Here is a 230,686-nt window from a genome sequence, read left to right on the forward strand (position 1 = left end):
CAGTTTGAATTGACATTGACCAGTGAGAAGATCGGTACGGCAAGTATCACGGCTACGGCTAATGGTACTGCGATCACCGTGGGAAGTCCGGCATTAGTTACGTTCGTGGCAGGAGCAGTAGATTACGCTAATTCGAATCTGAAGGTCACAAAAGACGGAGCTATCGCTGACGGTGTTGACTATAACGAGTTCACAGCTACGATCATGGACGCGTTCGAGAATCCTATTGCGAACAAGGATGTAGTATTCAGTATTACAAATCCTGATGGCACTACGGAACAACGAACAATCACTACTGATGCAGTTGGTCAGGCTGTGATCGAGACTAGGTCTACGAAATCGGGTATAGTTACTGTTGATGCACAGGTAGATGCTAAGTCTATCAAAGACAGCCCTGCAGATGCAACTTTCGTAGCGGGCGCAGTAGATTACGCTAATTCGAATTTGAAGGTCACAAAAGACAATGCAGTTGCTGACGGTGTTGACTATAATGAGTTCACGGCTACAATCATGGATGCGTTCGAGAATCCTATTGCGAACAAGGATGTCGTATTTAATATTACAAATCCTGATGGCACTACGGAACTACGAACAGTCAAAACAGATGCAGCTGGTAAGGCAGTTATTCCGACGACTTCTACGAAAGCGGGTAAGGTTATTGTCGATGCACAGGTAGATGCTAAGTCTATCAAAGACAGCCCTGCAGAGGCAACGTTCGTAGCGGGAGCCGTCGATTACGCTAATTCGAATCTGAAGGTCACAAAAGACGGAGCTATCGCTGACGGTGTTGACTATAACGAGTTCACGGCTACGATCATGGATGCGTTCAAAAATCCTATTGCGAACAAGGAGGTCGTATTTAATATCACAAATCCTGATGGCACTAAGGAACAACGAACAATCACTACTGATGCAGTTGGTCAGGCTGTAATCGAGACTAGGTCTACGAAATCGGGTATAGTTACTGTTGATGCACAGGTAGATGCTAAGTCTATCAAAGACAGCCCTGCAGATGCAACTTTCGTAGCGGGCGCAGTAGATTACGCTAATTCGAATCTGAAGGTTACAAAAGACAATGCAGTTGCTGACGGTGTTGACTATAATGAGTTCACGGCTACAATCATGGATGCGTTCGAGAATCCTATTGCGAACAAGGATGTCGTATTTAATATTACAAATCCTGATGGCACTACGGAACTACGAACAGTCAAAACAGATGCAGCTGGTAAGGCAGTTATTCCGACGACTTCTACGAAAGCGGGTAAGGTTATTGTCGATGCACAGGTAGATGCTAAGTCTATCAAAGACAGCCCTGCAGAGGCAACGTTCGTAGCGGGAGCCGTCGATTACGCTAATTCGAATCTGAAGGTCACAAAAGACGGAGCTATCGCTGACGGTGTTGACTATAACGAGTTCACGGCTACGATCATGGATGCGTTCAAAAATCCTATTGCGAACAAGGAGGTCGTATTTAATATCACAAATCCTGATGGCACTAAGGAACAACGAACAATCACTACTGATGCGGCTGGTCAGGCTGTTATCAAGACGACTTCGACAAAACCAGGAACAGTTACAGTAGATGCACAGGTAGATGCTAAATCTATCAACGGTAGTCCAGCTACGGCGAAATTTGTTATTGCGAATAATTTATTAATAGCGAAAGTAGCTGATCAAACACGTGTCAAAGCAGGTACAAATACAAGCTTTACAGTGACGATCACCAATAATGGCCCTGCTAAGATTGAGGCGGGTAAAGTAATCACCCTTGGCGAGATACCAAGTACAGGATTAACAATCACTGGATACGCTGTAACTTCAGGTAATGCTATCGCAGCGGGTACTGGAAATACAGCTACCGTAACTACCAATAGTGAGATCACAGTAGGAGGTACAATCATTGTAAAAGTAACAGCAGCAGTAGGGGCGGATGCACCATCGACTATCACAAACGGTATCAAAGTATGGGGACCAGATAAGGATCCTGGTACTGACCCTGAGGATGATAAGGATGATACACCAGAAGTGCCGGTAGATCGGGAATCGAATCTGAGTATTGTGAAAAAGGCAGATCAGACACGAGTAAAAGCCGGAGAAAATACTACCTTTACATTGACTATTACAAATGATGGTCCATCTACTATCGATGTAGGCAAAAAAATCCAGCTGACAGAACGTCCTGGTGAAGGTGTAACCATCGATAAATATGAAATAGTAGGTACCAACGCAACTGTTAGCGGAACAGCTAATAATGCAGTGGTTACTACAACAGCGAAGATTGCAAAAGGACAGACTATAGTGGTAAAAGTAACCGCTAAAGTAGACGCAGATGCACCTTCGACGATTACCAATGGTATCACGGTATGGGGCCCAGATAAGGACCCTGGTACAGATCCTGAGGATGATACGGATGACACGCCTCCGGTTCCTGTAGATCGTGATTACAAATTGACCATAGAAAAAGTAGCAGATGAGAGTAAGGTAAAAGCCGGAGAGTCTACGACATTCACAGTGACGATAACCAACAATGGACCGTCTGTAATGGAGATAGGCAAAGATATCAAATTGGTAGAACGTCCTGGCGATGGTGTGAGCATAGAAAAGTATGAGATAGTTGGTAGTAATGCTACAATATCAGGTACAGGTAATAATGCTACGGTAAAAACTACGGCTAAATTAACAGTCGGCGGTACAATTATCGTGAAGATCACCGCTAAGGTGGATGATGAAGCTCCTGAGAAAATTACTAACGGCATCTCCGTTTGGGGACCAGGTAAAGAACCGGGAACAGATCCAGAAGACGATAAAGATGATACACCGGAGGTACCAGTGGTTTATCCATTGATCCAAGCGGTAGATGATGTTGCTGAAACAAAAACTGCTGTAGCAGTAGAGATTGATGTATTGGCTAATGATATCGTGACCAAATGGGATATTAACCCGACGTCTCTAGAGGTTGTATCTTCTTCGGTAGGAGCGACTACAACTGTGGGGATAGACGGTAAAGTTACCTATATCTCTTCTCGCGACAAGATTGGTGAAGATACCTTTACTTATCGTGTGAAAGATATCAAAGGCAGATGGAGTAATACAGCGACTGTACGTGTAGCTGTTATGAACAATGACCTGGATATTCCAAATATCATCACCCCGAATGGCGATGGTAAGAATGATGAGTTCCGGATCAATGGCCTAGAGCTTTATGACAGAGTAGTACTGACTATCGTCAACCGTTGGGGTAATGAGGTGTATAAGAGCAATAAGTACAATAATGATTGGTCTGGAGCCGGATTGAGCGAAGGTACATACTTCTATGTATTGGAGCTGGTGAAAGGCGGTAAGTCAGAAGTACAAAAGGGATGGGTGACGATCAAGTCAAATTAATTGAAATAATTAAGAAATACGTGTTATGAAACGATACGGAATAAAAAGTGCATTAGTGTTGACCATGGCTCTTCTCGGAATGAAGAGCTACGGCCAACAGAATATTCAGTTTACACAATATATATTCAATTCGATCAGCGTAAACCCAGCCTATACCGGGTATAAAGAGGAGTGGTTTGGACAGATGGGGCTTCGCAGTCAATGGTCCGGATGGGATGGCGCACCGAAGACGGGGACGATATCCATAGATGGAGTGATCGACGACGATAAGCGGCATGGTGTGGGTTTGCAGATTACTGGAGATCAACTTGGGGCGCAGGGTGCGATGAGTGCCTACGCCAACTATGCATTGCGTCTACAGCTGGACCGGTCAGATGAGCACCGCTTGGCTTTAGGAATTGCAGCAGGAGCAACACAATATAGTTTGGATGGTAATAAATTGAAGTTCCATGATCAAGGTGACCAAGCTGTGCCCGAAGGTAAGATTTCGACCTGGCGCCCAGACGTGCGACTAGGGGTATACTATAGTAACCCTAAGTGGTACGCAGGTGTGGCGGTACACGATTTGTTCACCAATAGTAAGAGTGGAGAGGATTTTCAATTCAACTTAAACTCCCTAGAGAGTCTCTATAGAAGTATCCACGGCTATTTCATAGCCGGGATGTTGGTCGAGTTGGATCGGGGATTGATGTTGCGCCCAAGTATCCTGATCAAGGATGATTTCAAGGGGCCAACGTCTTTGGATGTCAACGCGATGTTTATCTTTAATGAAAAGTTTTGGATAGGTGCCAGTTATAGAACAAGAGCGAAAATATTCGATAGGGATTATGTTTCAAAATCTGCAGCCAAACTCAGTGCATTAAATTCGATGAGCGGTATTGCGCAGTTTTACGTTTCACCGAAATTCAGAATAGGCTATTCTTACGATCACATGCTTAATAGAATGAGCGGTATGCAGAATGGAACACATGAAGTAACATTGGGCGTTACCTTTGGACGAACAGGAAGACAGGTGATGAGCCCTCGATATTTCTAACTATTAATTGTGAGCTATATGGAAAGAAAATATTATAAAGGAATAGGTGCTTTAGCAATGCTTTTGGCGCTTAACTTCCAACATATTCAGGCACAGGAGCAACCGGGTAGGAGAGCTAGGGCAGAACAGGAGTTCTTGCGCATGGAGTACGCAAATGCGGCACAGTCTTATGAGCAGTTGGTCTTGGATAAAAAGAAACCCAAAACCGAAGACTTAGAGCGACTGGCAGAAAGTTACTATTATATTAAACGTTATGACCTTGCCGAAAACTGGTTTTCACGGGTGGTCGTACTCCAAGATGCCAGCCAGGAGGCACACCTCAAGTATGCCGAGGTGCTGAAGCAACAAGGCAAATACCCTGAGGCTAAGGAACAGTACAGGGCATATATTGGTAAGTATGGGGCTAGTCCAGAGGTAGAACGTGCTATCGTCGGCGCCGATTCTGCCGCCTATTGGATGCAACATCCGACCAAGCACCAGATCAATAATGAACAGGCCATCAATACCGCTTTGGCGGAGTTCGGTCTTACACCTACCGCCAATGGCGCCTTGTATGCTACCGAACCGAATAGTATACTACAGGATAAAAGTGGGATGACAGGACAGTCTTACCTGAGAGTCTATTCGGCAGAACGTCGCATAGATGGTTCGTTGCACTATCCCAATCTGATGACCGAGTCTTTCAATAATTCGCCTTATCATGTGGGACCTGTAGCGGTCAATCTGGCAAATGATGTGTTATTCGTGACACGTACTTACGCTGGTAAGGATGCACAGAAATACAAAGCACATTCGCAACGCTGGAAGAAGCAAAACCTAGAACTTAAAATCTACAGAAAGAATGGTGAGACCTGGACAGAAGAAGATTTTCCATATAATAATGTAAAAGAGTATGCTTTGGGCCATGCAGCGTTGAATAAAGACGAAAAAATTCTTTACTTTGCATCAGATATGCCCGGAGGACAGGGAGGTGTTGATATTTGGTATTGTGAATTACAGCAGGATGGTTCTTGGGGGGCTCCCAAGAATGCCGGAAGCCAGATCAATACAAGTGGAGACGAAATGTTTCCTTCGGTAGAAGGCGATGAATTTTATTTTTCGAGTACCGGACATATCGGCATGGGAGGTTTGGATATTTTTAAAGCAACAGGCGCGAAGTCTACGTTTACCGTCCCCGTTAATATGGGATATCCGGTCAACTCTGCTTCGGACGACTTTGCCTTTGTGACCAGTATGGATGATGCTATGCATACGATGGGATATCTCTCTTCAAATCGTGCAGGAGGAGTAGGATCTGACGATATTTATTCCTTTTCTTTGACAAAACCTAGGTTAAATATTGAACTTCTTACTGTCGTAAAGGATAAAAAGACCGGAGAAATTCTAGATCGGGCGGTTGTAATGCTCTATGAAGAAAATAAAGTTATCGCCCGCGGAAGTACGGACAACAAAGGTGAAATTTATTTTGATATTGATAAAGGGTTGGCTTACAGGGTTTACGGAGAGCGTGAGGGATATATGGCAGATAGTGCTTCCTTCAATGCGGTGTATCCTCGACAAGATACAACCATATATTTAACACTAAATTTGCAACCTGTAAATAAAGTTGGCGAAAAATTTGTGTTAGAAAATATATATTACGATTTTGACCAATCTAAAATCCGTCCGGATGCGGCGCTGATTTTAGACAAGTTAGTAGCGACGATGCGTAATAATTCGACGCTAAAAATTGAGCTGTCAAGCCATACGGATAGCCGTGGGGCGAAGAAGTACAATGAAAGACTATCCCAAAGACGTGCACAGGCAGCTGTGGATTATATTGTGGGAAAAGGGATCGAACGAGACCGTTTAGTGGCTAAAGGCTACGGCGAGTCGAGATTGGTCAACAAATGTGCAGATGGAGTAGATTGTACACCGGACGAACACCAAGCAAACAGAAGGACGGAAGTCGAAGTGATTGCTTATTAAAATGCTCAGTTTTTTATCATACATTCCGTATGATTATAATGGTAGATGCGGAATGCGGTATTCTCTCCCCGATTATACCGCTTCCATTTTTTAATGGGATAGGCTACCAATAGCCGCAAATACCTTATCAACTACCTTATTGCAATAGATAAGATTAAATTCAAATAAATCTGAGGGCGTATAGCTTTTCTCAATTTCACGGCGCAATTTGTCCTTTGCCCGATTGAGTCTTACTTTGACATTACTTTCGCTGATGTTCAGTACCTGAGCTGTTTCAGCCACATCAAGGCCATTGATTTCACGTAAAGAGAAAACCATACGGTATTCCAGAGGCAGGCGTGACAGGGCTTCTTCGATCACACGGCGGAGTTCCCGTTGCTGTAAGATGCTATGGGAGTCCGGGTTAGAATGGTTGAACATTGGCTGTGATGCATCATCGATATCCATACTCGTCTCGTTTTTGAAGCTCCATTTTTCGCGTCTCCGGTAGCAGTTGTTCAGCATGATACGCATGATCCAGGATTTGAATTGAGCGCGCCCCTCAAAAGTATCAAGCCCTTTAAAAGCATCGACAAAACTGTCCTGCATCAGGTCCTGTGTATCTTCATGGTTGTAGTTGTAGGATCTCCCTATTTTGTAGAGGTAGGGGTTGAATCGCCTTACGATCTGTTCATAAAGTCGGGTGTCGCCGGCTAGTATACGGTCGATAAGTTCAACCTCGGGGAGGTCGTTGAATTGTTCCATAGTATAACTTTTATGTAGATTTTATGTCTTTCAAACCTACATAAAATCATAAGAAATACCTTGCTAAATATGTACATATTTAACCTGAAAAGTAAGGAAATCTAAGATGAGGAAATCCTATGGCCTGCGCCAAGCAAATAGTTCCGGTTGCAGTTGTTTGATAAAATCTAATAGTGCCGGAGATTCAATGACTTTAGACTCTTCGATGATGACTTTATTAAAGGTAATGATATTTAGATCTATACTGTTCAGTCTGGACTCCAGCTGTTTTAGTTTTTCGGTCAGTCGGGTTTGACACAGCCCCGTATGAAGGAGGAAAGCCGCACTCAGGGAGTGGTTCAGTGCCTTAAGTTTTAAAGAAGAGGTATGGATAAAGTCTGTGTTTCTCGCTGTTCTCCCTAGTTTTTGAAAATATTCCAAGATTTCTCTGATACTGACGTCCGGGGAGATGCCTGTTCCAAGGGATATCAACACCGTATTGTATGGCGGTGCAGCCGGCATCGCCTTAGATAAATCGTTATTGACCTGTAGCATAATTCTGTTCTTTCCTGTTTTGAATGTTTATACCATAACCTTATTTAAATACCTGTTCCATGAGCGCCCAAAAGCCACTATGGAGGGATCTATTTACATAGAGTAGGTGAGAGGGCAAAAGGTTACAGTTTTTTTAACTGGACCAGTAAATTAAATCCGATACTGGAGTAGCAGTAGGTTGGAACTATTCTTCAACTTTGTAAATGCTGTACAAACTTCTTAAAGTTCGTACCTTTGCAACAGAAAAATAGTTATCGTACAATGAACATCGCAGATTTATTAATTACCAAAAAGGAAGCCATTGCTTTAGATGATATGATTCTTGCTGACGAAAGCCGGATGCAGTTGGATCATCTATTGAAAGAACACAAGTATCTGGATGTGTTGCAGGGCTATGGACTACCGGTGAATAATAAGATCCTTTTACATGGAGCATCTGGATGTGGAAAGACGAGTACAGCCAAAGCGTTGGCAAGTGCGTTAAATAAGCCTATCTATATTCTGAATCTTAGCAATGTAATCAGTGCCAAGATCGGAGAAACCTCGCAGCACCTCAAACAGATATTCGACAAGGCGGGACGTGACCAAGCGGTTCTTTTTCTGGATGAATTCGATCAGATCGGAAAGTCTAGGATGAGTGAGGACAAGGACGTTGGCGAGATTCGTCGCCTTGTGAATACACTGATACAACTCATTGACTATTATCCTGAAAAGGCGCTATTGATCTGTGCAACCAATCATATCGAAGTTATCGATCAGGCTATTCTTAGGCGTTTTCAGTTGCAGATCGAGTATACCTTGCCATCGACTGTTGTTCTTGACCAGTACTATGATTCCCTGATGGATAAACTACCTGGAGATATCGCAGACGGTGTGCAACGCAAGTACAGTATATCGTTTGCCGAAGCTAAGGATTATGCATTTACGCAAGCTAAATACAACTTGATCGAACAGTTAGAAAATGGAGAAGCGCTGTTGCGTGACGAAGCGTTGGAGGCCTAATTCCCCTTTATTTGTAAGTCAGGTACCGCCATGCGTACTCTAGCGGTCCCTGTTTAAAATATCTCAACCATATATTGCTGAAGAGCAGTTGGAAAGAGCTGATTCCTATTACCAGAATGAAGCCGTCCGATGGCGACATCTGTCCATATTGACGACAGCCATAGCTGTACATGATCGTTGTGCAGATTACCGATTGCATAATATAGTTGGTCAGAGCCATACGTCCAAGAGCGGAAAAAGGTCCTAGTATTTTCTGCCATCTATTCTTTTGTAGTAAAATAAGGACTGAGCTGATATAGAATATCCCAATGCAGGGATCTGCGATGTACGTGCCAAATAGCTGGGTCATATTGTAATGAAAACTATCTGCGGGTTGGTCAAGATACAATGTACTGGCCACTGCCACCGGCAATCCGATAATGAGTGCCCCAATCTGTATCTCCCGTAATGTTTCCGCATTTTGCAATAGATTTTCGAAAATCCGGGTGGCGCCAGCATAAGCACCTAATAAAAACATCGCTAGGATTTGAGGAGATATCAAGAGGTATACGATCCTAATTGTACCAAGGTCAATCCGGTTTTGTTCAAATATAGCTTTTATACTGCCCTGTCCATAGATGTTTGTAAGCTGTGTGATGATACCCGTGTGATGTCCATCATTTTGTCCGGCAAAAAAGCTAGCCCCTAGTAAAAGGGAGCCTACGAGAAAGATAATAATCGGAGAGACTAGTAGAAAAAAGGACCATTGCAGTAATTGATTTGGGGTGGAGTGCCAAAAGAAGGCTAAAACTACACCTAGCAAACTATAGGTCACAAGTGTATCTCCATACCATATGAAATAGCTGTGCAGCAATCCTATTGCTAATAAAAACAACAGCCTTTTGGCGAATAATCGCATCGGCTGATCTGTTTTCAGTCTGGCATTTCTCATAAAAATGCTAAAACCCAGTCCAAAAAGAAAGGAGAATATCGCTAGAAACTTTCCTCCGGCAAAGAAATGGATCAGCTTCATACTCCAATGCTGCCACGTCTCTGTCCATAGGGTAAATCGACTGCTATGTAATGATGGAAAGGAAAATAAGCCAATGTTCACTAACAATAATCCAACTAAAGCTAGCCCGCTGATGATATCTATTTCGTTTATACGTTGCGCTTTTTTAGGAAGATTCAGTTCTTTTATGTTAGCATTCATTATTGTGAGACCAATTCTAAAAAATTATGTATTTATCCATTCTTCGGAGTAAAAGTAAATAAACAGTATGATCATCAGGCCGAAATAGTACTTCAACTGTACAAAGTTATTTCTGAAACATCAAAGAGGCGTTATGAACCGACGATGACTTAAGCCTGTAGAAGGATATAAAAAATAAACCCCAATAGTATGAAACTACTGGGGTCTTTCAGAGGTAAGTTAAGTAGGGTCTAGTTGTATAGCTGATTGAACAAGAGTTTGAATGTAGCGTGACTTTGTGCTCTATTCGTAACTTCCGGTCCAAAGGCAATAAGTTTTCCTTTTCCGATTATTGCTGACAGTCCAATATGGGTGCCATCAAGGTACTCTTGCCCATGCGCCCATCCGCTCAATAGGGGAGTTTTATTGCTAAAGTGCCCCAATGAATACAGCGTCGAGCTGTTTTCAAATTGGAATACGGGACTATTATTGAAGACAATATTAACGTTCTCGTCCAATCCCGCATTTTCTGCACGGGACACATCCAGGCTCGCGCGTAAGATACTTGTCGGGATATAGTATTCCGAACTGGATAGGCGAGCAGGTTTGTTGTCCTTTCCTGCTTTTGTCAAAGGATCCGTTACGGGCAGATTAAAGTGGTAAACCAAGTCTGCCGAGCTCCCTATAGTCACTATCCGTCCTCCATTCTCAACATATTGTTTCAACTGAGGAATAGATTTTTCGAGACTGACCTGTCCCATCAAATGATTTAACTCCTGAGGAACCAGGTTTGCTTCCGGAAGTCTGAACTTCGTACTTTGCTCATTCCGTCCCGGAATACCCTGTCCTACAAAGAGTACGACATCATATTTTTTCAGATCGCCATTATCTATATTCTGCGGATAGAACAGTTCATAGTTGAAGCCGTATTGTTCCAATATCCAGCGTGCCCATCCCGAAGGCATAGACCCTCCGTAGTGATCGAACAAACCGATCTTCAGGGCTTTGACCGGAGCCATACGTTTAGGCTGTTTGTCTACCGCCTGTACTTGTAAGCCTAGATTCTGAATAGCCTGCTGTAGTAGTTTCTGTTGTTTGGCATCAATATAGAAATCTTTAGAATCCAGGTCGCGCTGTGGTTTTAAGCCAGCTGCAATTAATTTGTTGACCACTAGAAATGCATCATTGGCCTTACCGTTTATCAGGTAGCCACCTTTACTGCTAGGAAGTTGCTCTGTCGTAGCCACCAATGCTACACCATGAGGTTTGCGCTCAAAAGGACCGGTTATCTCTTCGTAAAAGCGATCATACTGTACCCCCATCTGTAAACCTAGCGTCCAGCCCGCTGCATCGTAAGGGCGTACCGGAGGGCCACCTTCATATTCCGTGTCGTGTGGGTGGTCCTGTGGTTCAAACATATCGATCACCTGAGGGCGGAATGCCTGGTTTGTCTTCACGATTATGGAATGTTTAGGGTACTGCTTACCTTGTATGCTAAACTGTTCTGTCGCCTGATAGACATAGACACCAGATTTAATCAGTGCATTGACAAATTTTACAGCTGTACCAAAATCGGCCTGTCCCGCAGAGATGATATATACCCGCGGATCCCGATGTTCCGGTGTGCGGTATAAGCTATCGAAATAGGAAGCCGGAATACGTTTTGAACGGTAGAAAGAAGTCGCATCTTCCACGATCTTGCCCGCTTTAAGGTCCTTTTCATAAGCCGTCTTTAAGAGATCGATATAACGGGGATAAGGAGTCCAATGATCCTCATTACCTCGGTCTATCGAATTTTTTCCCATCTTATAGAAGTTATAAAGCAACTTATCGCCATTCCGTGATGCATAGTCCAGGATGGCCATATTCATAGATACCGAATAGTCTATAGATTGTTTGAAATGCCATTTCTGTGGAGATATAGGATTGGGTAGTCCATTTCTCGGAATCTGACGTTCGGCTACCAGAGGTATCGTAGAGGGAGTAGGGCTACCGGTTGTTTCGGTCAATATACCGATCATATTGTGGAAGTATGGAGCAGTCCGCAGTCCACCGTTCCACCAGGTAGAAAATGTAGATTGGTCCATACGTACATAGCCCGGTTTATCCTCTTCATTCAATCGGTTGATCATCGCAAAGCCTACACCATCAATTCCTGTAACCAATAGCGGATCATATACATGATTGAAAGGATCGCGGTATGGAGGGCCAGCGACGACGGTTCCATCTGGAGAAGTCTGGTGGTGGTTGTACACAATCTGGGGTAGCCAGTCTACATACATAACCTTTGCCAGGTTGCTGGCTTCCTTCATATTGTACATGAAGAAATCCCGGTTATTGTCATGCCCTACATATTTTTGATATAGGGTAGGGATTGACATATTTCTATCCTTAGGATTCGGATACTGCATATACCAATCGGCCAGTAGGTCCTGTCCATCCGGATTGACATGCCACATCAGGATAACGACTTTATCCAGATAGTTTAATATCTCGGCATCATTACTTGATGCCAGTTGATATAGCGTCTCGATCATTTGATGCGAACCTACGGTCTCGTTCGAGTGCATCCCGCCATCGATCCAGACGATAGGTTTACCGTCCTTAGCCAACTGCTTCGCTTGCTGTTCGTTTATTCCTTCGGCGCGGCCCAGTGATTGGGATATTTTACGGTATTTGTCAACATGGGCGAGGTTCTCGGGCGAAGAAATCACCAGAAGGTACTGTTGGCGTCCTTCTTCGGACAGCCCGGCTTTCTCGATTAATACCCGGTTGGATTCTGCGGCAACTTTCAGAAAATAGCTTTCCATCATCTTATAGTTCGCTATTTGATAATCGTCGCCTATGTTAAACCCAAAATGAGATTTTGGGGTACTTATTTGCTGTGCCTGAACACCTCCTATGCTCAGCGCTAAAAACCAGATTAAAATAGTTCTAACTGCCATTATTTCGTGTCCTTTCTGTTTTTAACATAGTTCTCTAACCATTGATCCTGTTCCCAAAAGGTATGCAATACACCTTCTCGGCTACGGTAGCCATGAAATTCTTTGGGTAGCAGCACAAGGCGTACAATACCGCCATGCCCCTTGATCGCCGCATAAAGGCGCTCACTCTGTATCGGGAAAGTGCCCGAATTTTCATCATCCATACCGTGTGTCATCAGCAACGGGCGTTTGATATTCGGAGCATAGGTAAATGGAGACATCTGGTCATACACCTCTTTGGCCTGCCAGTACGTACGAGCCTCACCTTGGAATCCAAAGGGAGTCAACGTGCGGTTGTATGCTCCGCTTCGGGCGATACCTGCTGCAAAGAGGTCGGTATGTGCCAATAGATTGGCCGTCATGAATGCGCCATAGGAGTGACCACCTACACCGATACGATTTCTATCGGCTACCCCTAGATCCACGACGTAGTCGATCAATGCTTTTGCATTGTCCTCAATCTGTTGGATAAATGTATCATTGGGTTCATTGCTTCCCTCTCCCACAATCGGCATATCAGCTTGGTCGAGTACCGCATAGCCTCTGGTCACCCAGAATACAGGCGAGCGGAATGCCAGTCGCGGGTAGCGGTGCGGCGAACCTTTGACCTGTCCTGCAGCGGCCCTTGTTTTAAATTCACGCGGATACGCCCATATCAACACCGGTAGGGGAGCATCGCCTTTTTTGAACCCTTCAGGTAGATATAGGGTCGCGGATAGGTTCAAACCATCCTTGCGCGGGTAGGATAAAAGTTTTTTCTCTACATTTTGAAGACTTGGATATGGATCTGAGAAATGGGTCAACTGAGCCTCCGCTTTCGATTTCAGTGTGATCGCATATACATTGGGCGAAGCCGTTGACGATTCTCTAAACACATATACGATGCCTTTATCATCATAGAACAAAGGTTCTTCATAGTGGTTTCTTTTCGATTTGTATAAGGTATCCTGTTTGCTGGTATGTATATTCCAGCGCATTACAAACGGACGGTCTCCTTCAGGCGAAGCACCGAGCCCCTGGGTGTATATATTCCCTTTGCTATCGCCGCGTAACATTCCTTTGTCATTAAATAGAAATTTCCCTGGATCACTATACGTATCTTCCGATTTACGATTGGCCAATACACGAAGTACTTTGTTTGTCTTGGAATCCATTACCGTCAATTGCGATGTGCGGTCTTTGCGCCAATTCTCTTCTATAATACCAAAGCCTGTGCTCCATGAAACCTGACGGATTCTATATTTACTGATATAGAGCTTTGTGGCTTGATTGACTTCAAATGGTGCATTGGCCTGGAGTAGCTCATCACGGAACTCTCTGTTTTGGTTTGGGTTGCCACCATCCTGTGCTACCGTCCATAATAAGGTTGCCTCCTTGTCCTTACGCCAGGAAAAGTTGCGCGGACCGGCGATCACCGCATCAAAGCTGATAGGCAGATTGTCGCCCAAAGGGATGGTGTGTATCGTTTTACTGCTATTGTCCGTAAGGTTTATTACAGCGACCTCAACAGGAAAGAGCTGTATCGGAACTAGGTAAGAGTACGGTTTTACAATTTTCTCTACCAACATATACTTTCCATCCGGCGAATAACTGGCATCATTTAGGATTCCCGAAATTCCCGTTTCCTTAATCTGTCCGTTCCGGTCGATTTCGATTAATGAAGAGCTCAGGTAATAGCCCATGAGGTCTTCATCATGCGCATTGCCCAATAGATTTTGATAGGTACGGGAGGGCGTGATACCGCCCAGGTTTTGCTGGACGATCGGTCCGATGGGAACAGGATTCGCTTCGGGTACTTTTTGGTCAGCAAAGGCAACCCGCTGTACCAATAGTGTGTTTTCATTTTTCCATTGGAAAGTCTTACCAAAACTATCATTGACCTGTTCCATCAGCCTGTGTGCCTTCTGAGTCTGCAGATCCGCTATCCAAAGTTCCGTATGCTTTATAGTTTTATTAAGAAATGCAAAAGAGTTGTTGGAAGGGGACCAGCTGATATCGGCTAGTTGTAAATCGTTTGGAAGCCCACTCAGTGTGAATTCTCTTCCCGTTTTGATATCACGTACGCTTATTGATTTATATTTGCCTGAATTCTCGCCTACAGTGGTGTAGGTTATCGGGTTGATGCGCAATCCTGCAATACCCAATACCGGCTGTGATGCTTCTACGATAGTCTCAAAACCGGGAGCTTCCAGAATGAGCATCCACGCGCCATCACTACTTATCTTTATGTCCGGTATTTGCGGAGCGTCGACGAGGTCCACGATACTTTGCGGAGGTAGTTTATAAGGAATCTGTTCCTGGGCAAGGGCCGTGGTAGCCAGCATCCAGGAGCTCGTAATTAGAGTCAGGCGCGTAGCTAACCTCACCCACTTAGTTCTTCTTGTAAAATTCATCAGCATCATTATTTAGTTGTATCATACATTCTTTTGGCATATAGACCATATGGCCGGCTTCGTAATAAGTAAAGGAAGTCTTGGCTTGTTGCTCCGGGCGTAGATTCATATGCTTGACCACATATTCTGCCGCGTGGTAGGGAGTAGCCAGATCATAATAGCCTGCAATAACCCATACCTTGAGGTCCGGGTTCTTTGACATAGCCTGCCTTAACAGTTCCGAGCTGTTAAGATACTTATTTTGTACGTTATTATAGTTCCAGGGATGGACGGCACCCGAAAAATCGTAAGGCAGGTTATTCTTAAAACCGAGCTCCGTGCGTATATGGTGATTTATAGCAGCCGAGAATGTGCCCGCTGTATTGCCTGCCGGATCGAACTCGACCTGTTGTCCACTATCATCATAGTCTCTTCCTATGGCACGGCTATCCAAACGGCCTACTGTAAGGCCTTCGTCCCGGCGTAGTTCCTTGCAGAATTTATGGATGTTGATACGAAGGTTGGTAGAGCGGATATAGGAGATGGACAAGCCGGTATAGTAGGCCAGTTTTTTAGCGATATGCTCATACTCTTCTGTACTGAGGTCAGAGCCTTTATTCAACGCCAGCAGGTATTCCGTATTAGCAAATTGTTCGACTTCATCCAATGTCTTCCTCAGGTTCTGCTGCAGTTCAGGAGCAAGCTGTTTATGGTAAAATGCCGTAGCCGTATAGGTCGGTAGAAATAGCGGGTAAGGGACATCATTGCCTATTTCAAAACGTGCGGTCTGCATATTCAGTATAGAGCTTAACATAATGACCCCATCAAAGAATAGCGTGTAGCGCGATTGCAGGTATTGCACCAGCCCGGCTGCCCGTGGTGTGCCGTAGCTCTCACCCATAATGTATTTTTTGGAAGACCAGCGTTCGTTTTTAGTGACATAGAGCCGGATGAAATCAGCCACAGACTGTACATCCTCCACGAATCCGTGAAACTGCTTGGGGTCTTCTCCGGTTACCGCTCGGCTATAGCCCGTAGAGATCGGGTCGATAAATACCAGATCCGTTTTGTCGAGCCATGTCTCTGGATTGTCGGTATAGCTATATGGATAGACCGCATCGCCGGCATCTGTCAGCGCAGGACGCTTAGGACCCATAAATCCGAGGTTGACCCATACGGAAGCCGAACCAGGCCCCCCATTGAAGGCGAATGTCAATGGGCGATCTGCCGCTTTTTTGCCGGTGGCGATATAAGCGATAAAAAACACATTTCCTTTTGCATTACCATCTTCATCCTTTAGTTGGACATAGCCCGCCTGAGCGGTATAGTCCAATGTGCCGCTTCGCAGTTTAGCACGGTGCTTGGTTTCGACGATATGCGGAATTATTGGAGAATTGGATTCTATAATCGGCGTGTCAACAGATGGTGCTGCCACTTTTCCAGATTTATGGTAGGCAGGCCCTCTAGGTATAGTAGGGCCTAGGCTCCCTGCCTGCGCCCATATCGTGATGGGAGCAAGCAAGAAGGCTATGCTATAGAAGAGTTGTTTAACCATTATCAGTCGTTTTTGATAGCGTTATTCAATGTCAGTTCGCTGTTCGGTATTGGGAATATATAGTTCGGTTCTGTAGGGGCGACAGCAGGAATAGACTGTTTTACCTTCGATGGTATCGTCTGGCCTAGACGCATTAGGTCACCATTACGGATGCCCTCTCCCAAGAACTCAATCCTTCTTTCTTCAATAATACGGTCAAGATAGGTATCCAGCGTACCGAAATCGCTAGACGCGTACGTTTTCCCTTGGTTAGAACGCGAGTAGATCGCATTAAACAGGGCGAGGGAACGGCTATCGACTGTTTTTTTACTCCGTGCCAGTGCTTCCGAAAGATTCAGGACGACCTCAGCATAGCGGATTACAGGAATATAATCCAGGTAGGGCGAAGCCTGATAAAATTTGAAAAGCCAAGGACGGCCGCTTTGCTTGCCGACCTTTACAAATGAAGTCCGTCTATCGTCATCCGTTGCCCAGGTGCTGGAGGCAAAGATCCCTTCGACCACATTCAGAGAGTACTCTCCTGCTCCGTTACTCGTCGGAGTTCCTCCATCGGTAAGCCCCGGCATATAATATCGCGGTAGGGAAGAGCCAGGAGCGTCATTGGAACTAAAAGGCATGGAGAAAATAGATTCGTCCGATGTATAAGGAGCTTTAAAGACTTCAGTAACACTGCCCATTAATTTATTGGCCACACCTGTAGGTGCTACGAATGGCGCCGCAGCAGGGACAATCTTGTCTGCCTCCGTGATCACTTTGTCGTATTCGCCCATACTCAGGTATACCCGGGTTTTTAAAGCGATAGCCGTGTTTTTGTGTGCACGTGTCGTGTTCAAAGCCGCAGAGGTATAGTTCGAGGGCAGATTCTTTTCTGCAAAATCCAGATCATCCAGAATCTGCTTATAGGTTTCTGCTACAGAGCTTCTTTTGAGGTCGTAGTTGCCGGGGCCTACATTACCTTTCAGGCGAAGCGGAAGCCCGGGCATACTGCCTTTGCCATCCCAGTAAGGACGTGCATAGAGCTGCAGAAGCAGGTAGTAGCTCGTAGCACGTATCAGTCTGGCCTCTGCATTGTACTGGTTGAATTGCTCTTCGCTCAATACCGCTTTTCCTTTGCTCTCGAGGCCTTCGAGAAATACATTCACCTTATTTATGGCGAGGTAGCCTGCCGCCCAGACATCTTCGACATCCGAGGTTGTCGCCTGTGTCAGCATCGAGAATACAATGGCCCCTGTAGCACCATTCATATTGGAAGAATGAAATTCGCCTGTGCGCACATCGCTCAATAATACTCCCCAGCTGCCGTACAGGTTGGTTGCTTTAAGATTTACATATAGACCGTTCACCTGGTTACCTATCCGCTCTGGGCTACCAAAAGCAGTTTCGTCGGTGATTAGGGTCAGTGGATTCGGATTAAGCCATTCGTTTTTCTTGCAACCCGCCAAGGAAAGTACAAGTAGCGAGGAGCATAGTATATATTTTAGATTATTCTTCATGATATAAATTCCTAATAGTGATCAATAATGATTAAAAGCCAACAGACAGTCCAACCGTATAGGTACGCGCATTAGGCGCCTGGTTCTTGTCGATACCCTGTTGTATGGCTGAATTACCAAAAGTCGTTACCTCCGGGTCGAATCCGGTGTATTTGGTCCACATTGCTAGATTCTGTCCGCTTACATAGGCACGTAGGTTTCCGACACCTATTCTTTTGGCTATATCGCTAGGGAAATTATAGGATACCATGATGTTTTTAAGTCGGATAAAATCCGTCGAGCTCACGTTCTTCGACAGTGGCAGCGTGTTACCATTAGATACGTTGTCATTATTTACCAGTCGGGGAATGTCCGTATTATCACCCGGCTTTTGCCATCTGTCCAGCATATCGACCGAGTTGTTCCAGAAACGCATATCACGCATACTGGCTTGTGTTCCGTTCATCATATGTCCGCCGAATTGATAGGTAACCAATGCCGATAGCTCTATACCTTTATAGTTGAACGAGTTAGACCAGCCTCCGAATACCTTAGGTGCTACATTACGGTAAGGTTTGGCGTCTTCAGCCGGCGTGATTGCCCGCGCACGGCTTCCATCCTCATATTCCCACTGGTATTTGACACCGTTGCCTCCACTTAAGCTCTGCTGATAAAGTACTTTATTTCCATTACCATCCAGAAAAATCTGACGTCCTGTAGCTGGGTCGACACCAGCGGTTTCAATCACGTAGAGCATACCTGCACTTTGCCCCGGCATGGTGATAGTCAGGCCATCGTTGGAGCCCAATATGATGCTGGATACACCGTTGGCCAGATTTTTAACTTCATTCTTATTGGTCGTGAAGTTGAAAGAGGTATTCCAGGTGAAATTATCATTCTTTATCGGTGCGGTATTCAATGTGATCTCTATCCCCTGATTATACATCTCACCTACGTTTTGCAGGATACGGTTGTTCGTCGCATTTGGAATCCCGGCAGAAGGAGGTAGAGGCACCGCGATAATCAAGCCATCGACCGTGTTACGGTAGTACCCGATTTCCCCTGTTATCTTACCGAATAGTCCAAAATCAAGACCGATATCTAATTTTTTACTGGTTTCCCATTTCAGATCCGGGTTACCTGTGATGGAATAGGTCAATCCCGGCTGTCCACCATACAGATTGGCACTATAGGTATTGATGGCGCCAAAATCCGAAAGACCACCTACGTTTCCAACTTTACCGTAACTTCCGCGCAGCTTAAGGTTTGTCAGCGTGCTGGCGATAGAAGCGTTTTTCCAGAAATCTTCTTTTGTAATATCCCAGCCTGCAGATACACCCCAGAATACCCCTTTTTTATTGTTTAGCCCCAGAGCAGAGTATTCATCCTGGCGGAGATTCGCTGTGACGTAGTATTTCTTTTTATAGTCGTACTGTACCCTAGAGAATAAGGAGAATAGGTAGTTGTTGATTTCTGGATTACCAGTAGCATAGGCTACCACATTCTGCCATCCACCCTGTATCGTTGTATAGTACGGGTCACTTTGTCCGGTACGTTGCAAGCCGAACTGATTCCCTGTAGTACGTTGCTGTTCTTGGCCCAGTAATACACCTAAGCTGTGCACATCAGCAAATTTTTTGTCAATATTAAGGGTATTGGTCCATACCCAGCGCTCTTTATTCGCTTGGAGATTAAACGTCGAACCGTTGGTCGATATCGCTTCACCTGACAGTGGCGAAAGGTAATGGTCGTATTTTGCAAGACGGTAGTCAATACCGTAAATACTCTTAAAGGAAATCCATGGCAATGGATTTATTTGTATAAATGCATTAGACTGTATGTTGTTGACATGGTTGTTCGAGCGGTTGTGGTCCAAAGAGATAACCGGGTTGTAAAAACCAAAACGAGATTGGTTTAGGTGGCCCTCATTGTCCATCAGTCCGATAAAACCACTGGCTGTGGTATTGTAGCTGCCATCATTATTGTAGGGAGCTGCCACCGGAGCTGATATCAAGGCTATTCTGGACATGGCACCCGAAGAGGATGAAGACTGAAAAGCTCCTGTAGAACCCGTACCCGTAGACATTGCTGCGAGGTTATTTTCGTTAGAGAAATTTAGTTTAGCTCCGACTTTCATCCAATTGGTCGTCTTGTTGTCGATATTGAACATCGCTGATTTGCGTTCGAAACCACTGCGTTGAAAAATACCTTCCTGATTTGCATACGATATCGAGCCGTAGTAGTTCGTTTTATCCGTTGCACCGGATATATTGAGTGCATGGCTATGAGACTGCCCTGTGCGGTAGATATAGTCGTTCCAGTCAGTGTCGATAAAATTTCCGTCTTTATCCTTGTTTAAGGAGAAATAGTTTGTCTTCTCATTATAAGAACCATCGTTACGTATCCCTTCGTTTTTTACCTCTACATATTGTGCCGCATTCAGCATCTTCGGTAGTCTGTTTGCTTTATTGATACCGTACCAGCCTTCGTAATTGACACGTGTTGAGCCTCTTTTTCCTTTTTTTGTTGTGATGAATACCACGCCATTTGCAGCCCGGCTACCGTATATACTTGTTGCTGCCGCATCCTTTGCGATATCAATACTTTCGATGTCTGCCGGATTAATAGCCGATAGCGGGTTGTTGGAAGCATAACTCGGTCCAGAGTCATCGTTGGTGTCAAATGCAGGTACACCGTCGATTACCACAAGCGGGTAGGTGCTGAGCGATAACGAGTTTGTTCCTCTGATTTTAAAAACAGGAGCCTGGTTTGGTACACCTGCATTGGCACTCACCTGTACCCCCGAAGAACGGCCACCCAGTGCTGCGTCAAAACTCTGTACCGGAAGACTATTGATATCATCCCCCTTTACAGAAGTCAGGCTACCGGTACTCTCCTTGCGGGATTGGGTACCGTATCCGATTACAACGACCTCATCCAGTTGCTCTTCCGAAGATTGAAGGACAATCTCGATAGGGTTAGCATCGGTAATCAGCTTCTCCTGAGGTAGGTAACCTATATACTTTACGACAAGTACACTGTTGCGTGGCACACTGAAAGCAAAATGCCCCTTATTATTGGTCGACGTGGCACGGGTACTCCCTTTTACACTTAATGACACCCCTGCAATAGGCTGTCGGTTGATATCCACCACGCGGCCACTTATTGCCAACTCGTCCTGATTCTGTCTAGCTTCGGTCGGTGTACTGACTTCATTTACTTCCGTTTTTTGGATGAGCACCGTATTGTCATTGATTTTATAGTGAAGTTTCTGCTTCGACAATAACTCTTCCAGTGCCGTAGTCCAACGCATATTTTCACAGCGTAGATTTATATTTTCATATTCATTCACATTCCTTGTGTTGTATATAAAATCTATGCCCGTTTGATTTCTGATTTCAGCGAGAACAGCTTTAAAGGGCTTGTTTCGAGCTTCTATAGTAACATATTGACCATAGCTATGCGCACTGACCTGTACACAAGCAATGGTTAGAAACAAGATGATGAGTTTCATGTGCATCAAAATTTTGACGGTTCTGTTCCCTACAGGTTGCCGCCATGAGTGAGAAGTTTTGTACATTTGAATAGGATAAAATGATTTATAATTTTCGTAGTGAATCGTTATCTCATACGGAGGTGTTGCCGCACCTCCGTATATTGTTTTTCATAGGTGTTATTTTTTCAATACATAGACTCCTCCTTCTTTAACTTTAAATCTAATTGATGAGACTTCCTGTAAATTCTGCAGTAATTCTTCTAGGCTATTGGTACGCTTGAATGAACCGGAAAACCGGTCATCGCTTTCATAATCATAACTGACAAATTCGAGATTATACCATTCGTTGATCGAATTCATCAGCTCGCGGATAGTTAGGTTATCAAAGTAAAGGTAGCCCTGTTGCCATGCCGTTACTTTCTTCAGGTCTGCTTTTCGCTTTTGCAGGGCATTATTTCCAAATGCCTGCTCGCCCGGTTTTAATAGTATACTGTTCTCTTTGTTGTAGATTTTTACAGCACCTTCCAGCAGGGTTATTTCTTCTTCTTTGCCCACTGTAGCATTTACGTTAAAGTTTGTGCCCAGCACCCTGGTTACGTTGTGCGGGGTTTTTACATGAAAGGGCCAGGCTTTATTGCCCATGACGTCAAAGTAGGCGTTGCCGATCAGCGATAGGCTGCGTACATGTTTGTCAAATACCAGTGGTACGTTTATTTCAGAGTTGGCACTTAGTAAAACCTGACTGCCATCCGGTAGGAAAACCTGGTGTAGCTGTCCTTTTTTAGTGTTTATTTTTAATTCGAGATTGTCGGGTTGTATACGGTCCTCCTGTGTATTGATAAAGGTAGTGCCGTTGGCATGCACAAATACCCCATAGCGCTGTAACTCATATTCGTTCAGTAAGCGGAAATTCTGTCCAGGCTCACGTAGGGAGAGAAGAGGAGCTCTATTGTCAAAAGAGAAGTTTTCTATAGCGGAGAAATTGTTTCTGCTCTCTGTTTTATAGAAAGACTTGAATAGACCGACCGTGCCTATCAGCAGGACTATCGCTACGGCGGCATATTTGAAAATCATGCGCGATGGACGGGCGGTGCCGTTTTCCTGTTGTTGGCGTACGATATTTTCCCACACTTGATTTTGCTGATGGTCTAGAAAGGGGACAGCTTTACCATATTGTTTATAGTATTCATCAAATTGTGCCAGGATATCTTCAGAAGGGTTATTGGTCAATAACTCAAGAAGCTGCTTTTCTTCCTCAGGGGTTAGTGCCCCTTCAAAATAGCATTTTAATAAATATGGTAATTTATGTTTATTCATGGTTGGTTATTGAGCTGTTTATAGATATAACAATTCTCAGAACCACGAAGTACTATATGTGAAAAAATAAATATTAAATAGTGAAGTTTTTGTTATCCTTTTGCAGTTCGTCCCGTATAAATTTGAGGGCTGTAGCCATCTGATTTTTTACGGTCTGCACCGAAATGTCGAGATCCAGGGCAATCTCTTTGTGTGAGAAGCCTTCCAGTCTGCAGCGGCGGAAGATCAGCTGCCGGCGGTCTGGTAGTTTCCGGATAATGATTTCGAGCTGTTCGCGTAGCTCACTTTCTTTACGGTTGTTTTCTTCAGTATCGCTGCTCGGGTTGTTGCATTCCTGTAGCGGTGCAAATAGTGCCTGTTCTCTTTTTATCTGTTTGAGTTTGTTGAAACTCTTATTGCGGCATATCACATAGAGATAAGCCTCTATGCTGGCTTCACAGTCAATATGCTGCCGTCCGTTCCACACCTCCAGAAAGGTGTCCTGTACGATTTCTTCGGCATATATTACCTCCCGTAGGATATTGAAAGCAAGTTGGTAAACCCGTGCACTGAAATTGGTATAAAGCTCCCGAAAAGCCAGCTGATTGCCTTTTTGCAACTGTTTTAATATGAAGAAAGCGCTTTTCAAGTGTTTATAAGTTCGGCCGTAGAACCAAGAGGTCCAACGTCTTTGTTAGTTTAAGTAAACATAATGTATTTTTATTAAATTATAATAGTTTATTTTCCAATCTATTTGAATCTGTTTTTTTCGCTCTGCTCTATTTTATAGTCTGCGCTAGAAAATAGAGCAGAAAGTAGCCACTCTGTTTACTAACAGCAGCCAGAACCCGGAGTGCAGCTATTTGCAGTAGCTTCCACCACCGTGAGACGGCTTGGGATACCACAGGCATCTTCCGCCAGGCATGCCGTCGTTTTGTTCGTCATTATAAAGTGCTTGCCGTTAAAATCCAGGCCGTACTTCCCGATCGTACTGCTTTGGTATTCTACTTCGATCTCGTAGTCGCCGATGTGCAGTGTTTTTTCCGACAGTTCAATAATATGTAATAGTTTCGCCGGTTTCAGTCTGTGCTCATAGTCATCGGCATTCCAAAGTTGAAAATTGACCCTGTTTTCAGTTCGCGTCACGCCTCCACAGTCAATAAAGTGTTTATTGCTTTGACCTACTTCTGTCACATGGAAATGTTCGGGGACAAAGGATCCGTCTTCCAGCTGGAACTCGGCAGTATCCAATGTCTTTAAGATTTGCGTGTTCTTTGTAACATCCTTGATATCAGGAGTTGAGTAATTTTGAGTATATGTTTTTTAATAACTTGCTGTTATAATATTTTATTATTGCACATCAATATTTGAAATATTGGAGAAATATTTCTTTTGAATTGAAATAGGTGAAGTGTCTTTAAAAAGAGATGTTTTCTATTATATCTACTATTGTTGTTAATAAGATATTCCTATGATACAGGGTACACCTATGAAGAAGTAAAATCGTGCACAATGTGATTATCTCACGAGCTCATCGCACACAGCTTAGATATTCTATTCGGCACATTAAATAACACATGATTGAACAAAATGACTTGTCAACAGCTACGCTACACCGTAAATACGAAGTGTGAGCGGGCTTTATTGGATAAGGATAATACGTGAATAAATATATGTCTATGAAGAAAATTTATAAAGCACCGACTCTGGAGGTTTTTAAAATCGAATTGGAGGAGAGTATTGCCGCAGCATCTATTGTTACAGGTGGAGCTACAAGTACACCCCGGATAGAAGACGAACTTATATTGGAAGATAAGCAACAGTGGACCATTGATTTATAATTAAGCTATGAGAGATTTATTAATTATCCCTAAAAAAACGGTAAAAAGAATAGTTTATTATAAAGCTCTTTTACTAGTTGTCTCCGCTTTTCTGATTGCGGGATGTTCAAAAACGAAAAAGGAAGAAGAAGTGGCTACAGGCGAGGCTGTGGAGCTGATTTTTAAAGTAGAAGGTGTCGATAGCGATATCAGCCTTCCCAATTTAAAGTCCTCTGCTGGTCGTTCGAATTACGTACTGTTACCTGAAGAGGAGAAGCCAAATGAGGAGACTTTTATAAAGGACGATGTGTTTTTCGCTGTCAAATCAGATATGAGTGCTGATCAGAGCGGCTTTGAAGAGCTCCTTAAGCCTGGGACAAGATCTGTGTCTATGGAGAATAATACGAAATATAGACTGTTAGTCTATACTAATGCGAATGCACTTGTGGCTTCGATAGAGGTGACAACAGGGCAGGTACAGCATATATCTGTTACATCGGGAACCACGTACAAATGGTATGCCTACTCTTATAATACCAGTGCCTCGATACCAGCTCCGAATACCGTTAATCCGGTATTGACCACGCCCACTAGTACGCCTTTATTGTATGCTAGCGGCACCATAACACCAACTGCGCTGGGCACCGTATTACCTATCCTATTTAAGCACCAGCTTACACACTATAAAGTCGAGGTCAAAGAAAGTACAGGATTTAGAGCCATTTTAGCCACTACTGGTGAGTTTTCGAATTCTAATATTATTAAGACCGGTACGTTTAATATATTGACTGGCGAGCTACCACAAGGCGCCTTGACTTCAGCGAATATTACAACTCTAAATTTTGTAAATGAGACGGAGGGAGGTGTTAATAAGCGGGTTGCGCACCATTACTCAGCAGATCACGGTTTAGCCACGTGGGGGGTCAAGATTAATAGTTTAAATGTTCAGTATACAAGTACTACGACACGACCTATTAGCGGATCAAGTCTTCCCAATGATGGCTATGTGAGTTTTAGCTTTGGAACGACTCCCTATTTTAAACCGGGTTACCTGCTCAAAGGCACTTTGGAGATTACTTTTTCCCTTCCTAGGATGCATATACTGCCTTTTAGTAATGCTGCTAATGGTGACGGTTATCGTTTAGGTCCTAACTCTGGGGCTGGAAAATTTTTAGGAACAGCTACTAATTTTGGGCCTACGAGTAAATATGTTCCGATTAAGGAGATTTATATTGATCCTCCGACAAATGATAATCTTGCGTCAACTCTGAGTAGTAGTTGGACTAGATTCAAAAACAGAATGAGTGATCCAGCAACCTATCCCGATGTTTTGGTACTTGCCAATAATTATAATTATTGGGATGCTGAATGCTGGGTTCTTATTAACAATTATATTAACAGAGGGGGAAATGTGTTTTATACACAGGATGCGGGAGGAGCTGAATCCTATGCGGCAACAGGAATATCAAATATTCTAGGTCAATCAGTAGGCATGGTTCTTAATACCGAAAACTATACCGTCTATAAATTTACAGATACCTATGAGGCATTAATAGATTCGACCATTTTGATGGGGCCCTTTGGTGATGTAAGAAACTATCACTGGGGACAAGATAGGCTTGGGGCATCGTACGTTACTGGGTATACCGGAAATAATGTTATCGCTTACTCTACACATTCTCAGAATGATGGGCCTCCTAGTCAAGCAGGGATGGTGCTTTTTAGACACAAGACAAAGGGATTCTTTTTTGCTGGGGACGGTGGCTTTTTCCTATATGATAATATTTCAGCATCAAATACGACGAGAGAACCTTTCCGGATTAATAGCAGTAATTTCCCGATTACAGCAGGCTATGGGACAGCTGCGACAAGCAATTCTCCAGGAAAAGGTACACCCGCTGGAGGCTTTACCATTGCTAATAGTATGATGTTTGGAAATGTAATGGCTTGGATGTTGAATAGAGCACATTATTATGGTATTAATAGAAACTAATATACACACATAGTATAATATGATAAAGGCCGTTCTGAAGTAAAATTCAGAACGGCCTTTTCTAGTTTATATATCAAGTAGGGCAGTCTGTTCTCGTCCAGCACGTCGATGATTCTTTTTAATCATTATACAACAATATTCCTTTATATATATGACATTTATCTTTTGCGGTATACAATTCTGCTGTTTCATTACGTTCGATATTACAAAAAGCACATTTATTCCTTTTGACTGCATGTTTTTTTTGATAAGAAAGCCGTAATATTGTAATCAGCTGAAATTGAAGGGATAGCTTTCCATACAGTTTAGGAGGTCTTTTCAAAGCGATAATAGTACGTTTAAGTAGTGAATTGTAACATCAATATATTCTTCTTCTTCTTTTTCTTTTTTGGCCCCCCAGGGCCGAGATAAACTACTATGTCCGTTACGTACGGATACCAACATAACATTTTTACTTTACGATTTTTTAATAACATGCCCTACGACAGGATTGTCGTGGAGTGCGATATAATAATAGATATGAATAATATCCCTAAGACTATAAACGATAAACGTAGTCTCAAATTACACAACAATGAACAACATCCAGTCTGTCAGCTAAAGCATAAAATACAATCTTATTTTCATGACTTCACCACTTTTGATAACCTGTCCGAGGTCGTGAGCACCAAAGGAAACTTTGACGAGTTGCTCTTGCCCGAGGATCATCCCGCCCGATCAGCTAGTGATACCTACTATCTGGACTCCGATCAGGTCTTACGTACCCAGACTTCGGCCCACCAGAACGAATTATTGAAGCAGGGGCATAAGCAGTTTATTGTTACCGGAGATGTCTATCGAAAAGATACCATAGACCGTACACATTATCCTGTCTTCCATCAGATGGAAGTAGTTAAGATACTGCCAAAGGGTACAGATGCCCTGGCTGACTTAAAGGAGACCCTATCTGGACTGATCACGTATCTCTATCCGGGCAAGACCTACAGATTCTTAGACGATTATTTCCCATTTACGGATCCCTCCATACAGATCGAAGTTTATCAGGATCAGGAATGGATGGAGGTTCTCGGAGCGGGAGTAGTTCATCCTACAATCCTAAAAAATTGCAGTATCGATGCTACAGGCTGGGCTTTCGGTCTGGGCTTAGATCGTCTAGTGCTATCCTACTGCGATATTCCAGATATCCGCTACCTGTGGACCACAGACGAGCGTTTTATCAATCAATTCAAAGAAGGCCTAGTTCCATTTCGGGAGTATTCCAAATATCCACCCGTTTATAAGGATATATCATTCTGGGTTAACAATTATAGGGACAACAGAGAGGGAGGATGGTCAATGTACAATGATTTTTGTGAGATTATCAGAGAAGAAGGGACAGACCTTATCGAAGCCGTTGCTTTGCAGGACAGATACGAAAAAGGTGGGCGAACATCACTCTCTTATCGGATTGCCTATCGCTCAGCAGAGCGTACCCTGTCCAATGAAGAGATCAATAGGATACAGCAAAAAATCAGAGATGTGCTTTCACAACGATTTGATGTTGAATTAAGATAACAGTACACTTATTACAGTCAATAAGAATACCTGAAGCGAGGAGCTTCAGGTATTCTTAATTAATCAATTATTAACCTAAACTATGAATACTGATATTTTATTACAATTTCTAAGCCGATAGTATTATCTATTTTGACGTTAACATTATGTATTTACCGACCTACATAGAGCATCGTGTCGTATTTAAAGATCACCTTTCCATTCTCTTGGTAGCTGTCAAAGAGTTGTTCTAGTGCATTCATTACCACATCATAGTTTTTGTCCCCTTCTTTTGGGGCATAAGAAGAGGAGCGGAGTCTTCCTTTTAGTTCTGTTAGATTGAAAATCTGCTGATTGTCCAATTCAATCAATTCCATTACCTTGGGTGCTAAAAAAGAACGAATCTCATCTACATTTATATTTTTTTGCGTCACCTTAGCATACTCTGGTATTAATTTTCTCATTAGACGTTCGTATTTCTGTTGAAAAGGATCCTGTATACTTCTTTCATTCCACGCCAACACCATGGTTCCTTCGGGTTTTAAAATTCGGAGAAACTCTTTCTTCGCCTTTTCGAAATCGAACCAATGGTATGCTTGTCCACAGAAGATTAAATCTATGGACTGATCTTCTAAAGTAGTTTCCTCTGCTGTACCATTTATAGGTTTGAAATTCTTATTACCATCAAAAAAAGCTTCGCTAGCCTGTCGCATTTCTAAATTAGGCTCCACTGCGTATACCAGATTCCCGGCCTCTATAAATCGTTGAGAAGACAGTCCGGTTCCGCTGCCGATATCTGCCACGATAAAGTTACTTTCTAAGCCTATCGTCTGAGACAGTTTTTCGATCATCTCTTTAGGATAGTGAGGCCTATATTTCACGTAGTCAGATACCCGGTCTGAAAATCTTGTTGTATTTGATTTATTTGTTTGCATAGCTCTGTAAACGATTAGCGTAGTTTCTAATTTAAGGCTAAATGACGATTAATTCAAGTCAGGCCTATCTTAATTATAAAAAGATAGGTTTTCGTAAATCAATTTCAGTGTTCCTCGATTTCAGCATCTTTCATCCGATACAGTTCGTCCTCCCTACAAATGTAAAATGTAGGTATATTCAACAAAAAAATACCTGAAGCGGGGAGCTTCAGGTATTTTTAACTAACCAATTATTAACCTAAATTATGAATACTGATACTATTGCAAAGTGTATGCCAATTCTATGTTTGCATAGTAAAACAACATAAAGGTTATAATTCTTTTGTGCAGACAGCATGGTTTTACTGTTGTCGAATCTTCTGACACCTCATTGGAAGAGTTTTTCTTCGTACAGATGTTTGTCTATCAGTATGTTCGGTTACTGACGAATAGCACTTACTGATCTCTAATGGTAAAGATGGTATGTTCTATAATGGCTTTGTCTGATATACTGCATCTTTCTGTAACAATGACGTATCCGTTACGGAAATTGTAGGTTGTATATCGAGATTATTTGAGATCAACATTTTATATTTATCATTAGATTAAAAGATCGATGACCAGAAGGCCGACTGTATTATCAGATCCGGAACAAAAAAAATATTTAACTCCTATAGACGACAGATTAAATGTGAAAGCTTAGCGAACACGCATCGGGATTAATACAAAAAACTAAAATATATAAAAATGAAAAAATTAAATTTATTACTATTATTATTGACTTTGACGGTCTATGGTGCACTAGCTCAGATCCGTCAGCCTGTGAAATGGTCAGTAGCCTCTAAAAAGCTAAACAGTAAGGAAGCTGTCGTTTTTATAAAAGCTAGCATTCAGGACGGTTGGCATATTTATGGACTAAATGTCCCTGAGGGAGGTCCTATTTCTACAGTATTTACTTTCCAACCATCAAAAGACTATACTACTGTGGATAAAGTAACCGGGCCGGCACCTAAGAGTAAGTACGAAAAGGATTTTAAAATGAACGTCCCTTATTACCAAAAAGAAGTTACTTTTCAGCAGAAGGTAAAGCTTAATAAAGACCAGACCTCCATCAAGGGAATGGTATCATTTATGTCCTGCGATGCAAAAGAATGTCTGCCTGAAGATGAATATCGATTTAGTATTGCAATAAAATAAGTTAAATACTTCCTTTAAGGATTTAGTGTGTGGTTATTCGAGATACTTGATAATATCAGTACACCATGTTCTGTAAAAACATAGAAGCATTCAAAAAGCTCTAAATCGAGCCTATGATATAACATAACGAAAGCTGTTTCAGATTTGGGACGGCTTTTTTGTATCTTATATTTTTGGTTAAAGACACCAGCTAAAAGATCATACCAGTATCGCTATACTTCATTAAGTAAGAAGACTCCTCCTCAGCTACGGTTCTAAAGCCTAGGCTTATATAGAGCTCCTGTGCTCTATTCACTTTTAGAACACTGAGGGATACCGATCTGTTTGATGCGGTGGCCTCCTGGAGGATGGCTTGCAAGACCGATCTGCCAATACCTTTATTTTGATACTCCGGAGCGATCTGAATCTGTATAATTTCTATATCATCGATCTTACGGTCAGCTTTAAGAAGTCCGATTGCCACCTTGTCCAGTTCAATTATATAGGCCTGGTCAAACTTATAATTTATCCGCTGCAGATGTGCTTCCTGGGATACAGGTAGGGAAGAGGCTGTTAGATGAGGGTCCATAGTTTTGGATCTCAGCTCTAATAGAAAGCTTTTATCACTGTCAAGGGCCGGCCTGTAGTTTATATTTAAGTTCATCTTTGCATGATAATAATATCAAGATAAAGAATAAAAGCTAGTCCATTATACCAATACCCTATAGATTCTAGATTCGTCGCCCCATGGGTGATAACCTTGTGCGATGTATTCAAAGCCCAGTTTCTCATAATATCCGATATGCTCAGTACTAAGATATAGATGGGCAAATCCAAATTGTTTTGTGTTCGATTTTATATGCTCAATGAGGATATTACCGTAGTTATTCCCCCTGTGTTCTTCATTGATGAATAAAGCGCAGAGCCATGGGTACAGGTCCATACGGCTTATGAAATCGTTTGTAATTAGTCCCGCACAGCCGATTATCTCGCTATCTTTTTCGAGCAGATACCATTGCGGTAGTGATTGTGCCGCACCTATACAGTTTGCGATACAATCCTGATAAATGATGGGAGCCACCTCAGGCCAGCTGCCTTGAAAATATTGGATGGCCACATCTTTATATTCCGGATTTTCTCGTACAGAGATTATTTTCATATTGTTTTGCTACTATATTATTCTATCCTTTTAAGTCTGATATATTGGGCCAGTTTAAATTGTAAGCTTGAATAGCCTTTATCCAGTTTTCACGATGCGTATCTAAGGATATACCGTAGTCGTAGTGGAGCAATCTGGGCATAAGACGTTTAATTTAGAAGTCCTTCTACATTTTCCCAATCCGCATCGTCACGGATTTCGCAATTAAAATTAACCAACCTGTTTGGATCATCTTCGATTTCGTTGAATTTATCAATTGAATTTTCTACATTATCAACATACAATTCCAGGTTTAGTCCGATGTCTGTTGTAATCCGGGCAACAATATGACAAATACCAACTTCTCTAAGTTTTGTGGTGAAATATTCTTCAATATCAGCAAAATCAAGATCCTTCTTTTGCACATTAAATTCATCTGTCAGATCAATACTAACATAACAGTTGAACATACATTCCTCTTTAAAGGCGTAGTTTTTGTAAGCTTTATCAACCCAATGAGTCGCAGGTTTTCCACTTTCAGTATCCATCATAAAAAGAGTGATGCTACTTGCTGGATATACTTTTTGGCTGTCTGATTTAATCTCTTCCCAATTCATATGTAAATAATTATTCGTGCATTTAATTGTTTTCTCGATGGAACTCATGAATGCTTCGCATTTATTGTAGAATCCGCCAGCTGGTGGATCGATTTGTTTTATCTCTAATTGTTTCTATTACGTGCGCTTTTCCACTGTATCGCACTACGATTGACTGTTTGGCTAAATTAAGGAAAAAAATATAGACTCTTTACTTGCTTTAAAATAGCCGTTTAAATAACTGTACTTGTAATAACCTAATAAAAAATACCTGAAGCGGGGAGCTTCAGGTATTTTTAACTAACCAATTATTAACCTAAATTATGAATACTAAACCTATCGCAAAGTGCGCGCCAATCTTATGTCTGCATAGTAAAATAACATAAAGGTTACGATTCTTTTATAGAGACAATAGCTATACAAGAGATTCATTCCAATCTCTTTACAATTTCCTCTTCGCTCACTTCGGTCATCGTGGAGAGGTCGATTCGATCTCCCGTATCATGGATAGAAAAATACATTCCTTTTTGAAGCTCGATGTCTTGGCTTGCTTCTTTCCAACAGTCAAAAAACCAATTTTCAAAGGCATCGTTCTTTTCGTCAAAATAGCTGTCATATAAGCGGGATTCATCCTTGTCAACATTATCGTCATACCGCTTCATCGTCTTTTCGCTTTCAAAACTGTAGATAGAATTGCGTGTGATTGTTTTCCAATCCTTCTCCGGAAATTTGCTTGGAATGGAAATATGCTCGGTATATTGACTTAAATTTTTGTCCAGTCCATAGAAGGTTAAATCGAGTAGTTCAAAGTCATATTCGAACAGATAAACTACAATATCCTCATTTGTTCTTTTGTATTGATACACGATGCTTTTATCCATCAGAATGTCGCGTATATCGCTAATTGTTTGTTCGGATAAACGCTGCAGATCCTGTTTAAACTGCTCTAAGTATTTTTGATATTCATTCATATTTATTTTCCTCCGACCTTAAATCTGATTTCACCCTTCGAATTCTGCTTTATTATCTTGTTTTCTTCCTCTTCGTATTTCTTTTGAGGTCGCAATTTGCGACCTCAAATCCCCAAACTCTTCATCAGACATTTCAAACATAAATTCCGTAGGAATCCATTTTTCGTTTTAAAAATAATAAATTGAAAATGAACTCCGGAGTGAATCTAGCAATGTTTCTATCTGATCGCTTTTATTTTTTTAATAACCTCACTCTGTAGTAACGATTTCATCTGCGTGATAGCCACCTTATTCAGTTCGATTAATCTATCGCTTTGTTGCACCCCCTGTTGGATGAGTAGTGCATTAATGCTCTCTAGGTTGCTCAATACCACCAGTTGTTCTATGGTAGCATCATCTCGCATATTTAACTTCGTTGAGGACTTCGTCGTTCCTTTCAGATCGGGGTTCGCTTCCCGCCATTCCTTGGCAGTAACGCCGAAGAGAGCCACGTTAAGCAGGTCCGCTTCTGTAGCATACACAAGTCCAGCTTGTTGCTTCGTGATTTCGTTCGGTATGATGTTCGTTTTTATAGCATCAGTGTGTATCTGATAATTAACCTTAGCCAGTGTGCGTTGTAGATTCCAATCCAGTTTTAGTCGGTCGTTTTCATCGTCTTTTAGACGTTGAAACTCTTTAATTACATAAAGTTTGAACTCGATTGAAATCCATGAAGCGAATTCAAGTGCGATATCTTTGTGAGCAAAGGTGCCTCCATATCTGCCTGATTTGGAAATTATCCCTATGGCATTTGTACTTTCAATCCATCGCTTTGGAGTCATTACAAAGCTATTCAATCCAGCTTGTTTCCTAAACCCCTCGAATTCGAGGGGTTTAAAATCTGGGTTGTATATCATTTCCCAAAAACCTAAAAGCTCAATCGTATTCCGATTTCTAATCCAGTTTTGGATGATAGAATCTGTATGTTTTTCATCTTTATGACGTGCGATGTCAGTCAGGAATATGAAATCCTCATTTCTGTTTTGATACAGTAATATGTCAACACCTTTAACATTAATCTTTTTGTTTTTACTCATAACTCACTTAAGTTTAATATAATACTTTGGTGATGCTAAGGTACATATAAAAATAATATACTAAAAAAATTAGCTTTATTGTTCGTATTCTATTTTCCTCCGACCTTAAATCCGATTTTACCTTTAAGGTCACAGTTTGTGACCTTTTTTCTTCCTTCTCATGCAAGCAGTCGATGTATTCGAAAAGCAATTTTATATTTTGATCGTAGACTCTCTGTTTCTTGGCAATTTGTTCTGCGGTGTATCAACCAATCTCATTCATTCGCTTTCAATACCCCATTTTTCGTTTTAATCTCCGTTTGCATATAATGAAGTTACAAATTCGTAATTTTAGTACATGCGAGATACCTCAGTTGACAAAACATATGATCTCTTAGATAGATTTAAGACCTGGCAGTTACTGGGTTTAGCAGTGCTGTCTGCTCTTTTTGTAATCTATCCCGATATTACGTGGTTACCTTATGAGCTGAAAGAATTGGCCGGAGGTGCAAAAACCGAACGGATCACCTTATTGCTGATCCGTTACAGTTTACTTTCTACATTGATCTTCTTATTGGTCCGGTATAACTTAAAATCGTTGCATAGCATTACACTTTCTAAACGATTCTTTATTAATCTATTAATTACTTTTATTGCATTTGCCCTATACGGGGGGATATCTTACCTACTTCTGGTAAAAAACAGGCATTATGGAAGCCTTGTACTTTTTCAGTTTTTCATTGTCGCTGTATTGAGCACGTTGGTTGGTCACATTGCGATGCTGTATCTCGACCAAAGGAAAAAAGATAAGGAAATCGAGGAACTCCGAGTACAAAATTTACAGAACAGCTACGACGCATTGACTAATCAGATCAACCCTCATTTTTTCTTTAACTCGCTCAATGGCTTAGCGTCACTCATCCGTAAGAAGGAGGATCAGTTGACATTGACCTACCTCGACAAGTTGTCCGATGTATTCCGATATATCCTACAAAGTCATAAGAAAGGACTCGTTACACTTGCAGAAGAACTAGTCTTCGTCAATTCCTTTCAGTACATGATGGAGGTGCGCTTTTCGGATAAGTTGCAGTATCAAATCGAAATTGAAAAGCGTAAACTTAATCTGAAGATTCCCGTGCTCTCCATTCTCCCGTTATTGGACAATATTGTGGTGCACAATGTGGTAGATAGCGATCACAAAATGCTGGTCAGGATATGGTTAAACGAAGAGGACGAACTGTGTATTTCTAATCCAATTTATCCAAAGCTCGTACGCCCTACGACCAATGGCACAGGACTTGATAATCTGGAGAGTCGATTCAAGTTATTGGTAGGGCAATCTGTCCGTGTATATGATGATGGACAGTTATTTACCGTTATATTACCTCTAAAATAAGCGCTATGAGAATCTTAATTGTCGAAGACGAAACTGCAGCATATGAAACCCTGGTAGAGATTCTAAGAGAAATTGATCCTACGATAGCGGTAGTAGCCAATACAGAGAGCGTGTCACAGACTATTAAATGGTTGAATGAGAATCCCCCACCTGATCTTATACTGATGGATATCCACCTATCGGATGGATCATCCTTTTTGATCTTCGATCATATTACCGTAGAGGTACCCATTATTTTTACTACAGCTTATGACGAGTACGCTATTGAAGCCTTCAAGGTCAACAGTATAGACTATCTCTTAAAGCCTATAAAGAGCCAGGAGTTGCAACGTGCATTGGGAAAATTTAAGAAATTATCGCAACCTGACATTCTAGCCTACCTTTCGCAAATAAGCAATTTAAGTCCCGCAAAGAGTTATAGCGAACGTGTCTTGATTCCTGTAAAAGATAAATTGTTGCCAATTCCGGTAACAGAAATCTCCTATTTCTATACGACAGACAAGCATACCGTTATACAATTAAAGGATGGGAAGCAGTATCCCTACAGTAAGACCTTGGATCAGATCTTTCAAACATTAGATCCTGCGTTATTTTATCGTGCGAATAAGCAGTTTATCATTGCGCGTCATGTCATTAAAGATATCACGATTTGGTTTGATAGTCGCCTACTTGTCACATTGAATAGCGATGTACCAGAGCCTATCTATATCAGCAAAAACAAAGCTGTAGCCTTTAAAGACTGGATGATAGCTGGTTAATATTTTCGCTTTTATATCCTAGTTTTTCGCTTTGGTCGGCGTATATATAAATGGAGAGACTATTATTTCGAAGTTTGTCTTAGTTTAAAAAAGATAAAGCATATGAAAAAGTACATTTATATAGTAGCATCGATAGTCGTATTGACAATAGTAGTTGGTTTTACAAGCCGTCACCTAAATGGGATGCACTGTACAGAAACTGTAATGTTTACTGATTTGGCAGAAGCTCCAATTGATTCCAAAAACCTTCAAGGGCAAGGTGTATTTCAAGAATTGACAACAGATTTATTATATACAGACATTCGAGTGGCCAACTATCAACTCGCTGCAGGTAGTTATTTTAATTGGCAGTCATTACCAGGAGGTAGAGTTTTAATGGTAACGGAAGGCGAAGGTTATTATCAGTCTAAAGGCAAGGAAGCTATCGCAATACGCAAAGGCGATCGTATAGAGACTATCCCAGGACTATATCATTGGGTTGGAGCTGCGCCAGATTCTCAACTTACATTTATTAGTGTGACTTCGCAAAAGTCCAGTGATTTGATTAACTGGCATGAAGCTGTTTCGGCTGAAGAGTATCACCAAGTAGCATCTATTGTAAACAAATAATTCGATTTCTATGGAAAGCAAAACAAGAAAACACATCCTTCTATTCATAGTCGCCTGTGGTCTATTCAACCCCCTTGTTGCACAACAGAAAGCAGGAAGATTGCTTATCGCAGAGCAAGGAAGCTTTATGGTGGGCGGTACGCAGACTGTTGTTCCAGGCGCATTTTCCGTAGACAATGCGTTAAAACCAGAGGGACAGACTTATCATGGCGACCACGCCTATGTGTTCTATCAAAAACCTGTAAAGGCACGTAAACTTCCACTAGTCTTCCTACATGGTGCGGGACAGTCCAAGAAAACGTGGGAGACTACAGCAGATGGTCGAGAGGGTTTCCAGAATATATTTCTACGTCGCAACTATACCGTTTACTTATTGGATCAACCGAGACGAGGTGAAGCTGGTAAAAGTATGGTTGAAGGGACCGTAAAACCAACTGCTGATGAGCAGTTTTGGTTTACGCAGTTTAGACTTGGTAACTATCCAGACTATTTCCCAAATGTTCAATTTCCGAAAGATCCGCAATCTCTCGAGCAGTTTTATAGACAGATGACTCCCAATACAGGAGCTTTTGATACGAAAGTCGTAAGTGATGCAATCTCTTCCTTATTTGACAAAATAGGCGAGGGGATATTGGTTACCCATTCGCAGGGGAGCGGTCCGGGTTGGATGACAGCTATCCAAAATGATAAGGTAAAAGGCATTGTCGCTTATGAGCCTTACAGCGGTTTTGTGTTTCCGAAAGGAGAGCTTCCTGCTGCGATCCAGTCCAGTGGACTGTTTGGAGAATTGAAAGGAGTAGAAATCTCGGTAGAAGATTTTAAAAAGCTAACTAGGCTTCCGATCGTTGTTTATTACGGCGATAATATTGCTAAAGAGCCAAGTAAGGTTTGGAATATGGATCATTGGCGCTCAGGGTTAGAGATGGCTAGATTATGGGCCACTACCATTAATAAGCATGGTGGAGATGCTCAGGTTGTGCACCTTCCTGAAGTCGGTATCAAAGGCAATACACACTTTCCATTTTCAGACCTCAATAATATCCAAGTGGCCGATGAATTATCAAAATGGCTACAGGAAAAAGGTTTAAGTGATTAATATACAGTGAATATCATGAAGAAATTACTTTATTCAACCATATTACTATTGACACTATTTATTACCGCAACCCTAGCGAATGCACAAGAGACGGATAGCTTGAGTAAACAGCAGGAGTCTATTGTGCAGATAGCTGCATTGACGGGGAAAGGCGCTTTACCAGCCTTAGCTACCCAACTTCATATAGGTTTAGATGTTGGATTGACCATCAATCAGATAAAAGAAGTTATCATTCATACCTATGCTTATGCCGGTTTCCCACGTAGTATCCGTGGATTACAAACCCTCTTGACTGTTCTGCAAGACCGTGAAGCGAAAGGAATAAAGGATAAGTTGGGTGCAGAGGCATCGCCTATACGTAGTAATGCTCCTAAATACGACAGAGGTAAAGCCATTTTAGATTCCCTATTAGGTACTCCTCAAAATGGGCCTCAGACTGGCTACTCGGCATTTGCTCCTACGATAGAGATTTTTCTCAAAGAACATCTATTTGCAGATATTTTTGAACGTGATGTGCTGACCTATGCCGAGAGAGAGTTGGTAACTATTGCTGTATTAAATAGCATAGGAGGGGTTGAGCCTATGCTCAGATCGCATTTTGGTATCTGCTTAAATGTTGGCTTGACAGCGGCACAGTTGAAGCAATTTATAACAGTTATAGAATCCACTATTGGAGAAAAGGAATCCCAGGATGCGCAGAAGGTCTTGGATGAGGTTTTAAAAAGTTAAATCGAGCAAACAAGCTCATAGAGAGTCAGTATATGAACAAGTTATCATTAATCATCGCATTGACAACTATAACATTTATGAATATAGCAAATGCACAAACTATACAAAAGCGATATGAACAAAATCCTTTTACATTGGTTTATGATGGTGCTATTACCAAAAATGAAAAAGGTAGAGTAAATATCCAACCCGTAACCTATAAATTAAACGGAAACGACATCGCTGCAAACGTATATTTGCCTGCCAATTATGATTCACAAAAGAAGTATGCTGCTATAACCGTAGCACACCCCAATGGCGGTATCAAAGAGCAGACCGCTGGTTTGTATGCGCAACGATTGGCAGAAGCTGGGTTCATCGCGATAGCAGCCGATGCTACTTTTCAAGGGGCAAGCGGAGGGGAACCTCGCCATACCGACAAACCTTTCTTCCGTGTCGAAGATATTCGTGGCATGGCCGATTATATCAGCCAATTCCCAGGTGTCGATACCGACCGTATAGGTGCATTGGGGATTTGTGGTGGTGGCGGTTATACGTTAAAAGCTGCGCAGTCGGACAAAAGGTTAAAAGCCGTGGCAACTTTGAGTATGTTCAACTCCGGCGAAGTCCGTCGTAATGGATTTCAGAATTCGCAAATAAATACGGTAGCACAACGTATGAAACAAGCTTCTGATGCGCGCAGGCAAGAAGCTGCGGGCGGGGAAGTGCTTTTTTCCGGCGTCGCTAGCATCACGGACGAAGAGATCGCTAAGACCAGTACCGATCTGTACCGTGAGGGCTACGAATATTACTACAGATCACATGCGCATCCCAATTCTACTTTTTTATATACGACCAGTAGTCTGATGGAACTAATGACTTGGGATGCTACGGATCAAATAGAGCTTTTAGATCAGCCGTTGTTAATGATATCCGGAAGTAAATCGGACACCAAATACATGACCGACGAAGCATTTCCTAAAGCCGTAAATGCGAAAAGTAAGGAGATGTTTCTAATCGATGGCGCTACCCATATACAAACATATTGGAAACCTGAGTATGTAGTGCAGGCAGTTGATAAACTAGTAGAGTTTTACAGAACAAATATTTAAAGATATTTTTATGGCAAAGATTAACTATTTCCTTCCAGCTATTGCGCTGTTCTTTGTAGCATGTGATAGCAATCAAAAAGTAAGCAAACAAAACAGTCAAGACCCCAAGGTATTCCCTCCTGGTGAAAGGATAACCAATACTAATTTTACCGGAGAGGTTTATTTGCATAATCTAATAGCTGCCGATAGTATAAATCAAAATGCGGTAGGCAGTGTCACTTTTGCTCCAGGTGCACGTACCCATTGGCATTCTCACCCCGGTGGGCAGATTATATTAGCTATAGAGGGAGTGGGGTATTATCAGGAACAAGGTAAAGAGAAGGTAATCGTCAGAAAAGGAGAGGCTGTAAAATGTCCAGCAGATATCCCACATTGGCACGGTGCCAGTGCCGATACAGCCTTTGTGCAGGTCGCAATCACGGGTCGGGATAAAGGAGAGACCCTGTGGTTAGAGCCAGTCACTGAGGAAGAGTATAGCAGATAAGATTAGCTTTTTAGATCTCTTAAGAGGAACGCTTCTAAATTAGGGTTGAGATGCTGAATAATGCTACATTTTGATTAGTCTTGTAATTAATATTTTTATTAATTACAATGTCAAAAACAAAACTCACTATTAACAATAACGGATCAGTAAAGATCGAAGGCGATTTCGAAATCGTCGATAAAAGCGGTAATGCATATGGACTTCAGGGCAGGACCGTACTTTCTATCTGTCGTTGTGGACTATCCAAGAACAAACCCTTCTGTGACGGTTCCCACAATGGTCACTTTGAACACGAGGCAGTAGCTTTTGATCTCCCTCCCAAAAAAGTATAGACAGCTTTTGTAATCAACAAAGATTACAAGCGAGTTTTTAAATCCGACAGTGTCTTATAAAACAACTAATATTTGACACTGTCAGATTTACACTTTTTAATACGTTTTAGGATTACTATCCCCAATACTCCTGCTTGTTTTATACATTCAAGTTCGTAAAATCTACGTTTTTCTAAATTCACTTGTATAGACAATAGCTATGCAAGAGATTCATTTCTTATTATCCCGAAATTCTTAACTGTAAAGAGTTTGTCAATGCAGATAATATCGCAGCAGGGATATCCCCATTTAATCCAGAGAGTGTTGCTTTATCGGCAGGACGTATTATGCTGGAGCGAATCCATGAGTTGATAAAAGAGGGCGCCGATTTTGCATTTGAGACTACCCTGTCAACAAAGAGCTATCGAAATCTTGTTCTCGACGCCCAGAAGAAAGGTTATACCGTCACACTATTGTATTTTTGGTTAGATTCTCCTGCTTTGGCGATGCAACGCGTCAAAAAGCGTGTAGAGCGAGGCGGTCACCACATTCCAGATGGTGTCGTCGAGCGACGGTACCATAGAGGACAGAGGAAAACAAATGAAGATTTAAATAATAGTAAAGCCGATTGGGCTGAAAAAATTCGGGGGGGCGTACAAAAGGCACTTCGAAAGCTCGCTGAAGAAAGTGCAACCAAAGGTGAGAGCTTGGTCGTAAAGATAGATGGCGAGATTAGGTAAGTTCCTGCTAAGGAGCTTTTAGCTACTCTTCCATAAAATAGTAATATACAAGCCTAGATGAATTCGTCTTTACAGTAATATAATTACGTCGTAATATAAAAATGAATTTTGTTGCCTCTTCAACCATTTAGAGTTTAATATAGAGAAAATATAATATTACGAGAGCCGTCCCGAAATCAATTCGGGACGGCTCTTTTTATCGTAAGATGTTTTATTTGTAGGGACTCCAATGATTGAAGCGGTATTAGAGGGAAAGGCTTTCTTGTATTAAGTTAAAAGTCCATCAGCCTATGACTTCGAATTGTTTCTAGGACCACGTTTATATATGATTAGTCCGTTAAGGAAATTTCGGAGCAATTGATCGCCACAGGGTTTAAAATTGGGATGGTCATCTTTACGGAATATTGCCCCCAGCTCCGTTTTTGTTACTCTAAAGTCTACTAAGGATAATACCTCAATAATATCGTCATCTGTAAATTTTAAAGCTACACGTAGCTTTTTCATAATATCATTATTACTCATACTGTAAAAGTATGAAATATCCATGTATACTGACTGCACAAACACGAATTGCCGCTAGGCAGCACGTATACCATTTACAACAAAATGTGTACAATATAGCTTGGGTATTCCATCTCGAAACAAGTTGGTGGTCTTTAATAGATCATTTACAGTCCTATTCGATTATCAAAAAAAATACCTGAAGCGGGGAGCTTCAGGTATTTTAACTAACCAATTATTAACCTAAATTATGAATACTAAACCTATTGCAAAGGGTGTGCCAATTCTATGTCTGCATAGTAACAGCGGGATTTTCTATTTTAGAACTCTCCTAAATTCGGAGAGAGGTCACGTCAAAATTGAGGTTAATCGAGAAAGTCTTTTTAATTCGGTATCATTCATTATTTTAGTAACAGACAGTTTATAAGCGACTATTAAAAATCACATTTGTATAATAATATTACTGCTTTTGCGAACAAATAATCTTTATTGATTATTCTCAACGAACAACTCATGCAACTTCTGTTGCAATAATTTTTTATCGGGTAATTGCATTTGGTATTCGGCAACCATTGTAGGCGAAAGGCTTCTACTTAGCGCATATTCTACCACTTCGCTGTCTTTATCTTTGCATAATAGCACACCGATACTCGGGTTTTCATTGGCTTTTTTCACATCACGATCCAAAGCTTCTAAGTAGAAATTCAATTGACCCAAATGTTCGGGTTTGAATTTATCAGCTTTCAGTTCAAAAGCTACCAAACATTGCAAACCACGATGGTAAAACAATAAATCGACATAGAAATCAGAATTTCCAACTTGAACTTTGTATTCTTCGCCGATAAAAAGGAAATCTTTACCCAATTCTAAAATGAAGTTTTTCATTTGAAGGATTAAGCCTTTTTGTAAATCACTTTCATTGATAGGTTCGGGAAGATTTAGGAAATCAAAAATATAACTGTCTTTAAAAATATTTTGAGCTTCATGATGAATTTCTCTTGGTAGTGCTGAGAGTTTTGTATTTCCAATCATGGTACGTTCGAAAACGGCAGAGTTAATTTGACGTTCTAATTCTCGTTTACTATATTTTTCTTGAATAGTTAATCGAATATAAAACTCTCGTTCTTCCTCTGTTTTACAACGAGAAAAAATGATAAGATTATTCGTCCAACTTAGTTGAACCAAAATGGTTTTTTTAATATCTTGAGGTTGAAATTCAAATTGTGTCCCCACTGGTGAGACAATTTTAGTTTCTTGATTTTCTTCACTTTGCAATTGTCTCACCACTGGGGCGACAAATTCAACATTGGCATACATTTCATAAAACTGAACCATTCTATACAAATTAGCACGATTGAAACCTTTCAATTCTGGATTATTCTTTTGAATGAATTTCGCTAATTCTTCCACCGTTTTGTCGCCCCATTCTGCAACATAAAGTTTTTGTTTTATATAAGCTCCGATATTCCAATACAAGTTTATCAACTCGACATTTACGGCTTTAACCGCATTGTTTCTAGATTGTTGTATTAAGAGAATGATGTCTGTAAACTGCTGTTCCATGTTGATTTGAATATGTTGTGAAATTACAAATTATTGTTTTTGATTAACTGCTTACTGCGATTAATTTACGTATTGCTCTACTGCTTTGCCTAATTCTTCGCTAATCACTTTGGCGTAAATCTGTGTAATTTCTTACTCCTGATTTCCTCGGGGTTATAATTGGTTTATATGTTACTGTCTCATTCCGCTTCTTTTAGATAATACTTTCGTGCATTCACATCAATGAATCATTAAGGCTGATAAGCCATTTAGACCTTATTCCAAAGGTAACGCACTTAGTTTCTTTAGCAGCTCTTCACCTTTTAAGCCTCTACCTATGATTTTACCATTTGGGTCTATTAAAAAATTATCAGGGATTCCCTTTACCGTATAAAGTTTAGCTACTTCATTATCCCAACCTTTTAGATCAGAAACTTGCGGCCAGGTTAGCTTATCTGATTTTATGGCATCTATCCAGCGTTCACGCAATTTTTCATCATCGAGAGAGACACCTAGAATCGTAAAGTTTTTATCTTTATAGGCTTCAAAAGCTTTCACCAATGTCGGGTTTTCATACCTGCAAGGACCACACCAGCTAGCCCAGAAATCTATCAGCACATATTTTCCTCTGAAATCCTTTAGCGATATAGGATTGCCTAAAGTATCCTTCTGTGTAAAATTAGGTGCTGTCTGTCCAATTTTGGAGTTTTCGAGATTTTCAATAATGGTACCAAGTTCTTGGCCAAGCTGGATGTTTTTTAAATCAGAGCTTATACCGGCCCATAACGGTTTGAGTCTTTCAAGTCCTATTTTTTCATACGAGTGCATGAGTCCAATTAAGCTACCAAAGCTATGCGGATTATTTTTGACGAACTCAGATATTGTATTGAGTTTTTCTTCTTCTAATTTATTGTATTCTGTGCTAAAATTGTCTAGTGCAGATTTTTCCATATCACCTTTATCTAGCGCTGCATAATATCTATCATTCCAATCATGTTGTTTTGCTTCAACTTGGCCTAGTAATCCTTTTAACCTTTTGAATTCATCGTTCACAAGTGAGCCTTCAACTTGAGCATCTTCTATCTGATGGTTGGACTTGATTGTTATATTCGAAGGCTCCACCCAAAAATTGATTTCATCGGTAATACTTTCCGTTTCAGAGTTTTTGAATGTTAAACGCGCTATAGTACCTGATGTCGCCATCCCCTTAAGACTAAATACACCATTTTTGACCAATGTAGAATCAACTTTGCTTTCTCTCTCAAACTCATAGGTTAAAAAGATTTTAGTATTTTCTTTCAATGAATCTATTTTACCTTCAATGGTGAAGTGCTTTTGTTGCGCAAAGGAGGTGTTAGTTATTGCAAATGCGAAAAGCGCTATAAATAGAGCTTTTGCTTTTTTTAGATTATGATACATTGGTGTTGCTCTAATTGTAATTGTATAATTTAGTTTTATTTTCCTCCGACCTTAAATCCGATTTCACCTTTTGAGTTCGGTTTTGTCTCTCTTTTCTCTTCTTTCTCCTGCAGTCGGTCGATATATTCAAACAACAATTCGATATTCTGGTCGTGGCCTCTCTGTTTCTTAGCGATTTGCTCCACGTTGTATTTTATTTGAGATATTTCAAGTTGCACTTGTGTATTAGTAGCTATGGCTTTACGCAATTGTACAAAGGCTCTGACAAGCCTTATACTCATTTGTGTTGCGATAACACTTTTTAATACGTTAGCGAGCATAAGCACTCCATGTTCATTAAACGCCTGTGGGTTGACACTTGAATGTTTCAGTATATCGAACCGGTCACAATTTGTGACCAGTTCATTTTTTTCTTCAGTTGTAAGTTGGAAACGAAAGTCCTCAGGAAACTTGTCAATGTTCCGTTTCACAGCTTGGTTCAGTGCTTTAGTTTCTACATTATAAAGCTCGGCCAGATCTCTGTCTATCATTACCTGCTGATCTCTGATGATGAAGATACGGTCTTCGATAATAGTTATTTCCGATACATTACTCATAACTCACTTAAGTTTAATATAATACTTTGGTTATGCTAAGATACATGTAAAAATCAATACACTAAAAAAATTAGCTTTATTGTTCGTGTTTTATTTTCCTCCGACCTTAAATCCGATTTCACTTTTCGGATTCAAGAGAAGCTGAAAAGCAGGTTGCAAATAAATACAATGTGCGTTCCATTCCGTCCACTTGGCTTATAGATCCAACCGGTAAAATTATAGCCAAGAATTTGAGGGGAGAGGACTTGCAGAAAAAACTTGCAGAGATATTTAAATAGGAAATTAAGTAGATTGTATGCTTAAAGAATGACCGTTCCGAATTCAATTCGGAACGGCCATTATGTTTTTAGCCATTTCGTATGAGTTTTATTCACAGAAGTTTAAAAATTCTGTCTTTGGGATTCAATTGAACATAGCTCCTCCGTTTGTACAAAAAGCTCGTTTAATGTTTCGTTCAACTGTCTGAACCTAAAGCTAGCCCAAAGAGCAGGACAAATAAAAAAGAAAAAGATTGGTAATGCCGTTGTGCTAATAAGATGCCACAGCGAATTTATTTCATATGTGAAGAAGAACAAGATAGAAAAGATCGAAATAATGGAGTACCATATTTTAAATCCTGGGCTGATGCCTTTTATATGCACATCTATTTTGAATCCATTTTCTTCATCTGTAAAGTAGCCGTATGCGATTGGTTCCAGGGAGAATCCTTTTGCAGGATAAGAGATCTGAAAGTCTTCAAAGTTTACTAAACCTATCAAATCATTATTTGGGTATGCGTCATAAGCAGACTGCGTGAGGCCTCCAACATCACCTGGAGAAACGGATTCCTCTAATTTGTTGACAAATTCTATTTTATTGCATTTCGAATAGAAATTGAAGTCTCTTGTGAATTTCAAACGACCGTTTGTTATCATGATTTGGTTCCAACAATATTAGCTAATATCAGTCATCTTGATGATTTTTCCGTCATGAGAAAACTCAAAGATAGATTTAGCATTTAGGCTTATTTTTTCTCCGGCTTTGGTTCCATTTGGAAAATCCATCGCGGCAATGGCCTCATAATTTATTTCTACTTCTGTTGTATTGCCATTATGTGAGAAAGATAAAATAGATTGTTGTCTTGTTGAGAAATAAGTAAGAGCCTTTTTAGCTTGTTTTTCAAATTCTTTTTTTCCTGATAAAGTAAGAGTGTTTTCTCCTCCTACGATATTTACAAAATATAAATCTGTAGATAGATCTTCGAGCATTGAAGAAACACTTTTGTTATTATACGCCAAAATGTAATTTTCTATTACAGATTCCTTAATCCAGTCGCTTACATAGAGTAGAGAGATTAGATTAACATTAAGAAAGTGAGCTATTTCATCAAGTGTTTTCAGTGTCGGCTGTTGTTTGTTATTTATCCAGCGGGAAACAGTTTCTTTTTTTATCTTAAAATGTTCTACAAGAGTTTTGTCCTGTAATCCCTTTTCATCTAAAACTTCTCCAATTCTATTTATTTTCCTTAACGTCTTCATTTTATGTTTTATTTGTTGATTTTTAAAATCAACTTTTGTATATTTGTATTGTGATAATTACGACTTACTTAACTACTATGTAGAAAAGTAAACGATGTAACTCTCGACTTGGAAAAATCCGGCTATAAATTTGTCCTAGAGAGTGCAACGTAGGGTCGTCCATTATGTCTGGAATTATTCTATATTTGTAGATAATCCAGCGGACGGCTCTTTGCGTCTGTACTTTTATGGGCTGGGTTTTGATTCTATCATACCCGTAAGGTTGTTCTTAGCCGGATTTCCTTCAAGATAAAAGGAGCAAAGACCGTTCAGCTGGTATTTACTTTTAGAGTACATCGTTCACATAAACTTTATAAATTATGAGAACGAGAATTAAAACCAACAAAATCCACCTTATACCGATATCCCATCGGTCGGCATGGTATTCCCAACTTTTACATTTAAAGAACGTACCGGCATCGCCGGAGTAGACTCCATTCAAGATATTATAGAGAAGGGGTATTAATGTGCTTTAAGTGACAGATTCCTCCACTTCGGTCGGTTACTTGTCCCGATTTCGGGATGACGACAAAAGTGAAAAGAGGTTGCTCTTAATAACAGGCATCACCCTATTTCTGTAAACCGACCCCACATATGAAAACACTATTGTTTGCACTGGTTAGAAATCGGTTACTATCTATTTAAATTCGCACCTTAAAGATAGCCTAGATTTTAAATACAAGCAAATATTGTGTGTTTTAATTTTATCGCATTGCGATAATTTGGAGGTCGGTAATTTTAATTATTTCTAGAATGGATGGTATAAAGCCGATTATAAACCAATACTAACCGTAAGATCCATTCAGAAATCGTACTAGATTTTTGAATCTGTAATAGCATTGTCTATTACATAACGTAACCGGAAAAATGAAGAATTTTTTAAGGGGTGGGAGAGGTATGCTCTCTCAGGCCGAGAGTGGCCCATACTTTTTACCCGCAAAAAAGTATGCAAAAAGCTCGTCGCTGAAACCACGAAGTGCTCTGCGAAGCAAAACTTTTGACACAGCGTTAGTGCATTCCACTGCAATCGTCAAAAATTTTGTAGGCGACATTTTTAGAAAATGTACTGATGTACTAAGAATATTTAATAGTAACGCGAAGCTTCTAGTTTCAACGATTTTCTGTGTGTTGTTTAGTTGGTCTTTGGTTTCTCCTGCTTTCGGGCAGGAGGCCGATGGCCTTAATAAAGTGCAACCGCTAACGATTGGTAGCAAGGTGCCTAATGAATTTTGGACACACCAGCATCTGTTCTATATAAATGGTGATACAGTACGTCAATCATTAGAGGAGCACAAAGGCAAGCTGCTCGTACTGGATTTTTGGATGTCTGGGTGTACAACCTGTTTACGACATCAAAAAGAAATCAATGTTTTTAAAAAATCATTTGCTGACAAGCTCGCGGTGGTGATGGTGAATAGTAAAAAGACCAAAGAAAATTTTGAAAAAATAGACTGGGCTGTTCGTAGTGATAGATATAAGCAACTAGACATAGATCACTTGGAGTCCATAATAGAAGATACATACTTGGAGCGGCTTTTTCCCTACCATTGCTTTCCTAGTTACTTTTGGATTAATGAGAACGGAGTGTTACAAACACACACGTTTCGTAATCTTTTGGATAATGGGTATCAAGCCCCATACATAGAAAAGTAATCGATGAGAGTTTTTTTTATCATGGTTTGCATATTGCTTAGTAGTGGAGTGCAGGCCCAAACCTTTCTGAAAGGAAGGGTAATAGATAGTTTTAGAAATGGACTTTCAGGAGTGTCGATTCATATTGAAAAAGACGATAAAACCGTCAAAACAAATAAAGATGGGTATTTCGAGATTATCTCAGATTTAAAAAATGGGAATTTGGTATTTCGACATTTGGGTTATAAGGAGTTTATCAAGCGTTTTACTGCCTCTGATGTTGATATTGAGATCCTTATGTCTTTAGTTGAAAAACAGATCGAAGCAGTCGAAGTCGTATCGACAGGATACCAAAAGTTACCGAAGGAGCGGGCTACTGGAAGCTTCGTACAGATTGACAGTGCCCTGATAAATTCTAGAGTAGTACCAAATATCCTAGATAGACTGGATGGTGTTGCGCCTGGCCTATTGTTTGATAATCGAGGGAGTTCGCCTCAGTTGCATATCAGAGGGATCAATACAATGAGCTCAGCTTTTTCTCCTTTAATTGTATTGGATAATTTTCCGTTTGAAGGAGATATTAATAATATAAATCCGGATGATATAGCTTCAGTTACTTTGCTTCGGGATGCTGCCGCTACTTCGATCTGGGGCGCTCGGGCCGGAAATGGTGTGATTGTAATCACATCAAAGGGTGGGAAGTACGGTAGACCACAGCTATCTTTCTCAGCAAATACTTCTCTTTCGGAACGGACAAATCTGTTTCGCTATCCAACTATTTCCTCTTCTGACTTTATAGATATAGAGAGGATGCTTTTTGAAAAGCGACACTATGATAACACGTATAATAATGCAAATTCGAGGCTGTATGTTTTTTCGCCGGTGGTAGAGTTGTTGTATGCTATGGAGCGCGGAGCACTAAGTCCTGAAATCGGAGAACAAGAAATAGACCGACTGCGTGCATATGATTACAGGAATGATCTTGAGAAGTATGTTTATCAGGAAAAGAAAAGCCAACAATATAATCTATCCATGACGGGTGGTTCTGATAAGTACAGATACAGTTTATCAGGAGGTTTAAACAAAGAGGATGGAGAAATAAAGGGAACGTCTGCAGATCGTTATAGCTTTAAATGGACAAATAATATCCGCCCATTTTCGAAATTGAATATCGGAGTTAACGTGTTATTGGCCAATAGGGAGATAAAACAGGTCAGAGCTGCATCATTGTATCCGTTGAATCCGATGGGTGGCAAATCTTCGATGTATCCCTATGCTAGGCTGGTTGGTGAGGAGGGCCAAAGTTTAGCTGTACCGAGAGATTATAATATCCATTTTGTGGATAGCGTCGGAAGCGGTGCTTTAATGGATTGGCATTTTAAACCCTTAGATGATATTACAGAGGCTATAAGCAACACAAAGTCCCGATATACCAATCTTGGTTTTCAAATGGATTATGATATTTTTGACTGGTCTAAACTAACTGTACAGTACGGTTATGAGCAGGAACTATCCGATCTAGAAGACCTTTATACCGAAAACTCCTACTTTACCCGTAGTCTAGTTAATAGGTTTACGCAAATTTCTAACGGGGCTATGACCTACGCCATTCCTAAGGGTGCGATTATGGATCGGAATAGTAGTCGCATGCACAGTCATAGGTTACGTGGACAATTGGCTATAGATAGACAGTTTTTTGAGAACCATTATCTCCATCTCTTTGCAGGCGCAGAGTTTTCCAATAAACAGAGTGAAAGTGCCTCTTTCCGTAGCTACGGTTATAATCCTGATATATTAACGCATCAACAGGTGGACTATGTTAATACGTACCCTATGTTTGCAGGGATTGGTGGTAGGGCACGCATACCGGCATATGGCGGCTTCGGTGGTATGACCACCCGATTTATATCCATGTATCTGAATGCAGGCTACGATATAGGTAGGCAGTTTACGATTACAGCATCGATGCGAAAAGATGCCTCGAATTTATTTGGGGTTCGTACCAATGATCGATGGAATCCGCTTTGGTCGACAGGGGCGATGTGGACGATCTCTGAGAATAAGCTGTTTAAAGAAATGACTTGGTTGGATCTGCTCAAATTTCGCTTGACGTACGGTCACAGTGGAAATATAGCAGGAGGGGCTCATACAGAAACTACGTTGACCTATTTGCCCAATGCACAATATACAGGCGCCCCTTATGCATTGATCGCCAACCTCCCCAACCTGGATCTGAAATGGGAAGATGTACGTATGACCAATATGTCGTTGGAGTTTTCACTGTGGAATAGAAAGCTGTCTGGATCTTTGGAATATTTCAACAAACTATCAACGGATTTGATTTCGGGCAATCCGATAGATCCTACCACTGGATTTATTGCTGTAAATAGAAACGTAGCGGAGTTAAAAGGTCACGGAATAGACCTCTCTTTAAGTAGTCAGGTGAAAAAAGGCAATTGGTCTTGGAGCGGATCGTTTTCGCTGTCTTATGTTAAAGATGTTGTAACGAAGTTTTACGGGAATATTGGCGCGACGAGTACCTATGTGACTGGTTCCGGGTCAAAACTTACTCCGTTAAAAGACAAGACATTTTACCCTGTTTTTAGCTATCGGTTCGCTGGACTAGATCCTACAAATGGTGATCCACAGGGATATTATAAAGGCGAGATTTCTAAGAATTACAACCAGATGATGCGCGACTCACTACAATACTTAAAATATCATGGCTCTGGGCTATCTCCATATCACGGTATGTTACAAAATACGCTGTCTTATAAAACCTTGGAGTTATCGTTTAACATAGCTTTCAAGTTTGGACATTATTTCCAGAAACAAAGTATAGGGTACAGCGGCCTTTTTAACAACTGGGCCACCCATTCTGATTATTACGATCGATGGCAAAAGCCAGGAGACGAAGTGAATACGACAGTACCTTCAATGGTATATCCTGCCGATGCAAATAGAGATAGCTTCTATGCACGTTCAGAGGCTAATATCGAGCCAGCAGATTGCATTAGGTTTACGGATCTACGCTTAAGCTATGGTTTTTCATCCGGTTTTTCCCGACGAAAAATCCATTGGCAGGTATTCGCTTTGGCCAATAATTTGGGATTATTATGGGCAAAAAATGATGCCGGAATTGATCCTGAGTATGAATACAGTCCCCCTGTTAGAACATTCAGTTTGGGATTGAAAGTAAATTTATAAACCATTAAAGAATAGTGATATGCAAAAGATTTTATGTTATTGTCAGGTTATCGTAGCCCTTATGATGATGTCCTGCGAACGCTTTTTGGATGAGAAAATGGTTAAATCGTTAACGGTACCTACTACCACACAGGATTTAGAAGCGTTATTGAAAGCAACCGGAAAAATAAATATTTCAGTTATGCCCAGTCTATTGGAAATAGGAGCAGATGATTATAGAGTAAACGAGTCTGGCTTTAATAACCTAACAGAGTTTGAACGTCGTACGTATACTTGGGCAGTTGATATGGACTATCAATTGGTAAATATGGCAAACGAATGGTCTAAAAGCTATGAGATTGTGCTTATAGCCAATACGGTGTTAGAGTACCTGCCAAAAGTGGAAGGTACAGAGATAGATAAGAAACGCCTAAGAGGAGAAGCTCTCTTTATACGTTCTTGGTGTTTTTATAACCTAGCGCAGGTATACTGTTCCGTGTATATGCCTAATTCAGATAATGCTGGTTTGGGTATTCCGTTGCGGGTACATTCGGATCTCAATGTTGGTAGTAGCCGTGCTACAGTGGCAGAAACCTATGCTATGATCGTTTCCGATTTGTTGGAAGCGACGACACTTTTATCGACCAATAGGACACACGTTACCAGACCTGATCGAACCGCTTCCTTAGCGCTTTTAGCGCGTGCCTACCTAGCGATGTCAGATTATGATAATGCGTTACGTTTTTCTAGAGAAGCATTGCAAGCTAAAGATGATCTCATGGATTATAATTCCATTAAAGTAAATGACCGCATACCTTTTGAACGGTTCAATAAAGAGGTGCTTTATCACTCGACAACAGCTTTTATGCAGGTACTTAATCCTACTATTTCTTATGTTGATCCGGAGCTTATAGGTTTATATAAAGATGGTGATCTGCGTAAGAGTGCATTTTTTACGCTTGCAAAAGAAGGTTATTTCACATTTAAAGGTTCTTATGATGGTACTATTTCTGGAAGTCATTTTGTTGGTCTTACAACAGCAGAATTATACTTGATCCTCGCAGAAACTTTAGTGCGTGGCAATAAGGTCAAGGAGGGGGTAGATGTCCTGAATAACTTACTGAAGAAAAGATGCGACAAGAATAGTTTTATCCCATTATCGATCCATGATAAGGACGAAGCTTTAAAAGAGATTTTGGATGAGAGAAGAAAAGAGTTAGTCTTTCGAGGTGTGCGTTGGACCGATATTCGACGGCTTAATTTGGACGGTAGATTTGCAAGAACATTGACACGTACTGTTGCTGGAGAAACATTTATTTTACCCCCCAATGATCCAAGATTTGTCTACCTGATCCCTCAGGATGTAATTCATTTTTCGGGCATGGCTCAAAATAAAAGATAACTATGAAGTATTTGATTTTTATCGTTCTAACCTTTGGTATAGGGTATGGAACTGCGTTGGCACAGTCACGAAATGCCTTGAAAATAGGAGATGTCTTAGAAGATGTTGAAGTTAAAGTGTGGCATGCTGGGAAAGAAGAAACACTCATTTTACAGAAGAATGGGAAACCGTTAATTATGGACTTCGGTACAACCTACTGTCCTCCCTGTATTAAAGCTTATAATCATATGAATGAAGCCTTACCCCATCTTAAGGGAAAGTTGGGTGCGTACTTTGTCACAAATCAATCGTTGGATGAGGTCAAGAAATTCTTTGGACGAAAAGATTTATTTAAACAGTTGAATGTTCCTATCATTTATGAGGACACCTTGTTGCATACCTTGTTTGAGCATGCCACGCAACCACATATAGCCTGGCTGGACGCAGGAATGGCGCTCAGACATCTTACGCATCATACGGAGGTAAAGGAAGAGTATATGAATCGGTTTAGTGCAGGCGAAAGATTGACGCTGGCCCGAAAAAATGATTTTCCATATGATTATTCGCAATTACTGTCAGAGATCAGCCGTGTACAGCTTGCACCCGATCATATCCCCAAAGTGTTAAACTCTGTTACGTTAACTGATCAAATTGAAGGGGTAATGCCTACATTTAGGACATTTCCTGAGGGAGCAAGCAGGCCTTCAAGGATACTTGTAATGAATCTGGATGTACTCACTATTTTTAAACAACTGTATTCTCTAATTGGTCAAGATGGACAGATAGAACCATCCCAGATCATCGTAGAAGATGTATTAGGGAATGAGATGAGCTGGGACGACCAGATAGCATGGCTGTACAAAAGAAAATTCTGTATAGAGACCTACTCAGAAAATCGCAAAATAGAACTTGACAGCGGATTGATTGATGCTTTCAGCGATGCTTTTGGCATAAATGTACAAATGGAGAATAGAGAGAGAACTGTTTGGATAATCAAAGATAAACCTTTAGCCAAGATAATCTTTGACCCTAAAGAGCAGGACAAGGACAATAGTAACATAAATGATTTTTTAAAATTTTACAATAGTAAATACGGCTTAAGGCCAGTTTTCAATGAAAGCGTGCTTCAGAGAAAAGCTGTAAATTGGAAGATGTTTGATATTAAAAAGGAAAATTTCAGCTTTGAGAGCATTAAAGAATCTTTGGAAAGTAAGGGACTCACAATGACAGAAGAAGTGAAACTGGCTAAATGTCTAATAATTCGTTTGTTTTAGAGAAGCACCCCAAAGTAAAAATGCTTTGGGGGCTTTTGAACCTTAATTCTGATAAGATAATAAGGTCTCATTTGTAGAGTTGGATGGGAATACTGCATTGATACGTTGTTCTACTGTCGTACCCGTGTGACCAAATGCATCTTCCTGCATGTCTGGTCTAGCTGTTCCTACTGCACTCGGATCTGCCGGAGCATAGATCTGACATACCTTAGACCCACCTAAGCATGGCTTATTTGGATCCGCTTGAACATACTGCGTAGGATCCGTTGGATCATTATCAGCAGGATTGGGAGCTCCAACAAAATCCCATAGTTCGTAAGTCAGGGTAGTGCTATTCGATACCTCTTTGACTTCAATTGCTTTGTTGTCGTTCAAAGCCCACGCTGTTACGCCCATACCCAGTATGATCGTAAACAGGATCATGATTGTTCTCATGATAGTGTTTTTTAGGTTTTGCCTGAAGGACATTATTGTACTTCTAAAATCGGTCGCTTACTTTCTTCATTTTTAGCAATTCGGATTTTTAAGCTTCAGGCATATCCAAAGATAAAACAGCATGTAGGTCAGATTTTTGGCTAAGTGGAGCCAAAACTTACGCGTTTGTAGGACATATACTTGCTGCCGAGGTGCCAAATATTTTGCTTTCCGTTGTCTACACTTATTTTAACACAGTTTGCGAAGGGATTCTTTACTCATATTGAGAAAGGAAGAAAGTTCTCCGTTATTAATATACGATCTGATTTTTGGATATCTTTTTAGAAGCATTTGACAGCGTTCTAGAAAAGGCACGTCTAATAGATCGGTACGAAATGCAAGGTATTGGTCGTGCTTTCCGATCAGTTTTTGGTATAGAGAGAAAAGCTTGGGGTTCGACTCATTAATCGCATAAAGCTGCTCTTTCGTAATCAGATAGGTCTTGGTATCTGCTAAAGCTTTAAAAATATAATTGTGCCTAAAGTTAGGTATGAGCAGAGGTTCGCCAGGCATCGCATAACGCTGGGGTTGCTTCTTGGCATACTTGCCAAAAGCTCCTTCCGCGACCATATACAATTCGCCCCAATTGTTGCTCAACAGCTCACCTTTACTAAAATTTACCTCCTCAAAGGCATCTTGTAATTCTGGTAACTGTTGCCGCCAGTTTTGGTTTAATTCGCTGAATACCATATCAAGCAGCTCTTCTTTGTGATAACGCATAAGATAGATGGTCTAATTGTTCGTATTTAGGAAATGCTAATTTAATATTCCAAGTGATATAAGCCAATTCGAGGGATACATGACTTTTACGAGGGGTGTAAGTGCTGTTTTCAGGGGTGTAAAGTCGTTTTGTTGGATTGTGTGCAGGCGAAAATACAATTTACCACGGAGCAGTGTCTTTGTATCCCCCGATTTTTTATTTTGGTTCTTATCCGACAATTTTGTTTATCAGCTGATCGGAGTAGTTAATCTAAATTGTACAATTAGAGCGGGATAGACCTGACCCGCATGGTTGCAGGTCGACTTTTTTGGAACTGGTTATGGATAGAGAAATTCAACTGGAAGAACCGTTACAGTTTTGCGGTTACAGTATTTTAGAAATCATGCCCGACGAACCCATATTTGGTGATATCGGGGATGATAAATGCTGGCTTGAATCCTTTTAGCGAATAGTAATGAACCAAAATATAGCGTCTTACGGTCTATGCCTGTTTTTAGATCGTAAGAGCTGTATTCAACACGTAAACTAATGAATATACCGAACCCTACAAAATCGGCGCTGCATCGTCTGATGTGGATCACCAATGTAAAACAGTTTTTCCCAGATAAATCCCCAGAGGAATATTGGGATAGCTATCAGCAATGGAATAGAAATAGGACGGATTATGCTGCATTATACCGATATTTTGATTTGCTACGATTGCGTTCAGAGCGTCCCGATAGCCCCGCTGGTTTATTTCAGAACGGAATTTTGATTTCATTTCACTATGGGCCATATCGGCTGTTGCCGAGGTACCTGATTGCGCTAGGGATTAGGCTCTCCATATTGGCTTCGGCGGATGTAATAGCGCGGGAAAGAGATTGGTATGTCAATGAATTACAAAAGGCGAATATACCTACGGATACGTTAGAATTTCTTGATGCAGGGGCTGCAATGGTATTTAGGAAAATTATTCAGGCCAATGCCTCCGGTCGGTTGGTATTGGTCTATCTGGATGCCAATGAGGGGCAGCTGAATGCCCAGTACGCGCAGTCTGTCGACAAAATAAAGATCCCATTTGGCGCTCATCACTTTTATTGGCGCAGCAATTTGTTAAAGTTTGCCCTACGGCTGGGTATTAACGTAGGGGTTGGTTATTTGAAAATGGATGCAAATGGGCAAAATTGGCAAATAGACCGAATCACCTCCTTATGGGACAGTAGGACCACAGACGACAAGTGGAAAGCCGTGCATGCGTTAGAAACGCTACAATGTACCTTTCAGCAGATGATACGGCAAGATTGGAGAGCCTGGGAAAACTGGGCATATATCCATGTGTATAATGACGATGAGCAGCCAGCACCCGCTGCCTTGTCTGCCAAAGGAAGCTGGTTTGTTCCCTTTTCAATAAGGGATAAGGGGTACCTGTATGATATAGAAAGCCGACAGTTTTTTGAAGTCTTGTCCAAAAAATAATTATTAAATTGCGGGTTGATACCATCTTTTAAACCTATGAATGTACGCCTTTCGCAATCGCTTGTGGCAAAGAATAAAAACTTACGCCTGGCAATCGGTTTGCTCATTATCCTTACGCTGCTGTATTTATTCAATGTCGGTGTATTGATAAATTATCCCTTCTACATATTTGTCTTGTTCGTGCTACCGCATGTTTTTTATTGCATATTATATTTCGTGTTATTTCACAACCTGTGGCATTGGATCCCCTTCATTCGGGTATCGATGACATTGCTCGTGCTGCTTTCCACCTTTTGGGCAGTCAAGTATTACTATTATGTGCTATTGCCCAGTCAAGGTCTTGTGTTTTTTTATGCTTGGGAGGCAGGGGACGAATGGGCGCTAATAAAAAAGATTGTTAAGGCTTCGCTGGCTATCGCAGCATGGATGGGCATCGATTATTATTACTGGGAAAAATACCGCGTAAAAAGAGAGATCGCTCGCCTCGAAAGGCGGTTGGACGAAATAAACCATAATCACCTGCTGTCGGGCCATTTTTTGAGACGGTTGTATGAGCTGACCCGTCGAGAACAGTTGAGGTTATCGGTAAAGTCATTAGATTTTTTTCAGTATGTCACCAATAGGATGTATTCGAGTAAGACCAGAGTAGCCATGGAAGAGGAGTGGAGGTATGCGGAGATCTTGTGTGGTATATGTACCGATCGGAGATTTGTGATCACGGGTACGGATTGTATTACACCGGATATATGGAACCGTTCTGTCCCCTCACTGGCCATTATGACCTGGATAGAGAATGCCATAGAATATAGTCCGGATAGCCTTGAACTGCCTATTACCCTTTCTTGGACGGTGCTGCCCGATGGTACCCAGTTGCAGATCAAAAATCATATCGGTAGAGATAAGCTCTCGCAGGGTACGGGCAATGGCCTTCAACTGGTAGATCGTCTTTTCGACGCTTTCCAATCAGACGATGTCTTTCTATCCTATGAGGCTGTAGAAGACAGTTATTTTATCGTTACACTTCATTTTAAAACTTATTCCTATGCCTAAATTTCAGTTTGTCATTGTTGATGATCAAAACAAAGATGCCGATGAGTTGCACAAAAACCTCTTAAAGATAGACGGTTCGTTGGAAATAAAAACCTTTGTATCGGCTGTGGATGCTTCTAAATACCTGATGACAAACAAACCCGATGTCTTGTTTTTGGATATTAAAATGCCGGATATCACGGGTCTGGAGCTCTACAATATGTTGCCCGAACAGCAAAGACCTGTCTTGGTGCTGGTGACCACCTATACCGAGTTTGCACTGGATGGTATCCGACTGAATGTAGCGGATTATCTGGTAAAACCAGTAGGCTATAAAGATGTCTACACCGCCTATGTAAGGGCTTTGGCTCGGATGAATATTGCTATTACGATCCAGGCTAATATTGAACCCGAGCGCAACTTTTTCTATATAAAGAATAGCAAGGTAACACGGATTTTGGAGTATAAAGATATTATATGCATGACCGCTGATGATAACTATATCACTATTTATACGCGTGAGGAGGTGCTGGTCTCTAGAAAGACGCTGAAAGAGGTCGAAAGTCATATGCCACATTCTTATATGGTACGTATACGAAAGAATGTGATCGTAAACTTTAGGTTTGCCAAGATTATTCAGGAAAGCAGCCTGATCATTCCCGAATTAGATAATATGGCATTCGAAATAACAAAATTGGGCTGGAGCAATATTAAAAAATCGCAGGGCATATAAGATAATCGTTAAACCCTTAAACAATTGTAGTATGCGTAAAAAATCGTACTTGAATGGCTTTAAGCCTTGTCCGTCCTGTTCATTTGTACAGAAATTGATCTTTGTAGAACTCCTGGAGGTAAAGCGACTTCTGGAGGCCAATCTGCCGGAGCGTAAAAAGGTGACCTCGCAGGATGTAACACTCCGGGATGCCGAATATGTGAAAGCATACGTCGGAATCTCTACATCTACTCTTTACAGATCCGAAAGGATAGGTGAGATCAGGCCGGCTAAAAAGGATAAGAAGAAACGATGGTACCTGGATAGTGAGGTCGAAAGATTTTACATCGGGTATCGCGGTCCTCGTCCTTAAAATTCAGTGCTTTTTTTATCGGTACAGTCTTACTTTCTTCTGGATGATATAGCTACCTAATGGAGTAGTCTATATCTTAACGATTGGCATGGCCTCTTTAGCAGAGGCCATTCTTTTTCGCCCCTTTTCCTGACCAATTGCGATATATCACGAGTTTTTCATCGGGTTTTCATCGGATTTCTATCGATTCTACAGCATCAAAACTCGGTGACAACGGCTGTGTATTAGGTTCAAACATGGGCTAGAGGCAGTATAATTATAGGAGTTGATTTGAAGTAAAGCATGGCCTTTATTGTACTGCTGGATTGGCGTGTCGGTCAGATACCGTTCTATTTTCCGAACGATTCCGTTCATATGCCGTTCAATCCTACAGGAGCTATTTGATGTGGATAGTCGTTGGATTATGTTTGTGCTGTCGATCGCAATTTACCGGTAATGAAACAGTGATGACATCCATTAAAAAATGGGAACTATTGTAAACGGAGCAAACGGTGGCTTTAAGGGTAAAGCAGGCTCCATAATCGGAAGTAGCTGGAAGAGCATCAATTACATCAAGGGGCTGTATAAAAAGCGGACCAAACCCCTGACGGAGGCGCAACTGATCCAGCAGGAAAAATTTAAATTGCTGATGCGGTTTTTACTGCCCATCAATTTTTTGATCAAAATTGGATTCGGAAGGAAGGGTATGGACAGGCAGACGCCAATTAATGCTGCATTTCAGTTTAACCTGGAAAATGTGATATCGGGTGTGTACCCGGATTTCGAATTGGACTATTCCAAGGTCAGCATTTCTACGGGTACGCTGTACGGTGGTGGCACGGTGGGGGTGAGTCACGATACGGGCGAGCTAACCTACGTCTGGAGTACAGAAGCGAATGAACTACTGGAAACATTTGCAGATGATCTCGTATATGTCTTAGCTTATCATGCCGGGCAGGACGAGTTTGTGACTAGTCAGGTATCCTCTACAAGAGCGGATGGGACGGTGACCTTCGGTTTGCCAGAGCACCTACAGACAGGATCGGTACATACTTGGATGTTCTTGTCCAACAGGATGAAAACCAGGCTGTCAAAAAGTGTTTACCTAGGCGAAGTGCAGCTCATCTAATAGTTTAGGGCAGGTACTGCAGGCCTGCCCTGATTTCAGATTTTCAAACAGATCTGCTGATACGGATCATCAATCAATTATTTATGGACACAAAAAACAGAACTCCGGGGCAGCTGCGGGCTAGGACAGCTTTTAAATTGGCGGTAGCATTTCTAAGCCCTTTGCAAGGAATAATAAAGAAAGGATTTAGGGAAAAGGCGAAGCGTAAGAAATCGTTGGCGCTGAGCTTGGCACTTGGCCATGCCCTGCAGGCCGCTATCCTGGATCGGGATACTGACCCTAAGATAAATCCTGCTGCTATATTGTTGAGTGAAGGGGCATTGGCTCCAATTAGTCTCATGCACGTATTGCGAAATGCCGACTATATCGAGGTGAAGCATGTTGATATACAGAATAGGTTTGTCAATGGCGATGACTTAATTACAGTATGTGTATATCATGTGGCTTCGGGTACGGCAGTCGTAAATACAGCGCTGAATAGGCGTGAGGAAGGGCTTGTAATGGTCTCGATACCTATCGAACTGCAGCAGGAGGTGCTGGAAGTGTATCTGGTAGTGTCGGATCGTAGGGAGAAAAAGTTTGCACGATCCATGCACTTGGGCCGATCATTACCGAATAATGTATGGGAAAAATAATAGCCGTATGAAATACTCATGTTCAGCGAAGCACAAACACCAATGAGTATTCCATCCCGACTAATCGGGACAAGTTAATGGCAAATAAAAGTCAAGTGATACACATATGAACAAAAATTATCTGCAGCTCCAACGGAAATATGGAGCAAACGGAACGAATGGAACATTGACCTACCAAGGACAGCATATCTGCTATACCATAGAGCTTCCTTGGCGGGATAATCTGCAACGGTTAAGTTGTATACCAGTGGGAACCTACAAGCTTGCAAAGCGGAAATACACGAAGCACGGCGACCAGATCGGAATACCTGCTGTGCTGGGACGTGAAGCTATCCTGATCCATGCGGCCAATGATGCGCAAAGGGATCTGCAAGGTTGTATAGCCCCAGTCACAGCAGTGACAGGTGAGGGAAAAGGCACAGAAAGTAGAAAGGCCCTAAGCGAGCTAAAAGCACTGGTGTACGGTCTGTGGGACATGGGCGAGGAGGTGTATTTGGTTGTTAAGTGAGGGAGGTTACAAGGTTATAGAGTTATAAAGTTAAGGAGTTATAAAGTAGGTTATAAGGTTAGGAAGTTAAGAAGTTATAGAAATAGAAGGTTAAGGGGTGAAATCGTAAAGGTTTTGACTTCATAACCTTCATAACTCTGACTTTGTCGGGACTAACCTACATAACTTAAAATAAAAAAATGAACAAAATAATCAGAAAAATAAGCCAGGCGGTACAGGTGATACTGTTGGCTCCGATCAAGTTGCCAGGAAAGGCACTGAATATTATTAAGTACGTCGCGATAGGGCTGGGGGTGTTGGAGGCGGTTGTAGGTGAGGAGGAGCCTGTCCCGAACTCGCTTCGGGATGAAGAAGTGAAGTAGTCATCGAATGAAGGAGGTGGTATTAGTACGTCACTGCGAGAGGTAAGTTTTTTAACAAACACAAAGGAAGTCTAGTGACAGAAAAAGTAACGTCACCTCGACCTTGTGGAGGACCTGTTCCGATACATCGGAAGGTCTACAAACTGTATAGGGTTAATTATATAGCTTCTAGATATCTCCGCTTCGGTCGATATGACGACATAGTTTGTAAACCGAGGTTGCGAGCTCACTATAGGTAATCTGTACCTTCATAACCTCCGTAACTTTCATAACCATCATCACTTTAAAAAAAAATGAACACAAACGAAATCCGTGCAGGTACCCTAGGTGGTACACTGTGCAGTATCTGGGCCTCGATTACGCTGGGCGATATGCTCCAGACCATAATCATGGCAGCGCTGGGTACATTGGTAAGCTATGCCATGTCTCGGCTGTTGCAGCGAGGGCGGAGATAGTCTGGAATAAGTAGTAGCGATTGCTGAAATAAAGAACGCCTGAGGGGATAAGCCTCAGGCGTATTTGTATTGGGTTTAGAGCCTTGTAAACACTAAGGCTCTAAACCATTATACTCCGACTGCATGAGCAGCCAAGAGATAATATTGCCAAAGAGTATAGAGTTTTGTACAGACCACCCATGAAGGTTGCCCGATTCGACAGCGCTACTTTCTGGTATCCGGCCATATAGCCGTCTAGGTACTGGAAAAAGGTCGGCATTAACAGTAAACGGATTTTCACCAGAGCTATTGTCCTGTGCAGATAAATTGGTCATACGGCTAGCTAGGAAGCCTTCGTCGCCAACATAAAAAAAGTTTAGTTTTTTGTGACGGAACATGGATATACTAGTGAGGCGATGGTTGTTTTTATTAACAGGGCCATAACTGTATACCTCGATGTCATTCAGATCTGCTGCAGATAGGTTTTCAAGATACAATGTTTCATAACCATGGGTACCCCAGTATCGATTACGCACATCGCCAAAAGGCCAGGTCTGTATGTTGACATCGACCTGATTTAGTTTAAAGATAACGCCAGGTTGTTCATTGACCGAGTTGGTACTGAGATTGGACGAATTGGGAAATATTTTTTTCAAAATATGTTTTTCAATTAAGGAGCCATTGTCTTTACTTGCCATCAATAAAAGTCCTCCTCCTCGTTGTAGATGCTTATAGAGTGCTTTATAATCGGTAGAGTCATAGTTGGCAAAGCCAGTAGCAATTACGATATCGGGATCATATTTGTATTGGTCACCCTCGAGGTAGTCGTAAATTTCGCCTTTTCTGGAGGGGGGGATAATGACGTGGCGCGACATTTCTTCAATACGCATATGGCATTCTACTCCAGGGCCAAAGTTTATTGGCGCTTTGAAAAATGCCCCCGAAGGGCGGTCGATTTGACCTGCAGCAAGGCTAAATTCCTCGCTCGGCTCGAATTGCATGATCCTTTTTTTAGTTATGTTTCGCCAGATATCGACCATGGCATAGTGTATTTTGCCTTTGCCACCGTCGCTAAAGATAAAGGTCTCTTCGCGGCCACTAGGGAAGTTGGCGAGTAGATCTTGAGGCGTACCATCAGGTAATTTTATTTTTAGCTCAGATACTTTAAACTTGTATCGATCTCGGACGATATCTGCGGTGTAGTATTGATCTACTAAGAATTGATGTGAGCCCTGTACTTCTTCCACCATACTTAATGTGGTAGTAGGCACTGTAGTTAGACTGCCCAAAGTGCCATCGATAACGTTGAAAAGACCAGTCTTGATATAGTCATTGTCCACGAACTCGGCTATATGATCAGTGATATCTCCCAATATGCCCCGCGAGTCGATATGTATCTTAAGCAGCTTAAGCTGGTGTTTAAACTCAATCTGTACGCTGATGTCCGTCTGAAAGGATTGTACTCGGGCTTCACCTGAGGCATAGAGCAAGGGCTTGTCGGTGTAGGTTTGTACCTTTGGGTTGTTTGCATCGAGCGGGGGGATATTGTCTGTATTATCGTACGAATAGGCATACCAATCGTAATATTGACCTTTTACAACATCTAGTTTGAGAGTAGTCCCAGAGACGACCTGTACCGATTGTTCGATGGCTTGGGTGCTTCTGTTTTTGAGCACAAACCAGTATTTAACTCCCGAAGCCATAGCTCTACGTACACCAGGGATTACAGCCGATAGGGCTGGGCTATTCAACGAGGCGCTGCTCATCTGTTTGTACCGCGATGGTTGTTTGACTAGATCATAGATGGGGGCTTCTAGATCTATATCTTCGGCAGAAGAAATATTGGAGCTTTCTGCTGCGATAAGGCTCATTTCCATCTTGCCATTTTTAAGAACTCTACGGTTTGCGATCGTTTCGCCATGTATCGTTTGTGGGGCTAGAGACATGCTCTTTGTCTTGCCTCCGGGGGTAGCCACGTCTTCTGTCGTGATGCCACCTACCGTAATACTGATCGTAGCCTCGGCTCCTACAGCTCCCTCTTCTGTTTTTTTAGAGCAGGATGAAAATATAGAAGTACCTGCGATTATAACTGTAAAAAAGAAGAGTAGCCTCGATACTCGTCTTTTTATTGATGTGTCTGTTGTAAGCATGTTTATTCCCCGGAAATGTTTGTCATATTATAATTTAATATATTTTGTTTTTTTCTTGATTTATATATTGTTCGAGCAAATGGTATTGTGGCGCGTATTGTTTATGTTAAAATGGAGATCTATCCACAGGTGTGTAATGTGATTGTGCGATCATTACGGCAAAAGCATTGCCGAATAAGGCTGAATTATGCACATGCCATGATTCAATAGGTTTTCCCGGTTCTAGGGCTCCAGTTACTGAATAGTGGCCATATTTAGGCTTTGCTATAGGGAAATTATCCGGATTCGTAGCGAAAGGCTCTATGGTGTAGTTAACATAGATTCCGTTTTGAAGTTCGTTTGATAGGAATCCGGTATCTCCAATATAGAAGAAGTTAAGCGTCTTATGTCGGAACATAGAAACCGCATTACCTGTAGTGAAAGGGAAATAATTTACCGAAGATCCTGAATAGATAATGACCTGGTCTGTGGGAAGGTTTTGGACATATAAGGTCTGTGATCCATCTTGTCCCCAATACTTGCCCCGTACATCATCAAAAGGCCAGGCTAAAATATCAGATTCTACATCATTGAATTTATAGATAGCTCCAGCTAAGCCATTTTCAATGGTGGTAATGCTATTGTCATTAAACAGTGCCCGTAAGAACGTTTGGGGAATAGCACTATGGTGGTTTTCTATCATCAAAAAGGCTACTCCTCCTCGTTTAATATAGGTTTGTAAGGCAGCATAGTCATTGGCATTAAAACCTGTAAACATACCCGCAATTATAATGTCTGGGTAGTTGGCGGGGTTGGCTAGTTTATCTCTTAATGTATTGGCTAAAACGGGATATATTTCATCATGATCAAAACCCTCTATCCGTAGGTATTTGCTGGTTGGTCCAAAATTATGAGAATCTTTTAAAAAATTGCCCGATGCTTTGACGGATGCTCCATACCCGTAAGTTTTACTTCCTTCAATATGGAGGATCTTTTTTCGAGGATAAACTTTATAAACGTCTACTTTGGCATATTGTATCCTTCCTGCTCCACCTGTGTTGAATTCAAAAGTGCGTTTGTCAAGTCCTATATTACTTACCGGTAGATCTTCAACCACATTATTGAGAAGCTTGACCGACAACTGTTCTAGATCTATTATGTATTTGCGCTGGGCAAGATCTGCTGTATAATAACGGGCTTCTACCTGGCGTTCGGAGTCATTCTCTATCTTTGAAAATACAAGGTCTGCAATGGGTACGTTGGTCAATGCTCCTGTAAAAGTTCCCGTTTTTATATCAAATGCCCTCGTTTTTACAGGTGTACTACTAGCGAACTTGGCTAATAAGGTCGTTACATTTCCGAATAGACCACGTGTATCTACACGTATTTTTAACTGTTGCAATTGGTGTTTGAAGGTGATGGATAAAGGGGTGTCTCCGGTCGCCGTAGCTTTGATTGCACCTTTGGCATATAGGAACGGACGATTGGGTTTGGTCTGTATCTTTGGGTTGTTTGGGTCGAGAGCAGTGATATCATCGGTGTCATCGTACGAATAGGCATACCATTCGTAGTTTTGGTTCCGAACGATATCTATTTTTGTGGTGGTGCCAGATACCAATTGTAGTGATTGTTCAAATTTTTGGGTCGAGGTGTTGTATAGCACAAACCAATATTTGACACCGATTTCCATCGGAATATCAGCAGCCAGTGGATTGATTGCCCGACTGGCCATTTGTTTGGACGGTGGATTTGCTCTTACCTTTTCAAAGCTGATCGGTTTGGCATGCTCTCCAAAAGAAAGGTCTTTCCCTTCGGCCGATGTGATATCGACCTCAATATCGTTGAATTTGACAGTTTCAATGCTTGTTATCTGTTCGCCCGTAGCTGTTTTGGGAGCTAGGGACATCATCTTTGCATCAGAAGAAGACACAAGGTCTTCGTCTGTGATACTGCCTATGCTGATACTTATTTTGGTGGAGCCATCAGGTATGATTTCTTTTGGTCCATCTTTAGAACAGGAGGAAAGCGTAAGAATGCCTAGTGTTATTATAGTAGTGTGGAATAGCCTAGAAACCACTGTCATTGTGTTTAAGTCGGTCTTTCTCATGGCTTATCGGGCTAAAATACCCAGTCTTTTTCTATTACTTCTGTATCTTCCTCCGTTATCCAGGGTTGATTGTTACTACCTCCACCTCCAGGGCTGATCGTTGCCGATGAGGCTGCGATGCTATGTTCTAACTCTATCTTGGTCACAGTAAATAAAGGTGGGAGGTATTCTTTCTTCTTTTTATCCATAATAATATCTTTGAAATAATGTGCTGTATTGAGTTTATCTGTAATAGGCTACTAGGATATGATAGTAGCTATGTTGATTTTCTTTAAAAAATAAAGTGTATTATACACTGTGTCTATCTTTTGATTTCAGAATTGAACCTGATGCTTTTACTTAAATTAATGTTTTTCAGTTTTTATGCGGTAAAAGCGGCTAGAGAGGTAGAATCTATTACGCTTAATCTGCATGTAGGAATAAATTAAAGAAGATTTTTTTTTATTACTACTCTGTTGGCCGCTTATTTATATACTTAAAAATACTCAAACAGCTCTGTTGCAGTTTTAGGTGCGCTTTTTTAATTGCTTTTTGATAATGAGAGATCTGTGATATACTGTAGTGGTATATTAATCTATGCTATTGAAAATAGCTTGTAGACTAAATTTCTAATACTCCCGATAATAATATCTGGGAGATTTACAGTTATTGTTATTCATGTGTACTAATGTGTTATAATATAATTATGTGTTTTTTATTTGATGAAACATTCTCTTGAGGTTTGAGTAGGTATGGGTGTTGTATTTTTGAAAAAAAATATCTTATTTTTTAATTTTAAGTACATATGAGTATAGATTTTTTGTTTTAAAACTTGATTCTGTTTTTACATTAGTTTAAAAAATTAATTACCCTCCCCCTTATTAGAGTTATTATGGAAAATAAAAAGTTAAATCTCAACAAACGACAGAAGTATATTGCTCCACAAATCCATGTTCAAAAAGTTGAATTGGAGGAAGCTATCGCAGCCCAATCTGCTGTAGTAAAGATAAAAGGAGCTGGCGGTGCAGATGCTATCCCAGATATTGAGGATTGGCAAGATAAAGGTGTAATAGGTGATGGCACAATAGATTTTTAAACCCTTAAAAAAAACACAATGGATACTTCTTATAAAGGAATAATCAAATATTTGCTTTTCTGTGTTGCTTGTTCTGGCGTTGCTGGATGTTCGACAAAAAGCGAAATAAATAATGTAGGAGACAATGAGGGAACTAACCTTATTGTCAATATCGTGGGTATAGTAGAGTACCTGCCTGATGAAAAGGCTATTCCGGTTTTAGCCTCCGTTGGTAATAAAGGTAATGTGGAAAAGGAAATAGAGTCGATTTCGTTGATTGCTGAGGAGGAAATGGTCTCGCATGATGATTTTGATGCCCTAGTGAGTTTTGAAAGAGAAAATGTATTACTACAGGGGATCCACACCGAAAGGGCTTCGATCAATGATTTTAAATTGCGGGCAAATGCGGCAAAGAAGCCAATGGGGAATGGAATACAATATAGGTTGGTGATATACGATGCGACAGATGTAAATCATGCATCTGCTCCAGCAGTGAATACGGTGTTGACTTCTGGAGGAACGTTGCCTGTGCCTATTAAGATAGATGCAGGAAAAAGTTATAATTGGTATGCCTTCTCAATTAATACCACTACAGTGCCCAATATTGTAGCTGGAGTGGTGGCAAAAGCCGATTTGCAGAATAAAGATGTACTGTGGGCTAGTGGCACTTTCATCACACAATTTGGAGATAATAATCTATCCATTACGCTCCGAAGAAATAACACCCGTGTTGATGTAGAAATAAATAGTTTGGGAGCATTTGGTGTAATAGATGGCGTGCCGAAACTCAAAGTGTTAACTGGAACCAATAGTGTGCTCAAGAACGGTGACTTAAATATCTTCGATGGGACATACAGTAATATCGCGGAGTTTTCTGCAGGAGATATTGAGGTTAGTTCGCCTTCCAGTACGCTGAAAGTATATAGTCTCTACACCGTAGATCATACAACAAGTATTCCCGCTAATACGCTTAAGTTGAATATGGATGGGTTTAAAATATTGAAAAGAGATGGCGCTGCTGTTCACAATGCAAATAATAACAATAGTAATAGTAGCTATGTCACCTATAGTTCTACAACATCCTCTATTAATAATGTTGCATTTACCTTTCAGCAAGGCGGTACATATAAGGTAACGGTAAAGCTTATTGAATCGCCAGTAATAGTGGCAGGGGTCAAGTGGGCGAGGAGCAACTATAAAGCCTATGATGGAAATATTGGCGGGTACGGGCATTACTTTATGGCTGACCCTATGAATAATCTGGACGGAGGCACAGGTATAGGTGAGGCCGGAAACGGAAATTATTACTATGGAGCAAATAAGTTAGATACAGATCGCTGTGCGAAAGTATTTCCAGCAAATACCTGGCGGATGCCTACCAAAGCTGAATTTGAAACGCTTTCTGCCTATGTGACTAATCCTACTTGGACCGGTAGTAGAATTTATGAGGCCAATACAGTTTCTAATGTAGCACCTACCGGTAGGGGCAACGGATATTTGGCCCTACAATATCATGATGCAAATACGGTGATCAATACTGGCTATCCTTTGCATGCCCAGAAATTTACTATACCAATGGCTGGGCATAATGACAATGGATTGTCTAGCGGGTATAATATTGCGAACGGAGTAAAGAAAACGATTAAGTCTGGATATTGGACTAAAGATGGATCTACTTATGCTAAGCAAGATTTCTATAGCTATGAGTTTACAGGAAACACTTCTAGTTCTCCTAGTATTATTTGGGGAGGAAACAAGGCTCCGGCAGCGGGTGAATTGATGAGTATTAGGTGCGTGAGACGTCTGTGATCGTTGATTATCTAAATTTCTACTTGTACTGAAAGGGGCTTTGGGAGATTTTTGTCATGACTAGTTGGGTAAGAGCTTCTTCTTTATTCTAACGAGACGTTATTTGTCTTCAGAAATTCAAAGAGTATGGTTAAACAAAAATACTACAGATTTATTTCCTTTTTTCAGTATGTGTTGCTCTTCGTGGTGATGGGAAGTATGCTTTTGTCCTGTCACAAAAGAGAGGGATCTGCTGCTCTTAATTTTTGGGATGACGTGGATTTCTCTCTTAAAGATACCGGTGCGCAAAAAGAATTACTGGATAGTTTATTGGTAGATTTTATAATCTTATTGGATGAAGCGCCACCAAGGGATGTGAATAAAGCAATATATAGAGCAATGACTAAGGGTAAGGAAAACCCTTTTACTTTTCAATATTTTATAAAGCAGTTTGATTATCACCTTTACAGCCCAAACTCGGTTTTGCGAAACGATTTGTATTATGAAGAAGTTCTTAAATACATAGTGTCGTCAAATGGCATAAATCTCACCGATAAAGTAAGGTATAAAAATCGTTTAGAGCTTGTCGTACAAAATCAGAAGGGAAAGAAAGCCAATAATTTTACTTATCTACAATCTACGGGATTAGAACGTGACTTATATAGCCTTAAGAATACATGCAAAATCATTGTTTTCTATGACCCATATTGTAATACCTGTAGGAACATGCTGTCCAAATTAGAACTTATGAACAGAGTTTTAAAGCGCTCAAGGAAAAAAAAAGTAAAAATTTTGACGGTGTGCGCTGTAGGAGAGGAGAGCGATTGGCGTGGTTACGAAGCTGAGTTCCCACGAAGCTGGATAAACGGATATAATAAGGAGGAAGAAATCATCCGCAATAATCTGTATGATTTAAAAGCATTTCCGACGTTCTATCTTATTGATGAAGACAATCGCGTATTGTTGAAAGATACGGATATAAAACATGTGAAAGACTACATCAGTAGTTGGACTTAGTTTAGACTGAAAAGAAGTGATTAACAAAAAAAAGCGATTCAGTGATGAATCGCTTTTAGTACCCAGCGCCGGAGTCGAACCGGCACATCCGAAGATATTGGTGTTTGAGACCAACGCGTCTACCAATTCCGCCAGCTGGGCAAGCTGTTGTTTTATTGTTGACGATGCAAATATAGAGCTAATCCTTAAAATAGCAAAGAAAAATAAAGGTTTTTTTCAAAGTGACTGATTATGAAATAGAAAGTTTTTGAAGTGTGTGGTTTGCTTAAAAGCTTTCGTCAGTATAGTTGTCATTTGTTAATGATCAATAAGCAATAGGCAAAGATAGAATATAGATAATTGCTTTTTGTTCGATGGTATATAAGGATCAGGTTCTCTTATTCTGATAGGGATTAGCTGTGTTAACATATATGTTTGAACGTTATTTTTTTACCTACAAGGATATGTTGTTTTTGTTGTTATTTTAACTTACTCGATGAGGTGTTGTTATCCTTTTTTATGAACGATTATATACTCATATCGGTATGTTCTTTACAAAAACTTCACTAAAAATGTAATTCGTTTTATTTTTTTCTTGATCAATCTTCAACTTGTGGGATGGGGGGTATATCGATGCTTACATTGTTAATAACGTGTTTTTTTGTGCGTTTTTGATAGGATATAGGCCTAATTGATAGATCGTTTTTTCTCTCCTTTCTTTATTTGAGTATATCTGAGTATCTGATTTTTTGGGCGTTTTGGCTGTTAATTGTAAACTTTGTGCATACTAGTACCTGTCTTTGCTGAGGTTAATAGATATACCACATATGTTGACTAAGACAGGTTTAGATTTACTTATGAAATTAAAAAGTTGTGTCTGGATTTCGGGCACAATAAAAAAAGACCATTATGCAAAACATCTCTTTGAGGAAATATTTTTTCCTGCTTATTACATGGTGCTTATTTAGTGCCAATGCTTATTCACAAGCATCCTCTTCTCATCAGGTCAAGCGGGATACGGTAGTTATCGCTGATGATAACAAGTTTCGTGTGATGACTAATTCCTTTTGGTCCAACTGGTTTATGGGAGCCTCGGGCGGAGGGGAGATTTACTTTGGAGACCACAATAAGCAAATGAAATTTGGGGAACGTATTGGTCCTGTATTTTCGCTGTATGGCGGTAAATGGTTCACGCCTGGATTTGGTGCCCGTCTATTAGGGTATTATGGGCAGGTAAAAGGAGTTACACAAAACCATAGTTACAGTACGGGGGAGGTATACGATGCCAGCCAACGGTTGGAGAAACAGAAATTTTCTTACTACCAGTTCCGCGGTGATGTACTATTTGACCTGATGAACCTAATCGGGGGCTTCCGCGAAGAGCGCGTGTATTCCCTGATTCCTTATGTAGGATTGGGCTTCTCAGGTATTACGGACAAACCGAAAAGAACAGAGGTAACCGGTACAGGGGGCTTCTTGAATAGATTTAGGTTGAGTAGAGCTGTAGATTTGACTTTCGAAGTACAGGGAACGCTATTTGACGATGCTTTTGATGGTGAACTGGGAGGTAGAAAGAAAGAAGGCTCCATGGCGACGTTATTGGGGCTCTCTTATAAATTCGGTAAAAATAATTGGGATAAGTCAGAAACGATGGTCATCAGAGAAAACTATGATGACGCACTACTGATCAAATTGAGAGATCAGGTGTCGGCTTTGTCGAAAGATAATGATGCTTTGAGAGCGCAATTGGCTAATGCTAAAAATCAGAGTATGACCGAGATTGTGGTGGAGAATAAGATAATCGCAGCGCCATTGTTGATCACATTCCCGATCAACAGCAGCAAACTAAGTAATGAGGTGCGTGTAAACCTTGGTTTCCTGGCTAAAGTAATCAACTCAGGAGCAAAAGAGGTGGTGTACAATATTACGGGGTATGCCGATCAGGCAACAGGAAATAATGATATCAATATGCGTCTTTCGAAAAAGCGTGCAGATGCGGTATACCAATGTCTGACCAGCGAGTTTGGAGTGTCGGACAAACAGCTCCGCATTGATTATAAGGGCGGTGTCGGAAATATGTACTATAACGATCCTAAGCTGAGCAGAGCGGTATTGACAATCGCAGATTAAAGAACTTAATCATATAAAACACGAGCGGTCTAAATAAGAACGGTTTTAGACCGCTCGTGTTTCCGCATCTATTTGATGCAAAAAAACGGACAGATGGCAGCTATGCTATCACCCGTCTACCTATGAAAAACAATTTTTATAACTGTTAAGAAGTAAAGCATGATAGTAAAACTATGTCATAAATTCATGTTTTTATCTAAGTATGGGCTGTTAATAGCGGCATTTTGGGGAATGCTGCTATTATCCTGTACATCGCATAGGCAGACTGATCCGATGACATTCTGGGATCGCTTTGATTTTACTAAAATCGATATCCGGAAGAATGAATTTAGCCTGGATAAAATCTTGGTAGATTTTATTCTATCGCTGGATGATGTTTCTTCCGAAGAAGCTGCCAAAGCGCTTATTCATACAATGGATGCAGCAAAAGAGACACCACTTGCATTTCAGTTTTTTAAGGACAAATTCTATGAACGGCTTTACGATCCAAAGTCTACATTAAGAAACGATACGTATTATAGTGTAGTGCTTGATTATCTGATCTCGTCAGATATGTCGAGTGAAGCGGATCGTACGAAATATAAAGCGCAACTGGCACTGGTACAGCAGAACCTGCCCGGTGTAGAGGCGAATAACTTTAGTTTTCAGCGTTCGACAGGCGAAAAAGGAGATCTGCATAGTCTGCAGGGGGCCTATAAACTGGTGTTTTTCTATGCTCCTCTATGTAAGGCCTGTAAATCGACAATGCCTGATCTGAAGGCGATACATCGACTGGTACAGCGTACCAAGAAAAGCAAGATGACACTCCTTACAGTGTGTGCCACAGGTCGCGAGAGTGATTGGCTCAGTTATGAAGCCGAGCTGCCTGCAGAGTGGATTAATGGGTATAATAAGGAAGACGAAATTATACGTAATGGTCTATATGACTTGAAAGCATTCCCAACTTTTTATCTGATCGATGAGGACAATAAGGTGCTTTTGAAAGACGCTGATATGGAGCGTCTGGTAGGCTATATCGGTAGTTTATCTTAAAACAAGATAGAGTTTTTTATGATGAAATGGAGGTTGTTATGGTGATTACCGGTATTTTACTTGTATTTATTCCTGCTTTGTTGGCAGTTGCTCTGGGGGCGCTGCTTATTCCCAGGATTTTATTGGTCGCTTACCGCAAGCGTTTGTTCGATCCTGTGGACGAGAGGAAGCTGCATACCTGTGTTATTCCCCGTCTAGGAGGGATATCATTTGTGCCGATACAGTGTTGTCTGTTTGCATTGACGGCGGTGCTGATATTTAAATTTGGTATTGGAGGCTGGGCTGTGCAATCCTGGGCTTTGATGTCACATTTTGCATTGTTATTCTGTGGATTATTGGTGCTTTATATTGTGGGACTAGGGGATGACCTAATAGGGATCAGTTTCAAATGGAAGTTTTTCTTTCAAGTACTCGTAGCCTGTTTTTTTCCACTGTCGGGGCTATGGATCAATGATTTTTATGGTCTGTTTTCCGTACACGGTATATCGCCATGGATCGGTATGCCACTCACTGTATTTGTGGTCGTACTAGTGATCAATGCAATCAATCTAATGGACGGATTGGATGGACTATGTGCCGGATTGGTTACGATAGGCTGTCTGGCCTTTGGCCTGTTGTTCTATTTTTCAGGAGCGTATGTGCATGCTCTTTTTGCATTTATCACTACGGGGGCTGTTGCTCCATTTTTCTATTATAATGTATTTGGAGTAGGACGTAAGGGAAGGAGAATATTTATGGGCGATATCGGCAGTACGACGCTGGGATATGCTTTGGGTTTTCTGGCGATAAGCTATGTGATGAATAATTCCTTTATAAAGCCATTTTCTACAAATTCTATAGCGGTTGCTTATTCTATCCTGCTATTGCCGGTTCTGGATGTTGGCCGGGTGATGTTTGTGCGTTGGAGGAGCGGTAAGCCCCTCTATTCTGCAGATCAGAACCACTTACATCATCTTTTATTGCGCCTGGGCTTACCGCGCAAAGGGGTCATGTTATTTATGTTTGCTATTAACCTATTCTATATCATATTCAATCTATTAGCGGTTCAGGTGATGGATAATAATCTGATTTTGATATTGAATGTACTGACGTGGGGAGGCTTTTATTTCGTGTTTGAACAGGTAGAAAAAAGCCGTTTTGCAGAAAAAAGTGAAGTTGTAGTATTGAAAGCAGATATAAAAGAAACTAGATGAAGATAGCAATAATTGGAGGTTCAGGGTTTATTGGTACAAATGTAATTCGATTGCTGAAAGGCATGAAAGACTACGAGGTATTAAATGTAGACAAAAGACAGAGTACGGCTTTTACCGGGATAACCCGGATAGCGGATGTGCTGGATAGAGAGGCGATGGCGAAAGAGCTGAAAGGGGTCGACGTGGTAGTGTTACTGGCCGCCGAACATCAGGATAATGTACAGCCTATCTCGCTGTATTATGATGTGAATGTAGAGGGGATGCGTAATGTACTGTACGCTATGGATCAAAATGCCATAAAGCGCCTGGTGTTTACGAGTTCGGTGGCGATCTATGGGCTGGATAAAGACAATCCTGATGAGTTTTTTCCTGCAGACCCTTTTAACCATTATGGTAAAAGTAAGTGGGAAGCAGAATTGCTGATGCAGGATTGGTTTAAACAACACGGAGATTGGAATATTAGTATCATACGGCCGACTGTTGTTTTTGGAGAGGGAAACCGGGGAAATGTGTTTAACCTACTAAACCAGATCGCTTCTTCCCGTTTCATGATGATCGGTAAAGGGCAAAATCAAAAATCGATGTCGTATGTCGGTAATGTTGTCGCATTTATTTTTTTCCTAATAGAAAACAATTTTAAAGGGTACAGTGTTTATAATTATGTGGACAAACCTGATTTTACTACCAATGATATTGTTTACAACACAGGGAAGGTATTAAATAAACCGATTTCAAACGTGCGTATCCCATATTGGGTCGGCATGTTGGGAGGCTATGCCTTTGATATCCTTGCATTTGTAACGCGTAAAAAATTTGCCGTTAGTTCGGTTCGTGTGCGGAAGTTCTGCGCAGTGACGAAGTATGATGCAACAAAAGTTGGAGCGTCTGGCTTTGTTGCACCTTTTACTATGGAAGAAGGACTGAAGCGGACTTTGGTAGCGGAGTTTGTCGTGAAAGAAGGATAATGTTGAAAGCTGAAGATAAAAAAATAGCAAAAAATTCTCTAGCACTGTATTTACAGATGTTTTTTGGAATGCTCGTGGGGTTTTATACCTCGCGTGTGGTGCTGGATGTGTTGGGAATAGATGATTTTGGACTCTATAATGTTGTTGGGGGAGTGGTAGCTATGTTTACGATACTGAATTCAGCAATGTCATCCTCGTCAAGTCGTTTTTTGACCTATGAATTGGGAACTCATGACAAAGAGCGACTTAAGCAGGTGTTTGGAGTAACGATGTTTATTCATTTAGGAATTGCCTTAATTATTGCAGTGTTGGCTGTTCCAATCGGTCTATGGTTTATGAAGACGAAGATGCAGATAGATATGGGAAGAATGTATGCTGCAGAACTGGTTTTTTATGCAAGTGTTTTAAGTACTTGTCTTACGGTAGTGATGGTCCCATTTCAGGCTACTATTATAGCCCATGAAAAAATGAGCATATATGTTTATTTCTCGATGGTGGATTTACTGGCTAAGCTAGGTATTGTGATAATACTTCCTTCTGTAGCAGGAGACAAGTTGGTCGTTTATGCGTTTATGTTACTCGGATTGCATTTTATAATGCAGTTTTCTTACATAGTCTACTGCCGGAGACATTTTGTAGAGACCAGAGGTAGGCTAAGTTTGGATAAAGGGCTGATGAAAGAGATGTCTTCTTTTGCCGGTTGGAGCTTATTTGGGGATTCTGCTGTGTTGATGATGACTCAAGGGGTTAATATTCTTTTAAACGTTTTTTTTGGAGCGGGAGTCAATGCTGCTAGAGGGATCGCTGTACAGGTACAATCTGTTTTGGCGCGATTTGTTGGAGGTTTTCAGACTGCATTAAATCCCCAGATAATCAAGCGGTATGCGGCTAAGGAATTGGAAGAAATGCATAGGTTGATATATGCGAGTTCCAGGTATTCGTTTTACGTTATGCTAATAGTCGTAATACCTATATTCTTAGAATTAGACGAAGTTCTTAACTGGTGGCTTAAGCAAGTTCCTGAACATACAGCAAGTTTTTTACGTATTATGATTGTTATCTCTTTAATCGAATGCCTTGCAAACCCATTGATATTTGCGGCAAAGGCAACAGGTAAGATAAAGAAATATCAATCGATTTTAGGTGGTTTATTGTTGTTGGTAGTTCCTTTTAGTTACTGTTTTTTAGCGCTGGGCTATCCTCCCGAATCCGTTTTTATGGTTCATTTGGTAATTACACTTTTAGGGCATGTGGTTCGTGTTGTACTGATTAGTGGAATGGTTTCACTTTCTATAAACAGTTATTTAAATAAAGTAGTCAGCCCCTGCTTAGTTGTGGCAATTTTCGGAGCATTATTTCCTTATTTCTGGAAATCATTATTTCCAAATTCGAGCACCATTATTTTTTTTGTGTTCTCTCTCTTATGGGGATTTTTTATAGTTTTTTTTATTGGATTGAAGCAAATAGAAAGAAAATATGCACTTGTTTTTTTTAGGAATAGATTATCCCTATGACAACGTTTCGTTGATCTCTATTGGTGCGATGCACAAGCAAGTGTGAAAAATAAAAAGCGAGTTATTACAATTATTAAATATGTTATTGAGTAGAGATTATGAAGAAGATTAACTTATTGTATTGGGAAGGTGATAACTATGGAGATGTGTTGAGCCAGGCTCTAATTGAAGAACTAAGTGGAGCTAAGGTTCGTTTATGTGGTAAGCCGTTTAATCTACTGAAAGCGTTGAAATCCGTAGCAAAAGATGTCTTGACTTTGTCAACGAAAAGAACACGTCGCATCCTATTGCCTTGGCAGGAGTCTATGTTGGGCATTGGGTCTGTTCTTAGCTGGGGTGGTGGTGGTGAGAATGTTTGGGGATCCGGGTTTATGAATGAATTTGAAGAGTTTAATGGGGGGCAGATTTTTGCTGTTCGGGGACCTAGAACTGCTGCTAAATTAAAAGCGTCTGGGTTTCAATCTACAGAAACTTTTGGAGATCCAGCTCTACTGTTGCCTTTGTGGTTAGAGCCGGCATATAGAAAGGCGTATGATGTAAGTATAATACCACATTGGACAGAGGCCGATGATTTTAAGCAACGATTTGGAAATGTTTACAATATTATAGATCCAAGATCAAGGGATATTGTAGGGGTAACGAAACAGATTACAGCGAGCAAATATATACTATCCACGTCTTTACATGGGATAATAGTGGCCCATGCATACGGCATCCCAGCTTTATGGATAAAGAAAGGTTATATACATACGGATGGGTTTAAATTCGACGATTATTTTAGTTCAGTAGGAATCTCTTTCTATGATGGGTTTGAAAATCTAGAAGAAATTTTAGCCTCTACCGAGAATTGGAAAAAGCTATTCGAAGAGAATATGCACCAAGCGCTTATAAACTGCACGTTAGAGGATATACAATTGGGACTACTTAAAGCAGCTCCATTTGTGTTGAAAGAAAAATATGAAGTGATAATGTTAAAACTTCAAGAGAACGAATCGTATGAAGCAGTTTGATGTAAGTATCATTATTCCGTTCTATAACGTAGAAAACTATATAGTGAGATGTGCACATAGTTTGTTCCAACAAAGCCTCGAGCGAATACAATTCATTTTTGTGAATGATAGTAGTACGGATAATAGCTTATTGAAGTTGAATGACGTGATCGCACAGTATCCTTTTCGTAAAGAAGACATTTTGATTGTTAATCATGCAAAGAATAGAGGTTCAGCTGCAGCACGTAATACCGGATTAGATCATGTGTCAGGGGAATATACTGGTTGGGTGGATGCGGATGATTGGATAGAAAGAGATATGTATGAGCAAATGCTTGCAAAAACCAAAGAAGAGGGAGTAGACATGGTTTGGTGTGATTTCTATCTAGAATATGAAGACTCATCTGTAAAAGTAACCAATAAAGTGCCCAATAAGTCATCAGTATATATTGGTGAAATGATTAAAGCCAATGTGCAAGGGATGTTGTGGAATAAATTGTTTAGATCTGAGGTGTTTACGAAATATGAAATCCGATTTATTGAAGGACTGTGCTTGGGGGAGGATCGTTTGGTGGTATTAAAATATCTCCACTATGCTACTCGAATAAGTTACTTGGACAGTTTTTTATACCATTATGTACAGTACAATGAGATCTCTATCGTAAAGGATTCTAGTGATAAAAGATTTTATGAGGAAATTGGTAACGCTCAACTCATTGATGAATTTATTAAAAGTGTAGGGATAAATTATATATCTGAAGAAGATATGAACGATTTTAAGATTAGGTCCAAAAGAAGATTACTTCTTTCTACTAGCATTGTAGATCTTAAAAATTGGAGAATAATGTTACCAGAAGTAAATAGGAAAGTTTTTAAGACTAAAGAATTAAGATTTCGACACAAGGTTATTGCTTACATGTCTGAGTTTAATTCTTTGTTTTTCTTACAGTTTTGGTTGTTTTTGAAAGGACGCTTTGGAGAAACAACGGTGCGAGTAAAAAAGTAATAACGAATATGGTAGATAGAGTTCCTATTGTCATGGCATTAACGCCATCTTATTTAATACCTACATCTGTTTGCATAGTATCTATGTTGGCTAGTTCGGATGAAAAGGACTGTTTCGATATTATTCTATTGTTGACGGAAGATCTAACGGTTGGTGAAAAATCTGCACTTCAACTGTTAGCACCAGAAAGGATCAACTTTGAGTTTTTGATTATGTCCGATATGGACCTTGATATTTATGTGGATGAAAAGTTTACAATAGCAGCCTCCTATCGATTGTTGATTCCGGATTTGTTGCCAGAGTTAGAGCGGGTGATTTATGTAGATAGCGATATGATAATTAGACAGAATATAGCTAAGCTATATCGAGAAGTAGATTTATCAGATCATTATTTGGCAGGAGTATATGAGGCGACACTAGACTTTCAAGAGGAATATATTAAAGGGATAGGTTGCGAGCCGGGTAAATACTTTAATTCAGGGTTTTTAATGATGAACTTGACTAAGCTACGTGAAGATGATATGGTTAGTAAATTTTTAAAGTATGCAAAAAATGATCAGTTTCAATTTCCTGACCAAGATGTGTTAAATCAATTATGTAATGATAAGTTTCTGCCACTTGCCCCTGTTTATAACAGTATTCGAACATTCTTCATTGAGGACTATAAAGGTGACTTTGTGAGATATTATTCGGAAAAAGATTGGGATGACGTGAAAGTTTGTGGAACAGTTCATTATACGGGTCCAAAACCCTGGAATAGTTTTTCGGTGATGTTTGACCTTTGGTGGGAGTACTATAGAAAATTACCTAAAGAACTGAAAGCCTTTTCAGAAGTAAGTAAGCTATTGTCGTCTTTTTCCAGGGTTTATAAAATATCAATGGTTAAAAGTACGGTCTCCAGAGTTAAAGCTCTCCTCAAATAAAAGGATAGGAAGCATCGAAAAAGATGATATAAACAATCGAAAGTTATAATCTACAATACATGAAAATTGAATCAATAGATGTTCTTCGTTTTCCATTAATGCTTTTGGTATTATTTGTACACACCATCCCGGAGGAAATTGTTCCAGTACCATTTACCTTTAGTATGGAGGCATGTTATGTGTGGATTTCAGAGATACTATCTCATCATTTGGGACGAATCGCAGTTCCGATGTTTTTCGTGTTTTCTGGGTATCTATATTTTTTCAAAATCAATGACTTTAAATTTGAACAGTATAAAAAGCAGTCTTTACGTCGTATTGTTTCATTATTGATCCCATATTTCTTGTGGAATATTGTTTTTATTATAATCACTCTAGCTAAGAATATACTTTTTGTAAAACTTGGAGCAGGAGAAGATGTACTATTAGTATCCTTGCGTCATGCTACTTATTATGATGTTTTTTGGGGAGGTCCTTTCGTCTTTCCATTATGGTATGTGAGAGACCTCATGGTAATGAGCGTACTGAGTCCCCTGTTTTATTTTTGGTTTAGTAAAACAAAGAAAATAGGAGTACTGATTTTGATCTTATTATATCTCACCACGTTGGAATCAGATGTGCCTGGTCTAAGTGGTACCGCAATTACATTTTTTGGTATTGGCTCCTATCTAGGGATGCATAGATACGATCTCACAGCGCTGCTGCCGAAATATAATGCGTATAAAGTCACGTTAGCGCTGTTAGCTCTACTGATTGGAACATTGTTGGGAGGGACAGTTTATTATGAGTTAGCGATAAGGTTTTTTATTCTTATCGGTGTATTAGCATTACTATACTTAGGCTTCTTGTTGACCAGAAGAGATAAAATAAAGGAAAGCTTATTACAGCTGGCCCCCTCCGTGTTTTTTGTTTACGCGATACACAGTGTGTATATAATAAATTGGGTAAAAGGTTTTTTCTATAGTCTTGGCATGTACGAGAAGGCTTGGTATAGATTGATAACATATCTTATAACACCATTTTTAACAATGATTGTCTGTCTCCTACTTTATGCCCTGGTTAAAAGGTTGACGCCTAGATTATTGTCTTTATTAATAGGAGGTGGAGTATCATTAAAATTTGATAAGAGGTGAAACATAGACATGCTTATTTAATTATAGCTCACGGGAGTTTTGATGTATTGAGGGTTCTACTTGAGGCTCTTGATGATATACGAAATGATGTATATATACATTTTGACGGAAAGCTAGAACAGCTGCCTACAGTACGAATGGAAAAAGCAGGGTTATATATTCTTAATCAACGGGTAAAGGTGTATTGGGGAGACGTGAGCCAAATTAAAGCAGAGTATGCATTATTTGAAACAGCGTTTTATAACGGAGTATACTCCTATTATCATTTGCTGTCCGGAGTAGACTTTCCTTTAAAAAGTCAGGATTATATTCATCAGTTTTTTTTAAATAATCAAGGGAAGGAATTAATAGGTTTTTCTCAATATAATGTAGAGATGGAGGTAGAACGGAAAGCAGGTCGATATCATTTGTACCCACGTAGTTTCAGAAATAATGGTCTTTATAAGCGAATTCTCCGTTCGATATTTTTAAGAATGCAAGAGCTGTTTGGAATAAAAAGGAATGGAGATGTACGTTTTAGAAAAGGAGCTAATTGGAGCAGTATGTCAGCGAGTTTTATCGAATATTTAATACCGATGAAGTATGAAGTTTTCAAAATGTATAAGAATAGCTTTTGTGCAGATGAAATTTATAAGCAAACTGTTTGTTGGAACTCGCCGTTTCGTTTGAAAGTTTTCAATTCGGAAGACGAAGCTAAAGGGATTATGCGTGCTGTAAAGTGGAAAGGTAGACAAGTGTTTGATTGGACGATTGATGATTATGAGTTTTTAGTACAATCTGAATTTCTATTTGGAAGAAAGTTTTCAGATGACAATATGGAGGTGGTGAATAAGGTGTTTGAATTAATAAAACCCAAAGCTGAACTGTGATGGACATGCCTTTAGTATCGATAATTATGCCTGTTTATAATGCGGAAGATACGCTGAAAGTGAGCTTGTCTTCTTTAAAGATGCAAACTTACGATAGATTAGAACTGTTGCTTATCGATGATGGAAGTACTGATAATAGTCTTAATCTATTGAATGAATTTAAAGAAGACTTGGAGAGTGCTGGTGTAAGTATACAGGTTAAGGTATTGAGCAACGTCGAAAATCAGGGGGTGGCTACGACCAGAAATAGGGGACTTGATGAAGCTAGTGGTGAGTATATCTATTATGTTGATGCAGACGATTGGCTGGAGCGTGAAGCTATCGCTAAAATGGTGGAAATAGGTACAACATCTAATAGTGATATTGTAGGTGTTAGTTGGTGGCTCGCTTTTGAGAAGAAAGAGAGGTATATGTCTCAACCTTTTTTTGAAAAGACAGAAGAGGCGTTGTTTTTAATGATGACGGGTCGGATGAGATGGAATCTATGGTTGTTTTTGGTCAAGAGAGACTTGTACGTTGAGCACAAAATTAGGTTTGTGGAAGGTATGAATATGGGAGAGGATATGTTGGTGATGTTTAAGTTGTTTGGTCGGGCTGGGAAGGTTGTTTATTTGGATGAAGGACTATATCATTATGGACAGTCCAATGAGGAATCCTTAACAAAAACATATACAGAGGGGCATAGAAAACAAGTAACAAACAATGTAGAGGAGTTGAAAAAATATTTGGTAGGTACAGCTTATAAAAGCTTGACAGAACGCTGGTTAGATTGTTTGAAGCTGAATGTTAAATTGCCATTGCTGGTTACCGGTAATAAGGCTGATGTGGAGATATGGCGTGAATGGTTCCCTGAAGTAAATAAAAGATTTTTTGGTAGAAAGGTTATACCGAGACGCTTATCGTATTTACAAATGGCAGCAAATTATAATAATATGTATTGGGTGATAAAGCTACATTATGTGGCAGTGGTAAAATTGTATTACGGTATTTTATATAAATAGGGGGAAGTATGAGGAAGGTGATATTGTATATTTTAATGGGGATTGTGGTTAGCGCCGCTTTTTTTTCAATTAGCTTTACTTTTCTCCCAAAGGCTATAAATTCGAAAATTATTTTTGCGGGGTTAGGAGTTCTACTTTTTCTATATGATACGATAAAGCAAGGAGAATTTACACTACCAAAGGAAGTATGGGGAGCTATGATAATAGTGAGTATGTTTTGTGTAGTTGGTTTCATCGCTACTGATGTAAACTATACTGCCGATTATTCCTATGCAACGTATTTTGTAAGTTTCTTTACTTGGCTTTTTGCTTCTTACGCAGTTTGTTGGTTGATCCGTGCTTTACATGGAAAAGCAACTCTCAATTTGCTCGTTAATTACCTGTCAATAGTTTGTGTAGTACAGTGTCTTTTAGCACTAGGGATTGATAAATACCCTGATCTGAAGTTTTTTGTCGACCGCTATGTTGATCAGGGGCAGGAGTTTTTTACAGACGTAAACCGATTGTACGGTGTAGGTGTCGCATTGGATTCTGCAGGGGTGCGGTTTTCAATGGTTTTGATTATGATACCTGCAGTTATTTTTTCGACTGAAAATGATGGTAAGATAAGAGGATATGTATTTTTAATGTTATTGGCTTTTTTTATTATCAGTGTTATTGGCAATATTATATCTAGAACTACCATATTAGGTGTTATCATAGGCCTGGTTTTTCTTATTGTTAAAATGCTAACTGGAGCTGAGCAACGATCGAAGGTGTTTAAGTACTTTATCCTCCTTTTACTTTTTTGTAGTGCGGTATCTGTCTTTCTATATAAGACAGATAAAGTTTATGAAGAATATTTTCGTTTCGCTTTCGAAGGTTTCTTTAACTTCTTTGAAAGAGGAGAGTGGCGGACAGGGTCGACTGATAAACTGAATAGGACAATGTGGATATGGCCGGAAACAACGCAGGAATGGCTGATAGGAACTGGCTTATATGATAATTGGGTGTATGGAACGGATATTGGCTATTGTAGACTAATACTGTACAATGGACTGATTGGATTTTCAGTCTTGGTTCTGTTTTTTTTGTATCAGGCTTATGTTTTTTCTTGTTTCTTTTCTGAATATGTATTGCTCTTCGTCGCCTTTATTATTCTGGCTTTTTTAATTTGGATTAAGGTATCAACAGACATCTTTCAGATTTTTGCTTTTTTTTATTTCTTGGATAATAGTAAAGGTAAGTCACTTTTTAAAATGAATGTGTGATGAAGATTATCTATAATATAGCAGGGCTATATAATGCCGGGGGAATGGAGCGGGTGTTAACCAATAAAGCCAATTATTTAGCAGGCGCGGGACATCAAGTAATTATCGTCACCACAGATCAAAAGAGTAGAAACCCTTATTTTGATTTAAATGAAGCTGTAGAACAGATCGATTTGAATATCAATTATGATAGCATACAAAGGCTGGGGTTAGTTTCTAAAGTGATTGCTTATCGAAGGAAGCAACGTCTGCATAAAAGTAAGCTTGAAAGTGTATTGAAAGAGCTAAAGGGCGATATCGTAATTAGTATGTTTGATCATGATGTATCTTTTTTATATAAAATTAAAGATGGCAGTAAGAAGCTTTTAGAAATTCACTTTTCGAGATATAAAAGAGTACAGTACGGACGAAAAGGAGTATGGGGAATTATCGATCAGCTGAGAAGTAAGAAAGATGTGTATTTGGCTCAGAAATATGATCGATTTATTGTGCTTACCGAAGAAGATAAACACTATTGGGGGAGTTTGAAAAATATTGAAGTGATACCAAATGCTAATAGTTTCTCCCCCAAAGAAGTTTCTAATCTAGATAAAAAGGTTGCTGTGGCAATAGGTCGATTGGATTATCAAAAAGGATTTGATGATCTGATTAAAATATGGGCTATGGTACAGCCCATATTTCCAGACTGGCGCCTGCATATATACGGAGAGGGGAGACTGGAATCTGATTTACAGATGCTAATAGAGAGGTTAAATATGAAGAGTGCGATACAGCTAAACAAGCCAACTAAAAACATTGAAGAGGTATACTTGGGAAGCTCTGTTTATTTGATGACTTCGCGCTATGAAGGCTTGCCAATGGCATTGCTAGAGGCGCAGGCTTGTGGTTTGCCTCTATTGTCTTATGCTTGTAAATGTGGGCCAAGAGATATTATAGAACAAGGTCGAAATGGTTATTGGGTTGAGCAAGGAGATCAGATTAAGTTTGGAGAAAGGCTGCGAGAGCTATTAAATAGTGACAGCTTACGGCGAGAAATGGGAGAAGCCGCTAAAGTAATGTCGATGCGATTTTCAGAAAAAGTAGTAATGGAGCATTGGGGAAATGTGTTTTCTGAAGTTCTGAAAGAACGAAAATGAAAAGAAAAATAATCACTTAGTAAGCTTTTTTGTTTTATGAATTCATATTCATTGTTGGCTTTAATAATCATACTCTACACACTGTCTATTACCTTGTGTAGAGGAAAAGTGTTTTCTTTAACAAGAGATAGATCTACAGTATTAAAGGGAATATTAAGTTTGTTGATTATTCTTTCGCATACAAATTTTCATGCAGATATACCTGTTTTTAAGACCATAACGAACTGGGGAGGAACAAAAGTTGCTTTGTTCTTTTTCTTATCCGGATATGGTTTGATAAGCTCCTATCTCCGTGTGGGGAGTGGTTATATGGATGGCTTTTTGGTGAAAAGAATTTGGAAAATAGTTAAGCCCCTTTTAGTTATTACTTTGGTATATCTAGGTGTCGTATTTCTGGATAAGAAAACATTGCCGAGTGATATTATAGGTGAACTTTTTTTACAAGGCAAAACGCCACTGCCTTATTCTTGGTTCGTGTATGTTATTATCTTAGCTTATATTGTTTTTTTCTTTGTTTTCCAGCTTAAAATTAAAGTGGAAAGAAAAATAGTCTTTGTTTTTATAGGGCTATTACTGGTTAGTTTAGGGCTGTATAAACTAGGATTTGATAGGGCCTGGTGGGTGTCTAATTTGGCTTTTCCTACAGGCTTGGTTTATGGACTTTATGAAGAGAAGCTCCTGTCTTTCTCCAGACAAAAGTATATTAATCTATTTTTGGTTCCTGTCTGCGTATTGCTTGCAGGAGTCTTTGTGGTTCCTAAAATCGAATTTCTCTATCTGTTTTCTTATGTTTTTATCACCATATTCTTATTTCTATTAATTAGTTATGTGAAGCTTCCGAACGGAAAAGTTTGGCATTTTTTAGGGAACGTTTCGTATGAAACCTATCTATTACATGGCGCTTTATTTTCGATGCTAAGAGGTAATACTATATTTATTACGAATGACTATGTCTATCTATTGGCAACTGTAGGATGTACTCTTCTATTAGCTTTTCTGTTCAATCAATTATTTAATAAAAAATGGATAAAATGAAGACAATAGTTATATCTGCAGTCAATATTGTGGAAGCTGGACCATTGGCGATTCTTAGAAATTGTCTCCATTATCTATCCGAGCTGGCGGCGAATGAGGAGTATAAGGTCGTGGCTTTGGTGTATGAAAGGGAGCTGGCCGAGTATCCCAATATCACCTATATAGAAACTAAGTGGCCTAAGAAAAACTGGATAAACCGTCTATGGTATGAATATGTCTCGATGAAGAAGGTGAGTAAAACGATAGGACCGGTTTATTTATGGTTTTCACTGCATGATACCAGTCCCCGTGTAGAGGCGGACCTGCAGGCGGTATATTGTCATAACTCGTTTACGTTTTATAAATGGAAATGGAGAGAACTACTATTTGCGCCCAAGATTGTGCTGTTCTCACTTTTTACAAAATATATCTATGGATTTAATGTCGCGGCAAATCGGTATCTCGTGGTACAGCAGGAATGGTTTAGGGAAGCTATGGCAAAAGATTTTAATTTTTCTGCCCAAGATATTATCGTAGCCAGGCCACAACAGATTGTGCCTATCCGTAATACATCGTCTAGCAATAAAGGCGGTAATGGAGAATGCTATTCTTTTCTATTCCCGGCTTCGCCCAATAGTCATAAGAACTTTGAGTGTCTCTGTGAGGCGGTAGCGCAATTGGACAGTAAGGAAGGTCTACCAAAATTTAAAGTATATATCACCATAACAGGAAAAGAAAATAGTTATACCCGTTGGATCTTTAAAAAATGGGGCAATAGGTATGAATCACTATGTTTCATCGGTTTTTTAGGTAAAGAAAGTCTACTTGGCTACTATGAGGGAGTAGACTGTTTGGTGTTCCCATCGAAGACGGAAAGTTGGGGATTACCTATTTCGGAGTTTGCAAACTATGGAAAGCCGATGCTGCTTGCTGATCTGCCTTATGCGCGGGAAACAGCTGCTGGTAGTCGCTGCACTGCTTTCTTTGATCCAGATCGGCCTGATAATTTGGCCGCGCATATGGAGCAGTTGATCATGGGGGAAGCGACTGTATTGGCGCCAGTGCCGGAGCGGGAGATAGCGGTACCCGTAGCGGAGGAATGGTCTACCTTATTTAATTTACTTTTAAATGAACAGCATGAAGATATTACAAGTCGGTAAGTTTTACCCTATACGGGGAGGTGTCGAAAAAGTAATGTACGATCTGACATTGGGACTTTCGAGCGAAGAAGTCTATTGTGATATGCTCTGCGCCTCGACAGAGGGATATCCGGAAGGGGAGATACAATTAAATGAGTTTGCACGGTTGATTGTGGTAAAGACACATTTGAAACTGGCAGCGACGATGTTGGCGCCGGCGATGATAAGCACATTAAGACGAATAGCCAAGGAGTATGATATCATACATGTGCATCATCCGGATCCAATGGCAGCCCTGGCTTTATACTGCTCGGGGTATAAAGGAAAGGTGATTATGCATTGGCATAGTGATATTCTGAACCAGAAGAAATTAATGAAATTTTATGCGCCCCTGCAGTCATGGTTAATACGTCGGTCAGACCTGATTGTGGGAACCACACCGGTATATGTCAAAGATTCGAGCTTTCTAAGGGAGGTGCAGCCTAAATGTGATTATATACCGATCGGAATAGAGCCATTTGTTTTACAGCCCGAAAAAGCGGAAGCTATTAGACAGCAATTTAAAGGGAAGAAAATCATTTTCTCATTAGGAAGGCTAGTCACTTACAAGGGGTATGAATATTTGGTGAAAGCCGCTGCTTTATTAACGGGAGATGTGCAGGTCGTGATCGGTGGGACAGGTCCTCTGATGGACGAACTAAAAGCACTGGCAGAAGAACTTGGCGTAAAGGATAAAGTAACATTTCTGGGCTTTGTATCGGACGAGGATGTAGCGGCTTATTATCAGGCCTGTGATTGTTTCTGTTTGAGTTCGGTCTGGAAGAATGAGGCTTTTGCCATTGTTCAGTTAGAGGCAATGTCGCTGGGTAAGCCTGTGATATCGACAGCGATCCCAGGATCTGGTGTAAGTTGGGTAAATCAACACCTGAAATCGGGGATTGTGGTGCCTGTAGCGGATGAAACTGCACTGAGTGCTGGAATCAATAAGTTGCTTTCAAATGATTTGTTATATAGCCAGTTAGCCGAAGGAAGTTTGATGCGCTATGACCAATTGTTCCGTAGAGAGAAAATGGTGGCAAGAACAAATGAAATTTATTGCAAACTTTTATCGAAAAACAATGTTTAATAAATAATGGCCGATTTATGGAACAGACAAAGAAGAAAATCGTTTGTAAAAACGATCATTTTCTGAAAAATGTGGAAGTGGCATTAGAACAGGGAAAAAAGGTGAAGATAGCAGTGAGGGGCAATAGCATGAACCCTGTTTTAAACGATGGAGACCTAGTCATTCTAGAGAAAGGACATTTACCTAATGAAAAAAAAGGAGATATAATACTGGCAAGACATGAAGGAAATTATGTGTTGCATCGTATTGTATGGATTAGTTCAGATTTCTTTTACCTAGCAGGTGATGGAAATAAACTACAAGTAGAAAAAGTCCGTAAAGATAGTGCTATCGCTACGGTAGGTGCAGCCTTTCGTGGAGAGCTGTGTCTGCCGCTAGGCTTTGCAGGAAGCAGATTGCAGCTGTTTGGGCGATGCTTATTGGGCGCTTGTTGGTATTTGAATTATAGTATAAAAAAGAAATTTTTATGAAGTTGAGAAAAGATTTGATTTTACGGGAAATAGGGAATCACTACGTGGTGGTGGATCCCGGTCAGGAAATGGTGGATATGTCAACGGTGTTTACGCTGAATACGACTTCTGCTTTTTTGTGGAAAGAGCTCGAAGGTAAGGAGGTCACGGTAGAACTCATAACGGACTTGTTGTGCGCTCATTATGAGGTGTCACGGGAAACAGCCGGAAAAGACGCTGAAGCAATTTTTACAGCTTTTTGCAAAAACGGCTTAATGGCAAATTGAAATGATAGATAAGGAGCGCATTTATACGGTGTTTTTTAACTTACTGCGATCGGGGTTATGGTCAAAACCTATCGAAGCAGTGGAGCAGCTCCCACTATCGCCTGTTGAGTGGAAACAAATCTATGATATGGCGGTGGCCCAGACGGTAGAAGGGCTTGTTTTCGATGCGGTAGAACGCTTGGATGAGCTGCACTTGCCACCAACAGACATATGGATGAAATGGTTGGTTCGGGTTACCAAAATCGAACAACATAATAAACTGATGAATCAATGTCTGGCCGAACAAATCCTTTTTTTTAATAATCTAGAGATCAGTCCGGTTCTATTGAAGGGGCAGGGGGTAGCACGGCATTACGAAGCTCCGCTCCGCCGATCGGCTGGGGATATCGACTGGTATTTTTCTACTAAAGAGGATTATGAGAAAGTGAATAGTTGGGTGACTCAAAAAGAGGTGCCGGTTCAATATATGCCAGGACGTAGCATGTGCTATTCCTACAAAGGGCTAGAAATCGATCATCACACGAATCTCATAGACTTGCATAATCCTTTTGTAAAGCCTTTTCTTAACGAGTTTGTTAGGGCAGAGCGTGAGCATGATCGGTTTATCAAAGTCGAAGGAGTGGCCTGTCGTGTATTATCGCCTGTCCTAAACAGTGTACAGGTCGTAAGTCATGTCTTGAAGCATCTCCTTTCTTTCGGATTGGGCTTGAGGCAACTTTGCGATGTGGCGCGATTGTATTATGTGCATTTCAAAGATATTCAAGGCCATGGTTTGGACAAGATATATAGACGGTTGGGGATAGGGCGATGGGTGGTTTTATTGCACGATCTGTTAGTACGCTATTTAGGGCTGGAGCGTCGGTGGTTACCCTATCAAGCCGATAGGGCTGTTCATGCCGACTGGGTGATGGAAGATATTTTACGCGTAGGTAATTTTGGTTTTTTTGATGAACGCTATCCGGAAGGGCAAGAAGTAGCAACAGGAGGTCGGAAGAACTCTTTTCTGCGCGTAGGCAAAAATCTATTGAAATATGGACGTTACGCACCAATGGAATCTGTTTTTTTTCCTTTGGTACAGACCTATACACGCGTTTTTATTAAATAACATGCAAAGGACACTAATAGAGCATATGAGATGGATGTGGCTTCTTACCCTAGGAGCACGTTTTCGATTGGGGCTCTATGTGACCCTTGAAGTGATGAGTATTGGATTGGGTTTGGTCTTCGTCTTGTGGACAAAAAAAGTAGTGGATTCGACGGTACTGGGGAATACTGCTTTTTTCTCCATGAATTTATGGATCATGGTGTTCTCCCTATTGGGGTCGGTTGTTTTTAGGGTATTTGCAGGTTGGATCAATGAGCAGATGAAATTGGATATGCTCCTGAGTACCCAGCAGAAAATGCTCGATAAGCAATTGCATGCTACTTGGCAGTTTTTGAATAAATGGTCGTCAGGGGATTTGCAAGTGCGTATACAGGACGACGCCAGAGAGGTGGTGCAGATGGCCGGACAGAGTATATGGTCGACCTTTGTAACGCTGTTGAGTCTGATCTCTTTTTTACTGCTCCTGGCTTGGTTTGATGTTGTCCTCGCTTTGCTAATGCTTAGTGTATCGCTGTTGTTTGGAGTAGCCAAGGTCTATTTTAAAAAGACCAAAGCACTCAATGAAGAGTTAAAAAGTGCACGTAGCGAATTTGGGCAGGTGGTACAGGAGACTGTGCAGTTTAAACTATTGATAAGAGCTTTGTCGATATATCCTACTCGCTGGGCCAGGATCGAAAAAAGTCTGGAGAAAATTCTTGGTTTACAAATGGGCTTAATCAACTTTTCTACATTTTCGCACGGATTGCTCCGGCTACTGGCATCAGCAGGGTTTTTATTGGCCTTTGGCTGGGGATTGTATCGTCTGCATCTGGGACTGATTACATTTGGTTCGTTGACGGCTTTTTTGCAGTTAGTAGGACGTATACAGGCACCGGTGTTGACGCTGATGGCTTTTGTGCCCCTGGCGATACGCTCGCGGGTAGCGACTGACCGTGTGATGGATGTCATGGAGGTGCCCATAGAACCTGAATTGAAACCTGAAGTCTTACCGGACCTCCAAGCAATATATATGGATAAGCTCTCTTTTCAGTATCAGGAGGAGTGCATTATAAGTGATTTTAGTATGGCTGTCTATAAAGGGGAATCGATAGCCATTATGGGCCCTAGTGGTAAAGGGAAGACGACATTTGTACGCTTATTATTAGGACTGTTGGAGCCAACGGCAGGGCAGGTGGTGCTGGAAACAAAGAATAGCAGATGTGGATTGACAGCGGACCATCGTATAAATATGGCTTACGTGCCACAGGGCGGAAAACTATTTCGGGGTACTGTACGGGAAAATCTGGAAGTGATGAACCCGGAAGCTACAGCTACGCAAGTAGAACGGGCTATAGTTTTAGGTTGTGCAGAATTTGTATATGATCTGCCAAATGGGCTAGAGACGGAGATAGGAGAGGAGGGATATGGATTGTCTGAGGGACAGGCACAGCGTATCGCTGTCGTGAGGGCGATGTTACGGGATTGTCCTGTATGGCTTTTCGACGAGCTCACTTCAGCCTTGGATGAAGATACTGCCCAGCTTATGATAAAGAGATTACTGGAATACGGTAAGGATAAGATCGTGATCTTGGTTACACATGATATCGAGATTGCAAAGCAATGTGATAAAATTATACTGTTATAAAAAGGATAGGTAATCTGTTGAAAATCGGTGTATAAATGAAAATAATAGAAGGACATAGTGTTGTTGATATCGCTGTTGCGGGACATGGGATACGATTGGCCATGCCTGAGCATTATGACCTATTGGCTTGTCTGCCCAATTTTTCGGCATTTATTGTCGATTCACTGAAGGAAAGTGAAGTACTGATGGAAGTCATGTTGCTAGAAGGAGATAGACCAGTGCTAAAAGGAGATCGTAAGATATTGACGGATATCTCGTCGGCTTGGGAGAATAAGTTTTCATTGGAAGAACTGGAAGAAGGGTACCTGGTGTCTATTGAAGGAGCCAATAAAGGTACTGCCTGGCAAATGCTTGCAAGCAAGGACTTTTACCAGATCACTATTTATGCGCTAGGGGATGAATTGTACAATACGACGGTACTAAATTGGTTTTTGATGATGGCGTATGGACAGGCTATCTTACAGCAGGATAGTGTTATGATCCACGCCTCTGTAGTGGAAAGGAAGGCGGAAGCTTATGCTTTTTTAGGCAAAAGCGGTACCGGAAAAAGTACACATAGCGGTCTTTGGTTACAGCATATTGAAGGGGTATCGCTATTGAATGATGATAACCCTGTCGTGCGTTTGGAAGGCAGTGAAATCTATATATATGGTACGCCCTGGAGTGGTAAGATGAAGTGCTATATCAATAAAGGGATTAAACTAGGGGCTATAGTTCGTCTGCGGCAGGCTGAGGAGAATCGCATGCGTTGGATAGATGGGATACATGCGCTGACTGCACTGATGCCGAGCTGTACGGCAATGCGGTGGAATATGGGCTTATTTAATGCTATGATAGGAACTGCCGAGAAGATAATTAGGAGCTTGCCTATCGGTGAATTGGCTTGCTTGCCTAATGCGGAAGCGGCTCTTTTATGTCATTATGAAATAATTGAACATACTTATAAAACTACATCTATCAACCTATTAAAAACATAAGGCTATAAAGTACCTCTGTTTAACAAATATGCAGGGGGCAATATAGTGATAAAGACAGATACTACTATGAAAACAAAAAATATGAATAAAGTTATTTTCGGATTGATGGCCCTTTGCGCCTTGTTGCTGAATGCATGCGTGGTGGGCAAAAAAGTTGTCTATGTAAAGGATATGGGAGTCAATGGACACCATCGGGTGATGGAAGAAGAGCCGATGAAGATACAGAAAGGGGACCGCTTACGGATTGTTGTGCAGGCCAAAAGTCCAGAGTTGGCCGCGCCATTTAATGGGGGAGCTGGGGCCTATCGCATAGATGCCAGTGGTAATGTGGAGGCAGTTGCCGAACAGACGAGGGATGCACAGAGTTATGTGGTCAATAGTCAAGGGGCTATCGATTTTCCCGTGCTAGGAAATATTCCGTTGGAAGGGTTGACCTTAGAGCAGATTAACGAGAAAATAACCACAAAATTGAAGACAGGTGGAATGATCGCAGAGCCTCTGGTAAAAGTAGAACTACTAAACTTTAAAGTGAGTGTCGTAGGAGCGGTAGTCCGGGAAAACGTGTTGAATGTGGAGAATGCGGAAATGACACTGATGGAGGCTATAGCGCTTTCCGGAGGATTGAAACCCAACGCCGCACCTGATCAAATTAAAGTCATTAGAGAGGAAGGTGGCATAAGAAGAATAATTGTTCATGATATACAGTCCAAGAGTTTTTTCGACTCACCAGCTTATCACCTGAGACAGAATGATATTGTATATGTAACTCCTAGATCTGCTGAGGATACGCCCCGCGAAAATAGAAGCTGGCGTTTCTGGACGACTGCAATGGGGGTAGTCTCTATTGTTCTGGCAGCATTAACACTTGCAAAGTAAGAATATGGTTAAAAATAAAGATACAGAGGGAGTAATACAGGAGCAACGGGATCCATCGCTGAATGTATTAGATGTATTAAAGTATTTGCTGTCGTACTGGCCCTGGTTCTTAGCGTCGATTTTGCTATTCGGAGGATATTACCTATACGATTATAGTAAAACCCCTTTTATGTACGGACAGGCGCAGACGGTATTGATAAAGACACCTGCAAATACGCCTGCTACGGCGCGATTTACAAGGGCTAGTGCTGGATATAACAGCGTTAGTGTCGCGAGTGAGACGTTACAGTTACGGTCAAAAGAACTGATGCGTCAGGCGGTAGAGCATTTAGGCGCTGACATAAGCTACTCGCATAAAGTTGGTTTACGTATTTATGAGCTTTATGATAAATCTCCAATAAAGGTGAAAATCCTAAAGGGATTGCCACAAGATACATGGAGTCTGGTGATTACACCGATCAGTAAGGATAGTGTAGAGGTAGGGGGATGGAAGGATAATATGGATCGGGCACCTGTACGTCTGGCTATTGGGCAGGCATTTCGAACGCCTTTAGGGGAGATACAACTGGACTCTACAAGTCACTATTTGCCCCGTTCTTTTGGTAAAAGTATACGGGTTGAAAAATTTGCCAGAGAGTATATGGTCAACTTCTTCTTGAGTAATCTGAAAATTAAGCAAATGGAAGATGATGCTTTCCTGCTGCAGATGCATCTTGAAGATCGGTCTGCTCGTCGTGCTGGTGATATTCTGACAGAGCTGATCACGGTCTACAACCGTACAGCATTGGAAGATTTAAATCAAACGGCTGTGAATACAGCTGATTTTATAAAGAACCGATTGCAGATCATTGAGGAGGAATTGTATGAAGTAGAAACGGATATCGAGAAACTGAAGGTTAACAATCAAGGGGTAGATGTAGCGATGGCCGGACAGCTATATGTTGCCGAAGGAAGGGCATTCCAGACGCAACGTACACAGATTGAAACGGATAAAAGGCTGGTGGAGATGATGCGTGATTACCTGACTGCCGATGGTAAGTCGAAGGAGTTGATCCCCAATAATACGGGGTTGGTGGACGCTAATGTGGAAGGACAGATCGTGGAGTATAACAAAGCCTTATTGAGGCGTAATCGACTGGAGGAAGGAAGCAGTATGGCCAATCCGGTGGTACAGGAGTTGGACCAAGGGCTGGGCGCCATGCATACGAATATCCTGAGAGCTATTAACAATACGTTGTCTGGTCTGCAGGTGAAGATTAATAATGTACAGCGGGAAGAAAATCAAGTGAAAGGACAGGTAATGCAGATTCCTGGTAAGCAGCGCATGATTCTAGAGGTCGAACGAAAGCAAAAAGTGAAAGAAGACTTATATCTTTTTTTGTTGAACAAACGGGAAGAAAATGCATTGAACCAAGCGATGACGGAGGACAATATACGTATTGTGGATCCTGCTTATGGCTCAGAAGCGCCGATGTATCCCAGTCGTGTGCGTAAAGTCGGGATGGGACTAGCAGTGGGGACTGTTCTACCTGCAGTAGTTCTGTTATTGATGCTGATGCTAGATACCGGTGTACGCAGTAGACAGGATATACAGAAGGTGGTGACGGCGCCATTTTTAGGAGAGCTGCCGATGGAGAAAAAGTATGATGATAAGGGCGTGGCGGTATCTAAAGCAGGACGCGATCCTTTGACAGAGGCTTTCCGGATTCTGAGGACTAATATCAATTTTATGGCGGTAGATGGAGCACCGCCCCAGGTGATAACGTTTAGTTCCTTTACCATAGGTGCGGGAAAGACATTTAACGTGATGAATTTGTCTGCTACGGTTTCCTATCTGAAAAAGCGTGTGGTAATGGTGGATCTGGATTTGAGGAAAGGTACACTGACCAGGCGAATGGGGATTAAGTTTAAAAAGGGAGTTACCCATTACCTGTCAGATAGTTCGGTCAAGATTGATGACGTGGTCTATAAAAGTGAATTATCGGATGGTGTAGACTGTGTGCCTATTGGGGTTTTGGCGCCCAATCCTGTTGAACTGTTACTCAGCCAACGGTTGGATGAGCTGATTCGAGAGTTGAAATCACGCTACGATTATATTATAGTGGATGGTGTACCTGTTGCTATCGTCGCGGATGCAAGTATTATTAGCCGTATATCTGATTTAACTTTATTCGTGATACGTGCAGGGAAAATGGACCGCAGGCAGTTACCTGAACTTGAAAAGTTGTATCAATCGAACAAGCTAGCCCGGTTGGGCGTTGTTTTAAATGGAGTGAAGTTAGGAAGTGGAGCTTACGGATATGGTCGATATGGATATGGGAACTATGGGTATAGCTATGGTGATGAGAAAAAATCGCTATGGAAAAAAATATTTGGATAATTTTTTTATTTCTAAATAAAACTAATAGACATCTTGTTTGTTGTATTGTTATGGGAATAAAACCTACAGTTAGACTGTAGGCATTTTTAATTTTTTTTGCCAAGTGTTTTGGGGACCTAACGCTATATAATAGCGTTTTGTAAATGTTTGGTGAATTTTTATCTATCTAGAAAATGAATCTGTTGTTTGCTAAGCATCTTTTGCCATTAATGGTCTTTTTATTTTTTCTCATCAGCAATACTGCAGTTAGCGGTGGTAATTCTATGGTGAAGGGGTATTCTCTTGAAAAAGGGGAGTGGGTATCTGTTGAATCTGTCGACCTCCTACAACCGACAATAGTGGAACAAAATGCATTTGACTTTTTGTTTGATGTCGATAGAAATAAAGGGTTACTGAAATCTGAAGATTATCGCTTCCTATTGGCGCAATCCTTGGTCAACCAGGGTAAGATCAAAGAACTGGTTGCAATAGATAGCTATATTTTTAAAGAAATAGGGGTATCTGAATACCTTTTAAAGACCTTGGAGCAAGCGTCTGAATTAGCAACAGGATTGTCTGACAAAAATCAGAAATATTTCTACTCCTGCCTAATCGATGCATCGATTGGGGGACTAAAGGCCTCGGTAGAGGAACAGCAAAAATGGTATGCCAGCGCGTATCAAAAACATCTATTGATTGATCCAAAAACAGAAGAGTTTAGGCAGACTGAATTGATTGGTTTAGCTAGTCAGGCTATGGCTCTCTCGCTATCTCAAAAGGCTGTAGAAGCGGAAAGGGTCTTTTTGCAAGGAATCGCTCGTATAGATGAAAGCAAAGTAGGAGAAGAAGATTATTACTTATTGTTCAAATACATTCATTTTTTGGTCGAGACTAAGGCCTATGACAAGATCGATAAATGGTTAAGCTATAGTTTGTCTCTGGCGGAAACGGGAAATGAAGCTTATTATAAAACACTAACATATTACCATTTAGTTCTTTTGAAAGCTAAGCAGGGACTTCCAGAGGCGTCTGCTCAGTATCTGCGCGACTATCAACTATCGAAGGTACAGCTGAGTAGCAAGGAGCTAGTGCGGATTGCATTTGTAGAAAGTAGCTATTATGATTACGGAAATACCGCTTTTGTTAAACAGGATAAAGGCATAATGGCTTTCTCGGGGCTCGCAATTTTGATCATTGGAGCTGTTGTTGGAACATCGGTGTATTTGCAACGGTCTGGTAAGCGAGCTGAACTCCCTCTTGAAGAGGAGGTTGAACCTGAGAGATTGGTAGGATGGTCGATTGTTCCGCAAGATGCTTTAGAAACATCACTGTACGATATCGCTCCTAGTGAGACTATCGTGGAGTTGAAAGCCTCACCGGTAGAGGATATCAGTGATTTGAAAAAAATGGCGGAAAATAACGACCCGTTATTTATGAAAAAGTTTAAGCAGTTCTTTAGAGATTTTGCAGAATGTGTAGGAAGAAAAGCGGAGACTCCATTGAATTTGGCAGAGCTGGAAGTCTGTGCCTATACAAAACTGGGATATACGACCAAAGAAGTAGCCTATTATCGCGGAGACTCTATCCGTTCGGTAGAAAATAGGAAATATAGAATCCGTCGTAAGTTGAATCTGCCTAGAGATGTGGATTTTACGGATTGGGTTTTGACAGCATAAATTTTTGAATGATAAGTGTCGTTCAGAACCTATTTTGAGAATGGACTAAAAAAGTTGCTGTATGTCACTATGGAATAAGATTTTTGAGAAGCATAAGGAGGGAAAGAAAGGCAAATTGGCCTGGTTGGGGTGTGATATGCATAATCATGTGCTACCTGGTATAGATGATGGTGCCAAAACTGTCGCCGATTCGCTTGTCCTGATTCAGGGATTAAAAGATCTCGGTATAGACCGTTGTATCGCGACTCCGCATGTTATCTCTGGGGTGTATGATAATACGGTAGATGATATTGCCGAGGCGTTGGGTAGACTAAAGCAGGAATTGACGTCAAAGAACATGGAGTTTTCCATCGGTCACTCGGCCGAGTATATGCTTGATGAAGGTTTCTTGAATATTCTAGATCATAACAGGCTGTGTGCCTTGCCCAATAACTATGTACTGATAGAAATGTCTTATCTGGCCGAATCCAATATGCTTATGGAAGCAATATTCAGGTTACAGAGCGAGGGGTATTTTCCTATACTGGCTCATCCTGAGCGTTATAATTATTATCATCAGGATTTTAACCAATATAAAATAATCAAGGAGATGGGGGCACTCCTTCAGTTGAATGTACTCGCTATTTCTGGATACTACGGTAATCAGGTAAAGTTGACCGCGGCAAGGCTGATTAAAGAGGGGATGTATGATTTTGTAGGGACGGATATGCATCACGAACGCCATCTTAATGCCATAAAAGGAGTGGTCGATCGCTATGATGTTGAAGCCTTATTGAAGCATAACCCTATAAAAAATGCGACAGCTTTTTAAGCTCTAACGAGTTTTCTTTAATATAATAACAAAGGCCAATACAAACGTATTGGCCTTTGTTATTATGGAACATATGATCGCGTATTAATGCGCACTCAATTGTTTTTTCTTTTCTTCGTCAAAACCAGCTTCTAATTCCGCTAATTTTTTCTTTCCGTAAGCTAATCTTGTGATAACCACAAATAGCACAGGAACGATAAAGATGGCTAAGAATGTCGCGGCAGCCATACCTCCAAATACAGTCCAGCCGATAGTCTGACGGGACACCGCACCAGCACCTGTAGAAAGCATCAAAGGAATAATACCCAAGATAAACGCAAGTGATGTCATGATGATCGGACGTAGACGGAGCTTGACAGCATCCAAGGTCGCTTCGAGTAAGTTCATACCGATATCTACACGTTCTTTGGCAAACTCTACGATCAAAATCGCGTTTTTGGCGGCTAGACCAATAATGGTGACTAGACCAATCTGCGCAAAGATGTTATTGTCGAGTTGCGGAATGAACATCAATGTTAATATAGCTCCGAATACCCCTAGCGGAACCGAAAGAAGGATGGAGAACGGTACAGACCAACTCTCGTACAGAGAAGCTAGAAGTAAGAATACGAAGAGAATACACAAGGCAAAAATCTGTATTGTTTTTGAACCTGATTGTTTCTCTTGTAACGTCAGTCCGGAGAACTGATAGTCATATCCAGCCGGTAAGGTCTGAGCAGCTACTTCTTCTAGTGCCTTGATCACATCACCGGAACTGTATCCTGGTGCAGCACCACCGGATATATCAATCGCTCTAAAGATATTGTAGTGATTGATAATAGATGGCATGGTCACTAGATTATAATTGACCAGTGCACTCATCGGTACAGGTTGACCTTTGACATTATTTACATAAAGCTTGTTAATGTCCTCGATTCCCATTCTATATTCTACATCCGCTTGTGTTACAACACGGAAGTTACGGCCGTATTTGGTGAAGTCATTGACATAGCTACTACCTAAATAAGCAGATATGGTCGAGTATATACTAGCGATAGGAACTCCCATACGTTTTGCCTGCTCTCTGTTTACTTCCAATTTGTAGTTTGGAGAGTTGGAGTTAAATAGGGTATAGGCCATGCCGATTTCTGGACGCTGGTTGGCAGCCATTAAGAACTTACCTACTGTAGCCTCAAATTCTTTGATATCTACTGTTTGTAAATCCTGGATCTGTAAGGAGAAACCACCAGATGCACCTAGACCTGGAATCGCAGGAGGTGTAACGGCTAGTACGCGGGCTTTGTCATATTGCGCGTATTTCTTCATGATGGCACCCGTGATATCGTTTGCTGTACGCTTACGGTCTTTCCAAGGTTTCAAGGATACGAACAATGTTGCACCATTCGGTTTGAACGCTCTGTTTAAGATATTAATACCCGAAATAGAGGTTACGTATTTGATCTCAGGAAAATCTTTACGGAATTCTTCTTCCAGCTCTTCAAGGATAGCATCCGTACGGGCTGAGGAAGCACCCTCAGGTAGTGTGACACCTGCGAAGAACATTCCTCCATCTTCGGAAGGGATAAAACCTGTAGGTTTTTTCATAAACATCCAGCCTGTACCGATAAAAATACAAAGTAGTACAATCAGTACGAGAGGAGTAGCTTTGATTGCTTTTTTAACACCTCTAGAGTAGGAGTAGGTTACTTTTTCAAACCATAAGTTGAATTTGTAGAAGAACTTGTTAAGTCCTTTCGAATCTTTGGTTACTGCCGTCGGCTTTAACATGATCGAACATAATGCCGGAGTCAATGTCAAGGCGATGAATGCGGAAAGCATAACGGATACCGCAATCGTGATCGCAAACTGTTGGTACAATTTACCTACCATTCCGGGGATGAAACCTACAGGAACGAATACCGCTGACAAAATCAAGGCAATAGCGATTACAGGAGCCGTGATATCTTTCATGGCACGCATGGTCGCTTCTTTTGCACTCATTTTATAATGGTCGATATAATGCTGTACCGCCTCTACCACAACGATGGCATCATCCACAACGATACCGATGGCGAGTACAAAGGCAAGCATGGTAAGGTTGTTGACGGAGAATCCAAACATCAAGAAGAAGATGAAGGTACCCACAATGGAAACCGGAATAGCAAGTACTGGAATCAATGTCGCTCTCCAGCTCTGTAGGAAGAAGAATACAACCAATGTTACCAATAAAAGGGCTTCTACTAGGGTATGGATTACGGATTCGATAGATGCGTTGACCACAGATACCGTTTCGTAACCGATTACATAATCAACATCCTGAGGGAAAGATTCCTTGAGTTTTTCTAGTGATGAGAAAATACCCTCCGCTGTTTCCACAGCATTACCTCCAGGAGTCTGACTGATCATCATACCTGTAGATACCATACCGTTTACTTTGGTAGTCGTACCGTAACTGAACTGACCAAGCTCTACGCGAGCAACGTCTTTTAGTAATACGATAGAACCATCTTGGTTGGTTTTAACAACGATGTTTTCAAAGTCTTCTACTTCTGATAAATCAGAGTCCGTAATTACAGGATACTCAAATACGGTGGATGACTCTTGTGGCCTTCCGCCCACAGATCCTCCCGGGATACGGATGTTCTGCTCCGCGATAGCAGCAGATACATCAGACGGAGTCATTTTTATATTAGCAAGTTTATTGGCATCTAACCAGACACGCATCGAGAAAGGCTGTCCAAATGCGGTTACATCCCCCACACCCTTGACACGCATAATCGCATCCTTGATGTAAAGGTTGGCATAGTTGGACAGGAACTTATCATCTCTGGTTCCATTTGGCGATACCAGGGATACCAACATCAAAATGTCGGTATTGGCTTTACGGGTTGTAACTCCTAGACGACGAACGGCTTCTGGCAAGGCAGGTTCTGCGATACCCACACGGTTCTGTACGTCTAGTGTGGCAATATCAATATCGGTACCTACTTCAAAGGTAACGGTGATTTGAGACTGTCCATTGGATGTACTGTTGGAAGACATGTAAATCATTCCCGGTGTACCGTTGATCTGACTTTCAATAGGTGTCGTAACCGTCTGTTCGACGGTCTGCGCATCTGCTCCTGTATAGTTGGCCGTTACGGTAACGGTCGGAGGAGCGATGGAAGGGTATTGACTGATAGGCAATGTGGATACGGCAATCACCCCTATGATGGTGATCAGGATGGATATAACCATCGCCGTAACGGGCCTTTTAATAAATACTTCTGATATCATTATTATTTATTTAGCGTCTGGCAATTATTTTTGTTTATTCTCTGCATTGTTCTCCGCTACTTTAGCTCCTGGTCTTAGTGATGCGGCTCCATCGACAACGATCTTTTGACCGGCTTCAAGACCTGAAGTCACGACGACTTTGTCTGCTAGCTTGTGACCCAATACAATTTGTTTAAGCTCAACTTTACTGCTATCATTAACAGTATATACGTTGAATACTCCCAATTGCTCAAAGACAGCTTTGTAAGGGATGACCATTTCTTCTTGTGTCGATGTACTTTCTACGTTCAATGTGGTGTTCATCCCTGCTCTTAGTGCGTTTGCACCGTTCGCAAAAGAAGCTCTCACTTTCAACGTTCCAGTCTGACTGTCTACTGCTCTGTCGATCGTAACTATACGTCCACTTTCTTCGTAGCGGCTACCATCTGGCATAGATGCATAGATTTGAGTGGAGGCGTTGCCTGATTGCAATTTTGTGAATTCAGGAATCTCTTTCTCATTGATCTGAAACTCAACCGCAATCGGATTGGTCGATGATACGGTGTTCAAAAGGGTAGTCCCTGCATTGACCAAGGCGCCATTACGGACCTGTGATATACCGATATTACCAGAGAATGGCGCTACGATAGTCGAACGCTGTAGATTGGTCCGTGCTGTAGTCAAGGCCGCTTCTGCAGCTTGTACCTGCGCACGTTGATTATTGACATCCGTAGTTGCGTAATCTAATGTTTGTTTTGCAATCGCGTCTTTCTCCGCTAGGGTTTGGTAACGCTGTAAATCTTTCTGTACACGGTCTAGATTAGCCTTTGCTATTTCTAAATTCGCCTTTGCTTGATCTACTGCTGCCTGATAGCGTACGCGGTCAATTTCATAAAGAGGTTGGCCTTTGCTCACAAAAGCTCCATCGGCAACAAAAATATTAGTGATATATCCTGTTACCTCCGCTCTGATTTCGGTCTCTTGTAGAGGCACGACACTAGCTGGGTAACTTTTTAAACCAGATACAATTTCTTTACCAACGATAGCCGTAGAAACGGGCATTGCCATTTCGGCTTGTTGTCCTGGTGCGCCGCCCTTAGGCTTGTTGTCTTTGGACCCACCGCAGGATTGCCATAATAATCCAGAACCGATAAGTAAGGCTGAAAGTAATTGATTTCTATTCATGACGTTGTATTTTTTCTGTTATTAAGGTTGTTATATTAGTTGATTTCTACTGTGCCCAATGCTTTTTGTATATCTAGTTTGCTAGACAATACGGCATACAGTGAATTTAAGTAGTTGAGCTGTGATGTCTTCAAATCTGTCTCTGCAGTCATTAGTTCCAGGTAAGTTTTTACACCGGCATCGTACTGCAGCTTGATGGTATTGTAGACTTCTTCAGAAAGTTCCATATTATCTTTAGAGTTGCGCCATTCGTTCATGTTGGCACGGTATCCAGCCATGGCAGCAGAGTACTCTGTGCTAATCTGGTTCTCTAGATTCTGTAGATCCAGGGTGATACGCTCTTCCTGTAGTTCCGATTTTTTAATCTCCTGGATTCTTTTCGTTCCTGTAAAAATAGGAAGGGATAAAGTCAACCCTACACTAGATCCCGGGAAGTTGTCTGTATACAAATCTGAAAACTTGTTGTTCCTATAGTTTAAAGCATAGTTGGCATAAGCACTTACTTTAGGTAAGTAATTCCACTTTTGATATTGTGTATTCAATCGTTGGATGTCTTTTAGGTTTTCCAATTTCTTGAATTCAACTCTGTTTGCTATTTGAAGCAATTCTGTGGTGTCCAATAGAATGTTACTTTCTAGACTTTGATTGATAAAAGATAGCGAAAGTGGACGTTCATTGGGGATCGCCAATAACATTTTTAAATAATCGTATTTGTATTTGCGGTTTTCGGAGGCGGTCTTTAAGTCTGCTTTTGCATTGTTTAAAGATATCTGCGCTCTTTTAAAATCCGTTTTGTCTACTAGTCCCACCTCATAACGGGCATTAGCTTCGGTATGTTGACGTTCTAGTCTCAGAATATTCTCGTTGATGATGTTAATTTGCTCTTCGCTGGTCAATATATCATAATAAGCTTTGCTGACATCGACTACTGTATTGATTTTTGTAGACTCTTCGTTAAGGTTATTTTGTTGACGTACGTATTTTGCGGCTTTCGACGCTTGAAAAAGCTGAGGGCTGATCAGTGCCTGGTCTGCTTGAAAAGTTAAAGCACTGGTATTACGCTGTCCCAATGCTACGTTAGTTCCATTAAAGTTGGTCGTCGGCAATTGCATGGAGTGAGCGATACTGCCATTGGCATTGATCTGTGGAAACCATCCTGATAGAGCGGAAGCAATTTCCCGTTCGCCGATTTCCTTGTCGATTTGCGCTTGTTTGATCTCAATCTTATTACGTAAAGCGTAATTGATCAAATCATCTAATGTTGCATTGCTGCCCAGGTCTGATTGCTGTGCGAGTGAGACACTACAGCCAGCAACAGCTAGAAAGGCAACAGATACTATCTTCCTAAAATTATAATTCATATTCATATTATTGTTTTACACCGTTCCAAATAATTTCTATTAACTCATCTAGATGTTTTTTGTCGTATTTAATTTTTTTGTAAATAACAGACTTTGAAAATGTTACAGCTGCTCCTATGTACGCTGATGCCATAACATGCACATCGATTTTTCTAAGTTTATTTGTTTCCATACCTTTCAACAAAAAGGTGATCACATTGTTTTCATCGCAACCTCCAACTTTCTGTCTATCATGGGCGAGATCATTGAAAGGGGAGTTGTGAAACTGCTCTAGAAAGCTGAATATATCAGTGTTGTTGATCTGAAATTCGCAAAAGCGTTCCAATACTATGGCAAACTGTTCTTGGTAGGATAAATCCTCCGCCAGGTCGTCAAATATAAAAGCATTGATTTTCTTTCTGCAGTAGCTAAAAAGCTCAAGGATCAAGTTTTCCTTGGATGGAAAATAATGATAAATAGTGCCAATTGCTACATCAGAATTCTTGGCAATCATACTCATCGGGGTTCCATGGAACCCATTTTCTTTGATGAGTGCTAGTGTATGCTTGAAGATACACTCTATCTTATCTGTAAATTGAACGTTCATTCGGTTGCAAATGTACTGATTGAAAACCGATAAAAATGTCAAAATTTTGTTATAAAAGTATGTTTCTTAAGAGTGGAATGTGAAGTAGGGAAGGGGGATTGATAAGGTCTGTGTTAAGAAATTGTTAATTCTTAGGAAAGGTCTTGACAGGTGTTGTTTTGACACTTATCTTTGTGGTATCATAATTTAGGTTTATAATTGGTTAGTAAAGGTTTTCATTCTCCCCGTTTGAAAACCTTTTTTTTATGCTTTATTTCTAGAAAACTCTTGTAAATTATTTGATTATAGCCTGCTATCAATTCGTGTATGATATAGCCTACTGCTGTCTATTTACAGTCTTTTAATGCTTTCTGCACTTCCTCATGGGAATAGATGGAGTCACTCTTTGCAAAATTGGTCGTGATATAGGTTAAGATATAGGCAATATCAAGTTCGCTCAGTTGCGGGTTGGCCGGCATCTTTTCATTAAAGGTTTGACCGTTTACAGTGATTTCACCCTGCATGCCATTCCGAACGATACAACTTAACTGTGCTCTGTTCTCCTCGAAAAATTTAGCATCCGTTAGCGGTGGGTAGAGTTTGCCGAGGCCTTCTCCTTTTGCGCCATGACAGTTTTGACAATTGGTCATATAAAGTTTTTGACCATTTACAGCGTATTGAGCTGTTTCTATATTCAGATTGGAATGGCATGACGCTAAATGAGCTAAGCTCAATATCGTCATGCCTAGAATTGCGAAAATGTTTAATAAGCGCATGTTATTTGTACTCTTGAAGGAGTATATCAATATCTGTTAAAAGTTTTTCCACTTCTTCGTTATTGGTGCCATCATAGGCTCCACGGATTCTTTTATCATGGTCTATGAGTACCAGATATCCGGAATGGTCGTATCCACCGGGTACATTGGGATCTTCTTTAGTAAATACCAGGTACTTGTCCGATAAACCATAGATTGCGGCTTTCGAACCATTGACAAACTGCCACTGATCATTATCCACACCTAGTTTGGTCGCATACGATTTTAAAACATGGGGCTGATCGTATTTAAAGTCTATACTATGGGATAGGAACGCAATCCGCTTATCGTTTTTATATTTCTCGTATGCCTTTAGAAGGTTTCTTTGCATTGTCGGGCAGATGCTTGGGCAGTGCGTAAAGAAAAAGTTGGCGACATAGATTTTATTATCGAAAAACTTGTCAGACAGCATAACGCTATCTTGATTCAAAAATTCGAAACTAGGGATAGCAGGGTAGATGGTATCGGTTACCATCTTTCCGTCTATTTCTTTTTGAACGACTTCGCGCTCACCGATGATGGGTAGCTTCTTTGCTGTAGACTGGCAGGATGCAAGTGTTAATACACAGGCCGCAGTACAAAATAACGTTCTAATCATGGTATAAATTAAAGTTTGCCCAATTTTTTGTTGCTCTCTAACGAGACATCTTCAAATTGTTTTTTCATTGCTTTTATCTTTTCGATCTCTGCCTCTTGGTAAGGGACTGCGGTGCTGTCTGGATTATATTCTTTCATCCAGGTCATCATATTATCTGTAGCTGCTTCGAGGTTGCTTTTTAAAGTGACAAGGTCGATTCTGATAGCTGCTGTATCGGCTTTCGGATCTTTGGTTAGGACTTGGCCGAGGTTTTCTAAAATTGAATCTATTTTGACGGTTGTTTTGTCAAAATGAGCAATTTGCGGCATGATCTCATCGTGTACCATGATCGCTTCTTCAGCCAGTTGCTGATGTTTGACGGCTTCTTTTGCCGCCTGCTGCTGACATGAGCCCAATACAATGGTGCTCGCTGATAGTAAATAGAAGATTTTTTTCATGTGTATAGCATTTCGTTATGATCCGCAGTCTGCGGATCGGTTTGTTATAAAGTTTGTTCTAATGTGGACGGATTGTTTTCTCTTTTTAAGACGAAGTCTAAGTTTCGAATGTAAATCTCGTTGTGACAGATGGCACATTTGATACCGTTTTTGTCAAATACAGCAGTTGTAAATGTTTTTATGACCTTGCCTTTTCTTTTGATTTCATCAAAAGCTTCTTCGACGTCTTCATCTGCTAGATAAAGTGAATACTGCAAATCTGTTCTGCCAGGTTTTAGGTATTCGATGCGTGCAGATTTTAACCAGGCGACTGTTTTCTTTAAGCCGTTTGCCTGAAATATCTGATCTAATAGAATGGAGTGTACGGGGTCTAGTGCCGTGAAGATAGTACCACCAAATACAGTTTTGTTGGAGTTGACATTGAGGAAGCTTTTATGGATCTTGACATCGATTCCTTTGAAGTCTCTGTGAACCTGTTTTACCCATATTCTCTGGAAAAAGAAAGGGGGGTAAAACCTAAGCAACCATTTAAGTGAAGACGGATTTAACTTCATACTAACAAAAGTACAATTAAATATAGTTTAAATATTCAAATGGAGATAATATGTTGTGTAAAATGAAATTCTGTAGTAAATTACATCAAATTTAACCGTTTTGTGACTTAACTCGTTACCACCGTTTTTTTAGGATATAATAAAAACACCTTTTATGGATTCCAATAGCAATAAAAATACCTGGTTGTTGATCACGGTCGCTTCATTGGGGTATTTTGTCGATATCTATGATTTGATCATTTTTTCTATCGTTCGTGTGCGCTCGTTTCAGGATATCGGTGTGCCCGAAGAACTGATGCGGGTGAAGGGCGAGTTTGTGCTGAATATGCAGATGGGCGGGTTGCTATTAGGTGGACTGATATGGGGAGTGATTGCGGATAAATATGGACGTATCAAAGTATTATTCGGGTCGATTCTGCTGTATTCTTTAGCTAATATATATAATGGTTTTGTCCATGATGTGACGACCTATGGGATAGTTCGGTTTATTGCCGGTATCGGTCTGGCGGGCGAATTGGGGGCTGGTATTACGCTGGTAAGTGAATCGATGCATCGTAGCAAACGGGGGTACGGTACGATGCTGGTCGCAGGGGTAGGAGTATTAGGGGCTATACTTGCTTATTTTGTCTCCGAATGGTTCGATTGGCGTACGGCTTACTTTGTAGGCGGTGGAATGGGAATTCTGCTTTTAATGATGCGGGTGGGGACCTTTGAATCGGGGCTTTTTGCGCAGGCTGTCGAAAGTAAGCATGTCCAAAAAGGAAGTTTGAAGTTGCTGTTGTCAAATCCTGACCGTATCAAGCGGTATCTCTATTGCTTAGGGATAGGTCTGCCGATTTGGTTTGTCGTTGGTGTCCTGGTTACGCAGGCTCCGGAGATAGGTGTGGCTCTGGGAGCGCCTACAACATTGAGCGCCGGAAAGGGGGTGATGTTTACCTATCTTGGTATTTCGGTAGGGGATTTTATGGCTGGTCTTCTGTCTCAATGGTTGAGGTCCCGGAAAAAGGTTGTTTTCTTATGTCAGGTTTTAATCTTGATCTCCTCACTCTGGTATTTAAATAGCCAGGGTATAGACGAGAGCAAGTTTATGTTCTTGGCCTTTTTTATGGGTATTGGTGTAGGGTATTGGGCTACGTTTGTGACGATAGCGGCGGAGCAGTTTGGAACGAACCTAAGAGCGACAGTGGCTACGACAGCGCCTAATTTTGTAAGAGGAGCGTTGATTCCTTCGACCTTGTTGTATGGTTATTTTGTGGGGTTGTGGGGCATTATACCTGCAGCGATCGTCACGCTTTTATTGTTGACAGGGATTGCCATATTCGCATTGACGCAACTCGAAGAGAGCTTCGATAAAGATCTAAACTACTACGAAGAGTAAGTCTAGCGGTCTGGACATTTTTTACAGCGTTTTCCCCTCTTGTATTTCTTACAGCATTTTTTGAATACGCAACAAGAAAAATCTCCAAAGGGGTTGATACCTTTTGGAGATTCGCAAATTGCTGTATTCGATTCCTCCGGACTTAATATACTTTGCCTATCCATAATGCAAAGATAGTTATTTAGACCAGTTTTAAATTAATGGAATTGTAATATTTCTTTCAGTTCTGTTGAAATGAGGTTGGTCGCATTATTGATGAGTGCCGGGTCGTCTGTATTATTTACAATAACGCGGTCGCAGCTCTCTCTATAAGGGAGTAAATAGGTGTTGTAGGAAGGAACGACGTGGTTGATCCATTTGTACATTACATCATCGTGATCATATCCACGCTCGATAAGATCTCTCTTCAGCCTGCGCTGTAGCGCGATCTCTTCATCAGCATCCAAAAAGATACGGTAATTCAATAAATCATTGATTTCTTGATAATGGAAGATAAACAGTCCTTCTACGATAAGGATAGGTGCGGGTTTTATCTCCAACATTTTAGGCTTCATGCTTGGGTTGTTGAAGGTATATTCCTGTTTGTAGATTGTTTTTCCGTCGAAAAGGTCTTTGATGTCATTAAAAAAAGCCTCTCTGTCGATTGAAGAAGGCACATCAAAGTTGTACAGCCTGTTTTCTTCCTGTGTTTTGGTATTCGCAGGAAAATAATAATCATCCTGCGAAATCAATGTAATCTGGTCTGGCCCAAAATGGTCTAAAAAGCTTTTTAAGAAAAAAGTCTTCCCTGACCCGCTGCTACCAGCGATACCCATTACGTATGGTTTGTCCATTTACTACTTTAAAGTTACGGAAGTTATATAAGTGATGTAAGCTATTAAGGTGTCCTCTATAACTACATAATCTTCGTCACTATTATAACTCTATTTTAAAATTACTCTTGTTCTAAAGGAACACCATAGGTGATCTCCACTTGAAATTTCCTATCCAGTGCTCCGATTGTAGTGGCTACAGATTTAGATAAAACCACGATAGCATCTTGCGTATCTTGATTGTCTCCAAATTTGCCTACAACTTTTGCAAAGGTAACACTTCGATTCATAGGATTAGTAATTTTTAATATAGTTCCTATCGGAGCAGTCTTATGTAGGGCAAGACTAGTCTGTCCATCGCCACCGCCAAGGCTTTCCATCCATACCCCCACACCACGTTCTTTTTTCTCACGGATACCGTATTTATTCGGCTTGAACATAGAGTCGTCAATAGTTTGGTGCTCTTGGATCTCTTGCGGAACTTCTACTACCGCTGGAACCTCAATTTTGGGTTCAGGCTCAGGTAGACTATGGTTAGGTACCTTTAGGATTTGCCCCTCTCTAAGATTTTCTGAGGTCAGACCGTTTACTTTTTTGATGTCATCTACGGAGATCCCAAAACGTCTTGAGATCGCGTAGAGTGTTTCGCTCTTACTTACTTTGTATTCGGTAACTTCTTGCGGATCTATCGATACTTTTTCTGGAGTAGTGTTTTTGTTCTGCGTCCTTTGCTCTTCAGCGACAGCCTTTCCTCTTGGGATTCTTACAGTATCACCTACACGTAGGTTTTTCTTATTATTGGTATTCATGATGTCCTTGACCGGAACACCGTACACCCTGCTCAACTGGTAATATGTTTCCTGGGGAGTCAATTTATGGACGACATACCGTTGTCCATTTACAATTTCGTTTCCTATAGAATCAGGAGCGATGGTCAACTTCACAGTTGCCATATTCTTGGCCTGAATTGGGGCCAATGTGCTTAATCCTAGTCCTAAAGCCAATAAAAACGATAATTTATGATACGATTTAATAGTTTTATTATGCTTCATAGCTTGCAATTATACTAAATACGTTGCAATTTCTTGTTTAGTATTTGATAAAAAGAAAATATGTCCTTTGACTTGAAAATAGGGCTGAGGGATTAATCTGTTCAGGCCTTTTAGTATAATTTTACTGTCAAGTATTTCATTCTTAGTGGATAGGCTCAGGTGTAGATCATAGTGGTCATCCTCTTTTTTATGATAGCACCAAATGAATATCTCTTGATGCGTTTGTAACCATAATTTGTCTTCAAAGGAAAGGGATTCTACGAAATGCGGGAGTTTCCCGTGGAAGGGGACAGGATAGGTAACTGTGTTGTGAGGCAGCTGAAAAGCTTGATCTACGGTGCGGTGTACCGTGCCGTTTTTCAGGTTTATATAATAATCTACGCCTGAAGGTATAGACCGGTGTGCGACTTTAAGCCAGCCCCTGTAAACCTCTTTTAACACATATTCTCGGTAGCTGAATACGATAGATTGGCTAGGAATGTGTAATACCTCGATGCCAGCCTGTATAGGTGATGATGTGCCAAAGCGTTTGAATATTAAATACTCGTCTTGTATGGCCTCTAGTGTCCACTCTTTTTCAGAAGCAGTGTATTTTTCGAGGATACTCTCTCCTTCAAAATTGATTACGCTGAATGAGGGAAGTGTATCTGTGGGGTTTCTATATTCTATAGCCAAACAATTGTTGGAGCAATCGACTTCTATTTTCCATATTGGGAAAGGGAAGTGTTTTTCAAATGCTTTATTAATTGTATATTTATTCATATGTTGTAAATTTGACTATTAATTGCCATGTAACATGTTCTGATTGCTTTGGCTTAGCTTCTTGCAATCAGGCTGGAATATCTAAATTCTTTGTTTGTGGTCGTTTTATGCTCGAAGACACGCATATTATCTGTCTAGGAGCAGTTAGAACACAGATACTCACATTTATTTTAAGATATAATTTATGCTATACAAATTTACAAAATCCATTTTGTTGTTGCTATTTTTTGTTGTTACAGGGGTAGCGGCGGTCAATGGACAGGAGGTATACAAGACGGAATTAAAGGAAGATGTGGGAGCGAATGCCTGGCGGATTATAAAAAAATCTTATGAACAGGCGGTAAAGGAGAAGGCAGATTATTTTTTGGTCGAGATGAATACGTTTGGAGGCGCGGTGAATTTTGCTGACTCTATTCGTAGTCTGTTGCTTAATGCGGAGATGAAGACTGTGGTATATGTGAATAATAATGCGGCTTCTGCAGGTACATTGATCGCACTGGCTTCGGATTATATCTTTATGCATTCGGGGGCTTCTTTAGGAGCTGCAAGCGTGGTCAATCAGCAAGGTGAAATCATGCCTGAAAAATATCAATCCTATATGCGGGGGTTAATGCGGGCTACTGCTGAAGCTAAGGGAAGGGATCCTAAGATGGCGGAGGCTTTTGTAGACCCAAGTATCGCGCTGCCCGCATGGAAAGAGGATGGAAAGATATTGACATTTACAGCATCAGAAGCTGTAAAAGCAAACTTGGCTAAGGCGGAGGTGAAGCGGCTGGAAGAAATCTACACTAGCCTCGATATTGCCGCGCCAAAAGTACAGAACTATGAACGGACATGGGTAGATAGTATCATTGGGCTTTTGGTCAATCCATTGGTCAGTGGCCTATTGATCATGGGGATCATAGGAGGGATTTATTTTGAACTGCAAACGCCAGGTATTGGTTTTGCACTAGGGGTAGCCTTGGTGGCTGCCACTTTGTTTTTCGCTCCCTTGTACTTACAGGGCCTGGCTGATCACTGGGAGATTGCTCTCTTTATACTGGGGGTGATACTGCTGGCATTGGAAGTTTTTGTAATACCAGGCTTCGGTATAGCTGGGGTATTGGGTATTATTTTTGTATTGTGTGGACTTGCATTTTCAATGCTAGCCAATGATTATTTTGATTTTAAGGTATCTCAACCAGGTTTATTGATGAATTCTTTTTTGATTGTTATTGGAGCAATGGTTCTCTCCATAATTTTAATGGTAATATTCGGGAAGAATATTCTCAATACTTCCGCTTTCAAGCGTTTGGTATTGGCCGATGAGCAGCGCGCGGACAGTGGGTATACCTCTTCCGTGCCTAAGGTCAATTTGCTGAATAAAGAGGGGGTTGCTAGGACTGTGCTCCGTCCCTCAGGTAAAATAGAAGTGGATGGGGTATGGTATGATGCGGTTGCATTGGATGGCTTTATCGACGCCGGTGAGGATATTTATGTCGAAAAGCACGAAAACTACAATCTTTTTGTTCGAAAATTAAGCGATCGACCTGCAGTAGCGGAGGTGTCAAAAGAGGCTTAACTGCTGTGCCTGAGATGTGCTTTCTGTGCGTTTAGCATAAGAAAAGGGAACAGTGTTGAGCTTGTTGCGCAGGCAATGCAAGCGGAAGGTGTCCCGGATAATCTCGGATATTTTGCCAGAGCCTTTCATGCGCTGACCGAATACACTGCTATTTACATTTCCCTGATGGCAGCTCTGTATAGCATGCCAGATTTTGTCGCTCCGGTCGGGATAATTTACGGATAACCAGTTATGGAATATATCACCTATCTGCCCATTGAGGCGTACGATGATGTAATTGGCCCATAAGGCTCCGTGAGCCGCCGATTGTTTGAGGATGGCCGGGATTTCATGGTCCGTTAAGCCGGGGATGATAGGGGCGACATTCACACCTACGGGGATGCCTTGTTTACTTAATTCTTCTACCACTTTTAAACGTTGGGAGGCAGTTACTGTGCGAGGTTCTAATTTTTTTCGGGTTTCCTCCGACAGCGAAGTGACGGATACAAATACCTTTATTAAATTCTTGTGGGCAAGGTCGGTTAGGATGTCTATATCCCTTAATATAAGACTGTTTTTTGTGATAATGCTGATCGGTTGTCGCTTAAGCAGTGCAATCTCTAAGATCTTTCGGGTAAGCTGTTTGCTGCGCTCGATAGGTTGGTAACAGTCTGTATTTCCAGAAAGGTGAATAGGTTGGAAATCCCAGCTTTTCCGGCTGATAAAATCTTTAAAGAGCTTGGGCGCATTTTCCTTGACGATGATTTTTCGTTCAAAATCAAGACCAGCACTGAGATCCCAGTATTGATGGGAGTTGCGGGCATAGCAATAGATACAGCCATGTTCACAACCTTGATAGGGATTTGCAGAGTAGCCCATCCCTACGTCAGGACTATCTACCCGATGGACGAGTGTTTTTGCATCGGATGATAGAAAAGAAGTGCGGTTGCTCTCCTCGTGATCAATATCTATGCCCTCGATAAAATAGTGCTCATACTGCTGCGACCTGTACTTGTTGTGCAGATTTATTTGTGCTCCTCGTCCTTTGATTATCATTTTATCCTCCATGGCAGGATAAAATTACTAAAAATATTAGTTATTTAATGAGCTGATTTATTTTTTAGGTATTTATACAGTTCTATTTGGGAGCGGAAAGGTGTATCCTCATTTTTTACATACTCATTATCCAGGTTATTGTTTAGTAAACGTGCCTTTACATTGTCTTTGAGCTGGATTTTCAGCATATCGAGAATATCTGCCTTTAGTTTTTTATCATTGATCTTTACAGCTGCCTCAATACGGTGATCGAGATTTCTCGTCATCCAATCTGCCGATGATATATAAGTCAGGTCTTTACCTCCATGATGAAAATAGAATACACGGGCATGTTCTAGGTATTCATCCACAATACTTATGGCATGGATCGGGTGGATAAACGTCTTTTGATTGACAGCACAGTATATACTACGGACAATCATCTGGATTTTAACCCCTGCCTCAGCGGCTTCGTATATTTTCTTGATCAAGAGCTTGTCACTGAGTGAGTTTATCTTGACGATGACATGTGCTTTTCTGCCTGCCTGTGCTTCTGCGATCTCTACATCAAAGTAATGCATGATGGTGTTGCGCATATCATTGGGGCATACGAGTAGGCCACGACCCATTTTGAGGGATTGCTCTAAGTCTTGTTTAGGGCGTCGCAGGGCGTTGAATATTTTATTGATATCGGCCATTACCGTTCTATTGCTCGTCAATAAGCAATAGTCTCCATACAGTTTTGCGGTTTTCTCGTTGATGTTTCCCGTGCTTACAAAACCATATTGGATTGTTTTGCCATGAACACGCTTTTTGATGATACCGAGTTTTGCGTGGATTTTCTTATTGGGTATACCCAACAAAACTTTGACACCTTCCATCTCAAAGCGCTCTTTCCACTCTAGGTTATGGGTCTCGTCAAAGCGTGCACGGAGTTCCAACATGACGGTTACATCTTTGCCATTACGTACCGCATTGACTAATGCATTTGCCACTTTAGAGTTGGATGCGAGCCGGTAGGCTGTAATCTGTATCGATAATACATCTGGATCCATAGCAGCCTCGCGCAATAGATCAATGACGTGTTCAAATGTGTGATAAGGGAAGGATAATAAGATATCCTTCTTTGTGATTACATCTGTAATGCGGGTTTGATCTGCAAGGTCTGGATGTAAGAATGAGTTGCGTTCCTTCGGTTTATGATATTTCCTGAAAACAGCCGGGAAATTCATGAAATCCTTGAAGTTATGTATTTTTTGCCCCGGAATGATACTGTCTTTTTTTGATATGTTCAGTTTCTTAATCAAAAAATCAACGAGTGTGGCATCCATTTCCTGGTCGAAAACAAACCGTGTTGGTTTTCCTTTTCTTCTACTTTTTACGGCTTTGGCGATTTTGTCTGCAAAACTGGTGTTGATATCGTTGTCAAGGTCAAACTCGGCATCTCTAGTTATTTTGAAGGCGTGTGCCGTGAACTCATCGAATCCAAAGAAAGAGAATATATGGGGCAGATTGAACTTGATAACATCTTCTAATAAGATGACATGTACTTCTTTGTTAGGGCAGGGGAGTAATATAAAACGGCCGACTTGCGCGGTCGGAATTTCTATGACAGCAAATTTTGTTTCATATTGCCAATCCGTCTTTTTCATGGCTACGCCAAGATAGAGCGATTTGTCCCGCAGATAGGGCATGGGTCTCAGGTCATCGAGCAATAATGGGATTACACTGGACTCTACCTCGTCGATGTAGTATTGTTTTACGAAGTGTTGTTGTTCTTCCGATAGCTCCGAGCTGTTCTTTATATAAACCCGTTGTTTGGCCATTTCTTTCTGCACATCCCGCCAGGTGTTATCAAACTTCTTCTGTTGTTTGATGACCAACGTGTTTAATGCATTGAGAATCAATTGTGGCTTTTCGAAGAAAATATTTTTCGCTTCCTTCTCGTCCACAGCGAGAGCCCGCTTCAGACCCGCTACGCGTACTCGGAAAAACTCATCTAGATTGTTAGAGAAAATGCCTAGAAATTTAATCCTTGAAATAAGGGGGACGGTTTTATCTGCAGCTTCCTGCAACACTCTACCATTGAAGCTTAACCAGCTAATATCTCTCGGAACAAATTTACGTGCCATGCCTATTTATCAATTTGATATCAAAACTATACTTCTAGTGTTATCTAAATGTTAATTTTATATGAATAGTGCTTGTTTTTTTACTTTGAACCCATTCTCTTGACAATGTTGATCGCATTATACTGTGCGGTGTCGTAGTAGGGAGCCTCCAGTTGCAGGGTAGTCGGATACGGGGCGTTTTTGTTGAAAAAGAAAATCCTTGTCACACTATTATAGTCGTTGGTAGGAAAGAGGTCGGCGCAGGCTTCGTAATTAGCATTTAATGGGTCTCCCACCGTTACGGCGTAGATACGTACGATTCCACCTTTGTTTTGCTCATTACGAACGAATGCGACTTCTGCAAAATCTCCAGGTATGTCTTTCATCGATGGTTGACTGAAAGAATCCCAGATTAAATAACCTAAAATTAGAATAATGGGTATGGCGATAAACCATACCCTTTTGCTTTTTTTCATTTGTACTCTATTGTCTGTTTAGATAAACGTTTAACGAATTAAGTGTTTATGATTATAAGTTGATCGTAATGTTCAGTAGTTTGTAGAAATCACGAAGTATAGTTTGATGGCCTGGCCAAGCTGGAGAGGTGACTAGATTGCCATCTACTACAGACTGATCGGCAGGTATGTTTTTCCAGGTACCACCAGCAAGTTCAATATCTGGTCCTACAGCGACGTAAGCGGTCAGGGTGCGGCCTTTTAATACCTTGGCTGTCGTGAGTACCTGTATGCCATGACAGATAGCTGCTACTGGCTTATTTTTTTCGAAAAAGTGTTGTACGATCTCAATTACACGCTTGTTCAGACGGATATATTCTGCAGATCGACCACCAGCGATGTAGAGCCCATCATACTCTTCGGGATTGACCTGGTCAAAACTCTTATTGATTACAAAGTTGTGTCCTCGAAGTTCTTTATAGGTCTGGTCTCCTGTAAAGTCATGTACTGCCGTAGGGATGGCGTCGCCTTTATTTCGATCTGGAGCAATAGCGTCTACTTCAATACCAATAGATCCCATTGCTTGAAATGGAACCATAGCCTCATAATCTTCCACATAATCGCCTACCAAGAGTAATACTTTCTTTGCCATAGCATTTTATTTTTTAATGTTCTTTATTATTGTTTAAACAATCAACATGTTCTAAAGTTTTTTGACTTACGGGGTTAATCGCTCTGCCATCAACCGTTTTGTTTTCCTGACCTTGGCCTCCAATTGACTACGGAGAAGCGGAGTGGTAACTCCTTTGCCTTCCTCAAAGTTGACGTTGAATTCGGGTAGGGAGAATGTTTCCAGCACTTCGGCACCATCAAATGGCATGCGTTCGGTTGCAATCTGTAATACGGACTGCCCACCACGTCGTCCCTGACTGGTCGCTAGCAGAAAAACAGGCTTTCCGTTATATATCTTTCGGCCTTTGATCCGGGAAGTCCAATCGACTAGATTTTTGTAACCCACATTATAGTTGCCGTTGTTTTCAGCGAAGGAGATGAGAATCAAGTCCGCATTGTCTATCTTTTCTGCAAAATGAAGTGCTTCATTTGGGAGGCCTATTTCCCGCTCCTTGTCTTTGGAGAACAGAGGCATTTCAAAGTCATTCAGATCAATTATTTCAATAACGTCTTCTTTCTCCTTATAATACTTGCTTACGGAAGTTGCGAATTTTTTATTGATGGAGTCTGAACTGTTACTCGCGCCAAAAACTAATATTTTCATTCTGATAGTTTAATTATTAAATAGGTAGAGGCACCCTATAAAAATAAGGTGGCACTGGTACCATTTTTCTGACTACAATTTAAGAATAATTTTAGATAAAGAAGACTGTAAACCTCGATGTCTATAATAATAAAAGGGAGCTACCTCTACGGTGCTCCCTTTTATTATTATATAGCGATGAGCTTATACGTTAAAACGGAAGTGCATGATGTCACCATCGGCAACGATATAAGTCTTTCCTTCTACAGCTAGTTTTCCGGCTTCTTTGACAGCAGCTTCAGAACCATAGTGTACAAAGTCTTCGTATTTAGTTACCTCTGCACGAATAAAGCCTTTTTCGAAATCCGTATGGATTACACCTGCAGCCTGAGGGGCAGTATAGCCTTTCTCTATTGTCCATGCTCTTACTTCTTGCACTCCGGCAGTAAAGTAAGTGGCAAGATTCAATAAGGAATAAGCAGCGCGGATAAGCTTATTGACGCCAGACTCTTCAAGACCTAGGTCGTCCAAGAACAGTTGGCGCTCTTCGTAGCTTTCCAATTGTGCAATCTCAGATTCGATTTGAGCAGATATGACTAAAACCTCTGCATTTTCATCTTTAACGGCTTCTTTTACACGATCCACATAGGCATTGCCTGTATTGACAGAACCCTCGTCTACGTTACATACATAGAGTACCGGTTTTACAGTCAATAAAGTAAGGTCTTCGATATATTCAAAATCCTCTTCACTGATAGGTGAGGTACGAGCTGATTTGCCTGCTTCTAAGTGTTCTTTTATAACGGAAAGGATTTCAAAAGTCTTTTTAGCGTCTTTATCGCCTCCTGTTTTAGCCATTTTTTCGACTTTCTGAATACGTTTCACAACGGTATCAAGGTCTTTTAATTGCAATTCGGTGTCGATGATTTCTTTGTCGCGGATAGGGTCTACTGAGCCATCTACGTGGATGACGTTGCCATCATCAAAACAACGCAATACGTGGATAATCGCGTTTGTTGTACGGATATTACCCAAGAACTGGTTTCCCAATCCCTCTCCTTTAGAAGCACCTTTCACTAATCCGGCAATGTCGACAATTTCAATAGTGTTCGGAACGATCCGTTGTGGATTTACAAGTTCGGCCAATTTAGTGAGGCGTTCGTCAGGAACGGTGATAACACCTACATTGGGTTCGATTGTACAAAAAGGAAAGTTCGCTGCTTGTGCCTTTGCATTGGACAAACAATTGAATAATGTTGATTTACCTACGTTCGGTAGGCCTACTATACCACATTGTAAAGCCATGAGTCTTGCTGAAATATTTAAAATTTGCACAAAGATAGAAAATTTAGTGTAAGAAAAAGTGTATTGTAATTTGCTTTCTTTGCTTATTTTTACCGTGCAAATTATTACTTACTATGAGAATATTTTTTACTTTGTTAGGCACGCTTGTGTGCTTTGCTGTTTCTGCTCAAAAAAAGCTGGATCACAAATTTAGTTTCGGGATGAACTATGTCGTCGGAAGCTCAGAAAACCGTAACTACGATAGCTGGAGTGATGCCATTGAAGATGACTATTTGAGTTTAAAGTTTGATTATGTCGCTAGCTTCAAGTTAAACCAGTTTATTTCGGTCGGTCCAGGTATTGGGATACGTCATTTGGTTTCTTTGGACGAGACCTCTAGTGATCGTTCCGTAAATACAAATGTATTTGGCTATTCATCCAATACCATTTCTAACTATTTTGCTATTCCGGTTTTTGTAAATTTTAATGCCCGCTTTATCGATAAAAAGGTAAGCCCTTTTCTGTCTGTTTCAACGGGATATTCTTTTGCCCTTAATGATAGTGATATCGAATTGTACGATATTAGTTCTGGCGCACGGGATAATTTTACCTCTAAAATGAAGTCGGGCTTCATTGCGAATGCACAAGCGGGTGCGAATGTTCGTTTTCGTAATGGCATGAACATCTCAGCAGGACCTTATTTTGAATTTCAGCCTACCTCGATTGTCCGGACGAGTGACGCAGGTAGTAGGTGGACCAATGATAAGGTAAAACGCAACCTGTATCATATCGGTCTCCAGGTCGGCTTTGCTTTTTAGATAACATTAATTTTACATCTTTTAACAGTTTCTCTGTTAATCTTTTTCCTTAGTTGTATGTCCTAACATATAACTAAGGAAAAAGAAGAATAAGGAGGATTGTTATGAAAAGATGTTTTTACTTATCGCTATTATTTATTGGACTCGGGTTTTCTCAACCCAGCCAAGCACAGGTCAGTGTCAGTATTAATATTGGCAGTCAACCGTTATGGGGGCCTGTAGGTTATGATTATGTACGGTATTACTATATGCCGGAAATTGATGTGTATTACGATGTGGCGAGTCGGAAATATACGTATTACCAAGGTAATAAATGGGTTACTAAATCGAAGTTGCCCGGACGCTACAAACATTTTGATGTCTATCGTACCTATAAGGTGGTACTCAACGACCCTTCGCCTTGGCGTTACCATAACAACCACCGTCGGCATTATGGACATTATGCGCACAATCATACACAGGTGATATTGCGTGACGGCGACCGGGGAAGGCATGGAAGACATGAAGACCGGTATAGCAAAAAATCCCATAAAAAACATAAGGAGTCTAAGCATAATGGACGAAGAAATTGGGATGATTAGTGTCCTATTAGTTGTAGTTTAAGTTTGTTTGGAAGCCCCTAAGCCTGATGGTTTAGGGGCTTTTTAGTTCACGTGGAATTTTGGTATATAATTTGTTTCAACTCTTTTAGAAAACACAAAAAAATATACTTTGAATTAAGATATTTGTTCTAATTTTGTGGAATATTTAGGGTAATCGTTAATTGTAATAATACATGATGAAGAAAGGTAGAGGGTTAGCTTTTCTAGTTGGAGCTACTCTCCTAGGAGTGTGGATGAGTTCTTGTCAAAATTTGTCTTCGGCAGCTTTGGGCCACGTGAACCGGGATTCGATTGAAGGAATCGGACAAGAAGAAATCGTACAGATCAAAAAGCCGTTGTTGCTTGATAAGTGGGATTCCTTACAGAAGAATCAAATACACTTTGTTGTAGATACCCTAAAACCGATAGATATTAAAACACAGAAGAAGATGTTGAAAGACTCTCTTCGTCGTGAATTTGATAAACAACCTAAACACGTCTTTTTGACATTTGACGATGGTCCTTTGGTAGGAAGTGCAGCGATAGATTCGTTGGCAAAGGCGAAGAATATTAAAGTCAATGTTTTCTTGGTTGGCCGTCATGCTAGTGTGATCAAGGGGCGTAAACGTGATTTGGCGAACTACGAGAAAAATCCTTTGGTCGCTTGTTATAATCACAGCTATACGCATGCTTATAATAAGTATAGTCATTTCTATAGTAACCCTGTTACTGCATTCGAAGATTTTGAGAAAAACGAGAAAGAGCTTAATCTTAAGCATAAGATAGTGCGCCTTCCAGGGCGTAATATCTGGATATATGATAATGTCCGTAAGATTGATTTGCAAAGCGGCGCCAGTACGGCGGATATGCTATTTGCAAATGGCTATAAGATCTACGGTTGGGACGTGGAATGGCGGATCAACAGTTTGACCGGAGTGCCTGTCCAATCATTAGAGTCGGTCTACGGAAAGATGCGTAATTTCCTGAATTACCAAAGTTCTATGACTCCCAATAATGTGATTCTATTGATGCATGACGATATGTTTCAAACGAAGAAAGGACAGCAGCAGTTAGCAGGTTTGATCGATAGCCTCAAAAAAGAGAACTACCATTTTGAGTTTATGCAGGATTATCCTATTAAATACTAATACTGTAGTTTTTACATTTTATCTGGAAGGCTCAAAAAAACGCTGAAACTCGTTTTTTTGAGCCTTTTCTCATAGAATATATCCTGCTAAAATCCGTGAGAACGCCTTTGGAGGGGGCGGATTTTGCGTAGAGCTTTCATAACATACAACTTTCTTTCTAAAACTACGTTATACTATAAAATATACCAATTTTAGAAAGGAGGTCTTTATGAACCTAATTCACAGTATTGAACATTGGGGAGATCGTCATCATCCACAATGGTTAGACTATTTTAGAATAGTATTAGGTATTATTATCCTTGCCAAAGGGATTAGTTTTGTCAACGATCAGGAAGCTGTACGGCGATTGATTGAGCAAACGAATTTTCAATTATCTATCTGGGGGGCAGTGCACTATGTTGTTTTTACCCATTTGGTAGGTGGATTATTTATCATTTTTGGTTTTCAAACGAGATTAGCGGCCCTGTTGATATTTCCAGTGGTGGTAGGGGCGGTCTTTTTTGTTAATATCACTAGGGGATTTAGTTTCCTCAATTCCGAGCTATGGTTGTCGGTAGTGGTTTTGGTCTTGCTGGCTGTCTTTATGATAGTTGGCTCCGGAAGATTTTCGCTAGACCATATGATGAATAAGCCTGGCTATCGTCGGTCTATTTAAAAAAAAAGGGCTGTATCAAAAGTAGACTTTCTCGTCTTTGCGAGGAAGTATGACGAAGCAATCTGTATTTTAAGTAAGTTAGATTGCCACACCATCGTTCCTCAGGTTCGTAATGACGAGAAAGTCTGCTTTTCAGACAGCCCTTTTTTAGTTATTTTTTGTTGCTTTCGCACCAAGTTTTAGCATTAACGAATGCCTCTAGCCAAGGGGTAACCTCGTCTTGACGGCCATTCGGGTAGTGCGCCCAGTTCCATTGGAATGTCGAGCGTTCGATATGTGGCATCGTGACCAAGTGGCGGCCTGTGGTATCACATAACATCGCTGTATTGTAGTCGGATCCGTTTGGATTGTGCGGATACTGCTCATAAGCATATTTAGCCACAATCTGATAAGCAGATTCTTCTTTTGGTAAGTTGAATTTTCCTTCGCCATGCGAAATCCAAACCCCTAAGGTAGAACCCGCAAGGGTTTTTAGCATGATCGAGTTGTTCTCCTGAACTTTTACCGATACGAAGTTTGATTCGTGCTTAGCTGAGGTATTGTGCAACATTTTGCCATGAACATCGTGCTCTGGATTAACCAGCTCTAGCTCCATAAACAATTGACAGCCGTTACATATTCCGACAGACATAGTGTCTGGACGGGCGAAAAAGTTGTCTAACGCTTTTTTCGCTTTCTCGTTGTATAAGAAAGCACCAGCCCAACCTTTTGCCGAACCTAATACGTCCGAGTTGGAGAAACCACCAACAGCACCGATAAATTGTATGTCTTCTAGTGTCTCACGTCCTGTTATTAAATCGGTCATGTGCACATCTTTGACATCAAATCCAGCAAGATACATGGCATTTGCCATTTCTCTTTCTGAGTTGGATCCTTTTTCGCGGAGGATAGCAGCTTTAGGACGCGCTCCCGATGCATTTATAGCCGGTTTTTTACCGTTAAAGTGTGGAGGGAAGGTGAACTGTAGAGGTTGGTTCTTGTAGTTGTTATAACGCTCTTGCGCCATGCCGTTTTTCGACTGCTTTTGGTCTAGTAAGAACGATGTTTTGTACCAAGTGTCGCGAGTTTCAGTCACGCCAAATGTAAATACATCTGCATTGTTTTTGAAACTTACTGTATCACCTGTGATGACTTCACCTATTTTCACCGCTTCTACACCCGCAGTTTGGAAAGCAGCTTCTAAAGCGGCATTGTCTTTTGCCTGTAGTACGACAGCAATGTTTTCATTGAACAACGCTTTTACCGTATCTACTTCGCCTAAGCCAGATAGATCGTAGCTCGCAGCAAGGTTTACATCGGCAAATGTCATTTCGAGTAATGTGGTTACCAAACCACCAGAACCGATGTCGTGACCTGCTTCGATTTGGCCATTTGCGATCAATTGTTGTATGGTATTGAATGCTTTTTTGAAATAAGCGGCATCCTGTATCGTTGGTACTTCGGTGCCGACTTTGTTTAAAATCTGTGCAAATGAAGAACCACCCAGTTTAAAGGTATCTTTAGACAGGTTGATGTAATAAATCGCGCCACTTTTCTTCTTCAATACTGGCTCTATCACTTTATTGATGTCTGTACAGTTTCCTGCAGCAGAAATAATAACGGTTCCCGGTGCGATGACATGGTCTCCGTTAGGGTATTTTTGCTTCATCGAAAGGGAGTCTTTTCCTGTAGGGATGTTGATACCCAGTTCGATTGCGAAATCAGAACAAGCTTTTACTGCTTTGTAAAGACGAGCGTCTTCACCTTCATTATTACATGCCCACATCCAGTTGGCCGATAGGGAGATTCCTTCGATACCATTGATGATAGGAGCGAATACGATATTTGAAAGTGCTTCACCGATTGCTGTCTTGCTGGCAGCGGCAGGATCAACCAATGCGGCTACAGGCGAGTGGCCTACAGTGGTAGCAATACCTTCTTTGCCTTTGTAATCCAGTGCCATCACACCAACGTTGTTCAATGGCAACTGTAATGGACCGGTACATTGTTGTTTGGCTACGCGACCACCCACACAACGGTCTACTTTGTTTGTTAACCAATCTTTGGAAGCTACAGCCTCTAATTGTAATACTTGGTTGACATAAGTAGGTATTTCCTGAGTAGTGTAGGAAAGATCCGCATAGTTACGTGTGATGGTGTTGTCCCGCATGATTGTTTTAGGAGATGATCCGAAGAAATCTTCTAAAGCATAATCCATTGGTTTTTCACCTGTGGTTTTCGATTCAAATGTAAAACGGTTGTCGCCTGTTACATCACCTACGGCATACATTGGCGAGCGCTCACGGTCAGCAACACGTTTTAAAGTGTCAATATCTTTTTCAGCAATTACCAAGCCCATGCGCTCTTGGGATTCGTTGCCAATAATTTCTTTTGCAGAAAGGGTAGGGTCTCCTACAGGTAGTTTGTCTAGATCGATCAGACCACCGGTTTCTTCGACAAGCTCTGATAGACAGTTTAAGTGTCCACCTGCTCCATGATCGTGGATCGATACAATAGGGTTGTTGTCGGACTCGACCATGCCACGTACGGCATTGGCCGCTCTTTTTTGCATTTCTGGATTCGAACGCTGTATAGCATTCAATTCGATACCCGAGCCGAAAGCACCAGTATCTGCAGAAGATACAGCAGCTCCGCCCATTCCGATACGGTAGTTTTCTCCACCTAGAATAACGATTTTATCACCCACTTTTGGCGTGTGTTTTTTCGCTTGGTCTAGCTTTCCATAACCAACACCGCCAGCCTGCATGATTACTTTATCATAACCTAACTTGCGTCCTTCTTCTTCATGTTCAAAGGTCAATACTGAACCTGTGATGAGTGGCTGTCCAAATTTATTTCCAAAATCTGAAGCTCCGTTGGATGCTTTGATTAAGATGTCCATTGGTGTTTGGTATAGCCATGGACGTTCTTGCATTCCTTTTTCCCAAGGGCGGTCTTGCAATAAACGCGAGTATGCTGTCATGTAGATGGCCGTACCAGCTAGGGGAAGAGCTCCCTGTCCACCAGCCAATCTATCGCGGATCTCACCACCAGATCCTGTAGCAGCACCAGAAAACGGTTCTACTGTAGTCGGGAAGTTGTGTGTTTCCGCCTTGACTGATAATACAGAGTCGAAGTCTTTCTCTTCGTAAAAGTCAGGTTTGTCTGCCGATTTAGGGGCAAACTGGGTTACTCTAGGACCTTTGACGAAAGCGACATTGTCTTTGTAAGCAGATACAATATCATTCGGGTTGGTCTCTGATGTCTTTTTGATTAACTTAAATAGTGATGTAGGTTGTTCTTCTCCATCAATAATAAAAGTACCATTGAATATTTTGTGACGGCAGTGCTCGGAGTTGGCTTGCGAAAAGGCAAACACCTCGGAGTCGGTCAGTTTGCGTCCTAGCTTGGTCGATAGGTTGTTTAAATACGCTACCTCTTCTTGATTTAATGCAAGGCCTTCTGTCTTGTTGTAGGCATCGATATCATCGATATCTATAATAGGCTCTGGCGTAATATGTATGGTGTACATATCCTGCGTCAGGGCTTCAAACTTTTGAGAAATCATAGGATCGAAGTCATTGAAATCAGCTGGTACAGACTGAAATTCTTCGATACGGACAATTCCTTCAATGCCCATATTTTGTGTGATCTCTACGGCATTGGTACTCCAAGGTGTAACCATGGCTGCGCGCGGACCTACAAAGTAGCGGCTTAAGGTTTGTTCTTCTAGCTTTTTGGCATCGCCAAATAACCAGTTTAGTTTAGTAATGTCTTCTTGTGATAAAGAGTTTACGCTTTGAACACCGTAGATGGTATTCGATGGGTTCTCAAAGAAATGAATCATTATATAATGTTGGGTTTTGAACGTTCTTCAACTTAAAGTACAAAGTTACGGAATATTTTAAAAAGCAACTAGCAAAAAGTGCTTTGTGAATAAATCGGAGTTGTTAACAATATTTCATTATTTTCTAGTCAAAAGCCTATCTTTGTAACACTTAAAAACTATTTAATAATGAATATTTCTTACAATTGGCTTAAGAATTACCTCGATATAGAAAAGACTCCGAATGAATTGTCCCTGATTCTGACCGATATAGGTCTGGAAGTAGAGGCTGTAGAGAAAATACAATCTATTCCTGGTGGGTTAGAAGGATTAGTGGTAGGAGAGGTGATTTCGGCCGAGCAACATCCTAATGCGGACAAATTACGTGTTACAAAAGTGGATGTTGGTACTGGTACAGCCTTGGATATTGTGTGTGGAGCGCCTAACTGTCGTGCAGGTCTTAAAGTAATCGTCGCTACGGTGGGTACAACCTGTCACCCGACTTCGGGCGAACCTTTTAAGATTACAAAGTCCAAAATCCGAGGTGAAGTATCCGAAGGGATGTTGTGTGGTGAGGATGAAATCGGGCTTGGTAGCTCGCATGCGGGTATTGTAGAGTTGCCGGCAGATGTTAAAGTAGGTACTTTGGTAAAGGAATTTTACCAAATGGAAGACGACTATTGCTTTGAGATTGGTCTGACTCCTAACCGTGCAGATGCAGCCTCTCATTTGGGGGTAGCACGCGATTTGGCTGCTTATTTCCGTAAGAGCTATACGCTTCCTGATGTAAGTAGTTTTGCAACGCCTGCCGCAGCAAGTACTGCAACAGTAGAAGTTAAGAATACAGAGGCATGTCCAAGATATTCCGGAGTACGTATCTCGGGAGTTAAGGTTGGAGCATCGCCAGACTGGTTGACAGAAAAGTTGAATGCTATAGGTATTCGCACGATTAATAATATCGTTGATATCACGAACTATGTACTACATGATCTGGGACAACCGTTGCATGCATTTGATGCAGCTAAGATTTCTGGGGATAAGGTAGTCGTACGTTTGGCCAATGAAGGAGAGCTTTTCACGACATTGGATGGTGTAGAACGCAAACTATCTGTTGAAGATTTAGTGATTGCCGATGACAGCAAGCCGATGTGTATCGCTGGTGTTTTTGGAGGTGAGTATTCGGGAGTTTCGGAAGATACGACCGAGATTTTCTTGGAGTCTGCTTATTTTAATTCGGTTTATGTCCGTAAAACGGCTAAACGCCACGGGTTAAAAACTGATTCTTCGTTCCGTTTTGAACGTGGTACGGATCCTAATATCACTGTATTTGCTTTGCAACGGGCAGTACTTTTGATCCAGGAGATTGCAGGTGGTGTAGTTAGTTCGGCTGTATCGGATAATTACCCTAATCCTATTGCTCCTTTTGCGTTTGATGTAGATTGTAAGAATGTACAACGCTTGATCGGTAAAGAAATCCCAGCAGCGGAGATTAAAGAAATTATTGAAGCTTTGGGAATCGTTATCACTGCCGAAAATGAACAAGTATTGTCAGTAGAGGTTCCTGCTTACAAAGTTGATGTAACGCGTGAGGTTGATGTGACTGAAGAGGTGCTGCGGATTTATGGTTATAATAATATCGAATTAAAGAGTCAGATTCTAGCATCTTTGAATACACAGGAGAAGCCGGACAAGGAAGTCGTGTTGAATCAAATTGCTGATTTGTTAATTGGCAATGGTTATAGAGAGATTCTTTCCAACTCGTTGACCAAGTTGTCTTATGTAGATGACGAGTCTACAGCGGTGCGTCTGTTGAACCCATTAAGTTCGGATCTCGATACGATGCGCCAGAATTTGGTTTACTCGATGTTGACGGCGATGTCCTATAATCAAAAGCGTAAAGTTACCGATCTGAAGTTTTTTGAATATGGTAAGACTTACCATCTTTTGGATGAAGGATATAGTGAGCGTCAGCGGATGGTGCTAGGTGTCGTTGGTAACAAGTCTAAAGAGCAATGGAATGCAACAAGTGGTACAGTGAGTTTCTATAATTTAAAAGCTGCTGTAGATATGATTGTGAAGCGTCTAAAAGTCGACGGGCTACAGGTTGTGGAGACTGCTAATGTTAATCTGGCGTATGGCCTGGACTACATGAAGGGACAGAAAGTGCTTGTTTCTTTGGGTGCTGTCGCTACTGAGGCATTGAAAAAAGCGGATGTCGATGGCCAGGTCTACTATGCGGATTTTGATTGGGATTTGGTCATTCGTTCGATACGTAAAAACGAGATTAAATTTAAAGAGGTTTCTAAATACCCTGCAGTACGTCGCGATTTGGCGCTGTTGCTGGATGATTCGGTTACTTTCGAGCAGTTGAAGAACGTAGCGTTGAAGTCAGAACGCAAGCTATTGAAAGCAGTTAATATTTTTGATGTTTATAAAGGCGATAAATTGCCAGAAGGTAAAAAGTCTTACGCTTTGAGTTTTACGATTCAGGACGAAGAAAAAACGCTAAATGATAAACAAATTGATAGCATTATTCAAAAATTAATTGTTAACTTTGAGAAAGAGACTGGCGCTGTAGTGCGATAGTTTTATTAATTTAATTGCGAGTTATTATATGGCATCATTATCAACACAAATGAATCTTATCGTTGAGAAAACGAAGAATCTAATTCAAATGTGTGAAGCTTTGCAAGAGGAGAACGATCTTTTGAAATTGGAATTGCAGTCTGTTCAGGTTGCATTTGATACCAGTTCTGAAAAAGTTGGGCAGCTGGAGGAAAAGATTAAAGCTATGGCAGTTGCTAAATCTTTGGAAGAGGCAGATATTGATAAAAGTGCCATAAATGAAAAAATACTTGACACAAAACAAAAAATTAACGATTTTGTGCGAGAAATAGACAGATGTATCACCTTATTAAAGTAATCCATTTAGAGGGATTTTAATTCGGGGTAGTACATTATAAAGCTCATAAAAATGGGAGAGATTTCCATAAAAATAAATATCGCTGATCGGGTTTATCCTTTACGGGTTACCACTGAAGAGGAAGAAGTAATCCGTCATGCAGCGAAATTGATAAATGAAAAAATGAAGGAATTGCAGGATAATTATGCAGTTCGTGATAAACAGGATTTATTGTCCATGTGTGTATTGCAGTATGCTACGGGAATGATCAAAGCAGAGCGTAGTGCGCAGGACCAGGATTTGGGACTGGAACAGTCCGTTCACGAATTGGATACCATCTTGACTGATTTCTTTAAGAAATAAGTTTCGTTCTTTATATTATAGAGCTTTAACAACGGATTTGCCGCAATTAAATTCGGGTTGTCACTATTTTAAACTTAACGCTTCAATATCACGAGCAAAAAAAAGATGTAGGCCATTTTGCATATTTGCCATCTAGGTCATGATCATACGCTCAAATCATGTGAAATCGAAGTTTAATAATACATGATACCTGTCAATTTAATTGCGGTTTTTTTTTGAGAAAAAATAAAATGAAAACACACAAAAACTAAATAATATATACTAAATAACATGGAGTTATCTATAACAATTTCAATTATAATATCTCTTTTAATCGGGGTTGCAATTGGGAGGTTTTTATTGCAATTACTTTTTAAAAAGCAAGAGAAGACTGCTAGCGAGAAGGCAGAGAGTATCGTAAGAGAAGCTGAAAAGCAAGCAGAACATACTAAAAAACAAAGACAATTAGAAGCAAAGGAGAAATTCCTTCAGTTGAAAGCCGAACACGAAAAAGAGGTTAATCAACGTAATAATACCATTGCTCAGAAGGAAAACTCAATCCGTCAAAAAGAGCAGTCGCTAAACCAAAAGCTGGAAAGCATCAACCGTGATAAACAGGAGCTTGATAATAAAGCTAAAAAATTGGATCAGTTGACCGAGATGAACGAGAAGAAGAGCGAAGAGGTAGATCTATTGAAAAGCCAACATATCCAACAGTTAGAGACGATTGCAGGCCTTACCGCTGACGAAGCACGTGAGCAGTTGGTAACTTCGTTGAAAGAAGAAGCTCGTTCGCAAGCTATTATTCATATTAAAGATATTGTTGACGAGGCGAAATTGACCGCTTCCAAAGAAGCTAAAAAGGTTGTTATCCAAACTATTCAACGTACAGCTACGGAGTCAGCTATCGAGAATACGGTTTCTATTTTTAACATTGAAAATGATGAGGTTAAGGGACGTATCATCGGTCGTGAAGGACGTAATATTCGCGCTTTGGAAGCAGCTACTGGTGTTGAAATTATCGTAGACGATACACCGGAAGCTATTATTTTATCTGGATTTGACCCGGTACGTCGCGAGATCGCGCGTCTAGCTTTACACCGTTTGGTGACGGATGGACGTATTCACCCTGCACGTATTGAAGAGGTTGTAGCGAAAACACGTACACAGATCGAAGATGAGATTGTTGAGATCGGTGAGCGTACAGCAATAGATTTGGGTATCCACGGCCTTCACCCGGAGTTGATACGTATGGTAGGACGTATGCGCTACCGTTCGTCTTATGGACAGAACTTATTGCAACACTCTCGTGAGGTAGCGAATTTCGCTGCGACGATGGCTTCTGAGCTTGGGTTGAACGTGAAACATGCAAAACGTGCCGGATTATTACACGATATTGGTAAGGTGCCTGATGACAACCCTGAATTGCCACACGCAATACTCGGTATGCAGTTGGCAGAAAAATATAAAGAACACCCAGATGTGTGTAATGCTATAGGTGCACACCATGATGAGATTGAGATGACAGCGATGATTTCGCCAATTGTTCAAGCCTGTGATGCGATATCAGGTGCCCGTCCAGGAGCTCGCCGCGAAGTGGTGGAAAGTTACATCAAGCGTTTGAAAGAGTTAGAAGCATTGGCACTATCTTATCCTGGTGTGGAGAAGACATTTGCAATCCAAGCAGGACGTGAACTACGTGTTGTGGTAGAGAGTGAGAAAATATCGGATGCACAGTCAGAGATATTAGCTGCGGATATTTCTAACCGTATCCAAACGGAGATGACTTATCCTGGGCAGATCAAGGTGACGGTAATACGGGAGACACGTTCGGTGTCTTATGCGAAGTAAGAAAATAAAATGATTTTATAGAAAGCCTCAAAATTTTAATTTTGAGGCTTTTTTGTTGGATATGTAGTGTTAGTACAGTTTCTTGATATATAATTGTTCTACTTTCTCCCGCGCCCAAGCGGTTTTTCTTAAGAAGGTGAGGGAAGACTTGATGCTTGGATTTTCATTAAAACAACGTATTGGTATGATACGGCCCAATTCTTTCCATCCATAATACTCGACAAGTGCCTCTAGAATGAAGTCTAATCTTTTGCCATGTAGCGGATTATTTTTTTGTTCTTGCATAATGGACAAAGATAACGACTTGTTCTTTCGGTCTAACGGTTACATGTAAAAATAATTTAGCTATAGCCAATATCCTCTAATTCGGTTATATCAAATCTGCGCAAGGCGATGAACGGTAGTGTTATTTAGATACATATACAAGAAGGGAGTATAAAGAATAGCTTTGACTTTGGAATGTGTTGATGCTCGATCTTTATTACGTCGCTTAAATTTCAAGAACTGAAATTAGAAATCCATTAGAAATCTTATTTGTACTGATTTATGGATTAATTATTGATAATTTTGTTCTTATTCAAGAAGACTTATGCAGATACTAGTTGTAGAAGATGACAAACGAATCAGTGATTTTTTGATAAAGGGGCTGGAAGAGAATGGCTACTTGGTCGTGCTGTGTAAGTCTGCAGAAGAGGTCCTGGATTCTTATCTTGGGATCTCCTGGGATCTGATTATTTTGGATGTAATGCTGCCACAGATGGATGGGATCCAGCTGGCGCAGGCCTTGCGATACAAAAAAATATTCGCTCCTATCTTGATGCTTAGTGCGTTGAATAGTGTGCAGGACAAGGTGTCTGCGCTAGACTATGGGGCAGATGATTACATCACAAAGCCTTTCCATTTTGACGAATTACTCTCTCGAATTAGGGCGCTGACCCGCCGTACGCAGTACCAGCAGCAGGAAGTGCCCGTCAATGTGCTGACATATGGCAGTCTTTCGGTCGATATGAACCAATATATCGTATCTAGAGAGGGGAAAGCTATTGACCTATCACCCCGAGAGCTCAAACTACTACTGTATCTTATCGAGAATAAGGACCGTACGGTGACACGTATACAGATTCTTAATGCGGTGTGGGGAATTACGTTCGATAATCAGACCAATGTAGTGGATGTGTATATTTCCTATTTACGGAGCAAGATCGAACAGGGACAAGAAAAGTATATCTATACCGTAAAAGGGATAGGTTATATGTTTAAGACTATTTAAGATGAAGTTAAAGCATAGGCTTTCTATTTATTCGGTCTTTATATTCAGTGTAATCACACTGATTATCTCTACGATGATCTATATCTCTTTCTATGCTGTTATGGAGCGGAAAGAGCGGGAGTCCCTGGAGAGTAAGTCTCTATTGGCCGCAATCTATTACCTGGAACAGGATGAGCTTTCTTTTCTCGAACATGAGAGTATCAAGAACCAATTGTTAAAGACAATTTCCCGAAAAAATATTATTCTGTTGGATAAGGATAATAAACGTTTTAATGGAGATATGCCTGCTGTGGAGGCAATCGATTCGGCTTTTATGGATAAGGTTCGTAAGGAACGAATAGCACACTTTGTTACCCCTGATTTCTTTTACAACGGTAGGTTTTATGAGGATAACCAGGGCGATTTTGTGGTAGTCACACGCGAATCGAAAGAAGATTTTAAGGAGCAGATGGGGTCTCTTTTACAGATTTTAGTGATCATTTCATTGTTGGGGATCATCTCTATTTTTATCGTGTCCCAGTATTTGGGGACGGTGGCTTATGAACCTATCGTACGTATAATAAATGAAATCAAAAGGAAGGACACTAAGAATTTTAATGAGCCTATTGTTTTGAAAAAGAGCTATTACGAAATAGATGATCTGATATTGACCTACAATCATTTTGTGGATCGGATAGCGCAGACTTTTAATGTGCAAAAGAACTTTATTGATTACGTATCGCATGAGTTGCGGACACCTATCACAGCCCTTTTAGGGACCCTGGAGGTAACCAAGAGCAAAAAACGTACGGTAGAAGAGTACGAAGCGGTGATTTCTCAACTCAAGCAATATACGACCGATCTGCAGGATACGTTGGACAATATGGCCCTGTTGTCTGGAGCGAAAACTTCATTCGAATTTAGCATGTTGCGTGTGGATGAGATTATATGGTCGGTCATCGAGAATGCCGTGCTCTACCATCAGGCTAAGGTTGAGGTGGAGATGGAAGTACAAAATAACGAGCTTCTGAGTTTTGAAGGTAACGACAAATTATTGGAGTTGGCAATAGGTAATCTGCTTGAGAATGCCTTGAAGTATTCTAATAATGATGTGGTAAAGGTTACTATTAAAGAGAATAAGGGGCGATTGGTAATATTACTAAAAGATAAAGGTATAGGAATATTACGGGAGGATATCTATAATATCAAACAGAATTTCTTTCGCGGACAGAATGTACGAGGTTATCAGGGGAAAGGAATAGGGCTATCAATGGCTAATGTGATATTTCAATTGCATCGAATAAACTTGGAAATCGAAAGTGATACCTCGGGAACGACCATTATACTGACTTTCTAATCTACTTCTAATCTATATCGGACTTCACCTTAATGTACGGCAGGTAATTTTGCGGTATAAAACAAAAAATGGTGAGAAAGATCTTTTTATTAATCTCCTTATTTCTAATTAAGGGGACAATCTATGCACAATCTTATTCCCTATCTGACTTAGAAGCGTTATTTCTTAAAAATAATTATTTGCTTTTGGCTCAGCGCTATAATATACAGCGGGTAGATGCAGAGGTGCTTCAGGAGAAAGTGTGGAGTAACCCCACATTGAGTATTAGTGAGATAAACCTGTGGAAAAATACAGGCTACGAAGAACTGCCTCCAATATTCGGAAATTATGGAAAAGCACAGCAGGTATCGATAGAACTCGAGCAGTTGATCGAAACAGCAGGTAAGCGTAAAAAGAGAGTTGCACTGAAAAATCTGGAAAAGAATGATGCACTACTCGAATATGAAGAACTCCTACGCCAACTTAAAAAGGAACTACGACAAGGGTTCTATAAGGTCGAACGGCTAGCCACTGAAGAAATACAGCTCCAAACTGTAATAACGCTATATGAAGAATTACAAAAACAATATGCCAGTCAGGTGCAAAAGCAGAATGTATCGCAAGCTGATTTTTATCGGATACAATCGGAGCTGGTCGCTTTGCAGAGAGAGGCGATGGCGCTAGAATCCGACAAGCTGGAAGCGCTAAGTGCTTTACGTATCCTGACGCAGCTGTCGGATCTGAATTCCAAAGATTTGATGTTTGATCGATCAATGACTTTTAAGCTTTCTAGCCTTCCTAAGGATATGATGGCGATGGCATTGGAGCAGAATATAGGACTGAAGCGTCAGGAGAATGCTTCGCAGTCTGCAGAAAAAAGGTTTGTTCTGGAGCGCGCTATGCGTAAACCGGATGTTACGGTGCAGTTGGGGTATGATCGCGGAGGGAATATAATGCGTGATTTTGTCGGTCTGGGGGCTCAGATAGATCTGCCCATATTCAATAGAAATAAAGGCAATATTAAAGCAGCTCAGTTTGAAATTGAACAGGAAAAGTCTGTGGGACTATCAGTACGCGCGGAGTTAGAATCTACGCTCATGCGCTTGCAAAGTCAATTGCATAGTTACGAACGAATGTTGCAACGTTGGGATAAAGAGCGGATTATGGATCAGGAGAAGATGTGGATCAGCTACAATAAGCACTTGCAGAGTCGTCAGATTACGCTGTTGGAGTTTATTGACTTTACACAGGCCTATAAAGAGGCTCAGCAGTCCCAGGCAGAGCTTCTGGAGGATTATAAGAGTACCTACGAAGAGTTACAATATATTGTTGGAAAAGAGTTTTAGAATATTTACAGATGAAGCATAGTTACTTAGTATTGGCACAGATAGTTGGATTATTACTGTTCGTCGGGTGCAAGCAGACCTCCACATCCAAAGAAGATGGAGTTGCGAAGCAGGATACCTTCTGCCTGAATGATATGTTAAAGAAGAAAACAGGTATAGTCGCTGTCGAAGAGCGTCCTATAATGGAACAGTTGACACTGTCGGGCAAAATCGAATATAATGAGAATGATCTGGTGGCTTTCCGAAGTTTGCTGGAAGGTAGTGTAGAGCAGGTACAGTTTGAGCTCGGTGATTATGTCCGTAAAGGACAGGTGCTGGCTACGATCCGTTCGGCAGAGATCCAAGGGCTGTATCAAGAGAAGCGAAATCAGGAGAATCAGATCCAACTGTTGAAAAACCAGATTCAGACAAAAAAGGAAATGCTTCAAGACGGTTTGTTTTCTGCTCCGGAGCTATTACAGATGGAACATGAACTTGAACATGCACGGATTGAACTGGACCGTATCGTTCAGTCGTTGGCATTGTATCGAGCTGTTGGTTCGAATTCCTTTCAGGTCCTAGCTCCCAAAGATGGTTATATCATCCAGAAATCTATAAGTGCAGGCCAAAATATTGTGTCGGATAGTGATCCTTTGTTCTCGATATCTAACCTGAAGGAAGTGTGGGTGATGGTGAATATCTATGCAACTAATCTAAGGTATGTACAGGTCGGTGATCAGGTTAAGGTGAGGACTATTGCTTATCCAGATCAGGTGTATCCAGGCAAGATTGATAAGATATATAACGTATTTGACGATAACGAGCATGTGCTCAAAGCACGGGTGGTTTTGTCTAATCCGACGCTACGCCTAATGCCGGGATTGAGTGCGGATATCATTATAGATAAAAATAATAGCCAAGGGACAGCACTTGCTATTCCTAATAATGCGGTGGTATTTCACAGTAATCACGAGCATATTGTCGTTTATAAAGACGATTGTCACCTTCGGACTCTTCCGATTACGAAAGTTGGGAGTAATGAAGAGTATACATTCATAGCGGAGAAATTGCAACCCGGAGAGCAGGTGGTAGGTTCAAACGCATTGTTGATTTATGAAGAGTTAAACAAATAGGGAAAGATGAAGAGATTAGTACAGCGCTTGGTTACATTTTCTTTGCATAATACGACATTTGTGTTGTTTGCTACATTGGCTTTGTTGTTTGCAGGAGTCTATGCACTCCGGCATACCGCTATCGAGGCCTTCCCAGATGTGACCAATACACGCGCACGTATCATAACACAATGGCCTGGCCGGAGTGCTGAGGAAATGGAAAAACTAGTCACCTTACCTATTTCCAAAGAAGTGAACAGTATACCCCACAAATCGAACGTGCGGTCTATATCATTATTTGGTCTATCGGTCGTGACGGTTCAGTTTGAAGATGGAGTGGATGATTTTTATGCACAGCAATATGTGGCTAACAAACTCAATGGGGTAAATTTACCCGAAGGGGCAGAAGCTGAAATCGAACCACCATCCGGTGCTACAGGCGAAATTTTTAGGTATATCATTCGCTCGGATAAGCCTATCCGCGATATTACAGCGATACAGGATTGGGTTATCGAAAGAGAGCTATTAGGGGTACCTGGAGTAGCCGATGTGGTCAGTTTTGGTGGTGAAGAGAAAATATACGAGATCAAAATCAATCCAACTGAATTAAAAAACTTTGACCTCACGCCACTGGATGTATATGAGGCGGTATCGAGGTCGAATATTAACGTAGGTGGAGATGTAATCGAGCAAGGAGATCAGGCGTATGTCGTGAGGGGAGTTGGCCTGTTGGATAAAATCGAAGATATCGGTAATATCACGGTCAAGCTGAACGGTACGGTACCGGTATTGATCAAGAATGTGGCCGAAGTAGTGGTGTCGAGCAAACCGCGTTTAGGACAGGTTAGCTTTAACGAACATGAAGATGTGGTGCAAGGGATTGTCGTGATGTTACGTGGAGAGAATCCATCGGAGGTGATTGCAGGCTTGAAAAACAAGATTGAAGAATTGAACGATAGGGTACTACCAGAAGGGGTGAGAATGGAGACGGTTATTGATCGGACTAAGCTGGTAGATAACACCGTAAGGACGGTGTCAGGCAATCTTATTGAAGGGATATTGTTGGTCTCTCTTATCGTATTTATATTCTTATATAATTGGAAATCAACGTTTATTGTTGCGTCTGTAATTCCGCTGTCTTTTCTGTTTGCGATTATTGCGCTAAAAATACAGGGACTCCCGGCGAATCTGATTTCAATGGGTTCATTGGATTTTGGATTGTTACTGGAAGGAACACTAGTGATCGTAGAGACCGTATTTGTCGCATTGGCTACCTTATCACATCGTGTAGGACCTGAGCGTTTTGCGAAGATGAGTAAACTGGGGCTTATCAAAAAGAGTACGGGAAGCGTTGCAACCTACATCTTTTTTGCGCTGAGTATCCTTATTGTTGCACTGTTACCAATCTTTTCTTTTCAAAAAGTAGAAGGCAAGATGTTCTCTCCTTTGGCATTTACACTGGGCTATGCGCTTTTAGGTTCGTTGATATTGAGTTTGACCTATGTGCCAGCGATGTGTAAGTTGTTGTTTACGAAAGGGGTCGAGGAAAAGGAAAACTTTGTCACGCGGTTCTTTCAGCGTAGCATCTATGGACTGTATGATACGGCATTCCGCTATAAGAAGATGACTATTGGACTTTTTATAGCACTGTTGGCATTATGTGCTTTTAAGTTTTCGCATTATGGTTCAGAATTCTTACCTAAGCTTAATGAAGGCGCAATCTATATCCGGGCGACATTGCCTAACAGTGTGAATCTGAAAGAATCGACTAAGCTCACGAAGGAGATGAAAGAACTGATGATGCAGGGGTCTGAAGAGATTGAGTTTATACTGACGCAGACGGGACGACCTAATGATGGTACAGATCCAACCGGATTTTTTAATATCGAATTTAATGTGCAGCTTAAGGATGCCAAGGATTGGAAGCGAAGTGTCTCTAAAGAAGATATCATCCAAGAGCTTCGTGATAAACTGGCACATTATCCAGGTGTTAGTTTTGGATTCAGCCAGCCTATACAGGATAATGTGGAAGAGTACGTTGCTGGAGTGAAAAGTTCGTTGGTCATTAAAATATTTGGTACTGATCTGTATGACCTTGAAAATTATGCTGACCAAGTCGCTTCCTCTATCGCAAAAGTGGAGGGGATAACGGATATCAATGTGTATAAGAATATTGGATTGCCCGAATTGCGCATACAATTGCACGATGCTAAGATGGCTAGATATGGCGTATTTACTTCGGATGTTCAGGCGGTTATTGCGATGACGATAGGAGGGCAGGCTGCAACAAAATTCTATGAAGATGATCGGCAATTTGATGTAATGGTACGTTTTGAAGAGGGATATCGGGATACAAAGGAAAAAATCGGTAATATCCTAATACCGACGAGTAATGGGCAAAATATTCCGCTACAAGAGATTGCGACGATAGGTTATCAGACGGGACCTGCATTTATCTATCGGGAAGGTAATAGTCGATATATCGGTGTTGGCTTTAGTATCGATGGCCGAGATTTGGGAAGTACTATCGAAGAGGCTAGAAAGGTGGTGGATAAAGAGGTTAAGTTGCCCAAAGGACATCATATGGAATGGGCAGGTGAGTTCGAAAGTAAAGAACGTGCCGCCAAGCAGCTGGCTATGGTTGTTCCGATATCATTGGTGCTAATTCTGCTATTGTTGTATTCTAACTTTGGAAATTTTAAAGATACGGCTATTTCTTCACTGACGCTTGCTTTCGCATTTATAGGTGGATTTATATCATTATGGGCGACAGGAACAGTCTTTGGAATATCGGCAGGAATAGGTTTTATCATTCTTTTTGGGGTGGCGACAATTGACGGAATTGTGCTGATCGGTGTGATCCGGGATAATATCCGACACAAAATGAAATTGAGGGAGGCGATAGATAGCGGGGTCCGGAGTCGTATACGTCCTGTGGTCATGATAGCCTTGATGGGGTCTATGGGGCTATTTCCGGCAGCAATGTCTACTGGTATGGGGTCTGAAATCCAAAAACCACTGGCTATTATGATTGTTGGTGGGCTACTGATCTGTCTTATTCTGTCTTTCACCGTGATCCCGGTGGTGTTTTACTGGGTATATGCGAAAGACCAAAAGAAGTAAAATATAAGGAATAGGGGTTAGAGTATAGATAATTGTTTATTTTTGCGGTATGAGCAAAAATAAACAGAACAAGGGACAAAAGGAAGTGCCGCAGCGGCCGGTAGATAAGTACTTTAAGGATATGGACAGTATATTCGTAAAGGGAAATAAAGCGCTGTATGCCCTCTTTTTGTTCCTTGCTTTTTTTGGAATAATGGGGCTTATATGGATGATCCCTTTTCCTCAATTTGATTTTTTGATTCGTATGAATGCACATACGTTCTTGAATTGGGGATCTTTATTTATTGCTATTGTAGTGTATAGTTACCTCAAACTAGCCCCAACACTTTCCTATGCGGTGTTATTTTGTATAGGGATTATGAGCTTTTTTATTGTGCAGCTCGAGTATGTAGAGCGGGATGGCGGACCATCTGTGGTGCTGGTGTGTTCCAGTATTGCGCTTGTTTCCTTGTCGGTTTTATTTTTATTGCTCAGAAAGGAAGGAAGTCTAGGGCTTAAACATCTGGTGAAACTGCTGGGAATCGGACCGATCTGGTTATGGTCTAAGGTGTTTGATAGCTTTAAATGGAAATATTAAGATGAGTACATTTAACTACCCTTTGCGGTTTCAATTCAAGATCGGAACTCTGGCGAATGATTTTATTGCAAAGGATGCCTCTGGGAACACGGTTTGTTATGTGCGTGAAAAAATATTTGCTTGGCGTGATCAAATAAAAATTTACAGTGATGAATCCAAATCCAATCTGCTTTATGAATTGGTATCTGATAAATTGATTGATTTTCAACAGACGTTTACAATCAGCGACCATTCAGGTAGGGTAGTGGGTAAGGTGCGGAGAAAAACGCTTCGATCACTATGGAGATCGACCTTCCGATTGATGGATGGTGCAGATAATCATGATCATACAATACAGGAGAAAAATCCCTGGACGAAGTTTATGGATGGGCTTTTTGGTGAGATCCCTTTGATAGGTATATTATCGGGCTATGTCTTTAATCCTGCCTACCTCTTATCCAATAGCGATGGCGAAGTATTGTTCGAAATAAAGAAGGAACCTTCTTTTTTCGGACGTAAATTTACTGTACATAAGCTATCGTCGGATGTGGTGGACGAAGAACGTTTTGTCCTGAGCCTAATGTTAATGGTATTAATAGAAAGAAGCAATGGTTAACCATTGCTTCTCTTGCTCTATTTTATAATCCTTTTTATCTTATTGGACTTCTTTATAAGTTTGTGCAGGCCTTCGTAATCTTCATCTTCTAATTTACGATGTAGTTTTTGAAGCTGCTTGATGTGTTCTTCCAAAACTTCCAATACATTACTTCTATTCTGTTTAAATATAGGTGTCCACATATCGGGAGACGATTTGGCAAGACGCACGGTAGACTCAAATCCCGAGCCCGCTAGTTCAAAAATCCGACCCTGTGACTTTTCTTTTTCCAATACCGTCAATGCCAGTGCAAATGAAGTCAAGTGAGATATATGCGATACGTATGCCGTATGCATATCATGTTCTTCGGCATTCATAAATACAGATTTCATCTCCAACTGTTCGGTGATAGCATCTGCTATATCAAATGCATCTTCATCAGTACGGAAGGCATCGACATATACCATATTTTTGTCTTTAAACAAATTTGGTATAGCTGCCTCGGGACCCGAATATTCTGTTCCTGCCATCGGATGGGCTGCGATGTAACGCCCTCGTTTGGGATGATCAGCGATAAGTTGCAATATATTTATTTTAGTCGACCCCATATCGATGATGACTTGTGTATCAATCTGATCGAGAATAGTGGGAGCCAACTGCATAATTGCATCAACAGGTATTGTTAGTACAATTACTTTGGCTTGCTTTATGGCGTCTTCCAACGTCATAATCTCATCAACCAGACCTAACTGTATTGCTTTTTTTTGATTGGATTCGCTCTTGTCTACCCCAATTATTTTGTCGAAAGATTTTGTTTCTTTCAATCGGATGGCTGTAGACCCGCCAATTAATCCGATTCCGACAATAGCTATGTTCATTTTATAGTATTTAGATGTGAGGTATCATAGCCTTATCAGCCATTTAACTCCGTAACCTTATAACTCAATAATCCTATTTGACCATTATTCCGATTCGTGCCAGTGCCTTATCTAGAATCTCCGTTGTTGCGCATAGGCTAATACGGATGTACCGATCTCCTGCATTACCAAATATACCGCCAGGAGTTATAAAAACTTTAGCATCATATAGCACTTTGTCACTTAGTGCATAGCCATCCGTATATTGCTCAGGAACTTTGGCCCATACGAAGAGTCCGACCTGATTGGTATCATACTGACAACCCAGTAGGTCCATAATTTCAAAGACCTTTTTGCGACGTTGTGTATAAGCTTCGTTCAGCTGGGTATACCATGATTTGTCCAAAGATAGGGCTTTTGCAGCTGCAAGTTGTAAGGGCAAGAACATGCCTGAGTCCATATTGCTTTTGAATCGTAAAATCTCATTAATTCGGTTTTCGCTAGCGACGAGCATGCCAATACGCCATCCGGCCATGTTGGATGATTTGCTCAGAGAGTTTAATTCGATTGTCACTTCCTTGGCACCTTCTACGGCCATGATGCTCTCCGGATGATCATTTAATATAAAGCTATAAGGATTGTCATGGCAGATCAGTATATTATGTTTCTTTCCGAAGGCTACCACAGCTTCAAAGAAATGTCTATTGGCTCGGGCTCCGGTAGGCATATGCGGATAGTTGATCCACATCATTTTGACCTTGCTGAGATCCATTTTTTCTATTGCTTCAAAATCGACAAGCCAATTGTTGTTCTGTGTCAGATCATAAGGGACCACGGTGGCTCCAGAAATCTTTACAGCCGAAGTATAGGCAGGGTACCCAGGGTTGGGAATAAGCACCTGGTCACCTTCCTGTAAGTAAGTCATACATATATGTACTATACCTTCCTTGGATCCTATTAATGGAAGAATTTCTGTTGCTGGATTTAAAGTAACATGATAATATCGCGAATACCAATCGGCCATAGCTTGACGTAACACAGGGGATCCTTTGTAGTTTTGATAACCATGTGTATGGGTCTGAGCAGCTTGCTCGGTCAGTACTTGGATGACTTCTGGATGCGGCGGTAGGTCAGGACTTCCGATACCTAGATTGATTACCTGTGCTCCGGCCTTGTTCATCTCGTCAATTTCTCTCAACTTCTTAGAAAAGTAATACTCTTCCGTCTGTTGTAGCCTTTTCGCAACTTCAATATTCATTATTTTAAATTTGGTGCTAAATTTATAAAAACAAAATTGCTTTGTTGAATTATTTGATTATAAAATAGGTAATAACTGTAAATTGTGTAAAATAGAAGTTGTTAACCTGACTCAGCAAGGACGCATGGGGTAAATGATCAATATACTGACGAAATACTAGTATTAGTCAAAAGTAGGATTGATGGAGGTTTTTTTCTATTTTTGTTATTCTTAATTTTTTGGATGAAGACATACTTTAGACTATTATCTTTTGCTAAACCAATAAGTAGATTTGCAATACCCTATGTTTTTTGTACAATTATCACGGTTGTATTCGGAACATTAAATCTGGCTTTGTTGATGCCTCTATTATCTGTGTTATTTAAAGGTAGTGGAGATGTGCCTGAAGAAGCTGTTGCTGTCTTAGCTAAGCCGGATAATTTTTACGATATAGGGCAATGGTTTAAATACCTATCTAATACATTATATGTGGAATTAGGCCCATACGAAGCACTCAAGTATATCTGTATTGTGATCGTAATTTCGGTATTTATCTCTAACCTATTCCGTTATTTCTGTCAGCGGATTATGGAAAATTTTAGGATTCATACCTTGTTGAAATTGCGTAAGGCTGTGTTTGATAGCGTGATGGACCTACATCTAGGATTCTTTACCAATCAAAGAAAAGGAGATGTTATCTCTAAAATAGCCTCAGATGTACAGACTGTTCAGTATTCGGTGACTGGTACGCTTCAGGTTGTATTTAAGGAACCGCTTCAATTGATTGCTTATCTTGTTGCCTTATTTTTGCTCTCACCACAATTGACGCTTTTTTCCATAGCGGTCATTCCTGTTTCTGGATTTTTGATTGCACGTATTGTGAAGGGATTAAAGAAAGAAGCATTAGCAGGACAGGAATCTTTTGCTAATATGATTACCTACTTGGATGAAGCATTGTCCGGTATAAAAATCATTAAGTCGTTTAATGCTACGCGATTTGTGAAAGATCGCTTCCATGATGAAAATGAACGTTTTGCTTCTATTCTGCGTAAAATGGCAGCCCGTCAACAAATGAGTTCACCGGTTTCGGAGCTGTTGGGAGTGGTCATGGTAGCCATTATATTGTTGTATGGTGGTAGTTTGGTGTTGTCAGGACAGGGAAGTTTGTCTGCAGAGGCGTTTATTACTTATATCGGTATATTTTCTCAGGTAATGCGGCCTGCGAAAGCATTGACGGATTCTTTTAGTGGAATTCATAATGGATTGGCCGCAGGTGAGCGTGTGTTGGAACTGATCGATGAGAAATGCCTGGTAGAGGATAAACAGAATGCGGAGATCGTGAGTACCTTTGACAATGCGATCAAATTTGAGAATGTAGATTTTAGCTACGGTGAACGTAATGTGCTTACAGGTCTCAACCTGGTCATCGAAAAAGGACAGACCGTAGCCTTGGTAGGACCTTCTGGTGGAGGTAAATCTACTTTGGTTGATTTGATTCCACGGTTTATGGATGTGACCTCAGGTGCTGTGACATTTGATGGTAAGGATGTGCGTGATTTGAATCAGGATTCCCTTCGAGCGCTGATTGGAACAGTAAATCAGGAGTCTATACTATTTAATGATACGATCTTTAATAATATTGCTTTTGGAATTCCGTCGGCTACATTGGAACAGGTTGAAAAAGCAGCCCGCATAGCGAATGCGCATGAATTTATCATGCACACGGACGAAGGATATCAAACTAATATTGGGGATCGAGGAGCTAAGCTCTCAGGAGGTCAACGACAACGCATATGTATCGCACGGGCTGTGCTGAAGAACCCACCGATTATGTTGTTGGATGAAGCGACATCGGCATTGGATACCGAGTCCGAAAGATTGGTACAGGACTCGCTGTATAAATTAATGGAGAATAGAACGACAGTGGTTATTGCCCATAGGTTGAGCACGATACAAAGCGCTGATAAAATTGTTGTATTGGAGGCTGGAAAGATAGTGGAGGTAGGATCACATACAGAGCTATTGACTAAGAATGGATTGTACCGCAGATTAATTGATATGCAGCAATTCGCAGATGCTTAAACACTCTTTTATCTACTATTGATTGGATGTAAAAAAGCGATGTAATCTGGATATTTTGCGTGAGGTTATTGGTGAATACGCAGCATTTTAGTTAAGTTTGAATTAGAAGAAGAGACACATGGATGCGAACAAAGAGCTTGATTTTTTAATCAACAGTGAATTAGATACGGACTTAAAAAGAATAGCAGAGAAGGTTGTAGCCCAAGAACGTATTACTTTTGAAGAAGGAGTAATGCTCTATGAAAAAGGGGAACTGAATTATCTAGGTGTTCTAGCGAACTATATCAGAGAGCGTAAACACGGAAACCGCACTTATTTTAACAGAAATTTTCATATTGAACCTACCAACGTATGTGTGTACGATTGTAAGTTCTGTTCTTACTCGCGATTGATCAAACAACGCGATGAAGGATGGGAAATGGATGTAGAAGGTATGATGGATGTCGTTAGGCGCTATGATAATGAAGCTGTAACCGAAGTGCATATTACAGGAGGTGTCGTGCCTAAACAGAATCTGGAGTTTTATGCTGATTTTTTTAAACAGTGCAAAGCACACCGTCCAGAGCTGCATATCAAGGGGTTAACTCCCGTAGAATATTACTATATCTTCAAGAAAGCCAAGTTAAGCCATTACGAAGGAATGAAATACCTAAAAGAATGTGGCTTAGATTCGATGCCTGGAGGAGGAGCGGAGATTTTCCACCCAGAGGTGCGTGAAAAAATTGCACATGATAAATGTACAGCGGAGCAATGGCTGGATATACATATGCAGGCACATGCACTGGGTATGAATACAAATGCAACGATGCTCTATGGGCATATTGAAGAATACTGGCATAGGGTAGATCATATGGAACGCCTGCGCCAATTGCAGGATAAAACTGGAGGATTTCAGACTTTTATACCTTTGAAATTCAGAAATAAGGATAACCAGATGTCTGATATTCCAGAAGTTTCGGTAATCGAAGATTTAAGGAACTATGCTATCGCACGTATCTATCTTGATAATTTTGACCATATCAAGGCTTACTGGGCTATGATATCGAGGGATACTGCCCAACTATCTTTGGCCTATGGGGTCAATGATATTGATGGGACGCTAGATGATACTACGAAGATTTATAGTATGGCTGGTGCGGAGGAGCAAACGCCCGCAATGAGTACACAACAATTGGTGGAGCTGATCCGAAATGTAGGACGCCACCCGATTGAAAGAGATACCTTGTATAATGTCGTGACGGATTATAAGGATGTGGTTTTTGAAGACGATAAGTCTAAACGTTACTACGCTTTGCCCGTAGTGAATTAAGCAAATATATTGAAGAAAAGTTTCTATTTTATAAGACATGGGCAGACCGACCTTAACCTAAAAGGTATTGTGCAGGGGAGGGGAGTGGATTCTCCGCTGAATGCAAATGGTCTCCAACAAGCTGAGGCATTCTATGATGCTTATAAGGATGTAGATTTTGATAAAATTTATACTTCTACATTGTTGCGTACACATCAAACTGTCGAACCCTTTAGTGCGAAAAATATTTCGGTAGAACAGTTGGAGGGATTGGATGAGATTAGTTGGGGCATATATGAGGGGCAGGAACAAAACGAGACCATCATGAGCGGTTTTGAAGCGTTGGTCCAGGCTTGGCGTAATGATGAACTGGATGTCCGGGTCGAAAATGGAGAGTCCCCCAATGAGCTTGTCGTTCGGCAGAGACATGCCATAGATTATATGCTAACGAAAACGGACGAAAAGAAGATACTAGTCTGTATGCATGGACGTGCATTACGTATCATGTTATGCCATCTGACGAATGTTCCCGTTCGTCAGATGGATGATTTTCCACATACAAATACGGCACTGTATATTGTGGATTATGAAGATGGTGTATTTTCGATATCGGATTACTACAATACAGAACATTTGAAAGGATTATTATAATGAGTAAAGTAAGGGTTTCGGCTGTTAGCTATACCAATACATTGCCATTTTTGCAGGGGGTCAAAGCTTCGTCTGTAATGGAGATGATTGAGTTGAGTGTAGACTACCCCGCAGAATGTGCACGAAAAGTGATTACGAATGAAGCCGATCTAGGAATTATACCTGTGGCCGCACTATTGAAGGTAGCCGATCCGATGATTATTACGGATTATTGTATCGGTTCGGATGGGGCCGTGGATTCTGTTTTTATCTTCTCGGATAAACCTATAGAGCAGATCAAGTCGCTTCGTCTGGACTTACAGTCGAGAACATCGAATGGATTAGCTCGTATTCTTTTGAAATACTATTGGAAAAACGAAGTCGATATTGTTTGGGAAGGCAATGCAGAGGCTTATGTTTTGATCGGTGACCGTACTTTTGGAAAGAAAGAAACAGTACCTTATGTATATGATTTAGGTTATTTTTGGAAGGAGCTGACGGGCTTACCTTTTGCATATGCAGTGTGGGTCGCCAATAAAGAATTACCTGTTGATTTTGTGGATCTATTCAATCAAGCGCTGGCAGAGGGGGTTGCCCATCCGAAAGATGTTATAGCAGGACTGCCTCCCTATCCAAATTTCGATTATGAGTTCTATCTCACCAGGAGTCTGGATTTTAATTTAGATGATCGTAAGAGACAGGCTATCGAGAAGTACCTCGAACTTTATAAAACTTTAGAAGAAATAGAAAAAGCTCCTACAAAATAGGAGCTTTTTCTATTAGCTAGTTATGGGTAATCTGGCTTCCCTTTTCGAGGTCTTTGGTGATAGAAACCGATCGCGGCATGCGTTCCTTTAATTCGTCGACGTGGGATATTATTCCTACAACTCTGTTTTCATGATGCAGATATTGTAAGGTATCAAAGACGGTATTAATACTTTCGGCATCCTGCGTGCCAAACCCTTCGTCGATAAAGAAAAAGTTTCGGTCTGCTTTGTTGAGGGATTGGATATTTTCGGCCAATGCTAAAGCTAAACAAAGGGAGGCCTGAAAACTTTGTCCACCAGAGAGTGTTTTGACAGATCGTTGATGCCCTTCGTGAAGGAAGTCGATAACTTCAAACTCGTTGCTTTCATTGAGACATAGGCTGAGCTGATTTTTGGTCAGTCTATGGAAACGTTGGTTTGCGATCTCACAAAGACGGGCTAAATGTATGCTAGAAACATAGTTTATAAATCCATTGCCCTTGAACATATTGTCGAGGATTCTAAGGTTTTCTTTACGACTATTAAGCTGTTCGTAGGAGGAAAGAAGTGTTTTTTTCTTGCCCAACTCTATGGTAAGACGGGCTAGTTCTTTTTCTAGGGTACCGCTTAATGTCAGCTCTAGCTCAAGTTCTTCCTTCTTGAGTTCATGTATTTTTTCGATCTCTTCAAATGCTTCCTGTGAAAATGTACTATTTTTCATCAGTTCTCTTAGTTCGGCAATCCGTGTATGTAGCGTGTTATACTGCACGTAGAATTGTTGTATCCTTTCGCGTGTCTTTAGGATATCAAAACTTTTCTCGAGAATGGATTTTACAATGGTGATATCTTCAAATTGGAATTCCTTTAACAGGCTATTGATTGTGCCTTGCAAAGCCTGCAATTGAGCTGTGAGTGTTATATATTGTTCGTGGGCTTCAGTATACTGACCTGCAACCGCTGCAAATTGAGTTCGCCTTTGGTTTAGAATTTCATTCCATTCTATATATTGTTTTTCAACGGTTTCAATTTTACGTTCTAACTCAGCCAGCGCTTTAACGAGTGTAGCCTTGTCTGCTTTTTCGTAAGACGCGTGATCGGAGATTGTTTTCAGTTGTTGTATATTGTGGCTTATCTTGGCGTCGACAATCTTTACCTGGTTTTTGAAGTCATCCAAAGATTTTTCATATTTGGCCAGATTTTCTTGTGTTTCTTGGATTTGCTTTCGAATATCTTTGATGGAGTTTTCCTGCTCAAGGATCTTTACTTCTAACTGTTGTGCCTGTTTTTTTTGTGTTTCAAAGCTGTTGCGATTCCCTTTTTCGAAATTGTTCCAGGTAAAGGTACTGTCGTGTAGCGAAATCAAATCGTTAATTTCTTTTTCCTGTTGTTTTAAGCCTTTAGTTTCATTCAACTTATCTGTGATAAGAACCGTCACTGCCGATACCTTAGCATATTGCTCTCTAAGTTCCTGATCTAGTTGTGTTAATTTGTCTCGCTCGTTGTCGAGTACTTTTACTTCGAGTACCCAGTCTTCTTCATGCATTGGGGCCGGATGCTCTAAAGACCCACATAAGGGACAAGGAGATCCGTCATGTAGTTTTAATACATATTGAGAGAGTTCTTGTTTGACAAGTAATGCATTTTCTCTTTCTTTTAAAAGATTACTCGCTGTAGCAACCTTATCTATCTTGTCTTTGAGTATCTCTTGCCAGTTCGTCTCCGAAAGATTGATTTCTTCGAGCTGTCTTCTATAACTTGCAAGATCCTGAGTCAACTTGGCGATTTTAGTGTGAACGTCTAGGGTGTCTTTTTGTAGCTGTTCCTGCTTTTGATACCAATTTTCGACAGCCATCAACTCTTGTGTTTGGATTCGCGAGTTTTTCGCTGTTTCGAGCTGTTCTTCTTCTTTTCCAAGCTGTACCGAAAGCTCTTTCTCTTTCTGACGGGTCTGCTCTATAAAAGGAGTACCACGGTCGACACGGCTTTGTAATTCAATTTTTTGTTGTTGCAGATCGGTATTCGTAATCAACAGCCTGTAATCATCTGTTTTTTTTCGGGAGGTAGCCAGGGCTTCGTAATCCTCCTTTATGCCTTCCAGCTGCGATGCAGTCTCCGCAATTTGGGTATTTAGTAATTGTTTGTTGTCTTTGAGCTTTTCTATTTTGATCAATAGTTGCTCTTTACGGGAAGTGATGTCATGAAGGTTATTGATCGGTTCTCTAAAGTTTTGGGTTACCGATTCGAACTGTTGCAGTTCTTTTTCGTAACGTTGAATCTGGGGGTGCTGTAATTCCAGGTCAGCTAGCTGTTGCTCTTTATGGTCAAGATCGCTTTTGTTTTCTTTTTCTAACCGTAGTGCATGAAGCTGTTGTGTTATTTTTTCAAACTCTAACTTAACATCTGCTAAGTTTCTCTTTGATTCTATTAGTGAACGTTCCTGTTCTACAATGATTTCTTCGGAAACTTCATCATAGCCCGTAAGTGCACCTTTAATATGTTCTATCTTTTTGTTGTTATCACTCTGGAGTAGGCTGACCTTAGGCCCGAGATCATATTGGTTCAGAAAGAATATTTCTTTCATCATATCCGATCGCTCTTTACCTTTGAGTTCGAGAAATTCCATGAACTGCCCTTGCGGGATGATGATCGTACGTCTAAAATTTGGATAGGACAGATTGGTAACTTTGGCGCCATCTGCTGATTCTAAGGGAAGCCAATTGCTGTCTTGCCACTCGTAGGCATATCGTTCGATACTCGTTGTCTCTTCAAATTTCTTTTTACGGCGCCATTGCGCTACAAAGCGGAACTTGCGTCCTTCAAAATTGAGAAAGTGAAAGTCGATAATCGCTGTATCTGATTTTAAATTGAGCATGTTGTATGCTCTTTTTTCCTGTTTGTTGAGCCGTTCTGTTTCGCCATATAGGGCAAAGCTGATAGCTTCCAAAATAGAAGATTTTCCCGAACCGACTGCTCCAAATATTCCAAATAATCCACCTTCTGTGAGCTGTGTGAAGTCAACTTCTTGTTTTTTTTGGTAGGAATAAAGACCTTCTAAACTTAAATATATTGGTAGCATAGTAATTTATCCTTCTATATCTTTATTTTGTGTGAGCACTTCTTTGAATAAAGTGTTGATTTCTTCATTGGGGGCCTGACCGTATTTGCTTTTAAAATAGTCGGTAAATAGGGAATATATATCTTGGTCCAAGCGGACGGGATTACTGGCATCCGTACTTTCATGGATACCTGGCAAAACAGGTATAACATGGATTATTCCATCGTGTGCCTCATGCAGTCTTTTTAGTTCCTGAGATGATAGGTAAGCGTCTGTAACCATGGTCAATTCGATGAGTGTATTCGGATTAGTAACAAGCCAGCTTACCGCCTCGTCTACAGAATTGAATTTTTTTCGATGAAGCTTTCGTCCTTTTGTTAGACTGATGGGCGTCAACCGCACCGCTTGCTCGGGTTCAATATCAATAAGCACTACTTTTTTCGTTTGACCGGCCTCGGCAAAGGAATAGGAGAGCGGAGCACTTGAATATATGACTGGTGCGTGATGCCCCGGTATACGTTGATAACGGTGTAGGTGTCCCATTGCCGTGTATTGGATCGCATCAGGTATACCATCAGTATAGGTGATATCGGCATTACCTATTTTAATTGGCTTCTCTCCTTCGGGCTCCTCTAATAATTCGCCCCCACGTTCCATCATATAAAGATGCGCTGTCAGTATATTGACACCTTTGTGATCACAGTATTGATCTGCCAATGTTTTCCAATGAGCGCTGAGCCACTGGTTAAGTTGATTAGATTTGTCTTCAATCCCTAGAAATTGCCTGAGCCGTATCTCATTGGCATAGGGGGTAGTAAGTAATCGTATGGGATAGGGAATATGTTTGAGCTGGATCTCCAGGAAACCATGATCTGTTTTAGTAATTCGGAAATGATCTTCACTGGCAAACGGACTGATCAATGCATTTGGATAACCGATAAAGATAATACCGCAGGCTTTGGCCAAGGGGTCGGCCGAGTCTATACGGTCTGGTGAATCGTGGTTGCCAGCAATTGCAATCACTGGCCGATTCCCATTTGCAGTAAGTCGTTTTAGGGTATTGTATAAAAGTTCAGTAGCTTCTACTGAAGGGTTGAATGTGTCAAAAAGATCGCCAGCGACAATCACTAGGTCTACTTCTTGTTGTTCTGTAATTTGGCATATTTCATCTAAAACCTCCTTTTGTTCTTCCAGTCTTGATACAAAATCAAGACGTTTTCCTAAATGCCAGTCAGCGGTGTGGAGTATTCTCATGGATATAAACCTGTATTTAAATTTTTAATGTCCCCTAGAGACAGGACCTCTTTTTATAGAGGAAAAATACAGATTTATATCCGAAATAGTAGTTAATAAATGTAAAACTTTAAGGTTGTATCGCTACGGTCTTAGGTTCTTTATTCCCATTGTGGCATGTTTCGCACGTAATGTTTTGAATAACACCCTCGTGTTCATACTTGAAATATTTAGTGTTTATTTTTTTTGTCATCTTCATCATTTCCCGGGCGATGTTTTTATGAGGATTTGAATCGCTGGCGAAATCTAAACCTTTCTCTCCATTGGGTTTTGCCGCATGGCAATAGTTGCATTTTACTCCTAACGCAGTGTTAAAGCCCTTCATGACGGTCTCTAAGTCTTCATGTGAGATGTTTTTAGGAAGTACTTTTAAGTTTTTTGGTCCATCAGACTGAACTTTTAAGGGAGCATCTGTAAAAGCACTGATGGCAAATACTACGGTCATAATGCCGGATAGAATAAGGAGTTTTGAACGATTTATCATGGTTATCTGTATTTTGCTATAGGCAATATAGCGATTTGTTTTTAATTGTCATAATAAAGTCATGTGAAGTGATCTTATATTATTTCTTGTAAGGTTGTTGTGTAGCTAATACTTTAAAGATTCAGAAATGATGTTTTGAAACATCATGTTGGTTTTATAGCTTTGCGCTCTTACTAAACGACAGCGTAATTTATGAAAAAGAGCCTTTTTATAGTGTTATTGTTTATCTGCCCAATGATTCAGGTTTTCGCGAAAGACATAACGCCAATAAAGAATAAAACAGCTTATGATTTTTTGTTGCGGCTCCCTGAGAACTACGAAGAAATAGGCGACAAGCAACCCATTTTGGTCTTTTTGCATGGAAAGAGTTTATCAGGTACTGATTTGACAAAGGTAAAGCGTTATGGTGTTTTGTATGCTATGGAAAGGGGACATGAGATTCCGGGAATTATTGTTGCACCACAAACATCCAACGGTTGGAATCCTGATCAGGTAATGGAGGTAATAGACTACGTTCTTGCGAATTATAATGCAGATAGTTCGAGGGTATATGTGTGTGGAATGAGCATGGGAGGTTATGGGACGATGGATTTGGCTGGAAAGTATCCAGATAGGATTGCGGCCGCTGTAGCTATCTGTGGCGGAGGTACGCTTGGATATGCTTGCAATTTGACACAGGTTCCCTTATGGATTCAACATGGAAACCGTGATCGGGCAGTACCTCTATCAGAATCAAAAAAAATGTTTAATGCTATCAAAAAATGCGACAGTGATGCCGATGTTACTTTAACAGTGATTGCAGACGGGACTCATGGAAGCGTAGAGCGATTATTTCATCAGGATAAAATCTATGAATGGTTGTTTTCTTATAGAAAGCTTAAATAAAAAAAGAGATGCCGTAGGCATCTCTTTTTTTATTTAAGCTTTTGTATTTCTACAGTGCATCAATTTTTGCTTGAATAGCTTTTCCTTTATCTTCTTGTTGTAAGAAGTCATAAAGGCCTTTTAATCCTTTTAAAGCACTTTCATTTTTAGGATCGTTTTCAACAACTTTTAAAAAGTGAGCTTCTGCAGGTTTAATTTGCTCTTTCAGTTCGTTGATTTTTGCAGTGAACTGATTATTTGAAAGACTCTTGTCTTCGTTTACTTTTTGGAGCTTTTCGCGGATACCATTCATCAATACAACACCTGCATTTAGATTTGCATCATTGTAGTTAGGGTCGATCTGTACCGCTTTTGTATAAGCTGCATATGCTTTATCCGTATCATTATTAGCACTATGTGCAATTCCTAGATAGTAGTACAGATTTTTGTTGTTTCCATCCTTAGAAATTTGGTTTTCAATCTCGCTGATAATTTTAGCCTCGTTACCTACAATAAGATTCAACTCTATATTCTGTACGACAGCATCATTCTCATTCGGATATGCTTTTGCGGCCAATGCGGCATACTCTAAGGCGCTTGTCGTGTCTTTGAGCGACAAATAGAGCTTTGGTAGGTCTACCATTACAGCTTTGTGCTGCGAGTAGTCTTTTTTATCAATAAGTTGCTTATACTTATCAATTCCATTTTTGTAGTCGTTGTTCTGTATCGCCGCTAATCCTGCGTAGTAGGTTAGGGTAGTGTCACCAGGCATATAGCCCAACGCTTTATTAAACGAATCGTAAGCAGCTTGGTATTCTTTTTTGTCCCAAAAACCAACACCATGGTTGAAATTGAAAGAGTACAAGTTTTGTTCTGCTACTCCAATATTTGAAGCATTTTTATTGTCTTTGTCCAGCTCCTTGGCTTTGACTATCCCTTCAGCTGCTTTTGTAGCGTTTTCTTCACTTTTTTCGTCTACCGCCAAACTGGCGTAAACTAATGAATAGTATGTCCACGTCTCGGCTAAGTCTTTGGTCTTTTCATGCACAGAAGCAGCATCAATGGCTTCTTTCGCTGTTTTTAGGAATGAAGTTCCTAATTGGGCAGAGCCACTGCTTCTCAACTCTTCATATTTTTGAATGTTGGAAGCGGCTTTCTTCAGGTTGCTCGATTGCGCAAATACAGTAGTACCTGCTGTGACCATCGCTGATAAAATTATTGCTTTTTTTAAATCCATATCTAATTCTAAATTATACTATTTTTAATTATTGGAAAGCTGATTCAGTAGCACATTGACCCGATCCAATTGGTCATCATCGTCAGCAGCTTCATAGTACATTGCTAGTCCTTTTAGTGCATTGATTGCATAGGGCTGTATACCATTGGCTTTTAAGAGATAATCTTGTGCACTGTATTGTGCTTCTAAATTGTCCTTGTCTTTCAAAAATTGATTCAAGAAAATAAGTCCCATCGCAAGGTTAGCGTCATAGTTATTTTCATCGAGTTCTATAATTTTGGTATAGTACTTCTTTGCCAAATTGATGTTTCCTCCATTTTCATTCGCAAACCCTGCCAAGTAAAGTAATTCTACATTTTCAGGTTCGTATTTAATGGCTTCATCAATAATCGGTGTGATAGCTGCATAGCGCTGATGATCCGCATAATTCTGAATCAACAAAAAGAGAATCTTTTTGTTGTCCATAAATTTGTTTCTTGCGGCCTGAAGTGTATTGAGATAAAGCTGTGGCTCTTTCTTAGTCTCGTATAATGACGCAAGCGCCAAGTATTTTCCCGCATCGGCATCGGTAGTTTTGATAATCTGGCTATAATAATTTATAGCATCATCTGTTTTTCCTGCCTGTGCTGCCAATAGCGCTAAGTTGTTTAGAACATCCTCGGATTTAGTACCAAGCTGTTCTACCCTTAAAAAACTAGTATAGGCTTTCTCAAAATCCTTGACTTCTATTGCTTTATTTGCTTTGTAAATATAAGCCGCAGTAAGATTCTGATTTACATAATTAATTTCACTTTCAAAGCCTCCCTTATCCTTTTGCTTTAACTTTTCTATTGCCGAAAGCGCAATATCGATTGGATCTCGATCTGTCTTTATTTTTCGGGTAGAATCGGCATAAGCAAGTGAGCTATAGACTAGCGCACGGAGTATGTTGTTCTTTGAAGATAAGGAGTCTTTCTTAGAAGCAAAAGTGGCGTCACTGAATTTTTTTGCACTTTCCAGTTGCTTGATATCACCCGTCTGTGTATAACGGGCAAAACTGTTGGAGCCCTCCTTATGATTGGATTGGGCTACAACAGTTGCGCTTAAACTTACTAATAATAGGGAAGCTATTATTGTTTTCATGTTTTAATTATTCTGTTTCGTCAGTTGCTGAATCTTCAGCATCTTTAGTTTCAGAAGTCGCATCAGCATCTACGTCTGACTCTTCACCTTCTTCTTCCTCCTCTTCTCTTGCGACTTTTGTAATTGATGCTATTTCGTCTGTCTCTTTCAATGTTATTAGGCGAACCCCTTGTGTCGCACGGCCCATAACACGAAGCGAGTCTACTCCGATACGGATTACGATACCTGACTTATTAATAATCATTAAATCGTCATTGTCCGTAACACCTTTAATAGCGACAAGCTCTCCGGTTTTCTCGGTAACGTTGATTGTTTTGACTCCTTTACCACCACGGTTGGTGATACGGTAGTCTTCAATATCTGTACGCTTACCATAACCTTTTTCTGATACAACAAGCACGCTAAGTTCTGAATTGTCCACACTAATCATGCCAACAACTTCGTCTGTCGTCGTGTCAAGTGTTATACCACGTACACCAGTAGCAGTACGACCCATCGGACGAACCGTAGATTCGTTGAAGCGAATAGCACGGCCTGAGCGTAGCGCCATTACAATCTCGCTAGATCCACTTGTCAGACATGCTTCGATCAATTGGTCTCCTTCGTTAATATTGATGGCATTAATTCCATTCGCACGAGGACGTGAGTAAGCCTCTAGAGATGTCTTCTTGATGGTACCTTGTTTAGTACACATAATAATGAAGTTGTTCTCTAGGTACTCCTGATCTTTAAGGTTTTTGACTAATATGTACGCTTTTATTTTTTCATCTTTTGGAATATTGATGATATTCTGTAAAGCTCTACCTCTTGATGTTCTACTGCCTTCAGGAATCTCAAATGCTCTTAGCCAGAAACAACGACCTGTTTCGGTAAATAGGAGCATATAGTTGTGTGCGGTAGCGGTGATGATGTGCTCTGTAAAATCTTCATCACGGGTATTGGAACCTATGGCTCCTTTACCACCACGTCCTTGGCGTTTGTATTCACTTAAAGGGGTGCGTTTGACATAGCTGTTGTGTGATATGGTGATCACGATTTCTTCATCATCAACAAAGTCTTCCATCGTCATGTCTTCTGCTGAATGAACAATGATAGATCTGCGCTCGTCTCCGTATTTTTCTTGGATTTCTAAGAGTTCATCTTTGATGATTTTCATACGAAGACCCTCATCAGCAAGTACTTCTTTCAAGTATTCGATTGTCTTCATCAATTCTGCATACTCTTCTTTGATTTTATCACGTTCTAGTCCTGTAAGACGACGTAACGTCATATCGAGAATTGCACGAGCCTGTATGTCAGATAGGCCAAATCTTTCCATTAATCCTACTCTAGCATCCTCTGGAGTATCTGAGCTACGGATTAATTTGATGACCTCATCCAAGTGGTCTAATGCAATCAGGTAACCCTCTAGTATATGGGCCCGTTTTTCAGCTTCCGCTAGTTCGAATTTGGTACGACGTACGACGACATCATGACGGTGTTCTACAAACTCATGAATCATATCTTTCAGATTCATCAACATCGGACGGCCTTTTACAAGGGCGATGTTATTGACTGAAAAAGAGGATTGCAAAGAAGTATGTTTGTATAGGTTGTTCAACACCACATTAGCGTTGGCATCACGTTTTATTTCATAGATAATACGCACATCGCGTGTTGATTCATCTCTAATTTCCGAAATCCCTTCGATTTTTTTGTCATTGATAAGATCAACCGTACGTTTGATCATATCTGCTTTGTTGACCAAGTAAGGGATTTCAGTAACGATAATAATTTCGCGACCTGATTTTGTCGTTTCGATTTCGGCTTTAGCACGCATGACGACACGGCCTCTACCTGTTTCAAACGCTTCACGGACACCATTGAAACCATAAATGATACCTCCCGTAGGGAAATCAGGCCCCTTGATGTATTGCATCAATTCTGGGATCTCGATATCTCTGTTATCAATATAGGCAGCGATACCTCCGATTACTTCGGTCAAATTATGAGGAGCCATATTGGTCGCCATACCTACAGCGATACCAGAAGCACCATTCACAAGTAGGTTAGGTACCCGAGTAGGAAGAACAGAAGGTTCTTCTAAAGAGTCATCAAAGTTGAGTTGGAAATCTACGGTGTCTTTTTTGATATCTGAAAGCATTTCTTCTGCGATCTTGCGTAACCGAGCCTCGGTATAACGCATTGCTGCAGGAGGGTCACCGTCCAGCGAGCCGTAGTTTCCTTGACCATCTACTAATGGATAGCGCATGGACCAACTTTGAGCCATACGTACCATTGCTTCGTAAACAGAAGAGTCACCATGTGGGTGATATTTACCTAAGACATCCCCAACAATACGAGCTGATTTTTTATAAGGTTTGCCCGAGTTTACTCCGAGCTCTTCCATACCATATAATACACGTCTATGCACGGGCTTGAAGCCATCTCTTGCATCTGGGAGCGCTCTTGACACGATTACCGACATCGAGTAGTCGATGTAAGCGGACTTCATCTGGTCTTCGATGTTGATTTTAACTACCCTGTCATGAGCAGGAACTAGATTATTTTCATTTTCTGTTTCTTCAGCCATATTTACCTGGTTTCTGTAAAACTAATAAAGTGCCATTGAATAAGGCACTACGCATGCGAAGATACGATTTTTTTTTCTGAAAATGTCTGTTTTTAATGGACATCAAGAACTTTCATGTCTGTCGTTGATCCAAAAGAATCATAAAAGTTTTTTCTGAAATTTTAGGGTCCGAAAGGACTTTAGAACTTTTAAAGCGAATAAAAATAACGAATGACTGTGATCACTGATTTGATTCTCGAGTTTTAGTGTAGGTCTAAGAATTTAAAACAAAATAGGTAGGCCTGGAGGGATGTTAGCGCTTCTGTTTTCTGATTTAAAGACTTGTAATGCATCTTTTTATCCTTATTGTGTGTTTTTTGTAGAGAAATTTTATTAAATCGCTTGATTGGTTGAGTATTTGGTAATAATTAATTGTTTGTGTTATTATTAATATAAAAAAACTTGTTACATTTGTTCATAATTTCACTTATTACACACAAACAACGAGATGAAACATAATTTTGGTGCTGGTCCTTGTATCCTGCCACAGGAAGTTTTTAAAGAAGCCTCTGAGGCTGTATTAGATTTCAATAATACGGGTTTATCTATCTTAGAGATTTCTCACCGATCAAAGGAATTTGAAGCAGTAATTGTAGAGGCAGAGCGTTTGGTGCGCGAATTGCTGAATGTGCCACTGAATTACTCTATTTTATTCCTTCAAGGTGGGGCGAGTCAGCAATTTGCGATGTTGCCAATGAATTTACTGCCTGAAGGCGGAAAAGCAGCGTATCTAGATACGGGAGTATGGGCTTCAAAGGCGGCGAAAGAAGCTAAGAATATAGGCTCTGTAGAGATTATCGCATCCTCTAGCGATAAGAACTATAACTACATTCCCAAAGGGTATTCTATTCCTTTGGATGCCGCTTATTTTCACTATACGTCAAACAATACAATCTATGGGACGGAGGTTTTTGATGTTCCTGTAACGACTGTTCCTATCGCGGTGGATATGTCGTCGGATATTTTCAGTAGAGATATTGATATTCGTGATTTTGATTTGATCTACGCCGGAGCTCAAAAAAATATGGGACCAGCGGGATTGACATTGGTTATCGTAAAAGACGAGATTTTAGGAAAGACAGGACGTACGATACCTACTATTTTTGATTATCAGCCTCATATTAAAGCAGGATCAATGTACAATACACCTGCTGTATTCTCTATTTATGTGGCTATGCTTAATCTTCGCTGGTTGAAGGCTAAAGGTGGCGTAGCGGTTATCGAGCAGGAAAATATCATCAAGGCGCGTACGCTGTATGATGAGATTGATCGAAATCCATTCTTCAAAGGAACTGCTGAGCTAGAAGATCGCTCACGGATGAACGTGACTTTTGTAATGGATTCTCCAGAGTTGGAAGCAGAGTTTTTAGCTTTGGCTAAAGAACGGGATTTGATAGGTATTAAAGGGTACCGTTCGGTGGGCGGATTCAGAGCTTCTATCTATAATGCATTGAGCATAACTTCGATCAATGCGTTGGTGGATGCGATGCGCGAATTTGAGGATAAACATAAATAACGGGTAGTGATGACGTTATCGAGTTCTCTGGTTAAAAAGCTGAAAGGTTAAAAGTGAACGACTGAACAGGTTAACAAGATCAAAGAATAACTCGATAGCAAGATCACAAAAAAAGTAAATAATGAAGATTTTGGCAAATGATGGGATAGATCCCATTGGCAAGAAGATATTAGAAGATGCAGGATTTGTAGTTGATACGGAACATATCCCGCAAGAGGAGTTGATTAATAAACTTAACGGCTATGATGCGGTTACGGTGCGCAGTGCTACAAAATTAAGGCAGGAACTCCTTGACGCTTGTCCGAACATTAAAGTGATCGGTAGAGGAGGAGTTGGGATGGATAATATTGATGTCGACTACGCACGCTCGAAGGGAATTACTGTAGTAAATACGCCAGCAGCTTCGTCGCACTCTGTCGCGGAGTTGGTTTTTGCCCATCTACTGAACGGAGTTCGTTTTCTGTTCGACTCGAACCGGAAGATGCCTGTCGAAGGAGCTACCAATTTTGGAGGGTTAAAAAAAGCTTACGCAGCGGGAACAGAGTTGAAAGGCAAAACTCTTGGTGTCGTTGGTTTTGGCCGTATTGGAAGGGCTACTGCGCAGATTGCGTTGGGATTGGGGATGGATGTGGTTTATTATGATTTATTCCAGGGGCCTTTGTCTTTGAAGTTGAGCCTGTCTGGAGGAGTAGAGGTGGATTTGACCGTACGTCAGGTTGAATTGGATGAACTGTTTAAAGTGTCTGATTTTATTTCGTTGCACGTCCCATTTTTGGATAAACCGGTAATTGGTAAAGAAGAGTTTGCTTTGCTAAAAGACGGTGTTGGCTTGGTTAATGCATCCCGTGGAGGTGTTATTGACGAATTGGAGCTCATAGAGGCCCTGAATTCGGGTAAAGTAGCATTTGCTGGATTAGATGTTTTTGAAAGCGAGCCAACTCCACGTGGAGCATTGTTAACACATCCTAAAGTGTCACTGACTCCACATATCGGTGCCGCGACGAATGAGGCTCAGGAACGTATAGGCGAGGAGCTCGCGTTATTATTGATCGAAAGTCTGAAGAAGTAAATCTTCCGCAAAAATATATTTTAAGCGGCACACACCTAAGAGGTATCTGTGCCGCATTTTTTTTGGACGATATAGTGCAAAAGGGCAAGAATACAATTTGGGTTGTAATTATGATATTTTCATTTTTTCAATATTAAGAATGAAAAATTCGCATAATATTCGGGGTAATTGGGTATATTCACGCTCTAAAACAGGATGTTACTGTTTTTGTAAAGATGCGAGGTTCTGTAGAATGAGCCTTTTGAAATATAATATAAAGTTAAAAGTGTAATTACTTCATGAAAATTCTAAAATTCGGTGGTACTTCCGTAGGAAGTGCAGCTCGTATCAAAGGGTTGTTGGAAATCGTTGACCCTAACGAGCGTCAAATTGTGGTGTTATCTGCCGTGTCAGGTACAACTAATGCTTTAGTAGAAATTGGACAAGCTTTCCTTAATAGGGATAAGCAGTCTGCCAAACAACTAATCGAAGCGCACAAAAATAAGTATGAAGAACTTATTAAGGAGCTCTTTACCACCGAAGAAGGGCTTAAGAAGGGGAAGCAACTTATTGACCATCATTTTCATGTGATAGAATCTTTTGCGAATAATGAAGTGTTTACGTCGACAGAAGAAAAAGTGATTTTGGCGCAGGGTGAATTAATGTCTACGGCACTTTGGCATTTCCATCTAGAAGAGATTGGTATTCCTTCGGTGTTGCTTCCAGCACTGGATTTTATGAAAATTGATGAGGATAATGAGCCTGTCGTAGATTATATTACACAAAAAATAACTCCATTGTTGGATGCACATCCAGCGAATAAATTATTTATTACTCAGGGATTCATCTGTCGAAATTCATTCGGTGAGGTGGATAACTTACGTAGGGGCGGCTCTGATTATACAGCATCCTTAATCGGTGCGGCGGTACAGGCTGAAGAGATTCAGATCTGGACTGATATTGATGGGATGCACAATAATGATCCACGCATTGTAACGAACACATCGCCTATTGCGCACCTTTGTTTTGATGAAGCAGCTGAATTAGCGTACTTTGGAGCTAAAATATTGCACCCACAGAGCGTATTTCCTGCACAGCGTTATAATGTACCGGTTCGCTTGCTAAATACGATGGATCCTACTGCACATGGAACATTGATATCCAAAGGCGGTTCTGAAAAAGGAGTCATTCGTGCGATCGCCGCGAAAGACAGTATTACAGCGATACATATACATTCTTCAAGAATGTTGTTGGCTTATGGTTTTTTACGCAAAGTATTTGAGATATTTGAGCGTTACAAGACACCAATCGATATGATCACTACGTCGGAGGTAGCCGTTTCGTTGACAATTGATGATACGAGCAATCTTTTGGAAATTATTAAGGAAGTAGAGATTTTTGGTAAGGTCGGTGTTGATGAGGGACAGACTATTGTTTGTGTTGTTGGGGATTTTGGGGCTAATACACACGGCTATGCTGCACGTGTATTGGATGCGGTCAAACATTTGCCGGTCCGTATGATATCTTATGGAGGTTCGGATTATAATGTCTCGATCCTGTTGGATTCGAAACATAAGATCGAAGCATTACGCTCTTTACATAATAGGTTGTTTTAAATATTTAGAATAGAATAGAAGGCATGTTTGGAAATAATGAATTATTAAATCTTTTCGCAGGGCAGGAGACACCATTTTATTATTACGATTTAAAGCTGTTGAAGCAGACGCTACATGAAGCGAAAGTAGCTGCTGACAAACGTGGCTTTCATGTACATTATGCACTGAAAGCGAATTTTAATAGTAGGGTGCTCGCTGTGATCCAGGCTATGGGATTTGGTGCAGATTGTGTGAGTGGTAATGAAGTGCAAAGATCAATTGATACAGGATTTGCTGCTGATAAAATTACCTTTGCTGGTGTTGGTAAGTCTGATAAAGAGATTGTGATGGCACTAAAACATCGGATCTTTGCTTTCAATGTAGAGTCTATTCAGGAATTGGAGGTGATCAATGAGTTGGCTGGACAACATGGCGAACGTGCTAACGTTTCATTGCGGATAAATCCCAATGTAGATGCTAATACCCATCATTATATCACTACTGGACTTGATGAAAATAAGTTTGGTGTTCCGAATTCCGAATTAGAGAAGGCTGCGGCGGTAATCAAGACCTGTGAACACATCGACCTTGTGGGGCTACATTTTCATGTGGGCTCTCAGATTACGGATCTCAATGTCTTCAAAAGTCTCTGTGTGAAGGTTAATGAATGGAAGCGTTGGTTTGAAGAACGTGGAACCTATATCCGGATAATTAATGTTGGTGGTGGGTTAGGCGTGGATTATAATAATCCAGACGGTAATCCAATTGCAGACTTTGAGGCTTATTTTGATGTATTTGATAAGTTTTTGGAACGTAATGCCCAACAAGAGGTACACTTTGAGTTAGGACGTGCTTTAGTGGCGCAGTGTGGTACTTTGGTAAGTAAGGTATTGTACACAAAAAGCGGAGCAAAGAAAAACTTTTTGATTCTTGATGCGGGAATGACCGAGCTGATGCGTCCAGCATTGTATCAAGCGTACCATAAGATAGAGCGAGTAGGGGAGAGTACTTCGGAAAAGCAACTCAGTTATGATGTTGTGGGGCCAATTTGTGAAAGCTCGGATAGTTTTGGTAAAGAAGTCTCGCTACCAGTAAGTAAGCGTGGTGATCTGATTGCAATACGAACTGCGGGAGCCTACGGTGAAGTAATGGCTTCAAATTATAATCTGAGAGACGAAATACGCTATTTGTATTCTGAATAGACTATATATTTTTTTAAAAAAGCCTCATTAGTATTATTAATGAGGCTTTTTTTTAAACTGGATATTTTCTTTGTTTTAGTGTATCGAAATGTTTTTTTTGTTCGTTAGATATCTAGTGTATAAAATGAATATGTCTTGTCATAATAAAAGATAAAAGTGGAATTATCTAAACAAAAGATAAGTTCCAATTGTATGTTAAAAGGGGGAGAAATGTACAATTAGGATTAAGAAGAATTAGAGTGAACAAACAATAAATAAAAGCATGAAAAAAATATCATCAGTATTAGTATTGGCATTAGCCTTATTTGCAAGTTGTGCGAATCCATCTAAAGTAAAAGAGTCAGAGAAGCAAACGCAGACCCAAGATGAAACTAAAACCGTATCGGTAGAATTCGTAGGCGATATGGCGATCAAAAAAACAGAAGGTAAAGTAGCTCTTTATGCAGTAGCGGAAAATATAGCTGATGTTCCAGCGACATTAATCATGGAAGAAAAAATTGATCAGTCGAAGTTGCCATTTACGGTTACCTTTAAACTCCCTACTAATCATGAAAAACTTATAAAACCTGCTGTCAGAGAAGGTGATCCAATTAAGTATTATGTTTCCCTTGATTGGGATTCTAATGGCGATGGTCAGTCTGGTGCCGGAGATATAGCAATTGATTATGATAAAAAATTTCCTAATGTGGTGATCGGAGAGACTACACAGGTTTTTGTCCGCGAATCAAAATAGGATAAGAGGTAGCGCTTAATAAAGCTAAGTGCACTGAAACATATAGAATGTCAGAAGAAGAAATGTACTATGTAGCTATGCAGGTATGTTTCTTCTTTTTTTTACCTAAATATGAGTAGTAAGGCAGAGGATACCATAATGAAGTTGCGTAACTTTGAAAGCAGATTAATTATCCTTCATAAATTTATATACATATGCATACAAGAGAACTCAAAGTTTCAATAAAAGTTAGTGTCCCCAAGAGTGTAATAGATAATACCGACGGGCCTTATTTTTATAATATTGGATTTGAAAAAGAGGAATTTGTAGCAAAGAATGAAGTTGAAAATGGTATTGAAGCTTGGTTTGAAGGGTTTGAATTGATTACTAGAGCTGACGAAGTGGCTAGTGATGCGCCTGGCGATGAGATAGTGACGGCGAAGCTACATTATACCGTTCTGGTGGAAGGAAAATCGAAGTAGTAACACACGGCTGGTCTGGACTATGTTTTTTTTGTGAAACTGTCGTAGAATGGTATTTGATTTGAAGTTTACCTTTGTGTCATAGTGTAGGATGGAAATGAGAAGGAGCGGTTGGAATCCTAGTTTTTAATTTTTGTGTAGATGAGTGATATAATCAATAATCTAAATATTATACTTCGTAGGATGGAGGTAGCATGTAGAGACAGTGGACGCGATCCTAACGAGGTGAAATTGCTTTTAGCAACGAAAACAGTGCCAGCTGACCGTATTAAGGTAGCCCTAGAAGCTGGACAGACACTGATCGCGGAAAACAAAGTTCAGGAAATAAAAGAAAAATATGAGTCATTGCAATTGGTACCTCATACCAGCCATTTTATCGGACATCTACAGTCGAATAAGATAAAGGATATCTTGAAATATAATATCACTTGTATACAGTCTCTGGACCGATTGGATGTGGCAGAAAAACTTCAGCAAAGGTTGGAGTATGAAAATCGGAAAATCGAGGTACTGATACAGGTGAATACTTCTGGCGAACAAAGTAAGTTCGGAACGCACCCTGACCAAGCAGTCAATCTGGTACGGGAAGTTGCCCAATTTAAAAATATTGAAATCAAAGGTTTGATGACGATTGGTTTGTTTAGTGCAGAAACAGAAAAGGTAAGACCCTGCTTTCAATTGCTGAAAAGTATACAACAGGAAGTATTAGCGCAGAATATAGCAGGCGTGTCTATGCAAGAGTTATCTATGGGAATGAGTGGGGATTTGGAAACTGCGATTCAAGAAGGAGCTACAATTGTACGGGTAGGGACTGCCATCTTTGGGCAACGTATTTATGCGGATAGCTACTACTGGGACGAGACAAAGGCCTAATTACAGCTGTATCTTTAGGACTTTTCAATCTGTTGCCTTTTCTTTGAAATTAAAATGACCGCCCAGAAAAGAAGAAGTGTCACTATGGTCGCTATCAAGCTTGTCGTAAAGATCGCATTGATGTTTACTCCAGGATTTACTATAAATAGCGAAGAAAAAGCAACTATAAAATAAAGTATACCAGATAGAACGGTTTTCATATTATATGTTTTATTCTTGTTTAGAATGTTCTTAAGCCTGTTTTTTACGTAGATGTATACGTCGTAGGCTTAATTAGGTTGTGTCTTTTAACTTCTGTCAAACTAATTACTCCTATAACGTGATTTTCTGGAAATCGCGACAAATTACGTTAAAGTTTAATCGAGATGTTTACGGGTTTCCGTAAAAAGGTGTAAAAGAGATATATGCGTGTAGATGGCGTCTGGAATTGCCACCCACACACATTTTGGTATAGTTTAGATGGCGTCCACTTTTTCGACGCTCTCTTCGAGATATTTTTCTAAGCTATCATCCATTTCATCCATCCAAGCGGTATGATGAGGGATAGCTTGTGTGCCATCCATTACAGATTTGTATATCTGATCACGGTAGTTCAAAATGTTGTTTTCTTTGTCCTTAAGCCAGCTTTTGAACATAGTAGAAACTTTATCTACATTAAAGTCGGGGTAATCAGTCAACCCTATGAGCTCTTTGATATAGTCCGTTTGAAAATCAACATGTTCGGCACCTGTGTTGGTGCGTTCTTCATAATCCATCCATTTTTTGATATCTTCTGTACGGCTTTCTTTTTCTGGAATCGAAATTCGGCCTAACATATAGTCGCGTGCGAACCAGGCCTGGGTGTCAAACATATTGAACGTATAATACTGATCCTGCATACCTAAATAGAGCAGGCGTTCATTATGATTGAATACCACGCCTTTGTAAAGGTCGTCTGGGTAAAGTCGGTTTTTTGTTTTTAACCGTAGCTCATCTGGTAAAAAAGGGAATTTATGTTGATAGCCTGTACACAGGATAACGGCGTCAAATTCTTCAGAAGAACCATCTTTAAAGCATGCTTTAGAGCCTTCAAAATGTGTAACAAGAGACTTTTCTTTGATTCCTTCTGGCCAATTACATCCTATGGGATTGCTGCGGTATGCTATAGTAACCGATTGGCTTCCATGTTTGTAGCACTGTACACCAATGTCTTCGGCGGAATAGCTGCTTCCTATCAGCAGTAAGCGCTGATCCTTGAACTGATCTGCACCCCTAAAATCATGGGCATGCATTACTGCTCCAGGAAAATCCTCGATTCCTTCAAAATAAGGAAAATTTGGAGTAGAAAAATGGCCTGTACCTACAATCAGGTAGTCGAAGTATTCTTCGAAAGTACGATTGTCTTTTAAACTGTCAAAAATTACTCGAAACTGCTGCTTGTCTTCGATATAATCGACCCATCTAGCTACCGTGTTAAACTGTATATAATCGCGGGCATTACTTTGGTTGATTCTCCCCTGTATATAATCAAAGAGAACTTCTCTAGGAGGGTAGGAAGATATAGGTTGGCCGAAGTGTTCGGTAAATGTATAGTCTGCAAATTCTAAACATTCCTTAGGACCATTAGACCATAAGTATTTATACATACTTCCATGAAGGGGTTCGCCGTATTTCCCTACGCCGGTACGCCAGGTATAGTTCCACATACCGCCCCAATTATCTTGCTTTTCATAACATTTAATTTCTGGGATGGGATTACCTTTTTTCTGTTCCGATTCAAATGCTCGTAGCATAGCTAACCCACTAGGGCCAGCGCCAATAATACCAACTTTAAAATTTGTCATATAATACTATTAATAATAAAAATTTAAGCCGTCTCATAAGCGAGACAACTGTGTTTAATTCTTAATGAAAACGAATCTTTAGATTCAAGACCATTCTGAATAAATCCAGAATGCAACAGAAGAAATTCCAGGGAATTTCTAATCAGATGGCAATGCCAAATAGAAAGGAAAAATTAGGTTTTACCACATGGTAAACATATTGAATACTATTGTACAACTCTATTATTCTACAGAGTAGTTTTTCCTTCAAAAAACACAATATACGGAAAATTAAACGATTATGCAAATTTGACCGTCCGTGGGATGCCTTAGGAAAAGTGTTTTTCGCTTTTTGTTTTTTTGACTTAGGTCAATGCTCGTCTGTTGAGGCACTTTTACCTTTGTCCTCGAATAAAAAATAAAACATTAGTTATATGGATAATAATACATTAAACGAGGGGGGCAAGCTTGGATTCTACCAGGCAATTATTCCAATCATTGTATCCGTTTTTTGCGTCTATTTGACGATAGGTATGGTATTGGGAGTTATCCCTGGATTTGTGCAGGAAGCATTGGGGTTCGATAGCGTAGTCGTTGGAATAGTCATCGGTTTACAGTTCTTATCAACTTTATTGACACGTGCCTATTCAGGTAAGATGACGGATACTAAAGGAGCCAAGGCGAGTAAGATGCTGGGTGTTTTTTTAGCTATTATTGCCGGGGTGGCGTATATCTTAGCTATTTCGCTTCAGCATACACCGATAGCGTCTATTATCTTTTTGATGATTGCACGGATCATTCATGGTGTGGGGGAGAGTTTTTTGATCACGGGGGCATTGACATGGGGAATAGGACTGGTCGGCCCTGCGAACTCGGGCAAAGTGATGACTTGGAATGGAATTGCTATGTATGCTGGGATAGCATTGGGAGCACCATTGAGCATTTTTATGGGTAAGAATTATGATTTTCTTTTGGTCTTTTTATTGATCGTCTTACTACCTGTCATCAGTTGGCTGGTCACGCTACGATTGCCTCGACTACAGATCGAAAAAATCACTGTTAGGATGCCTTTCTATAAAGTGATAGGAGCAGTTTCAGGAGAGGGGATGAGCCTCGCTTTCTCTTCTATGGCTTTCGGTTGTATTGCATCATTCATTGCCCTATTCTTTACACACAAAGAGTGGGGGGATGCTTCATTTGCTTTTCTTGTATTTGGAGTATGTTATGTTTTGACCCGGATTTTCTTTGCTTCTTTTCCAGATCGGTTTGGAGGGTACAAGATTGCACTCTTGTCACTGTTAGTGGAAGTGCTGGGGCAGGTATTAATTTGGACGGCTTCGTCACAGTTGATAGCGATTATCGGATGTGGGTTGACTGGAATAGGATTTTCATTGGTTTTTCCTGCATTGGGCGTGTTGGCATTGCAACGAGTACAACCCCAGATGCGTGGAACAGCACTAGGAGCCTATGTTGCTTTTGTAGATTTGTCCTTAGGTTTGGCGGGGCCCCTGGCGGGGCTGGTAGCAGGCTGGTTTGACTATCAGACGGTCTATTTGTTTGGGGCTATCAGTTGTGTGTTAGCAATCCTTCTGCTGTTGCTCAACAAGAAACGGAGTGTTGCGATTGGTTGAAATGGTTGAGGTGCTATTTCGACGTTAGCATGGGAATCATTGGGATTAGTTAACGTATTTTTATTAGTAGATTTGTGCAATACAGGTTTACAATATCAATGACAGAATTATTAGCATCTTATATCAGAGACAAAATAACGGTGACAGATGAAGAGTTGCAGACGATATTGTCTTATTTTAAGTTCATCAAACTAAAGAAAAACGAGGTGTTGCTCTCGCATGGTGAGGCGAGCCAAAGAACATTCTTCGTAAATAAAGGTTGTATCCGGATATTTTTTATCAATAGTGATGGACAGGAATCGACACGTTACTTTGCTTTTGAAAATCAGTTTGCGACAGCTTTAGTCAGTTTCATTACTTCTGAACCTTCTGAAGAGCTTATACAGGCCGTAGAGGCTTCTGAAGTTTTCTATATTACACATAAGAATTTTTTTCATTTACTGGATACTATACCGCAATGGGGAAAGTTTTATAGGATATACCTTGAGCTGGCTTATGTAAACAATACGAATAGATTGATGTCATTTTTGACGCAGGAAGCTATTGAACGGTATCGCTTGTTGTTCGCTGAAAATCCTGTAGTAGTGCGGCGACTTTCTAATAAGATGGTGGCTTCTTACCTGAATATATCCCAAGAAACACTGAGCAGATTGAAATCTAAACTTTAGATTTTAACAATTTATTATGAAGGTCGATCGTTAATGGATATGCTACCCAAACCTTAGCAAGATATAATAAATGTACTTTTATGTAACACGTGATACATACAGATATCATTTTTTGTATGACTTTTGTACAAATAAAAAACAACAGTGAATGGAGATTTTAGGTTTCTTATCATCTATTTTGATTGGTCTATCTTTAGGATTGATTGGTGGTGGGGGGAGTATTCTAACGGTACCTGTATTAGTCTATTTTTTTAAGGTCGATGCGGTTTTAGCGACGGCTTACTCCTTATGTATAGTCGGTACGACGAGTCTCGTAGGTTCTATTACCTATTTTAAACAGAAACTTGTTAATCTGCGTACCGCATTTGTGTTTGGCGTACCATCTATTATCGCAGTAATAGTGACCCGTATTTTTGTGTTGCCTCTTATTCCAACGGTAGTTTATTCTTCGGATGCTTTCACGGTTACAAAGAATATGCTAGTCATGATCTTATTTGCCGTTTTGATGGTATTGGCCTCTTATCAGATGATACGAAAAAATAATGGAGAAGAAATACTGGAATCTGGAAAAGATGGACATGCTCTAGGCGTTCTTTTTATACAAGGTGCATTGGTGGGAATTATCACCGGTTTTATTGGAGCAGGAGGAGGGTTCTTGATCATTCCGGTCCTTGTTAACAATTTAAGAGTTCCAATGAAGGAGGCCATTGGGACATCTCTTTTAATAATTGCTGTCAATTCGCTTATAGGTTTTGTATCCTCCTTACCTGGTATTATAGTCGACTGGTCATTCTTAATAAAAATTGTGTTATTGGCTATAGTTGGAGTATTTGTAGGAACCTATGTTGGGCGGCGTATTGATGGACATAGGCTAAAACCCGCGTTTGGTTGGTTTATTCTAATTATGGGATTTTATATTCTGGCTAAAGAACTCTTTTTTTGACGGAGACTTGTCACATTATAGGTCATATGTAACATAAGTAGCCGTATCATTAGAGAATAGTATGGATATTTGTATAGGATTTGATAAATAGTAAATTGAAGATAAACTTTAAAAATATTAACTATGTTTTTTAAGCACGTATATGATGAAAGCCTTGCACAGGCCAGTTATTTGATTGGATGTCAGGCTAAGGGCGAGGCCATTGTAATCGATGCGCAACGTGATGTTGATGTCTATTTAGAGATTGCAAAGAAAAATAATCTACGGATCACACATATTACCGAAACGCATATTCATGCCGACTTTTTAAGTGGATCTAGGGAGTTGGCGACTATCACTGGAGCGGAGCTTTTCCTTTCTGATGAGGGCGGAGAAGATTGGCAGTATCAATTTGAACATCATGGATTGCGACATGGAGATACAATAAGTGTTGGTAATCTAACGCTAGAAGTACTGCATACCCCAGGTCACACGCCAGAGAGCATTAGTTTCTTATTGACGGATCATCCTGCAACAGATTCTCCTGTTATGATTTTTACGGGCGATTTCGTCTTTGTAGGCGATATTGGTCGGCCAGACCTTTTAGAGAAGGCTGCAGGTATTGTAGGGACACAGGAAAAGGGGGCAAGACAGATGTACCAATCTGTACAGCGTTTTGCGGAACTGCCAGATTACATACAAGTCTGGCCAGGGCATGGGGCAGGATCAGCCTGTGGTAAAGCTCTTGGCGCTGTCCCAAGTACAACGGTCGGATATGAAAAGATCCGTAACTGGGCCTTTCAGTTTTCCAATGAAGAAAATGCATTCATAGATTATCTTTTAGATGGGCAGCCTGAACCACCAGCGTATTTTGCGATGATGAAACAGCTGAATAAAGTAGATAGACCTTTACTTGTAGCGGTACCAAAGCACCCGCACTTGACGAAAGAACAATTCATCTCTGCTTATAATAATGGGATGCAGGTTATTGATACGCGCGAAAAGACTGTTTTTGCTTCAGGTTTTCTAAAAGGTAGTATCAATATTCAGAATAACAAGTCTTTTTCAACTTGGATGGGTTGGCAATTGAATTATCAAGAGCAGTTTATCTTGATTGCCGATGAATCAGATATCGAAGATCTGACACGGAAGTTAATGCGTATCGGTATGGATAATATGTATGGTTATATTACCGATATAACGGAGTTGGGGTTGGAACTGAATACAGCTGATGTTGTTGATAGGGATGTTTTTAAAACCTATTTGGATAGGGATAATGTGCAGTTGATCGATTTGAGAGGAGTGAGTGAGTACACTGCTGGACATATCAAAGGAGCGGAGCATATTTTTGTTGGGACTTTGCAAGATAACCTGGATAAAGTGAGTCGGGATAAACAAGTGGTGATTCATTGTCAAGCTGGAGACCGTTCGGCTATCGCATATTCTATTCTTAAGAAGCATGGTTTTGAGAACGTAAAAAACTATTCAGGAGGTATGAAAGACTGGAAAGATGCTGGAGAACATGTAGAAATGTAGCCTATGTAGCTGGCTGGTAGACCGAATAATTTGCTGTAAAAATATGAAAGGGGTCTGAACTGATGGTAAAAATTCTTGTCTAACGGCTATTAGCACTATTTTTTATCGAAATCATAAATAGAGTTGAGTTTCTGCCCTTAGTTTTGGATATTTGTTAAAATAATCTCTTGTTTTAACTACTGTAGTGTAGTTGCACAAAAACTAAAATTATGCAGACATCGATAGAAATAATTAAGAACAGGTCAGATATTGGGGCCGGTACTAGGGGTGCGGATTTAGGGATCGATGCGATGGAAATAGCGGCAATCAATAAAGGGAGTGATTTTTTTCATAGGTATCCCTTTGTAGATGTACGCACACGTAATGAATCTGTTTATGAAAATGATCAGCATCCATTTGCAAAGTATATCCCTTATGTGTATCAACAATGTGAGGAAGTAGCATCTGTGGTCAAAAATTGCCTTTCACACGGTAAATTCCCATTGGTGTTCTCTGGTGACCACTCGTCCGCAATGGGCACAATCAGTGGGATAGAAGCAGCTTTCCCGGATAAGACACTTGGTGTTATTTGGATAGATGCGCATGCTGATATCCACTCGCCTTATACCACGCCCTCAGGAAATATGCATGGCATGCCACTTGGTGCAATGCTGGGCGAAGATAATTTGAAATGTAAGATCAATGACCTTGACGAAGAGACCGAAACTTATTGGAATAAGTTGAAGGATCTGAAGATCAAAGGCCCGAAAGTAAGCCCAGCTCATTTAGTGTATTTTGGCGTACGGGATACCGAGGATCCAGAAGACTCGCTGATAGCGGAGTTGGGTATACGCAATTATATGGTTGCGGAAGTGAGGGAACGAGGTGTTGAGGTGTGTGTGAATGAAACACTGGAACGACTCGCAAGCTGTGATATCATATATCTTTCCTTTGATGTGGACAGTATGGATAGTGAGTTAATCTCTGATGGTACAGGTACACCAGTACCCCGTGGTTTTTTTCCGCAAGAGATTTCGATGTTATTAAGAGGTTTGACCGATTCTGGTAAAGTCCAATGCTTAGAAGTGGTAGAAGTAAATCCGCTTTTAGATAGACAGGGCAATAAAATGGCGGAAGTTGCTTTCGATATCTTAGAACAACATTTTCAAGATAAGAGCCAATAGAGGCCGGCTTTCATTTTAAAAAAGCGCATAACATTTAAAATGTTATGCGCTTTTTTATTTCGGTTATTTCATTAAAAAATTAATATAGTTGTCAGTTTTTTAATAAAAACTAATTTTAATTGATAATTTTTTATAAAAAAGTTTATTTTTGAATATATTTAATAATCTAACTTAATCTATTCAAATGAAGAAAACGATTCCAATTATTGTTTTAATTGCTTTGGCTATTGTAGGCATGCTTGGACCATGTACAGAAATGGCAAACCTGTCTGAGGTCAAGCTAGATTCTGGAGATACAGCCTGGTTGCTGACTTCCTCCGCGCTGGTACTAATTATGACGCCAGGTTTGGCATTTTTCTATGGGGGTATGGTCAGTAAAAAGAATGTTATTTCGACAATGTTGCAGAGCTTTATTTGTATGTGCCTAATATCGATCGTATGGGTTGTCTTTGGTTTCAGTTTGGCATTTGGCGAAGATATTGGAGGAATTATAGGTGATCCTCGAACTTTTTATATGATGAAGGGAATGCTGGGCAATGTAGCCTGGGAGGGGGTACCAACCGTTCCCCTGATTCTTTTTGCTATGTTTCAGTTAAAATTCGCTATTATAGCACCGGCTCTTATCACCGGAGCCTTTGCCGAGCGAGTTCGCTTTAATTCTTACATGGTATTTATTCTACTTTTTAGTATATTCATTTATATGCCCTTGGCTCATGCAACCTGGCATCCTGAAGGTATTCTAGCGAGGTATGGCGTATTGGATTTTGCAGGGGGGACCGTGGTACACATGTCTGCGGGATGGGCTGCGTTGGCTTCAGCACTTTACTTAAAAGGAAGAAGGACTCCCACACATTCACCAGCTCGGATCAGCTATGTTATTTTAGGTACGGCATTGTTGTGGTTTGGTTGGTTTGGTTTTAATGCTGGGTCGGCAGGAGGGGCGAACAGTTTGGCTGCGCATGCATTTGCAACAACCACGATAGCTTCTGCTGTAGCAGCTATGTCTTGGATTTTTGTCGATATTATTCGAGGTAAGAAGCCATCGGCAATGGGTGCATGTATCGGTGCTGTCGTCGGACTTGTCGCGATCACCCCGGCGGCTGGATTTGTAAGTGTATCGCATTCTATCGTTATTGGATTAATAGCGGCTTTAGTAAGTAATTTGTTAGTATTTCTACGTAGTAAAACCCGTATCGATGACACGTTGGATGTATTTCCTTGTCATGGAGTAGGAGGTATGGTCGGGATGGTATTGACTGCCGTATTCGCACATAACTCAATAAATCCAGTCGTGAAAGAGAACGGTTTATACTTTGGTGAGACAAATTTGTTTACGGCACATATGATTGCACTCGTTGCTGTTTCTATTTTTGCTTTCTTTGGAGCACTATTACTCCTTAAGCTTACTGATCTGATTGCTCCATTACGTGTGCACGAGAAAGATGAAGAATTGGGATTAGACAGAACGCAGCACGATGAAGAATTATAAAAAAACGCCTGAAGCGGGGAGCTACAGGCGTTCTTAACTAACCAATTATTAACCTAAATTATGAATACCCAAAGTTAAGGGTATAAGCCCGTTTAAAATGTTAAATACTTGTTAATATTCTTGTAGTAATAGTATTGTGACATTTCTTGCGAGCATATTGTAAAACACTGTCTTTATGAGAATAAGCTATGTCGGTAAGAGATTGGCGATATGCCTCTTATTTTTTTAAATATCTTCGAAAAATAGCTTGGCGACGGATACCGCATTGCGTATGCGATTTCAGCAATGTCTAGTGTTAAATCCCGTAAAAGTAATTGACTATGCTCGATACTTACTTCATTGATCCACTGTTTGGCAGATTTTGAGGTGATGTGTTTGACACAGCGGTTGAGGTAATTTTCGGACAGGTGCAATTTTTCAGCATAAAAGGATACCGCTCTATTTTCAATGTGGAACTGATTGACCAATTTTTTGAAATAATGGACAATTTCTACTTCGCGTCCAGACACTCTATTCTCCTGAGCGTAGGTGTTAAGCCTGGATAGGATAGAATAAAATAGGGGTAGGTATACATTTGCCCTACTTTGGGGCAGATTCAGTTCATTTTTTAATAGATTTAAACTAGCAATTGTTGCTTCAAAATCATAAGAACTCAATTTATAAAACGGCGTATAATTGAATTCGACTTGTTTGCCCTGAAATAAACTATACTGTGTGTAGATGTTGGATTCGTAAGCGAGGACATAGCCACTCACATCTTCCGAAACAAATTGCGTATCGGTCCATACTCCTTCGCTAATATGTGCACATTCTCCTTGTGAAATAGTGTGTATTTCATTATTGATACATTGCTTTACGGCTCCGTGGGTTACGATAATCAAAAAACTAAAAGAAGTCCTGTAGGATAAGGCGGGAATAAGTATACCTTTTAAATACCGTTCTATTTCATAGACCTGTAAAGCATTTGAGTTGCTTAAAATTTCCTCTTCAAGATAAGGAAAGTAGGTGCGCTTATATTCCTGGCTCGATAAAATTTTAAAAGTACTTTTCATGATCATATACAAAAGAATACAATTCAAAACTACGAAAAGAATGTCTATGCCGAAAATGCCTAAAAAGGACAATGAATAGCCTAGTTTGGCTAATTTTTCAGAGACTTGGTTCTTTAGTTTTGCTGAAAAACAAAGCTAATAGAGTAATATGTATTTAACACATCAAGAACGGGAAAAGTTGCTTTTACTTACCGCGGCATCTGTGGCCGAGCGGAGGAAGCAGAAAGGGCTTAAGCTGAATTATCCAGAAGCAGTAGCCTATTTGTCGGGATATATAATTGAAGGGGCAAGAGAAGGAAAAACCGTAAAGGAATTAATAGAGCGGTGCACCCAACTTTTAAGTGCGCATGACGTCATGAATGGTGTTCCGGAGTTGTTACAAGATCTACAGGTGGAGGCTACTTTTCCTGATGGTACAAAGCTGGTGTCGATACATCATCCTATTTCCGGCACAGATGATAAGAAGAATGAACCTGGACAGTATGTGTTTGGTGAGGACGATATTCTTTTGTCGGAAAATCGCAACCGCCAACGAATAAAGGTTATTAATACCGGTGACCGTCCAGTACAGGTAGGTTCGCATTATCATTTTTATGAGGTCAACCCCGCGCTTGACTTTGATCGAGAGATGACGATGGGCTACCATCTAGATATTGCATCGGGCTTATCCGTTAGGTTTATGCCTAAAGTAGAGATGGAAGTTGATCTGGTTGCTTATGGTGGAGAAAAACAGATCTACGGGTTTGCAGGTAAAGTTAATGGAAGTCTGGCGCAACAGGAGGAAAATTAAGATGAAAAAAATATCACGTAAAGAATATGCCAGTTACTTTGGTCCTACTACTGGAGATAAGATAAGATTAGCAGATACGGATCTATGGATACAGGTAGAGAAAGATTTTACAAGCTACGGAGATGAACTGATCTTTGGCGGTGGCAAAGTGATTAGGGATGGTATGGGACAACATCCTACTGCTTTGCAGGAAGAAGTGTTGGATACGGTCATCACCAATGCTGTCATTTTGGATCATTGGGGCATTGTAAAGGCGGATATCGGTATCAAGAACGGAAAGATTGCTGGGATTGGTAAGGCGGGTAATCCTTTGATTATGGACGGAGTGACAAAGGGAATGGTTGTAGGTGTAGGAACTGAAGTCGTCGCTGGTGAGAATCTCATCGTGACAGCTGGTACAATCGATACCCATGTACATTATATCTGTCCGCAACAGTTTGATGTTGCACTACAGGCAGGAACAACTACTGTTGTCGGGGGAGGAACGGGGCCGGTGGCTGGTACCTTGGCTACCAACTGTACTTCTGGTGTTTGGAATCTGCAAAAAATGGCCCTAGCGACAGATACCATCCCTGTGAATTTTGTGTTTTTAGCTAAAGGAAATAGTTCGAGTAAAGCCGCTTTACAGGAATTGATTGACGCTGGTGCTGGTGGGCTCAAGATTCATGAAGATTGGGGAAGTACTCCATTTGTGCTGAATAATTGTCTTGAGGTCGCTGACCAAGCAGATATACAGGTATGTATACACACCGATACGCTTAATGAAGCCGGATTTGTTGAAGACTCATTGACTTCTTTTGCCGGGCGTTCTATCCATACCTATCATACGGAGGGAGCTGGTGGTGGACATGCTCCAGATTTATTGAAAGTAGTTGAATACGATAATATTCTGCCATCATCGACCACACCTACCAATCCATTTACGATCAATACGATAGATGAGCATTTGGATATGATGATGATATGTCATCATTTGGACAAAAATATCCCCGAAGACGTTGCTTTTGCGAAGTCTCGAATCCGTGCACAAACTATTGCGGCCGAAGGACTATTGCACGATATGGGAGCGATTTCTATGATGAGTTCGGATTCTCAGGCGATGGGGAGAATAGGTGAAGTGGTGATGCGTACCTGGCAGATTGCCGATAAAATGAAAAAGGATAGAGGTGTGTTGGGGGCTAACAAGCTCAATGATAACTTTAGAGCGAAACGTTATGTCGCAAAATACACGATCAATCCAGCAATCACCCATGGTATTGCATCTCATGTGGGATCTGTTGAGGTGGGTAAGTTGGCAGATTTGGTGTTCTATAAACCTCAGGCTTTTGGTGTTAAACCGGAGATGGTTATGAAAGGTGGTATTATCGCTTATGCGGGAATGGGAGACCCAAATGCCTCGATATCGACACCTCAACCTTATATGTATCGCCCGATGTGGGGCACGCATGGTCAGGTGGTAGGGCATATTTCAGCCCTATTTGTGGCTCAATCTGCGATAGATCAAGGTAATCTGGGAGAAATTGGGGTTAAGAAAATGCTGATTCCTGTACAGCATACCCGAAACGTAAAGAAGACAGACCTTATTCATAACGATAGTATGCCTAACATCGTTATGAATCACAATACGTACGACATCAGTATTAATGGTGATGTTGTCGCGGTAACACCTTCGGCATTCTTGCCGATGGCACAATTATATATGCTGTAGCTTTTTTCATTTTTTATATTTATTTCGAGCCGGATAATTCTCCTTTTTATCCGGCTTTTTTGTTTATATAACACTCGGAGCTTGTGGAAAGGTCATTAAATTGATATTTTTGATACTCGGAATATAGGTGCTATTCTAACGGAAATATGATGATCGAACGATTTTTTTTAAGTTTTGGTATTTTCAGTAAAGAAGAGGTAGCAGGTTTTATACCCCTATTTGAATATCGAGTATTGTCCAAAATGGGTTATTTTGCTCAGGCGGGTCAAGTCTGTAAGGAAGTCGCTTTTATTGAGTCAGGTATATTTCGTTCCTATTATCATACGGAGAAGGGAGATGATGTTACTTATTGTTTCCGTTTCCCTAACGGTATGCTGGGGGCTTATTCATCTTTTATTTCCGGTGGACCGAGTGTCGAAAACTTGCAGGCCCTTACTGAAGCGAAGATTTGGGTTCTAACTAAGAAGAAGGTAGAAGACTTGGAAGCGTCTGACCCGAAATGGACGAAGTTCTTGAAGATCATAGCCGAGCAACAATATATAGAGCTTGAAGAACGGGTGTTTCAATTGCAGAAAGAAAGTGCTTCATCGCGTTACGGCAGTTTGCTCAAAAAACAACCCGATTACATACAATCCATACCTTTACAATACCTCTCTTCTTATCTGGGGATCACCCAACGACATTTAAGCCGCATTCGTAAATCGCTTTCTTTTTAGACATTTGTCCTGTATAATCGGTTGGTATAGCTGTTAGCTTTGCATACTATATTTTAGCAGACATGAAGAAAATCGTAATTATCAATGGACATCCCAATAAGGAATCTTTTAACAGTGCTTTGGTACAAGCCTATTGGGATGGAGCACTTGGGCAGCAAGCCGAAATAAGGATTATTCCTATTGGTGAGTTGCAATTTGACCCTAATCTACACTACGGATATCAACAACGGATGGAGTTAGAGCCCGATTTGATACAGGCTTGGGATAGTATTTTATGGGCCGACCATCTTGTTTGGATCCATCCTGTTTGGTGGGGTGGGCTCCCGGCAGTAACCAAGGGCTTTGTGGATCGACTTTTTTTGCCTGGTATGGCGTACAAGTACCGTCCAAATTCTGTTTGGTGGGACAAGTTGCTGCGTGGTAAGACCGCTCATATTATAACCACACTGGATCAACCGGGATGGTATTACCGTTTATTTTTTGGAAGGCCTAGTGTCAATCAACTGAAAAAGTCGATTCTGGAATTCTGCGGCATTAAGCCGGTAAAGGTTACGTATGTGGGAGTTATACGTAATTCAACGGATGCTCAGCGTACGAAGTGGCTGGATAACATAAAGATTTTGGGACGTCAGTTACTTTAACGGAGCTTCCAGCAAGAGTTTCTTTACACTGTTTTTGATGTATCCATTCTCGAAATAGGTGTAGATATTCTGGCCTGGGCAATTGGTATGTCCACAATAGTCGCGATGGGTGGCTATTGTTTCAGGCGATATGTCATACTGCTGACAGAAAGAAGCAGTAAGCTTCACTAGGACATCTAGGAGGTGTTTATTGAGTTGTTGTTCATTGTAGTTTCCCAGAAAAGATATCAAAAGATGGCCTGTAGGATCATAGTCTGTATTGGTCTCGCCCACTGTCAGCACATCTCTACCTTGATAGACAGTGCCATCTGGAGCTATCAGGTAGTGATAGGGGATATCTGTCCAATTGCGCTCAGGTCCCATGCACCAAGTCTGTATATTCTTTAGTCTTTGTTTAGCATCTCCATTTTCCAATAATATTTTACCTCCCTCGTGATGTATGGTTATTCGTACAGGGGTATGCTTTTTATAGGGGCGTGCCGTTTGTGCATTCCAACTACTACGTGGTTGTATGATTATTTCTAGAGAAGAATCTACACGATAGAATGACATTAAAGGAAATAAGAGAAGTAAGAACAAAAGCTTCATGTTGATTTTTCTTAGGTTTGCTAATGCAATTTAGGTAATTTTAGTCGTACTTTTTATTATTCCAATATGTGTTTCAGTCCGCGCATTTTTTCTGTCTTTGTTCTTTCTCTCTTTTCTATGGCCTGTTTTGGTCAAGATTTAGAGCGCGAACAGAAAGATCGGGATCTAAAGATATTGGTGATTTCGGATTTGAATGATGCGTATGGTTCGGTCACCTACAGTACGGAGGTACATCGTTTGGTGGGGCGGATAAAGGATATCAATCCAGATATTATCTTATGTGGAGGGGATATGGTCGCAGGACAAAAAGCCTCTTTACGTAGATCTCAGTTAGATAGTATGTGGAGCGGATTTCACGCTTCGGTGTTGGAGCCTATCCAGCAGATGAATATTCCTTTTGGTTTTACGATGGGTAATCATGATGCTTCTCCCAATTATAAAAATGATCGGGAAGCGGCTTCTGCTTTCTGGACAGCGTATAAAGATCAGGCAAAACTTACTTTCGTCGATGATACCCACTTTCCGTATTATTTCTCTTATCTAAAGAATAACATCTTGTTTTTGAGTTGGGATGCTTCAGCATCGGTTATTCCTGATGCGGTAAAGAGCTGGATGGTAACACAATTGTCCTCTGACTATGCGCGGAAAGCAAGGGGGCGAATAGTTTTAGGACATTTACCTTTATATGCTCTGGTAGAAGCGAAGAACAAACCCGGCGAAGTAATAGAGGACGCCGATGCTACCTTAGCTTTCTTTAAGGACCATGCTGTGGATATGTATATTTCCGGGCATCAACATGCTTATTTCCCAGGATCCAAACAACAAGTTACACTTCTGCACAGTGGTTGTCTAGGGGGAGGACCTAGACCTTTTATTGGTCATGACGCTCCGGCTTACAAATCTTATGCAATTATTGACATTCCCAAAAAAGGAGGGATGAGCAGGGCGAGTATACTTGGTTTCGTCGCGCCAGATGACCGTAAAGTACCACTTAATACGTTACCCCGAGAAATAACGGGGTTCAATGGAACAGTAAAGCGTATAGACCGCTCCCTTAACGGAGAAAAATTAACTTTACCCAAGTTATCGAAGAATGCCTTACCTGCAAGGCATATTGTACAGCAACTTTCTGATTTAGATAACGAACAACGGGAGAAAGCAATAGCGGAGATTTTTCTTAGGGGTAACTTTCCAAAATTTATGCGGAAATTACAACGGATTGATGTAACTGGGCTGGATGAAAAGGGAAATAGGATAGATGCCTATTATTATGTTATGCCTGATTACCTCATGTTGGGTACGGATGCCGATTTCGTGCGATTGCCGATAAGACCTAGCACGGCTCAGTATATAGCTGATTCGTTGGGATTCGTGTTGAGCAATAGTAAGATCTGTGATGCTGTTTATCAACAGGCAAAGGTGAAGCTCGAGCCTTTACCATTAACAGAAGATAGAGAGCAGTTCAATACCTTTGTGGCGCACAATGCTCGTATTGAACAACAAAGACAAGGGCGAAAAGGCCTTATCGCCGGAATTAAGAAGGATGTGGTGTCGACTGAAAAGCTTCGTGCCACTAAAGGGAAATTGGCACTATACGGTTGGCATAAATTGGATGGTAAACCTATACAGCCCGTATTTACCGGACATGCCGATTATTACGTAGATTATAGCCACGGCATTCGGTTTGTATACCCTTACCTCTTTGTTGGTAAGCAGAAAATAGCATTTGATGACGCGCTAATGAACCCTTCATTGCGTGTTATGCTGACCGATGAGAACGCAAGTTCTTATTATAATTATCCTTGGTAATCCAAGAATTGAGATGGATCTGGACTATGTTGTATTGTTATTTCTGTATCATTTAACTGTTCCAGCTTAGACCTATGTTTGTACTGTGTTTATTAAACCCTGTACAACTATGGTTAAAGCTATTTTTTTTGATGTAGACGGTACTTTGTTACGATTTAATGAAGAGACTATTCCTGATTCGATTCTTGATAGTCTACGCTGTTTAAAAAACAGTGGAATAAAGGTGTTTGTCGCGTCTGGACGTTCCTATGCGCAGATTAAGCGTGTCACCGACTTTCCTTTTGATGGATTTGTTGCTTCGAATGGAGCAGTAGGCATCGATGCGGGAGGAAAAGTTCTTTATAAATCATCTATACCTTATATCGATCTATTTAATCTGGTACAATATCTAGAGTCCAGACCTTCGGCATTTTGTGTTTCTTATATGACCGAGGAAGGCGTTTTTGCCAATGATATTAACGAATTATTGAAGCATCATTATTCACTTATCCATATCCCTCTTCCTGAAAAGCGCCCTCTATTGGAGTTGTTGCGTTCCAAAGTATTTCAGCTGACCGCCTATATCACCCCTGAACAGGAAAAGACAATCATCGATAATATAATGGTCAATTGTGTGGCAACAAGGTGGCATGATGATTTTGCAGATATCAACAATCAGCGTTACAACAAAGCGACCGGAGTTGCCTTTTGGTTACGTTATTACGGAATTGGAAAACGTGATACGATGGCTTTTGGAGACGGTGGCAATGATATCGAAATGCTCAAATATGTTAAGTATGGGGTGGCTATGGGGAATGCGCGTCAGGAGGTAAAGGATATCGCTTATCATGTCACGGCCGAAGTCGATGAACAAGGAGTGGTACAGGCGCTAAAGTACTTTAACCTGTTACAGGAAGAAGATGGATTGATTACACTTTAATATAATAGGATCATGAAGAAAGACAGATATGAGAACAGTAGACGGCTTTTTCTGAGGGCAGCATCGCTTATTCCTGGGGGAGTGAATTCTCCTGTTAGGGCATTTAACGGTGTGGGTGGAAATCCTGTTTTTGTGAAAAAAGGAAAAGGCGCTTATCTGTACGATGCGGATGATAATACCTATATAGACTATGTGAATTCTTGGGGAGCCCTCTTGTTTGGGCATGCCTTTTTTTCGGTCGTAGATTCTATTCAGCAACAGGCGCTTCTAGGTACTTCGTATGGTATTCCTACAGAAGCGGAGATAGAGCTGGCAAAATTATTTGTCGATGCTGTACCCCATGTGGAGAAGGTTCGCTTTGTCAATTCAGGTACAGAAGCAACGATGAGCGCTATTCGACTTGCGCGTGGATTTACGGGGAGGAACAAGATCATCAAATTTATTGGCTGTTATCACGGCCATGCCGATTCCTTCTTGGTAGCAGGCGGCAGTGGCTTATCAACATTGGGGATTCCTGATTCGGCAGGAGTACCACAAGGGACAATAGCCGATACTTTATTGGCCGATTTCAACTCACTAGATAGTGTAGCGTTGTTATTTGAGCAGTTCTCCGAAAGTATTGCTGCGGTGATTGTCGAACCGGTAGCAGGTAATATGGGCTGTGTGGCTCCAGTCTCGGGATTTTTGGAAGGCTTGCGTAAACTTTGTTCGCATTATCAGGCGTTATTGATTTTTGATGAGGTAATGACGGGGTTTCGTCTGGCACGTGGAGGAGCACAGGAGTATTTTCAGGTAGAGGCAGACTTGGTGACCTTTGGAAAGATCGTCGGTGGTGGATTGCCGGTCGGCGCATTTGCAGGTAAAAAACACATTATGGATCAGTTGGCACCTTTGGGTCCTGTTTATCAGGCTGGAACCCTTTCGGGCAATCCTTTAGCGATGTCCGCAGGAATACAGATGCTGAAACGAATAAATAGGGATGAAGCGTTGTATCGAAGGATGGAACATAAGACTTTCTATCTAGAGGAAGGGTTGAAGTCGGTAGTTGCGGAATTGCAGATTCAGGTCTGTATCAACAGTGTAGGTTCTATGATTTCTCTGTTTTTCAATAGCGATGTGGTGACGGATTATGCATCAGCCCAAAGTGCAGATGTAGGTGTATTCCGTGTGTTTTTCCATGGTATGCTGGAGCAGGGAATTTATCTTCCGCCTTCTCCATTCGAGTCCTGGTTTTTATCTGATGCGCTTACTCAGGAAGACCTTGATCATACGGTTGAAGCTGCCCGTACGGTGTTATCAGGCATGGTGAAAAATAAAGTAATAGAAGAATCATCTATAGGCTGGACCAGCTGATTTTGGCTGATCTGTCATGGGAAAGCTATTCGGATATGGCGTATCTTTGGGTAACAAAGGTGATCTACTAAAGTGAAGATCTTAAGGTCAGGTGACTGATTGGAAGGTAAAGGTTTGCAAGACCTTTTATAATGGTTCGAATCCATTCCTGACCTCTTCTTTTCCAAAAGCCATATTTTCCCAAACCAGATCGGTACGAATTGTATTCTTTAAATCGATTAATTATTTCTTATGGCATTTTCAAGATTTTATAGTTTATTTTTTTGTTGTTTACTGTTGTACACCCCACAGGTTTCCAAAGCACATGTCATGCTCCCTACCTCTTTTTCATTCTATGATATGGATTGGATAACCTGTCTTGGGGTTACGTTGGTTTTGTTTTTATTGATCGTGGTGACTTTATTATATAAGTATATTGATCGGTATTGGCATTTGGTACGACGACGCACCGAGCGGCAGGGAGATTTTCATGCAGAGTTGGACGAGTTGTTCTCTGCTATGAATGCCGAGCAAATGAACCGAGTGTGGACGGTAGTCAAGCGATTGGCTCAGCATAAAAAGATAGGAGTCGTTCTTTTCTTTCTGTTTGGTGCGGTACTACAGGCTAGGGCACAGTTCTACGAGAAAGTAGAGGACCTGGATTTGCTGAGTCAAGGCGGTGTCCTGGTGACCATGGTTCTGGTAGGTATTCCGCTGGTTGTTGCTATCATCCTATTGATTGTACAGATAAGGAAACAAGTGCATAAGTCTGTTCGTATGGGGACAAAGAAAGATGCAGAAGATCTTGCGACCTATATGCAGAAACAGGAGGATGTAGATGCTGCTGTCTTTGAAAAGCGGATGGGTGCACTCCGTTATCGGCTTTCGGATCAGGAACTGAGTGGTGCGGCGGCGGTATCTGATGAAAAAGGACTGTTACAGGCCCGAGATCTGGAGAATCTGCCTTTCGTGGCAAAAAAGCGAAAAGCACTTCCCCGACCTAAAATAGATGCTTCAAGTTCCAAATTGATACAGTGGTTTATCGGTACGGCTACATTCTGGCTGTTATTTGGTACGACCGTCGGCGAATATTTGGGTATTAAATTTATTGCGCCCGATGCCGAAGCGATCAGCTGGCTCAGCTTTGGGCGACTACGCCCGGTCCACACCAATGCTGTTTTCTGGGGCTGGTCATCCTTAGGGATGATCGGGTTAGGCTATTATATTGTTGCTAAAGTGAGTAATGTACAGCTGCAGAAAGTCAATTGGGGATGGTACTCTTTGATATTGATCAATGCCTGTGTATTATTAGGTAGTGTCAGTCTGATGGCCGGTATAAACAATGGCGGGGGCGAGTATCGCGAGTATATCTGGCCCATTATGTTGTTGTTTGCCTTGGGACTGATGTTTACCTTAGGTAGCTACCTCAAAACAATAGCGAAAAGAGAAACCAAAGAGATTTATATATCCAACTGGTATATTGTATCGGCTGTATTGTTCATTTCTATTGTTGCTGTAGTAGGCTATATTCCTTCTTATCAGGATGGATTGGGGGAGACAATTATTCAGGGATATTATATGCATCAGGCGGTAGGAATGTGGTTTATGCTGTTTACCTTGGGGATTGTCTATTATTTTCTGCCCCAACAGCTCAATCGTCCTATTTACTCCTACAGTCTGGGGATACTGGCGTTCTGGACACAGATTCTGTTCTATACGCTTATTGGTACACACCATTTTGTTTTCAGTGCTATTCCCTGGTGGCTACAAACTGTTGCTATTGTGGCCAGTGCTGGGATGGTGATTCCTGTGGCGGCAGGTACGACTAATTTTATTATGACTTTCCGTGGTGCCTGGCACAAAGTGAGAGATAGTTATTCTCTTCCCTTTTTTGTAGTAGGTATTGTTTTTTACTTTACGGGATCGATGCAGGGTACAGCTGAAGCTTTTCGGTATACCAACTTACTTTGGCATTTTACTGATTTTACCGTAGCGCATTCCCATATGACGATGTATGGTATCATTGCCTTTCTGCTGTGGGGTGGTATTTATGCCTTATTGCCCCGCCTCACCGGGAAGGAATCGAGTCAGGCTGCTATAGGCGCCCATTTTTGGTTAGCCTTGATCGGCCTTATGATCTATTCGGTGTCTCTGATGTACGGTGGGACATTGCGTGGTCTGGCATGGATGGAGAATGTGCCATTTATTGATAGTGTGACGTTGATGATGCCCTACTGGTTGTGGCGCGCAATAGGGGGGACGTTAATGTGGATATCGCATATCGTATTTGCGTATAATGTGTTCCAGATGATGGCTGTAAATAAAGAGGATAAGTCACTTGTAGAACAGGTTATCACTTATCTAGAAGAGGAAAATGTCGAAAATAAATAAGAGAGGAAGCTGAAATGGAAATTTTTAATAATCATAAAAAGCTATTTACAACGGCTACGGTTTTATTTCTGTTACTGACTGTTGTTATTGCTATTGTGCCAGCATTTGATAATCAGATGAATAATGGTCCTTTACCGGATGCTCAACCCCTGAGCGAAAATGCAAGAAAAGGTAGAGATCTGTATATATCTAATGGCTGCGTAGCCTGCCATAGTCAGCAGGTACGTAATGTGCATATGGATAAAGTGTGGGGCAATAGACCATCCATAGCTGCTGATTATGCACTGAGCACGCGTGTGGATACCTGGCGAAATACAGCAACATTGATGGGGACTGAACGGACAGGACCTGACCTGACGGATGTAGGAAATAGGCAACCTAGTCTGGATTGGCATCTCCTACATTTATATAACCCACGTCTGGTTGTTAAGGAGTCTATTATGCCGGCTTATCCTTGGCTGTTTACACATAAAGAGGTTTTGGAAGAAGGAGATATCGCGGTAAATGTACCGCTGGCTATGCGCAAAGGAAATCAAAGGGTAGTGGCCACCCAAGAGGCACTGTACCTTGTTGCTTACCTGCAGGAGCTGAAGCAGGCTCCGCTTCCTGAAGCCACAACTACGCCATCTTTTCTTTATAAGCCGGAAGAGAAATCGGGGGGAACGGCGGTTAAAACAGATGATGGTCTATTGGACGGGCAGGTGTTGTATGCGGCCAATTGCCAATCCTGCCATCAGGCTTCGGGCGAAGGATTGGCAGGAGCGTTTCCTCCTTTGAAAAATAGTAAAATCGTGCTTAGCAATGATCTCAAGCTATATGTGGATATTATTATGAACGGTTACGATTCTAGACCTGAATATAGTGCGATGCCTGCGGTGGGGCATAATATGGGCTGGACCGAGAAAGAAGTAACTGCGATTATAAATTATGAACGTAACAGTTGGGGCAATAAAGCTCCCAAAGTGAGCGAAGAGGAAGTTAAAGAAGTTATGGAGTATTTAAAAACACAAATGAAGTAATGAACAAGTTAAGAAGTATACTCGTTATTGCGTTCTTCGTAATACAACAAACGGTGTGGGCATGCCCGGTCTGTGATAGGCACCAGCCCAAGATATTAAGGGGTGTGGTGCATGGGTCAGGACCTGATAGCCAGTTTGACTATTGGATTATAGGGGCTGTAGCCTTGATTGTGCTGGCTACACTTTTTTTCTCCATTAAATGGCTGATTCGTCCCATGGAGAAGGAGCATACGCATATCAAACGGATGATAATCAATGAAGTGGATGTTTAAAGTGCTTAGAGATGGAAGCTAAAAGCAAAATATACATATTTATGGATGAGGAGGTGAACCCTCTAGCGATAGTGACTACACCTATTCATATCGATATCGATACCCGCAAACTAGTTGATGGCAAGCATAGTTTGAAATTGGTCAGTAAAGATCCCTCTGGTAAGGAAGGAATACGGATCATTCCTTTTGAGGTACGTAATGGTCCGGCGATAGCGGTGGAGGGTATTCAGGAGAATGCTATTGTCGATGGTATAGTGCCTATTATGATTAATGCCTATGGTAAAGGAGATCAGAAGTCTTTTCTGATAGCCGGTAGTGAGACTCCGCAGACCATCCCGTTTTGGGTGTGGATTTTACTTATTTGCTTTATTGCCTGGTCGTTGTACTATTTGGTTCGTTATATGAATCTCCCGGTTGTGGAGGTGCTGTGAGTATGCTGGATCAGTAGCTATTGCGTATTCTGTGCCAGTAATGCCATCCATCTGAAGCTTACTTTTGCGGAAAATAATAACAGAACTTCGTATTTAACTTAAAACTTTTACGCATGATGGAATTAGACAACTTTATTTTTGATCTTATCGCACAAGAGCAGGACAGACAGATGAAAGATCTGGAACTCATCGCTTCAGAGAACTATGTAAGCCCGCAGGTGATGCAGGTCACAGGTTCTGTATTAACCAATAAGTACGCCGAAGGATATCCTGGCAGGAGATATTATGCCGGTTGTGAGGTTGTGGATCAGGTAGAACAGGCCGCTATAGACCGTATAAAGAAGGTATTTAATGCTAGTTACGCCAATGTGCAACCACATTCCGGTTCGCAGGCCAATGCTGCAGTGCTGTCGGCCTGTCTCAAGCCGGGTGATAAGATACTTGGATTTGATCTGGTGCAAGGTGGGCACCTCACGCATGGAGCCTCGGTCAATTTTTCAGGCAAGTTATACAAAACCAGTTTCTACGGCGTCGATAAAGAAACTGGTTTTTTAAATTATGACCAGATTCAAGAGATTGCTTTGCGTGAGCGTCCGAATCTGATTATTGCAGGAGCAACGGCTTATTCCCGCGATATCGATTACCAGCGGTTTAGGGCCATAGCGGATAGTGTAGGTGCTTTATTGTTGGCTGATATTGCTCATCCAGCAGGACTTATTGCTAAGGGATTGCTGTCTGATCCAATCCCGCATTGTCATGTGGTTACAAGTACAACTCATAAAACTTTACGTGGGCCACGCGGAGGAATAATATTGATGGGCGCTGATTTTGAGAATCCCTTTGGGCTCCAAGATAATAAAGGTAATATACGCATGATGTCGTCACTGTTAGACGCTTCTGTTTTTCCTGGAAATCAAGGCGGACCATTGATGCACATTATAGCTGCCAAAGCAGTTGCTTTCGGCGAAATACTTACAGCGGAATATGATAGCTATATCCGTCAGGTACAGCGGAATGCCAAAGCTTTTGAAAATGCCCTTCGCTCCCATAATTTTGATATGGTATCCGGTGGTACAGACAATCATTTGCTACTGATCGATCTTTCCAGTTGGTCTATATCCGGACGAGAAGCCGAATTAGTTCTGAATAACGCGGGTATTACTTTGAATAAGAATATGATTCCATTTGATACGAAATCAGCGTTGCAGACTTCTGGGATCCGGGTCGGTACACCAGCGATTACGACACGTGGCTTGCTCGAAAAGGATATGGATACCATTGTCGATTTGATGGAGGAAGCTTTGCGTAGTAAAGACGATGCAAATAAGTTGAAGGGTATCAAAGAGAAGGTTAATAACTGGATGATGGACTATCCTTTGTATTAATTATAGCGTTTATCGTCATTGCGAAAGAAATGAAGCAACCCCGAAGGGCTCATCGTAGATAATCTCATTGTTGATAAGGGATTGCTTCGCTCCATGTTATTCTGCTCGCAATGGCGATATCTATATCGATGATTTTGAATGGATTGCAGTAATTTCGACTTGACAAGTCTCTATTTAATTTGTAATTTCATTTTATGGAACGAGGTGGATGTGTATATATGTTAACCAATAAGAATAACACTACATTGTACACTGGTGTTACTTCCGATTTACCATCAAGAATCTACGAACATCTTAATCAAAAATATAAACATTCGTTTTCTGCTAAATACAATTTGGTTAAATTGGTTTATTACAAATTCTATCCAACAATAGATGAAGCTATTGGAGGAGAAAAGAGAATAAAGGCAGGAAATAGACAGAACAAAGAAAAGCTTATCAATTTATTCAATCCAGAATGGGAAGACTTGTACGAGAAGCAGGTTAAGCATTGGTAATAGAATTTATCCGTCATTGCGAATGAATTGAAGCAATCCCGAAGGGCTCATCGTAGATAATCTCATTGTTAATATGGGATTGCTTCGCTCTATGTTATTCTGCTCGCAATGACGACAGCGATCCCCATCATTACGAACATAGTGACGCAATCTAAAGAAATCTGTCTTACTCGGCCAATCTTGCCTTTGCCAATATATCCGCAAGTGCCATGATTCCCTCTTTTATCTGTTCTTCGGATACAGAACCATAGCCTAATCGAAGTCCTTCATATCCCGTATGTTCGTAGTAGTTAGAAGGATGTAAGATGGATATTGATTTTTCTGTTAATCTGTCAAACACCATAGTCCAGTTGACGGGGTATTTGGGACATATCCAAAACGCAAGTCCGCCCTGAGGTATATGGTAACTGACCTGTGTGGCGAGGTGCTCATCCAACATTTTTACCATATAGCTTTGTCTGGATTGGTAATGAAGAGTCGCTTTTCGTATATGGCGTTTTATGGTTCCGTCTTTTATCAGTTCGAGCACAGCCTGTTCCATGATACTATCGCCTTGAATATCTATGATACGACGTAGATCAATAATGCTGTCTAGCAGTTTTTGGTTTTTGGTGGCGAGATAACCTATCCGAAGGGCAGGTGCAACCACCTTACTTAAGGTGCCTATATAGACTACATTTTCCAATTCAGAGAATGCCGAAATGGGTTGTAGTGGACGATAACCAAAATGAAATTCATAGTCATAATCATCCTCAATAATGGTAAATTGATATTGATTGGAGAGGCTGACCAGTTCCAACCTGCGTTGTAAACTCAGCGTCACTGTAGTCGGGTATTGCCGATGTGGAGTGAGGTATATTGCTTTTATTTTGGGGTTTGAAGCGAGATGCGGTAGGATATCTTCAACGACAATTCCATCCGAATCGACAGGAATATAAATTAGATTCGCTCCCGCTTTTTCAAATGTTTTCCAGGCTGAACTATAGCCTGGTGATTCGACGATTACATAATCTCCCGGGCGTAAAAGACACTGTGACACCAGGTACATGGCCATCTGGCTTCCTCGCGTGATGCAGAGCTGATTTTCATGTAATTGCATGTTCCGCTCTTGGTTTAACATGCTTGCGATGGCTTTTCTAAAGTCCAGGTTACCGTTAGTTTCTGAATATCCCATCATCTTCCAACGGGCGTTTCGTTTGAAAATCTGTCGATAGGCCCTCCCAAGTTGATCTACAGGCGCGATTTTGCTGTCCGGATGGCCATCATCAAAAGGAATGTGTACAGGGAGCTGTGGTTCAGGTACAATGCCGCTTTCCGTTTGTAGGGATTTTGATTTTGAAGAAATTGGGAGATTGTGCGAGACAAAGGTTCCCCTTCTTTCCTGGCTGGTTAGCCATTCTTCATTGAGCAATACCTGAATAGCCTCAATAACCGTGTTTCTGTTGACTTGTAGGCTGTTAGCCAGTGTTCGGCTTCCCGGAAGGGCGGTGCCTTTAGGGAGGCGACCTGATTTGATACTTTCGATTATAATATCCGCTATCTGCAAATAGATTGGTTTTGTAGCGGATTTGTCTATTTCTATATCAAGTGTCCAGGGTCTTAACATGTCGTGTCAGATTTAAATTGTTTGCTGGTCCAAAGATACGATTGTTTACAGATGTTTTCTATACCAGATGGTCCGCTGTTGGTCTTCTTGTTTTTGTAATATGCTTGTACATAGCTTCTTGTCGTTTTTGAGTTGTTTTTGGTCTGTGGCTTTAAAGTAAAACTGGACTGGTTGGATTATCGAATTTAGACGGAATTTCGTCTTTCCAAAAGATGATCGTCAGATCTCTAGTTATGTAGTTTTAAATTTTAGCATTGTATGAACCCATTTGCCGTATTTCAGAAGTCCAATATTCATATTGTAAGCGCTCAAGGTAGCTATGTGTATGATGAAGAAGGACGAGCTTATTTGGATATGTATGGTGGACATGCCGTTATTTCTATTGGTCACGGTCACCCACGCTATGTCAACGCTGTGCGACAGCAATTGGATCGTATCGCTTTCTATTCCAATGCTGTCGAGAATAAATTGCAGGACCAGTTGGCGCTGGAGTTGGGGAAGCAGTCCGGCTACCCGGAGTACAACGTGTTCTTTTCCAATTCGGGAGCTGAGGCCAATGAAAATGCCATTAAGCTGGCTTCCTTTCATACTGGACGCAGTAAGGTACTGGCGATGTCCAATGCCTTTCATGGACGTACATCTGCGACAGTTGCAGCGACTGATATTGGCTCCATGCGTGCTCCGATCAATGAAAATTTCAACTTTGTTTTTACACCCTTCAACGATATTTCGAGCCTTAGAAAGCAATTGGAGACGGAGGTTTTTTGTGCTGTTATTATCGAAGGAATACAGGGTGTAGGTGGTATACATGTGGCAGATGATCTATTTTTAAATCAAGTACGGTCAGCTTGCGATGACACGGGGACGCTACTTATATTGGATGAAATACAGTCTGGATATGGGCGTTCAGGACGTTTTTTTAGTCATCAATATGCGGGTATAAAACCTGATTTGATTACGGTTGCAAAAGGAATTGCGAATGGATTTCCTATGGCGGCAACCTTGATATCTCCTTCTTTTAAACCCGTTATGGGGCAATTGGGGACGACTTTTGGTGGTAATCATCTGGCTTGTGCAGCAGCTATGGCCGTATTGGAGGTCATGAAAGACGAGGAGTTGCTCCATAATACGGCTGTCGTAGGGGATTTTCTGCAGGAGGCGCTGAAAAAAATACCTGGAGTGGAGGATGTCCGCGGTCGGGGATTGATGATTGGGGTGGAGTTTGAAAAAGATATAACAGCATTGAGAAAGAGCCTCTTGTATCAAGAGGGAGTGTTTACAGGATATGCCGGAAACTATACGCTACGGTTGTTGCCTGCCCTGACTTTTAGCCTGGAACAGGCGCAGGTATTTCTAGAAAAACTAAAAAGAGCATTAAAAAATGAAGGATAAAGACGCTAAAATAGTGAGTGTACAGAGCCTGGTTTCTACGGGTTATGTGGGGAATAATATGGCTATGTTTGCTGCACAATTGCACGCATCGGATGTCTGTATGCTTCCTACTGTCCTGTTGTCCTCGGCTACCGATAACCCCGATTACAGGGGAGATGTGATCGCAGCTGAACTCTTTTCGGAGCTCGTAATAGGGGTGGATTTGGGGTTGGATAAGACCATATTCCATTATTTTATGACCGGTTATATCTCTGCTGTAGCCCTTATTGATACTACTGCTGCATGGATTTCTTCCTGCAAGGATAACGGGTGTATAGCCTATTATATCTATGATCCGGTCTTTGGTGATTTCCGCACCTCAGGACTGTACCTGTCCGAAGATGCGGTTGCTCACTCCCTAAAAATGCTGCTTCCTCTATGCGATATTATGACCCCAAACCACTTCGAGATGGAGTATATATTAAGGGGTAAATTTGAAACTCAAGAAGAATTAAGTGAATTATTGACGCATTTTCCGCTGCTAAAAGACAAGAAAATCATCATTACAGGAGCCCATTTACGGGATACACCGGAGGGATATTTGGAGAATTTGTTGGTTATTGATGGGCATATTGAACGGTTTATGGCAGCCCGTATACCTATAGAAGCAGTGGGAACAGGTGATCTTTTTACCGCGTTGGTGACCGTAGAATTGAAAAATGGACGGTCAATATCAGAGTCTATAAACTATACGACGGAGTTTATTTCAGCAGTTTTGAGTCGGGTAAATGCGCGTGATTCGACCGAAATAAGAGCGGAAGATCTGCTGTATGCAAAGGAGAAAATGAATGTTTTACAAATTTATAAAGGAGGAAAAATAGATGAAAATTCATAAGGAAGGAAGCGCTTCGATAGGGATAGCGATAGGTATTTATGTGCTGTTAAATCTACTGTCATTTTATTTTTTTTATGGGATTTCACCTCTTATCAGTTGGTCGATTTTGCTGTTGATCACCGTTCCACTAGGGCTCGTTATTTACTTTTTTAGGATCCCTTTTCGGGACCACACAGATAGTGATGAATGGGTAATTGCACCTTGCGATGGTAAGGTAGTAGCGATCGAAGAGGTGGAGTGTGATGAGTATTTTGAAGGTAGGAGAGTCCAGGTTTCTATCTTTATGAGTGTGCTGAATGTGCATGTCAACCGGTACCCCATAGGAGGGAAAGTGATCTATAGAAAATATCATCCGGGTAAATATCTCTTCGCTTGGCACCCCAAATCGTCTACCGAAAATGAACGCTATTCGACGGTTCTGCAACATAAAAATGGGCAGCTTATTTTGGCAAAACAGATTGCAGGAGCTTTGGCAAAGCGCATCGTGAATTACAGCGAAGAAGGGATAGAAGTAAAGCAAAATGAAGAGCTGGGGTTTATCAAGTTTGGGTCTCGAATGGATGTGTTGTTACCATTGGGTACAGAGGTGTTGGTGAAGCTTGGAGATAAACCTAAGGGAGGAGTGACACCTATCGCTAAGTGGTGAAAACTATGTTTACTTTTTTGTTTATATAGTTTATGTTATATGTTTGATTATGATGTTTTTAAATTTTGATTTATTGTTTTATTAACAAATTTTCAATGCATTTGGAGCGTTTTAAGCCATTTACGCTGTGTTTTTCTGTATTGACTTTGTTTTATATATAAAGTTTTACTTCTTTTGTTTTGTTTAAAGTATTATATATTAAAGATTAGTGTTTTTCAATTATGAAATTCGTAATTGTATTTCGGGCTTGTTTTGAGATGCGGTTTTACGAAAAATACTCCAGGTGAGTGCTTACTCTCTTTTTGGCTTTATGAACTGTGTTTCGAGAAGAAATGCAGTTCTTGTATGGTTAGAAATCGAGTGTAATTTTAATGCTTTTTTTTGACTTTTTCCGAAGAGATTATAGGGGGATACACAGTAGATTTTCTTTCTAGGCAGTACATCATTCCGATTCGCGAAAAGGCATATGGACTGCCTAGATGCAAGCAGGTCGTTAGATGTCTCCACTATGGTCCCCGATATATCGGGACGCAGCGAGATGACGGCAAAATTATCAAATAAACAAAAACTGTTTTTTCGTCATGTACCCTTGTATGGAGTACGGATTTTTAGAAATATGGGAAATTGTCAAGCGTTGGTTTTTCAAAAATGAAGACGGAAAAGCTGAGGGTGGAAGTACAAAGTTACGTCTGATATGGGGAAAAGAAAAAAGGTTTTCAAACGGGGAGAATGAAAACCTTTTGTAACCAATTATAAACCTAAATTATGATACCACAAAGATAGTGTATGTATTACACATTTGCAAGTCTTTTTTAATTTTTTTTAATAATATGTTTTTACGGATCACTTAAAATCTCTTGATGGGAATAGCTCTCCTTGGATTCCACTTGTGCTGATTTTGTCCGTAGCTTTTTTTTCGTTGGTCGAAGTTGATTTCTGTATGGAGCCTATGTCGCGGCTTCGGGTTTTTATCGCTAAGAGATGATTCATGTTGTGACAGGATTCTACGACGACATGGATGACCTCGCCTTCGATCTGAAGTTTGCCGGTGACGAGTAGCAGTTGGGATTGTAAGATGACTTTGCGATAGGTCTCAAAAGTCTTGGCCCATACCACAAGATTTGAAAATCCGGTCTCGTCTTCGATCGTTATGAAGAGGACGCCTTTGGAGGTGCCCGGTCGCTGGCGAACCGTAATCAGTCCGCAGACTTTTATCCACATGCCATCGCGCATGCTGCTGAGTTTGGCAGAAGGGGTGACATGGAGGGCGTCTAGTTTTTTTCGGGCAAAGCTGACGGGGTGTGCCTTGAGCGAAAGTGTGGTGCTCGCATAGTCAGCCATGACATGTTCGATCGGTGACAGGGTTGGTAGTGTTACTTCAGTTTCGAAAGTACTGTTCGAGGGTTGTCCGGTAAATGCACCCGTCGGATGGTCTGCCAAAGCGGCGACCTCCCAAAGTGCCTGCCTTCGGTCTAGACCTATGGAACGAAAAGCATCGGCATCGCTGAGTTTTTCCAGCGCACTTAAAGGGACGCCAGCTTCGAATACCGAATTGACCGATTTATAAGCCTTCTGACGGCCTTTTGTTAAAAGACGAGCATCTGCCTCATCTAAACCTTTTACTTGTCTTAGACCGAGTCTTAATGCGTGATACGGTCCCGTTAGCTCTTCCAGTGTGTTGTCCCATTCGGAATGGTTGATATCTACAGGTCTGACCTGCACCCCATGCTTACGTGCATCGATGATGATTTGTGCCGGAGAATAGAAGCCCATGGGTTGGCTGTTGAGCAAGGAGGCGGCGAACACATCAGGGTAGTGATACTTGATGTAGGAGGAAACATATACGAGCAGCGCAAAGCTGGCGGCATGGCTTTCAGGGAAGCCATAACTTCCAAACCCTTCCAGTTGTCGGAAGACGCGTCTGGCAAATTCTTCTTCATAGCCATTGTTGACCATTCCCTCCACGAGCATGCGTTCGTACTCGGCGACCTTGCCTTTGGATTTGAAGGTGGCCATGCTGCGACGGAGCCCGTCGGCCTGGGCAGGTGTGAAGCCTGCGGCAACGATGGCGATTTCCATAGCCTGCTCTTGGAATAGGGGGACGCCTAAGGTTCGTTTCAGAATAGCTTCTAGTTCGGGCGAAGGATAGTCTTCTGCTTCTTCTTTATTTCTTCTTCTCAGGTAGGGATGTACCATGTCACCTTGGATCGGTCCCGGGCGTACAATGGCAACTTCGATAACCAGGTCGTAAAAGTTTTCAGGTTTCAGTCGGGGCAACATGGACATCTGCGCACGGCTTTCAATCTGGAAGACTCCCAATGTGTCGGCGTGGCTGATCATTTCATACACGTCTTTATCTCCCTGAGGTATGTTGGCTAAGGTCATCTCTCGCCCGTAATGCTGTTTGACCAGGTCAAATCCTTTACGGATGCAGGTGAGCATGCCCAAGGCGAGTACATCTACTTTGAGGAATCCCAGGGCTTCGATGTCGTCCTTGTTCCACTCGATGTTGGTTCGGTCTTCCATCCGAGCATTCAGGATAGGGCAGAGTTCGGCCAGGTTGTTTTGGGTGATGACAAAACCGCCTGTGTGCTGCCCGAGCTGCCGGGGGAATCCGATGTAGGTTTCGGTGAGTTCGAGCACCTTTCGCAGGAATGGATCCTTTGCGCTGAATCCTTGTGAGGTCAGTTCCTGGCCGTTGAGCCATTCTTCCGTCAGTTCGTACTTGGACTTGGCCAGATGGTCTACAGCATCCACCGAGAGCCCCATGGCCTTACCGATATCCCGGATGGCCCCCTTCCAATGCACTTGGGTTACCGTGGCTACGATACCCGAGCGGTGGCGTCCGTATTTGTTGTAGACGTATTGCATGACTTCTTCCCGACGTTCGTGTTCAAAATCGACATCAATATCAGGTGGTTCGTCCCGTGCGTCCGACATAAATCGGGCAAATAAGAGATTTATGTCCACAGGATTCACCGAAGTGATACCCAAGCAGTAACATACGGTCGAGTTGGCCGCAGAACCACGTCCTTGGCATAGGATCTCCCGTTCGCGTGCAAAGCGTACCAGATCGTATACGGTCAGGAAGTATGAGGCGTAATTCTTTCGGGCTATGAACTCGAGTTCCATCTCTATCGTTGCTTTGATCTTTTCGGGTATATCCCCGTCGAATTGTCGGTCAGCACCTTTCCAGGTTTGGTACACCAGTTCTTCCTGTGGTGTTCTCCCTTCGGTGGTAATCTCTTGCGGATAGACGTATTTCAGTTCGTTCAATGAAAATCGGCATGCTTGTACAATTTTTAGCGTATTGTGGATGGCCTGTGGGTAGTTGCGAAACAGGCGGTGCATTTCGTCTATCGGTTTGAGGTAGCGTTCGGCATGTGCGTGTAGACGGAAGCCAGCATTGTGGATGGTGCATTTTTCCCTCACGCAGGTCAGTACGTCTTGGAGTTCACGGCGCTCAGGGGTGTGGTAGTGTACGTCATTGAGGGCGACGATGGGGATATCAAGTTCTTCCGATAGCTGGTTTAGCCGAAATAGTTTTTTGTGGTCGTCCCCATTGTACAGAAAGGACGCGCCTAGGTAGATCATGCTATGCAGGTGCTCTTGGTACTGCTTTAGTATCAGGCTGAACTCAGGTTCAAAGTCAAAGGCCTCGTTTAGCGTTTTTGGTGGTAGGATGATGAATTGTATGCCTGCAGCATAGCGGAAGACATCTGCGCTATACAGGTGACACTCTCCTTTTTCAGCACGAAGATTACCTGTTGTGAGTAGCGTCGAAAGGTTGCTGTAGGCTTTTATGTCGGTGGGGTAGGCTAGTAAACTGGGGCCGTCGAGTAGATCGAGCCTGCAGGCCGGGATAAAATGGATATCCTTTTCCCGTGCTGCACGATGGGCACGTACGATTCCGGCAAGGGTATTGCGATCGGTTATGGCAATCGCTTTGTAACCGAGCTGTACCGCTTGTTCGACCAGCTCTTCAGGATGTGAACCTCCCCGTAAAAAAGAAAAGTTGCTGGTAGTTTGTAGTTCTGCGTATTCCATTGTGTTTATGTGAAATAACCATGAAGAAACCATTCAGGATCCCCTTGTCCGTAATATCCGGAACGGAATAGCCAGTATCTGGCTCCTTTCTCATCTTCCACGCGGTAGTAATCCCTCGGTTGTTCGTCGCTGATCCACCATTCCTGTTCGATGCGCTCGGGCCCATCCGCTTTGACAAGCTTGTATATCTTTTTACGGTGCCTAAAGAGTGCCGGTGGGTAATCGGGAAGGGGAACCATGACCTCGATAGGTTCGGGATGTGCCAGTAGGTGTAAGGGGCGTAATGCATGGCTGGGCCAGTCCGATTGGGGCTGTGTGTCTAAGGATGAGGTGGGCTCGATTGTCCGTTCGGGCCAGTGGTGGGCGGAAGGTAGAAAGCGATGGATAGATCCAGAACCTATCTTGGCTGCAATATTGTCCAGCAATTCGGCAATTTCCGATTGCCCGCCTTTCGTTTGCCAAAGACCTTCCTGTGGAAGGATGCTGTTTTCTGTCAAGGTGGCTTCCAAAACAAACAGCTCTATACCCAAAGCTGGTTCTATGTTGGGAACTTTGAGGTCAAACAATTTGAAAAGGTGGGTGGGGTTGGAGGAAGCTCTTCCTGTGCCTATGTGGATTGTTTGTACATTGCCATCGATCCGATATCCCCTGAATACCGCTTGACGAAGTCCCTTCCCTTCTTTCCGCAGTCTGTCGCACAAGGTGGTTAAGAGCTGTTCTAAGGCTGTTTGAATACCTGTACAGGTCGAGATAGGTTCTAAGCAGGATAATCGCTCCTGATAGCTCGGTATGGGTTCTATAAGGCTGATGTGTTCCTGTTCTGTTCCTAATGCTTGTCCTAATCGGTAGATAAGTTCGTCTCCAAAACGCCGTCTTAATGTGCTTTTGGGGATATGCATAAACTCTTCGATATAACGAAAGCCTAATTTATGAAGACGTTGCTGTATCTGTAGGGAGATCCGGAGTGCAGCTGGAGGCAGTCCGGATAAAGCCTGTGCCTGTTGTGTCTTAGGGATTATACTAAGCCGGGTGGTATGCCGGGCTGCTGCCCAGGCTGCGCCTATGGTATCGGCAATTGCTGCCTGAGCCTGATAACCTCCTTGAGCGATCCTGTCGATAATGTGATTGCCGTATTTTTCTTCTCCTCCCCAGAGGTGTGTACAGCCCGATATATCGAGTACAATGCCATCGGGAGCTTGTAGGTCTACTATGGGGGCAAAACGGATGCACCATTCCCCGAGAGCCTGTAGTGTTTGGTTGAGACTGTTGGCGTCATATATCGCAGATTCCAGCTGGGGCAATATAGCTTGGGCATCGGCCAGCACCATGCCGCAGGATATTCCTTCCTGTAGTGCAGGCCTATTGGCAGCTTGTATTTTTACACGGCCATTTTGGGCAAGGGTGAGTACAAACGGAGCTTTCCTTCGTTCGGGCTGTTCTTTCTCTGCTCGATCGGTTCCGAAGAACGGAAGCCAGATACACATGTAACGTCTAGGCATATTGTTCGTGGTTTGGTCGTGCTGTCCTTGTAATCGCCTCTTTGGATAGATGTACCAGTTGATTGTTTTGCCAACTTACCTGCCATTTTCCAGGTCGGCCGTTGCGGACTTTTTCTAGAGAGACCTCCCAGGTCGGATAGCCTACGCCAGGTAAACCGTCTGGAACACGACTGGCTATGGAGCGTATTTTCCATCGGGATACGCAGGCCAAGGTGTTTTCATGACGAGGGCGTCTTCGGTGTAAGAACCCCGTAACATTGCTTTTCTCTACGGCGAGCTGTAATCGTTGGGATTCGGAAAAGCTTACTTCTTCCATTTCTGCGACTACGGCTGCCAATGCGTTACATTTGAGGGCTTGCTCCATAACCCATAAGGCGTCTTTGTGCTGTGTGATATCTACAAAGATGACTTGATGTGGGGCTATTCCGAAATGGGTTAAGCCAATAGGAGACAGGCTGCGTTTGGTACTGATCCAGAGGCAGAAATTGCCAGCGTGCATCAGCTTGGCAACTATACTGGCAATAAAGCCATTGGTTGCGGTGGCATGAACTGCAGTAGGACTGATGAACTCGTGTACTGCGGCTGTAGGGAATGTTCCGAATGGAAAGGCGGATTCTATGTCGGCCAAACCAAAGTCAATACGGTTCAATATCCCCGTATGGGGTTTGAAACCTTCTAATTTTAGAATCTTTTCCTGAAGCTGTCTTATTACCTCTTGTTTTGCTGTCCCCTCCATATGCTACACCCTCCGTGTTTAATTCATTTTTGTATCTATCGCATTGTTTAATTACTTTTGTTATTAATAATAACAATATGATGTTATCTATAATAACAAATGAAGTCGGTAAATCAAAAAATATTTTTTGCGTCTAATATTAAATTCCTTCGGACACGACAGGGATTGAGTCAGGAAGCAGCGGCAGAAAAATTGGGATTGACAAGAGCCAAGTTAGCTTCTATTGAGGCGGGGAATACCAAAGCGCCTCAACCGGAGGATTATCTGAATTTCTCTAATTTTTTTGCTGTAAGTATAGATACCCTGCTCAAGGTTAACCTTCCGCTATTGGGCGAATTAAAACTGAGAGAGTTGGAGTCGGGCAATGATGTTTTTATAAAAGGGGGGAATCTTCGGGTATTGGCCATCAGTGTAGATAAAAGCAATAATGAGCATGTGGAATATGTACCGATCAAGGCTAAGGCAGGGTATGCGGCCAGTTATGCAGATCCTGAGTTTATAGCCAGTTTGCCTAAATATTCATTGCCTCATCTACAAGGGGGGACTTACCGTATTTTTCCTATTGTAGGTGATTCGATGTTGCCGATTCCAGATGGAAGTGATGTTACGGGAAGTTATGTGGAAGATTGGACAGCTCTTCCTGCCGGTACACCTTGTATTGTGCTATTAAAGGGGCAACAGGATTTTGTATTCAAGTTGGTGAGCTGGCTTCCTGAGGGGCAGTTTTTGCTGTCGTCGCTTAATCCTGCATATCGTCCCTATACAGTAGCTGTGGAGGAGGTATTGGAGGTATGGAAATTTCATGCTTATAGTACGCGTGTTTTTCCAGATGGACAATCGGACTTATCGATGGTTATGGCTGCAATAAAAGATCTGGAAAGACATGTTAGGTCTTGTACACAACCTCGATCTTTGGATTGATCTCTTGAATGGTGCTGATAAAGCCGGCTTTGTCCTTTGGCGATATCAGGACAGAATCAAAGCTGTTAAAGAAAATTTCTAATCGATCAAGGGATGCAGCTGGTGAACTGACCATATTGTTGGTCTCTACGATTTTTCGGACGCTGTCTATAGGGATATTTTTTTTATAAAGTAGACCGCTCCTGATTTTTAATACATTTTCTTCAATGGTATAGTGCGTGTTGAGCAGAGTAGGAAGACATATTATGGAAGTTAGTACTAAAAGAACTATAGCTTCCCATACATGCGTGCTATGGTATAACATAATGGCAGGCGCAAGTGAAATGGCAACTAGAAGTAAGATTAGCAGTCCTGTGCTGATTTTTGATTTAAAGACCATGTTTTTTGTTGTTTTGGCTATAGTGGCAACTGTCTTGCTAAGATACAATATGTTTTGTGTTCTTAATCCTGTCGAAAAAAAATAAACCTTTCTTCCAAACAAATGTAACTCTTAACTGTTTTTTTATTGAAATTTTAAAACAATAGGATTATGAGTTTAAGAAAAGTATTATCCATGTTCCTGGTGGCTGGAGTAGTTGCCTTTGGAACAATTTCCTGTAAATCCAAGATATCGGATGCGGATTTAAAAACGAAGGTAGAAACGGCAGTTAGTACAAGCCCAACGGTAATGGTGGATGTTAAGGATGGTGTAGTTACCCTGACAGGTACAGTAGGTTCAGAAGATGAACGTATGGCTTTAGAAAGTTCGGCCAAAGCTGCGGATACTAAAGGTGTGAAATCTGTTATCAATAATATCACCGTACAGGCTCCTATAGAAATCAATACCAATGATGCAGACCTGACCGCTAAGATTGTGGACGCAACAAAAGATTTTCCAACGGTGAAAGCTACAGCAGCAGCAGGTGTGATTACGGTTACAGGTACATTGGAGCAGGCGCGGGTTATGGTTTTGAAGCAATCGTTGGATGCCTTGAATCCTAAAAAAGTGGATATGTCGGCGTTAGTTGTTAAATAGTGATTTTAAAACAAAAGAAAATATGTCTTTACTAAATAAATATAAAGTTTTGATTGATACCGCTAATGCATCAGGTATCAGTGATCTGCAGATGGCAGAACAGGATGGCGTTTTACAAATAAGAGGTACAGCTCCGAATGCTGATGTCAAGAACAAACTATGGGATATCTATAATCAGATAGACCCTAATTTTTTATCTGGTGATGTGGTTATGAATGTAGATGTGTCTACAGCGGTAGCGGGTACACAGGCTCGTGTTATTACAGAGAACTCAAACCTTAATGTGCGTAAAGGACCAGGGACAGACCAACCTATTGTAGGAAAGGCTGCTAAGAACGAGATTATTACCTTAATCAGCAGGGCGAATAGCCAATGGTGGTTGGTACGGACAAAAGATGGGGAAGAGGGATATTGTTATGCGCAATATCTGGAGCCTATCGGATAGGTTATAAGTTTAAAGATTTACTGTTTTTAATTTTGCAGAGGCCCTATACTATACAATAGTATGGGGCTTCGCTGTTTTATTTATATAATGAAGATATACCATTTGCGGATGAATGAACGTGGATTAGTTTTCTTTGGTTGTTACCTTATATGAGGCTACTTATCGACTATAAGTAATATTTACCAGCTGTTGTTTTAAAATGTAATAGCCGGTAAATATTATGCTAAAAGGCTATAAAATTAGCCTGAAAATATTGCCCTTTGACCCCGTTAAGTATATGGTTTTATTATCAGGGCTTTTGCTGATTGTGTTAAAACTATCTTGGGATATGTTCTTCCAGTTCATGCCCCCATCGTAGGAAATGTCTGTGCCAGATGTTCCGGTGGCCAGTACGATTTTTTCGGTGATATAGCATACATCCGAACGGTATCCTAGCACAGGTGTGTCTGGTCTGAACCAGTTTTTTCCGGCGTCATTGGTAAGGAGTATGTTGTTGGTATTGTCCTTGTCGGATAAGTAATCGCCGCCTACTGCAATACCGGTGTTGGGGTTAATGAAATCAATAGCAAATATCCCTGCAGAGGCTTTGCTCGCTACGATAGGACAATCGTATTTGTCAACGCGGAGAGCTTTGGGATTAAGGTCAAAAAAGCTAGCATATCTTCCTCCTGTTCCGATATAGAGTCTTTCTTTCCATTGTTTCATAGAGGAACCGGAAGCTGCAAATGCGGCTTCTCCTGAATCGGCAAAGAGTATGAACTCGTTGCTTACATCCTTCCAGGAGTTCCCCTTGTCTGTGGTTTTTAAAAGCTGAAAGGCTCCGTTGATAGGGTCTCCTAAGATATAGCCTGTTTTTCCATTTAAGGTCAGGTCGTCCAGGAAAATCTCGGGCCGGTTATCTTCATAGACTTTGACCCATGTTTTTCCCGCATCTTTCGTTTTTAGTACAATGGCAGGGGAGCCGACTCCCATGACTAAGGCTTCCTTTTTGTTGATGACAGCAATATCTCTGAAATCAATATTTTCATACCCCATGGGATTTACCCATTTCCAGCTCTTGCCTTTGTCGTTAGAGTAGCCCACGGTTCCTTTGCTTCCAGATACCCATACGGTCTCTTTTCCATAAGTTGCCAACCCTCTGAAACTGGAAGGCTTGTTTTCTACTAGGGGTACAAAGGTCTGGGCAAAACTTATGGTTAGCATGCCAAATATTCCGGCAATCAGGGAAATTGTTCTTTTCATTGTTGTTTTTAGCTTAATTCTGCCATAAGCTTATTGAACTCTTCGCGTAAGGTTGCTAGTTCTGTTTCTAATGTTGTTACCCGTTCTTCTAAAGCTTGTACCTGAGCGCTTGATCCTGTGGAGACTGTTGTAGCACTTGTTTCGTAGTCTTCTTCGTCGAATTCGCCAAAAAGATGGATGTATCGGGCTTCCTTCTGTCCGGGGCGTTTGGCCAATAACCTGACATAGGGTGTTTCGTCTTCTGCGAGTTTATTTAATAATTCCTGTACTTCATCTAATGTTTCGAATTCGTAAAGACGTCCTGAGTTGGAGTTGATTTCTCCAGCCGTAAGGGGGCCTCTTAAGAATAATAGACATAGAGCAGCTAGCTCGGCAGGTACTAAAGGGTATTGAATAGCAATATTGTGCTTGTATTTGGTGACGCGTGAACCCCCGCCTACCACAGTAGATACTAACCCGCGGCGCTTTAAACCATCTAAGGTGCTGATGATGGTGCTTTCATCATAATTTACCACGGGCTTGCGCGATGTCTTCTGGTTACAAGCTGTTTGCAGCCCATTGATGGTCATGGGGTAATATTCGGGGGTGGTTTTCGACTTTTCCAACAGGCATCCTAAGACGCGAATCTCTTCTTGGCTTAATTGAGGTAACGTTTTTATTTCTTCCATTGTTGTCTGTAAAGTATAATTGTTTTCTAAGATAAGAAATATTCGTGTTTGGCAAAGTGCAGGGGCTGTGTTTGTTGTTATTTCAGTATTATTAAGATTGGACGGTTGTGCTTTTGGATAAATTAGTTTGCTACACATCTGCCTTCGGTGGTCGTCGTTCCTTTCCGACAAATCGAAGCAAGTTCTTGTAATGGTGATAGCTGATTGTTATGTTCGGATTGTAAGAATATATAATTCCCCGAATTATTTACTTCTTTGTATTTTCGTAGGTTGAAAATATAACGAATTGCTGAAAATCGCCTATCATACCCAATATGTTCACCCTGTACGTGAGGGGCATCGCTTTCCGATGTTGAAGTATGAACTGATTCCTGAGCAGCTTTGCTACGAAGGGCTGGTCTCTGCTGTTAATTTTTTTGAGCCCGAAATGGTTGATTTTGAAACGGCGGCGCTGGCTCATGATGTAGGGTATTTGCATCGGTTGTTTGATTTGACGTTGGATGCAAAGATGGTGCGGCGTATAGGTTTTCCGTTGACACAGGAATTGGTCGATCGAGAACGTTATTTGGTGGACGGTACCCTGAAGTCTGCTTTGTTTGCGTTGGACTATGGTATCTCCTTTAATGTGGCTGGAGGTACGCATCATGCAGGTCGCGATTTTGGGGAGGGGTTCTGTCTGATGAACGATCAGGCTATAGCGGCGGCTTATCTGTTGGAGCAGGGATTGGCAACACGTGTTTTGATTATTGATCTGGATGTGCATCAAGGTAATGGTACGGCACATATCTTTAGTGGTATACCTGAGGTGTATACTTTTTCAATGCATGGGGACAAGAATTTTCCTTTTATCAAAGAGCGCTCCGATAGGGATGTTGCTCTGGAGGATGGAATCCTGGATGAGCAGTATTTACAGTTACTAGGGGAGAATCTTGCCTTTGTTTTTGAAACTGTTAATCCTGATTTTGTTTTTTATCAAGCAGGAGTCGATATCTTAAGTTCGGACAAGCTTGGTAAACTGAAGGTGTCTGCTGCCGGATGCCGAGAGCGGGATAGGATGGTGTTGGAAAGCTGTAATGTACGAAAAGTTCCGGTACAGGTCAGTATGGGAGGTGGGTATTCGACGCAGATTCGGGATATTGTCAATGCGCATGTCGAGACTTATCGAGCAGCAATTGCTATTTTTGATTTCTAATTTTTAACTTCTGACTTTTAATTTTATACTATGTTTTTTTATCAAGATGCCTCTTTTGAAAATTTATCCATACACCATGTTGGCAATAAAGCCAATGATGAGTTCTATATCTTATCCGAGGCGCCTGTGGATTTAGTGGGGGATGAGGTATTGCCGGATTTATTGATGCAGTACTTTATGAAACCTTTCGTTAAGGCCAATGAGGTGTATCGTTTTTTTCATCCGAATGAGGAATTGCAACTCAACGAAGTCTATCACTTTAGTAAGAAATTTTTCGATCGGGAGATTGATTTTCATGAATTTTCGCAACAGGTCACTAAGCATCTGTATGAGGTGTCCGAACATCCTAAGATTAAGCCAGGGGAGGTATATGTGGTATCGCTAAAGAATGTGCAGATGGAAGGAGAGGATTGGAGTGCTGTGGGTATTTTTAAGTCAGAGAATAAAGAAGCTTATCTGAAAGTATATCCGGAACAAGGGGGCTTTCAGTTGAACTATGAGCAAGAGGCTATCAATATCAATAAACTGGATAAAGGGGTCGTTATTGTCAATACGGAAGCTGAGGAAGGATTTAAGGTTCTTGTCGTCGATCAGACGAATCAGTCGGAAGCGGTATATTGGAAGGATAATTTTCTGCAGCTTAAATCCCGGAATGACAATTACCAACAGACAGGCAACCTGATGAAGGTGTATAAAAACTTTGTTAATGAGAAGTTGGATGAAGTCTTTGAGCTGGAAACTGCAGATAAGATAGATCTATTGAATCGGTCTATGAATTATTTTAAGACGAAAGAGACATTTGATAGTGCTGAGTTTGAAGAGGAGGTTATCGGTAATCCTCAGGCTGTGGGTTTATTTAATGAGTATAAGCAGAATTTTGAGGATGAGTTTGATTTGCCTTTTCAGGCTAACTTTGAGATTGCAACTCCAGCGGTAAAGAAAATGCAGTCTTCCTATAAGTCGGTTATTAAGCTGGATAAGAATTTCCATGTTTATGTACATGGGAAACGGGAATATTTGGAACATGGGTATGATGAGGAGAAAGGGATGAACTACTATAAGTTGTATTACGAAAATGAGAGCGAGGGGTAATAACCAACGTAATATTAAGTATTATGTGCTTTTGGGAGGTACTGTGCTTTTCCAATTTGGGCTGTTCTTTTTGAAAGACCAACCGGAATGGATAGAACGGTATTATTCGCGAGGGTTCTATCCGCTGTTTTCTTATTTGTCTGTTATTCTCTTTTCTTGGGTTCCGTTTAGTGTGGGCGATTTACTTTATTTCCTATTTGTCCTCGTTATTGCGGGGTTATTTATAGGGATGATGCGATCCTTGGTAAAAAAGAACTGGCAGAAAGGAGGGCGATATGTATTGCGTCTTTTGACTTTCCTTTGTGTGCTGTATACTTTTTTTTATGTGAATTGGGGGCTTAATTATTATAGGCTACCTATTACAAAGCATCTGGGGCTGGATGTTGATGAAACGCATGCGAACGATTATAGGGATGTGCTGGGGAAGTATATTGTGATGGCTAATACATTGCGAGATCAATTGGATGTAAAAAGCCAGTCTCGATTGGGGGTGAGGGTGGATCTACAGGAATATATCCGGCAGGATACGGTATTTGCTCCTTTGCTGTCCAAGACTCAGGTGCACGCAAAAAGTCCTTTGTCGAGTGCGTTGGTTTCTTACTTTACGGTGTCCGGATATTTCAATCCATTTAGTATGGAGGCTCATGTTAATCAGGAGATTCCTAATTCTTCCTATCCTTTTGTATATGTACACGAGTTGGCTCATCAGATGGGAATTGGATTTGAGGATGAGTGTAATTTTATTGCTTTTCGTTTATTGGTGGATCATGAAAATGGCTGGTACAGATATGCTGCGTATTATGCCGCGATACAGAGCCTTTTGAAGCCCTTGTATGGAGATAAAGAGCAATTGGAGCGAGTTCGTAATATGCTGTCTGAAAAAGTACGTGCAGATTTTAAGGAAGAGTATGCTTTTTGGCAATCCAAGCAAGGTTGGATTGAGCAGCTTACCAGTCTGTTTTATAATCAATATTTGCAACATAACAATCAACCCGAGGGATTGGCGCGTTATGATATGATGGCAAAACTTATAGTTGCCTGGGAAAAGCAAAAGCGCCATGAATTATCTCCCCAAGATTTGGGGCGGATATATGCTCCTCCGGTAGTCAAGTAAGGCTAACGGAGGAGCTGTAGTCCTATTTTAGGCTACTGTTTTTTTTCTTTTTCTTCTTTATTTTTTCTATAATTTCATTAATTAGAGGGTAGGTGTTGCCTTCTACTTTATCTAATTCTCTCGGATCAAGCCAGATTGCTTGTGTGATGTCTTCTTCGGTTTGAGGAATTAATTTAGGGACTTTGTTTGCCCCCATTTCATACCACTTGGTTTGTTTTAGGACAAATTTGCCACGCATATAATAGGTGTGGTAGGTTGTGGCAATTTTAGGCCCCAGATAGTTTACTTTTATACCGCATTCTTCTTCTACTTCACGGAGAGCAGCATCTTTCATTTTTTCAGACTCTTCGACCTTTCCTTTCGGTAAATCCCATTTGTCGAGCCTATAAATAAAAAGGTAATCTCCTTCTCCATTTTTCACCAATCCACCTGCTGCATGAATTATTTTTACGGTAGAAAGTATGTTTTTTAACACCTGGTTAATGTTAGGGTGTACATAGAGGTAAGTTATGTCATTGTTTTTCGTGATACTGTTGAAAAGTTTTTCCATATCAATATCTTGTAAACCAATAGTTTGTACGTTTCCTTTGATAGAAGGGGCAAAATCTGCTAAAATTAGCAGGCTTTGGTTCATATAAATTTTATAAATTTGTGCCATGAATAATTTTAATGAGGTTGAACAAAAAATTGCTGAATCCTTATTGCAAATTAAAGCAATAAAATTACAACCTAAAAGTCCTTTTACATGGGCATCAGGGTGGAAGTCTCCAATTTACTGTGATAATCGTGTCGCATTATCGCATCCAGCTATTCGTACGTATATACGTCAAAAGCTTTCTCAATTAATCCAAGAGGAGTTTGGATCGGTAGATATGATATCGGGTGTGGCAACTGCAGGAATACCTCAGGGTGTATTGGTTGCACAGGATTTAGGTTTGCCTTTTTCTTATGTACGTGCTAGTGCTAAAGAGCATGGCCGTCAGAATTTAATCGAGGGAGAGGTTGTCTCGGGACAACGTGTAGTCGTTATCGAGGATCTCGTCTCTACGGGGAAAAGCTCATTGCAAGCTGTAAAGGCTTTGCGTGATGCAGGATGTAATGTTGTTGGATTGGTTTCTATCTTTACGTACGGTCTAGATGTAGCGACAACAAACTTTGCTGAGGCAAAATGTCCATTATTCAGTCTATGTGACTATAATGCGCTTATCCATGTTGCGGTAGATAAGAGTTATGTTCTAGAGGCTGATATTGCTGTTTTAGAACAGTGGCGTGTGGATCCGGCAAACTGGACGTCTGAAGTTTAAAAATATAAATCTTTAGTGATATGACTGTTATCCAGAACAACGTAATTATAAACAAACCTATAGGTGAGGTTTATACTTTCTTGGCTGATTTGAACAACCATGAGCAGCTGATGCCCGAGAATATTTATAATTGGACATCGACTGCAGACGAAGCTCGTTTTACCATTAAAAATATGGCGAAATTAGCGTTAAAAATCAGTCAGCGTATTGAAAACAAGGAGATTGTCTGTGTGCCTTCTGAAGAGGCTCCTTTCGATATTAAATTAGCTTGGAGATTGGAGGAGCAGGGAAATGAAACTAGAGCTACATTTGTCATCGAAGCACAGCTTAATATGATGATGAAGATGATGGCTTCGGGCCCTTTACAAAAGTTGGTTGATCATCAGATTCAACGGTTGAAAGAGACGTTAGGATAATAAAGGTTATTTTATCAAAAAAATAAAGAAGGGTAGATTTGTTTCTGCCCTTTTTTATTTCGCCGAAAGTTATAGTTGAAGGGGAGAGTTGGTGTAAAATTTTTGGTTTTGAAACGTTTTTATTGACAGGAGAGTGATATTGTAACGATTTGGATTCAGTATTTTTGTATATACAGATTTAGAATTATCTTTAGCCCATGGAATTAAATTTGAGAAGACCGCTAGCCTTTTTTGACTTAGAAACTACAGGTGTAAATATTGCTACGGACAAGGTTGTTGAGATTGCTATCGTAAAAATATTGCCTGGTGGCAGTGAGGAAGTGTATACAAAAAAGGTTAATCCTGGGATTCCAATTCCACCAGCATCATCATTGTTTCATGGTATTTATGATGAAGATGTAAAAGACTTGCCGCTCTTTAAAGATTTGGCTCAAGAGATTGCTGATTTTATTGGTGATGCTGACTTGGCAGGGTATAATTCCAATAAATTTGATGTCCCTATGCTGATGGAAGAGTTCTTGGCCGCGGGAGTTGATTTTTCTTTGGAAGGACGGGCTTTTATTGATGTACAGAATATATTCCATCAAATGGAGCAACGTACGCTGAAAGCAGCCTATCGTTTCTATTGTGATCAAAGTCTGGAGAATGCGCACCAAGCTGAGGCGGATGTACGTGCTACTTATGAGGTGCTTAAAGCGCAGTTGGAAAAATATAATGGGGTTGCTTTTGAAGATAAGCATGGAGAAGTATCTTATCCTGTAGTGAATGATGTGCAAGCGCTACATACGTTTACAAACCTGTCCAAGCCTGTTGATTTTGCGGGACGTTTGGTCTACAATGAAGATGGGGAGGTGACTATTAATTTTGGTAAACATAAAGGTAAAAATGTGACGGATGTGTTTGATGTCGAACCAAGTTACTATGCTTGGATGCAAAATGGAGATTTTCCACGTTATACTAAAAAGGTATTAGAGAATATCTGGAATGCGTACAAAAGCCAGAAAAAAGAAGTAAAAACAAAAGAGGCTACTGAAGGAGAGGGGCATGTGAAGCGTGAGTTTAAGAAAAAGGTGGATGAGCCTGGTAAACCTATAACGAATGATATGTTAAAGAGTTTGCAAGATAGATTTGGGAAGTAATATAGAATAATAGAAAATAGATGAATACACAACAAGAGATTGAACACGTAAAATGTCTAATCATTGGCTCAGGTCCGGCTGGATATACTGCAGCTATTTATGCGGCGCGTGCCGATTTGAAGCCTGTCGTTTATACAGGTATAGTACCGGGAGGTCAGTTGACTCAGACTACTGAGGTGGACAACTTTCCAGGGTATCCGCAGGGGGTAACTGGTCCAACGATGATGGATGACCTTCGTGCGCAAGCAGAGCGCTTCGGAACAGATGTGCGTTTTGGTTATGCTACTAAAGTTGATTTCTCTAAAGAAGGTGGTATACACACTGTTGTTATTGATGGTGTGAAAACTGTTACTGCAGAGACTGTGATTATTGCTACTGGTGCTACAGCTAAATATTTAGGATTGCCGTCTGAGCAATTGTATATGGGTGGTGGTGTTTCGGCATGTGCCGTATGTGATGGGTTCTTCTACAAAGGACAGGATGTAGCTATTGTTGGAGCTGGAGATACAGCGGCTGAGGAAGCTACCTATTTAGCTAAGCTATGTAATAAAGTGCATATGTTAGTTCGCCGTGACGAATTCCGTGCTTCAAAAGCAATGGTGCACCGTGTGATGAATACGAAGAATATTGAAGTTCATTACATGAGTGAAGCACAAGAAATTTTAGGTGACGGTCAGGTGGTGACAGGGGTACGTGTGTTGAATAACCAAACAAAAGAAACGAAAGACTTAGAGGTAACAGGTTTCTTTGTGGCTATTGGACATCAGCCAAACACAGAGTTGTTCAAAGACGTTTTAGATATGGACGAGACTGGCTACTTGATTACAAAACCAAACATTACAGCTACTAATATTCCAGGTGTGTTTGCATGTGGTGACGTACAGGATAATGTATACCGTCAAGCAATTACTGCTGCGGGTACAGGATGTATGGCGGCTCTAGAAGCTGAACGTTATTTGGCTGCTAAAGAAGACGGCGAATAACGTTTTTGAATAAAATAAAAAAGGGGATCATTATCTAAAATGCTCCCCTTTTTTTCTGAAAGTGTATGTATTATTGATTCGATTCTATATTCCAAGGGATCAATGAGCTCTCTTCGTTCGGTTCAATGGACATCAAGAACTTTTTTCATGACATTATTCTTTTTTGAAGGCATTCAAGAGCTCACCCGCTATAATCGGGTTCGGTTCATTCCTGTTGGTGATTCGCAAAAATCACGAAAGTTTTATTGGTAGTCTGGTATTAGTTTTTCTTACTTACATCCAGCACCGGAACCAATCCTTCTGAAGGCATATAGATAATTTGAGGCAAGTCTCCTTTGTCTGCTAGTTTCTCCAGTGTCCGTATAAATAGATACTGGTTATAGGTGCTGTTCAGTGTGCCATTTTCTAACTTCATAGCTTCAGCCATTCCTTTCGCCCGTTCAATTTCTGCCTGAGCATTAAGCTTTTCTGCTTCTAATCTTGCTTTGGCTTCTTCAATGAGGATTTTTCGATTTTGTTCTGCTTTGGCCATTTCAGCTTTACCAGCCATTTCTTGTTGCCATACATTATAACGGGGCAGGCCGAACATTAGAATGATGACAATTAATGCTGCAGCTCCTAGAATTATGCCAATTGGTTTGGGTGTGTTCATATATATTGGATTAATAATGTTGTTATATTAATGTAGTCCACCAAAGAGTTCGAGCGCTTCTTCTCTTGAGGATACAAAGTGTATACGTTTCATACGATTGCTTTCCCGTATGAAATCCTGTAAACTTTTACTTTCATAAACTGTAAAATCTCCTACTATAGCGAGATAGGCTTGATAGGTGGAAAATTTTTGAAGGATATCACCTGCGAGTTTGGTTTTTAGATTAAAGAAGTTTGGGGTAATGTTTTCTTGGTATAAAATCAATTTGTCCGCATCGTTATAGAGGCAGTTCATCATCAGATTTAATGCATCTTCCTGGTTTTGAATAAAAGTGGTATTTCCTGTTATTTCTGCAATCTTACCCTCTTTGGTAGGTATGTAATTGATTTCCATAGTTCGGCTTGTCTGTTCTTCTTAATTCTTAAAATATGCTTTTCATAAAGATAAGTAAATGAAAGGCTATAAAAAAAGGACTATTTTTTGTAAAATAGTCCTTTTGTGTTTGATTTTAAATCAGGAATGGAACTTTATGTATCAGATTGTTCGTTCTTATTGATAAATACAAACTTTCCGTCAAAGACATCCAGCTGGATAATGGAATCGCTCGTTACATTTCCAGCCAAGATTTCCTTAGATAGCTCATTAAGGATGCGTTTCTGAATAACACGCTTCAGTGGTCGAGCACCATAGATTGGGTCGTAGCCGAGTTGTGCTAACCAGTCTAATGCATCTTCGGAGGCAGACAAGAATATATTTTGTTCTGCGAGCTGTTTTTGTACACGGTCAAACTGCATACGTACAATGCTTCCGATTTCATTTCGACTCAATGGTGTGAACATGATGATTTCATCAATTCTGTTCAAAAATTCTGGACGTATAGATTTTTGAAGGAGTTCAAACACTTCGTCTTTTGTTTTTGCGACAACTTCATCTCTGTTGGTATCGGTCAATGTTGCGAAATTCTCCTGTATCAAATGTGAACCCGTATTGGAGGTCATGATGATAATGGTGTTTTTGAAGTTTACTACTCTTCCTTTATTATCAGTAAGGTGGCCATCATCTAATACCTGTAGCAGGATGTTGAATACATCCGGATGGGCCTTCTCTATTTCATCAAGAAGAACCACCGAGTACGGGCGACGTCTTACCGCCTCTGTAAGCTGTCCGCCTTCATCATAACCAACATATCCTGGAGGCGCCCCTATTAATCGGGATACGGCATGACGTTCCTGATATTCGGACATGTCGATTCTAACAAGAGCATGTTCGTCGTCAAAAAGAAACTCTGCTAACGCTTTTGCGAGTTCTGTCTTACCGACACCAGTAGTTCCTAAGAATATAAATGAGCCTATCGGTTTCTTAGCATCACTTAAGCCTGCTCTTGAACGGCGTATGGCGTCAGAAATAGCTTCGATTGCTTCTTCTTGACCAGCTACCCGTTTGTGAAGTTCCTCTTCTAGATTCAGTAGTTTTTGACGCTCCGACTGCACCATTTTGTTTACAGGTATGCCCGTCCATCTCGATACGACGTCTGCGATGTCTTCCGAAGTAACTTCTTCTTTCAGCATACGGCTACTCTGTTGTTTTTCGTTGAGTTCAGCTTTTAGCTTTTCGACATTGTCCTGTGCTTCTTTGATTTTTCCGTAACGTAGCTCAGCTACCTTTCCATAATCACCTGCCCGTTCGGCCTGGTCAGCTTCGAGTTTGTAGTCCTCAATGTTTTGCACCTCTTGGTTGACGCGGTCTACCAGTGTTTTTTCGGATTGCCAAGCTGCTTTTAATGAATCACGTTCGCTGGATAGATTTGCGATTGTCTCTGATAGTTCAGCTACTTTCTTATCATCATTCTCCCGTTTTATAGCTTCCCGTTCGATTTCGAGCTGCATGATACGGCGTTCCAATTCATCCACTGCTTCCGGGACGGAGTCCATTTCCAAACGTAATTTGGAAGCTGCCTCGTCAATTAAGTCAATAGCCTTGTCCGGTAGAAAACGGTCTGTTATATAACGTTGTGATAATTCTACAGCAGCAATGATGGATTCATCGAGTATCCGTACTTTGTGGTGTGTTTCATAACGTTCTTTAAGTCCCCTTAAGATAGAAATGGCATCCTGAGTGTCGGGTTCTTCGACCATTACTTTTTGGAAACGACGTTCGAGGGCTTTGTCTTTCTCGAAATACTTTTGGTATTCATTGAGTGTGGTCGCTCCTATAGCGCGGAGTTCGCCACGTGCTAGTGCCGGCTTTAGAATGTTTGCGGCATCCATAGCACCTTCGCCTCCGCCAGCGCCGACCAAGGTATGGATTTCGTCGATGAATAGGATGATCTCGCCATCGCTATCGGAAACCTCTTTTACTACGGCTTTTAATCGCTCTTCAAATTCACCTTTGTATTTTGCTCCCGCAATTAATGCCCCCATATCTAATGAAAATACAGTTTTATTCTTAAGATTTTCAGGCGCATCGCCCTTGATGATACGATGTGCGATTCCTTCGGCAATAGCGGTCTTACCAACTCCTGGTTCTCCCACTAAAATAGGATTGTTTTTGGTTCGACGCGAAAGTATCTGCATCACTCTTCTGATTTCTTCGTCACGGCCAATGACTGGGTCTAATTTTCCAGATTCTGCAAACTCGTTTAGATTGCGGGCATATTTACCTAAGGCATTATAAGTCGCTTCGGCATTCTGATCGGTCACTCTGTTATTGCCACGCAATTCTTTTATTGCAAGTTTTAAGTCCTTTTCATTGACACCCTGATCTTTTAATAAGGAGGAGGTCTTGTCGTTTGCTGCCAATAAGCTTAATAGCAAGTGTTCGACGGATATGTATTCGTCGTTGAATTCTTTTAAATAGGTCTGTGCCTTTTGCAGGACAGTAGATGTAGAATTGCTAAGGTAAACGTTGGTGCCACTTACTTTTGGCAAGGATTCTATTAGCTTGTCTACTTCGGATGTGATATACCCGATGTTTGCATTCAGTTTTTTTAATAGATGACTTATTATATTTTCATCTACAGCTAATAAAGCTTTTAATAGATGTGCGGGCTCAATCGCTTGTTGTTGATTGCCTACTGCAATCTCCGAAGCTTTTTGTATGGCTTCTTGTGCTTTGATTGTATAATTGTTAAAGTTCATTTTTAATATGTTGAAATAAGGTGTTTACTATTTTATATGTAGTTGTTAAACAAATTGGATGCCTTACGGTTTTTTTGAATTGAAATCTGAATTTTTGTCTTGTTTGGTGCTGTTTGACTGTCAAATTTTCCGATTTTCAATAAATGTTATATTTTCGTGGTGAATTTCAGGGTATTATAATCCGTAATGGGTAAAATCACGTTTGATACTTGCATAATCGCGCTAAACTTCTCATATTTGCACCGTTGAATCCAATAGGATTTACGCCTCCTTAGCTCAGCTGGTAGAGCAACTGACTTGTAATCAGTAGGTCATTGGTTCGATTCCGATAGGAGGCTCTTCATAAACTCAGATGCTAAGGTGTCTGAGTTTTTTTGTTATAAGTATATTTAGATACCTATAAATTACTGCGTCTGCCTTGTTTTTTGTTAACCTTGAGTTAAAGCTGAAGAGGTAGGCTGTGTGTTTATGTGAAAACAAATCTATTTTCTTGCAAAAGGGCGCTAAAATAAGTATTTTCATTTCCAATTATTATAGAAATGTTCCAATGGATATCCATGGTATGGAGTTCTTGAAACCGAAATAGCTGCTTTAAGTAATTTTAAAAGGATGGTAGATGATAGAAATTAAAGATCTGCACAAGTCGTATCAAATGGGGAAAAACTCCCTGCATGTTCTTAAAGGTATTGATTTTACGGTTAAAGAGGGCGAGTTTGTCTCTATTATGGGAAGTTCAGGATCAGGTAAGTCTACACTTTTGAATATTATCGGGATTCTTGATGAGGCCGATAGTGGTACCTATACATTAGATAGTGTTCCTATTAAGAATCTTAATGAGACTATTGCTTCCCGTTATCGAAATAAGTTTTTAGGGTTTGTTTTTCAATCGTTTAACCTTATTAATTATAAAAGTGCTTTGGACAATGTCGCATTGCCTTTGTATTATCAGGGCGTGGGACGTAAGGAACGCATGGAGCGCTCGATGTATTATCTTGAAAAAGTCGGACTAGCAAATTGGGCTAAACATTTACCCAGTGAAATGAGTGGTGGACAAAAACAGCGTGTGGCCATTGCTAGAGCTTTAGCCGCAGACCCGAAGGTGTTACTGGCCGATGAGCCAACAGGAGCATTGGATACCAAAACATCGTACGAGGTAATGGAGCTGATACAGCAGATCAATGATGAGGGAAAAACTGTTCTTATTGTAACACATGAGTCTGATATAGCGGAGATGACCAAGCGGATTGTGTTCCTTAAAGATGGACAGATTGAGTCTGATAAACCAGTTAATCAGGTGAGAGCCTCAGAGTATGTTTAGTATAGAAAGATGGCAGGAAATATTTGAAGGATTGTTTAAGAACAAGCTTCGAACTGTTTTGACTGGAGTGTCTGTGGCTTCGGGAATTTTTATTTTGGTGATTCTCCTTGGTGCAGGTAACGGTATTCAGAATGGTATTCAAAAACAGTTTGAACAAGATGCTGTAAATCGTATTTCGGTTTGGCCTGGTATTACGCAAAAAGAATATAACGGATTAGGGATTGGTCGGGAGATTCAACTTCATAATTCAGACTATACTACGGCGCTGACACTTCTTTCTGATCATATTGAATATAAGTCCGCCGTTTACTCCGTTTGGAGTGGAAATATGGTGTTCAAAAAAGAAACTGGAACCTATAGGGTAGAAGGAGTACATCCTGACTATCAATTTATCGAAAATGCTTCTATCGTGAAAGGAAGATTTTTGAATCAATCTGATATCGCGAATTATGAAAAGCATGTTGTTATAGGACAAAAGGTTGCTAACGATTTATTTAAGGGCGAAGAGGAGTTATTGGGGCAGGAGCTGAGCATTTCGGGTACGATTTATAAGGTTATTGGTGTTTTTACGGATCCAGGAGGTGAAAGGGAGGAGAGTCGGGTGTATATCCCTATTTCTACCGCTCAACGTGCTTATAGCGCCGGGGACAAGATCCGTAGTATTGTTTTTACGCTAAAGAGGAATGCTGATTTTGATAACGCGGTAGCTGAATCACATGAATTTACACAAAAGTTAGAAACCTTTCTTAGGGCAAGGCATACTATTGCTCCTGATGATAAAGGAGCTTTGCATATTAATAATTCTTTAGATCAGGCAAAGAATATTTACATTATAACTGGTGGTGTAAAGGCTTTCTTTTGGTTTGTGGGGATATGTACGATTATCGCTGGAGTGGTCGGGGTTGGAAATATCATGCTTATTATCGTAAAGGAAAGAACAAAAGAGATTGGTATAAGGAAAGCTTTGGGGGCATCCCCCTTTTCCATTATTTCCATGATATTACAGGAAGCAGTTTTTATTACTGTAGTGGCTGGTTTCTCGGGACTTGTTTTCGGTTTGCTTGTGTGGGAGTTTGTAGGGCCTTCGATTGAAACTGATTTTTTTACGCGTCCTGAAGTTGATTTTAATGTCGCTATTACTACATTAGTTATTTTGGTCGTAGCAGGTGCTTTTGCCGGTTTCGTACCTGCTTATAGGGCCGCCAAAATCAGACCGATTATTGCACTAAGGGGGGATTGATATGTTTAATAGAGATAACTGGAGTGAAATAATAGCAGCACTTTCTGCTAATCCGTTCAGAACGCTGATCACCGCTTTTGGTGTGTTCTGGGGGATATTTATTTTAATAATACTGTTGTCCGCGAGTCAGGGCTTACAGAATGGTATTAAGAGACAGATGGGGGGATTGTCCACGAATACTATGTTTATGTGGGCCAATTCAACATCCAAACCTTATAAAGGGCTCCCTCAGGGGCGAAGTTTTAACTATAAAAATGGCGATGTAGAAGCAATCAAACAGCGTATAGAGGGGCTGCTATATGTGTCCCCTAGAAATCAGTTGGGCGGATTTGGAGGTAACAATAACGTAGTGAGAGGGACAAAAACGGGAGCGTACAATGTGTATGGTGATTATCCTGAATTTATTTTGCAGCAGCCGATGGATATTGTGAAGGGACGCTTTGTGAACTATGGTGATATTGATAGTAAACGGAAAGTCGCAGTTATTGGGGAGGGAGTAATTCGGGAGTTGTATATGCCAGACGAGGAGGTCTTGGGTTCGTATATAAAAGTACAAGGGGTCAACTTTATGGTAGTGGGTGTCTATAAAAGTATTTCTAATCTGGGCGGAAATGCAGAAGAGAGCCAGAAGGAAGTTTTTGTGCCGTTTACGACATTTCAACAAGCCTTTAATTATGGTGATGTAGTGGGGTGGATGGCAATAACTGCAAAGGACGATATGCCGATTACGGATCTAAAACAGGGAATTTTTGATCTGCTAAAGCAAAGACATAGTATTAATCCTGATGATGAGCGGGCAATTGGGCACTTTGATTTGTATCAGGAGTTTAAAAAAATAAATGGTTTGTTCTCGATTTTGACTGCGGTATCTTATTTCGTAGGTATTTTTATCTTAGTTTCTGGAATTATCGGGATTGTAAATATCATGCTGATTATCGTTAAGGAACGCACACAGGAAATAGGGATTCGTAGAGCTTTGGGAGCAACTCCATGGATAATAATAAAGCAGATACTAGCGGAATCCGTTGTATTGTCACTTATCTCAGGAATGGCAGGAATTATTTTTGCTTCATTGGTTTTGAGTCTCATTAATTGGGGACTTGACCAAGCTCCTAATGCGAATGAGATTCCCATTGTAAATCCAAGTGTGAATTTGGGAGTAGTGGCTGCTGCTTTGATCATATTGGTTTTTGCAGGGCTGTTAGCAGGATTAATTCCAGCAATTACGGCGGTGAAAGTGAAGCCTATTGATGCTTTGCGAGTAGAGTAAAGGTGGGCATATTGATTAAGATTTAAACATTGAACTTTAAACTAAAAATATAAGATGAAAAAAGGCTGTACGATTTCAATTTTAGTTTTTTTAGCAATTGCTTTTGTAGGTGCTTTGGTGTGGCTGTATCAGAAGAACAAACAACCCACGGTAGTCTACGAGACGGTACAAGCTGAAATTCGCTCTATTTCCAAAAGTACGGTAGCTACCGGAAATATTAATCCTAAGGAGGAGGTGTTGATTAAGCCTAATATCTCGGGTATTATCGATGTGGTTTATGTTGAGGCTGGTGATTATATTAAATCAGGTGATCTGATTGCAGAGATTAAAGTGGTGCCGAATGTCTCCAGCTTAAATCAGGCGAACAACCAAATCGAATCGGCTAAAATAGATTTAGAGAACCAAAAGCGAATATTTGAGCGACAAAAGATGCTTTTTGATAAAGGTGTAATTTCAGCAAATGATTTTGATGCTGCACAAACTACCTATAGACAGGCGCAACAGACTTATAGTTCTACGGTACAGAATGCTGAAATTATCAGAACGGGGACCACAACCGGATTGGCGAATATGGCACAGACACGGATTCGTTCGACGGTGTCGGGAATGGTGCTGGATGTGCCGGTGAAAAAAGGAAATCAAGTCATTGAGGCGAATAACTTTAATGAAGGAACGACGATTGCAAGTTTAGCGGATGTCAGCAATATGATTTTTGAGGGAAAACTAGATGAATCCGAGGTTGGCAAAATCCGATTAGGACTTCCTTTGGAAATTACCGTTGGAGCAATTGAAAACAAAAAGTTCCATGCTGTTTTAGATTATATCGCGCCTAAAGGAGTGAATGAAAATGGAGCAATGCAGTTTCCGATAAAAGGAAATCTCATCAATAAAGATACGACGTTTATTCGTTCGGGATTGAGTGCGAATGCTTCTATTGTTTTGGAAAATGCGGAGAACGTATTGGCGCTGAAAGAGGGGGTAGTTCAGTATGATGAAAAAACGAAGAAATCTTTCGTTGAAGTGGAGGTGGCTCCTCAAAAATTTGAGCGTAGAGATGTGGAACTGGGGGTGAGTGACGGAATTTACGTGGAAATAAAGAGTGGCATTACGAAAGATAACAAGATTAAAATCTGGAATCAAGTCAAGAAGTAATCCAATCGGTTGATGGAATACGGTCTTCTTGTAGAAGTGAGGGCGCTCCATGGAGCTAACAAATAAGAGTTATAACTAGCGTATACTGAAGAAAGAAACATGAATATTGTGTCAAAAATAATTGCTGTCATTTGCCTTCTTTCGGCAAATGAGGCTTTTCCCCAAAAGAAATGGACGTTGGAGGAGTGTGTAGCTTACGCTATTGATAACAACGTTTCTATTGGACAGACCGAACTGGATAATAAGCTTGCTGAGATCGATAAAAAAGATGCTTTCGGGAGTTTTTTGCCCAATGTGAACGCAAATGCTTCGCACTCTTGGAACAGGGGGCTGAATACCAATATTACTACAGGTATCTTAGAAAATCAAACGACACAGTTTACTTCGATGGGTGCATCTTTGGGGATCGATCTTTTTAAAGGTATGCAGAATCAAAACCGTTTCAGAAAAGCCAAGCTGGCGTTGATATCTTCTCAATATCAGCATCTGAAAATGGAGGAGGATGTAGCGTTGAATGTAGTTAATGCTTATTTGCAGGTCCTGTTTAATAAAGAAGCTGTAAAAGTTCAGAAACAACAGTTTGAGACGGATAGTCTACAATTGGTGCGCTCGGAGGTTCTGGTCGATGCGGGGATGATACCTAGAGGTGACTTGTTTGATATAAAAGCAACTATTGCTACAGACAAACAACGGATTATTGAGGCTCAGTATGCTTTGCTTATATCTAAAATGAGCTTAGCGCAACTGCTGCAGATGAAGGAATTCAAAGATTTTGATATTGCGGATGTAGCGTACGAATTTCAAGTGAATAGTATTCTATTGGAGGGGCCAGAATCTATTTTTGGCAAAGCTAAGAATGAACGTACCGAGCTGAAAATTGCCGAAAACAATGTGAAAATTGCGGAAAAGGAAATCGAAATAGCTAAAGGAGCTTATTTACCTACGCTTAGTGGTTTTTATGGGTTCAGTTCGCGTGTTTCGTATGCTAAGATTCCTGATGGACAAGGAGGACTTAAAAATCCTCCCCCTTTCTTCGAACAGTTTAACCTTTACAAAGGACATAATTTTGGATTTCAATTAAGTATTCCGATTTTTAATGGCTTTTCGACCCGTAACAATGTTTCAAGGTCTAAAGTGAATTTAGACAAAAGTAAGTTGACTTTAGAACAGACTGAACTTGATTTGGAACGGAATATTTATACGGCATATTCAGATGCTAAAGGGGCCTTGGAAACTTATATGGCAACTAAGGAAATGTTGAAAGCTCGGGAAGAAGCGTTCCGCTATACAAAAGAACGCTATGAAAATGGAATGGCTACAGGTTTTGATTATAATCAGTCGCAGACCCTCTTGGTAAACATTCAATCCGATTTGCTAAGAACAAAGTACGATTATCTGTTTCGCACAAAGATACTGGAGTTTTATTTCGGTATTCCGATTATTAAGAGAGAAGTACTTGATGGGCAAGGAACCGATTAATTCCGCTATGCTCTCTATTGATCTATGATATAGCGCATAGCGGAATCTGACGGAGAGGTTGTTATGCTGATTAGCCTTCTAATTCGATGATTTCCTCTGCAATTCTTTCCCAATCGTTTTGCAACTGTTGGTATTCTGCTTTGGTTGAATTGTATTTACGGGTGATGTCCTGTAATTTGGTCGCATCAGAATATATTTCTTCATTAGCAAGCTGTATTTCCAATTCTTTAACATCTGCCTCCTTGAGTGCAATTTGTTGCTCTAATTGGGCTAGTTCTTTATTCTTTTTCAGGATTAGCCTTTTGTTATCTTCTGTAGGTGCCACCTTCTTCTCTTTTTTAGGCTCTTCCTTTACGACTTTTTTCTCTACAACTGGCTTTTGGACACGTTTTGAGTTCCAGATTTCATATTCTTCATAGGTGCCAGGATATTCTTTTATTTCTTTGTCTTCGATGAACCAGATTTTATTGGCTACATGCTCTAAGAAGTAACGATCGTGAGATACCACAATTAATGTTCCTTCATATTGCTGTAATGCTTGAATCAGGATATTGACAGAAGCCATGTCCAAGTGGTTGGTCGGCTCATCTAGTACAAGGAAGTTTGCATCGGCTGTTAACGCTTTTGCTAGTGCTACACGGGATTTTTCACCACCGGATAATACTTTGATTTTCTTAAACACATCATCTCCTGTAAATAGAAAGGAGCCTAGGATAGACCGAAGTTCTGTTTCGGTATGTTTGGGGGCAAAGTTTTGTAGCTCTTGAAGGATAGAGTTTTCGAGATGTAATGCTTCTAGCTGGTGCTGTGCAAAGAAGGTCTGCAATACGTTATGGCCTTTTACACTAGTTCCTTTGTAGTCCGAGTCGGCATCTGCTACTATGCGTAACAGTGTGGATTTACCTTTACCATTGGCTCCGATCAAAGCAATTTTATCCCCTTTTTCGATAAGTCCATCGGTATCCCGTAATATTTCAAGGTTAGGATAAGACTTGGAAATGTTTTCTAGGGTGACGACATGCCGTCCTGATGGTTTCGAAAATTTGAAGCTGAAATTTACTTCTGGGTTGTCATCATCAACATCGGATATCTTATCCATTTTATCCAATGCTTTGATACGTGATTGTACCATCTTCGCTTTGGAGGCTTTAGCGCGGAAGCGTTCAATTAATTTTTCTTCCTGCTTTATTTTTGCTTGCTGATTTTTAAACTGATTGCCTTGAATTTCTTCACGCAATGACTTTTCTTCAAGGTAGAATGAATAATTCCCTGCATATAGGGTTAGTTTCCCACGTTTAGACTCTACCGTTTTATTGATGATACGGTCCAAGAAATAACGGTCGTGGGATACAATTACGATTGCTCCTTCAAATCCCTGTAAATAGTTTTCAAGCCACTTAATGGAGGGAAGGTCCAAGTGGTTGGTAGGCTCATCGAGTAATAGGATATCTGGTGCTTGGAGTAGTATTCGTGCCAGCATGACGCGCATACGCCATCCTCCAGAGAAGGTGGCCAAGGGACGTTGTTGTTCTTCCTGTGAGAAGCCAAGCCCTGCTAGGATTTCATTAGCCCTGAATTCGATATTATAGCCATCTAAGGCTTCAAACTCCATTTGCTTATCGCTGAGTTTGTTTAAAATGTCGTCGGAATAATCTGTTTCTAACTTTTTTAACAGCACTTCTATCTCTGCATGTAGTTCATTCTGGCGCGTAAATGCTTCCATCGCTACATAAAGGATGCTTTTTTCGGAATGATAGGATAAGAGATCCTGATTCAGGTAGCCTATTTTTAAATCCTTTGCCATTGAAATAGAGCCGGAAGTAGGGGCGTAATCTCCAACGATCAACTTTAGTAAGGTAGATTTTCCCGCTCCATTAGCACCGATCAATCCCGCTTTGTCTCCCGGTTTGATATGCCAGTTTGCTTCGTCATATAGGGCTCTTGCGCCTATTTCAAATGTTAAATTATTTATTGATATCATTTCAGATGTATGCTTTTACTTTTTGATCTGCTAACTCGCGGATCGGATTGACTTTTCATCGTCCTCAATATGTGCCGATTGCCCTCGATAAAATGTTTTACATCTTTATCGGGATTTAAAAAGCAAAAGTAGTGATTATTTCTGCTTCTTTTCTACCTTTGTGCAGATATGCCAAAAGTGATACAAGCTTTTTTAGTGCAATTTCTTCGATAACTTTTTATGTTATATTATGTATAAATTAGTAAAGCCAATTTTCTTTTCAATGAACCCTGAAAAGGCGCATCATACGGTGACGGGAGGGTTGAAAAATTTCTCAAAGATCTGGGGTGCGAAGGCCTTGCTCAAGTCTATTTATAGTGTGTCCGATCCACGTTTGGAGCGTGAGGTTTTTGGACTTAAGTTTAAAAATCCGGTAGGACTAGCCGCTGGTTTTGATAAAAATGCGGAGTACATTGAGGATATGGCCAAATTTGGATTTGGTTTTATCGAGATCGGTACGGTGACGCCAAGGCCTCAGCCTGGTAACGATAAACCGCGTATGTTTCGCTTGGTGGATGATGCTGCACTAATCAACCGGATGGGCTTTAATAACCAAGGTGCGGATGTGGCTGCGGGACGATTGAAACACCTTAAGGATAGAGAAGGAGTCATTATTGGTGGTAATATTGGGAAAAATAAGGTTACTCCAAACGAGGAGGCCGTGAATGATTATATCTATTGTTTTCACGCTCTGTACGAATACGTGGATTATTTTGTGGTGAATGTGAGTTCGCCTAATACTCCGGGATTACGAGATCTGCAGGAGAAAGAACCGTTGATGCGGATTTTAGATACATTGCAACAGCTCAATCTGGAAAAACCAAAAGCAAAGCCAATTTTATTAAAGATAGCACCAGATCTGACGGATAGCCAACTGGATGATATTGTAGAGATTGTTACAGAAACTAAGATTGCTGGTGTAATAGCAACGAATACGACCATTTCTAGAGAAGGACTTTGTAGTGCTCCTGAATTGCTTAATGAGGCCGGAGGGGTAAGTGGTAAGCCTCTTACAGAACGTTCCACCGAAGTGATACGTTATCTTTCTCAGAAATCGAATAAGGCTTTCCCTATTATAGGTGTAGGCGGTATACATTCCGGACAGGACGCTGTAGACAAGCTCGAAGCTGGGGCTGCGCTAGTACAAGTGTATACAGGTTTTATTTATGAAGGCCCTGGATTAGTCAGTGCTATTTGTAAACACCTACTGAAGACAGGAAAGTGATTTTATGTTTTTTAACTATTTAGGGTAAAAATTCAAAGATTTTATTTGCTATCTTGTATCCATCAAATTTATAATGATATGATGTATAAAAAACGCCTTTTGCCAATTACGATTTTACTAGGTGGAATTGTAATGAGTAGCTGTGTGAGTAATAAAAAATATGTAGCCTTAGAGACCCAACATAAAGATTTGGCTGAGCTGTACCAAAAAGGACAGATGGATCTTACAGAAAGCCGTGCAAAAATCAAAAGTTTGGAAGATCAGCTCGAATACGAGCGCAAGAATAATGCTTCATTGAAGGAGGCATATGCTAAGTTACAGTCTACTTTGGACAATAGTATAGCACAAAATTCCCAAGGGAATGTGAATATTTCCAAATTGGTTGATGAAATTAATGCATCTAATAAGTATATACAACACTTAGTGAATACGAAGAATAAAAGTGATTCACTTAATATGGTGTTGACCAATAACCTGACCCGTTCTTTGAGTCGTGAAGAGCTTAAAGATGTAGATGTACAGGTATTGAAAGGTGTTGTTTACATCTCTTTATCTGATAATATGCTTTACAAGTCTGGTAGTTATGAAGTATCTGATAAAGCGGGAGAAACCTTAAGTAAGATTGCGAAAATTATTCAGGATTATAGAGACTACGATGTATTGATCGAAGGTAACACAGATACGGATCCTATTTCTAAACCAAATATCCGTAATAACTGGGATTTGAGTACATTACGTGCTTCCTCTGTGGTACAGGCGTTGCAGACGATGTATGGTGTGGATCCTAAGCGCTTGACAGCGGGTGGACGTGGTGAATATAATCCTATCGCTGATAATACATCTGCAAATGGTAAGGCTAGAAACAGACGTACGCAGATTATTATTACACCAAAATTAGATCAATTCATGGAGTTGATTGATAAGGCGCCTGATACGGAATCTACTTCGATGTAGTTTTCGTCTATAGTATAAATGGAGTCCCTGAGTTTTTAATTCAGGGATTTTTTTGTGTGATGATGATTGAGTTTTATAGATTGGCATGATTGTTTGGGATAAGCAGATATGTTAAAGAATAATTATGTCATAGCGCTTGTAGCTTTATCGGTTAGTTTTATTTTGGGGAGTTGTAGTTCAATATATATGCCTAATGTGCCTGCGACCCCCATGTTTAGGCATCAAGGGGAAGGATACCTTTCTGGACATATCAATCTGAGGGGTAATGCCTCAGGAACTGCGGCGGTATCACTGACGGATCATGTTGCTCTATTGGCAAATGCCTCAACTGTAAACCATGGACGGGAATCCAATACCCATTTTAGACAATGGTTGGCAGAAGGTGCGGTTGGTTATTTTACAGAAATAGGTAAGTTCAAGAGGCAGGTTTTGGAAATCTATGGGGGCTATGGTTTAGGAAATTCTCGCGAATTAGATCAGCGCGCTTCTATACGCGACTATGAGGTTGTAGGGAGCCGTAAAATGGATTTTGATAAAATATTCCTGCAGGTGAATTATTCTTCTACTACGAAGGGGCGGTTAAACCTATTCGGAGGTAAGCGGGTCTTAAATTATGGGACTGCGATACGCGTGAGTCGGGTGGCTATGACTGATTTCTGGTTGGATGATGTCCAGGCAGATAAGGAAGAAAATCTTTTTATTGAACCTGTTTTCTTTACGCGAATGGAGTTGTTGAAAGGGCTTCAGTTGCAGTATACAACAGGATTTAATATTGGTGTAGTAAATAATTCGTATCTCAAGGCAGGAAATTCTATTTTTACACTGGGAGTTGCTTACAATTTTGGTAAGGCAACAGGTAAGAAGAAAAAATAAAACGAACAAAATGAATAGATTAAAAGTTGCAGTATTACTGCTTTGTACTTGGTTTATGTCTAGCTGTGCTATCAATCAAAAAGCTCAGGTGGAGGCATTGAGTAAATTTAATTATGACGTAGAATCTGTAGATCAAATCCGATTAGCAGGTAGGGATATCGATTCTTACCAATCGGGTGGAAGTGCTTCATTGGCCAGTTTGCCAGGGATAGCAATGGCTTTATTGCGCCAGGATCTTCCTTTGGAAGCGAGAGTAAATTTGAAAATCACGAATCCTACATCGACAGTGACCAAGATCAACGAGTTTAAATATATTATTGAAATGGCAGGTAAGCCACTTTTTGAAGGTGCTGTTGCAGAGAACATCAACCTGTCCAATGGACAAAGTATGGTGGTGCCGTTGACTTTCTCCGCTAATATTTTTGGTGTGGCTAAAGAGCAGGGGTTTGACAAAGTTCTCAACGATATCTTTACCAGAAAGAGTAATGGATTCTTTGCTTTGAAAATAAAGCCTTCTGTAAAGATTGGCGGTAAGAATTTCTTTTACCCAGGATATATCACAGTCGATAAAGATTTTGGGAAAAGTGTCTCTAAAGCCGTTGAAAAAGGATTAGGGCAATTGTAAAACCTAATAGACATTAGGCTATACATTACCGATTGAATGTATAGCCTAGTGTTGATTCTATAAAATCTGCCTTTCCCATATGTGCTTTTATGGATATTCCGGCATTGATGTTCTTGTAGACATAATAGCGGAATCCTGCTCTTAAAAATACCCTTCTTATTTCTCCGTTAAAGTATTGATTATGGATGTAGTATCCAACGTTGCCATTAAGTACAAGGTCTTTATTGAGCACGTGTACCAGGTAGAATGCTGGTCCCCCGGATAACTTAGCGCTTAGCTTTCCTGTTTTATCTTCAGCTATTTCTTCGTCATTACCCGAATCGGAGTAGAAGAGATCCATACCGCCTCCTATTCGCCACTTATGGCTGACATGTCGACTGGCATAGAGACTGAATGTGGATTTAAAGTAACGACGTTCTTTGTCGCGCGCTACTTGTTTCAGTCCTGCCCCTACATTTATATGATAAAGGATTTTCTTGGGATAGGGTTCTAGTGATGTGGTATCTTTTTTATATGTTCTCCCGTCTGGTTGGTAGGTAATGGATGCTGTTAGAGGGAAAAGATTTACACCTTTGTTTGGTAATTTGAGTGCTCCGTTAGAAAAGTGGTGAAAGGCCAAGCCTACACCTGCCTTAAATTTTGATGATAGTTTATACTGACTACGGATGCCGAAGTCGATGTAAACATTGTTTTTGGTAGCAATAGCTAGGTTAAGGGGGTTGGTATCCTCATCATAAGGTTTGAAATTACCAGATAGACCTAATCCTATACGGTAGTCGAAGGACCATTTTTCATTGTCGATGTTGCCAAATGGGGTCTGGACAAAACCGTATAATGCGTAAGGACTTCCGACAATGTCGTTGTTGAATGTGCTGGTGTAGAATCCAATCCCATAGATGGGGTTGTTGTATAGTTTGAAATATTGGTCGCTTTTGGAATTTATCTTCCATCCTACCTTGAGGTTGAACCCGTTGTAATAAGCGTCTTTAAAGGTCGTGTTCTTTAATTCACCTGTTGCTAAAATGCCACCATTCTCTATTTCTGCTTCTAATATTAGGGAGTTCTTAATATTGGAATTTGTCAACGTATCCGTTGAGGCGTATGTAAAAGCTAGCTGTAAGGACAGTCCTAAGAGTAAGAAGAGGAATTTAGTTTTCAAGATAATGGATAATTAGATATCAAGTTATAAATTTGGGCAAATTTATTAAATTATAACTAATCCTGAGCTTGATGGTTAACTTTTTCATTATCATTGCTTGTCTACTGATCGGATATTTGTTTCGCTTTTTCAGATTAGCGGGCAAGGACAGCTATAAAATAGTTAACAACTGGGTTATTTATGTGGGGCTGCCATCGATCGCTCTTTTGTACATTCCTAAGATTGACTGGACGCTGGCTTATCTTTTTACAGGCTTGTTGCCTTTTTTTGTGTTCGGACTTTCCTATGTGTTTTTTCGGTTGATTCAACCTATGCTAGGTTTTTCTTCTAGAACGCTGACTACATTGATTATTGTTTCTGGCCTGAGTAATACTTCGTTTGTAGGGTTTCCGCTTATCATTAGTTTTTTTGGTGCTGAGCAGTTGAAAGTTGGAGTTGTAAGCGATCAGGCGACTTTTTTTGCTCTTTCTTCTTTCGGCGTTCTGTTGGCGGCTGGTTCTAAGCGGAATGGACTCCGTGCAAGGCAGAAACTTGGACTTGTGGGCCGTCGTATACTTACTTTTCCTCCATTTATTGCGGTAGTCTTGGCATTATGTTTTCAAGATTTTCTCCGAATAGCTTACTTCGACGATTTTTTTTCTAGCCTTGCTGCTACCGTGAGTCCCTTGGCTTTATTTTCTATCGGTTTGCAGCTGCACTTTCATCATATTAAAAAAGAGATGAAGGTCATCAGTGCTTCGTTGTT

The 230,686-nt window shown here is 40.9% G+C and carries 203 protein-coding genes and 2 tRNA genes (2 of these 205 running past the window's edge); 132 read left to right on the forward strand and 73 right to left on the reverse strand.

From position 1 onward, the window contains the following. The 3 genes in view from JKG64_RS11655 to JKG64_RS11665 are tightly spaced (at most 25 nt apart) and all read left to right on the forward strand, a layout consistent with a single transcriptional unit that may run on beyond the window. On the forward strand, window positions 1-3,384 hold the 3' portion of the coding sequence (locus tag JKG64_RS11655; RefSeq protein WP_210354485.1) for an Ig-like domain-containing protein. 9,144 nt of this gene lie to the left of the window's left edge; only the last 3,384 of its 12,528 coding nucleotides appear in the window; its start codon lies beyond the left edge, outside the window; its stop codon occupies window positions 3,382-3,384. A gap of 25 nt (window positions 3,385-3,409) precedes the next feature. Next, window positions 3,410-4,420, forward strand: a complete 1,011-nt coding sequence (locus JKG64_RS11660) for a PorP/SprF family type IX secretion system membrane protein (protein WP_210354486.1) — start codon at window positions 3,410-3,412, stop codon at window positions 4,418-4,420. 18 nt (window positions 4,421-4,438) lie between these two features. Further along, window positions 4,439-6,388, forward strand: coding sequence for an OmpA family protein (locus JKG64_RS11665; RefSeq protein ID WP_210354487.1), 1,950 nt, complete (start codon window positions 4,439-4,441; stop codon window positions 6,386-6,388). A gap of 90 nt (window positions 6,389-6,478) precedes the next feature. Here the strand turns inward: JKG64_RS11665 and JKG64_RS11670 are convergent, their stop codons facing one another. Both JKG64_RS11670 and JKG64_RS11675 read right to left on the reverse strand, forming a co-directional pair. Beyond that, on the reverse strand, window positions 6,479-7,132 hold the full coding sequence (locus tag JKG64_RS11670; protein ID WP_210354488.1) for a sigma-70 family RNA polymerase sigma factor: 654 nt from the start codon (window positions 7,130-7,132) through the stop codon (window positions 6,479-6,481). Window positions 7,133-7,249: 117 nt separating this feature from the next. Beyond that, a complete protein-coding gene (locus tag JKG64_RS11675) occupies window positions 7,250-7,666 on the reverse strand; it encodes a hypothetical protein (RefSeq protein WP_210354489.1) in 417 nt (138 codons plus the stop codon). 261 nt (window positions 7,667-7,927) lie between these two features. Between JKG64_RS11675 and JKG64_RS11680 the strand changes: the two genes are divergently transcribed. Further along, entirely contained in the window at window positions 7,928-8,668 is a 741-nt protein-coding gene (locus JKG64_RS11680; RefSeq protein ID WP_210354490.1) for an AAA family ATPase, read from the forward strand. A gap of 7 nt (window positions 8,669-8,675) precedes the next feature. Here the strand turns inward: JKG64_RS11680 and JKG64_RS11685 are convergent, their stop codons facing one another. The 9 genes from JKG64_RS11685 to JKG64_RS11725 form a co-directional block, all read right to left on the reverse strand. After that, window positions 8,676-9,860 (reverse strand): DUF418 domain-containing protein, encoded by a 1,185-nt coding sequence (locus JKG64_RS11685; protein ID WP_210354491.1) that lies wholly within the window; start codon window positions 9,858-9,860, stop codon window positions 8,676-8,678. Window positions 9,861-10,090: 230 nt separating this feature from the next. Beyond that, window positions 10,091-12,784: a M14 family metallopeptidase gene (locus tag JKG64_RS11690; RefSeq protein ID WP_210354492.1), complete on the reverse strand. Its 2,694-nt coding sequence runs from the start codon at window positions 12,782-12,784 to the stop codon at window positions 10,091-10,093. Beyond that, window positions 12,784-15,216, reverse strand: a complete 2,433-nt coding sequence (locus JKG64_RS11695) for an alpha/beta hydrolase family protein (RefSeq protein WP_246512576.1) — start codon at window positions 15,214-15,216, stop codon at window positions 12,784-12,786. The genes JKG64_RS11690 and JKG64_RS11695 overlap by 1 nt, the downstream gene beginning before the upstream one ends. Then, entirely contained in the window at window positions 15,194-16,750 is a 1,557-nt protein-coding gene (locus JKG64_RS11700; RefSeq protein WP_210354493.1) for a S10 family peptidase, read from the reverse strand. Before JKG64_RS11700 ends, JKG64_RS11695 begins: the two co-directional genes overlap by 23 nt. 2 nt (window positions 16,751-16,752) lie before the next feature. Then, complete coding sequence (locus tag JKG64_RS11705; RefSeq protein ID WP_210354494.1) at window positions 16,753-18,243, reverse strand: RagB/SusD family nutrient uptake outer membrane protein; 1,491 nt, start codon at window positions 18,241-18,243, stop codon at window positions 16,753-16,755. Window positions 18,244-18,274: 31 nt separating this feature from the next. Further along, the gene (locus tag JKG64_RS11710; protein WP_210354495.1) at window positions 18,275-21,736 is read right to left on the reverse strand and encodes a TonB-dependent receptor; all 3,462 of its coding nucleotides are present in this window, start codon (window positions 21,734-21,736) and stop codon (window positions 18,275-18,277) included. Window positions 21,737-21,895: 159 nt separating this feature from the next. Beyond that, window positions 21,896-23,035, reverse strand: a complete 1,140-nt coding sequence (locus JKG64_RS11715; RefSeq protein ID WP_210354496.1) for a FecR family protein — start codon at window positions 23,033-23,035, stop codon at window positions 21,896-21,898. A gap of 73 nt (window positions 23,036-23,108) precedes the next feature. Beyond that, the gene (locus JKG64_RS11720; RefSeq protein ID WP_210354497.1) at window positions 23,109-23,663 is read right to left on the reverse strand and encodes an RNA polymerase sigma factor; all 555 of its coding nucleotides are present in this window, start codon (window positions 23,661-23,663) and stop codon (window positions 23,109-23,111) included. A gap of 182 nt (window positions 23,664-23,845) precedes the next feature. Next, complete coding sequence (locus JKG64_RS11725; RefSeq protein WP_210354931.1) at window positions 23,846-24,304, reverse strand: DUF6428 family protein; 459 nt, start codon at window positions 24,302-24,304, stop codon at window positions 23,846-23,848. Window positions 24,305-24,693: 389 nt separating this feature from the next. On the opposite strand from JKG64_RS11725, the gene JKG64_RS11730 reads away from it, so the two are divergent. The 3 genes from JKG64_RS11730 (at window position 24,694) to srmL (ending at window position 28,381) form a co-directional block, all read left to right on the forward strand. Then, the gene (locus JKG64_RS11730; protein WP_210354498.1) at window positions 24,694-24,855 is read left to right on the forward strand and encodes a hypothetical protein; all 162 of its coding nucleotides are present in this window, start codon (window positions 24,694-24,696) and stop codon (window positions 24,853-24,855) included. A gap of 7 nt (window positions 24,856-24,862) precedes the next feature. Beyond that, complete coding sequence (locus JKG64_RS11735) at window positions 24,863-26,827, forward strand: hypothetical protein (RefSeq protein ID WP_210354499.1); 1,965 nt, start codon at window positions 24,863-24,865, stop codon at window positions 26,825-26,827. A gap of 519 nt (window positions 26,828-27,346) precedes the next feature. Continuing rightward, on the forward strand, window positions 27,347-28,381 hold the full coding sequence (gene srmL / locus JKG64_RS11740) for a PheS-related mystery ligase SrmL (RefSeq protein ID WP_210354500.1): 1,035 nt from the start codon (window positions 27,347-27,349) through the stop codon (window positions 28,379-28,381). A gap of 152 nt (window positions 28,382-28,533) precedes the next feature. Here srmL and JKG64_RS11745 read toward each other — a convergent pair whose 3' ends face one another. Next, window positions 28,534-29,295, reverse strand: coding sequence for a class I SAM-dependent methyltransferase (locus JKG64_RS11745; protein ID WP_210354501.1), 762 nt, complete (start codon window positions 29,293-29,295; stop codon window positions 28,534-28,536). A 726-nt stretch (window positions 29,296-30,021) separates the two neighbouring features. Between JKG64_RS11745 and JKG64_RS11750 the strand changes: the two genes are divergently transcribed. Next, the gene (locus JKG64_RS11750) at window positions 30,022-30,471 is read left to right on the forward strand and encodes a protein-disulfide reductase DsbD domain-containing protein (protein WP_210354502.1); all 450 of its coding nucleotides are present in this window, start codon (window positions 30,022-30,024) and stop codon (window positions 30,469-30,471) included. A 190-nt stretch (window positions 30,472-30,661) separates the two neighbouring features. Here the strand turns inward: JKG64_RS11750 and JKG64_RS11755 are convergent, their stop codons facing one another. The 5 genes from JKG64_RS11755 to JKG64_RS11775 form a co-directional block, all read right to left on the reverse strand. Next, a complete protein-coding gene (locus JKG64_RS11755; protein WP_210354503.1) occupies window positions 30,662-31,114 on the reverse strand; it encodes a GNAT family N-acetyltransferase in 453 nt (150 codons plus the stop codon). A gap of 45 nt (window positions 31,115-31,159) precedes the next feature. Beyond that, the gene (locus JKG64_RS11760) at window positions 31,160-31,609 is read right to left on the reverse strand and encodes a GNAT family N-acetyltransferase (RefSeq protein WP_210354504.1); all 450 of its coding nucleotides are present in this window, start codon (window positions 31,607-31,609) and stop codon (window positions 31,160-31,162) included. Between the two features lie 149 nt (window positions 31,610-31,758). Continuing rightward, window positions 31,759-32,205, reverse strand: a complete 447-nt coding sequence (locus JKG64_RS11765) for a DUF695 domain-containing protein (RefSeq protein ID WP_210354505.1) — start codon at window positions 32,203-32,205, stop codon at window positions 31,759-31,761. A 407-nt stretch (window positions 32,206-32,612) separates the two neighbouring features. Next, entirely contained in the window at window positions 32,613-33,155 is a 543-nt protein-coding gene (locus JKG64_RS11770) for a hypothetical protein (protein WP_210354506.1), read from the reverse strand. 218 nt (window positions 33,156-33,373) lie between these two features. Next, entirely contained in the window at window positions 33,374-34,231 is an 858-nt protein-coding gene (locus JKG64_RS11775; protein ID WP_210354507.1) for a KilA-N domain-containing protein, read from the reverse strand. Between the two features lie 337 nt (window positions 34,232-34,568). Between JKG64_RS11775 and JKG64_RS11780 the strand changes: the two genes are divergently transcribed. The 9 genes from JKG64_RS11780 to JKG64_RS11820 all read left to right on the forward strand — a co-directional run bounded on the left by JKG64_RS11780 (window position 34,569) and on the right by JKG64_RS11820 (window position 41,424). Further along, complete coding sequence (locus JKG64_RS11780) at window positions 34,569-35,606, forward strand: sensor histidine kinase (RefSeq protein WP_210354508.1); 1,038 nt, start codon at window positions 34,569-34,571, stop codon at window positions 35,604-35,606. 5 nt (window positions 35,607-35,611) lie between these two features. Continuing rightward, the gene (locus JKG64_RS11785; protein ID WP_210354509.1) at window positions 35,612-36,364 is read left to right on the forward strand and encodes a LytR/AlgR family response regulator transcription factor; all 753 of its coding nucleotides are present in this window, start codon (window positions 35,612-35,614) and stop codon (window positions 36,362-36,364) included. A gap of 102 nt (window positions 36,365-36,466) precedes the next feature. Further along, complete coding sequence (locus JKG64_RS11790; RefSeq protein ID WP_210354510.1) at window positions 36,467-36,973, forward strand: cupin domain-containing protein; 507 nt, start codon at window positions 36,467-36,469, stop codon at window positions 36,971-36,973. Window positions 36,974-36,983: 10 nt separating this feature from the next. Further along, window positions 36,984-38,069: an alpha/beta hydrolase gene (locus JKG64_RS11795; protein WP_210354511.1), complete on the forward strand. Its 1,086-nt coding sequence runs from the start codon at window positions 36,984-36,986 to the stop codon at window positions 38,067-38,069. Window positions 38,070-38,084: 15 nt separating this feature from the next. Continuing rightward, window positions 38,085-38,798 carry a carboxymuconolactone decarboxylase family protein gene (locus JKG64_RS11800; protein ID WP_210354513.1) on the forward strand — a complete coding sequence of 238 codons (714 nt, stop codon included), beginning with the start codon at window positions 38,085-38,087 and terminating at the stop codon, window positions 38,796-38,798. Between the two features lie 32 nt (window positions 38,799-38,830). Next, on the forward strand, window positions 38,831-39,889 hold the full coding sequence (locus JKG64_RS11805) for an alpha/beta hydrolase (protein ID WP_210354514.1): 1,059 nt from the start codon (window positions 38,831-38,833) through the stop codon (window positions 39,887-39,889). A gap of 10 nt (window positions 39,890-39,899) precedes the next feature. Continuing rightward, window positions 39,900-40,373, forward strand: coding sequence for a cupin domain-containing protein (locus JKG64_RS11810; protein WP_210354516.1), 474 nt, complete (start codon window positions 39,900-39,902; stop codon window positions 40,371-40,373). 107 nt (window positions 40,374-40,480) lie between these two features. Then, window positions 40,481-40,705, forward strand: coding sequence for a CDGSH iron-sulfur domain-containing protein (locus JKG64_RS11815; protein ID WP_133582987.1), 225 nt, complete (start codon window positions 40,481-40,483; stop codon window positions 40,703-40,705). A 278-nt stretch (window positions 40,706-40,983) separates the two neighbouring features. Next, a complete protein-coding gene (locus tag JKG64_RS11820) occupies window positions 40,984-41,424 on the forward strand; it encodes a zeta toxin family protein (protein ID WP_317195846.1) in 441 nt (146 codons plus the stop codon). Window positions 41,425-41,712: 288 nt separating this feature from the next. Here the strand turns inward: JKG64_RS11820 and JKG64_RS11825 are convergent, their stop codons facing one another. The 6 genes from JKG64_RS11825 to JKG64_RS11850 form a co-directional block, all read right to left on the reverse strand. Further along, window positions 41,713-41,928, reverse strand: coding sequence for a DUF1456 family protein (locus JKG64_RS11825; RefSeq protein WP_246512579.1), 216 nt, complete (start codon window positions 41,926-41,928; stop codon window positions 41,713-41,715). A 483-nt stretch (window positions 41,929-42,411) separates the two neighbouring features. Further along, complete coding sequence (locus tag JKG64_RS11830) at window positions 42,412-43,488, reverse strand: PDDEXK nuclease domain-containing protein (protein WP_210354518.1); 1,077 nt, start codon at window positions 43,486-43,488, stop codon at window positions 42,412-42,414. A 255-nt stretch (window positions 43,489-43,743) separates the two neighbouring features. Continuing rightward, window positions 43,744-44,886, reverse strand: a complete 1,143-nt coding sequence (locus JKG64_RS11835; RefSeq protein WP_210354520.1) for a TlpA disulfide reductase family protein — start codon at window positions 44,884-44,886, stop codon at window positions 43,744-43,746. A gap of 35 nt (window positions 44,887-44,921) precedes the next feature. After that, window positions 44,922-45,482 (reverse strand): ORF6N domain-containing protein, encoded by a 561-nt coding sequence (locus JKG64_RS11840; protein ID WP_210354521.1) that lies wholly within the window; start codon window positions 45,480-45,482, stop codon window positions 44,922-44,924. A 380-nt stretch (window positions 45,483-45,862) separates the two neighbouring features. Continuing rightward, window positions 45,863-46,396, reverse strand: coding sequence for a hypothetical protein (locus tag JKG64_RS11845; protein WP_210354523.1), 534 nt, complete (start codon window positions 46,394-46,396; stop codon window positions 45,863-45,865). An 18-nt stretch (window positions 46,397-46,414) separates the two neighbouring features. After that, window positions 46,415-46,999, reverse strand: a complete 585-nt coding sequence (locus JKG64_RS11850; RefSeq protein WP_210354525.1) for a helix-turn-helix domain-containing protein — start codon at window positions 46,997-46,999, stop codon at window positions 46,415-46,417. 906 nt (window positions 47,000-47,905) lie between these two features. Here JKG64_RS11850 and JKG64_RS11855 point away from each other — a divergent pair. Genes JKG64_RS11855 through JKG64_RS11870 form a run of 4 tightly spaced genes read left to right on the forward strand, consistent with a single transcriptional unit; the run spans window position 47,906 to window position 54,511 of the window. Beyond that, window positions 47,906-48,691 carry a TlpA family protein disulfide reductase gene (locus JKG64_RS11855; RefSeq protein ID WP_210354527.1) on the forward strand — a complete coding sequence of 262 codons (786 nt, stop codon included), beginning with the start codon at window positions 47,906-47,908 and terminating at the stop codon, window positions 48,689-48,691. 3 nt (window positions 48,692-48,694) lie between these two features. Beyond that, a complete protein-coding gene (locus JKG64_RS11860; RefSeq protein ID WP_210354528.1) occupies window positions 48,695-51,877 on the forward strand; it encodes a SusC/RagA family TonB-linked outer membrane protein in 3,183 nt (1,060 codons plus the stop codon). Between the two features lie 19 nt (window positions 51,878-51,896). Then, complete coding sequence (locus JKG64_RS11865) at window positions 51,897-53,258, forward strand: RagB/SusD family nutrient uptake outer membrane protein (RefSeq protein WP_210354529.1); 1,362 nt, start codon at window positions 51,897-51,899, stop codon at window positions 53,256-53,258. Window positions 53,259-53,260: 2 nt separating this feature from the next. Then, complete coding sequence (locus tag JKG64_RS11870) at window positions 53,261-54,511, forward strand: thioredoxin domain-containing protein (protein ID WP_210354530.1); 1,251 nt, start codon at window positions 53,261-53,263, stop codon at window positions 54,509-54,511. 42 nt (window positions 54,512-54,553) lie between these two features. Here the strand turns inward: JKG64_RS11870 and JKG64_RS11875 are convergent, their stop codons facing one another. Together JKG64_RS11875 and JKG64_RS11880 are read right to left on the reverse strand one after the other, a co-directional pair. Beyond that, the gene (locus JKG64_RS11875) at window positions 54,554-54,946 is read right to left on the reverse strand and encodes a hypothetical protein (RefSeq protein ID WP_210354531.1); all 393 of its coding nucleotides are present in this window, start codon (window positions 54,944-54,946) and stop codon (window positions 54,554-54,556) included. A gap of 228 nt (window positions 54,947-55,174) precedes the next feature. Then, the gene (locus tag JKG64_RS11880) at window positions 55,175-55,705 is read right to left on the reverse strand and encodes a cyclic nucleotide-binding domain-containing protein (RefSeq protein WP_210354533.1); all 531 of its coding nucleotides are present in this window, start codon (window positions 55,703-55,705) and stop codon (window positions 55,175-55,177) included. 320 nt (window positions 55,706-56,025) lie between these two features. On the opposite strand from JKG64_RS11880, the gene JKG64_RS23190 reads away from it, so the two are divergent. The 10 genes from JKG64_RS23190 to JKG64_RS11925 all read left to right on the forward strand — a co-directional run bounded on the left by JKG64_RS23190 (window position 56,026) and on the right by JKG64_RS11925 (window position 62,343). Beyond that, a complete protein-coding gene (locus JKG64_RS23190; protein ID WP_262897768.1) occupies window positions 56,026-56,151 on the forward strand; it encodes a hypothetical protein in 126 nt (41 codons plus the stop codon). Between the two features lie 83 nt (window positions 56,152-56,234). Next, window positions 56,235-57,161, forward strand: coding sequence for a hypothetical protein (locus JKG64_RS11885; protein ID WP_210354534.1), 927 nt, complete (start codon window positions 56,235-56,237; stop codon window positions 57,159-57,161). Between the two features lie 36 nt (window positions 57,162-57,197). Then, window positions 57,198-58,211 carry a hypothetical protein gene (locus tag JKG64_RS11890; RefSeq protein ID WP_210354536.1) on the forward strand — a complete coding sequence of 338 codons (1,014 nt, stop codon included), beginning with the start codon at window positions 57,198-57,200 and terminating at the stop codon, window positions 58,209-58,211. Next, entirely contained in the window at window positions 58,204-58,923 is a 720-nt protein-coding gene (locus JKG64_RS11895; RefSeq protein WP_210354538.1) for a LytR/AlgR family response regulator transcription factor, read from the forward strand. The genes JKG64_RS11890 and JKG64_RS11895 overlap by 8 nt, the downstream gene beginning before the upstream one ends. A gap of 31 nt (window positions 58,924-58,954) precedes the next feature. Then, window positions 58,955-59,275 (forward strand): hypothetical protein, encoded by a 321-nt coding sequence (locus JKG64_RS11900; protein ID WP_210354540.1) that lies wholly within the window; start codon window positions 58,955-58,957, stop codon window positions 59,273-59,275. Between the two features lie 463 nt (window positions 59,276-59,738). Then, complete coding sequence (locus JKG64_RS11905; RefSeq protein WP_210354542.1) at window positions 59,739-60,383, forward strand: DUF6266 family protein; 645 nt, start codon at window positions 59,739-59,741, stop codon at window positions 60,381-60,383. A gap of 83 nt (window positions 60,384-60,466) precedes the next feature. After that, entirely contained in the window at window positions 60,467-61,018 is a 552-nt protein-coding gene (locus JKG64_RS11910) for a DUF6266 family protein (protein ID WP_210354544.1), read from the forward strand. A 106-nt stretch (window positions 61,019-61,124) separates the two neighbouring features. Then, complete coding sequence (locus JKG64_RS11915; RefSeq protein WP_210354545.1) at window positions 61,125-61,526, forward strand: DUF5675 family protein; 402 nt, start codon at window positions 61,125-61,127, stop codon at window positions 61,524-61,526. A 179-nt stretch (window positions 61,527-61,705) separates the two neighbouring features. Then, window positions 61,706-61,888, forward strand: coding sequence for a hypothetical protein (locus JKG64_RS11920; protein ID WP_210354547.1), 183 nt, complete (start codon window positions 61,706-61,708; stop codon window positions 61,886-61,888). 293 nt (window positions 61,889-62,181) lie between these two features. Then, entirely contained in the window at window positions 62,182-62,343 is a 162-nt protein-coding gene (locus tag JKG64_RS11925; protein ID WP_210354548.1) for a hypothetical protein, read from the forward strand. Window positions 62,344-62,435: 92 nt separating this feature from the next. Here the strand turns inward: JKG64_RS11925 and JKG64_RS11930 are convergent, their stop codons facing one another. From JKG64_RS11930 to JKG64_RS11940, 3 genes are all read right to left on the reverse strand, one after another. After that, window positions 62,436-64,472, reverse strand: a complete 2,037-nt coding sequence (locus tag JKG64_RS11930; RefSeq protein WP_210354550.1) for a hypothetical protein — start codon at window positions 64,470-64,472, stop codon at window positions 62,436-62,438. A gap of 106 nt (window positions 64,473-64,578) precedes the next feature. Then, window positions 64,579-66,558: a hypothetical protein gene (locus tag JKG64_RS11935; RefSeq protein ID WP_210354552.1), complete on the reverse strand. Its 1,980-nt coding sequence runs from the start codon at window positions 66,556-66,558 to the stop codon at window positions 64,579-64,581. Window positions 66,559-66,569: 11 nt separating this feature from the next. Continuing rightward, window positions 66,570-66,746 carry a hypothetical protein gene (locus JKG64_RS11940; RefSeq protein ID WP_246512580.1) on the reverse strand — a complete coding sequence of 59 codons (177 nt, stop codon included), beginning with the start codon at window positions 66,744-66,746 and terminating at the stop codon, window positions 66,570-66,572. Window positions 66,747-67,429: 683 nt separating this feature from the next. On the opposite strand from JKG64_RS11940, the gene JKG64_RS11945 reads away from it, so the two are divergent. The 3 genes from JKG64_RS11945 (at window position 67,430) to JKG64_RS11955 (ending at window position 70,417) form a co-directional block, all read left to right on the forward strand. Then, on the forward strand, window positions 67,430-67,633 hold the full coding sequence (locus tag JKG64_RS11945) for a hypothetical protein (protein WP_210354553.1): 204 nt from the start codon (window positions 67,430-67,432) through the stop codon (window positions 67,631-67,633). A gap of 18 nt (window positions 67,634-67,651) precedes the next feature. Then, a complete protein-coding gene (locus tag JKG64_RS11950) occupies window positions 67,652-69,421 on the forward strand; it encodes a fibrobacter succinogenes major paralogous domain-containing protein (RefSeq protein WP_210354554.1) in 1,770 nt (589 codons plus the stop codon). A gap of 126 nt (window positions 69,422-69,547) precedes the next feature. Next, window positions 69,548-70,417: a DUF5106 domain-containing protein gene (locus JKG64_RS11955; protein WP_210354555.1), complete on the forward strand. Its 870-nt coding sequence runs from the start codon at window positions 69,548-69,550 to the stop codon at window positions 70,415-70,417. 59 nt (window positions 70,418-70,476) lie between these two features. On the opposite strand, the gene JKG64_RS11960 is transcribed toward JKG64_RS11955, so the two are convergent. Further along, window positions 70,477-70,558: transfer RNA gene (locus JKG64_RS11960), tRNA-Leu, on the reverse strand. Window positions 70,559-71,305: 747 nt separating this feature from the next. Here JKG64_RS11960 and JKG64_RS11965 point away from each other — a divergent pair. From JKG64_RS11965 to JKG64_RS12085, 25 genes are all read left to right on the forward strand, one after another. Continuing rightward, window positions 71,306-72,526 (forward strand): OmpA family protein, encoded by a 1,221-nt coding sequence (locus JKG64_RS11965; protein WP_210354556.1) that lies wholly within the window; start codon window positions 71,306-71,308, stop codon window positions 72,524-72,526. A 186-nt stretch (window positions 72,527-72,712) separates the two neighbouring features. Next, a complete protein-coding gene (locus JKG64_RS11970; RefSeq protein ID WP_210354557.1) occupies window positions 72,713-73,558 on the forward strand; it encodes a DUF5106 domain-containing protein in 846 nt (281 codons plus the stop codon). A 26-nt stretch (window positions 73,559-73,584) separates the two neighbouring features. After that, a complete protein-coding gene (locus JKG64_RS11975; protein WP_210354558.1) occupies window positions 73,585-74,751 on the forward strand; it encodes an MraY family glycosyltransferase in 1,167 nt (388 codons plus the stop codon). Next, on the forward strand, window positions 74,748-75,716 hold the full coding sequence (locus JKG64_RS11980; protein ID WP_210354559.1) for an NAD-dependent epimerase/dehydratase family protein: 969 nt from the start codon (window positions 74,748-74,750) through the stop codon (window positions 75,714-75,716). Before JKG64_RS11975 ends, JKG64_RS11980 begins: the two co-directional genes overlap by 4 nt. Next, a complete protein-coding gene (locus JKG64_RS11985; RefSeq protein WP_210354560.1) occupies window positions 75,716-77,230 on the forward strand; it encodes an MATE family efflux transporter in 1,515 nt (504 codons plus the stop codon). The genes JKG64_RS11980 and JKG64_RS11985 overlap by 1 nt, the downstream gene beginning before the upstream one ends. A gap of 98 nt (window positions 77,231-77,328) precedes the next feature. Beyond that, window positions 77,329-78,240, forward strand: a complete 912-nt coding sequence (locus JKG64_RS11990; protein WP_210354561.1) for a polysaccharide pyruvyl transferase family protein — start codon at window positions 77,329-77,331, stop codon at window positions 78,238-78,240. Further along, window positions 78,227-79,225 carry a glycosyltransferase family 2 protein gene (locus JKG64_RS11995; RefSeq protein WP_210354562.1) on the forward strand — a complete coding sequence of 333 codons (999 nt, stop codon included), beginning with the start codon at window positions 78,227-78,229 and terminating at the stop codon, window positions 79,223-79,225. The genes JKG64_RS11990 and JKG64_RS11995 overlap by 14 nt, the downstream gene beginning before the upstream one ends. Window positions 79,226-79,233: 8 nt before the next feature. After that, on the forward strand, window positions 79,234-80,148 hold the full coding sequence (locus tag JKG64_RS12000) for a glycosyltransferase family 8 protein (RefSeq protein WP_210354563.1): 915 nt from the start codon (window positions 79,234-79,236) through the stop codon (window positions 80,146-80,148). A 59-nt stretch (window positions 80,149-80,207) separates the two neighbouring features. Continuing rightward, complete coding sequence (locus JKG64_RS12005; RefSeq protein WP_210354564.1) at window positions 80,208-81,281, forward strand: acyltransferase family protein; 1,074 nt, start codon at window positions 80,208-80,210, stop codon at window positions 81,279-81,281. After that, complete coding sequence (locus JKG64_RS12010) at window positions 81,278-82,150, forward strand: beta-1,6-N-acetylglucosaminyltransferase (protein ID WP_210354565.1); 873 nt, start codon at window positions 81,278-81,280, stop codon at window positions 82,148-82,150. The genes JKG64_RS12005 and JKG64_RS12010 overlap by 4 nt, the downstream gene beginning before the upstream one ends. Continuing rightward, on the forward strand, window positions 82,150-83,151 hold the full coding sequence (locus tag JKG64_RS12015; RefSeq protein ID WP_210354566.1) for a glycosyltransferase family 2 protein: 1,002 nt from the start codon (window positions 82,150-82,152) through the stop codon (window positions 83,149-83,151). Before JKG64_RS12010 ends, JKG64_RS12015 begins: the two co-directional genes overlap by 1 nt. An 8-nt stretch (window positions 83,152-83,159) precedes the next feature. After that, window positions 83,160-84,401 (forward strand): hypothetical protein, encoded by a 1,242-nt coding sequence (locus JKG64_RS12020; protein WP_210354567.1) that lies wholly within the window; start codon window positions 83,160-83,162, stop codon window positions 84,399-84,401. Further along, a complete protein-coding gene (locus JKG64_RS12025) occupies window positions 84,401-85,537 on the forward strand; it encodes a glycosyltransferase family 4 protein (protein ID WP_210354568.1) in 1,137 nt (378 codons plus the stop codon). Before JKG64_RS12020 ends, JKG64_RS12025 begins: the two co-directional genes overlap by 1 nt. Before the next feature lie 36 nt (window positions 85,538-85,573). Further along, a complete protein-coding gene (locus JKG64_RS12030) occupies window positions 85,574-86,572 on the forward strand; it encodes an acyltransferase family protein (RefSeq protein WP_210354569.1) in 999 nt (332 codons plus the stop codon). Continuing rightward, window positions 86,569-87,711: a glycosyltransferase gene (locus JKG64_RS12035; RefSeq protein WP_210354570.1), complete on the forward strand. Its 1,143-nt coding sequence runs from the start codon at window positions 86,569-86,571 to the stop codon at window positions 87,709-87,711. Before JKG64_RS12030 ends, JKG64_RS12035 begins: the two co-directional genes overlap by 4 nt. Then, window positions 87,689-88,816 (forward strand): glycosyltransferase, encoded by a 1,128-nt coding sequence (locus tag JKG64_RS12040; protein ID WP_246512581.1) that lies wholly within the window; start codon window positions 87,689-87,691, stop codon window positions 88,814-88,816. Before JKG64_RS12035 ends, JKG64_RS12040 begins: the two co-directional genes overlap by 23 nt. A gap of 17 nt (window positions 88,817-88,833) precedes the next feature. Further along, entirely contained in the window at window positions 88,834-89,286 is a 453-nt protein-coding gene (locus JKG64_RS12045) for a S24/S26 family peptidase (RefSeq protein WP_210354572.1), read from the forward strand. Further along, a complete protein-coding gene (locus JKG64_RS12050; protein ID WP_210354573.1) occupies window positions 89,283-89,552 on the forward strand; it encodes a PqqD family protein in 270 nt (89 codons plus the stop codon). The genes JKG64_RS12045 and JKG64_RS12050 overlap by 4 nt, the downstream gene beginning before the upstream one ends. A gap of 1 nt (window position 89,553) precedes the next feature. Then, complete coding sequence (locus JKG64_RS12055) at window positions 89,554-90,657, forward strand: nucleotidyltransferase domain-containing protein (RefSeq protein ID WP_210354574.1); 1,104 nt, start codon at window positions 89,554-89,556, stop codon at window positions 90,655-90,657. A 1-nt stretch (window position 90,658) separates the two neighbouring features. Beyond that, window positions 90,659-92,281 carry an ABC transporter ATP-binding protein gene (locus JKG64_RS12060; RefSeq protein ID WP_210354575.1) on the forward strand — a complete coding sequence of 541 codons (1,623 nt, stop codon included), beginning with the start codon at window positions 90,659-90,661 and terminating at the stop codon, window positions 92,279-92,281. A 35-nt stretch (window positions 92,282-92,316) separates the two neighbouring features. After that, window positions 92,317-93,258 (forward strand): hypothetical protein, encoded by a 942-nt coding sequence (locus tag JKG64_RS12065; RefSeq protein WP_210354576.1) that lies wholly within the window; start codon window positions 92,317-92,319, stop codon window positions 93,256-93,258. A 66-nt stretch (window positions 93,259-93,324) separates the two neighbouring features. Further along, complete coding sequence (locus tag JKG64_RS12070) at window positions 93,325-94,134, forward strand: polysaccharide biosynthesis/export family protein (protein ID WP_210354577.1); 810 nt, start codon at window positions 93,325-93,327, stop codon at window positions 94,132-94,134. Window positions 94,135-94,138: 4 nt separating this feature from the next. Next, on the forward strand, window positions 94,139-96,514 hold the full coding sequence (locus tag JKG64_RS12075) for a GumC family protein (protein WP_210354578.1): 2,376 nt from the start codon (window positions 94,139-94,141) through the stop codon (window positions 96,512-96,514). A gap of 173 nt (window positions 96,515-96,687) precedes the next feature. Continuing rightward, entirely contained in the window at window positions 96,688-98,169 is a 1,482-nt protein-coding gene (locus JKG64_RS12080) for a helix-turn-helix transcriptional regulator (RefSeq protein ID WP_210354579.1), read from the forward strand. A gap of 61 nt (window positions 98,170-98,230) precedes the next feature. After that, complete coding sequence (locus JKG64_RS12085) at window positions 98,231-98,980, forward strand: tyrosine-protein phosphatase (RefSeq protein WP_210354580.1); 750 nt, start codon at window positions 98,231-98,233, stop codon at window positions 98,978-98,980. An 84-nt stretch (window positions 98,981-99,064) separates the two neighbouring features. Here JKG64_RS12085 and JKG64_RS12090 read toward each other — a convergent pair whose 3' ends face one another. The 8 genes from JKG64_RS12090 to JKG64_RS12125 all read right to left on the reverse strand — a co-directional run bounded on the left by JKG64_RS12090 (window position 99,065) and on the right by JKG64_RS12125 (window position 107,729). Beyond that, complete coding sequence (locus JKG64_RS12090; protein WP_210354581.1) at window positions 99,065-102,235, reverse strand: efflux RND transporter permease subunit; 3,171 nt, start codon at window positions 102,233-102,235, stop codon at window positions 99,065-99,067. A 24-nt stretch (window positions 102,236-102,259) separates the two neighbouring features. Continuing rightward, a complete protein-coding gene (locus JKG64_RS12095; protein WP_210354582.1) occupies window positions 102,260-103,399 on the reverse strand; it encodes an efflux RND transporter periplasmic adaptor subunit in 1,140 nt (379 codons plus the stop codon). A 35-nt stretch (window positions 103,400-103,434) separates the two neighbouring features. Beyond that, on the reverse strand, window positions 103,435-104,766 hold the full coding sequence (locus JKG64_RS12100; protein ID WP_246512582.1) for a TolC family protein: 1,332 nt from the start codon (window positions 104,764-104,766) through the stop codon (window positions 103,435-103,437). A gap of 1 nt (window position 104,767) precedes the next feature. Then, complete coding sequence (locus tag JKG64_RS12105) at window positions 104,768-105,346, reverse strand: TetR/AcrR family transcriptional regulator (RefSeq protein WP_210354583.1); 579 nt, start codon at window positions 105,344-105,346, stop codon at window positions 104,768-104,770. Window positions 105,347-105,672: 326 nt separating this feature from the next. Beyond that, on the reverse strand, window positions 105,673-106,101 hold the full coding sequence (locus JKG64_RS12110) for a c-type cytochrome (RefSeq protein WP_246512583.1): 429 nt from the start codon (window positions 106,099-106,101) through the stop codon (window positions 105,673-105,675). Between the two features lies 1 nt (window position 106,102). Next, complete coding sequence (locus tag JKG64_RS12115) at window positions 106,103-106,738, reverse strand: SCO family protein (protein ID WP_210354584.1); 636 nt, start codon at window positions 106,736-106,738, stop codon at window positions 106,103-106,105. A gap of 8 nt (window positions 106,739-106,746) precedes the next feature. After that, window positions 106,747-107,175, reverse strand: a complete 429-nt coding sequence (locus JKG64_RS12120; protein WP_210354585.1) for a transposase — start codon at window positions 107,173-107,175, stop codon at window positions 106,747-106,749. A gap of 44 nt (window positions 107,176-107,219) precedes the next feature. Further along, on the reverse strand, window positions 107,220-107,729 hold the full coding sequence (locus JKG64_RS12125; RefSeq protein WP_210354586.1) for a DUF4442 domain-containing protein: 510 nt from the start codon (window positions 107,727-107,729) through the stop codon (window positions 107,220-107,222). 154 nt (window positions 107,730-107,883) lie between these two features. Here JKG64_RS12125 and JKG64_RS12130 point away from each other — a divergent pair, with 154 nt between their 5' ends. Continuing rightward, complete coding sequence (locus JKG64_RS12130) at window positions 107,884-109,107, forward strand: MFS transporter (protein ID WP_210354587.1); 1,224 nt, start codon at window positions 107,884-107,886, stop codon at window positions 109,105-109,107. 197 nt (window positions 109,108-109,304) lie between these two features. Here JKG64_RS12130 and JKG64_RS12135 read toward each other — a convergent pair whose 3' ends face one another. The 3 genes from JKG64_RS12135 to JKG64_RS12145 all read right to left on the reverse strand — a co-directional run bounded on the left by JKG64_RS12135 (window position 109,305) and on the right by JKG64_RS12145 (window position 111,733). Then, window positions 109,305-109,940: a uridine kinase family protein gene (locus JKG64_RS12135; protein ID WP_210354588.1), complete on the reverse strand. Its 636-nt coding sequence runs from the start codon at window positions 109,938-109,940 to the stop codon at window positions 109,305-109,307. A 101-nt stretch (window positions 109,941-110,041) separates the two neighbouring features. Then, window positions 110,042-110,971 carry a septal ring lytic transglycosylase RlpA family protein gene (locus tag JKG64_RS12140; protein ID WP_210354589.1) on the reverse strand — a complete coding sequence of 310 codons (930 nt, stop codon included), beginning with the start codon at window positions 110,969-110,971 and terminating at the stop codon, window positions 110,042-110,044. Window positions 110,972-110,980: 9 nt separating this feature from the next. Next, on the reverse strand, window positions 110,981-111,733 hold the full coding sequence (locus JKG64_RS12145; RefSeq protein WP_210354590.1) for a hypothetical protein: 753 nt from the start codon (window positions 111,731-111,733) through the stop codon (window positions 110,981-110,983). A 184-nt stretch (window positions 111,734-111,917) separates the two neighbouring features. Here JKG64_RS12145 and JKG64_RS12150 point away from each other — a divergent pair, with 184 nt between their 5' ends. Continuing rightward, window positions 111,918-113,294: an NfeD family protein gene (locus tag JKG64_RS12150; RefSeq protein WP_210354591.1), complete on the forward strand. Its 1,377-nt coding sequence runs from the start codon at window positions 111,918-111,920 to the stop codon at window positions 113,292-113,294. On the opposite strand, the gene JKG64_RS12155 is transcribed toward JKG64_RS12150, so the two are convergent. The 6 genes from JKG64_RS12155 to ychF form a co-directional block, all read right to left on the reverse strand. Then, window positions 113,280-114,341: a PA0069 family radical SAM protein gene (locus JKG64_RS12155; RefSeq protein WP_210354592.1), complete on the reverse strand. Its 1,062-nt coding sequence runs from the start codon at window positions 114,339-114,341 to the stop codon at window positions 113,280-113,282. The genes JKG64_RS12150 and JKG64_RS12155 overlap by 15 nt on opposite strands. Before the next feature lie 32 nt (window positions 114,342-114,373). Then, a complete protein-coding gene (gene ppk1 / locus JKG64_RS12160; protein WP_210354593.1) occupies window positions 114,374-116,440 on the reverse strand; it encodes a polyphosphate kinase 1 in 2,067 nt (688 codons plus the stop codon). Window positions 116,441-116,520: 80 nt separating this feature from the next. Beyond that, entirely contained in the window at window positions 116,521-116,895 is a 375-nt protein-coding gene (locus tag JKG64_RS12165) for a hypothetical protein (protein ID WP_210354594.1), read from the reverse strand. Between the two features lie 52 nt (window positions 116,896-116,947). Further along, window positions 116,948-117,526 carry a DJ-1/PfpI family protein gene (locus tag JKG64_RS12170; RefSeq protein ID WP_133584284.1) on the reverse strand — a complete coding sequence of 193 codons (579 nt, stop codon included), beginning with the start codon at window positions 117,524-117,526 and terminating at the stop codon, window positions 116,948-116,950. 66 nt (window positions 117,527-117,592) lie between these two features. Further along, window positions 117,593-118,150 carry an NADPH-dependent FMN reductase gene (locus tag JKG64_RS12175; protein ID WP_210354595.1) on the reverse strand — a complete coding sequence of 186 codons (558 nt, stop codon included), beginning with the start codon at window positions 118,148-118,150 and terminating at the stop codon, window positions 117,593-117,595. A gap of 183 nt (window positions 118,151-118,333) precedes the next feature. Continuing rightward, on the reverse strand, window positions 118,334-119,434 hold the full coding sequence (ychF, locus tag JKG64_RS12180) for a redox-regulated ATPase YchF (RefSeq protein ID WP_210354596.1): 1,101 nt from the start codon (window positions 119,432-119,434) through the stop codon (window positions 118,334-118,336). Between the two features lie 113 nt (window positions 119,435-119,547). Here ychF and JKG64_RS12185 point away from each other — a divergent pair, with 113 nt between their 5' ends. The 4 genes from JKG64_RS12185 (at window position 119,548) to JKG64_RS12200 (ending at window position 122,615) form a co-directional block, all read left to right on the forward strand. Beyond that, window positions 119,548-120,231, forward strand: coding sequence for a hypothetical protein (locus JKG64_RS12185; RefSeq protein ID WP_210354597.1), 684 nt, complete (start codon window positions 119,548-119,550; stop codon window positions 120,229-120,231). Window positions 120,232-120,335: 104 nt separating this feature from the next. After that, window positions 120,336-120,812, forward strand: a complete 477-nt coding sequence (locus JKG64_RS12190; protein WP_210354598.1) for a hypothetical protein — start codon at window positions 120,336-120,338, stop codon at window positions 120,810-120,812. 194 nt (window positions 120,813-121,006) lie between these two features. Then, window positions 121,007-121,960: a polysaccharide deacetylase family protein gene (locus tag JKG64_RS12195; protein ID WP_210354599.1), complete on the forward strand. Its 954-nt coding sequence runs from the start codon at window positions 121,007-121,009 to the stop codon at window positions 121,958-121,960. A 208-nt stretch (window positions 121,961-122,168) separates the two neighbouring features. Beyond that, window positions 122,169-122,615 (forward strand): DoxX family protein, encoded by a 447-nt coding sequence (locus JKG64_RS12200; protein ID WP_210354600.1) that lies wholly within the window; start codon window positions 122,169-122,171, stop codon window positions 122,613-122,615. A 151-nt stretch (window positions 122,616-122,766) separates the two neighbouring features. Here JKG64_RS12200 and purL read toward each other — a convergent pair whose 3' ends face one another. Further along, complete coding sequence (purL, locus tag JKG64_RS12205; RefSeq protein WP_210354601.1) at window positions 122,767-126,441, reverse strand: phosphoribosylformylglycinamidine synthase; 3,675 nt, start codon at window positions 126,439-126,441, stop codon at window positions 122,767-122,769. A 168-nt stretch (window positions 126,442-126,609) separates the two neighbouring features. Between purL and pheT the strand changes: the two genes are divergently transcribed. The 4 genes from pheT to rny all read left to right on the forward strand — a co-directional run bounded on the left by pheT (window position 126,610) and on the right by rny (window position 131,515). Continuing rightward, window positions 126,610-129,006, forward strand: coding sequence for a phenylalanine--tRNA ligase subunit beta (gene pheT, locus JKG64_RS12210; protein ID WP_210354602.1), 2,397 nt, complete (start codon window positions 126,610-126,612; stop codon window positions 129,004-129,006). A gap of 28 nt (window positions 129,007-129,034) precedes the next feature. After that, the gene (locus JKG64_RS12215) at window positions 129,035-129,343 is read left to right on the forward strand and encodes a hypothetical protein (protein ID WP_210354603.1); all 309 of its coding nucleotides are present in this window, start codon (window positions 129,035-129,037) and stop codon (window positions 129,341-129,343) included. Window positions 129,344-129,394: 51 nt separating this feature from the next. After that, complete coding sequence (locus JKG64_RS12220) at window positions 129,395-129,685, forward strand: cell division protein ZapA (protein WP_210354604.1); 291 nt, start codon at window positions 129,395-129,397, stop codon at window positions 129,683-129,685. Between the two features lie 270 nt (window positions 129,686-129,955). Beyond that, window positions 129,956-131,515 (forward strand): ribonuclease Y, encoded by a 1,560-nt coding sequence (gene rny / locus JKG64_RS12225; protein WP_210354605.1) that lies wholly within the window; start codon window positions 129,956-129,958, stop codon window positions 131,513-131,515. A 69-nt stretch (window positions 131,516-131,584) separates the two neighbouring features. On the opposite strand, the gene JKG64_RS12230 is transcribed toward rny, so the two are convergent. Further along, a complete protein-coding gene (locus JKG64_RS12230; RefSeq protein ID WP_210354606.1) occupies window positions 131,585-131,800 on the reverse strand; it encodes a VF530 family protein in 216 nt (71 codons plus the stop codon). A gap of 304 nt (window positions 131,801-132,104) precedes the next feature. Between JKG64_RS12230 and JKG64_RS12235 the strand changes: the two genes are divergently transcribed. The 7 genes from JKG64_RS12235 to JKG64_RS12265 all read left to right on the forward strand — a co-directional run bounded on the left by JKG64_RS12235 (window position 132,105) and on the right by JKG64_RS12265 (window position 140,832). Next, on the forward strand, window positions 132,105-132,785 hold the full coding sequence (locus JKG64_RS12235; protein WP_210354607.1) for a response regulator transcription factor: 681 nt from the start codon (window positions 132,105-132,107) through the stop codon (window positions 132,783-132,785). A 1-nt stretch (window position 132,786) separates the two neighbouring features. Next, window positions 132,787-134,121, forward strand: coding sequence for a sensor histidine kinase (locus JKG64_RS12240; protein WP_210354608.1), 1,335 nt, complete (start codon window positions 132,787-132,789; stop codon window positions 134,119-134,121). Window positions 134,122-134,189: 68 nt separating this feature from the next. Continuing rightward, entirely contained in the window at window positions 134,190-135,446 is a 1,257-nt protein-coding gene (locus JKG64_RS12245; RefSeq protein ID WP_210354609.1) for a TolC family protein, read from the forward strand. Window positions 135,447-135,457: 11 nt separating this feature from the next. Further along, a complete protein-coding gene (locus tag JKG64_RS12250; RefSeq protein WP_210354610.1) occupies window positions 135,458-136,558 on the forward strand; it encodes an efflux RND transporter periplasmic adaptor subunit in 1,101 nt (366 codons plus the stop codon). Between the two features lie 6 nt (window positions 136,559-136,564). Continuing rightward, a complete protein-coding gene (locus JKG64_RS12255; protein ID WP_210354611.1) occupies window positions 136,565-139,660 on the forward strand; it encodes an efflux RND transporter permease subunit in 3,096 nt (1,031 codons plus the stop codon). A 49-nt stretch (window positions 139,661-139,709) separates the two neighbouring features. Then, the gene (locus tag JKG64_RS12260; protein WP_210354612.1) at window positions 139,710-140,237 is read left to right on the forward strand and encodes a hypothetical protein; all 528 of its coding nucleotides are present in this window, start codon (window positions 139,710-139,712) and stop codon (window positions 140,235-140,237) included. 1 nt (window position 140,238) lies between these two features. Beyond that, a complete protein-coding gene (locus JKG64_RS12265; protein WP_210354613.1) occupies window positions 140,239-140,832 on the forward strand; it encodes an LURP-one-related/scramblase family protein in 594 nt (197 codons plus the stop codon). A 17-nt stretch (window positions 140,833-140,849) separates the two neighbouring features. On the opposite strand, the gene JKG64_RS12270 is transcribed toward JKG64_RS12265, so the two are convergent. Together JKG64_RS12270 and JKG64_RS12275 are read right to left on the reverse strand one after the other, a co-directional pair. Further along, window positions 140,850-141,689, reverse strand: coding sequence for a prephenate dehydrogenase (locus tag JKG64_RS12270; RefSeq protein ID WP_210354614.1), 840 nt, complete (start codon window positions 141,687-141,689; stop codon window positions 140,850-140,852). A gap of 73 nt (window positions 141,690-141,762) precedes the next feature. Further along, the gene (locus tag JKG64_RS12275) at window positions 141,763-142,926 is read right to left on the reverse strand and encodes a pyridoxal phosphate-dependent aminotransferase (protein WP_210354615.1); all 1,164 of its coding nucleotides are present in this window, start codon (window positions 142,924-142,926) and stop codon (window positions 141,763-141,765) included. Between the two features lie 222 nt (window positions 142,927-143,148). Here JKG64_RS12275 and JKG64_RS12280 point away from each other — a divergent pair, with 222 nt between their 5' ends. The 4 genes from JKG64_RS12280 to JKG64_RS12295 all read left to right on the forward strand — a co-directional run bounded on the left by JKG64_RS12280 (window position 143,149) and on the right by JKG64_RS12295 (window position 147,672). Next, window positions 143,149-144,987 carry an ABC transporter ATP-binding protein gene (locus JKG64_RS12280; protein ID WP_210354616.1) on the forward strand — a complete coding sequence of 613 codons (1,839 nt, stop codon included), beginning with the start codon at window positions 143,149-143,151 and terminating at the stop codon, window positions 144,985-144,987. A 118-nt stretch (window positions 144,988-145,105) separates the two neighbouring features. Then, window positions 145,106-146,296, forward strand: a complete 1,191-nt coding sequence (gene mqnE, locus JKG64_RS12285) for an aminofutalosine synthase MqnE (RefSeq protein ID WP_210354617.1) — start codon at window positions 145,106-145,108, stop codon at window positions 146,294-146,296. A 9-nt stretch (window positions 146,297-146,305) separates the two neighbouring features. Continuing rightward, on the forward strand, window positions 146,306-146,926 hold the full coding sequence (locus JKG64_RS12290) for a histidine phosphatase family protein (RefSeq protein ID WP_210354618.1): 621 nt from the start codon (window positions 146,306-146,308) through the stop codon (window positions 146,924-146,926). Then, entirely contained in the window at window positions 146,926-147,672 is a 747-nt protein-coding gene (locus tag JKG64_RS12295; protein WP_210354619.1) for a menaquinone biosynthetic enzyme MqnA/MqnD family protein, read from the forward strand. Before JKG64_RS12290 ends, JKG64_RS12295 begins: the two co-directional genes overlap by 1 nt. A 16-nt stretch (window positions 147,673-147,688) precedes the next feature. Here the strand turns inward: JKG64_RS12295 and JKG64_RS12300 are convergent, their stop codons facing one another. The 3 genes from JKG64_RS12300 to JKG64_RS12310 form a co-directional block, all read right to left on the reverse strand. Further along, the gene (locus JKG64_RS12300; protein ID WP_210354620.1) at window positions 147,689-150,727 is read right to left on the reverse strand and encodes an AAA family ATPase; all 3,039 of its coding nucleotides are present in this window, start codon (window positions 150,725-150,727) and stop codon (window positions 147,689-147,691) included. Between the two features lie 6 nt (window positions 150,728-150,733). Then, entirely contained in the window at window positions 150,734-151,960 is a 1,227-nt protein-coding gene (locus JKG64_RS12305) for a metallophosphoesterase family protein (RefSeq protein WP_210354621.1), read from the reverse strand. A gap of 109 nt (window positions 151,961-152,069) precedes the next feature. Next, window positions 152,070-152,483 carry a c-type cytochrome gene (locus tag JKG64_RS12310; protein ID WP_246512584.1) on the reverse strand — a complete coding sequence of 138 codons (414 nt, stop codon included), beginning with the start codon at window positions 152,481-152,483 and terminating at the stop codon, window positions 152,070-152,072. Window positions 152,484-152,675: 192 nt separating this feature from the next. On the opposite strand from JKG64_RS12310, the gene JKG64_RS12315 reads away from it, so the two are divergent. Beyond that, entirely contained in the window at window positions 152,676-153,368 is a 693-nt protein-coding gene (locus JKG64_RS12315; protein ID WP_210354622.1) for a carboxylesterase family protein, read from the forward strand. A 49-nt stretch (window positions 153,369-153,417) separates the two neighbouring features. Here JKG64_RS12315 and JKG64_RS12320 read toward each other — a convergent pair whose 3' ends face one another. The 3 genes from JKG64_RS12320 to gyrA are packed head-to-tail and all read right to left on the reverse strand — an operon-like array spanning window position 153,418 to window position 158,278. Beyond that, entirely contained in the window at window positions 153,418-154,584 is a 1,167-nt protein-coding gene (locus tag JKG64_RS12320) for a tetratricopeptide repeat protein (protein WP_210354623.1), read from the reverse strand. 24 nt (window positions 154,585-154,608) lie between these two features. Further along, window positions 154,609-155,706: a tetratricopeptide repeat protein gene (locus tag JKG64_RS12325; RefSeq protein ID WP_210354624.1), complete on the reverse strand. Its 1,098-nt coding sequence runs from the start codon at window positions 155,704-155,706 to the stop codon at window positions 154,609-154,611. Window positions 155,707-155,713: 7 nt separating this feature from the next. Further along, window positions 155,714-158,278: a DNA gyrase subunit A gene (gene gyrA / locus JKG64_RS12330; RefSeq protein WP_210354625.1), complete on the reverse strand. Its 2,565-nt coding sequence runs from the start codon at window positions 158,276-158,278 to the stop codon at window positions 155,714-155,716. A 487-nt stretch (window positions 158,279-158,765) separates the two neighbouring features. On the opposite strand from gyrA, the gene serC reads away from it, so the two are divergent. The 7 genes from serC (at window position 158,766) to JKG64_RS12365 (ending at window position 165,745) form a co-directional block, all read left to right on the forward strand. After that, entirely contained in the window at window positions 158,766-159,833 is a 1,068-nt protein-coding gene (serC, locus tag JKG64_RS12335) for a 3-phosphoserine/phosphohydroxythreonine transaminase (protein ID WP_210354626.1), read from the forward strand. A gap of 121 nt (window positions 159,834-159,954) precedes the next feature. Beyond that, window positions 159,955-160,902: a D-2-hydroxyacid dehydrogenase gene (locus JKG64_RS12340; protein ID WP_210354627.1), complete on the forward strand. Its 948-nt coding sequence runs from the start codon at window positions 159,955-159,957 to the stop codon at window positions 160,900-160,902. Window positions 160,903-161,180: 278 nt separating this feature from the next. Beyond that, the gene (locus tag JKG64_RS12345) at window positions 161,181-162,497 is read left to right on the forward strand and encodes an aspartate kinase (RefSeq protein WP_210354628.1); all 1,317 of its coding nucleotides are present in this window, start codon (window positions 161,181-161,183) and stop codon (window positions 162,495-162,497) included. A gap of 23 nt (window positions 162,498-162,520) precedes the next feature. Next, window positions 162,521-163,678 (forward strand): diaminopimelate decarboxylase, encoded by a 1,158-nt coding sequence (gene lysA / locus JKG64_RS12350; RefSeq protein WP_210354629.1) that lies wholly within the window; start codon window positions 162,521-162,523, stop codon window positions 163,676-163,678. A gap of 262 nt (window positions 163,679-163,940) precedes the next feature. Continuing rightward, window positions 163,941-164,411 (forward strand): hypothetical protein, encoded by a 471-nt coding sequence (locus tag JKG64_RS12355; RefSeq protein WP_210354630.1) that lies wholly within the window; start codon window positions 163,941-163,943, stop codon window positions 164,409-164,411. Window positions 164,412-164,605: 194 nt separating this feature from the next. Further along, on the forward strand, window positions 164,606-164,872 hold the full coding sequence (locus JKG64_RS12360) for a hypothetical protein (protein WP_210354631.1): 267 nt from the start codon (window positions 164,606-164,608) through the stop codon (window positions 164,870-164,872). Window positions 164,873-165,013: 141 nt separating this feature from the next. Next, window positions 165,014-165,745 (forward strand): YggS family pyridoxal phosphate-dependent enzyme, encoded by a 732-nt coding sequence (locus JKG64_RS12365; protein WP_210354632.1) that lies wholly within the window; start codon window positions 165,014-165,016, stop codon window positions 165,743-165,745. Between the two features lie 14 nt (window positions 165,746-165,759). On the opposite strand, the gene JKG64_RS12370 is transcribed toward JKG64_RS12365, so the two are convergent. Both JKG64_RS12370 and JKG64_RS12375 read right to left on the reverse strand, forming a co-directional pair. After that, a complete protein-coding gene (locus JKG64_RS12370; RefSeq protein WP_210354633.1) occupies window positions 165,760-165,945 on the reverse strand; it encodes a hypothetical protein in 186 nt (61 codons plus the stop codon). A 255-nt stretch (window positions 165,946-166,200) separates the two neighbouring features. Then, window positions 166,201-167,568, reverse strand: a complete 1,368-nt coding sequence (locus tag JKG64_RS12375) for an NAD(P)-binding domain-containing protein (RefSeq protein WP_210354634.1) — start codon at window positions 167,566-167,568, stop codon at window positions 166,201-166,203. A 413-nt stretch (window positions 167,569-167,981) separates the two neighbouring features. On the opposite strand from JKG64_RS12375, the gene JKG64_RS12380 reads away from it, so the two are divergent. From JKG64_RS12380 to JKG64_RS12405, 6 genes are all read left to right on the forward strand, one after another. Continuing rightward, window positions 167,982-169,178, forward strand: a complete 1,197-nt coding sequence (locus JKG64_RS12380; protein ID WP_210354635.1) for an MFS transporter — start codon at window positions 167,982-167,984, stop codon at window positions 169,176-169,178. A gap of 98 nt (window positions 169,179-169,276) precedes the next feature. Next, window positions 169,277-169,846, forward strand: coding sequence for a Crp/Fnr family transcriptional regulator (locus JKG64_RS12385; protein WP_210354636.1), 570 nt, complete (start codon window positions 169,277-169,279; stop codon window positions 169,844-169,846). A gap of 148 nt (window positions 169,847-169,994) precedes the next feature. Then, window positions 169,995-170,789: a sulfite exporter TauE/SafE family protein gene (locus JKG64_RS12390; RefSeq protein ID WP_210354637.1), complete on the forward strand. Its 795-nt coding sequence runs from the start codon at window positions 169,995-169,997 to the stop codon at window positions 170,787-170,789. Window positions 170,790-170,912: 123 nt separating this feature from the next. Continuing rightward, window positions 170,913-172,304 carry an MBL fold metallo-hydrolase gene (locus JKG64_RS12395; protein WP_210354638.1) on the forward strand — a complete coding sequence of 464 codons (1,392 nt, stop codon included), beginning with the start codon at window positions 170,913-170,915 and terminating at the stop codon, window positions 172,302-172,304. Window positions 172,305-172,513: 209 nt separating this feature from the next. Then, window positions 172,514-173,467 (forward strand): arginase, encoded by a 954-nt coding sequence (gene rocF / locus JKG64_RS12400; protein ID WP_210354639.1) that lies wholly within the window; start codon window positions 172,514-172,516, stop codon window positions 173,465-173,467. Between the two features lie 184 nt (window positions 173,468-173,651). Further along, window positions 173,652-174,956 carry an ammonium transporter gene (locus JKG64_RS12405; RefSeq protein ID WP_210354640.1) on the forward strand — a complete coding sequence of 435 codons (1,305 nt, stop codon included), beginning with the start codon at window positions 173,652-173,654 and terminating at the stop codon, window positions 174,954-174,956. Between the two features lie 173 nt (window positions 174,957-175,129). On the opposite strand, the gene JKG64_RS12410 is transcribed toward JKG64_RS12405, so the two are convergent. Further along, a complete protein-coding gene (locus JKG64_RS12410) occupies window positions 175,130-176,008 on the reverse strand; it encodes a helix-turn-helix domain-containing protein (protein WP_210354641.1) in 879 nt (292 codons plus the stop codon). Window positions 176,009-176,156: 148 nt separating this feature from the next. Between JKG64_RS12410 and JKG64_RS12415 the strand changes: the two genes are divergently transcribed. From JKG64_RS12415 to JKG64_RS12430, 4 genes are all read left to right on the forward strand, one after another. Then, window positions 176,157-176,798: an urease subunit gamma gene (locus JKG64_RS12415; RefSeq protein WP_210354642.1), complete on the forward strand. Its 642-nt coding sequence runs from the start codon at window positions 176,157-176,159 to the stop codon at window positions 176,796-176,798. A gap of 1 nt (window position 176,799) precedes the next feature. Next, on the forward strand, window positions 176,800-178,506 hold the full coding sequence (gene ureC, locus JKG64_RS12420) for an urease subunit alpha (protein ID WP_210354643.1): 1,707 nt from the start codon (window positions 176,800-176,802) through the stop codon (window positions 178,504-178,506). 146 nt (window positions 178,507-178,652) lie between these two features. Next, a complete protein-coding gene (locus JKG64_RS12425) occupies window positions 178,653-179,222 on the forward strand; it encodes a Crp/Fnr family transcriptional regulator (protein ID WP_210354644.1) in 570 nt (189 codons plus the stop codon). Between the two features lie 62 nt (window positions 179,223-179,284). Then, window positions 179,285-179,863: an NAD(P)H-dependent oxidoreductase gene (locus JKG64_RS12430; protein ID WP_210354645.1), complete on the forward strand. Its 579-nt coding sequence runs from the start codon at window positions 179,285-179,287 to the stop codon at window positions 179,861-179,863. Here the strand turns inward: JKG64_RS12430 and JKG64_RS12435 are convergent. Further along, window positions 179,855-180,451, reverse strand: a complete 597-nt coding sequence (locus JKG64_RS12435; protein ID WP_210354646.1) for a peptidoglycan recognition protein family protein — start codon at window positions 180,449-180,451, stop codon at window positions 179,855-179,857. The genes JKG64_RS12430 and JKG64_RS12435 overlap by 9 nt on opposite strands. 117 nt (window positions 180,452-180,568) lie before the next feature. Here JKG64_RS12435 and JKG64_RS12440 point away from each other — a divergent pair, with 117 nt between their 5' ends. From JKG64_RS12440 to JKG64_RS12480, 9 genes are all read left to right on the forward strand, one after another. Next, window positions 180,569-182,260, forward strand: a complete 1,692-nt coding sequence (locus tag JKG64_RS12440) for a metallophosphoesterase family protein (protein WP_210354647.1) — start codon at window positions 180,569-180,571, stop codon at window positions 182,258-182,260. A 109-nt stretch (window positions 182,261-182,369) separates the two neighbouring features. Continuing rightward, a complete protein-coding gene (locus tag JKG64_RS12445) occupies window positions 182,370-183,179 on the forward strand; it encodes a Cof-type HAD-IIB family hydrolase (RefSeq protein WP_210354648.1) in 810 nt (269 codons plus the stop codon). Window positions 183,180-183,191: 12 nt separating this feature from the next. Beyond that, window positions 183,192-184,532, forward strand: coding sequence for a glutamate-1-semialdehyde 2,1-aminomutase (hemL, locus tag JKG64_RS12450; protein WP_210354649.1), 1,341 nt, complete (start codon window positions 183,192-183,194; stop codon window positions 184,530-184,532). Between the two features lie 231 nt (window positions 184,533-184,763). Further along, entirely contained in the window at window positions 184,764-186,902 is a 2,139-nt protein-coding gene (locus tag JKG64_RS12455; protein ID WP_246512585.1) for a cbb3-type cytochrome c oxidase subunit I, read from the forward strand. A gap of 14 nt (window positions 186,903-186,916) precedes the next feature. Next, window positions 186,917-187,921 (forward strand): cbb3-type cytochrome c oxidase subunit II, encoded by a 1,005-nt coding sequence (locus tag JKG64_RS12460; RefSeq protein ID WP_210354650.1) that lies wholly within the window; start codon window positions 186,917-186,919, stop codon window positions 187,919-187,921. Further along, the gene (locus JKG64_RS12465) at window positions 187,921-188,193 is read left to right on the forward strand and encodes a hypothetical protein (protein WP_210354651.1); all 273 of its coding nucleotides are present in this window, start codon (window positions 187,921-187,923) and stop codon (window positions 188,191-188,193) included. Before JKG64_RS12460 ends, JKG64_RS12465 begins: the two co-directional genes overlap by 1 nt. A gap of 11 nt (window positions 188,194-188,204) precedes the next feature. Further along, entirely contained in the window at window positions 188,205-188,624 is a 420-nt protein-coding gene (locus tag JKG64_RS12470) for a cytochrome C (protein ID WP_210354652.1), read from the forward strand. 116 nt (window positions 188,625-188,740) lie between these two features. Continuing rightward, complete coding sequence (locus tag JKG64_RS12475) at window positions 188,741-190,009, forward strand: serine hydroxymethyltransferase (RefSeq protein ID WP_210354938.1); 1,269 nt, start codon at window positions 188,741-188,743, stop codon at window positions 190,007-190,009. A gap of 194 nt (window positions 190,010-190,203) precedes the next feature. After that, complete coding sequence (locus JKG64_RS12480; protein WP_210354653.1) at window positions 190,204-190,506, forward strand: GIY-YIG nuclease family protein; 303 nt, start codon at window positions 190,204-190,206, stop codon at window positions 190,504-190,506. A gap of 166 nt (window positions 190,507-190,672) precedes the next feature. Here the strand turns inward: JKG64_RS12480 and pdxR are convergent, their stop codons facing one another. Further along, window positions 190,673-192,112 (reverse strand): MocR-like pyridoxine biosynthesis transcription factor PdxR, encoded by a 1,440-nt coding sequence (pdxR, locus tag JKG64_RS12485; protein ID WP_210354654.1) that lies wholly within the window; start codon window positions 192,110-192,112, stop codon window positions 190,673-190,675. A gap of 258 nt (window positions 192,113-192,370) precedes the next feature. Here pdxR and JKG64_RS12490 point away from each other — a divergent pair, with 258 nt between their 5' ends. From JKG64_RS12490 to JKG64_RS12505, 4 genes are all read left to right on the forward strand, one after another. Further along, window positions 192,371-193,504, forward strand: coding sequence for an aspartate aminotransferase family protein (locus JKG64_RS12490; RefSeq protein WP_210354655.1), 1,134 nt, complete (start codon window positions 192,371-192,373; stop codon window positions 193,502-193,504). Then, on the forward strand, window positions 193,494-194,378 hold the full coding sequence (locus JKG64_RS12495) for a PfkB family carbohydrate kinase (protein ID WP_210354656.1): 885 nt from the start codon (window positions 193,494-193,496) through the stop codon (window positions 194,376-194,378). Before JKG64_RS12490 ends, JKG64_RS12495 begins: the two co-directional genes overlap by 11 nt. After that, window positions 194,365-195,024, forward strand: coding sequence for a phosphatidylserine decarboxylase family protein (locus JKG64_RS12500; RefSeq protein ID WP_210354657.1), 660 nt, complete (start codon window positions 194,365-194,367; stop codon window positions 195,022-195,024). Before JKG64_RS12495 ends, JKG64_RS12500 begins: the two co-directional genes overlap by 14 nt. Window positions 195,025-195,617: 593 nt before the next feature. After that, entirely contained in the window at window positions 195,618-195,770 is a 153-nt protein-coding gene (locus tag JKG64_RS12505; protein ID WP_210354658.1) for a hypothetical protein, read from the forward strand. A gap of 97 nt (window positions 195,771-195,867) precedes the next feature. On the opposite strand, the gene JKG64_RS12510 is transcribed toward JKG64_RS12505, so the two are convergent. Genes JKG64_RS12510 through JKG64_RS12520 form a run of 3 tightly spaced genes read right to left on the reverse strand, consistent with a single transcriptional unit; the run spans window position 195,868 to window position 201,306 of the window. After that, window positions 195,868-199,071, reverse strand: coding sequence for an error-prone DNA polymerase (locus tag JKG64_RS12510; RefSeq protein WP_210354659.1), 3,204 nt, complete (start codon window positions 199,069-199,071; stop codon window positions 195,868-195,870). A gap of 5 nt (window positions 199,072-199,076) precedes the next feature. Then, entirely contained in the window at window positions 199,077-200,570 is a 1,494-nt protein-coding gene (locus JKG64_RS12515; protein WP_210354660.1) for a Y-family DNA polymerase, read from the reverse strand. Next, a complete protein-coding gene (locus JKG64_RS12520; protein WP_210354661.1) occupies window positions 200,563-201,306 on the reverse strand; it encodes an ImuA family protein in 744 nt (247 codons plus the stop codon). The genes JKG64_RS12515 and JKG64_RS12520 overlap by 8 nt, the downstream gene beginning before the upstream one ends. Before the next feature lie 99 nt (window positions 201,307-201,405). On the opposite strand from JKG64_RS12520, the gene JKG64_RS12525 reads away from it, so the two are divergent. Next, window positions 201,406-202,227, forward strand: coding sequence for an XRE family transcriptional regulator (locus tag JKG64_RS12525; RefSeq protein ID WP_210354662.1), 822 nt, complete (start codon window positions 201,406-201,408; stop codon window positions 202,225-202,227). On the opposite strand, the gene JKG64_RS12530 is transcribed toward JKG64_RS12525, so the two are convergent. Beyond that, window positions 202,193-202,606: a PH domain-containing protein gene (locus tag JKG64_RS12530; protein ID WP_210354663.1), complete on the reverse strand. Its 414-nt coding sequence runs from the start codon at window positions 202,604-202,606 to the stop codon at window positions 202,193-202,195. The genes JKG64_RS12525 and JKG64_RS12530 overlap by 35 nt on opposite strands. Window positions 202,607-202,756: 150 nt before the next feature. Between JKG64_RS12530 and JKG64_RS12535 the strand changes: the two genes are divergently transcribed. Together JKG64_RS12535 and JKG64_RS12540 are read left to right on the forward strand one after the other, a co-directional pair. Beyond that, complete coding sequence (locus JKG64_RS12535; protein WP_210354664.1) at window positions 202,757-203,242, forward strand: BON domain-containing protein; 486 nt, start codon at window positions 202,757-202,759, stop codon at window positions 203,240-203,242. Window positions 203,243-203,264: 22 nt separating this feature from the next. After that, window positions 203,265-203,687, forward strand: a complete 423-nt coding sequence (locus tag JKG64_RS12540) for an SH3 domain-containing protein (RefSeq protein ID WP_133584349.1) — start codon at window positions 203,265-203,267, stop codon at window positions 203,685-203,687. Window positions 203,688-203,918: 231 nt separating this feature from the next. Here the strand turns inward: JKG64_RS12540 and JKG64_RS12545 are convergent, their stop codons facing one another. Both JKG64_RS12545 and JKG64_RS12550 read right to left on the reverse strand, forming a co-directional pair. Then, window positions 203,919-204,929, reverse strand: coding sequence for a YCF48-related protein (locus JKG64_RS12545; protein WP_210354665.1), 1,011 nt, complete (start codon window positions 204,927-204,929; stop codon window positions 203,919-203,921). Between the two features lie 8 nt (window positions 204,930-204,937). Continuing rightward, complete coding sequence (locus JKG64_RS12550) at window positions 204,938-205,597, reverse strand: YceH family protein (RefSeq protein WP_210354939.1); 660 nt, start codon at window positions 205,595-205,597, stop codon at window positions 204,938-204,940. A 286-nt stretch (window positions 205,598-205,883) separates the two neighbouring features. On the opposite strand from JKG64_RS12550, the gene JKG64_RS12555 reads away from it, so the two are divergent. From JKG64_RS12555 to JKG64_RS12565, 3 genes are read left to right on the forward strand one after another with little or no spacing between them, the layout of a single operon-like run. Beyond that, window positions 205,884-206,789 (forward strand): histone deacetylase family protein, encoded by a 906-nt coding sequence (locus JKG64_RS12555; protein WP_246512586.1) that lies wholly within the window; start codon window positions 205,884-205,886, stop codon window positions 206,787-206,789. Between the two features lie 30 nt (window positions 206,790-206,819). Beyond that, window positions 206,820-207,881 carry a nucleoid-associated protein gene (locus JKG64_RS12560; RefSeq protein ID WP_210354666.1) on the forward strand — a complete coding sequence of 354 codons (1,062 nt, stop codon included), beginning with the start codon at window positions 206,820-206,822 and terminating at the stop codon, window positions 207,879-207,881. Then, window positions 207,865-208,995 (forward strand): DUF3810 domain-containing protein, encoded by a 1,131-nt coding sequence (locus JKG64_RS12565; RefSeq protein ID WP_210354667.1) that lies wholly within the window; start codon window positions 207,865-207,867, stop codon window positions 208,993-208,995. The genes JKG64_RS12560 and JKG64_RS12565 overlap by 17 nt, the downstream gene beginning before the upstream one ends. A 22-nt stretch (window positions 208,996-209,017) precedes the next feature. On the opposite strand, the gene JKG64_RS12570 is transcribed toward JKG64_RS12565, so the two are convergent. Beyond that, entirely contained in the window at window positions 209,018-209,653 is a 636-nt protein-coding gene (locus JKG64_RS12570; RefSeq protein WP_210354668.1) for an NUDIX hydrolase, read from the reverse strand. Here JKG64_RS12570 and pyrE point away from each other — a divergent pair. From pyrE to trxB, 4 genes are all read left to right on the forward strand, one after another. Continuing rightward, window positions 209,652-210,299 (forward strand): orotate phosphoribosyltransferase, encoded by a 648-nt coding sequence (pyrE, locus tag JKG64_RS12575; protein ID WP_133584410.1) that lies wholly within the window; start codon window positions 209,652-209,654, stop codon window positions 210,297-210,299. The two genes, JKG64_RS12570 and pyrE, sit on opposite strands and share 2 nt — an antisense overlap. A 20-nt stretch (window positions 210,300-210,319) precedes the next feature. Then, window positions 210,320-210,715: an SRPBCC family protein gene (locus tag JKG64_RS12580; RefSeq protein ID WP_210354669.1), complete on the forward strand. Its 396-nt coding sequence runs from the start codon at window positions 210,320-210,322 to the stop codon at window positions 210,713-210,715. Between the two features lie 197 nt (window positions 210,716-210,912). Then, on the forward strand, window positions 210,913-211,854 hold the full coding sequence (locus JKG64_RS12585; RefSeq protein WP_210354670.1) for a 3'-5' exonuclease: 942 nt from the start codon (window positions 210,913-210,915) through the stop codon (window positions 211,852-211,854). Window positions 211,855-211,874: 20 nt separating this feature from the next. Continuing rightward, window positions 211,875-212,837 carry a thioredoxin-disulfide reductase gene (gene trxB, locus JKG64_RS12590; RefSeq protein ID WP_133584413.1) on the forward strand — a complete coding sequence of 321 codons (963 nt, stop codon included), beginning with the start codon at window positions 211,875-211,877 and terminating at the stop codon, window positions 212,835-212,837. Between the two features lie 259 nt (window positions 212,838-213,096). On the opposite strand, the gene JKG64_RS12595 is transcribed toward trxB, so the two are convergent. From JKG64_RS12595 to clpB, 3 genes are all read right to left on the reverse strand, one after another. Then, entirely contained in the window at window positions 213,097-213,489 is a 393-nt protein-coding gene (locus tag JKG64_RS12595; RefSeq protein WP_210354671.1) for a flotillin family protein, read from the reverse strand. A gap of 27 nt (window positions 213,490-213,516) precedes the next feature. Then, window positions 213,517-213,882, reverse strand: coding sequence for a DUF4180 domain-containing protein (locus tag JKG64_RS12600; RefSeq protein ID WP_210354672.1), 366 nt, complete (start codon window positions 213,880-213,882; stop codon window positions 213,517-213,519). A 134-nt stretch (window positions 213,883-214,016) separates the two neighbouring features. Beyond that, the gene (gene clpB / locus JKG64_RS12605; RefSeq protein WP_210354673.1) at window positions 214,017-216,626 is read right to left on the reverse strand and encodes an ATP-dependent chaperone ClpB; all 2,610 of its coding nucleotides are present in this window, start codon (window positions 216,624-216,626) and stop codon (window positions 214,017-214,019) included. A gap of 265 nt (window positions 216,627-216,891) precedes the next feature. Between clpB and JKG64_RS12610 the strand changes: the two genes are divergently transcribed. The 6 genes from JKG64_RS12610 (at window position 216,892) to JKG64_RS12635 (ending at window position 223,085) form a co-directional block, all read left to right on the forward strand. Then, window positions 216,892-216,964: transfer RNA gene (locus tag JKG64_RS12610), tRNA-Thr, on the forward strand. A gap of 278 nt (window positions 216,965-217,242) precedes the next feature. Beyond that, window positions 217,243-217,944, forward strand: coding sequence for an ABC transporter ATP-binding protein (locus JKG64_RS12615; protein WP_210354674.1), 702 nt, complete (start codon window positions 217,243-217,245; stop codon window positions 217,942-217,944). Then, a complete protein-coding gene (locus JKG64_RS12620) occupies window positions 217,937-219,184 on the forward strand; it encodes an ABC transporter permease (protein WP_210354675.1) in 1,248 nt (415 codons plus the stop codon). Before JKG64_RS12615 ends, JKG64_RS12620 begins: the two co-directional genes overlap by 8 nt. A 1-nt stretch (window position 219,185) precedes the next feature. Continuing rightward, window positions 219,186-220,454 (forward strand): ABC transporter permease, encoded by a 1,269-nt coding sequence (locus JKG64_RS12625; RefSeq protein WP_210354676.1) that lies wholly within the window; start codon window positions 219,186-219,188, stop codon window positions 220,452-220,454. Between the two features lie 54 nt (window positions 220,455-220,508). Then, window positions 220,509-221,606, forward strand: a complete 1,098-nt coding sequence (locus tag JKG64_RS12630) for an efflux RND transporter periplasmic adaptor subunit (RefSeq protein ID WP_210354677.1) — start codon at window positions 220,509-220,511, stop codon at window positions 221,604-221,606. A gap of 108 nt (window positions 221,607-221,714) precedes the next feature. Beyond that, entirely contained in the window at window positions 221,715-223,085 is a 1,371-nt protein-coding gene (locus JKG64_RS12635; RefSeq protein ID WP_210354678.1) for a TolC family protein, read from the forward strand. 70 nt (window positions 223,086-223,155) lie between these two features. Here the strand turns inward: JKG64_RS12635 and abc-f are convergent, their stop codons facing one another. After that, window positions 223,156-225,066, reverse strand: coding sequence for a ribosomal protection-like ABC-F family protein (gene abc-f / locus JKG64_RS12640; RefSeq protein ID WP_210354679.1), 1,911 nt, complete (start codon window positions 225,064-225,066; stop codon window positions 223,156-223,158). A 229-nt stretch (window positions 225,067-225,295) separates the two neighbouring features. Between abc-f and JKG64_RS12645 the strand changes: the two genes are divergently transcribed. The 4 genes from JKG64_RS12645 to JKG64_RS12660 all read left to right on the forward strand — a co-directional run bounded on the left by JKG64_RS12645 (window position 225,296) and on the right by JKG64_RS12660 (window position 228,782). Beyond that, entirely contained in the window at window positions 225,296-226,330 is a 1,035-nt protein-coding gene (locus JKG64_RS12645; protein WP_210354680.1) for a quinone-dependent dihydroorotate dehydrogenase, read from the forward strand. An 81-nt stretch (window positions 226,331-226,411) separates the two neighbouring features. Next, window positions 226,412-227,284 (forward strand): OmpA family protein, encoded by an 873-nt coding sequence (locus JKG64_RS12650; RefSeq protein ID WP_021070638.1) that lies wholly within the window; start codon window positions 226,412-226,414, stop codon window positions 227,282-227,284. 108 nt (window positions 227,285-227,392) lie between these two features. Continuing rightward, window positions 227,393-228,157: a hypothetical protein gene (locus JKG64_RS12655; RefSeq protein ID WP_210354681.1), complete on the forward strand. Its 765-nt coding sequence runs from the start codon at window positions 227,393-227,395 to the stop codon at window positions 228,155-228,157. 10 nt (window positions 228,158-228,167) lie between these two features. Next, entirely contained in the window at window positions 228,168-228,782 is a 615-nt protein-coding gene (locus JKG64_RS12660) for a hypothetical protein (RefSeq protein ID WP_133584424.1), read from the forward strand. A gap of 25 nt (window positions 228,783-228,807) precedes the next feature. Here JKG64_RS12660 and JKG64_RS12665 read toward each other — a convergent pair whose 3' ends face one another. Next, on the reverse strand, window positions 228,808-229,941 hold the full coding sequence (locus tag JKG64_RS12665) for an acyloxyacyl hydrolase (protein ID WP_246512588.1): 1,134 nt from the start codon (window positions 229,939-229,941) through the stop codon (window positions 228,808-228,810). A 71-nt stretch (window positions 229,942-230,012) separates the two neighbouring features. Here JKG64_RS12665 and JKG64_RS12670 point away from each other — a divergent pair, with 71 nt between their 5' ends. Beyond that, window positions 230,013-230,686 carry the 5' portion of an AEC family transporter gene (locus JKG64_RS12670; protein ID WP_210354682.1) on the forward strand. The gene runs 241 nt beyond the window's last position, so 674 of the gene's 915 nt are visible here — the first part of the coding sequence; it begins with the start codon at window positions 230,013-230,015; its stop codon lies off the right edge, out of view.

This window comes from Sphingobacterium tabacisoli (assembly GCF_017908035.1).
GTDB classification, from domain to species: Bacteria; Bacteroidota; Bacteroidia; order Sphingobacteriales; family Sphingobacteriaceae; genus Sphingobacterium; species Sphingobacterium tabacisoli.

Bases quoted from the DNA above. Each gene is read 5' to 3' on its own strand.
- JKG64_RS12150 (WP_210354591.1), top strand. From the start codon at position 111,918: ATGCTATACAAATTTACAAAATCCATTTTGTTGTTGCTATTTTTTGTT.
- JKG64_RS11705 (WP_210354494.1), bottom strand. From the start codon at position 18,243: ATGAAGAATAATCTAAAATATATACTATGCTCCTCGCTACTTGTACTT.
- JKG64_RS12095 (WP_210354582.1), bottom strand. From the start codon at position 103,399: ATGAATAGAAATCAATTACTTTCAGCCTTACTTATCGGTTCTGGATTA.
- JKG64_RS11890 (WP_210354536.1), top strand. From the start codon at position 57,198: ATGAATGTACGCCTTTCGCAATCGCTTGTGGCAAAGAATAAAAACTTA.
- JKG64_RS11730 (WP_210354498.1), top strand. From the start codon at position 24,694: ATGAAGAAAATTTATAAAGCACCGACTCTGGAGGTTTTTAAAATCGAA.
- JKG64_RS12445 (WP_210354648.1), top strand. From the start codon at position 182,370: ATGGTTAAAGCTATTTTTTTTGATGTAGACGGTACTTTGTTACGATTT.
- JKG64_RS11885 (WP_210354534.1), top strand. From the start codon at position 56,235: ATGAATATACCGAACCCTACAAAATCGGCGCTGCATCGTCTGATGTGG.
- JKG64_RS12220 (WP_210354604.1), top strand. From the start codon at position 129,395: ATGGGAGAGATTTCCATAAAAATAAATATCGCTGATCGGGTTTATCCT.
- JKG64_RS11900 (WP_210354540.1), top strand. From the start codon at position 58,955: ATGCGTAAAAAATCGTACTTGAATGGCTTTAAGCCTTGTCCGTCCTGT.
- JKG64_RS12245 (WP_210354609.1), top strand. From the start codon at position 134,190: ATGGTGAGAAAGATCTTTTTATTAATCTCCTTATTTCTAATTAAGGGG.
- JKG64_RS12175 (WP_210354595.1), bottom strand. From the start codon at position 118,150: ATGAAAATATTAGTTTTTGGCGCGAGTAACAGTTCAGACTCCATCAAT.
- JKG64_RS12125 (WP_210354586.1), bottom strand. From the start codon at position 107,729: ATGAAGTTAAATCCGTCTTCACTTAAATGGTTGCTTAGGTTTTACCCC.
- JKG64_RS12305 (WP_210354621.1), bottom strand. From the start codon at position 151,960: ATGAGAATACTCCACACCGCTGACTGGCATTTAGGAAAACGTCTTGAT.
- JKG64_RS11805 (WP_210354514.1), top strand. From the start codon at position 38,831: ATGAACAAGTTATCATTAATCATCGCATTGACAACTATAACATTTATG.
- JKG64_RS12340 (WP_210354627.1), top strand. From the start codon at position 159,955: ATGAAGATTTTGGCAAATGATGGGATAGATCCCATTGGCAAGAAGATA.
- JKG64_RS12320 (WP_210354623.1), bottom strand. From the start codon at position 154,584: ATGGATTTAAAAAAAGCAATAATTTTATCAGCGATGGTCACAGCAGGT.
- JKG64_RS12460 (WP_210354650.1), top strand. From the start codon at position 186,917: ATGGAAATTTTTAATAATCATAAAAAGCTATTTACAACGGCTACGGTT.
- JKG64_RS11795 (WP_210354511.1), top strand. From the start codon at position 36,984: ATGGAAAGCAAAACAAGAAAACACATCCTTCTATTCATAGTCGCCTGT.
- JKG64_RS11910 (WP_210354544.1), top strand. From the start codon at position 60,467: ATGGACACAAAAAACAGAACTCCGGGGCAGCTGCGGGCTAGGACAGCT.
- JKG64_RS11800 (WP_210354513.1), top strand. From the start codon at position 38,085: ATGAAGAAATTACTTTATTCAACCATATTACTATTGACACTATTTATT.
- JKG64_RS12390 (WP_210354637.1), top strand. From the start codon at position 169,995: ATGGAGATTTTAGGTTTCTTATCATCTATTTTGATTGGTCTATCTTTA.
- JKG64_RS11970 (WP_210354557.1), top strand. From the start codon at position 72,713: ATGTTTTTATCTAAGTATGGGCTGTTAATAGCGGCATTTTGGGGAATG.
- JKG64_RS11835 (WP_210354520.1), bottom strand. From the start codon at position 44,886: ATGTATCATAATCTAAAAAAAGCAAAAGCTCTATTTATAGCGCTTTTC.
- JKG64_RS11905 (WP_210354542.1), top strand. From the start codon at position 59,739: ATGGGAACTATTGTAAACGGAGCAAACGGTGGCTTTAAGGGTAAAGCA.
- JKG64_RS12410 (WP_210354641.1), bottom strand. From the start codon at position 176,008: ATGAAAAGTACTTTTAAAATTTTATCGAGCCAGGAATATAAGCGCACC.
- JKG64_RS11865 (WP_210354529.1), top strand. From the start codon at position 51,897: ATGCAAAAGATTTTATGTTATTGTCAGGTTATCGTAGCCCTTATGATG.
- JKG64_RS11700 (WP_210354493.1), bottom strand. From the start codon at position 16,750: ATGGTTAAACAACTCTTCTATAGCATAGCCTTCTTGCTTGCTCCCATC.
- trxB (WP_133584413.1), top strand. From the start codon at position 211,875: ATGAATACACAACAAGAGATTGAACACGTAAAATGTCTAATCATTGGC.
- JKG64_RS11660 (WP_210354486.1), top strand. From the start codon at position 3,410: ATGAAACGATACGGAATAAAAAGTGCATTAGTGTTGACCATGGCTCTT.
- JKG64_RS11695 (WP_246512576.1), bottom strand. From the start codon at position 15,216: ATGAATTTTACAAGAAGAACTAAGTGGGTGAGGTTAGCTACGCGCCTG.
- JKG64_RS12375 (WP_210354634.1), bottom strand. From the start codon at position 167,568: ATGACAAATTTTAAAGTTGGTATTATTGGCGCTGGCCCTAGTGGGTTA.
- JKG64_RS11785 (WP_210354509.1), top strand. From the start codon at position 35,612: ATGAGAATCTTAATTGTCGAAGACGAAACTGCAGCATATGAAACCCTG.
- JKG64_RS12505 (WP_210354658.1), top strand. From the start codon at position 195,618: ATGGAGTACGGATTTTTAGAAATATGGGAAATTGTCAAGCGTTGGTTT.
- JKG64_RS12535 (WP_210354664.1), top strand. From the start codon at position 202,757: ATGAGTTTAAGAAAAGTATTATCCATGTTCCTGGTGGCTGGAGTAGTT.
- JKG64_RS11965 (WP_210354556.1), top strand. From the start codon at position 71,306: ATGCAAAACATCTCTTTGAGGAAATATTTTTTCCTGCTTATTACATGG.
- JKG64_RS11935 (WP_210354552.1), bottom strand. From the start codon at position 66,558: ATGAGAAAGACCGACTTAAACACAATGACAGTGGTTTCTAGGCTATTC.
- JKG64_RS11780 (WP_210354508.1), top strand. From the start codon at position 34,569: ATGCGAGATACCTCAGTTGACAAAACATATGATCTCTTAGATAGATTT.
- JKG64_RS11750 (WP_210354502.1), top strand. From the start codon at position 30,022: ATGAAAAAATTAAATTTATTACTATTATTATTGACTTTGACGGTCTAT.
- JKG64_RS12655 (WP_210354681.1), top strand. From the start codon at position 227,393: ATGTTAAAGAATAATTATGTCATAGCGCTTGTAGCTTTATCGGTTAGT.
- JKG64_RS12115 (WP_210354584.1), bottom strand. From the start codon at position 106,738: ATGATTAGAACGTTATTTTGTACTGCGGCCTGTGTATTAACACTTGCA.
- JKG64_RS11955 (WP_210354555.1), top strand. From the start codon at position 69,548: ATGGTTAAACAAAAATACTACAGATTTATTTCCTTTTTTCAGTATGTG.
- JKG64_RS12140 (WP_210354589.1), bottom strand. From the start codon at position 110,971: ATGAAGCATAATAAAACTATTAAATCGTATCATAAATTATCGTTTTTA.
- JKG64_RS11985 (WP_210354560.1), top strand. From the start codon at position 75,716: ATGTTGAAAGCTGAAGATAAAAAAATAGCAAAAAATTCTCTAGCACTG.
- abc-f (WP_210354679.1), bottom strand. From the start codon at position 225,066: ATGATATCAATAAATAATTTAACATTTGAAATAGGCGCAAGAGCCCTA.
- JKG64_RS12130 (WP_210354587.1), top strand. From the start codon at position 107,884: ATGGATTCCAATAGCAATAAAAATACCTGGTTGTTGATCACGGTCGCT.
- JKG64_RS12170 (WP_133584284.1), bottom strand. From the start codon at position 117,526: ATGGCAAAGAAAGTATTACTCTTGGTAGGCGATTATGTGGAAGATTAT.
- JKG64_RS12240 (WP_210354608.1), top strand. From the start codon at position 132,787: ATGAAGTTAAAGCATAGGCTTTCTATTTATTCGGTCTTTATATTCAGT.
- JKG64_RS12155 (WP_210354592.1), bottom strand. From the start codon at position 114,341: ATGGAGGATAAAATGATAATCAAAGGACGAGGAGCACAAATAAATCTG.
- JKG64_RS12475 (WP_210354938.1), top strand. From the start codon at position 188,741: ATGGAATTAGACAACTTTATTTTTGATCTTATCGCACAAGAGCAGGAC.
- JKG64_RS12660 (WP_133584424.1), top strand. From the start codon at position 228,168: ATGAATAGATTAAAAGTTGCAGTATTACTGCTTTGTACTTGGTTTATG.
- JKG64_RS11880 (WP_210354533.1), bottom strand. From the start codon at position 55,705: ATGCGTTATCACAAAGAAGAGCTGCTTGATATGGTATTCAGCGAATTA.
- JKG64_RS12020 (WP_210354567.1), top strand. From the start codon at position 83,160: ATGAGGAAGGTGATATTGTATATTTTAATGGGGATTGTGGTTAGCGCC.
- pheT (WP_210354602.1), top strand. From the start codon at position 126,610: ATGAATATTTCTTACAATTGGCTTAAGAATTACCTCGATATAGAAAAG.
- JKG64_RS12215 (WP_210354603.1), top strand. From the start codon at position 129,035: ATGGCATCATTATCAACACAAATGAATCTTATCGTTGAGAAAACGAAG.
- JKG64_RS11875 (WP_210354531.1), bottom strand. From the start codon at position 54,946: ATGAGAACAATCATGATCCTGTTTACGATCATACTGGGTATGGGCGTA.
- JKG64_RS11830 (WP_210354518.1), bottom strand. From the start codon at position 43,488: ATGGAACAGCAGTTTACAGACATCATTCTCTTAATACAACAATCTAGA.
- mqnE (WP_210354617.1), top strand. From the start codon at position 145,106: ATGGATGCGAACAAAGAGCTTGATTTTTTAATCAACAGTGAATTAGAT.
- JKG64_RS12250 (WP_210354610.1), top strand. From the start codon at position 135,458: ATGAAGCATAGTTACTTAGTATTGGCACAGATAGTTGGATTATTACTG.
- JKG64_RS12490 (WP_210354655.1), top strand. From the start codon at position 192,371: ATGAACCCATTTGCCGTATTTCAGAAGTCCAATATTCATATTGTAAGC.
- JKG64_RS11990 (WP_210354561.1), top strand. From the start codon at position 77,329: ATGAAGAAGATTAACTTATTGTATTGGGAAGGTGATAACTATGGAGAT.
- JKG64_RS23190 (WP_262897768.1), top strand. From the start codon at position 56,026: ATGGATAGAGAAATTCAACTGGAAGAACCGTTACAGTTTTGCGGTTAC.
- JKG64_RS11765 (WP_210354505.1), bottom strand. From the start codon at position 32,205: ATGAATTGGGAAGAGATTAAATCAGACAGCCAAAAAGTATATCCAGCA.
- JKG64_RS12185 (WP_210354597.1), top strand. From the start codon at position 119,548: ATGAGAATATTTTTTACTTTGTTAGGCACGCTTGTGTGCTTTGCTGTT.
- JKG64_RS12645 (WP_210354680.1), top strand. From the start codon at position 225,296: ATGTATAAATTAGTAAAGCCAATTTTCTTTTCAATGAACCCTGAAAAG.
- JKG64_RS11825 (WP_246512579.1), bottom strand. From the start codon at position 41,928: ATGAAAAAGCTACGTGTAGCTTTAAAATTTACAGATGACGATATTATT.
- JKG64_RS12050 (WP_210354573.1), top strand. From the start codon at position 89,283: ATGAAGTTGAGAAAAGATTTGATTTTACGGGAAATAGGGAATCACTAC.
- JKG64_RS12100 (WP_246512582.1), bottom strand. From the start codon at position 104,766: ATGAATATGAATTATAATTTTAGGAAGATAGTATCTGTTGCCTTTCTA.
- JKG64_RS12430 (WP_210354645.1), top strand. From the start codon at position 179,285: ATGAAGAAAATCGTAATTATCAATGGACATCCCAATAAGGAATCTTTT.
- JKG64_RS11950 (WP_210354554.1), top strand. From the start codon at position 67,652: ATGGATACTTCTTATAAAGGAATAATCAAATATTTGCTTTTCTGTGTT.
- JKG64_RS12515 (WP_210354660.1), bottom strand. From the start codon at position 200,570: ATGCCTAGACGTTACATGTGTATCTGGCTTCCGTTCTTCGGAACCGAT.
- JKG64_RS11680 (WP_210354490.1), top strand. From the start codon at position 7,928: ATGAACATCGCAGATTTATTAATTACCAAAAAGGAAGCCATTGCTTTA.
- JKG64_RS11925 (WP_210354548.1), top strand. From the start codon at position 62,182: ATGAACACAAACGAAATCCGTGCAGGTACCCTAGGTGGTACACTGTGC.
- JKG64_RS11930 (WP_210354550.1), bottom strand. From the start codon at position 64,472: ATGCTTACAACAGACACATCAATAAAAAGACGAGTATCGAGGCTACTC.
- JKG64_RS11735 (WP_210354499.1), top strand. From the start codon at position 24,863: ATGAGAGATTTATTAATTATCCCTAAAAAAACGGTAAAAAGAATAGTT.
- JKG64_RS11895 (WP_210354538.1), top strand. From the start codon at position 58,204: ATGCCTAAATTTCAGTTTGTCATTGTTGATGATCAAAACAAAGATGCC.
- JKG64_RS12500 (WP_210354657.1), top strand. From the start codon at position 194,365: ATGAAAATTCATAAGGAAGGAAGCGCTTCGATAGGGATAGCGATAGGT.
- JKG64_RS12145 (WP_210354590.1), bottom strand. From the start codon at position 111,733: ATGAATAAATATACAATTAATAAAGCATTTGAAAAACACTTCCCTTTC.
- JKG64_RS12600 (WP_210354672.1), bottom strand. From the start codon at position 213,882: ATGGAAATCAATTACATACCTACCAAAGAGGGTAAGATTGCAGAAATA.
- JKG64_RS11715 (WP_210354496.1), bottom strand. From the start codon at position 23,035: ATGAATAAACATAAATTACCATATTTATTAAAATGCTATTTTGAAGGG.
- JKG64_RS12040 (WP_246512581.1), top strand. From the start codon at position 87,689: ATGAAGATATTACAAGTCGGTAAGTTTTACCCTATACGGGGAGGTGTC.
- JKG64_RS12370 (WP_210354633.1), bottom strand. From the start codon at position 165,945: ATGAAAACCGTTCTATCTGGTATACTTTATTTTATAGTTGCTTTTTCT.
- JKG64_RS12135 (WP_210354588.1), bottom strand. From the start codon at position 109,940: ATGGACAAACCATACGTAATGGGTATCGCTGGTAGCAGCGGGTCAGGG.
- JKG64_RS12105 (WP_210354583.1), bottom strand. From the start codon at position 105,346: ATGAACGTTCAATTTACAGATAAGATAGAGTGTATCTTCAAGCATACA.
- srmL (WP_210354500.1), top strand. From the start codon at position 27,347: ATGAATAATATCCCTAAGACTATAAACGATAAACGTAGTCTCAAATTA.
- JKG64_RS12355 (WP_210354630.1), top strand. From the start codon at position 163,941: ATGAAAAAAATATCATCAGTATTAGTATTGGCATTAGCCTTATTTGCA.
- JKG64_RS12045 (WP_210354572.1), top strand. From the start codon at position 88,834: ATGGAACAGACAAAGAAGAAAATCGTTTGTAAAAACGATCATTTTCTG.
- JKG64_RS11845 (WP_210354523.1), bottom strand. From the start codon at position 46,396: ATGATAACAAACGGTCGTTTGAAATTCACAAGAGACTTCAATTTCTAT.
- JKG64_RS12255 (WP_210354611.1), top strand. From the start codon at position 136,565: ATGAAGAGATTAGTACAGCGCTTGGTTACATTTTCTTTGCATAATACG.
- JKG64_RS12560 (WP_210354666.1), top strand. From the start codon at position 206,820: ATGTTTTTTTATCAAGATGCCTCTTTTGAAAATTTATCCATACACCAT.
- JKG64_RS12260 (WP_210354612.1), top strand. From the start codon at position 139,710: ATGAGCAAAAATAAACAGAACAAGGGACAAAAGGAAGTGCCGCAGCGG.
- JKG64_RS12620 (WP_210354675.1), top strand. From the start codon at position 217,937: ATGTTTAGTATAGAAAGATGGCAGGAAATATTTGAAGGATTGTTTAAG.
- JKG64_RS12270 (WP_210354614.1), bottom strand. From the start codon at position 141,689: ATGAACATAGCTATTGTCGGAATCGGATTAATTGGCGGGTCTACAGCC.
- JKG64_RS12005 (WP_210354564.1), top strand. From the start codon at position 80,208: ATGAAAATTGAATCAATAGATGTTCTTCGTTTTCCATTAATGCTTTTG.
- rny (WP_210354605.1), top strand. From the start codon at position 129,956: ATGGAGTTATCTATAACAATTTCAATTATAATATCTCTTTTAATCGGG.
- JKG64_RS12520 (WP_210354661.1), bottom strand. From the start codon at position 201,306: ATGGAGGGGACAGCAAAACAAGAGGTAATAAGACAGCTTCAGGAAAAG.
- JKG64_RS12470 (WP_210354652.1), top strand. From the start codon at position 188,205: ATGGAAGCTAAAAGCAAAATATACATATTTATGGATGAGGAGGTGAAC.
- JKG64_RS11815 (WP_133582987.1), top strand. From the start codon at position 40,481: ATGTCAAAAACAAAACTCACTATTAACAATAACGGATCAGTAAAGATC.
- JKG64_RS12165 (WP_210354594.1), bottom strand. From the start codon at position 116,895: ATGAAAAAAAGCAAAAGGGTATGGTTTATCGCCATACCCATTATTCTA.
- JKG64_RS12435 (WP_210354646.1), bottom strand. From the start codon at position 180,451: ATGAAGCTTTTGTTCTTACTTCTCTTATTTCCTTTAATGTCATTCTAT.
- hemL (WP_210354649.1), top strand. From the start codon at position 183,192: ATGAAGAAAGACAGATATGAGAACAGTAGACGGCTTTTTCTGAGGGCA.
- lysA (WP_210354629.1), top strand. From the start codon at position 162,521: ATGTTTGGAAATAATGAATTATTAAATCTTTTCGCAGGGCAGGAGACA.
- JKG64_RS12480 (WP_210354653.1), top strand. From the start codon at position 190,204: ATGGAACGAGGTGGATGTGTATATATGTTAACCAATAAGAATAACACT.
- JKG64_RS11810 (WP_210354516.1), top strand. From the start codon at position 39,900: ATGGCAAAGATTAACTATTTCCTTCCAGCTATTGCGCTGTTCTTTGTA.
- JKG64_RS11920 (WP_210354547.1), top strand. From the start codon at position 61,706: ATGAACAAAATAATCAGAAAAATAAGCCAGGCGGTACAGGTGATACTG.
- JKG64_RS12540 (WP_133584349.1), top strand. From the start codon at position 203,265: ATGTCTTTACTAAATAAATATAAAGTTTTGATTGATACCGCTAATGCA.
- JKG64_RS12365 (WP_210354632.1), top strand. From the start codon at position 165,014: ATGAGTGATATAATCAATAATCTAAATATTATACTTCGTAGGATGGAG.
- JKG64_RS12275 (WP_210354615.1), bottom strand. From the start codon at position 142,926: ATGAATATTGAAGTTGCGAAAAGGCTACAACAGACGGAAGAGTATTAC.
- JKG64_RS12310 (WP_246512584.1), bottom strand. From the start codon at position 152,483: ATGATAAATCGTTCAAAACTCCTTATTCTATCCGGCATTATGACCGTA.
- JKG64_RS11710 (WP_210354495.1), bottom strand. From the start codon at position 21,736: ATGAAACTCATCATCTTGTTTCTAACCATTGCTTGTGTACAGGTCAGT.
- JKG64_RS12055 (WP_210354574.1), top strand. From the start codon at position 89,554: ATGATAGATAAGGAGCGCATTTATACGGTGTTTTTTAACTTACTGCGA.
- JKG64_RS12090 (WP_210354581.1), bottom strand. From the start codon at position 102,235: ATGATATCAGAAGTATTTATTAAAAGGCCCGTTACGGCGATGGTTATA.
- JKG64_RS12080 (WP_210354579.1), top strand. From the start codon at position 96,688: ATGAATCTGTTGTTTGCTAAGCATCTTTTGCCATTAATGGTCTTTTTA.
- JKG64_RS12415 (WP_210354642.1), top strand. From the start codon at position 176,157: ATGTATTTAACACATCAAGAACGGGAAAAGTTGCTTTTACTTACCGCG.
- JKG64_RS12570 (WP_210354668.1), bottom strand. From the start codon at position 209,653: ATGGCACAAATTTATAAAATTTATATGAACCAAAGCCTGCTAATTTTA.
- JKG64_RS12085 (WP_210354580.1), top strand. From the start codon at position 98,231: ATGTCACTATGGAATAAGATTTTTGAGAAGCATAAGGAGGGAAAGAAA.
- JKG64_RS12120 (WP_210354585.1), bottom strand. From the start codon at position 107,175: ATGAAAAAAATCTTCTATTTACTATCAGCGAGCACCATTGTATTGGGC.
- pyrE (WP_133584410.1), top strand. From the start codon at position 209,652: ATGAATAATTTTAATGAGGTTGAACAAAAAATTGCTGAATCCTTATTG.
- rocF (WP_210354639.1), top strand. From the start codon at position 172,514: ATGCAGACATCGATAGAAATAATTAAGAACAGGTCAGATATTGGGGCC.
- JKG64_RS11850 (WP_210354525.1), bottom strand. From the start codon at position 46,999: ATGAAGACGTTAAGGAAAATAAATAGAATTGGAGAAGTTTTAGATGAA.
- JKG64_RS12280 (WP_210354616.1), top strand. From the start codon at position 143,149: ATGAAGACATACTTTAGACTATTATCTTTTGCTAAACCAATAAGTAGA.
- JKG64_RS11690 (WP_210354492.1), bottom strand. From the start codon at position 12,784: ATGGCAGTTAGAACTATTTTAATCTGGTTTTTAGCGCTGAGCATAGGA.
- JKG64_RS12465 (WP_210354651.1), top strand. From the start codon at position 187,921: ATGAACAAGTTAAGAAGTATACTCGTTATTGCGTTCTTCGTAATACAA.
- JKG64_RS12545 (WP_210354665.1), bottom strand. From the start codon at position 204,929: ATGAAAAGAACAATTTCCCTGATTGCCGGAATATTTGGCATGCTAACC.
- JKG64_RS12650 (WP_021070638.1), top strand. From the start codon at position 226,412: ATGTATAAAAAACGCCTTTTGCCAATTACGATTTTACTAGGTGGAATT.
- purL (WP_210354601.1), bottom strand. From the start codon at position 126,441: ATGATTCATTTCTTTGAGAACCCATCGAATACCATCTACGGTGTTCAA.
- JKG64_RS12030 (WP_210354569.1), top strand. From the start codon at position 85,574: ATGAATTCATATTCATTGTTGGCTTTAATAATCATACTCTACACACTG.
- ychF (WP_210354596.1), bottom strand. From the start codon at position 119,434: ATGGCTTTACAATGTGGTATAGTAGGCCTACCGAACGTAGGTAAATCA.
- JKG64_RS12230 (WP_210354606.1), bottom strand. From the start codon at position 131,800: ATGCAAGAACAAAAAAATAATCCGCTACATGGCAAAAGATTAGACTTC.
- JKG64_RS11775 (WP_210354507.1), bottom strand. From the start codon at position 34,231: ATGAGTAAAAACAAAAAGATTAATGTTAAAGGTGTTGACATATTACTG.
- JKG64_RS12000 (WP_210354563.1), top strand. From the start codon at position 79,234: ATGGTAGATAGAGTTCCTATTGTCATGGCATTAACGCCATCTTATTTA.
- JKG64_RS12495 (WP_210354656.1), top strand. From the start codon at position 193,494: ATGAAGGATAAAGACGCTAAAATAGTGAGTGTACAGAGCCTGGTTTCT.
- JKG64_RS12385 (WP_210354636.1), top strand. From the start codon at position 169,277: ATGACAGAATTATTAGCATCTTATATCAGAGACAAAATAACGGTGACA.
- JKG64_RS11995 (WP_210354562.1), top strand. From the start codon at position 78,227: ATGAAGCAGTTTGATGTAAGTATCATTATTCCGTTCTATAACGTAGAA.
- JKG64_RS11945 (WP_210354553.1), top strand. From the start codon at position 67,430: ATGGAAAATAAAAAGTTAAATCTCAACAAACGACAGAAGTATATTGCT.
- JKG64_RS12395 (WP_210354638.1), top strand. From the start codon at position 170,913: ATGTTTTTTAAGCACGTATATGATGAAAGCCTTGCACAGGCCAGTTAT.
- gyrA (WP_210354625.1), bottom strand. From the start codon at position 158,278: ATGGCTGAAGAAACAGAAAATGAAAATAATCTAGTTCCTGCTCATGAC.
- JKG64_RS12315 (WP_210354622.1), top strand. From the start codon at position 152,676: ATGAAAAAGAGCCTTTTTATAGTGTTATTGTTTATCTGCCCAATGATT.
- JKG64_RS11980 (WP_210354559.1), top strand. From the start codon at position 74,748: ATGAAGATAGCAATAATTGGAGGTTCAGGGTTTATTGGTACAAATGTA.
- JKG64_RS11975 (WP_210354558.1), top strand. From the start codon at position 73,585: ATGGAGGTTGTTATGGTGATTACCGGTATTTTACTTGTATTTATTCCT.
- ppk1 (WP_210354593.1), bottom strand. From the start codon at position 116,440: ATGGCACGTAAATTTGTTCCGAGAGATATTAGCTGGTTAAGCTTCAAT.
- JKG64_RS12360 (WP_210354631.1), top strand. From the start codon at position 164,606: ATGCATACAAGAGAACTCAAAGTTTCAATAAAAGTTAGTGTCCCCAAG.
- JKG64_RS12070 (WP_210354577.1), top strand. From the start codon at position 93,325: ATGAAAACAAAAAATATGAATAAAGTTATTTTCGGATTGATGGCCCTT.
- JKG64_RS11940 (WP_246512580.1), bottom strand. From the start codon at position 66,746: ATGGATAAAAAGAAGAAAGAATACCTCCCACCTTTATTTACTGTGACC.
- JKG64_RS12065 (WP_210354576.1), top strand. From the start codon at position 92,317: ATGAAAATAATAGAAGGACATAGTGTTGTTGATATCGCTGTTGCGGGA.
- JKG64_RS12060 (WP_210354575.1), top strand. From the start codon at position 90,659: ATGCAAAGGACACTAATAGAGCATATGAGATGGATGTGGCTTCTTACC.
- JKG64_RS11670 (WP_210354488.1), bottom strand. From the start codon at position 7,132: ATGGAACAATTCAACGACCTCCCCGAGGTTGAACTTATCGACCGTATA.
- JKG64_RS12345 (WP_210354628.1), top strand. From the start codon at position 161,181: ATGAAAATTCTAAAATTCGGTGGTACTTCCGTAGGAAGTGCAGCTCGT.
- JKG64_RS12200 (WP_210354600.1), top strand. From the start codon at position 122,169: ATGAACCTAATTCACAGTATTGAACATTGGGGAGATCGTCATCATCCA.
- JKG64_RS12295 (WP_210354619.1), top strand. From the start codon at position 146,926: ATGAGTAAAGTAAGGGTTTCGGCTGTTAGCTATACCAATACATTGCCA.
- JKG64_RS12525 (WP_210354662.1), top strand. From the start codon at position 201,406: ATGAAGTCGGTAAATCAAAAAATATTTTTTGCGTCTAATATTAAATTC.
- JKG64_RS11675 (WP_210354489.1), bottom strand. From the start codon at position 7,666: ATGCTACAGGTCAATAACGATTTATCTAAGGCGATGCCGGCTGCACCG.
- JKG64_RS12595 (WP_210354671.1), bottom strand. From the start codon at position 213,489: ATGAACACACCCAAACCAATTGGCATAATTCTAGGAGCTGCAGCATTA.
- JKG64_RS12035 (WP_210354570.1), top strand. From the start codon at position 86,569: ATGAAGACAATAGTTATATCTGCAGTCAATATTGTGGAAGCTGGACCA.
- pdxR (WP_210354654.1), bottom strand. From the start codon at position 192,112: ATGTTAAGACCCTGGACACTTGATATAGAAATAGACAAATCCGCTACA.
- JKG64_RS12585 (WP_210354670.1), top strand. From the start codon at position 210,913: ATGGAATTAAATTTGAGAAGACCGCTAGCCTTTTTTGACTTAGAAACT.
- JKG64_RS12510 (WP_210354659.1), bottom strand. From the start codon at position 199,071: ATGGAATACGCAGAACTACAAACTACCAGCAACTTTTCTTTTTTACGG.
- JKG64_RS12405 (WP_210354640.1), top strand. From the start codon at position 173,652: ATGAAGAAAACGATTCCAATTATTGTTTTAATTGCTTTGGCTATTGTA.
- JKG64_RS12440 (WP_210354647.1), top strand. From the start codon at position 180,569: ATGGCCTGTTTTGGTCAAGATTTAGAGCGCGAACAGAAAGATCGGGAT.
- JKG64_RS12265 (WP_210354613.1), top strand. From the start codon at position 140,239: ATGAGTACATTTAACTACCCTTTGCGGTTTCAATTCAAGATCGGAACT.
- JKG64_RS12015 (WP_210354566.1), top strand. From the start codon at position 82,150: ATGGACATGCCTTTAGTATCGATAATTATGCCTGTTTATAATGCGGAA.
- JKG64_RS11840 (WP_210354521.1), bottom strand. From the start codon at position 45,482: ATGAGTAATGTATCGGAAATAACTATTATCGAAGACCGTATCTTCATC.
- JKG64_RS12580 (WP_210354669.1), top strand. From the start codon at position 210,320: ATGACTGTTATCCAGAACAACGTAATTATAAACAAACCTATAGGTGAG.
- ureC (WP_210354643.1), top strand. From the start codon at position 176,800: ATGAAAAAAATATCACGTAAAGAATATGCCAGTTACTTTGGTCCTACT.
- JKG64_RS11760 (WP_210354504.1), bottom strand. From the start codon at position 31,609: ATGAAAATAATCTCTGTACGAGAAAATCCGGAATATAAAGATGTGGCC.
- JKG64_RS11685 (WP_210354491.1), bottom strand. From the start codon at position 9,860: ATGAATGCTAACATAAAAGAACTGAATCTTCCTAAAAAAGCGCAACGT.
- JKG64_RS12025 (WP_210354568.1), top strand. From the start codon at position 84,401: ATGAAGATTATCTATAATATAGCAGGGCTATATAATGCCGGGGGAATG.
- JKG64_RS12235 (WP_210354607.1), top strand. From the start codon at position 132,105: ATGCAGATACTAGTTGTAGAAGATGACAAACGAATCAGTGATTTTTTG.
- JKG64_RS11855 (WP_210354527.1), top strand. From the start codon at position 47,906: ATGAAGAATTTTTTAAGGGGTGGGAGAGGTATGCTCTCTCAGGCCGAG.
- JKG64_RS12110 (WP_246512583.1), bottom strand. From the start codon at position 106,101: ATGCGCTTATTAAACATTTTCGCAATTCTAGGCATGACGATATTGAGC.
- JKG64_RS12625 (WP_210354676.1), top strand. From the start codon at position 219,186: ATGTTTAATAGAGATAACTGGAGTGAAATAATAGCAGCACTTTCTGCT.
- JKG64_RS12325 (WP_210354624.1), bottom strand. From the start codon at position 155,706: ATGAAAACAATAATAGCTTCCCTATTATTAGTAAGTTTAAGCGCAACT.
- JKG64_RS12455 (WP_246512585.1), top strand. From the start codon at position 184,764: ATGGCATTTTCAAGATTTTATAGTTTATTTTTTTGTTGTTTACTGTTG.
- JKG64_RS11770 (WP_210354506.1), bottom strand. From the start codon at position 33,155: ATGAATGAATATCAAAAATACTTAGAGCAGTTTAAACAGGATCTGCAG.
- JKG64_RS12630 (WP_210354677.1), top strand. From the start codon at position 220,509: ATGAAAAAAGGCTGTACGATTTCAATTTTAGTTTTTTTAGCAATTGCT.
- JKG64_RS12300 (WP_210354620.1), bottom strand. From the start codon at position 150,727: ATGCTACCAATATATTTAAGTTTAGAAGGTCTTTATTCCTACCAAAAA.
- JKG64_RS12615 (WP_210354674.1), top strand. From the start codon at position 217,243: ATGATAGAAATTAAAGATCTGCACAAGTCGTATCAAATGGGGAAAAAC.
- JKG64_RS12195 (WP_210354599.1), top strand. From the start codon at position 121,007: ATGATGAAGAAAGGTAGAGGGTTAGCTTTTCTAGTTGGAGCTACTCTC.
- clpB (WP_210354673.1), bottom strand. From the start codon at position 216,626: ATGAACTTTAACAATTATACAATCAAAGCACAAGAAGCCATACAAAAA.
- JKG64_RS12550 (WP_210354939.1), bottom strand. From the start codon at position 205,597: ATGGAAGAAATAAAAACGTTACCTCAATTAAGCCAAGAAGAGATTCGC.
- JKG64_RS12075 (WP_210354578.1), top strand. From the start codon at position 94,139: ATGGTTAAAAATAAAGATACAGAGGGAGTAATACAGGAGCAACGGGAT.
- JKG64_RS12565 (WP_210354667.1), top strand. From the start codon at position 207,865: ATGAGAGCGAGGGGTAATAACCAACGTAATATTAAGTATTATGTGCTT.
- JKG64_RS11915 (WP_210354545.1), top strand. From the start codon at position 61,125: ATGAACAAAAATTATCTGCAGCTCCAACGGAAATATGGAGCAAACGGA.
- JKG64_RS11755 (WP_210354503.1), bottom strand. From the start codon at position 31,114: ATGAACTTAAATATAAACTACAGGCCGGCCCTTGACAGTGATAAAAGC.
- JKG64_RS11870 (WP_210354530.1), top strand. From the start codon at position 53,261: ATGAAGTATTTGATTTTTATCGTTCTAACCTTTGGTATAGGGTATGGA.
- serC (WP_210354626.1), top strand. From the start codon at position 158,766: ATGAAACATAATTTTGGTGCTGGTCCTTGTATCCTGCCACAGGAAGTT.
- JKG64_RS11790 (WP_210354510.1), top strand. From the start codon at position 36,467: ATGAAAAAGTACATTTATATAGTAGCATCGATAGTCGTATTGACAATA.
- JKG64_RS12380 (WP_210354635.1), top strand. From the start codon at position 167,982: ATGGATAATAATACATTAAACGAGGGGGGCAAGCTTGGATTCTACCAG.
- JKG64_RS12530 (WP_210354663.1), bottom strand. From the start codon at position 202,606: ATGGTCTTTAAATCAAAAATCAGCACAGGACTGCTAATCTTACTTCTA.
- JKG64_RS12190 (WP_210354598.1), top strand. From the start codon at position 120,336: ATGAAAAGATGTTTTTACTTATCGCTATTATTTATTGGACTCGGGTTT.
- JKG64_RS11665 (WP_210354487.1), top strand. From the start codon at position 4,439: ATGGAAAGAAAATATTATAAAGGAATAGGTGCTTTAGCAATGCTTTTG.
- JKG64_RS11745 (WP_210354501.1), bottom strand. From the start codon at position 29,295: ATGCAAACAAATAAATCAAATACAACAAGATTTTCAGACCGGGTATCT.
- JKG64_RS12425 (WP_210354644.1), top strand. From the start codon at position 178,653: ATGATGATCGAACGATTTTTTTTAAGTTTTGGTATTTTCAGTAAAGAA.
- JKG64_RS11860 (WP_210354528.1), top strand. From the start codon at position 48,695: ATGAGAGTTTTTTTTATCATGGTTTGCATATTGCTTAGTAGTGGAGTG.